210 protein-coding genes, 3 tRNA genes, 3 pseudogenes and 1 riboswitch (1 of these 217 only partly in view) are annotated in these 227,664 nt (G+C 70.7%); of the genes and pseudogenes, 128 read left to right on the forward strand and 88 right to left on the reverse strand.

What is annotated here, in order from left to right; all coding sequences use genetic code 11:
* Positions 1-92 precede the first annotated feature (92 nt).
* Positions 93-1,535 carry a CCA tRNA nucleotidyltransferase gene (locus ACFPIJ_RS12185; RefSeq protein WP_380114849.1) on the forward strand — a complete coding sequence of 481 codons (1,443 nt, stop codon included), beginning with the start codon at positions 93-95 and terminating at the stop codon, positions 1,533-1,535.
* On the opposite strand, the gene ACFPIJ_RS12190 is transcribed toward ACFPIJ_RS12185, so the two are convergent.
* Together ACFPIJ_RS12190 and ACFPIJ_RS12195 are read right to left on the reverse strand one after the other, a co-directional pair.
* Positions 1,522-2,346 carry a peptidylprolyl isomerase gene (locus tag ACFPIJ_RS12190; RefSeq protein WP_380114850.1) on the reverse strand — a complete coding sequence of 275 codons (825 nt, stop codon included), beginning with the start codon at positions 2,344-2,346 and terminating at the stop codon, positions 1,522-1,524. The genes ACFPIJ_RS12185 and ACFPIJ_RS12190 overlap by 14 nt on opposite strands.
* Before the next feature lie 515 nt (positions 2,347-2,861).
* A complete protein-coding gene (locus ACFPIJ_RS12195; RefSeq protein WP_380114851.1) occupies positions 2,862-4,001 on the reverse strand; it encodes a glycosyltransferase in 1,140 nt (379 codons plus the stop codon).
* A 215-nt stretch (positions 4,002-4,216) separates the two neighbouring features.
* Here ACFPIJ_RS12195 and ACFPIJ_RS12200 point away from each other — a divergent pair, with 215 nt between their 5' ends.
* The gene (locus ACFPIJ_RS12200) at positions 4,217-5,113 is read left to right on the forward strand and encodes a hypothetical protein (RefSeq protein ID WP_380114852.1); all 897 of its coding nucleotides are present in this window, start codon (positions 4,217-4,219) and stop codon (positions 5,111-5,113) included.
* Here ACFPIJ_RS12200 and ACFPIJ_RS12205 read toward each other — a convergent pair.
* The 3 genes from ACFPIJ_RS12205 to ACFPIJ_RS12215 form a co-directional block, all read right to left on the reverse strand.
* The gene (locus ACFPIJ_RS12205; RefSeq protein ID WP_380114853.1) at positions 5,103-6,473 is read right to left on the reverse strand and encodes an MFS transporter; all 1,371 of its coding nucleotides are present in this window, start codon (positions 6,471-6,473) and stop codon (positions 5,103-5,105) included. The two genes, ACFPIJ_RS12200 and ACFPIJ_RS12205, sit on opposite strands and share 11 nt — an antisense overlap.
* Positions 6,474-6,541: 68 nt before the next feature.
* Positions 6,542-8,059 (reverse strand): flotillin family protein, encoded by a 1,518-nt coding sequence (locus ACFPIJ_RS12210; RefSeq protein ID WP_380114854.1) that lies wholly within the window; start codon positions 8,057-8,059, stop codon positions 6,542-6,544.
* A 13-nt stretch (positions 8,060-8,072) separates the two neighbouring features.
* Positions 8,073-8,579, reverse strand: a complete 507-nt coding sequence (locus ACFPIJ_RS12215; protein ID WP_380114855.1) for an NfeD family protein — start codon at positions 8,577-8,579, stop codon at positions 8,073-8,075.
* 89 nt (positions 8,580-8,668) lie between these two features.
* Between ACFPIJ_RS12215 and ACFPIJ_RS12220 the strand changes: the two genes are divergently transcribed.
* On the forward strand, positions 8,669-9,151 hold the full coding sequence (locus ACFPIJ_RS12220; RefSeq protein ID WP_380114856.1) for a methylated-DNA--[protein]-cysteine S-methyltransferase: 483 nt from the start codon (positions 8,669-8,671) through the stop codon (positions 9,149-9,151).
* Between the two features lie 104 nt (positions 9,152-9,255).
* Here ACFPIJ_RS12220 and ACFPIJ_RS12225 read toward each other — a convergent pair whose 3' ends face one another.
* Both ACFPIJ_RS12225 and ACFPIJ_RS12230 read right to left on the reverse strand, forming a co-directional pair.
* Positions 9,256-10,335 (reverse strand): inositol-3-phosphate synthase, encoded by a 1,080-nt coding sequence (locus ACFPIJ_RS12225; protein ID WP_380115206.1) that lies wholly within the window; start codon positions 10,333-10,335, stop codon positions 9,256-9,258.
* 23 nt (positions 10,336-10,358) lie between these two features.
* Positions 10,359-10,958 carry a PadR family transcriptional regulator gene (locus ACFPIJ_RS12230; RefSeq protein ID WP_380114857.1) on the reverse strand — a complete coding sequence of 200 codons (600 nt, stop codon included), beginning with the start codon at positions 10,956-10,958 and terminating at the stop codon, positions 10,359-10,361.
* Positions 10,959-11,143: 185 nt separating this feature from the next.
* On the opposite strand from ACFPIJ_RS12230, the gene ACFPIJ_RS12235 reads away from it, so the two are divergent.
* The 4 genes from ACFPIJ_RS12235 (at position 11,144) to ACFPIJ_RS12250 (ending at position 17,346) form a co-directional block, all read left to right on the forward strand.
* On the forward strand, positions 11,144-11,578 hold the full coding sequence (locus ACFPIJ_RS12235; RefSeq protein ID WP_380114858.1) for a DUF5318 domain-containing protein: 435 nt from the start codon (positions 11,144-11,146) through the stop codon (positions 11,576-11,578).
* 445 nt (positions 11,579-12,023) lie between these two features.
* Positions 12,024-14,615, forward strand: a complete 2,592-nt coding sequence (locus ACFPIJ_RS12240; RefSeq protein ID WP_380114859.1) for a transglycosylase domain-containing protein — start codon at positions 12,024-12,026, stop codon at positions 14,613-14,615.
* An 81-nt stretch (positions 14,616-14,696) separates the two neighbouring features.
* Positions 14,697-15,890: a glycosyltransferase 87 family protein gene (locus ACFPIJ_RS12245; protein ID WP_380114860.1), complete on the forward strand. Its 1,194-nt coding sequence runs from the start codon at positions 14,697-14,699 to the stop codon at positions 15,888-15,890.
* 4 nt (positions 15,891-15,894) lie between these two features.
* Positions 15,895-17,346, forward strand: coding sequence for a glycosyltransferase family 87 protein (locus ACFPIJ_RS12250; protein ID WP_380114861.1), 1,452 nt, complete (start codon positions 15,895-15,897; stop codon positions 17,344-17,346).
* Positions 17,347-17,410: 64 nt separating this feature from the next.
* Here ACFPIJ_RS12250 and ACFPIJ_RS12255 read toward each other — a convergent pair whose 3' ends face one another.
* Together ACFPIJ_RS12255 and ACFPIJ_RS12260 are read right to left on the reverse strand one after the other, a co-directional pair.
* Positions 17,411-19,576, reverse strand: coding sequence for a hypothetical protein (locus ACFPIJ_RS12255; protein WP_380115207.1), 2,166 nt, complete (start codon positions 19,574-19,576; stop codon positions 17,411-17,413).
* A gap of 74 nt (positions 19,577-19,650) precedes the next feature.
* Entirely contained in the window at positions 19,651-20,424 is a 774-nt protein-coding gene (locus ACFPIJ_RS12260) for a deoxyribonuclease IV (RefSeq protein WP_380114862.1), read from the reverse strand.
* Positions 20,425-20,580: 156 nt separating this feature from the next.
* On the opposite strand from ACFPIJ_RS12260, the gene ACFPIJ_RS12265 reads away from it, so the two are divergent.
* The 5 genes from ACFPIJ_RS12265 to rplI all read left to right on the forward strand — a co-directional run bounded on the left by ACFPIJ_RS12265 (position 20,581) and on the right by rplI (position 23,317).
* Complete coding sequence (locus ACFPIJ_RS12265) at positions 20,581-21,447, forward strand: hypothetical protein (protein ID WP_380114863.1); 867 nt, start codon at positions 20,581-20,583, stop codon at positions 21,445-21,447.
* A gap of 222 nt (positions 21,448-21,669) precedes the next feature.
* Positions 21,670-21,960 (forward strand): 30S ribosomal protein S6, encoded by a 291-nt coding sequence (rpsF, locus tag ACFPIJ_RS12270; protein ID WP_033359943.1) that lies wholly within the window; start codon positions 21,670-21,672, stop codon positions 21,958-21,960.
* A 107-nt stretch (positions 21,961-22,067) separates the two neighbouring features.
* Positions 22,068-22,595, forward strand: a complete 528-nt coding sequence (locus tag ACFPIJ_RS12275; RefSeq protein ID WP_380114864.1) for a single-stranded DNA-binding protein — start codon at positions 22,068-22,070, stop codon at positions 22,593-22,595.
* A gap of 20 nt (positions 22,596-22,615) precedes the next feature.
* Positions 22,616-22,855 carry a 30S ribosomal protein S18 gene (gene rpsR / locus ACFPIJ_RS12280; RefSeq protein WP_033359945.1) on the forward strand — a complete coding sequence of 80 codons (240 nt, stop codon included), beginning with the start codon at positions 22,616-22,618 and terminating at the stop codon, positions 22,853-22,855.
* Positions 22,856-22,867: 12 nt separating this feature from the next.
* Entirely contained in the window at positions 22,868-23,317 is a 450-nt protein-coding gene (rplI, locus tag ACFPIJ_RS12285) for a 50S ribosomal protein L9 (protein WP_360097204.1), read from the forward strand.
* A 121-nt stretch (positions 23,318-23,438) separates the two neighbouring features.
* On the opposite strand, the gene ACFPIJ_RS12290 is transcribed toward rplI, so the two are convergent.
* Together ACFPIJ_RS12290 and ACFPIJ_RS12295 are read right to left on the reverse strand one after the other, a co-directional pair.
* A complete protein-coding gene (locus tag ACFPIJ_RS12290; protein WP_380114865.1) occupies positions 23,439-24,932 on the reverse strand; it encodes a vWA domain-containing protein in 1,494 nt (497 codons plus the stop codon).
* 143 nt (positions 24,933-25,075) lie between these two features.
* Positions 25,076-25,507 (reverse strand): hypothetical protein, encoded by a 432-nt coding sequence (locus ACFPIJ_RS12295; protein ID WP_380114866.1) that lies wholly within the window; start codon positions 25,505-25,507, stop codon positions 25,076-25,078.
* A gap of 361 nt (positions 25,508-25,868) precedes the next feature.
* Between ACFPIJ_RS12295 and dnaB the strand changes: the two genes are divergently transcribed.
* Positions 25,869-27,317, forward strand: a complete 1,449-nt coding sequence (gene dnaB, locus ACFPIJ_RS12300) for a replicative DNA helicase (RefSeq protein WP_465252334.1) — start codon at positions 25,869-25,871, stop codon at positions 27,315-27,317.
* Positions 27,318-27,476: 159 nt separating this feature from the next.
* On the opposite strand, the gene ACFPIJ_RS12305 is transcribed toward dnaB, so the two are convergent.
* The 3 genes from ACFPIJ_RS12305 to ACFPIJ_RS12315 form a co-directional block, all read right to left on the reverse strand.
* Positions 27,477-28,097: a phosphoribosyltransferase gene (locus ACFPIJ_RS12305; protein ID WP_380114868.1), complete on the reverse strand. Its 621-nt coding sequence runs from the start codon at positions 28,095-28,097 to the stop codon at positions 27,477-27,479.
* A gap of 108 nt (positions 28,098-28,205) precedes the next feature.
* Positions 28,206-29,522 (reverse strand): glycosyltransferase 87 family protein, encoded by a 1,317-nt coding sequence (locus ACFPIJ_RS12310; protein ID WP_380114869.1) that lies wholly within the window; start codon positions 29,520-29,522, stop codon positions 28,206-28,208.
* Positions 29,510-31,933, reverse strand: a complete 2,424-nt coding sequence (locus tag ACFPIJ_RS12315) for a putative bifunctional diguanylate cyclase/phosphodiesterase (protein WP_417323597.1) — start codon at positions 31,931-31,933, stop codon at positions 29,510-29,512. Before ACFPIJ_RS12315 ends, ACFPIJ_RS12310 begins: the two co-directional genes overlap by 13 nt.
* Positions 31,934-32,386: 453 nt before the next feature.
* Here ACFPIJ_RS12315 and moaC point away from each other — a divergent pair, with 453 nt between their 5' ends.
* The 4 genes from moaC to ACFPIJ_RS12335 are packed head-to-tail and all read left to right on the forward strand — an operon-like array spanning position 32,387 to position 34,970.
* Positions 32,387-32,863 (forward strand): cyclic pyranopterin monophosphate synthase MoaC, encoded by a 477-nt coding sequence (moaC, locus tag ACFPIJ_RS12320; RefSeq protein WP_380114871.1) that lies wholly within the window; start codon positions 32,387-32,389, stop codon positions 32,861-32,863.
* Positions 32,860-33,327 carry a MogA/MoaB family molybdenum cofactor biosynthesis protein gene (locus tag ACFPIJ_RS12325; RefSeq protein WP_380114872.1) on the forward strand — a complete coding sequence of 156 codons (468 nt, stop codon included), beginning with the start codon at positions 32,860-32,862 and terminating at the stop codon, positions 33,325-33,327. Before moaC ends, ACFPIJ_RS12325 begins: the two co-directional genes overlap by 4 nt.
* Positions 33,328-33,348: 21 nt before the next feature.
* A complete protein-coding gene (locus ACFPIJ_RS12330; RefSeq protein ID WP_380114873.1) occupies positions 33,349-34,551 on the forward strand; it encodes a molybdopterin molybdotransferase MoeA in 1,203 nt (400 codons plus the stop codon).
* Positions 34,548-34,970: a molybdenum cofactor biosynthesis protein MoaE gene (locus ACFPIJ_RS12335; RefSeq protein ID WP_380114874.1), complete on the forward strand. Its 423-nt coding sequence runs from the start codon at positions 34,548-34,550 to the stop codon at positions 34,968-34,970. The genes ACFPIJ_RS12330 and ACFPIJ_RS12335 overlap by 4 nt, the downstream gene beginning before the upstream one ends.
* 3 nt (positions 34,971-34,973) lie before the next feature.
* Here the strand turns inward: ACFPIJ_RS12335 and ACFPIJ_RS12340 are convergent, their stop codons facing one another.
* Complete coding sequence (locus ACFPIJ_RS12340) at positions 34,974-35,570, reverse strand: DoxX family protein (protein ID WP_380114875.1); 597 nt, start codon at positions 35,568-35,570, stop codon at positions 34,974-34,976.
* 54 nt (positions 35,571-35,624) lie between these two features.
* Between ACFPIJ_RS12340 and ACFPIJ_RS12345 the strand changes: the two genes are divergently transcribed.
* The 5 genes from ACFPIJ_RS12345 (at position 35,625) to ACFPIJ_RS12365 (ending at position 44,062) form a co-directional block, all read left to right on the forward strand.
* Positions 35,625-36,974, forward strand: a complete 1,350-nt coding sequence (locus ACFPIJ_RS12345) for an SWIM zinc finger family protein (protein ID WP_380114876.1) — start codon at positions 35,625-35,627, stop codon at positions 36,972-36,974.
* Positions 36,975-37,503: 529 nt separating this feature from the next.
* Positions 37,504-39,024 (forward strand): DUF5691 domain-containing protein, encoded by a 1,521-nt coding sequence (locus ACFPIJ_RS12350; protein ID WP_380114877.1) that lies wholly within the window; start codon positions 37,504-37,506, stop codon positions 39,022-39,024.
* Entirely contained in the window at positions 39,021-40,118 is a 1,098-nt protein-coding gene (locus tag ACFPIJ_RS12355) for an ATP-binding protein (RefSeq protein ID WP_380114879.1), read from the forward strand. The genes ACFPIJ_RS12350 and ACFPIJ_RS12355 overlap by 4 nt, the downstream gene beginning before the upstream one ends.
* On the forward strand, positions 40,111-42,882 hold the full coding sequence (locus tag ACFPIJ_RS12360; RefSeq protein ID WP_380114880.1) for a DUF5682 family protein: 2,772 nt from the start codon (positions 40,111-40,113) through the stop codon (positions 42,880-42,882). The genes ACFPIJ_RS12355 and ACFPIJ_RS12360 overlap by 8 nt, the downstream gene beginning before the upstream one ends.
* On the forward strand, positions 42,875-44,062 hold the full coding sequence (locus tag ACFPIJ_RS12365; RefSeq protein WP_380114881.1) for a VWA domain-containing protein: 1,188 nt from the start codon (positions 42,875-42,877) through the stop codon (positions 44,060-44,062). The genes ACFPIJ_RS12360 and ACFPIJ_RS12365 overlap by 8 nt, the downstream gene beginning before the upstream one ends.
* Positions 44,063-44,270: 208 nt before the next feature.
* On the opposite strand, the gene ACFPIJ_RS12370 is transcribed toward ACFPIJ_RS12365, so the two are convergent.
* The 9 genes from ACFPIJ_RS12370 to ACFPIJ_RS12410 form a co-directional block, all read right to left on the reverse strand.
* Positions 44,271-45,479, reverse strand: coding sequence for an ATP-binding protein (locus tag ACFPIJ_RS12370; protein WP_380114882.1), 1,209 nt, complete (start codon positions 45,477-45,479; stop codon positions 44,271-44,273).
* Between the two features lie 279 nt (positions 45,480-45,758).
* On the reverse strand, positions 45,759-46,529 hold the full coding sequence (locus ACFPIJ_RS12375) for an LppU/SCO3897 family protein (RefSeq protein WP_380114883.1): 771 nt from the start codon (positions 46,527-46,529) through the stop codon (positions 45,759-45,761).
* Positions 46,530-46,637: 108 nt separating this feature from the next.
* Positions 46,638-49,874, reverse strand: a complete 3,237-nt coding sequence (locus tag ACFPIJ_RS12380; RefSeq protein ID WP_380114884.1) for a UvrD-helicase domain-containing protein — start codon at positions 49,872-49,874, stop codon at positions 46,638-46,640.
* 36 nt (positions 49,875-49,910) lie between these two features.
* On the reverse strand, positions 49,911-51,278 hold the full coding sequence (locus ACFPIJ_RS12385; RefSeq protein WP_380114885.1) for a metallophosphoesterase: 1,368 nt from the start codon (positions 51,276-51,278) through the stop codon (positions 49,911-49,913).
* Positions 51,279-51,282: 4 nt separating this feature from the next.
* On the reverse strand, positions 51,283-51,528 hold the full coding sequence (locus ACFPIJ_RS12390; protein WP_203848228.1) for a MoaD/ThiS family protein: 246 nt from the start codon (positions 51,526-51,528) through the stop codon (positions 51,283-51,285).
* Entirely contained in the window at positions 51,525-52,556 is a 1,032-nt protein-coding gene (gene moaA / locus ACFPIJ_RS12395; protein ID WP_380114886.1) for a GTP 3',8-cyclase MoaA, read from the reverse strand. The genes ACFPIJ_RS12390 and moaA overlap by 4 nt, the downstream gene beginning before the upstream one ends.
* A 31-nt stretch (positions 52,557-52,587) precedes the next feature.
* Positions 52,588-53,454: a fructosamine kinase family protein gene (locus ACFPIJ_RS12400; RefSeq protein ID WP_380114887.1), complete on the reverse strand. Its 867-nt coding sequence runs from the start codon at positions 53,452-53,454 to the stop codon at positions 52,588-52,590.
* A 12-nt stretch (positions 53,455-53,466) separates the two neighbouring features.
* Positions 53,467-55,125: a GTPase gene (locus ACFPIJ_RS12405; protein ID WP_380114888.1), complete on the reverse strand. Its 1,659-nt coding sequence runs from the start codon at positions 55,123-55,125 to the stop codon at positions 53,467-53,469.
* Positions 55,126-55,140: 15 nt separating this feature from the next.
* Positions 55,141-56,964 (reverse strand): dynamin family protein, encoded by a 1,824-nt coding sequence (locus tag ACFPIJ_RS12410; RefSeq protein WP_380114889.1) that lies wholly within the window; start codon positions 56,962-56,964, stop codon positions 55,141-55,143.
* A gap of 237 nt (positions 56,965-57,201) precedes the next feature.
* On the opposite strand from ACFPIJ_RS12410, the gene dnaK reads away from it, so the two are divergent.
* From dnaK to ACFPIJ_RS12430, 4 genes are read left to right on the forward strand one after another with little or no spacing between them, the layout of a single operon-like run.
* Complete coding sequence (dnaK, locus tag ACFPIJ_RS12415; protein WP_380114890.1) at positions 57,202-59,076, forward strand: molecular chaperone DnaK; 1,875 nt, start codon at positions 57,202-57,204, stop codon at positions 59,074-59,076.
* Entirely contained in the window at positions 59,073-59,849 is a 777-nt protein-coding gene (gene grpE, locus ACFPIJ_RS12420) for a nucleotide exchange factor GrpE (RefSeq protein ID WP_380114891.1), read from the forward strand. The genes dnaK and grpE overlap by 4 nt, the downstream gene beginning before the upstream one ends.
* Before the next feature lie 24 nt (positions 59,850-59,873).
* Positions 59,874-61,112: a molecular chaperone DnaJ gene (dnaJ, locus tag ACFPIJ_RS12425; RefSeq protein ID WP_380114892.1), complete on the forward strand. Its 1,239-nt coding sequence runs from the start codon at positions 59,874-59,876 to the stop codon at positions 61,110-61,112.
* On the forward strand, positions 61,102-61,542 hold the full coding sequence (locus ACFPIJ_RS12430; RefSeq protein WP_380114893.1) for a heat shock protein transcriptional repressor HspR: 441 nt from the start codon (positions 61,102-61,104) through the stop codon (positions 61,540-61,542). The genes dnaJ and ACFPIJ_RS12430 overlap by 11 nt, the downstream gene beginning before the upstream one ends.
* Before the next feature lie 123 nt (positions 61,543-61,665).
* Here ACFPIJ_RS12430 and ACFPIJ_RS12435 read toward each other — a convergent pair whose 3' ends face one another.
* Entirely contained in the window at positions 61,666-62,097 is a 432-nt protein-coding gene (locus ACFPIJ_RS12435) for a hypothetical protein (RefSeq protein ID WP_203848235.1), read from the reverse strand.
* Between the two features lie 200 nt (positions 62,098-62,297).
* Between ACFPIJ_RS12435 and ACFPIJ_RS12440 the strand changes: the two genes are divergently transcribed.
* From ACFPIJ_RS12440 to ACFPIJ_RS12485, 10 genes are all read left to right on the forward strand, one after another.
* On the forward strand, positions 62,298-62,852 hold the full coding sequence (locus tag ACFPIJ_RS12440) for a DUF1707 SHOCT-like domain-containing protein (protein WP_380114894.1): 555 nt from the start codon (positions 62,298-62,300) through the stop codon (positions 62,850-62,852).
* Positions 62,849-63,991 carry a sialidase family protein gene (locus tag ACFPIJ_RS12445; protein ID WP_380114895.1) on the forward strand — a complete coding sequence of 381 codons (1,143 nt, stop codon included), beginning with the start codon at positions 62,849-62,851 and terminating at the stop codon, positions 63,989-63,991. Before ACFPIJ_RS12440 ends, ACFPIJ_RS12445 begins: the two co-directional genes overlap by 4 nt.
* 72 nt (positions 63,992-64,063) lie before the next feature.
* Entirely contained in the window at positions 64,064-66,658 is a 2,595-nt protein-coding gene (gene clpB, locus ACFPIJ_RS12450; RefSeq protein ID WP_380114896.1) for an ATP-dependent chaperone ClpB, read from the forward strand.
* A gap of 11 nt (positions 66,659-66,669) precedes the next feature.
* Positions 66,670-67,038: a hypothetical protein gene (locus ACFPIJ_RS12455; protein ID WP_380114897.1), complete on the forward strand. Its 369-nt coding sequence runs from the start codon at positions 66,670-66,672 to the stop codon at positions 67,036-67,038.
* Positions 67,039-67,107: 69 nt separating this feature from the next.
* Positions 67,108-67,734 carry a hypothetical protein gene (locus tag ACFPIJ_RS12460; RefSeq protein ID WP_380114898.1) on the forward strand — a complete coding sequence of 209 codons (627 nt, stop codon included), beginning with the start codon at positions 67,108-67,110 and terminating at the stop codon, positions 67,732-67,734.
* A gap of 132 nt (positions 67,735-67,866) precedes the next feature.
* Positions 67,867-68,640: an SDR family NAD(P)-dependent oxidoreductase gene (locus tag ACFPIJ_RS12465; protein WP_380114899.1), complete on the forward strand. Its 774-nt coding sequence runs from the start codon at positions 67,867-67,869 to the stop codon at positions 68,638-68,640.
* A gap of 339 nt (positions 68,641-68,979) precedes the next feature.
* Entirely contained in the window at positions 68,980-69,519 is a 540-nt protein-coding gene (gene pyrE, locus ACFPIJ_RS12470; protein WP_380114900.1) for an orotate phosphoribosyltransferase, read from the forward strand.
* A 63-nt stretch (positions 69,520-69,582) separates the two neighbouring features.
* Positions 69,583-69,963 (forward strand): ArsR/SmtB family transcription factor, encoded by a 381-nt coding sequence (locus ACFPIJ_RS12475; protein WP_203848243.1) that lies wholly within the window; start codon positions 69,583-69,585, stop codon positions 69,961-69,963.
* Between the two features lie 4 nt (positions 69,964-69,967).
* A complete protein-coding gene (locus ACFPIJ_RS12480) occupies positions 69,968-70,606 on the forward strand; it encodes a class II aldolase/adducin family protein (protein ID WP_380114901.1) in 639 nt (212 codons plus the stop codon).
* A 172-nt stretch (positions 70,607-70,778) separates the two neighbouring features.
* Entirely contained in the window at positions 70,779-72,422 is a 1,644-nt protein-coding gene (locus ACFPIJ_RS12485) for a VWA domain-containing protein (protein ID WP_380114902.1), read from the forward strand.
* 65 nt (positions 72,423-72,487) lie between these two features.
* Here ACFPIJ_RS12485 and ACFPIJ_RS12490 read toward each other — a convergent pair whose 3' ends face one another.
* Genes ACFPIJ_RS12490 through ACFPIJ_RS12500 form a run of 3 tightly spaced genes read right to left on the reverse strand, consistent with a single transcriptional unit; the run spans position 72,488 to position 77,146 of the window.
* Positions 72,488-73,234: a DedA family protein gene (locus tag ACFPIJ_RS12490; RefSeq protein WP_380114903.1), complete on the reverse strand. Its 747-nt coding sequence runs from the start codon at positions 73,232-73,234 to the stop codon at positions 72,488-72,490.
* Positions 73,235-73,259: 25 nt separating this feature from the next.
* On the reverse strand, positions 73,260-75,770 hold the full coding sequence (locus ACFPIJ_RS12495; RefSeq protein WP_380114904.1) for a polynucleotide kinase-phosphatase: 2,511 nt from the start codon (positions 75,768-75,770) through the stop codon (positions 73,260-73,262).
* Positions 75,767-77,146: a 3' terminal RNA ribose 2'-O-methyltransferase Hen1 gene (locus ACFPIJ_RS12500; RefSeq protein WP_380114905.1), complete on the reverse strand. Its 1,380-nt coding sequence runs from the start codon at positions 77,144-77,146 to the stop codon at positions 75,767-75,769. Before ACFPIJ_RS12500 ends, ACFPIJ_RS12495 begins: the two co-directional genes overlap by 4 nt.
* A gap of 65 nt (positions 77,147-77,211) precedes the next feature.
* Here ACFPIJ_RS12500 and amrS point away from each other — a divergent pair, with 65 nt between their 5' ends.
* The 5 genes from amrS (at position 77,212) to ACFPIJ_RS12525 (ending at position 81,724) form a co-directional block, all read left to right on the forward strand.
* Positions 77,212-78,276: an AmmeMemoRadiSam system radical SAM enzyme gene (amrS, locus tag ACFPIJ_RS12505; RefSeq protein ID WP_380114907.1), complete on the forward strand. Its 1,065-nt coding sequence runs from the start codon at positions 77,212-77,214 to the stop codon at positions 78,274-78,276.
* Positions 78,273-79,055: an AmmeMemoRadiSam system protein B gene (gene amrB, locus ACFPIJ_RS12510; protein ID WP_380114908.1), complete on the forward strand. Its 783-nt coding sequence runs from the start codon at positions 78,273-78,275 to the stop codon at positions 79,053-79,055. The genes amrS and amrB overlap by 4 nt, the downstream gene beginning before the upstream one ends.
* Positions 79,056-79,191: 136 nt before the next feature.
* Positions 79,192-80,109: a phytanoyl-CoA dioxygenase family protein gene (locus tag ACFPIJ_RS12515; protein WP_380114909.1), complete on the forward strand. Its 918-nt coding sequence runs from the start codon at positions 79,192-79,194 to the stop codon at positions 80,107-80,109.
* Positions 80,110-80,177: 68 nt separating this feature from the next.
* Complete coding sequence (locus ACFPIJ_RS12520) at positions 80,178-80,681, forward strand: SigE family RNA polymerase sigma factor (protein WP_380114910.1); 504 nt, start codon at positions 80,178-80,180, stop codon at positions 80,679-80,681.
* Complete coding sequence (locus ACFPIJ_RS12525) at positions 80,678-81,724, forward strand: LCP family protein (protein WP_380114911.1); 1,047 nt, start codon at positions 80,678-80,680, stop codon at positions 81,722-81,724. The genes ACFPIJ_RS12520 and ACFPIJ_RS12525 overlap by 4 nt, the downstream gene beginning before the upstream one ends.
* Before the next feature lie 4 nt (positions 81,725-81,728).
* On the opposite strand, the gene ACFPIJ_RS12530 is transcribed toward ACFPIJ_RS12525, so the two are convergent.
* Positions 81,729-81,947: a hypothetical protein gene (locus ACFPIJ_RS12530; protein ID WP_380114912.1), complete on the reverse strand. Its 219-nt coding sequence runs from the start codon at positions 81,945-81,947 to the stop codon at positions 81,729-81,731.
* Positions 81,948-82,152: 205 nt separating this feature from the next.
* Here ACFPIJ_RS12530 and fbaA point away from each other — a divergent pair, with 205 nt between their 5' ends.
* Positions 82,153-83,178 carry a class II fructose-bisphosphate aldolase gene (gene fbaA / locus ACFPIJ_RS12535; protein ID WP_380114913.1) on the forward strand — a complete coding sequence of 342 codons (1,026 nt, stop codon included), beginning with the start codon at positions 82,153-82,155 and terminating at the stop codon, positions 83,176-83,178.
* A gap of 217 nt (positions 83,179-83,395) precedes the next feature.
* Here the strand turns inward: fbaA and ACFPIJ_RS12540 are convergent, their stop codons facing one another.
* Positions 83,396-84,616: an LOG family protein gene (locus tag ACFPIJ_RS12540; RefSeq protein ID WP_380114914.1), complete on the reverse strand. Its 1,221-nt coding sequence runs from the start codon at positions 84,614-84,616 to the stop codon at positions 83,396-83,398.
* A gap of 178 nt (positions 84,617-84,794) precedes the next feature.
* Between ACFPIJ_RS12540 and ACFPIJ_RS12545 the strand changes: the two genes are divergently transcribed.
* Complete coding sequence (locus ACFPIJ_RS12545) at positions 84,795-85,211, forward strand: DUF3151 domain-containing protein (protein WP_380114915.1); 417 nt, start codon at positions 84,795-84,797, stop codon at positions 85,209-85,211.
* Between the two features lies 1 nt (position 85,212).
* Here the strand turns inward: ACFPIJ_RS12545 and ACFPIJ_RS12550 are convergent, their stop codons facing one another.
* Positions 85,213-87,048: a MinD/ParA family ATP-binding protein gene (locus tag ACFPIJ_RS12550; RefSeq protein ID WP_380114916.1), complete on the reverse strand. Its 1,836-nt coding sequence runs from the start codon at positions 87,046-87,048 to the stop codon at positions 85,213-85,215.
* Between the two features lie 64 nt (positions 87,049-87,112).
* Positions 87,113-87,997 (reverse strand): diacylglycerol kinase family protein, encoded by an 885-nt coding sequence (locus ACFPIJ_RS12555; RefSeq protein WP_380114917.1) that lies wholly within the window; start codon positions 87,995-87,997, stop codon positions 87,113-87,115.
* A gap of 89 nt (positions 87,998-88,086) precedes the next feature.
* Between ACFPIJ_RS12555 and ACFPIJ_RS12560 the strand changes: the two genes are divergently transcribed.
* The 4 genes from ACFPIJ_RS12560 (at position 88,087) to ACFPIJ_RS12575 (ending at position 91,982) form a co-directional block, all read left to right on the forward strand.
* Positions 88,087-89,373 (forward strand): adenylosuccinate synthase, encoded by a 1,287-nt coding sequence (locus ACFPIJ_RS12560; RefSeq protein ID WP_380114918.1) that lies wholly within the window; start codon positions 88,087-88,089, stop codon positions 89,371-89,373.
* Positions 89,374-89,381: 8 nt separating this feature from the next.
* The gene (gene purD, locus ACFPIJ_RS12565) at positions 89,382-90,635 is read left to right on the forward strand and encodes a phosphoribosylamine--glycine ligase (RefSeq protein WP_380114919.1); all 1,254 of its coding nucleotides are present in this window, start codon (positions 89,382-89,384) and stop codon (positions 90,633-90,635) included.
* Positions 90,636-90,696: 61 nt separating this feature from the next.
* Positions 90,697-91,188 (forward strand): SigE family RNA polymerase sigma factor, encoded by a 492-nt coding sequence (locus tag ACFPIJ_RS12570; protein WP_380114920.1) that lies wholly within the window; start codon positions 90,697-90,699, stop codon positions 91,186-91,188.
* Complete coding sequence (locus ACFPIJ_RS12575; RefSeq protein WP_380114921.1) at positions 91,179-91,982, forward strand: hypothetical protein; 804 nt, start codon at positions 91,179-91,181, stop codon at positions 91,980-91,982. The genes ACFPIJ_RS12570 and ACFPIJ_RS12575 overlap by 10 nt, the downstream gene beginning before the upstream one ends.
* A gap of 3 nt (positions 91,983-91,985) precedes the next feature.
* On the opposite strand, the gene ACFPIJ_RS12580 is transcribed toward ACFPIJ_RS12575, so the two are convergent.
* Genes ACFPIJ_RS12580 through ACFPIJ_RS12590 form a run of 3 tightly spaced genes read right to left on the reverse strand, consistent with a single transcriptional unit; the run spans position 91,986 to position 95,295 of the window.
* Positions 91,986-93,533 carry an AMP-binding protein gene (locus tag ACFPIJ_RS12580; protein ID WP_380114922.1) on the reverse strand — a complete coding sequence of 516 codons (1,548 nt, stop codon included), beginning with the start codon at positions 93,531-93,533 and terminating at the stop codon, positions 91,986-91,988.
* A 51-nt stretch (positions 93,534-93,584) separates the two neighbouring features.
* Positions 93,585-94,799, reverse strand: a complete 1,215-nt coding sequence (locus tag ACFPIJ_RS12585; protein WP_380114923.1) for an acyl-CoA dehydrogenase family protein — start codon at positions 94,797-94,799, stop codon at positions 93,585-93,587.
* A 40-nt stretch (positions 94,800-94,839) separates the two neighbouring features.
* Positions 94,840-95,295: an SCP2 sterol-binding domain-containing protein gene (locus tag ACFPIJ_RS12590; RefSeq protein WP_380114924.1), complete on the reverse strand. Its 456-nt coding sequence runs from the start codon at positions 95,293-95,295 to the stop codon at positions 94,840-94,842.
* A gap of 110 nt (positions 95,296-95,405) precedes the next feature.
* Here ACFPIJ_RS12590 and ACFPIJ_RS12595 point away from each other — a divergent pair, with 110 nt between their 5' ends.
* Complete coding sequence (locus ACFPIJ_RS12595) at positions 95,406-95,981, forward strand: TetR/AcrR family transcriptional regulator (RefSeq protein WP_380115208.1); 576 nt, start codon at positions 95,406-95,408, stop codon at positions 95,979-95,981.
* A gap of 24 nt (positions 95,982-96,005) precedes the next feature.
* On the forward strand, positions 96,006-96,086 hold the full coding sequence (locus tag ACFPIJ_RS12600; protein ID WP_380115209.1) for a proprotein convertase P-domain-containing protein: 81 nt from the start codon (positions 96,006-96,008) through the stop codon (positions 96,084-96,086).
* A 56-nt stretch (positions 96,087-96,142) separates the two neighbouring features.
* On the opposite strand, the gene ACFPIJ_RS12605 is transcribed toward ACFPIJ_RS12600, so the two are convergent.
* Both ACFPIJ_RS12605 and ACFPIJ_RS12610 read right to left on the reverse strand, forming a co-directional pair.
* A complete protein-coding gene (locus ACFPIJ_RS12605; protein WP_380114925.1) occupies positions 96,143-97,102 on the reverse strand; it encodes a rhomboid family intramembrane serine protease in 960 nt (319 codons plus the stop codon).
* Positions 97,103-97,124: 22 nt separating this feature from the next.
* Entirely contained in the window at positions 97,125-97,664 is a 540-nt protein-coding gene (locus ACFPIJ_RS12610) for a peptidylprolyl isomerase (RefSeq protein WP_380114926.1), read from the reverse strand.
* A 215-nt stretch (positions 97,665-97,879) separates the two neighbouring features.
* Between ACFPIJ_RS12610 and ACFPIJ_RS12615 the strand changes: the two genes are divergently transcribed.
* Entirely contained in the window at positions 97,880-98,458 is a 579-nt protein-coding gene (locus ACFPIJ_RS12615) for a hypothetical protein (protein ID WP_380114927.1), read from the forward strand.
* A 70-nt stretch (positions 98,459-98,528) separates the two neighbouring features.
* On the opposite strand, the gene ACFPIJ_RS12620 is transcribed toward ACFPIJ_RS12615, so the two are convergent.
* Positions 98,529-99,665 (reverse strand): magnesium and cobalt transport protein CorA, encoded by a 1,137-nt coding sequence (locus tag ACFPIJ_RS12620; protein WP_380114928.1) that lies wholly within the window; start codon positions 99,663-99,665, stop codon positions 98,529-98,531.
* A 277-nt stretch (positions 99,666-99,942) separates the two neighbouring features.
* Positions 99,943-101,034: an aminotransferase-like domain-containing protein gene (locus tag ACFPIJ_RS12625; protein ID WP_380114929.1), complete on the reverse strand. Its 1,092-nt coding sequence runs from the start codon at positions 101,032-101,034 to the stop codon at positions 99,943-99,945.
* Positions 101,035-101,136: 102 nt separating this feature from the next.
* On the opposite strand from ACFPIJ_RS12625, the gene ACFPIJ_RS12630 reads away from it, so the two are divergent.
* On the forward strand, positions 101,137-101,658 hold the full coding sequence (locus tag ACFPIJ_RS12630) for a Uma2 family endonuclease (protein ID WP_380114930.1): 522 nt from the start codon (positions 101,137-101,139) through the stop codon (positions 101,656-101,658).
* A 1,057-nt stretch (positions 101,659-102,715) separates the two neighbouring features.
* On the opposite strand, the gene ACFPIJ_RS12635 is transcribed toward ACFPIJ_RS12630, so the two are convergent.
* Positions 102,716-103,102 (reverse strand): CBS domain-containing protein, encoded by a 387-nt coding sequence (locus tag ACFPIJ_RS12635; protein WP_203848273.1) that lies wholly within the window; start codon positions 103,100-103,102, stop codon positions 102,716-102,718.
* Positions 103,103-103,265: 163 nt separating this feature from the next.
* Here ACFPIJ_RS12635 and ACFPIJ_RS12640 point away from each other — a divergent pair, with 163 nt between their 5' ends.
* Positions 103,266-104,702 (forward strand): GuaB1 family IMP dehydrogenase-related protein, encoded by a 1,437-nt coding sequence (locus ACFPIJ_RS12640; RefSeq protein ID WP_380114931.1) that lies wholly within the window; start codon positions 103,266-103,268, stop codon positions 104,700-104,702.
* Positions 104,703-104,818: 116 nt separating this feature from the next.
* Positions 104,819-106,129 (forward strand): MATE family efflux transporter, encoded by a 1,311-nt coding sequence (locus ACFPIJ_RS12645; RefSeq protein ID WP_380114932.1) that lies wholly within the window; start codon positions 104,819-104,821, stop codon positions 106,127-106,129.
* A gap of 6 nt (positions 106,130-106,135) precedes the next feature.
* On the opposite strand, the gene ACFPIJ_RS12650 is transcribed toward ACFPIJ_RS12645, so the two are convergent.
* Positions 106,136-107,464, reverse strand: coding sequence for an O-antigen ligase family protein (locus ACFPIJ_RS12650; protein WP_380114933.1), 1,329 nt, complete (start codon positions 107,462-107,464; stop codon positions 106,136-106,138).
* Positions 107,461-108,612, reverse strand: coding sequence for a glycosyltransferase family 4 protein (locus ACFPIJ_RS12655; RefSeq protein WP_380114934.1), 1,152 nt, complete (start codon positions 108,610-108,612; stop codon positions 107,461-107,463). The genes ACFPIJ_RS12650 and ACFPIJ_RS12655 overlap by 4 nt, the downstream gene beginning before the upstream one ends.
* 34 nt (positions 108,613-108,646) lie before the next feature.
* On the opposite strand from ACFPIJ_RS12655, the gene ACFPIJ_RS12660 reads away from it, so the two are divergent.
* The 12 genes from ACFPIJ_RS12660 to ACFPIJ_RS12715 all read left to right on the forward strand — a co-directional run bounded on the left by ACFPIJ_RS12660 (position 108,647) and on the right by ACFPIJ_RS12715 (position 123,480).
* Positions 108,647-109,507 (forward strand): Fpg/Nei family DNA glycosylase, encoded by an 861-nt coding sequence (locus tag ACFPIJ_RS12660; protein WP_380114935.1) that lies wholly within the window; start codon positions 108,647-108,649, stop codon positions 109,505-109,507.
* Positions 109,508-109,511: 4 nt separating this feature from the next.
* A complete protein-coding gene (locus tag ACFPIJ_RS12665) occupies positions 109,512-110,942 on the forward strand; it encodes a DUF2142 domain-containing protein (protein WP_380114936.1) in 1,431 nt (476 codons plus the stop codon).
* A 199-nt stretch (positions 110,943-111,141) separates the two neighbouring features.
* Positions 111,142-112,653, forward strand: coding sequence for a sugar transferase (locus ACFPIJ_RS12670; protein WP_380114937.1), 1,512 nt, complete (start codon positions 111,142-111,144; stop codon positions 112,651-112,653).
* Positions 112,654-112,719: 66 nt separating this feature from the next.
* The gene (locus tag ACFPIJ_RS12675; protein WP_203848280.1) at positions 112,720-113,907 is read left to right on the forward strand and encodes a sensor histidine kinase; all 1,188 of its coding nucleotides are present in this window, start codon (positions 112,720-112,722) and stop codon (positions 113,905-113,907) included.
* Positions 113,904-114,716, forward strand: a complete 813-nt coding sequence (locus ACFPIJ_RS12680; protein WP_380114938.1) for a LytR/AlgR family response regulator transcription factor — start codon at positions 113,904-113,906, stop codon at positions 114,714-114,716. Before ACFPIJ_RS12675 ends, ACFPIJ_RS12680 begins: the two co-directional genes overlap by 4 nt.
* A 64-nt stretch (positions 114,717-114,780) precedes the next feature.
* Positions 114,781-115,485 (forward strand): response regulator transcription factor, encoded by a 705-nt coding sequence (locus ACFPIJ_RS12685; RefSeq protein ID WP_203848282.1) that lies wholly within the window; start codon positions 114,781-114,783, stop codon positions 115,483-115,485.
* Positions 115,482-116,501 (forward strand): HAMP domain-containing sensor histidine kinase, encoded by a 1,020-nt coding sequence (locus tag ACFPIJ_RS12690; protein ID WP_380114939.1) that lies wholly within the window; start codon positions 115,482-115,484, stop codon positions 116,499-116,501. Before ACFPIJ_RS12685 ends, ACFPIJ_RS12690 begins: the two co-directional genes overlap by 4 nt.
* A gap of 71 nt (positions 116,502-116,572) precedes the next feature.
* Positions 116,573-118,495, forward strand: coding sequence for a DUF4153 domain-containing protein (locus tag ACFPIJ_RS12695; RefSeq protein ID WP_380114940.1), 1,923 nt, complete (start codon positions 116,573-116,575; stop codon positions 118,493-118,495).
* Positions 118,496-118,577: 82 nt separating this feature from the next.
* On the forward strand, positions 118,578-118,964 hold the full coding sequence (locus ACFPIJ_RS12700) for a DUF485 domain-containing protein (protein ID WP_380114941.1): 387 nt from the start codon (positions 118,578-118,580) through the stop codon (positions 118,962-118,964).
* A 73-nt stretch (positions 118,965-119,037) separates the two neighbouring features.
* A complete protein-coding gene (locus ACFPIJ_RS12705) occupies positions 119,038-120,735 on the forward strand; it encodes a sodium/solute symporter (RefSeq protein ID WP_380114942.1) in 1,698 nt (565 codons plus the stop codon).
* Between the two features lie 166 nt (positions 120,736-120,901).
* Complete coding sequence (locus ACFPIJ_RS12710; RefSeq protein ID WP_380114943.1) at positions 120,902-121,666, forward strand: ABC transporter ATP-binding protein; 765 nt, start codon at positions 120,902-120,904, stop codon at positions 121,664-121,666.
* Positions 121,657-123,480: an ABC transporter permease gene (locus ACFPIJ_RS12715; RefSeq protein ID WP_380114944.1), complete on the forward strand. Its 1,824-nt coding sequence runs from the start codon at positions 121,657-121,659 to the stop codon at positions 123,478-123,480. The genes ACFPIJ_RS12710 and ACFPIJ_RS12715 overlap by 10 nt, the downstream gene beginning before the upstream one ends.
* 6 nt (positions 123,481-123,486) lie before the next feature.
* On the opposite strand, the pseudogene ACFPIJ_RS12720 reads toward ACFPIJ_RS12715, so the two are convergent.
* Positions 123,487-123,573 (reverse strand): annotated as a pseudogene (locus tag ACFPIJ_RS12720) (MSMEG_6728 family protein); the annotation flags it as partial.
* A 27-nt stretch (positions 123,574-123,600) separates the two neighbouring features.
* Here ACFPIJ_RS12720 and ACFPIJ_RS12725 point away from each other — a divergent pair.
* The 11 genes and pseudogenes from ACFPIJ_RS12725 to ACFPIJ_RS12775 all read left to right on the forward strand — a co-directional run bounded on the left by ACFPIJ_RS12725 (position 123,601) and on the right by ACFPIJ_RS12775 (position 134,667).
* Positions 123,601-124,110, forward strand: coding sequence for a flavin reductase family protein (locus tag ACFPIJ_RS12725; protein ID WP_380114945.1), 510 nt, complete (start codon positions 123,601-123,603; stop codon positions 124,108-124,110).
* Positions 124,111-124,265: 155 nt separating this feature from the next.
* Complete coding sequence (locus ACFPIJ_RS12730) at positions 124,266-124,610, forward strand: DUF485 domain-containing protein (RefSeq protein WP_380114946.1); 345 nt, start codon at positions 124,266-124,268, stop codon at positions 124,608-124,610.
* Positions 124,607-126,092, forward strand: a pseudogene (locus tag ACFPIJ_RS12735) (solute symporter family protein); the annotation flags it as partial. The gene ACFPIJ_RS12730 and the pseudogene ACFPIJ_RS12735, both read left to right, overlap by 4 nt.
* Positions 126,093-126,442: 350 nt before the next feature.
* Positions 126,443-127,414, forward strand: coding sequence for a UDP-glucuronic acid decarboxylase family protein (locus ACFPIJ_RS12740; RefSeq protein ID WP_380114947.1), 972 nt, complete (start codon positions 126,443-126,445; stop codon positions 127,412-127,414).
* A gap of 71 nt (positions 127,415-127,485) precedes the next feature.
* Complete coding sequence (locus ACFPIJ_RS12745; RefSeq protein WP_380114948.1) at positions 127,486-128,754, forward strand: LCP family protein; 1,269 nt, start codon at positions 127,486-127,488, stop codon at positions 128,752-128,754.
* 519 nt (positions 128,755-129,273) lie between these two features.
* Positions 129,274-130,389 (forward strand): LCP family protein, encoded by a 1,116-nt coding sequence (locus ACFPIJ_RS12750; protein ID WP_380114949.1) that lies wholly within the window; start codon positions 129,274-129,276, stop codon positions 130,387-130,389.
* Between the two features lie 19 nt (positions 130,390-130,408).
* Positions 130,409-130,747, forward strand: a complete 339-nt coding sequence (locus ACFPIJ_RS12755; RefSeq protein ID WP_380114950.1) for a rhodanese-like domain-containing protein — start codon at positions 130,409-130,411, stop codon at positions 130,745-130,747.
* A 10-nt stretch (positions 130,748-130,757) separates the two neighbouring features.
* Complete coding sequence (locus ACFPIJ_RS12760; RefSeq protein ID WP_380114951.1) at positions 130,758-131,567, forward strand: glycerophosphodiester phosphodiesterase; 810 nt, start codon at positions 130,758-130,760, stop codon at positions 131,565-131,567.
* 128 nt (positions 131,568-131,695) lie between these two features.
* The gene (locus ACFPIJ_RS12765; RefSeq protein ID WP_380114952.1) at positions 131,696-133,186 is read left to right on the forward strand and encodes a sensor histidine kinase; all 1,491 of its coding nucleotides are present in this window, start codon (positions 131,696-131,698) and stop codon (positions 133,184-133,186) included.
* Between the two features lie 4 nt (positions 133,187-133,190).
* Positions 133,191-133,589 (forward strand): ATP-binding protein, encoded by a 399-nt coding sequence (locus ACFPIJ_RS12770; RefSeq protein ID WP_380114953.1) that lies wholly within the window; start codon positions 133,191-133,193, stop codon positions 133,587-133,589.
* Positions 133,590-133,779: 190 nt separating this feature from the next.
* Entirely contained in the window at positions 133,780-134,667 is an 888-nt protein-coding gene (locus ACFPIJ_RS12775; RefSeq protein WP_380114954.1) for a DUF5926 family protein, read from the forward strand.
* Between the two features lie 18 nt (positions 134,668-134,685).
* On the opposite strand, the gene ACFPIJ_RS12780 is transcribed toward ACFPIJ_RS12775, so the two are convergent.
* Positions 134,686-135,882 (reverse strand): arginine deiminase, encoded by a 1,197-nt coding sequence (locus ACFPIJ_RS12780; protein WP_380114955.1) that lies wholly within the window; start codon positions 135,880-135,882, stop codon positions 134,686-134,688.
* A 290-nt stretch (positions 135,883-136,172) separates the two neighbouring features.
* On the opposite strand from ACFPIJ_RS12780, the gene ACFPIJ_RS12785 reads away from it, so the two are divergent.
* From ACFPIJ_RS12785 to pheA, 5 genes are all read left to right on the forward strand, one after another.
* Positions 136,173-136,778, forward strand: coding sequence for a hypothetical protein (locus tag ACFPIJ_RS12785; RefSeq protein ID WP_380114956.1), 606 nt, complete (start codon positions 136,173-136,175; stop codon positions 136,776-136,778).
* Between the two features lie 133 nt (positions 136,779-136,911).
* Positions 136,912-137,343 (forward strand): hypothetical protein, encoded by a 432-nt coding sequence (locus ACFPIJ_RS12790; protein ID WP_380114957.1) that lies wholly within the window; start codon positions 136,912-136,914, stop codon positions 137,341-137,343.
* A gap of 75 nt (positions 137,344-137,418) precedes the next feature.
* Complete coding sequence (locus tag ACFPIJ_RS12795; protein WP_380114958.1) at positions 137,419-137,823, forward strand: ACT domain-containing protein; 405 nt, start codon at positions 137,419-137,421, stop codon at positions 137,821-137,823.
* Between the two features lie 44 nt (positions 137,824-137,867).
* Complete coding sequence (locus ACFPIJ_RS12800; protein WP_380114959.1) at positions 137,868-138,374, forward strand: hypothetical protein; 507 nt, start codon at positions 137,868-137,870, stop codon at positions 138,372-138,374.
* 31 nt (positions 138,375-138,405) lie between these two features.
* On the forward strand, positions 138,406-139,344 hold the full coding sequence (pheA, locus tag ACFPIJ_RS12805; RefSeq protein ID WP_380114960.1) for a prephenate dehydratase: 939 nt from the start codon (positions 138,406-138,408) through the stop codon (positions 139,342-139,344).
* A gap of 33 nt (positions 139,345-139,377) precedes the next feature.
* Here the strand turns inward: pheA and ACFPIJ_RS12810 are convergent, their stop codons facing one another.
* Genes ACFPIJ_RS12810 through ACFPIJ_RS12825 form a run of 4 tightly spaced genes read right to left on the reverse strand, consistent with a single transcriptional unit; the run spans position 139,378 to position 141,743 of the window.
* Positions 139,378-140,085, reverse strand: a complete 708-nt coding sequence (locus ACFPIJ_RS12810) for an AIM24 family protein (RefSeq protein ID WP_380114961.1) — start codon at positions 140,083-140,085, stop codon at positions 139,378-139,380.
* A 58-nt stretch (positions 140,086-140,143) separates the two neighbouring features.
* Positions 140,144-140,875: an AIM24 family protein gene (locus ACFPIJ_RS12815; RefSeq protein WP_380114962.1), complete on the reverse strand. Its 732-nt coding sequence runs from the start codon at positions 140,873-140,875 to the stop codon at positions 140,144-140,146.
* 45 nt (positions 140,876-140,920) lie between these two features.
* Positions 140,921-141,268, reverse strand: a complete 348-nt coding sequence (locus tag ACFPIJ_RS12820; protein WP_203848345.1) for a metallopeptidase family protein — start codon at positions 141,266-141,268, stop codon at positions 140,921-140,923.
* A 49-nt stretch (positions 141,269-141,317) separates the two neighbouring features.
* Positions 141,318-141,743: an OsmC family protein gene (locus ACFPIJ_RS12825; RefSeq protein ID WP_380114963.1), complete on the reverse strand. Its 426-nt coding sequence runs from the start codon at positions 141,741-141,743 to the stop codon at positions 141,318-141,320.
* A gap of 108 nt (positions 141,744-141,851) precedes the next feature.
* On the opposite strand from ACFPIJ_RS12825, the gene ACFPIJ_RS12830 reads away from it, so the two are divergent.
* The 5 genes from ACFPIJ_RS12830 to ACFPIJ_RS12850 all read left to right on the forward strand — a co-directional run bounded on the left by ACFPIJ_RS12830 (position 141,852) and on the right by ACFPIJ_RS12850 (position 145,347).
* Positions 141,852-142,301 carry a hypothetical protein gene (locus ACFPIJ_RS12830; protein WP_380114964.1) on the forward strand — a complete coding sequence of 150 codons (450 nt, stop codon included), beginning with the start codon at positions 141,852-141,854 and terminating at the stop codon, positions 142,299-142,301.
* Entirely contained in the window at positions 142,294-142,911 is a 618-nt protein-coding gene (locus ACFPIJ_RS12835) for an NADPH-dependent F420 reductase (protein WP_380114965.1), read from the forward strand. Before ACFPIJ_RS12830 ends, ACFPIJ_RS12835 begins: the two co-directional genes overlap by 8 nt.
* 15 nt (positions 142,912-142,926) lie before the next feature.
* On the forward strand, positions 142,927-143,604 hold the full coding sequence (locus ACFPIJ_RS12840; protein WP_380114966.1) for a hypothetical protein: 678 nt from the start codon (positions 142,927-142,929) through the stop codon (positions 143,602-143,604).
* 109 nt (positions 143,605-143,713) lie between these two features.
* The gene (locus ACFPIJ_RS12845) at positions 143,714-144,529 is read left to right on the forward strand and encodes an HAD family hydrolase (protein WP_380114967.1); all 816 of its coding nucleotides are present in this window, start codon (positions 143,714-143,716) and stop codon (positions 144,527-144,529) included.
* Positions 144,526-145,347, forward strand: a complete 822-nt coding sequence (locus ACFPIJ_RS12850; RefSeq protein ID WP_380114968.1) for an HAD family hydrolase — start codon at positions 144,526-144,528, stop codon at positions 145,345-145,347. Before ACFPIJ_RS12845 ends, ACFPIJ_RS12850 begins: the two co-directional genes overlap by 4 nt.
* Positions 145,348-145,949: 602 nt before the next feature.
* On the opposite strand, the gene ACFPIJ_RS12855 is transcribed toward ACFPIJ_RS12850, so the two are convergent.
* Positions 145,950-146,486: a bacterial proteasome activator family protein gene (locus ACFPIJ_RS12855; RefSeq protein ID WP_380114969.1), complete on the reverse strand. Its 537-nt coding sequence runs from the start codon at positions 146,484-146,486 to the stop codon at positions 145,950-145,952.
* An 83-nt stretch (positions 146,487-146,569) separates the two neighbouring features.
* Here ACFPIJ_RS12855 and ACFPIJ_RS12860 point away from each other — a divergent pair, with 83 nt between their 5' ends.
* Positions 146,570-147,388, forward strand: a complete 819-nt coding sequence (locus ACFPIJ_RS12860) for an alpha/beta hydrolase family protein (protein WP_380114970.1) — start codon at positions 146,570-146,572, stop codon at positions 147,386-147,388.
* Positions 147,389-147,469: 81 nt separating this feature from the next.
* Positions 147,470-148,678 carry an ABC transporter substrate-binding protein gene (locus ACFPIJ_RS12865; protein WP_380114971.1) on the forward strand — a complete coding sequence of 403 codons (1,209 nt, stop codon included), beginning with the start codon at positions 147,470-147,472 and terminating at the stop codon, positions 148,676-148,678.
* Positions 148,679-149,012: 334 nt separating this feature from the next.
* Here the strand turns inward: ACFPIJ_RS12865 and ACFPIJ_RS12870 are convergent, their stop codons facing one another.
* Entirely contained in the window at positions 149,013-149,519 is a 507-nt protein-coding gene (locus ACFPIJ_RS12870) for a hypothetical protein (protein WP_380114972.1), read from the reverse strand.
* 87 nt (positions 149,520-149,606) lie between these two features.
* Between ACFPIJ_RS12870 and ACFPIJ_RS12875 the strand changes: the two genes are divergently transcribed.
* Complete coding sequence (locus ACFPIJ_RS12875; RefSeq protein ID WP_380114973.1) at positions 149,607-150,875, forward strand: peptidase MA family metallohydrolase; 1,269 nt, start codon at positions 149,607-149,609, stop codon at positions 150,873-150,875.
* 116 nt (positions 150,876-150,991) lie between these two features.
* Here ACFPIJ_RS12875 and ACFPIJ_RS12880 read toward each other — a convergent pair whose 3' ends face one another.
* Complete coding sequence (locus tag ACFPIJ_RS12880) at positions 150,992-151,240, reverse strand: hypothetical protein (RefSeq protein ID WP_380114974.1); 249 nt, start codon at positions 151,238-151,240, stop codon at positions 150,992-150,994.
* 43 nt (positions 151,241-151,283) lie between these two features.
* On the reverse strand, positions 151,284-152,645 hold the full coding sequence (locus ACFPIJ_RS12885) for an ABC transporter substrate-binding protein (RefSeq protein WP_380114975.1): 1,362 nt from the start codon (positions 152,643-152,645) through the stop codon (positions 151,284-151,286).
* A 109-nt stretch (positions 152,646-152,754) separates the two neighbouring features.
* On the opposite strand from ACFPIJ_RS12885, the gene ACFPIJ_RS12890 reads away from it, so the two are divergent.
* Both ACFPIJ_RS12890 and ACFPIJ_RS12895 read left to right on the forward strand, forming a co-directional pair.
* The gene (locus ACFPIJ_RS12890; RefSeq protein ID WP_380114976.1) at positions 152,755-153,192 is read left to right on the forward strand and encodes a hotdog fold thioesterase; all 438 of its coding nucleotides are present in this window, start codon (positions 152,755-152,757) and stop codon (positions 153,190-153,192) included.
* Between the two features lie 48 nt (positions 153,193-153,240).
* Entirely contained in the window at positions 153,241-153,633 is a 393-nt protein-coding gene (locus tag ACFPIJ_RS12895) for a hypothetical protein (RefSeq protein WP_239136110.1), read from the forward strand.
* Positions 153,634-153,688: 55 nt separating this feature from the next.
* On the opposite strand, the gene ACFPIJ_RS12900 is transcribed toward ACFPIJ_RS12895, so the two are convergent.
* From ACFPIJ_RS12900 to crtI, 9 genes are all read right to left on the reverse strand, one after another.
* Positions 153,689-154,327 (reverse strand): hypothetical protein, encoded by a 639-nt coding sequence (locus ACFPIJ_RS12900; protein WP_380114977.1) that lies wholly within the window; start codon positions 154,325-154,327, stop codon positions 153,689-153,691.
* Between the two features lie 361 nt (positions 154,328-154,688).
* On the reverse strand, positions 154,689-155,462 hold the full coding sequence (locus tag ACFPIJ_RS12905) for a hypothetical protein (protein ID WP_380114978.1): 774 nt from the start codon (positions 155,460-155,462) through the stop codon (positions 154,689-154,691).
* 275 nt (positions 155,463-155,737) lie between these two features.
* Positions 155,738-155,811, reverse strand: a tRNA-Phe gene (locus ACFPIJ_RS12910).
* A gap of 13 nt (positions 155,812-155,824) precedes the next feature.
* Positions 155,825-155,898 (reverse strand) — tRNA-Asp (locus tag ACFPIJ_RS12915).
* Positions 155,899-155,921: 23 nt separating this feature from the next.
* Positions 155,922-155,994: transfer RNA gene (locus ACFPIJ_RS12920), tRNA-Glu, on the reverse strand.
* A gap of 132 nt (positions 155,995-156,126) precedes the next feature.
* The gene (locus tag ACFPIJ_RS12925) at positions 156,127-156,999 is read right to left on the reverse strand and encodes a polysaccharide deacetylase family protein (protein ID WP_380114979.1); all 873 of its coding nucleotides are present in this window, start codon (positions 156,997-156,999) and stop codon (positions 156,127-156,129) included.
* A gap of 201 nt (positions 157,000-157,200) precedes the next feature.
* The gene (locus ACFPIJ_RS12930; RefSeq protein ID WP_380114980.1) at positions 157,201-158,106 is read right to left on the reverse strand and encodes a MerR family transcriptional regulator; all 906 of its coding nucleotides are present in this window, start codon (positions 158,104-158,106) and stop codon (positions 157,201-157,203) included.
* Positions 158,103-158,639 carry an isopentenyl-diphosphate Delta-isomerase gene (idi, locus tag ACFPIJ_RS12935; protein WP_380114981.1) on the reverse strand — a complete coding sequence of 179 codons (537 nt, stop codon included), beginning with the start codon at positions 158,637-158,639 and terminating at the stop codon, positions 158,103-158,105. The genes ACFPIJ_RS12930 and idi overlap by 4 nt, the downstream gene beginning before the upstream one ends.
* A complete protein-coding gene (crtI, locus tag ACFPIJ_RS12940; RefSeq protein ID WP_380114982.1) occupies positions 158,636-160,132 on the reverse strand; it encodes a phytoene desaturase family protein in 1,497 nt (498 codons plus the stop codon). The genes idi and crtI overlap by 4 nt, the downstream gene beginning before the upstream one ends.
* Before the next feature lie 60 nt (positions 160,133-160,192).
* On the opposite strand from crtI, the pseudogene ACFPIJ_RS12945 reads away from it, so the two are divergent.
* Together ACFPIJ_RS12945 and ACFPIJ_RS12950 are read left to right on the forward strand one after the other, a co-directional pair.
* A pseudogene (locus ACFPIJ_RS12945) lies at positions 160,193-161,083 on the forward strand (phytoene/squalene synthase family protein); the annotation flags it as partial.
* Between the two features lie 119 nt (positions 161,084-161,202).
* Entirely contained in the window at positions 161,203-162,474 is a 1,272-nt protein-coding gene (locus tag ACFPIJ_RS12950) for a cryptochrome/photolyase family protein (protein ID WP_380114983.1), read from the forward strand.
* Here the strand turns inward: ACFPIJ_RS12950 and ACFPIJ_RS12955 are convergent.
* On the reverse strand, positions 162,471-163,163 hold the full coding sequence (locus ACFPIJ_RS12955; protein ID WP_380114984.1) for an HAD family hydrolase: 693 nt from the start codon (positions 163,161-163,163) through the stop codon (positions 162,471-162,473). The genes ACFPIJ_RS12950 and ACFPIJ_RS12955 overlap by 4 nt on opposite strands.
* Before the next feature lie 40 nt (positions 163,164-163,203).
* Between ACFPIJ_RS12955 and ACFPIJ_RS12960 the strand changes: the two genes are divergently transcribed.
* The 4 genes from ACFPIJ_RS12960 to ACFPIJ_RS12975 all read left to right on the forward strand — a co-directional run bounded on the left by ACFPIJ_RS12960 (position 163,204) and on the right by ACFPIJ_RS12975 (position 168,811).
* Positions 163,204-163,377 (forward strand): hypothetical protein, encoded by a 174-nt coding sequence (locus ACFPIJ_RS12960; protein WP_380114985.1) that lies wholly within the window; start codon positions 163,204-163,206, stop codon positions 163,375-163,377.
* Positions 163,378-163,407: 30 nt separating this feature from the next.
* A complete protein-coding gene (locus ACFPIJ_RS12965; protein WP_380114986.1) occupies positions 163,408-164,451 on the forward strand; it encodes a mechanosensitive ion channel family protein in 1,044 nt (347 codons plus the stop codon).
* A 278-nt stretch (positions 164,452-164,729) separates the two neighbouring features.
* Positions 164,730-168,188: a S8 family serine peptidase gene (locus tag ACFPIJ_RS12970; protein ID WP_380114987.1), complete on the forward strand. Its 3,459-nt coding sequence runs from the start codon at positions 164,730-164,732 to the stop codon at positions 168,186-168,188.
* A 167-nt stretch (positions 168,189-168,355) separates the two neighbouring features.
* Entirely contained in the window at positions 168,356-168,811 is a 456-nt protein-coding gene (locus ACFPIJ_RS12975; protein ID WP_380114988.1) for a MaoC family dehydratase, read from the forward strand.
* Positions 168,812-168,891: 80 nt separating this feature from the next.
* On the opposite strand, the gene ACFPIJ_RS12980 is transcribed toward ACFPIJ_RS12975, so the two are convergent.
* The 3 genes from ACFPIJ_RS12980 to fabG all read right to left on the reverse strand — a co-directional run bounded on the left by ACFPIJ_RS12980 (position 168,892) and on the right by fabG (position 172,069).
* Positions 168,892-169,959, reverse strand: a complete 1,068-nt coding sequence (locus ACFPIJ_RS12980) for an acyl-CoA dehydrogenase family protein (protein ID WP_380114990.1) — start codon at positions 169,957-169,959, stop codon at positions 168,892-168,894.
* Between the two features lie 156 nt (positions 169,960-170,115).
* Positions 170,116-171,297 carry an acyl-CoA dehydrogenase family protein gene (locus tag ACFPIJ_RS12985; protein WP_380114991.1) on the reverse strand — a complete coding sequence of 394 codons (1,182 nt, stop codon included), beginning with the start codon at positions 171,295-171,297 and terminating at the stop codon, positions 170,116-170,118.
* 10 nt (positions 171,298-171,307) lie between these two features.
* Entirely contained in the window at positions 171,308-172,069 is a 762-nt protein-coding gene (gene fabG, locus ACFPIJ_RS12990) for a 3-oxoacyl-ACP reductase FabG (RefSeq protein WP_203848355.1), read from the reverse strand.
* Between the two features lie 578 nt (positions 172,070-172,647).
* On the opposite strand from fabG, the gene ACFPIJ_RS12995 reads away from it, so the two are divergent.
* From ACFPIJ_RS12995 to ACFPIJ_RS13010, 4 genes are all read left to right on the forward strand, one after another.
* Positions 172,648-173,637: a TolB family protein gene (locus tag ACFPIJ_RS12995; RefSeq protein ID WP_380114992.1), complete on the forward strand. Its 990-nt coding sequence runs from the start codon at positions 172,648-172,650 to the stop codon at positions 173,635-173,637.
* Positions 173,637-174,266, forward strand: a complete 630-nt coding sequence (locus ACFPIJ_RS13000; protein ID WP_380114993.1) for a hypothetical protein — start codon at positions 173,637-173,639, stop codon at positions 174,264-174,266. The genes ACFPIJ_RS12995 and ACFPIJ_RS13000 overlap by 1 nt, the downstream gene beginning before the upstream one ends.
* A gap of 3 nt (positions 174,267-174,269) precedes the next feature.
* Positions 174,270-175,067 (forward strand): endonuclease/exonuclease/phosphatase family protein, encoded by a 798-nt coding sequence (locus ACFPIJ_RS13005; RefSeq protein ID WP_380114994.1) that lies wholly within the window; start codon positions 174,270-174,272, stop codon positions 175,065-175,067.
* Between the two features lie 239 nt (positions 175,068-175,306).
* Entirely contained in the window at positions 175,307-176,998 is a 1,692-nt protein-coding gene (locus ACFPIJ_RS13010) for a substrate-binding domain-containing protein (protein ID WP_380114995.1), read from the forward strand.
* 74 nt (positions 176,999-177,072) lie between these two features.
* On the opposite strand, the gene ACFPIJ_RS13015 is transcribed toward ACFPIJ_RS13010, so the two are convergent.
* On the reverse strand, positions 177,073-177,879 hold the full coding sequence (locus ACFPIJ_RS13015; protein WP_239136117.1) for a TrmH family RNA methyltransferase: 807 nt from the start codon (positions 177,877-177,879) through the stop codon (positions 177,073-177,075).
* On the reverse strand, positions 177,879-180,353 hold the full coding sequence (gene valS, locus ACFPIJ_RS13020) for a valine--tRNA ligase (RefSeq protein WP_380114996.1): 2,475 nt from the start codon (positions 180,351-180,353) through the stop codon (positions 177,879-177,881). The genes ACFPIJ_RS13015 and valS overlap by 1 nt, the downstream gene beginning before the upstream one ends.
* An 18-nt stretch (positions 180,354-180,371) precedes the next feature.
* Between valS and ACFPIJ_RS13025 the strand changes: the two genes are divergently transcribed.
* Complete coding sequence (locus ACFPIJ_RS13025) at positions 180,372-181,802, forward strand: fused MFS/spermidine synthase (RefSeq protein WP_380114997.1); 1,431 nt, start codon at positions 180,372-180,374, stop codon at positions 181,800-181,802.
* Here ACFPIJ_RS13025 and ACFPIJ_RS13030 read toward each other — a convergent pair.
* A complete protein-coding gene (locus tag ACFPIJ_RS13030) occupies positions 181,789-182,502 on the reverse strand; it encodes an NAD(P)H-binding protein (protein ID WP_380114998.1) in 714 nt (237 codons plus the stop codon). The two genes, ACFPIJ_RS13025 and ACFPIJ_RS13030, sit on opposite strands and share 14 nt — an antisense overlap.
* 46 nt (positions 182,503-182,548) lie before the next feature.
* Positions 182,549-182,932 (reverse strand): STAS domain-containing protein, encoded by a 384-nt coding sequence (locus ACFPIJ_RS13035; RefSeq protein WP_380114999.1) that lies wholly within the window; start codon positions 182,930-182,932, stop codon positions 182,549-182,551.
* A gap of 94 nt (positions 182,933-183,026) precedes the next feature.
* On the opposite strand from ACFPIJ_RS13035, the gene ACFPIJ_RS13040 reads away from it, so the two are divergent.
* Positions 183,027-184,352, forward strand: a complete 1,326-nt coding sequence (locus ACFPIJ_RS13040; RefSeq protein WP_380115000.1) for a PP2C family protein-serine/threonine phosphatase — start codon at positions 183,027-183,029, stop codon at positions 184,350-184,352.
* A 79-nt stretch (positions 184,353-184,431) separates the two neighbouring features.
* A complete protein-coding gene (locus tag ACFPIJ_RS13045; RefSeq protein ID WP_380115001.1) occupies positions 184,432-185,424 on the forward strand; it encodes a cobalamin B12-binding domain-containing protein in 993 nt (330 codons plus the stop codon).
* Positions 185,425-185,447: 23 nt separating this feature from the next.
* On the opposite strand, the gene ACFPIJ_RS13050 is transcribed toward ACFPIJ_RS13045, so the two are convergent.
* Positions 185,448-185,831 (reverse strand): ATP-binding protein, encoded by a 384-nt coding sequence (locus ACFPIJ_RS13050; RefSeq protein WP_380115002.1) that lies wholly within the window; start codon positions 185,829-185,831, stop codon positions 185,448-185,450.
* A gap of 142 nt (positions 185,832-185,973) precedes the next feature.
* Here ACFPIJ_RS13050 and ACFPIJ_RS13055 point away from each other — a divergent pair, with 142 nt between their 5' ends.
* Entirely contained in the window at positions 185,974-186,354 is a 381-nt protein-coding gene (locus tag ACFPIJ_RS13055; protein WP_380115003.1) for a TraR/DksA family transcriptional regulator, read from the forward strand.
* A gap of 48 nt (positions 186,355-186,402) precedes the next feature.
* Here the strand turns inward: ACFPIJ_RS13055 and ACFPIJ_RS13060 are convergent, their stop codons facing one another.
* Positions 186,403-186,630 (reverse strand): hypothetical protein, encoded by a 228-nt coding sequence (locus ACFPIJ_RS13060; RefSeq protein WP_380115004.1) that lies wholly within the window; start codon positions 186,628-186,630, stop codon positions 186,403-186,405.
* Positions 186,631-186,763: 133 nt separating this feature from the next.
* Between ACFPIJ_RS13060 and ACFPIJ_RS13065 the strand changes: the two genes are divergently transcribed.
* The 5 genes from ACFPIJ_RS13065 to ACFPIJ_RS13085 all read left to right on the forward strand — a co-directional run bounded on the left by ACFPIJ_RS13065 (position 186,764) and on the right by ACFPIJ_RS13085 (position 192,095).
* Positions 186,764-189,373, forward strand: coding sequence for a hybrid sensor histidine kinase/response regulator (locus ACFPIJ_RS13065; RefSeq protein WP_380115005.1), 2,610 nt, complete (start codon positions 186,764-186,766; stop codon positions 189,371-189,373).
* Positions 189,370-189,747, forward strand: a complete 378-nt coding sequence (locus tag ACFPIJ_RS13070; RefSeq protein ID WP_380115006.1) for a response regulator — start codon at positions 189,370-189,372, stop codon at positions 189,745-189,747. Before ACFPIJ_RS13065 ends, ACFPIJ_RS13070 begins: the two co-directional genes overlap by 4 nt.
* Before the next feature lie 207 nt (positions 189,748-189,954).
* Positions 189,955-191,589 (forward strand): sodium:solute symporter family protein, encoded by a 1,635-nt coding sequence (locus ACFPIJ_RS13075; RefSeq protein WP_380115210.1) that lies wholly within the window; start codon positions 189,955-189,957, stop codon positions 191,587-191,589.
* A gap of 31 nt (positions 191,590-191,620) precedes the next feature.
* Positions 191,621-191,902: a hypothetical protein gene (locus ACFPIJ_RS13080; protein ID WP_380115007.1), complete on the forward strand. Its 282-nt coding sequence runs from the start codon at positions 191,621-191,623 to the stop codon at positions 191,900-191,902.
* Positions 191,903-191,945: 43 nt separating this feature from the next.
* The gene (locus ACFPIJ_RS13085; RefSeq protein WP_380115008.1) at positions 191,946-192,095 is read left to right on the forward strand and encodes a hypothetical protein; all 150 of its coding nucleotides are present in this window, start codon (positions 191,946-191,948) and stop codon (positions 192,093-192,095) included.
* Here the strand turns inward: ACFPIJ_RS13085 and ACFPIJ_RS13090 are convergent.
* On the reverse strand, positions 192,092-192,406 hold the full coding sequence (locus ACFPIJ_RS13090) for a hypothetical protein (RefSeq protein WP_380115009.1): 315 nt from the start codon (positions 192,404-192,406) through the stop codon (positions 192,092-192,094). The genes ACFPIJ_RS13085 and ACFPIJ_RS13090 overlap by 4 nt on opposite strands.
* A 3-nt stretch (positions 192,407-192,409) precedes the next feature.
* On the opposite strand from ACFPIJ_RS13090, the gene ACFPIJ_RS13095 reads away from it, so the two are divergent.
* The 3 genes from ACFPIJ_RS13095 to ACFPIJ_RS13105 are packed head-to-tail and all read left to right on the forward strand — an operon-like array spanning position 192,410 to position 195,563.
* On the forward strand, positions 192,410-193,417 hold the full coding sequence (locus ACFPIJ_RS13095) for a hypothetical protein (protein WP_380115010.1): 1,008 nt from the start codon (positions 192,410-192,412) through the stop codon (positions 193,415-193,417).
* A gap of 17 nt (positions 193,418-193,434) precedes the next feature.
* Positions 193,435-194,130, forward strand: coding sequence for a response regulator transcription factor (locus ACFPIJ_RS13100; RefSeq protein WP_380115011.1), 696 nt, complete (start codon positions 193,435-193,437; stop codon positions 194,128-194,130).
* Entirely contained in the window at positions 194,127-195,563 is a 1,437-nt protein-coding gene (locus ACFPIJ_RS13105) for a sensor histidine kinase (RefSeq protein ID WP_380115012.1), read from the forward strand. Before ACFPIJ_RS13100 ends, ACFPIJ_RS13105 begins: the two co-directional genes overlap by 4 nt.
* Positions 195,564-195,620: 57 nt before the next feature.
* On the opposite strand, the gene ACFPIJ_RS13110 is transcribed toward ACFPIJ_RS13105, so the two are convergent.
* The gene (locus ACFPIJ_RS13110) at positions 195,621-198,500 is read right to left on the reverse strand and encodes a carbohydrate-binding protein (RefSeq protein ID WP_380115013.1); all 2,880 of its coding nucleotides are present in this window, start codon (positions 198,498-198,500) and stop codon (positions 195,621-195,623) included.
* Positions 198,501-198,688: 188 nt separating this feature from the next.
* On the opposite strand from ACFPIJ_RS13110, the gene ACFPIJ_RS13115 reads away from it, so the two are divergent.
* On the forward strand, positions 198,689-199,171 hold the full coding sequence (locus ACFPIJ_RS13115; RefSeq protein ID WP_380115014.1) for an alpha/beta fold hydrolase: 483 nt from the start codon (positions 198,689-198,691) through the stop codon (positions 199,169-199,171).
* Here ACFPIJ_RS13115 and ACFPIJ_RS13120 read toward each other — a convergent pair.
* The 6 genes from ACFPIJ_RS13120 to ACFPIJ_RS13145 all read right to left on the reverse strand — a co-directional run bounded on the left by ACFPIJ_RS13120 (position 199,159) and on the right by ACFPIJ_RS13145 (position 203,656).
* Positions 199,159-200,250, reverse strand: coding sequence for a hypothetical protein (locus ACFPIJ_RS13120; RefSeq protein WP_380115015.1), 1,092 nt, complete (start codon positions 200,248-200,250; stop codon positions 199,159-199,161). The two genes, ACFPIJ_RS13115 and ACFPIJ_RS13120, sit on opposite strands and share 13 nt — an antisense overlap.
* Complete coding sequence (locus ACFPIJ_RS13125) at positions 200,247-200,756, reverse strand: SigE family RNA polymerase sigma factor (protein ID WP_380115016.1); 510 nt, start codon at positions 200,754-200,756, stop codon at positions 200,247-200,249. The genes ACFPIJ_RS13120 and ACFPIJ_RS13125 overlap by 4 nt, the downstream gene beginning before the upstream one ends.
* A gap of 12 nt (positions 200,757-200,768) precedes the next feature.
* Positions 200,769-201,680 (reverse strand): hypothetical protein, encoded by a 912-nt coding sequence (locus ACFPIJ_RS13130; RefSeq protein WP_380115017.1) that lies wholly within the window; start codon positions 201,678-201,680, stop codon positions 200,769-200,771.
* Positions 201,681-201,838: 158 nt separating this feature from the next.
* The gene (locus tag ACFPIJ_RS13135) at positions 201,839-202,330 is read right to left on the reverse strand and encodes a Rieske (2Fe-2S) protein (protein ID WP_380115018.1); all 492 of its coding nucleotides are present in this window, start codon (positions 202,328-202,330) and stop codon (positions 201,839-201,841) included.
* 17 nt (positions 202,331-202,347) lie between these two features.
* A complete protein-coding gene (locus tag ACFPIJ_RS13140; RefSeq protein WP_380115019.1) occupies positions 202,348-202,926 on the reverse strand; it encodes a DUF6529 family protein in 579 nt (192 codons plus the stop codon).
* 16 nt (positions 202,927-202,942) lie between these two features.
* Entirely contained in the window at positions 202,943-203,656 is a 714-nt protein-coding gene (locus ACFPIJ_RS13145; protein ID WP_380115020.1) for a hypothetical protein, read from the reverse strand.
* Positions 203,657-203,806: 150 nt separating this feature from the next.
* Here ACFPIJ_RS13145 and ACFPIJ_RS13150 point away from each other — a divergent pair, with 150 nt between their 5' ends.
* From ACFPIJ_RS13150 to ACFPIJ_RS13185, 8 genes are all read left to right on the forward strand, one after another.
* Positions 203,807-205,714 (forward strand): adenylate/guanylate cyclase domain-containing protein, encoded by a 1,908-nt coding sequence (locus ACFPIJ_RS13150; RefSeq protein WP_380115021.1) that lies wholly within the window; start codon positions 203,807-203,809, stop codon positions 205,712-205,714.
* On the forward strand, positions 205,711-206,367 hold the full coding sequence (locus ACFPIJ_RS13155; RefSeq protein WP_380115022.1) for a Crp/Fnr family transcriptional regulator: 657 nt from the start codon (positions 205,711-205,713) through the stop codon (positions 206,365-206,367). Before ACFPIJ_RS13150 ends, ACFPIJ_RS13155 begins: the two co-directional genes overlap by 4 nt.
* A 165-nt stretch (positions 206,368-206,532) precedes the next feature.
* Positions 206,533-208,911: an immune inhibitor A domain-containing protein gene (locus ACFPIJ_RS13160; protein WP_380115211.1), complete on the forward strand. Its 2,379-nt coding sequence runs from the start codon at positions 206,533-206,535 to the stop codon at positions 208,909-208,911.
* Between the two features lie 51 nt (positions 208,912-208,962).
* A complete protein-coding gene (locus tag ACFPIJ_RS13165) occupies positions 208,963-209,394 on the forward strand; it encodes a hypothetical protein (RefSeq protein WP_380115023.1) in 432 nt (143 codons plus the stop codon).
* Positions 209,395-209,431: 37 nt separating this feature from the next.
* Positions 209,432-209,941 carry a redoxin domain-containing protein gene (locus tag ACFPIJ_RS13170; protein ID WP_380115024.1) on the forward strand — a complete coding sequence of 170 codons (510 nt, stop codon included), beginning with the start codon at positions 209,432-209,434 and terminating at the stop codon, positions 209,939-209,941.
* Positions 209,938-210,492 (forward strand): DsbA family protein, encoded by a 555-nt coding sequence (locus ACFPIJ_RS13175; RefSeq protein ID WP_380115025.1) that lies wholly within the window; start codon positions 209,938-209,940, stop codon positions 210,490-210,492. Before ACFPIJ_RS13170 ends, ACFPIJ_RS13175 begins: the two co-directional genes overlap by 4 nt.
* A gap of 447 nt (positions 210,493-210,939) precedes the next feature.
* Positions 210,940-211,566, forward strand: coding sequence for a GOLPH3/VPS74 family protein (locus tag ACFPIJ_RS13180; RefSeq protein ID WP_380115026.1), 627 nt, complete (start codon positions 210,940-210,942; stop codon positions 211,564-211,566).
* A gap of 46 nt (positions 211,567-211,612) precedes the next feature.
* Positions 211,613-213,130 (forward strand): APC family permease, encoded by a 1,518-nt coding sequence (locus ACFPIJ_RS13185; RefSeq protein ID WP_380115027.1) that lies wholly within the window; start codon positions 211,613-211,615, stop codon positions 213,128-213,130.
* Positions 213,131-213,201: 71 nt separating this feature from the next.
* Here the strand turns inward: ACFPIJ_RS13185 and ACFPIJ_RS13190 are convergent, their stop codons facing one another.
* The 3 genes from ACFPIJ_RS13190 to ACFPIJ_RS13200 all read right to left on the reverse strand — a co-directional run bounded on the left by ACFPIJ_RS13190 (position 213,202) and on the right by ACFPIJ_RS13200 (position 215,724).
* Entirely contained in the window at positions 213,202-213,396 is a 195-nt protein-coding gene (locus tag ACFPIJ_RS13190; RefSeq protein WP_203848393.1) for a hypothetical protein, read from the reverse strand.
* The gene (locus ACFPIJ_RS13195; protein ID WP_380115028.1) at positions 213,393-214,475 is read right to left on the reverse strand and encodes a LacI family DNA-binding transcriptional regulator; all 1,083 of its coding nucleotides are present in this window, start codon (positions 214,473-214,475) and stop codon (positions 213,393-213,395) included. The genes ACFPIJ_RS13190 and ACFPIJ_RS13195 overlap by 4 nt, the downstream gene beginning before the upstream one ends.
* A gap of 139 nt (positions 214,476-214,614) precedes the next feature.
* The gene (locus tag ACFPIJ_RS13200; RefSeq protein WP_380115029.1) at positions 214,615-215,724 is read right to left on the reverse strand and encodes an MBL fold metallo-hydrolase; all 1,110 of its coding nucleotides are present in this window, start codon (positions 215,722-215,724) and stop codon (positions 214,615-214,617) included.
* Positions 215,725-216,024: 300 nt separating this feature from the next.
* Between ACFPIJ_RS13200 and ACFPIJ_RS13205 the strand changes: the two genes are divergently transcribed.
* The gene (locus ACFPIJ_RS13205) at positions 216,025-217,413 is read left to right on the forward strand and encodes a helix-hairpin-helix domain-containing protein (RefSeq protein WP_380115030.1); all 1,389 of its coding nucleotides are present in this window, start codon (positions 216,025-216,027) and stop codon (positions 217,411-217,413) included.
* Positions 217,413-218,465 (forward strand): OmpA family protein, encoded by a 1,053-nt coding sequence (locus ACFPIJ_RS13210; protein WP_380115031.1) that lies wholly within the window; start codon positions 217,413-217,415, stop codon positions 218,463-218,465. The genes ACFPIJ_RS13205 and ACFPIJ_RS13210 overlap by 1 nt, the downstream gene beginning before the upstream one ends.
* 67 nt (positions 218,466-218,532) lie before the next feature.
* Here ACFPIJ_RS13210 and ACFPIJ_RS13215 read toward each other — a convergent pair whose 3' ends face one another.
* On the reverse strand, positions 218,533-220,134 hold the full coding sequence (locus tag ACFPIJ_RS13215) for an alpha/beta hydrolase (protein ID WP_380115032.1): 1,602 nt from the start codon (positions 220,132-220,134) through the stop codon (positions 218,533-218,535).
* A 152-nt stretch (positions 220,135-220,286) separates the two neighbouring features.
* Here ACFPIJ_RS13215 and ACFPIJ_RS13220 point away from each other — a divergent pair, with 152 nt between their 5' ends.
* Positions 220,287-221,084, forward strand: a complete 798-nt coding sequence (locus tag ACFPIJ_RS13220) for an RNA ligase family protein (protein ID WP_380115033.1) — start codon at positions 220,287-220,289, stop codon at positions 221,082-221,084.
* A 153-nt stretch (positions 221,085-221,237) separates the two neighbouring features.
* Positions 221,238-222,368 (forward strand): AAA family ATPase, encoded by a 1,131-nt coding sequence (locus ACFPIJ_RS13225; protein WP_380115034.1) that lies wholly within the window; start codon positions 221,238-221,240, stop codon positions 222,366-222,368.
* On the opposite strand, the gene ACFPIJ_RS13230 is transcribed toward ACFPIJ_RS13225, so the two are convergent.
* The 3 genes from ACFPIJ_RS13230 to ACFPIJ_RS13240 form a co-directional block, all read right to left on the reverse strand.
* Complete coding sequence (locus ACFPIJ_RS13230) at positions 222,358-223,098, reverse strand: hypothetical protein (RefSeq protein WP_380115035.1); 741 nt, start codon at positions 223,096-223,098, stop codon at positions 222,358-222,360. The two genes, ACFPIJ_RS13225 and ACFPIJ_RS13230, sit on opposite strands and share 11 nt — an antisense overlap.
* A gap of 81 nt (positions 223,099-223,179) precedes the next feature.
* On the reverse strand, positions 223,180-223,440 hold the full coding sequence (locus ACFPIJ_RS13235) for a hypothetical protein (protein ID WP_380115036.1): 261 nt from the start codon (positions 223,438-223,440) through the stop codon (positions 223,180-223,182).
* Positions 223,441-223,484: 44 nt separating this feature from the next.
* On the reverse strand, positions 223,485-223,766 hold the full coding sequence (locus tag ACFPIJ_RS13240; RefSeq protein ID WP_380115037.1) for a hypothetical protein: 282 nt from the start codon (positions 223,764-223,766) through the stop codon (positions 223,485-223,487).
* A gap of 145 nt (positions 223,767-223,911) precedes the next feature.
* On the opposite strand from ACFPIJ_RS13240, the gene ACFPIJ_RS13245 reads away from it, so the two are divergent.
* Positions 223,912-224,949, forward strand: coding sequence for an App1 family protein (locus ACFPIJ_RS13245; protein ID WP_380115038.1), 1,038 nt, complete (start codon positions 223,912-223,914; stop codon positions 224,947-224,949).
* Here ACFPIJ_RS13245 and ACFPIJ_RS13250 read toward each other — a convergent pair.
* Both ACFPIJ_RS13250 and ACFPIJ_RS13255 read right to left on the reverse strand, forming a co-directional pair.
* Positions 224,946-225,875 carry a DHH family phosphoesterase gene (locus ACFPIJ_RS13250; protein WP_380115039.1) on the reverse strand — a complete coding sequence of 310 codons (930 nt, stop codon included), beginning with the start codon at positions 225,873-225,875 and terminating at the stop codon, positions 224,946-224,948. The genes ACFPIJ_RS13245 and ACFPIJ_RS13250 overlap by 4 nt on opposite strands.
* A gap of 92 nt (positions 225,876-225,967) precedes the next feature.
* Complete coding sequence (locus ACFPIJ_RS13255; protein ID WP_380115040.1) at positions 225,968-226,984, reverse strand: coiled-coil domain-containing protein; 1,017 nt, start codon at positions 226,982-226,984, stop codon at positions 225,968-225,970.
* Between the two features lie 9 nt (positions 226,985-226,993).
* Positions 226,994-227,135, reverse strand: a riboswitch (cyclic di-AMP (ydaO/yuaA leader).
* A gap of 434 nt (positions 227,136-227,569) precedes the next feature.
* On the opposite strand from ACFPIJ_RS13255, the gene ACFPIJ_RS13260 reads away from it, so the two are divergent.
* Positions 227,570-227,664, forward strand: the 5' end (the start) of a protein-coding gene (locus ACFPIJ_RS13260; protein WP_380115041.1) for a glycoside hydrolase family 19 protein. It continues 1,021 nt past the right edge of the window; the window shows 95 of its 1,116 coding nt (coding positions 1-95); its start codon is at positions 227,570-227,572; the stop codon falls past the right edge of the window.

Consider the following 227,664-nt stretch of genomic DNA (forward strand, 5'->3'; position numbering starts at 1 on the left):
GGCGTCGGCCTGAGCCAAGAACCGCAAATGCTGGTGAGCGGCCCGAGCCGCTGCGCTGGCCGCTCACTCTCTCGCGATAGGCTCACCGACCGATGTCCGAAACCACACGCGCCCTCACTGACGCCCAGCGTCGTGCCGTGCACGAGCTGATGCGCGTCTCCCCCGTCGCCGACGAACTCGGCCGCCGGTTCGCAGCGGCCGGGCACGAGCTGCACCTCGTCGGCGGCTCGGTGCGCGACGCGCTGCTCGGGCGCCTCGGCGACGACCTGGACTTCACCACCGACGCGCTGCCCGAGCAGACGCTGCGGATCATCGACGGCTGGGCCGAGGCGGTGTGGACCACCGGCCAGGAGTTCGGCACGATCGGGCTCGCCCGCCACGGCCTGCGCATCGAGGTCACGACGTTCCGCGCGGACGCGTATGACCGGGTCAGCCGCAACCCGATCGTGAGGTATGGCGACAACCTCGTCGACGACCTGCGCCGCCGCGACTTCGCGGTCAACGCGATGGCCGTGTCCGTGCCCGGGCACGAGTTCACCGACCCGTATGGCGGCCTCAACGACCTCGCCGAGCGGGTCCTGCGCACCCCGGGTGCGCCCGAGGACTCCTTCGCCGACGATCCCCTGCGCATGCTGCGGGCCGCCCGGTTCGCCGCACAGCTGCGGTTCAGCGTTGCGCCGGAGGTGCGGGCAGCGATGGCCGCCATGGCCGGGGACCTCTCGAGGATCACCGCGGAGCGGATCCGGGACGAGTTCGTCAAGCTCATGTGCGGCGCAGACCCGATCACGGGGCTCCGGCTCCTGGTGGACACCGGCCTGGCCGAGACGTTCCTGCCCGAGGTGACCGGCCTGAAGCTGGAGATCGACGAGCACGCCCAGCACAAGGACGTCTACGAGCACACCCTGATCGTGGTCCGCAACGCGATCGGTCACGAGGCCGACGGGCCGGACTTCACGCTGCGCATGGCCGCCCTGATGCACGACGTCGGCAAGCCGGCGACCAAGGCGGTCGGCCCGGACGGCGGGGTGAGCTTCCACCATCACGAGGTCGTCGGTGCCCGGCTGACCAAGCAGCGGATGAAGGCGCTCAAGTTCCCCAAGGACGTGATCTCAGACGTCTCCGAGCTGGTCATGCTGCATCTGCGGTTCTACGGGTACGGCCGGGGCGAATGGACCGACTCGGCGGTGCGCCGGTATGTCACCGACGCCGGACCGCTGCTGACCCGCCTGCACAGCCTGACCCGCTCCGACGTGACGACCCGCAATCGGCGCAAGGCGGCGCAGCTGGCGGCCGACTACGACGCGCTGGAGACCCGCATCGCGCGGATCGCCGCCGAGGAGGACCTGGCCCGCGTCCGGCCCGACCTCGACGGCAACGCGATCATGGAACTGCTCGGGGTGCCGCCCGGCCCCGTGGTGGGTCGGGCCTGGCGGCACCTCAAGGAGCTGCGGCTGGAGCGCGGCCCGCTCGACCGGGACGAGGCCGAGGCGGAGCTGTTGCGCTGGGCTGCGGCCGAGGGCCTCACGAAACCCTGATCTCCGTGATCTGCACGGCCAGCTTCGGCGGACCGTCGGCACCCCCGGTGGTGGTGCCGGCGGCGGCGATCCGGTCCAGCAGATCCAGCCCGCTGGTCACCTGCCCGAACACGGAGTAGTCCGGCGGGATGTCGCTGTCCTTGTAGACGACGAAGAACTGGGAGCCGTTCGTGCCCGGCCCGGCGTTGGCCATCGCGAGCGTCCCCTGGGGGTAGGGCGGCAGCGTCGTCGGCAGGTTCTCCTCGCCGTACTGGTAGCCCGGCGTCCCGGTCCCGGTCCCGCCGGGGTCGCCGCACTGCAGCACCCACAGGCCCTCGGTGGTCAGCCGGTGGCAGGGCGTGTCGCTGTAGAAGTCGTCCCGGGCCAGATGGACGAACGAGTTGACCGTGCAGGGCGCCCGGTCCGCGTAGAGCTGGATGCCGATCGCGCCGAGGTTGGTCTCCAGGGTCGCGGTCGGCTTCCCCGTCAGCGTCGAGCGCGGCGCGGGCGTCGCCACCAGGCGGGGATCGCCACCGCCCCGGTCGGCCGGGGAGTAGGTGCACGGCACGCCCGTCCCTGCGGGCGGCATCGCGCCCGTCGGGCCGGCCGCGGGACCGCGACTGGTGCCGTTGTCGGGGCTCAGCTGCGCCTGCGCCCCCGGGGTGGTCTCGGCCGTGGACGCCGCCACCGAGACGACCGGCCCCGCCGTGGTGTCGACCGCGTCGTTGGCCCGCAGGTAGAGCAGGACCGTGCCGGCGCCGCTGAGGATCAGCAGCGCGGCGACCCCGCCGGCGACGGGAAGCAGCCACCGCCGCTTGCGCTGGACCGGCACCGCACCGGAGGGCGCGGCCGGAAAGCCGGGCGCGGCGTTCGGCGGCGCGCCCCGAGGAGGGCCTTGCGGTGGGTTCTGAGCAGCCCCTTGAGGCGGGCCTTGAGGCGGGCCCGGCTCGTCGGGATCGGGACCGGCTGAGAACTCCCCCGGTGGGTGGAAGTCCGGCACGTCTCCCGCGGGCACGGCCTGCCGCAGCCAGGCCGGCAGGGTCGGATCGGGCGCCGAGGGCGGCAAGGGCTCGGCCAGCTCGGGCGGCCGCGGCGCCCCGGGCCGCGGCGGTTCGTAGTCCGGCGGCTCGCTGTAGCTCGCGTGCTCGTAGCCCGGCTCGAAGTCGCCGTAGCCCGGCTCCGACGACGGCGGTTCATACGCACGGGACGGCAGGGAAGGCCGAGCCGGCGGCCCCGACTCCAGTTCGAACCTGCGTTGGGCGCGGCGACTGGAATCGGGATCCGGCGACGAAGCAGACAAAGGTGGTGGAGGCGATGACATTATGTGATCATACGATTACATACAGCTCAAAGTGGTAGTGCTGCCGCCAACGCCTTCGCCCGTTCCGCCCACGAGTGCTGCTCGGCGAACACCTGCCTGGCGGCCACCCGCGCCGGATCGGCGGACTCGGCGGCCGCCTCGCGCACCGCGGCCACCATCTCCTTCGGCGTGCTGGCGACCCGCACGAGCGGGGAGTCGAGCCAGTGCACGGCCGGCAGGTCGGTGCTCACCGGCGGCTTGCCCGCCGCGAGGTACTCCAGCGTCTTGAGCGGGAACGACGCCCGGTTGAAGGGCGTGTCCCGGTAGGGCGTGACCCCGACGTCGATGTGCCGCAGGAAGGACGGCAGCGACTCGAACGGCTGCCGGCCGACCCAGACCACGTTGGGTCGCTCGGTCAGCGCCGCGAACCGCTCCGGCTCCCAGCGCGCGTCGTGCGGCCCGACCAGCAGCAGCGAGATGCCGTCGTCGGCCAGTGCGGCGAGCAGCTCGAAGTCGGTGCGGTCGGAGAACTGGCCGATCACCCCGGCGACCGGTCCGGTGAGCTGCTTCGGCAGCACGGCCGGCTCACCCGGGACGCGGTACGCCGATGTCTGCACCCCGTTCGGAATCAGTTCGACCCGCTTGGCGCGCAGCCCGGTCCAACGCTCTGCCAGTACCGTGGAAACCGCCACCACCAGGTCGGCGTTGTCGAGCTGGCGGCGCTCGTCCTCGGCGACCCGCGCGGCGTCCTGCCCCATCAGCTCCGCGCCCGCGACATAGTCGTCCGTGCCGTAGAGCACCTTGGACACTCCGGGTCCCCAGCTGCGCAGCACGTCGACGAGGTTGCAGGCGATCACCGCGACCGGCCGCCGGTCGAGTTTGCGCAGCGCCCACCGGGTCTGCGAGCGGATCAGCGCCGCGGTGCTGACCTTGATGTAGGGGCGCGTGTGCAGCGGCAACACCCGCGGAGTCAGCCGCGTCACACCGTCGGAGACCAGACGTATCTGCGGGGCGACACCCAGGCGGGAGGCGCCGTAGCGGTAGCGGTCCGGGGTCGCCGCCGAGATCGGCGGATCGACCCAGAGGATGTCGGCATGAGGGGTGAGCGCGGCGGCGAGCAGCCGGTCAGAGCCGGTCACCCCGTCCCACGACGTTCCGGCGAAAACGACGACCAGCGGCTGAGGCACGGCGCTCATTCTCCCGGAGGGCGGGTGGCCGGTTCAACGCTGTCGGAACTCTGACCACCGCTGCGTCGTGCATGTGGCGATTCGGTCGGTTCTGCGCGTAGACGAGGTCAGCTACCGTCGCTACACGATCCCCCCTTACGGCCGCACCAAGCACCTGGGCTGGCCACCCCTGAACCCTGGAGGCAGACATGCAGCCGTGTCCTACCTGCGGCGGCATGGGCATTGATATGAACGGCTACTGCACGCAGTGCCGCACCTATCGAGGCGTCCCGCAGGCGCCGCAACCGCCGGTGAGCGGAACGCCATATAGTGGCGACCCGTACAGCGGCGCGCCCTATGCCGGCTATCAAGCCAGTGGACCCTCGTTCCCCGATCAGCAGGTCAGTGGCCCCGGCTACCCCGGCCAGACCAGCAGCCCCGGCTACCCGGGTCAGGTCAGCGGGCCGCCGGCGTTCCCGCCGACCACCTACGGCGGGCAGTACGGTGCGTCGCCGACCCCGCCGCGCAAGAACCGCTTCATGGTGCCGCTGATCGCGCTGTCCGGTGTGGTGGTGATCCTCGTGATCGCGATCGTCGCCGTGGTTGCCCTGCGCAAGGACGACCCGAAGACCGTCGCGGACCCCGGTAAGACCACCGGTTCGACCAGCAGCGCGAGCGCGCCGGCGGAGTCCAAGATCGACAAGTGTCTCGTCGGCACCTGGCAGACCTCGACCTTCACCCAGACCGCCGCGTTGGCCGGCGTCGAGGGCGGCGTGTCGATCAGCCTCACCAAGAACGGCTCGACGCTGAAGTTCACGTCCGACGGCAAACTCACCGAGACGTACCAGGACAGCGTCTACAGCGGCAGCCCGACCGTCCAGGGTCAGAAGGTGACGATCACGATCACCGTCAACGCGACCGTGAACTCGGACATCCAGACCGCCAGCGGCAGCATCGTCTACTCCAACGTGAAGACGAGCGGCAACACACTGACGACGACGTCGCTGGGCTACAGCCAGACCGACCCGTTCGAGGCGGACGACAACCCGGCGAAGTACACGTGCAACGGTGACAGCCTGACGTTCAGCACCCCCCAGATCCAGGCCACCGCGAAGCGCACGGCTAGCGGCTGATCAACGCCACGGAGGTCCCGTCGGGTTGCGCGATGTCGTCGCCGACCCGGCGGGCCCACCGGCCGCCCAGCACCGCGTAGGCGGCGGCGGCCAGCACATAGCCCAGCGCGACGATGCCCAGCACGACCGCCGACTGCCCGGTGTAGGGCAGGGTGAGCGCGCCGATGTAGATGCCGGCGACCAGCATGATGTTGAACGCGGTGTCGTTGATGCTGAACACCCGCCCCCGGAACTCGTCCGCGCACTCGTGCTGCAGTGACGTGTCCGTGACGATCTTGATCGCCTGCGCCGCCACACTGGTCACGAAGACCGCGCCGAGCAGCAGCGACGGGTCGAAGGGCAGCCCGAAGCCGAGGATCGCGGCGCCCGTGGTCGCCAGCACCGCCGTCACCCAGCGCCAGCCGCCGATCCGGCGGGCCACCGGCGGCGTCACGAAGGACGCCAGCAGCATGCCGACGCCTCCCGCGACAAAGGCCTTGGCGATGGTACTGAACGAGTCGCTGACCTCGTCGCCCGTGTTGAACACGGTGCGGAACAGCAACAGGCAGGCCAGCAGCACGACGCCGTAGAGCAACCGGAAGACGGACTGCGCCAGCACGAGATAGGCGGCGCCGCGCTTCGCCGCGAGGTGGCGGACCCCGGCGACCGTGCCGCGGTTGACCTCGCCGACCGCCTGCCGGATCGAGCTCTTGGTCTGCTGCGCGGCGTCGGGCCCGAGCTCGTCGGCGGTGAACGAGGACCTGCCGAGCAGCGCCGAGGCCAGGTAGAAGCCGGCGGCCATCGCGGCGACCAGGGCGTAACCGTGGAACGAGGTGGCCAGCACCGTCTTGATCAGTGCCGCGCCGGTGCCGATGCCGACGGAGAAGCTCAGCGAGCCGAGCGTCGCCGAGAACGAGTTGGCGGTCACCAGCATGTGGTCGTCGACCACGTGCGGGGTCGCCGCGGACAGCCCGGCCAGGAAGAACCGGTTCAACCCGGTCACCACCAGCGCCAGCAGGAACGGCGTCGGCGACTCGTGGCCCTGCCAGATGTACAGCGCGATCGGCAGCACCAGGACCGTGCGCAGCAGGTTGGTCCGGGAGATGATCGTGCGCCGCCGCCACCGGTCGAGGAACACCCCGACATACGGCCCGATCAGCGAATACGGCAGCAGCAGCACGGCGAAGCCGGCGGCGATCGCCATCCCGTCGGCGCGCTGCTCCGGGTTGAACAACACCGTGCCGGCCAGCGCGCCCTGGAAGAGCCCGTCGCCGATCTGCGCCACCATCCGCACGCCGAGCAGGCGGCGGAAACCGCGTTGCCGCAGGACTGCCCGCACGAAATGGGACTGCGGATGGGCGGCGGCGGTGACGGTGGACACGGCAAAAGCCTACGGCTCGTTCAGGCAGGTGCACCCGTCCTTCTACGGGTGCACCTGCCCCGACCGTGTCAGGCCTTCGGTGGCTCGACCGCCGCACGGCCGTTGACCGGCTCGTCGACGGCCATCCCGCTGAGCCGGCCGAGGAGTTTCGCCAGGTCGATGCCGGTCAGGTCGTTGCTGAGCTGCAGACCCTGGGCGACGTTGCCGGCGACCGACTTGGTCAGCGACGACGCCCCGTCGGTGGAGATGACGGTCATCCTGTCGATGTTGGCCATCGGCTCGCTGGCCGCCTTGACCACCTCGGGCATCACCCGCACCAGGAGGTCCAGGATCGCGGCCTCGCCGTAGGTGGCGAACGCGTCGGCCTTGAGCTTCATCGCCTCGGCCTCCGCCTGGCCGCGGGCCAGGATCGCCGACGCCTCGGCCGCGCCCTCCCGCTCCAGCGCCTCCGCGATCGCGACGCGCCGGCGCTGCTCGGCCTCGCCCTCCTTGGCGCCTTCGATCGCGTTGGCCTCGGCCAGCGCGGCCCGCCGGGACCGCTCGCCCTCACCGGTCAGGCGGGCCTGCTCGGCCGAGCCCTGGGCGGCGGCGATCACGGCCTGCCGCTGCGCCTCGGCCTTGAAGATCGCGGCGTTCTTCGCCGCCTCGGCCTCCTGCTCAACCCGGTAACGCTCGGCGTCGGCCGGCTTGCGCACCTCGGTGTCGAGCTGGCGCTGCTTGAGCTCGGCGTTGCGCTCGGCCACCTTCTGCTGCTCGGCCAGGATGATCTGCTCCCGCTCCGCCTGAGCGAGCGGACCGGCCGCGGCGGACCGGGCCTTCGCGGCGTCGATCTCGGCCTGGATCCCGGCCTGCTTGAGCGACAGGTTGCGGTTGGCCTCGGCGATCGCCTCCTCGGCCTTGAGCCGCTCCGACTCGGCGGCCTGGCGGGCGTGCGCCTCCGCGATCGCGGCGTCGCGGAGCACCCTGGCGGCCTCCGGACGGCCGAGGTCCTGCAGGTAGGACCCCTCGGCGAAGATGTCCTGCAGCTGGAACGTGTCGAGCACCAGTCCCTGGTTGGTCAGCGAGTGCTCGGCCTCCTCGGCCACCGCGCTGGCGAACGCGGTCCGGTCGCGGATGATCTCCTCGATGGTCAGCCGGCCGACGATCGAACGCAGCGCACCGGCGAGCACCTCGCTGGTGAACAGGTCGATGCCCTGCTGCTGGTTGAGGAAGCGCTGGGCGGCGGCCCGGATCGCATCCTCGGTGCCGCCGACCTTGACGATCGCGACGCCCTGCAGGTTGGCGCGGATGCCCTGCTTGCTGACCGCGCCGGTGATCTCGACGTGGATGCGGCGGCTGGACAGGTCGAGGACCTGCAGTTTCTGCACGATGGGCACCACGAACACCGAGGCGCCCATGACGACCTTCTGGCCGGACAGGTCGGTGGAGCGGGACCCGTCGAGCCCCTGCACCGACTTGCCCTTGCGGCCGGTGATGATGAACGCCTCGTTGGAACCGGCGACCTTGATCCGCGACACCACGAACAGCATCAGGAAGAGGACCAGCAGGACAGCGCCACCGATTGCGATGAGCAGGACCGTATTCATATGTCCGTCCCTTCTATAAAGGGGTTTCTTCGACAATCACGCTCGTGGAGCTGGTCGCCTCGACCACGAGAATCCGCGTGCCGAGCGGGATCGGGTGGTCGGCACGGGCACTGAGCTTCACCGGCTGCCCGCCGAGGGAGATCCGCACCTCGCCGAAACCGTTCACGGTGATCGGGGTGACGACCACGCCCGTGGTGCCGATCATGTCCCGCTGCGTCGGGGTGCCGTCGGTGCGCATGTTCATCGCCATCCGGGCGAGCCGGGTGGCCAGCCAGGCGGTTGGCACCGCGGCGACGACACCGCCGGCGGCCGCGACGGCCGTGCCACCAGGGACGCCGAGCGCCGACACGATGGCCGCGCCGAACCCGAACGCACCGACGAATCCCGCGATGGCCGGCAGGGAGAACACACCGCCGGCGTCCGGGTGGTCGATGTCGAAATGCAGGAGGTCGCCGATCAGCAGCGACAGGGCCAGGACGAGGACGCCGAGCCCGCCGATGATCAGAAACAGCACATCCACCGCCGGCCCCCTCCCCCGTCCCGCTGGCAACTGGAGGGTATCTATACGACGCAAATCTGACACTCACGTTTTCGGGCACAATTGGCGGCGTGCGTTGGGCGGAGATGCAGGCACCGATTGATGCGGTGGGGATCGCGGTGGATGACACCGGCGTGTGCGCGGTCCGTTTCGGCGGTGCGGCCGGCCCGCTGGCCGGCGACGACCCGGTGCTCGCGCGGGCGGTCGAGGAGCTGACCGCCTATTTCGCCGGCGATGCCGCGCCGTTCACGGTGCCGTTGTCCGTGCCCGGCGGTTCACAGTTCGAGCGGTCCGTCTGGCGGGCGTTGTGGGCCATCCCGTATGCGGAGATGCGCACCTACGGTCAGATCGCCGCCGCGGTCGGCGAGCCGGACGGGGCGCGGGCGGTCGGGGTCGCCTGCAACCGCAACCCGCTGCCGATCATCGTGCCCTGCCACCGGGTGGTGGGCGCCGACGGCAAGATGGTCGGCTTCGGCGGCGGGATCTGGCGCAAGAAGGTGCTGCTCGAGCTGGAGGCCAAGGTCCGCATCGAGCGGGAGTTCGGCCTGTTCTGAGTTTTCCGACTTCGGAGCTTTCTCCTACTTCGGGGCTTGCACGACGAACGCCCCCTCCGGAGGAAGGGGCGTTCGTCGTTTCGTGCAGGTATAGAGGTGCGAGCTCAGCGCTCGATCTCGCCCTTGATGAACTGCTCGACCGACGCGTGCGCGTCGTGGTCGTTGTACTGCACCGGCGGCGACTTCATGAAGTAGCTCGACGCGGACAGGATCGGGCCACCGATGCCCCGGTCCTTGGCGATCTTCGCGGCGCGCAGCGCGTCGATGATGACGCCGGCCGAGTTGGGGGAGTCCCAGACCTCGAGCTTCAGCTCCGCGTTGAGCGGGGTGTCGCCGAAGGACTTGCCCTCAAGCCGGATGTAGGCCCACTTGCGGTCGTCGAGCCACGGCACGTGGTCCGACGGGCCGATGTGGACGTCGGACTTCGCCATCTCGTGCGGGATCTGCGAGGTCACCGACTGGGTCTTCGAGATCTTCTTCGAGACCAGGCGGGTGCGCTCCAGCATGTTCATGAAGTCCATGTTGCCGCCGAAGTTGAGCTGGTACGTGCGCAGCAGCTCGACGCCACGGTCCTCGAACAGCTTCGCCAGCGCCCGGTGCACGATCGTGGCACCGACCTGGCTCTTGATGTCGTCACCGACGATCGGCAGCCCGGCGTCGGTGAACTTCTGCGCCCACTCGGGGTTGGAGGCGATGAACACCGGCAGCGCGTTGACGAAGGCGCAGCCCGCGTCGATGGCGGCCTGTGCGTAGAACTTGGCCGCCTGCTCCGAGCCGACCGGCAGGTAGCACACGAGCACGTCGACCTGCGCGTCGCGCAGCGCGGCGGTCACGTCGACCGGCTGCTCGTCGGACTCGTCGACCATCTCGCGGTAGTACTGACCCAGGCCGTCGAGGGTCGGGCCACGCTGGACGGTCACGCCGGTGGGCGGCACGTCGCAGAACTGGATGGTGTTGTTCTCACTGGCGCTGATCGCGGCGGCCAGGTCCTGGCCCACCTTCTTCGCGTCGACGTCGAACGCGGCGACGAACTGCACGTCACCGACGTGGTAGTCGCCGAACTTGACGTGCATGAGACCCGGTACCCGGTCATTCGGGTCGGCGGTGCGGTAATACTCCACGCCCTGGATCAGGGACGAGGCGCAGTTGCCGACACCGACGATGGCAACGCGGACGGAGCCCATCGCGGATGCCTCCTTCTTGTTGTTCACGATGACCGCTCCGGATCTGCCGAAGGCGGCTGAGGGGTGGTGCCATTGCGTTCGTTCGCAATGAGTTCTTCGAGCCAGCGGACCTCGCGCTCGCATGCGTCCAGGCCGTGGCGTTGCAGCTCCAGGGTGTAGGCGTCGAGCCGCTCCGCGGCCCGGCTCAGCACGTCACGCATGCCCTCGCGGCGCTCCTCGACCCGGCGGCGGCGGCCCTCGAGGATCCGCAGCCTGGTTGCCGGGTCGGTCCGCGCGAAGAACGCGAAATGGACCCCGAAACCGGCCTCGCTGTCATAGGTCTCAGGTCCGGCGGCGGTGAGCAGCTCCTGGAAGCGCTCCTTGCCTTCCGCGGTGATCGTGTAGACCACGCGGCCACGCTTACCGGTCAGCAACGGAACCTCGTCGGGTGACGCCGGCATGCCCGCCGGCGGCGCACCCTCGGAGATCCAGCCGTCGGTCTGTAGCCGACGCAGAGTTGGGTAGAGGGATCCGTAGCTGATCGCGGCCCGGAACGCGCCCAGCTTGGTGGTGAGCTGCTTGCGCAACTCATAGCCATGCATCGGGGACTCGTGGAGAAGGCCCAGGATCGCCAGGTCGAGCATTCCCAGCCTCCCTCCGTTCACCCGGCCGATGTATCGGTCCGATACATCGCAACGGTAGGCGCATGACCGAACGGGCGCAACGGCGCTGACCAAGTGGCCTGGGCCACAGCGCTGATCGTCTATCCGACGGTTACCGATCGTGACCGATGTCGCCGAGCGGCGCGGGACCGCGTACCCTCGGGCGCATGCGTACCCAGCGTCAGGTGGTCGACTTCTCCTTGCGGAGACGCGCCCTGCTGCGTGAGGTGCATTCCGGGCGCGTCGGCACCTATGAGGTGTGCGACGCGTCGCCATACCTGAAGAGCGCAGCGAAATTCCACGGCGAGCCGACGGACGAGCTGTGCCCGGTGTGCCGCCGGGAGAACCTCACCCATGTGCATTACATCTACGGGGATGAGCTGCGGCAGTCGTCCGGTCAGGCCCGCCGCCTGACGGAGCTGCCACTCCTGGCGATGACGCTGAGTGAGTTTCACGTCTACGTGGTGGAGGTCTGCCGCGACTGCGGCTGGAATCACCTCGTGGAGCAGTATCTGCTGGGTCGGGACGGCCTTGCGGCCGGATCGGACGATGGAGCCGGCGGTCGGTCGTCGACGCGGATCCGAGGAGGGGCGGCCGAGTGAACCTGGCCCGCAATCGTGGCGGGCCGATTTGCATCGAAGCCCTGACTGGCGGTGATCACCGCCCACGCGGCCAGCGGCCTCACGGCCGCTTGACCGCAAAGACCGCAGACTTGAGACCTGACCGACGAGTGGCTCAGCTCACAGACATGGTGGCGACGGAGCATGCGACAACGACGCAACCGGCAAGGTGGGACGAATGAACTACGGTGACCCGACCAACTCCCCCTCGGGCCGGGCGCAGGTTCCTGGATCCTTTCCGGGACCAGACGGTGATGACCCCTTCGGTGGCCCCCCGCTGCCGCCTCCTCCCCTGCCACCACCGCCGAGCAGCGGTGCGGCGGGCCGGGCGACGGTCGGCCGCGCGAGCATAGGCGGCCGCTCCGGCGACGAGCCGCGCACCGGGCGGGCCTCCGTGCCCGTGCCGGGTGCGTCCGGATCCGCGTCGGTGTCCGGCTCAGCGTCCGTGTCCGGCTCCGCGTCGGTCTCCGGTTCGGCCTCCGTGTCCGGCTCCGCGTCGGTGCCCGGCAGCGGATCTCCGGCGGGCCGCGCGACGGTCGGCCGGGCGACGGTCGGCCGCGCGTCGGTCTCCATGTCGTCCGGTGCCGAGGGGTTCGGCGACGGTCCGGGCGGTCCCGGTGGCCCGGGTGGCCCCGGTGGCCCGGGTGGCCCCGGCGGTCCTGGTGGTCCCGACGGCCCTGGCGGCAGCGGCTCCGGCCGGGGCAGGAGCGGCAGCGCGAAGGCGAAGCGCCGGCGCCGCCGCAACATCGTCATCGCCGCGATCGCCGCGTTCATCATGATCGCCGGCATCGGCATGGTCAGCGGCACGTATTACTTCGACCAGGTCGCGCTGCCGGAGAACCTGGCGATGGAGCAGTCGACCACGATCTACTACGCCGACGGCGTCACGCCCATGGGCCGCATCGGTGACAAGAACCGGACGGTCGTCCCGTTCGACCAGATTCCGCTCGACGTGCAGCACGCCGTCGTCGCGGCCGAGGACAACACCTTCTACACCAACGACGGCGTCGACTACAAAGGCGTCGTCCGCGCGGCGTGGAACAACGTCACCGGCGGCGACCGGCAGGGCGCCTCGACGATCAGCCAGCAGTATGCCAGGAAGTGGGCCGAGCTCGAGGGCGTCTCCTACGCGCGAAAGCTGCGCGAGGCCGTCATCGCGTTGAAGCTCAACCAGGACTACACCAAAGACCAGATCATGACGATGTACCTCAACATCGTCTACTTCGGTCGCGGGGCGTACGGCATCCAGGCCGCCTCCATCGCGTACTTCAACAAGCCCGCGAAGGACCTGACGCTGGCTGAGGGCATGGTCCTCGCCGGCATCATCAAGAGCCCCGACAGCGCCGGCGGCAAGGGCAGTCCCTTCGACCCGAACATCGACAAGCAGCAGGCCACGGACCGCTTCAACTACATCAAGAACCAGATGATCAAGTTGAACTTCGTGAAGTCCGAAGAGGCCGAAGCGAAGATGGCCTACCCGGCGAAGGTCATCACGCCAGCCGAGTCCAGGGCCAACGCGATCAAGACCCAGGGCAGCATGGACAAGCCCGAGGGCCTGATCGTCCACCACGTCCTCGACGAGGTGGCCAAGCTGACCGACCCGAAGACCGGCGCCCTGCTCTACGAGGGCGTCGACGCCGACGGCAGCAAGAACTTCGACAAGATCGCCAACGGCGGTCTGAAGATCGTCACCACGATCGACCAGAAGCTGCAGCAGGCCGCGGTTCAGGAGGCCAGCCGCAACCCGGAGTCGCGGATCAACAAGTACCCGGGCAACCTGCAGGCCGCCCTCGTGTCGGTCGAGCCAGGCACCGGTGCGGTCAAGGCCTACTACGGCGGCGACAGCGGCAACGGCGGCGACTTCGCCGGCTACTACAACGACCCGGTGCTCAGCAACGGCGAGGACAGCTGCTGCGGCGGCCACCCGCCGGGCTCGACGATGAAGGTCTACACGCTGGCGACCGGTCTCATGAACGGCTACCGGATCGACTCCTACTGGAACGGCGACTCCCCGCAGCAGTTCCCGGCGAGTGGTCGAACCGCGAAGAACCCGGTCAAGAACGCCGGTGAGGGCAACGTCTCCTCGCCGAAGTGCAAGTCGGGCGACGGCAAGTGGTGCACCTTGGAAGAGGTCACCGTCATGTCGCTCAACGTGCCGTTCTTCGCACTCGCCGAGAAGGTCGGCCCGGCCAAGGTGATCGACACCGCCCGCGCGGCCGGCATCACCGACATGTGGGCCAACGTCGACGGCAAGTCGAAGAAGATCGACCTGACGACCAACAAGGGCTCCGACGTGTTCCCGAAGTACTTCAACACCGAGGTCGCCTTCGGTCAGTACCCGGTGACCGTCCTCGAGCACGCCGGCGGCATCGCCACCTTCGCCGCCCGCGGCGTCGCGGCGAAGACCCACTTCCTCAAGGAGGTGTGGGAGAACGGCAAGAAGACCTACGGCGAGGTGATCAACCCGAAGCGCATCCCGGGCTTCACCGACCAGATGGCCGACGACCTCAACACCGTCCTGCAGGGCGTGCCAGAGCACTACAGGCTGAAGCTCAAGGACGGCCGCCAGATCGCCGGCAAGACGGGCACCTGGCAGCTGGGCCAGACCACCTCCAACGCGCACGCGTGGTTCGTCGGCTACACCGCCTACGACCCGGCCAAGAAGTCGCCGGGCCTGGCGACCGCGGTGTGGGTCGGCAACAAGGCCGAGGAACAGAAGATCGTCGACAGCAAGGGCGCCGGCGTCATCGGCGGCAACCTGCCCGGCCCGATCTGGGTGGACTTCATGGACAAGGCCGAGGCGATCATCAAGCAGCCGAAGATCAACTTCCCGGGGCCGAAGCACGTCGGCAACCTGGAGGTCGGCACCGGTGTCTCGCCGCAGCCGAGCATGCCGGTCGACCCGAACCTGCCGAGCGGCGGTCCGGGCTTCCCCGGCCCCGGCAACACCCAGAGCCCCGGCAACGGCGGCAACGGCGGCGGCATCATCCCGACGGTCACGCCGACCCGAAGGCGCTGATCCGGGCGGGCCGAAGATGTGCGGCCACGGTAACGGCGGTATGTTCGCCGGGACCGTGGCCGCTGTCGTTGGGGGTGTGGGTTGGAAGCGGGCAGGCTGAAGGCCGTCCGGTGGGGGCTGCTCGCGCTGTTCGTGGCGCTGGTGGCCTATGCGCACTGGTGGTATGGCATCCGGCACCACTTCTACGACCTCACGATCTACCGCCTGGCCATCGACTGGTGGCTCGACGGGCACGACCTCTACACATTCACCAAACCGGACGACACGCAGGGCGCGCTCGGCTTCACGTATCCGCCGTTCGGCGCGATGGTGCTGGTCCCGTTCGCGCTCCTGACCAAGAACGCCGCCGTGACCGTCTACGCCGTCATCGCCGTCGCCGGTCTGCTCGTCACCACCTACTGGCTGGTCGCCCCGGTGGTGCGCCGGCACGGCTGGTCGTTGCCGTTCATGCTGGTGCTGTCGACCGTCGTGTTCAGCACGCTCGAGCCGATCCGTGAAACGTTCAGCTTCGGCCAGATCAACGTGCTGCTCATCGTGCTCATCCTGGCCGACCTGCTGATCCTGCTGCCCCGGGAGAGCCGGTGGGCGGGCGTGCTCATCGGCCTTGCGGCCGCGATCAAGCTGACCCCGGCGATCTTCATCGTGTACCTGCTGGTCAGCCGGCGATACCGGGCCGGCATCACGGCGATCGTGAGCGCTGCGGTCGCGACGCTCCTCGCCGCCGCGGTCGCACCCCGCGCCTCGTGGGACTTCTGGAGCGACACCCTGTGGAAGGGCGACGGGATCGGCAACAAGGCCTACATCCCCAACCAGTCGCTGCGCGGCCTTCTTGCCCGCTATGACGCGCCCGGGTGGCTGTGGGTGCTGCTGGTCCTGGCCGTCGTCGCGGTGGGACTCTGGCGCGCCCGCCGGGCCGCGCTCGCCGGCGACGAGCTCGTCGGGCTCACCATCGCCGGTTTCGTCGGCTGCCTGGCCAGCCCGATCACCTGGATTCACCACCTGTACTGGTTCGTGCCGGCGTTGGTCGTCCTGGTCGACGCGGGCCGGCGATGGCTGGCGGTATTGATCGCGGTCACCGTCGGCGTCGGCATGGTGTCGCTGTACGACCAGGGCCTGCCCGTCGACCCCTGGGGCAAGGGCGTCCTGGGCTTCTTCATCGAGAACTGGTATGTGCTGCTCGCCGCGGCGCTGCTGTTCGCACTGCCGATCCGGCGGGTCGACGGGCAAACCACGTCGGGTGGTGCACCCGCCTCGGAGGTTGCGACGGTACGGTGATGCGATGCCGCCGACTGTGCGACCCGAGCACCGCCTGAGTGACGAGCCCGCCACCTCCGACCGCTTCGTCGGTGGCCTCTCCGAGTCGATCGGTGGGCCCCTGGGCAGTCACGCAGTGCGGACGTCGAGCCGTTTCTGGACCCCCGCGCGAGTGGTCCTGCTGCTGATCTGCGCCATGCTCAGCTTCTCCTGGATGCAGAAGTCCCCCTGTCGTGACGGCGCCTGGGCGGACATGAAGCAGTACAAGTACTTCTGCTACACCGACGTGCTGGCCCTGTACTACGCCGAAGGGCTGAACGAAGGCCAGGTCCCCTATGCCGACCACCAGGTCGAGTACCCGGTCCTGACCGGCGCGTTCATGGGCGTCCTCGGCCTGCCCGTGCACTCCCTCGGCCAGCAGGGAGCGATCGACAACCCGGGCCAGACCTTCTACGACCTCAACGCCGTGGTCCTCAGTGCGTTCGGCATCGCCGCGGTCGCCGCCACGATCGCCGTGCGCCGACGAAGGCCCTGGGACGCCGCGATGTTCGCCGCGGCACCCGCGCTGTTCGTGTCCGCGACCGTCAACTGGGACCTCTTCTGCGTCGGCCTCGCCGCCATCTCGATCACGTTCTGGGCCAGACGAAGACCACTGCTCGCCGGTCTCTTCCTCGGCCTGGCGACGGCCGCGAAGTTCTATCCGGTGCTGATCCTCGGCGCGCTGCTGGTGCTGTGCATACGCACCGGCAAGTGGAAGGAAGCGCTCGCCACGTTCGGTGTCGGCGCCGCCACCTGGCTGGCGATCAACGTGCCGGTCGCGATCCTCTACTGGGACTCGTGGATCAAGTTCTGGGACTTCAACTCCCAGCGCGGCATCGACTGGGGCACCCTCTGGTACATCGGAGCGCACTTCCCGCGCGGCGCCGGGCAGTACGGGTTCCAGTACTTCCAGAACCTCGACCTGGACCCCGAGCACGCCACCCTGAACGTGTTGTACCTCGGCCTGTTCCTGCTCTCCTGCGTCGGCATCCTGATCATCGGCCTGAGGGCGCCGATCCCGCCGCGCCTGGCGCAACTCGCGTTCCTGATCGTGGCCGCGTTCCTGATCACCGGCAAGGTCTGGTCCCAGCAGTACGTCCTGTGGCTGATCCCCCTCGCGGTGCTCGCCCGTCCCCGCTGGGGTGCGTTCCTCGCCTGGCAGGCGGCCGAGGTGCTCTACTTCGTGTCGTTCTACGGCGAGCTCATGGGCGCCTCGGGCCGGCAGGTGTTCCCGGAGGGCGTGTTCGTGCTCGCCTCGATCCTGCGGCTGGTCACGCTCGCGGTGCTGGTCGGCTACGTGATCCGCGACATCTGGCACCCGGAGATGGACGTCGTGCGGGACACCTACGAGGGCGAGGATCCCGACGGCGGGGTCTTCAACCGTGATGAGGCCGAGCCACCACTGATCGCTCCGCCATCGCTCGTCAAGACGCTGTAGTTGATCGCACAAAAGGGCCGGCGGAATCCGCCGGCCCTTTTGTGTTGCTGCGTCCCGTCCCTGGTCAGCGGTCCTCGACCTGGTAGAGCACGACGTCGCCCTGCTCCGTGCGGGTCAGGCCCAGGCCGTCGATCGGCGCGTCGATCGCCCGCTCATAGGCGGTGCCCAGCGCCTGGCTGCGAACCACGACCACGGTCCGGATGCCCCGCTCCCGCAGCGCCGCGACGGTCCCCTCGTCCGGGAACTGCTGCATCGTCAGCCGCAGCTCCTGCTGGTCCATCGGCGTGAAGCCGCTGCCACCGTTGACGATCTTCGGGAACCCGTCGGTGCTCCACAGCATGACGTTCATGTCGAACAGCTCATGGCTCGGCAGCACCATCAACGGACCCTGCACCGTGCTCATCGCCACCGGCGTGTTCGGCACTACGGGATGCGGGGTGCTGTGCGTGCCCTCGAACAGCACCAGCATCACCGGGATCAACGTGGCCAGGCGCGGGAAGAACCCGGCCCGATCCCTGCGCTCCGTCTGCGTCCGGTCGGCGAACAGCTCCACCGCCCGCTCCGCGAACGCGCTGACCGCACCGGCCGCGAGCAGCGCCAGGAAGAGGGTCGTCCACACCACCAGACGCCCCGACGTGCGGATGCCGTCGAAGCCCGGCAGCGCCCGGTACAGCGCCAGGTAGCCGAACTCACCCTTGCCGAAGCCGTTGGTCCCCATCGCCAGCGCGACCGTGCCCACGACGCCGATCAGCATCCAGATCCGGTGTTTGACCCGCCACGTCGAGACGAACAGCCCGGCGAACGCCAGCCCGTACAGGAAGAAGCCGGGCAGCAGCGCCATCTCCGGCGCCCAGGTCAGCGTGCCGCGGGCGGCCCTGTACGCCTCGCCCCACAGCCACGACTCCGGCGGGGCGATGAAGAACCCCTTCAACGGCGGCGAGAACAGCCCGACCAGTTCCTCGCTGCGTCGCGCATACGGGTGGTCCTTGAGCACCTGCAGGTAGGGATACGCCATCAGCCCGCCGACTGCGGCGAAGATTGCCCCGCCGCCGAGGTTGGCGAAGAACAGCTTCCAGCCGAACGGCCGGGTGACCCCCCACTTCCGCACGTGCCGGTAGCCCCACGACACCGCCGTCGCCACCACGATCAGCAGCAGCGCATAGACGAACGGGATGCCGATGCCGAAGCCCAAACTGATCTGCCAGGCCGCGACCAGCCAGCCGGCGAGCACCCAGCCCCACCGCCGCCGGTCCGGCTGGTAGCCGTCCCGCAGCGAGAAGCCGTGCCCGCGGGCGAGCATCGCCAGCGCCAGCGCGATCCCGCCGATCGACAGCACGTGCAGGTGACCCGCCTGCCCCAGCCGCCACGGCGCATAGGCGAACGCGGCACCGGCGACGACCGCACCGGTCGGACGGGCGCCCAGCTGCCGGGCCAGCACATAGGCACCGAAGAACGCGAGCGCGAAGATCAGCACGTAGATGATGTTGTACCGCACGAGCGCCGCCACCGGCCCGCTGCCGATCATGCCGGCGGGCGCGTAGCCGAGCAGCGTGTCCGAGAACGCGTAGCTGTACTTGTCCGGGAAGAACGCGTTGGCGTTCCACAGCTGCGCCGGGTTGGTGGTGAGGATGTGCCCGCCCCACGACATCTGCCAGGCCTGCAGCGTCGGGTCCGCGATGTCCTGCGGGATCGTGGTCGCCGGGTGCCGCAGGGTCGGCCAGGTCATGACCATGGCGAGCAACACCGAACCGACCGCGGCCATGGTCCACTCGTGACCGAGGAAGTCCCCGACGGCGTTGCCGACCCGGGCCGCCACCCGGCGGGCCCGGCCGGGCACCGCTTCAGGGACGGGCGCGAAGGAGCCGAACGGATCCTGGTCCTTGGCCTTGACGAGGCTCACCCGCTGGTCGGCCTGCGCGGGATCGGCTGTCGCGGCGGCTTTCCCGGCCGTCGCGGCGTCCTGCTCGCCTTCGTTGCCGCCCGCTGCCCCAACCGGTGCCTTGGCTGGCTCGGTCGCCGCTTCCGCGCCGTCTGCTGCGTTGGTGCTGCTGGCCGCTGCCGTGCGGGCTGTCTTCGGGGTGCTGGCTGCGTCCGTGGTGCCTGCCTTCGAGGCGGCCGTTGGCTCGGCGCCCTTGGCTTCTTCGGCGGGCGGGGACTCCTCCGCGGATGCTGCCGCGCCCCTGGCTGCGGGCTTTCCGTTGCCGGAGGCCGGCTCCTCGCGGGCTGGCACTGCCGGCTCCGGCTCCTCGGACTTGGCAGCGGCTGGCTCCGCCTCCGGGTCCTTCTCGGTCTCGGACACGTTGCTCACGCCAGCCGCTCCCGCAGGTAGGTGATGTCGGCGGTCTGCCCGTCGGCTCCGCCGGGTGTCTCGACCAGCGCCGGCGCGCCGGCGGCCCGGATCACCGCGACGATGAGCTCCGGGTCGATCTCGCCGGCCGCGAGGTTGTCGTGCCGGTCCCGACCCGAGTCGAACCCGTCCCGGGAGTTGTTGGCGTGGATCAGGTCGATCCGGCCGGTGATGGACTTGACCCGATCGACGATGTCCAGCAGATCCTCACCACCCGCGTGGGCGTGGCAGGTGTCCAGGCAGAACCCGACCTCGTATTCGCCGACCGCGTCCCACAGCCTGGCCAGCGCGTCGAAGCGGCGGGCGCAGGCGTTGTCGCCGCCGGCCGTGTTCTCGATCAGCACCGGGGTGGCGAAGCCACCTTCCTTGGCGGCATAGGCGAAGGTCTTGCGCCAGTTGTCGAAACCCGCGTCCAGGCCGTCGGCGCTCTCCACGTGCCCGCCGTGCACGATCAGGCCCTTGGCGCCGACCTTCGCGGCTCCCGCCGCATGGCTGAGGAGCAGCTTGCGGCTGGGAATGCGGATCCTGTTGTTGGAGGACGCGACGTTGATCCGATACGGCGCGTGGATGTAGATGTCGACGTCGGAGGCGATGAGCGCCTCGGCGTCGGGACGGTCTTTGGGGTCGGTCCAGGCCTGCGGGTCGGTCAGGAAGAACTGGACCAGGTCAGCGCCGCGCGCCGCGGCCTCGGCCAGTGGCTCAGCGGGGTCGACGTGAGCACCGATTCGCATGCCGCAGAGCCTACGACGTGGGACCGACAGTTTGCGCGACCCGGGCCCGGGGCCCGTTGGGTAACCCGACCGAAGGGTCCGGAATGCCAGGCTTCCGTCACCGTCCAGTCGGCCGCGTCGTTACGCAACTGGGCCGCCCGTGATCGCGTGGCCTCGATGGAACGGCATCTGATCAATCCTCAACCTTGGATGGCTACCTTGTCTGGACACCGACCGGCACTCCGCGTGGCGGCAGCCGCCGCCGCGTTGTTCGCCGCGGCCCTGACCGTGGGCGCCAGCCCCGTGCACGCCGCACCCTCCACCCCGACCGTCGAGTTCAGCGGCGGGAGCGTGTTGAGCCTGCTGGTGTGCAAGTCGGAGCCCAGCACCGGCAGCGTCTCGGTGCCGGCCGAGTCGCGGGTCAACTTCGTCAACCGGCTCGGCCAGGGCGCGACCCTCAAGGTCGACGGCAAGGCCGTTTCGTCAGTGGAGCCCAACCAGGCGGTTCCGGTCGTGTTCAAGAAGGGCCCGGTCAACGTCGCCATGACGTTCTCCTGCGGCGTCGGCGTGGTCGAGCAGTTCAAGCCGGTCTCCGTCGGGGTCACCGCGCCGCCCGCCGCACCCGCGGCGGGCCAGGCCGGCCAGGCGGGCCGACCGGCAAGCACGAGCGGGCCGGCCGGTGCCGCGGCAGCGGCCGCCAACCAGGCCATCAACCCGTCGCCGACCGGGCGCTCGACCCGGAAGCCGTCGACGACCGCGTCGGGCAGCACCGGTGAGGCGGACGGCACCGGCACCGAGCCGGTCGACCCGTCGCTGCTCGGCCCGGACGCGACCGCGTCGCCGGCCGCGGGGGCCAATGCCAACCCGAGTACGTCGACGGACGAGCGGGTATATGTCGAGGAGCCCGTCGCCGCGAGCGGCCCGGCCACGAACGCCCCCACGGGCCTGCTGGCACTGGTCGCGACGGTCTGCGCGGTCGGCGTCGGAATCGCCGCAATTCGGGCTATTATTGCGCAGCGGTCATCGCGCGCTAGCTTCGCTTAAGGTACAATTAGGTAGCTCCGCGGGGCGCCGTCATCCAACGCACCGGTGTGGTCGTTCCTCCCCAGGTCCCACCCAGAGAAGCGGATGACGCGCCCCGCGGTCTTTGCGTGTACACGCACCGTGTACTCTTGCTCGGTCTGCCGTCCATCGGGCGGCAGACGACGCACGACCTCCTGCCGCGGATGGACCGCGGCCGCTTAGCCCGTAGGAGGTGAGAACGTCTTGCGTCATTACGAAATCATGGTGATCCTCGATGGAAGTCTCGAGGAGCGCACCGTCGCACCGTCGCTCGACACGTATCTGAACGTGATCCGGACGTCGGGTGGCTCGGTGGAGAAGCTCGACGTGTGGGGCCGCAGGCGCCTCTCGTACGAGATCAACAAGAAGACCGAGGGCATCTACGCCGTCATCGACCTCCAGGCATCGCCGGAGTCGGTGGCCGAGCTGGACCGTCAGCTGCGACTCAACGAGTCCGTGCTGCGCACCAAGGTCATCCGGCCCGAGGTCCGCTAAGCGGATCCGGGCGAGATCGACCTGCTTCGCCGGCACACGTCACCGGGAATTGTCATACCCCTGTGACAAGGTGGGCCGTACCCCAGTGCGCGAGGAGTTGACTCAATATGGCAGCAGGAGACACCACGATCACGGTCATCGGCAACCTGACCGACGACCCCGAGTTGCGCTTCACTCCGTCTGGAGCGGCTGTGGCCAAGTTCCGGGTGGCATCGACCCCCCGGTTCATGGACAAGGCCTCCAACGAGTGGAAGGACGGCGAGCCGCTGTTCCTGTCCTGCACGGTGTGGCGCCAGGCGGCGGAAAACGTCGCCGAGTCGCTGCAGCGCGGTGCCCGCGTGATCGTCTCCGGCCGCCTGAAGCAGCGGACCTATGAGACGCGCGAGGGCGAGAAGCGCACTGTCATCGAGCTGGAGGTCGACGAGATCGGCCCCTCGCTGCGCTACGCGACTGCCAAGGTGCAGAAGATGCAGCGCTCCGGTGGCGGTGGCGGCTTTGGCGCTTCGTCCGGTGGTGGCGGTGGCGGCGGTGGTGGCGGCGGGTTTGACGACCCGTGGGCCAGCGCGCAGCCGGCGAACGCCGGAAGCGGCGGCGGCAGGTCGAGCTCATCCTTCGACGACGAGCCCCCGTTCTAATGGCATCAGGAGCAAGAGCAATGGCGAAGGCTGCGGCCCTGCGCAAACCGAAGAAGAAGGTGAACCCTCTCGACAAGGAGGGCATCGCCTACATCGACTACAAGGACACCGCGCTGCTGCGCAAGTTCATCTCCGACCGCGGCAAGATCCGCGCTCGGCGGGTGACCGGCGTGACCGCTCAGCAGCAGCGGCAGATCGCGCGTGCCGTCAAGAACGCGCGCGAGATGGCCCTGCTCCCCTACACCGCGACCGCGCGATAAGGGGAGGCTGACATGAAGATCATCCTGAAGCAGGAGGTCACCGGTCTCGGGACCCCCGGCGATGTGGTTGAGGTCAAGGACGGCTACGGGCGTAACTACCTGCTCCCGCAGGGCTACGCGATTCCGTGGACCAAGGGCGGCGAGAAGCAGATCGCGACCATCAAGCGTGCCCGTGGGGCCCGCGAGATCCGCGACCTGGGCCACGCCAACGAGGTCAAGGCCCAGCTGGAGAACCTCACCGTCAAGCTGGCCGTTCGCGCCGGCGAAGGCGGCCGGCTCTACGGCTCGGTCACTCCGGCCGAGGTTGTGGACGCCGTCCAGAAGGCCGGCGGTCCGTCCCTGGACAAGCGTCGCCTCGAGCTGCCCGGCCACGTGAAGTCGGTCGGCGACTACAAGGTGCAGATCAAGCTGCACCCCGAGGTCGCTGCCTCCTTCACGCTGAAGGTCACGGCCGCCAAGTAACACCGCTGCAGACAAAAGGGGCCCGCAGGTGGAGCGGGCCCCTTTTGCTGTCTCCTACCGGTAGTACTTCGCGGCCTGGATAAGGCGGCCCGCAGGTGGAGCGGGCCTCGCTTGTTGTCTCCTAGCGGTAGAACTTCGCCGCCGCCTGAATCACGTCGGCGAGCTCAGCGACCTGCTTGTCCTCCTCCGCCAGGCCCTTCGCGAGCTGCAGCAGGTCCTCGAGCCGGACCTCCTCGGCGTAGCGGCTGGCCCGCAGGACCTCGGCGAAGTACGCCGCCGTGTAGCAGACCTGCACCTGCGGCGCCGCCGACGTGAACTCGCGATCCAGCGACGCCACCGTCACCGAAAGGTTCTGCTCGCTCGGCTCCCGCGTCCGCGGGTCCTGCCACCGCACCCGCACATCCGCCAGATGCCCCTCGGCGCCGGACCGGAGATGCAGGGCATACAGCGCCGTCACGGCATGGCCCGGGCCGACCTCGCCGCCGTCGACCCTGTCGTTGCGGAACGCCGACGCCGACAGCGTCCGGTTCTCGTAACCGATCAGCCGGTACGACGCCACGGCCGCCGGATCGAACTCCACCTGCGCCTTCGCGTCCAGCGCCCGGACCGCGAGCGTGGCCGGCAACTGCTCGACGAACACCGTGTTCGCCTCGGCGGTGTCGCTGACGTAGACGACATAGCCGTCGCCCTTGTCGGCCAGCTCCTCCATGAACCTGTCGCCGTAGTCACTGCCGACCCCGACGCCCATCATCGTGATCTGCTTGGCCGCCGCCTCCTGCACCTCACGGACCAGGGACGCGGCGTTCGTGGAGCCGACGTTCGGCAGGCCGTCGGAGAGCAGGATGACGCGGTTGGTCGAGCCCGACCGGAAACTCTTGCGTGCCGTGTCGTACCCGAGCCGCAGCCCCGCCTCCAGGTTCGTGCTCCCCGCCACGCGCAACCGGTCGATCGCACTGTGCAACGCCGACCGGTCCCGCACCGGCGTCATCTGCCGCAGGACGTCGGCCTCGTCGGAGTACGCGATCAACGCCACCGAATCCGTGGTCCGCAGCTGATCCACCAGCGTGTGCAAACCGCTCTTGACCAGGTCGAGCTTGCCGGGCTCCGCCATCGAACCGGACACGTCCACGACGAACGTCAGCGACGCGTCGAGACGCTGCCCCTCAGGCTCGGCTCTCGTCTGCAGCCCGACCCGGAGCAGTCGCGCCGAATCACTGGCGTTGCGGTGCGTCCGAGGCAGCCGCGCACCGTCGGCCGACACGGCGAAGCCGTCGCCCGCCGGCTGCCGGTACCCCTGCCGGAACGAATTGACGAACTCCTCCGGACGGATCGTGCTCGCCGAGGGCCGCTGCCCCGACAACAGTTGCCGCTTCGCGTAGCCATAGGACGCGGTGTCGACATCGACCGCGAACGTCGACACCGGCTGGTTCGACGCCGACTGCTCGCCGGGAGCCTCGTCCGCCAGCTCGCCGGTCACGGGCGGACCGGGCTGACCGTTCTCCGCATTTGCCGGCGCCTTGGCACCGGAGGTGGGACTGTCCTCGGACGCACTGCACGCCGTCAGGCACAACGCGGCGATCACGGCCACGGCGGCGACACGGAACTGACTGACCATGGAGGCCTCCCTGAAGGTGTTTGGCCAGTCAGACGCCGACCCGCCCGTGATCGGCTCCGAGCGTAACCGGACAGAGACCCAAGCGTGAGCATCGGTGATCGTCTCGCAAGGATGCTGTGACCCTTCGATGGGAACCGTTCGGATCAGAACTGCGTCGCAAGCACCGCGAAGATCACCGTCGACATGCCCGCACCCAGCACCGCAGAGGCGAAACCGATGGTCCACGCCCGCCAGCCGGACGTCGCCCACCCCAGGAACATGGCGACCGTGATCCCCAGCGCGAGTGCCAGGGCGATCTGCGGCACCCCGTCCAGCAGATTGGTGAACGCCTCGGACCGCGGCGCCGGACATTGCGCCCCGAAAGCGTCCACGCAACCGGGCCGCGGCTCCGACGAAAGCGTTGCCGCCCAGATCACGTAGCCGATGAGCGGCACCACGTACCAGCAACCGGTGGCGATGAACGCCCCGGCATAGTCGGTGGACTCGTCCTCGTCTTCGTCCTGCCGCCGGACCGACCGCGGGGTGTGGTCACGACGACCCGGCTCACGTGATCTGTCCCACTCCGGGTAACCCACGGCCGCAGCGTCACTCGCCCGTGCGGAGCCCGCCATCGTCCGTCCAGCCGGAAAACACCGGCCCGTCACATCACTCGATTGGGCGACTATTTTTCGCACACAGGCTGTGGATTACGAAACCGCAGCTCAGCGGTCCTCTGTGGATCCCGGAGGTGGAGTTATCCACAGGACTGTGCACAGCTGATCCCCCGTTTGTGGACGGTGGTCCACAGGTTGTCCCGAGGGTTGTCCACCGGCCGGTTTTGACGAACGTCGGTCGCTCCATACCGTTGCGCAGGGCGCCCCTGTTTTCAGAGCGGTTTTGTCATACCCGCGAGGTCTACTGGTCGGTGCGGGTACGACGTTGGAGGGGCGAGTGTCGATCACCGAAGACAGACAGAGCAGCGGCGATCCTTGGGACGACGCGACCCCTGCCGAGCCGCGCCGGCAACCCCCCAAGGACCAGTCCCGGGGATCTGAGCGGCCCTCCGGCGGCGCCGAGACCTTCGAACGCACCCCACCGCAGGACGTCGCCGCGGAGCAGAGCGTCCTCGGCGGCATGCTGCTGTCCAAGGACGCCATCGCCGACGTCGTCGAGATCCTCAAGTCCCACGACTTCTACCGGCCCAACCACACGGTCGTCTTCGACGCGATCCTCGACCTCTACGGCCGCGGCGAACCCGCCGACGCCGTCACCGTCGCCGCCGCGCTGACCGACGCGGGCGAGATCGCCAAGGTCGGCGGCGCCGCTTACCTGCACACCCTCATGGCGGCCGTGCCCACCGCCGCCAACGCGTCCTACTACGCCCGCATCGTTGCCGAGCGGGCCGTCCTGCGCCGGGTCATCGAGGCCGGCACCCGCATCGTCCAGCTCGGCTACGGCTCCGCCGGCCCCGGCGGCCGGGACGTCGACGACGTTGTCGACCTCGCCCAGCAGGCCATCTACGACGTCACCGAGAAGCGCGTCAGCGAGGACTTCGCCGTCCTCGCCGAGATGCTCCAGCCGACCCTCGACGAGATCGAGGCCGTCGGCGCCCAGGGCGGCGTCATGACCGGCGTCCCCACCGGCTTCAGCGACCTCGACCGCCTTCTCAACGGCCTGCACCCCGGCCAGCTGGTCATCGTTGCCGGTCGACCTGGGTTGGGCAAGTCAACTGCGGCCATGGACTTCAGCCGGGCGGCGTCGGTGAAGCACAACATGGCGAGCGCGATCTTCAGTCTGGAAATGTCGAAGGTCGAGATCGTCATGCGACTGCTCTCGGCCGAGGCGCGGGTGCCGCTGCATGTGCTGCGGTCCGGGCAGTTGTCCGACGACGACTGGACCAAGCTGGCCCGCAGGATGGGCGAGATCAGCGAGGCGCCCCTGTTCGTCGACGACACACCGAACATGAACCTCATGGAGATCCGGGCCAAGGCGCGCCGGCTCAAGCAGCGGCACGACCTGAAGCTGATCATCGTCGACTATCTGCAGCTGATGACGAGCCCGAAGCGGACCGAGAGCCGGCAGCAGGAGGTCGCCGACCTGTCACGTGGTCTGAAACTGCTGGCGAAAGAGGTCGAGTGCCCGGTGGTCGCGGTCAGCCAGCTGAACCGTGGCCCGGAGCAGCGCACCGACAAGCGACCCCAGCTGTCCGACCTTCGTGAGTCGGGCTCGATCGAGCAGGACGCCGACGTCGTCATCCTGCTGCACCGTGACGACTACTACGACAAGGAGTCCCCGCGCGCCGGTGAGGCCGACTTCATCGTGGCCAAGCACCGAAACGGCCCGACCGACACGATCACGGTCGCCGCACAGCTGCACCTGTCGCGCTTCGTCGACATGGCCATCTGAGCCGCGTTTCGCCGATGCGGCACGGCTGAGCTGGGCACGGCGACTTCGATCCCGGGGGAGATCCACTCCCGGTTCGGGTTGTCGCGCCACCAGCCGCTCGACAAGGCCTTTTACATATCGAAGTGCAAAGAGCCCTGTCCGGACATCGGCAGCGCGGGGTCAGGGACGGCTCAGGAGGCGGGCGACCTCGGCGTCCGGGACCTGGTGGAAGTCGTCGTAGTAGCGGCTGACCGCACCGAAGTGTTCGGACTTCAAGGGGCAGACCACCTCGTCCGCGGTGAGGGCCAGGCGCTCGACGGCCTGGGTCGCACCGACCGGGACGGCGAGCACCACGCGAGCGGCGGACAGCGCCCTGGCGACGGCGACCGCCGCGCCGGCCGTGGCGCCGGTGGCCAGGCCGTCGTCGATGATGAGGGCGACCTGCCCGGTGAGATCCAGCGGGTCGCGGCCGATGCGGAAGAGGCGGTCGCGGCGGCGGAGTTCGGCGGTTTCGTGGCGGACGATCGGGGCCATCTCGTGCGGTTCGAGGCGGATCTCGGGGTTGAGGACCTGGACGCCGCCGGGGCCGATGGCACCGAAGGCGACCTCGGGTGCCCACGGGACCCCGAGCTTGCGCACGACCAGGGCGTCGAGCGGGATTCGGAGCCGGCTGGCGACCTCCGCGGCGACGGGCATGCCGCCGCGGACCAGGCCGAGGGCGATGACGTCCGGCCGGTCGGCGTAGCCGGTGAGGAGCGCGGCGAGGGCGGCTCCGGCTTCTTGGCGGTCCCGGAAGGCCATGCTTCCTGTTTACGCCGGGCCCGAGGACGCTGACCAGCGACTGGCGAACTGGCCGGAGGAATCGCCCGTAGTTCCGGCGAAAGCACTGGCCGGGGGAGCCGCGGGTGGTTACGCCGCGCCCGAGGACGCCGGCCGGCGGCTGGCGGGCTCGTCGGGGGAATCGGGCGCGGTGGGCGGTGGGCGCAGCGCCCACCAGAGGGCGGCGAAGGCGGCCGGGTAGAGGAGGTACCCGAAGCGGGTCGACGGGAGGAGCATGATCGCCGCGGTCAGGCCGACGGTGACGACGAGGGCGGCGGACCGGGTGTCCTGGGGTGGGCGGCGCAGGAGCCAGATGCCGATGGCGACGCCCGCGGCGAGCAGGAGCGACAGGGCGATGGTGCGTCCCGCGCCCGTCGAGGAGGCGATGAGCTGCCCGGGCAATGGTGACTGGGCGGGGCTGGTGACGAGGCCGTGGCCGGCCGGGAAGCGCAGGACGTTTTCGACGAACGCGGCGGGGGCGACGGCCAGGGCGGGCAGCATCACCAGGATCGGCAGACCGAACGCGCCGGCGGCGAAGAGTGCGGCGCCGCGCCGGCCTGGAGCCACGGCCGGGAGCCCCGAAGCGCCGGCGGCGCCGCGCCGGCCGGAATCATCGGCGAGGACCGGGCGGCCGGTGGCCCGCAAGGCAAGTACCAGCAGTACCAACGCCGCAGGGAGAGCAAACAGTTTGAGTGCGCCGGCCAGACCGATGGCGATGCCGGCCGCGGCCCAGCGGTGTCTGGCGGTGAAGGCCATGGCGAGCAGTGACAGGCTGACCACGGGCAGGTCGTCGCCGCCAGTGGTCAGGGTGAGGGTGCAGATCGGCAGGACGGCGACGGACTGGGCGACGAGGACGAGGCCGGGCGGGGCGACCAGGTCGGCGAGCAGTCGCAGGGTCCAGAGCAGCGCGACCACGGTGGCGACGGCGAACCAGATGCGGGCGTCGGTCCACCAGTGGTTTCCGAACAGTGCTCGGGGGATGCCGAAGATCGACATGCCGGGTTGGTACGGCGAGTACCCCAGCAACCGGTCCTCAGCCGGGAGTGCGGCGATGTCGGGGCGGTCGAGGTAGGGCGTGCCGGTGTGGAGGAGTCGCCGACCCATCTGCTCGACGACGAGGACTTCCTCCTGCGCGCGGTCGGTGCGGCCACCGGCGCGCTGCACGGCCTGCGTGACGAGGGGCACGAGCGTGACCGCCGCGAAGACGACGAAGGTGAGCAGGAGGCGGCGGAGCACGACGAGCGTGATCAGGAACGCGGCGGTGTAGCCCCACCAGGCGATCTCGCCCCAGGCGCGGTGCGGCAGCAGGGTCGACGTGAACGCGGTGATCGCGGCGAACACGGCGGACAGTCCGTAGAGGACGGCGTCGCTGGTCCGGGCGCGGGATGAGGTGGCTATGGCACCCATTCTTGCCCGGGCTCGCCAGTGCTGGCGCGGCGGGACCGGCGGTTGCGCGGCAGGCGGATCACGGTGTCGGTGTCGTGCAGCGGGGGTGCGAGCAGGCCCGGCTGGCCGTCGTGGCCGCGCCGCAGGGCGGCGAGGAGCCGGTCGGCGGGCATGGCACGGGCGAAGAGGTGGCCCTGGCCGGCGGGGCAGCCGAGCTCCCACAGCTGCTGGCGCTGCTCTTCACGTTCGATGCCTTCGGCGACGACGATGAGGCCGAGGCTGCGGCCGAGGTCGACGGTGGAGCGGACGACGGCGCCGGGGGCGGAGGCGTTCATGGCGGCGACGAAGCTCCGGTCGATCTTGAGTTCGTCGACGGCGACCCGGGCGAGGGTGGCCAGTGACGAGAAGCCAGTGCCGAAGTCGTCGAGGGCGAGCCGGATGCCCTGGTCGCGCAGTGCCGCGAGGACGTCGTCGACGACCTCGAGCTTGCTGAGGGTGACGGATTCGGTGAGTTCGATGACGAGCGACGAGGCCTGGACGCCGCGGGCGGCGAGGCGGCGGGCGACGGCGTCGGGGAACGACGGGTCGAGCAGGCTGCGGGGCGAGACGTTGACGGCGACCGGGATGGCGTGGCCCGCGTCGGCCCATCGCGAGACGGCGGTCAGTGCCTGGTCGAGGACGGCGTCGGCGAACGCGGCGAGCTGCCCGGACCGCTCGATCGCGGGCAGGAACCGGTCGGGGGCGAGGTCGCCGCGGTCGGGGTGGTTCCAGCGGGTGAGTGCTTCGGCGCCGATGACCTGGCCGGTGGCGAGGTCGACGATCGGCTGGAAGTTGACGACGAACTGGCCTTCGGCGACGGCGTGGGCGAGGTCGCCGCCGAGGGTGAGGGTGCCGATGTCGGCGGTGTCGCGGGCGTGCGCGTAGACGACGACTCGCTGGCCGTCCTGTTTCGCCTGATACATGGCGACGTCGGCGCGGCGGAGCAGCTCGCCGATGGTGCCGCCGCTGGCGGTGGTGACGCCACAGCTGGCCTCGACGCTGATGCGCATGTCGTCGAGCTGGATGGGCGGGGTGAGGGCGTCGAGGATCGTGTGGGCGCGCATCTCGGCGAGGGCGGGTGCGCTGAGGTTGGCCAGGATGACGGCGAACTCGTCGCCGCCGAACCGGGCGACCAGGTCGCCCTCGCGGACGGCGGCGGAGAGCCGCTCGCCGACGGTGATGAGGACCCGGTCGCCGGCGGAGTGGCCGAGGGTGTCGTTGACCTCTTTGAAGTGGTTGAGGTCGATGAGCAGGACGCCGACGATGCCGGTGGCGAGGACCTCGTCGCCGTACTGCTGCAGCTTGCGCCGGTTGGCGAGCCGGGTGAGGGGGTCCTGGGCGGCGGCCCGGGCGTGGCTGTCGGCGAGGCGTTGCGTCTCGGCGAAGGTGGCGGCGTTGCGGATCGCCGTGCACAGCGCGGCGGCGAAGGTGTGCAGGGTGTAGCCCTCGCGCTCGGTGAGCTTGATCGGGGCCCGGAAGCGCAGCCGCAGCTCGCCGAGGTCGGCGTCGCCGCGATAGCTCTCCAGTCCGATCGGGATGACGAAACCGGTCACGGAGGGGGCTTCGTCCGGGTGGCCGTCGTACAGGATGTCGCGGCCGTTGCTGCGCACCAGGCGCTCCTCGCCGGTGTGCGGGCGGATCTGGACCTCGACCTCGTCGGTGGAGAAGAGCTCGGCGGCCTTGCGCACGGCGGCGTGCAGCACGGCGGTCTGGTCGACGGAGTTGAACTCGTCGGTGGCCTCGGCCAGCCGCTGCCAGGCTTCGTTGCCCTGGCGGGCGCGGACGCGGTTGCCGGAGGCGAGGTGGATGCACCACAGCAGCAGCGGCAGGAGCAGCAGGAGCCAGTAGTTGATGTAGTACGCGACCACGGTGGCGACGGCGATGCCGAACGTCCCGACCTGCACGACGGTGAGGATTCCCCAGTCCGCGAACAGGCGTTCGCGGTAGGGCGTCCTGGTGAGCATCGCGAACAGCGCCTGCGACACGAGCTCGTCGACGATGGTGTACGCCACCCAGGCAACCACAGTCACGGTCAGCGCGGTGCTGAGTGCTTCGCCCCTGCCGGACGCGGCCAGGATCGGTGGGAAGCCGACGACGGCGACCGCCGCGGTCGCCGCGGTTCCGGCGAGCACTTCCTTGCCGACGTTGAAACCGACCTTCGCCGGGATGCTCGCGTGCTTCAACAGCTGGTCGGTGAGCTTTCCGATCGCTACGGAAAGGATCACGAGCGGCGGCGGCAGGAACACCGCTGCCACGATGATGACTGCCGATACCGGCGTTGAGCCGTGCAGAGACGAGCGGATCCGGACGTTGACAACCATGTATCTACCGCTGATGACGAGCAGCGTCGGTAGCGGCAGGATCAGTGACAGGCGACCCTCGTCCTTGATCATCCAAAGTGCGGCGATGCATGCCACGGTCGCACCGACGACGACGGGACCAACGAGACGCCAGAGGCGCCGGTTGGTCGCGTCGTCGGTACCCAATGGTTTTTGCATCGCGGTCTGTTCATCGTGACCGATGGTTGTGTGCCTTTGTCAAGGCCGTGCTTCAGCTCCACTCGTGAACGCGCATTGCTGCCCCCAAGGTCGTTTTCGCGGTTAACGACCCCCGTGCCGCAAAGGAATCGATACTTATCGAACTCCCTTGCGTTGAACGAAGCCTAGGGTGCATTTCGCAAGTTGCCTATACTGATTTGTCCGTCGACTCACAGTTTGCGAAGAACGGCAGGACTTGTCATATTTTGGTAACGCGAAAGTTACTCTCCGTGGATCTGAATCGACGCATGTTCCCACTAGCGTGCATGATCAAACAGATCTCCACTGCACGATCGATAAGGTGATGTCGTGGCACACGAGCTGACCCATGTCGACCAGAGCGGCGCGGCCCGGATGGTGGACGTCGCCGGCAAGGAAATCACCGTCCGGCGTGCGGTTGCGGCTGGTTCCGTCCGCACGACGGCCGCTGTAATAGCGTTGCTGCACGACGGTGCGTTACCGAAGGGCGATGCATTGGCGGTTGCGCGGATCGCCGGGATCATGGGCGCCAAACACACGCCCGATCTCATCCCGTTATGTCATCCGATTGCCCTCCATGGGGTGACGGTCGACCTTACGTTGCGTGACGACTCTGTGGACATTGAGGTTGCCGCCCGCACGGCCGATCGCACCGGCGTCGAAATGGAAGCGCTCACCGCCGTCGCCGCCGCAGGTCTCGCCCTCATCGACATGATCAAGGCGGTCGACCCGGCCGCCTCCCTGGAAGGGGTTCGGGTGCTCCGCAAAGAAGGCGGCAAGACCGGTCTCTGGGAGCGTGCCTCGTGAAGGCCGTCGTGATCGTCGCGTCCAACCGCGCCTCGGCCGGCGTCTACGCCGACACCAGCGGCCCCGTACTCGTCGCCGGCCTGCGCGACCTGGGCTGCGAGGTGGGCGACCCGGTCGTCGTCCCCGACGGCCCGCCGGTCGAGGAGGCACTGCGCGCCGCGGTCGCCGCCGGCGCCGACGTGATCCTGACCAGCGGCGGCACCGGCGTCACCCCCACCGACGCCACCCCGGAGATGACCCGGCGCGTGCTGGACTACGAGGTGCCCGGCATCGCCGAGGCCATCCGGGCGGCCGGCGCCGCCAAGGTGCCGACCGCGATCCTGTCCCGCGGGCTCAGCGGGGTCGCCGGCCGCACACTGATCGTCAATCTGCCCGGCTCGAAGGGTGGCGCCAAGGATGGTCTCGCCGTGCTCGGTCCGGTGCTCGCCCACGCCGTCGACCAACTCCGCGGCGGCGACCACTGACCCAAGGTCTAGGCTCGACGCGTGACGTTACCGATCGCGTGGGCCGATGCCCGCGAGGCGGTGTTCGAGGCGGGTTCGGCGGTCGCGTCGAGTCCCGTGCCCGTCCCCCTCGTCGAGTCCGACGGGCTGACGCTCGCCGAGCCGCTGACCACACTCACCGCACTGCCCGCGTTTCCCACCTCGAGCGTCGACGGCTGGGCCGTCCGGGGCCCGGCACCCTGGCAGATCGTCGGCCGGGTCCTCGCCGGCGACCACGCCGAGCCGCTGACCGCCGACGGCACCTGCGTCGAGATCGCCACCGGCGGCATGGTGCCCGAGGGCACCCGCTTCGTCGTGCGCACCGAGGACTCCACGGTGGAGGGTCAGCGGGTCGTCTCCGGTGAGCCCCGCAAGATTCCCGACTGGCGGCTGACCGGCGAAGAGGCCGCCCTCGGCGAAGAGCTCCTGCCCGCCGGCACGCCGATCACGCCCGGTGTCATCGGCCTCGCCGCCGCCTGTGGCTACGACACGCTGCTGTGCCGCCCCAAGCCGCGCAGCGCCCTGCTGGTCTTCGGTGACGAACTGCTGACCGACGGTGTTCCCGGCGGCGGGCGGGTCCGCGACGCGCTCGGCCCGTCGCTGCCGTCCTGGCTGCGCCGGGCCGGCACCGACGTCGTGCACCACCGCGCACCCGTCGCCGACACCCTCGAGGACCACGTCGCCGCGCTCCGGGCCGCCGTCAACTCCGGTGCCCAGGTCATCTGCACCACCGGCGGCACCATGCACGGCCCCGTCGACCACCTGCACCCCGCGCTCGCCGAGATGGGCGCCACCTACATCGTCAACACCGTCGCCGTGCGGCCCGGCTTCCCGATGCTCGTCGCGCAGCTGCCCGGTGGCCAGTTCGTCGCGGGCCTGCCTGGCAATCCACAGTCGACGTTTGTGGCGTTGGTGTCGTTGGTACTGCCATTGCTCGCCGGACTGACGGGACGCGCCCAGCCGGCCCACTCCACGATCAAGCTGGGTGCCGACATCCCTGGCCGGGGCGACTACACGCACCTCGCGCTCGTGCGCCGCGATCCCCTGGACGGGATGGGATATCCGGTGGCCCATGCTGGCTCCTCGATGCTGAGGGGCCTGGCCAACTCGATCGGATTTGCGATCATTCCGCCCGGAGGGCGGGGGCTTGCGGGGACGCCGGCGCTGCTCGTACCACTGCCGATTCTGGATGGGGAGCGGGTGTGACCGACCGAATCACGGTGCTGGTGACCGGTGAGCCGATCGACGTGACCTCCCACGAGCTGGCGGTCGCCGACCGTGCCGCGGGCGCGGTCGTGTCCTTCGCGGGCGTGGTGCGTGATCATGACGGTGGGCGCGGCGTCGTGGAGCTCGAATACGAGGGCCACCCGAGCGCCGGTGACGTGCTCGCCGAGATCGCCGCGGAGATCGCGGCGGAGCCCGCAGTGCACGCGCTCGCCGTGTCGCACCGGGTCGGCCGGCTGGAGATCGGCGATGTGGCACTCGCGGCGGCGATCTCCACGTCGCACCGGGCGGACGCGTTCCTGCTGTGTGCGCGGCTCGTCGACGAGGTGAAAGCCCGGCTCCCGGTGTGGAAGCGGCAGGTTTTCACCGACGGCGAAGAGGAATGGGTCAACTGTCCGTAGCCGTCATGGCAGACGGCGACCTGCCTGGGCGGCAATCCTGGCGATCCTGGCGTCACGCAGGACGTGCCTGGCCTCCCGCTGAGCGGTGTGGACCACGTGCTGGGCCTCCCGGCGGGCGGTGCGGGCGGTGTGTCCCGCGCCGCGGCGGGCGGCCCGGGCCGTGTTGCGGCTGCGCCACGCGAGGCTCGGGCGGCCCTCGTTGTCCAGCGCCGCGAACAGCAGGCCGCCGATCAGGCCGAGGTTCTTCAGGAAGTTGATCCGCTGCTGGTTGCGCTGCGCCGGGTCGTCGATCTCCCAGAACGCGTGCCCCGCGAGGGTCGTCGGCACCAGCGAACCGGCCAGCACCAGCGCCGCCGGGGTCGTCGCGTGCCCGGTCGCCAGCAGGAGCCCGCCGGCGACCTGCGCCGCGCCGTTGACCCGCACCAGCGTCTCCGCGTCGGTCGGCAGGCTCGGATGCACCGCCTTCAGCTTCGGCTCCAGCCGGTCGGTGACCGGGCGGGCCTTCCCGGCGAGTTTCGCGGGGTCACGGAACGCGGCCCAGCCCTGAATAACGAAGATCGCGGCAAGCATCGAGCGGGCCGCGGTGCGCACGGGTCTCATGCCGGGTTCATACCCAACCACGGAATGTCGTACCCCCTCACTACGCTTCGCAGCATGGCCGAAACTTCGACGGAGACGACGGTCTGGACCACCGACCAGGTCATGGCACTCGCACCCGACTCGTCCGCACAGCGGGCGGCCAGGGGCATGGCCGGCGACCGCGCCTGGCTGGAGTCCGGGCTCAGCGCCACCGACGACGTCCCGCCGACGATCTGGGGCCTCTGCCAGGGCAGCGGCAGCACGCCCTACCAGACCGCCGTCGATCTCACCGAGCCCGCGTTCAAGTGCACCTGCCCGAGCCGCAAGTTCCCGTGCAAGCACGCCCTGGCCCTGCTGCTGCGCTGGTCGGCGGGGAGCGTCAACGACGCCACCGCACCCGGCTGGGTGCAGGAGTGGCAGTCCTCGCGGGCCGCCCGGCGCACGGCACCCGCACCGACCTCGGCCACCGCACCCGACGGTGGAGGTGGCGGCGGTGGCCGGGCCGCCCCCGGCGAGAAGGCGCAGGCCCGCCGGGCCGACCGGATCTCCGCCGGGCTCGACGAGCTCGACCGCTGGCTCGCCGACCAGGCCCGCGCCGGGCTGGCCAGCGTCGCCAAGAGTGGCTATGCGCACTGGGACACGATGGCCGCCCGGCTCGTCGACGCCCAGGCGGCCGGCGCGGCCGGCATCCTGCGCCGCACCTCCGCGGTCACCAGCTCTCCCGAGCGGCTGCTCGGCGAGCTGGCCCGGCTCCACCTGCTCGTCGGCGGCTACCGTCGCATGGCGGACCTGCCCGAGGACCTCGCCGCGAGCGTGCGCATGCGGGTCGGCCTGCCGATCGCCACCGAGACCGTCCTTGCCGGGCCCGTCCTGCGCGACCGCTGGCAGGTCCACGGCGTCCGGGACGAGATCGAGGACCAGCTCACCGTCCGCCGGGCCTGGCTGCGCGGCGCCTCGACCTTGAAGCCCGTGCTGGTGCTGTCGTTCGCCGTCGCCGGCCAGTCCCTGCCGATCGACCTGCTCCCCGGCACCCAGATCGACGCCGACATCTGCCTCTATCCCGGCGGCCAGCCGGCCCGCGCCCTGATCGCGAAGCGGCACGGGCCCCCGGCCCGGATGCACGCCGTCGCGGGCGCCACGGGCATCGAGGCCAACCTGCGGGCCCATGCCGCCGCCCTCGCCGAGGATCCGTGGCTGGACTACTGGCCGATGACCGTCGACGGGGTCTGCCCCACCCGCGCCGGCGGCACCTGGCACCTGGTCGACGCCGACGGGTCCGCCCTGCCGCTCGACCCTGCTTCTGGGGATCCCTGGCGGCTGCTCGCCATCACCGGCGGCCGCCCGACGACCGTCACCGGCGAGTGGTCCGCGGGTGGGCTGCGGCCGCTCGGCGCCTGGTCCGATGGGCGGCTGGTGCGCCTGTGAGCGGTGCAGAGCGTTATGTCCGCCGGCTCGCGCTGGAGCATGGCGACGCGAACGGTTCAGGGTGCTGTGGCGACGCGTGGCGCCGGCGCTGGTCGCGCTGCGACGGCGTCCGGTGGTTGGTGGTTCCGCGGCGCGGTGTGGTGTTCGGGTCGCTGCTCTTCGGTGGCTGGCGGGCTTCGACTGTTGTCGGCGGGGTGATGTGTCGGCGGTGGTCGCGCTGCGGTGGCGGTAGCCGGTGGTCGGTGGTTCCGCAACGCGTGTGGCCACTCTCCGACGCTTGTCGGTCATCCAGGCGGGCTCCGGCCGTTGTCGGCGGGGCGCTGTGGCGGCGGTGGTCGGTGGTTCCGCGGCGCGGTGTGCTGCTCGGGTCGCCGCTTCTCAACGGCCCCTCGTCGGCGCCGGCTTCGAGTTCGGCCGGCAGGACGCGGCGTGGCGGGCCAGACCTTGCACATCGCCACCCAACGCTCGCCGGCGGCCATGGACGCCGGCGGAGGTCGGGTCGGCGTCGGAGCGCAGCGGAGGTGACGGCGTGAGCGAGCTGCCGGAGTGGAGCGACGTCCTGGCGACGGCGCTGGTCGGGACGCAGCGACGGCATCTCCCGGCAGGCGACGGCGATCCCGCCGAGGTGCTGCTCGACGCCGCGGCCGCCTTGACGATGTACCGACGCGCCGGCGTCGCCGCCCGTTCCGGTGTCACGGTGCCGCAGTCCGCACCCGACGACTCCGGGATCCCGCTGGTGCCCTGGCCGGCGTCGGCCCGTGCCGCGGACCTGCTCGCGGTGGACGCCGCAGGTTACGGCTCCAGCAACGCGACCCCGGTGCGCGACGCCGACGGCCGGCTGGAGCTGCTCGCGGAGTGGCTGGGCGCGGTCGGGCCGCGGCGGGTGCCCGGCGAGCTGCTGCCCGCGCTGCTGGAGGTCGGCCGGCGGCACCGGATCCTGCGAACCCTGATCGCCGCGGTGGGCGGGCCGCGGGCCGAGTGGCTGGCCGCCCAGCGACCCGACTGGGGCTACCTCGTCACCGCGCCGATCGACGGGCCCGCCGACGACGGCAGCGCGTGGGACCTGGGGTCGATCGGGCGCCGGGTGGGGTTCTTGACCGCGCTGCGGCGCCGGGATCCCGGCGCGGCCCGCGACCTGCTGCGCACCGCCTGGCCCACCGAGACACCCGACGACCGGGCGGCGCTGCTCGGCGCCCTGGTCACCGGCCTGTCCAGCGCCGACGAGGCGGTGCTGGAGACGGCTCTCGACGACAAACGCAAGGAGGTGCGGGCGGCCGCGGTCGAGCTGCTCGCGCTCCTGCCCGACAGCGCCTACGCACGGCGGATGGCCGAGCGCTCGACGGCCTGCGTCCGGGTCAGCGGCGGCCGGATCGTGGTCGCACCACCGGCCGCGTGCGACAAGGCGATGCGCCGCGACGGGATCACGCCGCGCCCGCCGGTCGGCGTCGGGGAGCGGGCCTGGTGGCTGGAGGAGCTGCTCACCCGGACCCCGCTGCGGGTGTGGGGCGAGCCGGACGCGTTCCTGCGCCTGCCCGTGACCGACGAGTGGGCCGCGGTCCTGCGCCGCGGGCTGGCCCGGGCCGCCGCAGGGCAGCGCGACGCGCGATGGGCGACCGCGCTGACCGGCCAGCTGACCGAGGAGGTCGCGGCCGGAGGCCGGCCCGACGACCGGCTGCTGCTCGAGGCGCTCTATGACGCGCTGCCGTCCGACGCGCTGTCCGCGATCGCGGTCGAGGTCCTGCGTCGCGGCCTCGCCGGCGCGGCCGCGGTCGGTGTCGAACACGTGCTGGAGCTATGTCCGCGGCCGTGGCCACCGGCACTCGTCGAGGCGGTGTTCGCTGCGCTCGACGACCTCGGCGGCCGTCGTTCGGCGGGATGGCGGCTGGCCGGGCTGTGCGAGCTGGCCGCGCTGCGACTGCCCGCGGACGCTGCGGACCGGGCGGTCAAGTTCGCTGCCGGCCTGGCGTCCGATGATCCGATGTCCTCCATCGTCGGCCGTTTCGCCGACACCCTCCGGTTCCGACAAGACATGCTCGAGGAGCTCGCGTGACCAGCACAGTCGAAGCGCAGGCAGTCCAGCGGCGGCACGCCGAGGACGAGTTCGCCGCCGAGCTGGCCGCACTGGCCGCCGGCGACGACCGCCCGCGACCGCCGGGGTGGCTGCTGTCCCCCGCGGCCGTGGTGACGTACCTGCTCGGCGGGACCGCAGCCGACGGCACCGTGATCATCCCGAAGTACGTCGGCTCGCGCCGGCTGATGGAGGTGGCGGTCGCGACCCTCGCCACCGACCGGGCGCTGCTGTTGCTCGGCGTCCCCGGCACCGCCAAGACCTGGGTGTCCGAGCACCTGGCGGCGGCGGTCAGCGGCGACTCGACGCTGCTGGTCCAGGGCACCGCCGGCACCCCCGAAGAGGCGATCCGCTACGGCTGGAACTACGCCCGCCTGCTGTCGGACGGCCCCAGCCGGGCCGCGCTCGTGCCCAGCCCGGTGCTGCGTGCCATGGCCGACGGCAGGATCGCGCGGATCGAGGAGCTGACCCGTGTGCCGTCCGACGTGCAGGACAGCCTGATCACGATCCTGTCGGAGAAGACCCTGCCGGTCCCCGAGCTCGGCGAGGAGGTGCAGGCCCGCAAGGGGTTCAACGTCATCGCCACCGCCAACGACCGCGACCGCGGCGTCAACGAGCTCTCCTCCGCACTGCGCCGCCGGTTCAACACCGTCGTCCTGCCCGTGCCGGGCGGGGTCGAGGAAGAGGTCGACATCGTGTCCCGCCGGGTCGCCGCCCTCGGCAAGGCGCTCGAGCTGCCCGAGCTGCCGCCCGCGGTCGACGAGATCCGCCGGGTCGTGACCGTGTTCCGCGAGCTGCGCAACGGCGCCACCGAGGACGGGCGCACCAAGCTGAAGTCACCGAGCGGCACCCTGTCGACGGCCGAGGCGATCTCCGTGGTCACCAACGGCCTCGCGCTCGCCGCGCACTTCGGCGACGGGGTGCTCCGCGCCGGTGACGTCGCCGCCGGCATCCTCGGCGCGGTCGTCAAGGACCCGGTCTCCGATCAGGTCGTCTGGCAGGAGTACCTGGAAACCGTCATCAGAGAGCGAGAAGGCTGGCGCGACTTCTACCGGGCGGCCCGTCGCGGTGAGTGAGCCGCTGCTGCTCGGGGTGCGCCACCACGGACCTGGGTCGGCGAGGGCGGTCCGCCGTGCCCTCGCCGCGTTCCAGCCCGACGTGATCCTCATCGAGGGCCCTCCTGAGGCCGACCCGCTGGTGCCGTTCGCCGGCGACGAGGACATGCGTGCTCCGGTGGCGCTGCTGGCGTACCCAGCCGACAACCCCGACCCGAAGCTCCGCGCGTCGTTCTGGCCGTTCGCCGAGTTCTCCCCCGAGTGGCAGGCGATCCGCTGGGCGGTCGCGTGCGGGATCCCGGTGCGTTTCATCGACCTGCCGGCAGCGGTCCGGCTGGCCGCCGGCACCCCGGCCGCCCCGACTCCGGCCGACGACACGGTGCGCATCGACCCGATCGGCGCCTTGGCCGAGGCGGCCGGGTATGACGATCCGGAGCGATGGTGGGAGGACGTCGTCGAGCACCGGCGGGAGACCCAGCCGGCCTGGACGCCCACGCTTCCTGGAACCACCGGGATCCCCGTCCCCCACGACCTCGGCCGCACCGCGCAGAGCCCTGCGGCCAACAGCATCGCGGGCAGCGGCACTGCGGGAAGCTCTGCCACCGGCGGCGACTTGAGTGAGCCCGCCACGGCTGGTGGTATCGCTGGAAACACCGATGCGGGCGAGGCGCCAGGCAGGACCAGTGCCGGACGCCCCGTCGCGGACGGGCCCACGGCGGACAAGGCCGACCCCGGAAGTGCTGCCCCGGGCGGCACGACAGGCCGGCCTACGGCGGACGAGGCCGATCGCGGAAGTGCTGCCTCGGACGGCACGACAGGCCGGACCACTGCGGCCGGGACCACTGCTGGTTGGGAAACCGCGGGCGCGGGAACCGCTGTGGGCGGGGCCAGTGCGGGCGGGGCGGCTGCGGGCGGGAGCGGTGCCGGGGGTGTTGGCGCCGAAGGGCTGGGTGGGCCGGGGTCGTTGTTCGCCGAGGAGCCCGACATCGACGAGGAGCGGCTGGCGGCGGCGGTCGCACCCTTCGCGGCGATCGCTGAGGCGATGGCCGTGGTCAGGGCTCATGCGCCGGCACCGCCCGAGGCCGAGCGGGTCGACGAGGAGCGGCGCGAGGCGCACATGCGGCAGGCGCTCCGGGCGGCGATGAAGGAGTTCGACCGGGTAGCCGTCGTGTGCGGGGCGTGGCACGTGCCGGCGTTGACCGCGCCGCTGCCCAGTGCGTCGTCCGATGCCGCGGTCCTGAAGGGGCTGCCGAAGGTCAAGGTCGCAATGACGTGGGTGCCCTGGACGCATGCGCGGCTGGCGTCCTGGCAGGGGTACGGCGCCGGCGTCCGCTCGCCCGGCTGGTACCACCACCTGTTCACGGCGGTGGACGAGCACGTGGTGGCGCGGTGGCTGGTGCGGGCGGCGGGCGTGCTGCGCAAGGACGGCGTGCCGGTGTCCAGCGCGCACGTCATCGAGGCGACCCGGCTCGCCGAGGCGCTCGCGACGATGCGCGGGCGGCCGCTCGCCGGGCTCGCCGAGGTCACCGACGCGGCGCACGCGGTGCTCTGCGACGGCGACGACCTGCGCCTCAGCCTGATCAACCGGCGGCTGGTGGTCGGTGACCGGCTCGGGCGGGTGCCCGACCAGACCCCCGGGGTGCCGATCGCTCGGGACGTGGCCAGCAGTCAACGCCGGCTGCGGCTCCAGCCGGCGGTGAGCAGCCGCGAGATCGACCTGGACCTGCGGCGTGACCTGGACCTGCAGCGCAGCCAGTTGCTGCACCGGCTGCGGCTGCTGGGGGTGGACTGGGGTCAGGTGCTGGCCAACCGGAAAGGGCGCGGCACCTTCTGGGAGTCGTGGCAGATCGCGTGGCAGCCGGAGTTCGCGGTCGATCTGGTCGAGGCCGGCGTGTACGGGACCACGGTCCGGGAGGCGGCCACCGCCCGGGTCGCCGAGCAGGCCGCCGAGGCCGAGACCCTTGCCGACGTGACGGCACTGGTTGAGCGGTGTCTGCTGGCGGACCTGCCGGACGCGTTGCCGGGCGTGCTCGACGCGCTCGACGAGCGGATGGCGCTCGACGCCGACGTCGCGCATCTGATGGACGCGTTGCCGGCGCTCGCCCGCACGCTGCGGTACGGCGACGTGCGCGGCACCGACCTGTCGGCGCTGCGCTCGGTGACGCACGGCATGATCACGCGGGTCTGTGTCGGCCTGCCGGCAGCGGTCGGCGGGCTCGACGACGCGGCGTCGGCGGTGATGCGCGACCGGATCGACGGGGTGCAGGGCGCGCTGGCGTTGATCGACGACGTTGACGCCAGCCAGCGGTGGCAGGCGCTGCTCGGCGGCCTGTCCACCCGTGACGACCTGCACGGGTTGCTCACCGGGCGGATGAGCCGGTTGTTGCTCGACGCGGGCACCGTGGATGCCGACGAGATCGGCGCAAGGATGGCGCTGGTGCTGACCGTCGGCGTGCCGGTTGCCAAGGCCGCCGCGTGGATCGAAGGGTTCCTTGCCGGCGACGGGCTGCTGCTGGTCCACGACGAGCGGCTGCTGGCGCTGGTCGACGCCTGGTTGACCGGCATCCCGGCGGACGGGTTCGTCGAGGTGCTGCCGCTGCTCCGGCGGACGTTCAGCGGGTACCCCGCGCCGCAACGACGCATGATCGGCGAACGGGCCGCGCACATGGGCTCCGGCGGCCGCCCCCGCGCCGGCGAGCACGACGACCAGGTCGACCCGGACCGCGGCGCGTTGCTGCTCCCGGTCGTGGCACGGCTACTGGGCAAGGAGCTTCACGATGCATGACGAGGAACACGGCGAAGACGGCCAGCACGATCAGCACGACGAGCGGCTGCGGAGGTGGCGGCTGGCGCTGGGTGGGGCGTCCGGCGGTGAAGGCACCGGCCACAGTCTCACCGGCACCGACGTGTCGATCGATGCGGCCCTCGGCGCCCTGTACGACAGCGGCGAGGGCACCGGCAGCCAGCGCGGTGCCGGGCTCGGTGCCTCGGCGCCACGGGTCGCCCGCTGGCTCGGTGACATCCGGCAGTACTTCCCGTCGACGGTCGTCCAGGTGATGCAGGCGGACGCGATCGAGCGACTCGACCTGACCCGGCTCCTGCTCGAGCCGGAGATGCTCGACGCCGTCGAGCCGGACGTACATCTCGTCGGGACGCTGCTGTCGCTCAACCGGGTCATGCCGGACAAGAGCAAGCGGGCCGCGCGCAAGGTCGTCGCGAAGGTCGTCACCGAGTTGGAACGGCGCATCGCGCAGCCGACCAGGACCGCGCTGGCCGGGGCGCTCAACCGGGCCGCGCGGATCAACCGGCCACGCCACCACGACATCGACTGGAACCGGACCATCCGGGCGAACCTCAAGCACTACCAGGCCGAGCACCGCACGATCGTCCCCGAGCGGCTGATCGGCTACGGCCGCCGGGCCCAATCGGTGCAGCGCGACGTCGTGCTGTGCGTCGACCAGTCCGGCTCGATGGCGGCGTCCGTCGTGTACTCGGGGGTGTTCGCCGCGGTGCTCGCCTCGATGCGGTCGCTGAAGACGTCGCTCGTGGTGTTCGACACCGCCGTGGTCGACCTGACCGACCAGCTCGCGGACCCGGTCGACGTGCTGTTCGGCACCCAGCTCGGCGGTGGGACGGACATCAACCGCGCCATCGCATACGGCCAGCAGCTCATCACCCGCCCACGCGACACGATCTTCGTGCTGATCAGCGACCTGTACGAGGGAGGCGTGCGCGAGGAGATGCTCCGGCGGGTGGCGGCGATGACCTCCGCCGGCGTGCAGGTGATCACGCTGCTGGCGCTGTCGGACGAGGGTGCGCCGGACTACGACCACGAGAACGCGGCGGCGCTCGCGGCGCTGGGGGTGCCGGCGTTCGCCTGCACGCCCGACGTCTTCCCCGACCTGATGGCCGCCGCCATCGAACGCCGGGACCTGCGAGGCGTCATCGAACGAGCCAAAGCCTAATTCGACAGCATCAAAGCGCTGCCGACCGAGAGCCAAGCGCTGCCGACCGGGAGAGCGAGAGCCGGAGAGAGCGGGCCGACGACCCGGAGGGCGAGAGGGCCGAAACGCGAGAAGGCCGACAACCAGGAGAGCAGGAAGGCCGACGACCCGGAGAGCGGGAGAGCGGGAGCGGGAGCGGGAGAGCCGAAGACCGACGAGCGCAAGAAACCTAGTCAGCCGGCTGCGAGCGGATGTAGCGGGCGAAGTGCGGCACCGTGAAGGCGACCGTCCCACGCTCGCCCGAGTAGATGAGGCCCTTCTTGATCAGGGCGTCCCGGGCCGGTGACAGGCTCGCCGGGCGACGGCCGAGCGAGCGGGCGATCTCCGCCGTCGGCACCGCCTCGGACACGTCGACGGCGGGCAGAAGGGTTGCCATCGAGCGCATGTACTCGCGTTCGGCCGGGGTGGCCCGCTCGTAGCGGGAGCCGAAGAAGCCGACGGCCAGCTCCGCCTCGGCCTCGGGAGCCGCCACCCGGACGTCCGCGGCCGTGATGGGCGAGTGCGGTGCGTGGTCCCAGGTCGCCTTGCCGTAGGCCTGCACGAAGTACGGGTAGCCGCCCGAAGCCTCGTAGAGCGCGTCGAGCGCCTTGGCCTCGTACTCGACCTCTTCCCGCAGGGCGGGCGCGGTGAGTGCGAGGTCGGCCGCGATCCGGTCGAGCCGGTCGATGCGCTGGTAGCGGAAGAGCCGCTCGGAGTAGGACTTCGACGCGGTGAGCAGCGCCGGGAGGTGCGGCAGGCCGGCGCCGACCACGATGAGCGGCGCACCCGTCTGCGACAGCTCGTGGCACGCCGCGCACATCGCCGAGATGTCGTCGGCCGACAGGTCCTGCATCTCGTCGATGAAGATCGCCACGCCGGTGCCGACGTCGGTGGCGACGCTGGCCGCGTCGGTGAACAGCTCGACGAGGTCGATCTCGATGTCGCCGGAGTCGGCGCGGCCGGTGGTCGCCGGGACGTCGATCCCGGGCTGCCACCGGTCCCGGAGCTTCGCCGGCGGCTTGTTGGGGTCTTCCCGGACCGCGAACGCCTTCAGCACCCCGAGGAACTCGTCGATCCGGTCGGGCGCCCGGTGGTGCGGGGCGAGCTCGCGGATGGCCATGTGCAGCGCCGCCGACAACGGCCGGCGCAGCGACTGGTCGGGCCGCGCCTCGATCTTGCCGGTGCCCCACAGTCGCGAGATCGCCTGCGAGCGCAGCGTGTTGAGCAGCACGGTCTTGCCCACGCCACGCAGGCCGGTGAGCATCAGTGAGCGCTCGGGCCGCCCGCGGGCGACGCGCTCGAGGACGACCTCGAAGGCCTGCAGCTCACGGTCGCGGCCGGCCAGCTCAGGGGGCCGCTGCCCGGCGCCGGGCGCATACGGGTTCCGAACAGGATCCACGATCGCAGAGTATCGGCGTCTCTAGCCAGAACGCTAGAACCGCATAGAGAGCCCTTGTGGCGTGTCGTGCCTTATCTAGCAAAGTCTAGGGCACACGCAAGATAGGCATAGATCAGGCCATCGAACACCTGTCCGCCGCGCTCGAACTAATGTACTACACGCCCTCGGGGGCGCCGCGCAAGGGGGGTCAAACAAACGTTCGAGTCAACCTACCGTGCTAACGAACGTGGGCCACGGCGGGGTACCCCACCGTGGCCCACGAATGCGCGTCGGGAGCGGCTAGCTCCTCAGCTTGAGGCACAGCACGAAGTCCTCGCTGTCGAGGGTGCTGTCGTAGAAGTAGTCGTGCGTGTAGCCGGTCACGCCGTTGCACTTGGACTTGTCCGTCGTGTTCGGGATGCGCTTGAGCACCTCGAACGTCGCCGGTGCACAGGTCGTCTTCACCATCTTGGGCGCCTGCGCGGTGCCCTGGTTGACCAGGCACTCGCCGACCTTCACCGTCTTGGCGTCGCCGGCCTGCACGCCACCGGGCGCCGACGAGCCGGCACCGCTCGGCGCGGCACTCCCGGAGGGCTTGGCGGAGGCGGCGCCGCTGGACTTCGTCGTCGGTGAGGTCGTCGTGGGGGACGACTTGTTGTCCTTCGTGACATACCAGATGCCGAAGCCACCGGCGCCGCACAATAGCAGCACCAGGATGACGACCAGCGCCACCGTGCCGCCGGCACCCCTGCGGCGGGGCGGCGCGACCGGCGGGCCGCCCCACTGCTGGGTGCCGCCCTGTGCGGGTCCGGGTGGCTGGCCATAGGCGGGCTGCTGATAGGTGCCGGTCTGCGGGTAGTTGCCCCCATAGGGGCCACCCGACTGCGGCTGCTGACCCCACTGCGGTGGCTGGCCGTAAGGATCCGGCTGCTGACCATAGGGGTCAGGCGGTCCGTACTGCCCCGGCGGCGGACCATACGGGTCCGGCTGGCCATAGGGGTCCTGCTGGCCGCCCTGCCAGGGGTCCTGCGGTTGGCCCTGATACGGGCCCGGCGGTCCGTAACCCGACATATGATCCTCCTGCTCCGCGAAGCTCCAGGCAGCCTAGTTGCGTCGATGCTGCCACGGTAGCGCCACCCCCCGACACTTCCACCTCACGGATTCACGACAGGTCGGGGTTCAGATAAGGCGGAGCTGTCGATCCTTGGGCTTGCGGGGGGCCGCAGGGCCGCGTCGCTCCAACAGTCCGGGGTCGATGGACGACAGGAACGGCGTCGGTGCCATGTCGCGCTCCGATCCGTGCCGGAAGCGGGTCCGGCTGTGCGAAAGGAAGAGCCGGTCCTGCGCGCGGGTCAGCCCGACGAAGAACAACCGGCGTTCCTCCGCGATGTCGTCCTCGGAGCGGCCCTGCGAACCGGGCCGGCCCTGCGAGCCGGGCATCCGCAGCGGCAGCAGCCCGTCCTCGCAACCGACCAGGAACACGACCGGAAACTCGAGCCCCTTCGACGCGTGCAGAGTCAGCAGCGTCACCCGGTCCGCGCGCGGGTCCCAGCCGTCGACCTCGGCGCCGGTCGCGAGGGCGCCCAGGAACTCGTCCAGGTCGCTGCCCGCCCGCAACGCCGGCGGCGTCATCAGCTCGACCGCGGTCCACACGTCGGCCTCGGTCAGCCCGATCACGTCGCTGTCGAGCTGGCCGCAACGCCCCGCGACGACCTGGCCGGCCAGCCGCACCCGGGCCGCGATCGACCCGCCGAGACCGGTCGCGAAGCGCAGCTCACGCGCGATTGCGGCGACGCCGGGCCGGTCCAGCAGCCGGTCGTGCGAGCGCTTCTGCACCGGCACGCCCGCCCGGGACAGCGCGTCGACGATCGGTGCCGACTGCGAATCCGTGCGGTACAGCACCGCGATGTCGGAGAACGACATGGCCCCGACCGCCACCCGGGAGTCGACCCGGTTGTCGTGCGAACGGTGCGACAAACCTCCGACCAGCTCGTCGACGGTGCGGACCACGAAGTCGGCCTCGTCGGCGACGGACATGGCCGGATACAGCCCGACCATCGGCGCTTCCAGGTCCAGCCGGGCCGGGTCGAGGCGCCGCCCCGGCACCAGGGTCGTCGGCGCGATGGCCTGCACGGCCGCGGCCAGGATCGGCGCCGACGAGCGGTAGTTGCGGGTGAGCCGCACGACCCGGGCGTCGATGTCCGGCGTCGAGAAGTCGGCGGCGAAGCGCAGGAAGAACGAGACCTCGGCGCCGCGGAACGAGTAGATCGCCTGGTCGGGGTCGCCGATCGCGCAGAGGTTGCCGCCCGGTGGGCACAGCAGGCGCAGCAGGTCATACTGCACCGGGTCGACGTCCTGGTATTCGTCGACGAAGATCCACTGCCAGCGGTCCCGGTAGCGGTCGACCAGTGCCGGCGACTCGGTGAGCAGCTGCACGCTGAGCGTCAGCAGCTCGTCCAGCGACACCATGTCCCGTGCCCGCAACGCCTTGGCCAGGGCCTCGACGGTCGACGGCTCCATCGCGGCGAGCGCCCGCCGGGCCTCGCGCTCCGACAGCGGATCCAGGGCCGCCAGCAGGTCGGCCTCCTCCGCGATGCGGAACTTCGGGGTCAGCCCGACCGCGGCGGCGTTCTCCCGCAGGATCGACAGCCCCAGCGCGTGGAACGTCGACACCGTCACCGCCTCGGTCACCGGCCCGAGCAGGCCCTCCAGCCGCTCCCGCAGCTCCTCCGCGGCCCGCCGGGTGAACGTGATCGCCAGGCACTCCTCCGGATACACGTCCAGCTCGGCACACAGGTATGCGATGCGGTGGGTGAGCGTGCGGGTCTTGCCGGTGCCGGGGCCGGCCACGATCAGCAGCGGGCCGCCGGGCGCGGACGCCGCCACCCGCTGCAACGCGTCGAGCCGGTCGAGCAGGCCCGTGCCGACCTCCTCCATCCCCGCCAGCATCGGCTCGAGCGGCTCATGCGGCGACGCGGGTGCGGAGATCGGCGGGGGCGGCTCGGGCGACGCGGCCGGCGCGGGACGCCGGCGTTTCGCGGCGGGCTTGGGCACCGACTCCGCCTTGCGCTGTTTCGGCAACTGCGGCATCGGTACGTCGAACAGCACGTCCTCCTGCACCCCGCGGGAGCGCAGCTCCTCCGGTGCGAAAAGCTTGATGATCCCGTATTCCCCGTCGTAGCCGGGCGTGCGGTGCACCTCGCCCCGGCGCAACCGGGCGATGCCCTCGCCGAGCAGCTCGCCACCGGCGCGGGTGATCTCCTCGACCGGGACCTCGCGCAGGATCGCCAGCTCCGAGCCCAGCTCGGCGACCAGCGAGGTCAGCGCCGCGTCGACGGTCTTGGACTTCGCGCCGACGCCGTGGATCTCGCCGAGGATCTCGTGCAGCTGGATCAGGTGGGTGACCTGGGGCGCGCCGGGCGGCACGTAGCCGTCGGGGCGGTCGGCGAGCTCCTCGACCCGGTGCAGCACCCCGACGGTGAGCGCCTTGCCGCAGACCGGGCACAGGCCCTCGGCGTCGCGGGTCTGCGCGGGGAGCCAGTTCACGTCGCAGGCGCGGTGCCCGTCGCCGTGATACTTGCCCTCCTCGGGGAAGAACTCGATCGTGCCGGCGAGCCCGTCACCGGTGCGCAGCGCGTCGCGGACCTTGAAGTAGTCCAGCTCGCTGGTCAGCAGGGTCGCCTCGCGGGCCAGGGCCGGCGGGGAGTGTGCGTCGGAGTTGGAGACCAGCCGGTAGCGGTCCAGCGACGACACCCGCCAGTTCATCGCCGGGTCGGACGACAGGCCCGTCTCGACCGCGAAGATGTGCTCGGCCAGGTCGGCGTAGCAGTCGGCGATCGCGTCGAAGCCCGACTTGGAGCCCAGCGCGGAGAACCACGGCGTCCAGATGTGCGCCGGGACCAGGAACCCGTCGGGGCTGGCCGCCAGCGTGATCTCGAGCAGATCGCGCGAGTCGAGACCGAGGATCGGCCGGCCGTCGGAGCCGAGGTTGCCGATCCGCCCCAGCGCGGTGTTGAACCGGGCGGCCGCCTCGAAGTCCGGCTGGTAGATCAGGTGGTGCACCTTGCGGGTCCGGTCGTCGCGCTTGTAGATCGTCGAGATCTCCACCGACAGCATGAACCGGACCGGCGAACCCTCGGCGCCGTCGGACAGCCGGCCGGGCAGGCGGCGCAGGATGTCCGCCTCGCGGTCCGGGTGCAGGCGGAACAGGCCCGGCTCGGCCGGGACGAGCGCCTCACGCAGGTGGTCGTGCCAGGCCGGGTGGGTGAAGTCGCCGGTGCCGAGGAGCGTGATGCCCTTGCGCCGGGCCCACCAGGTGAGCGTCTCGATGCTGAGGTCGCGACTGCACGCCCGGGAATACTTCGAGTGGATGTGCAGATCAGCGACGAACGAGTGGTCGGCAACGTTCGAAGGCACGCCGCATCCTGTCACACGCCCACCGGCCGTCGCCCGCTACGCGCCGCGCAGCTCAACGATCGAGATGTCCGGCGGTGCCCCGAATCGCACCGGCGGGCCCCAGAAACCGGCGCCCCGGGTCACGTAGACCTGGGTGCCGTCGACCGTGCCCAGACCGGCCACCACCGGCGCCTCCAGGCCGACCAGCAGGTTGAACGGCACCATCTGACCGCCGTGGGTGTGCCCGGACAGCTGCAGGTCGACACCGTGCTTCGCCGCGTCGTGCGCCTGCACCGGCTGGTGGGCCAGCAGCACGACCGGCCGCGACGCGTCCCGGCCGTCGAGCGCCTTGGCGAAGTCGGGTCCGTCGCCGACGTCCTCGCCGGTGACGTCGTTGACGCCGGCAAGGTCCAGGCCCTGGATGTCGACGCGCTCGTTGCGCAGGACCCGGACACCGAGCGAGTTCACCTCGTCGACCCACTCCTGATAGCCGGAGAAATACTCGTGGTTGCCGGTGACGAAGAAGCTGCCGTGCCGCGCCTTCAGGTCCTGCAACGGCTCGGCGGCCGGGCCGAGCTCGGCGACCGAGCCGTCGACCAGGTCGCCGACGATCGCCACCAGGTCCGCGTCGACCGAATTGATCATCCGGACGATCCGCTCGGTGTGTGACCTGCCGAGCAGCGGCCCGAGGTGGATGTCGGACACCAGGGCGATCTTGAAGCCGGCCATGCTCGCGGGGAGCTTCGCCAGCCGGATCGGCACCCGCTTCAGCACCGGCGCGCTCTTCGCCTGCCACGTGCCGATGCCGACGGCCGCCACGGACAGCGCCCCGGCCGTCGCGGCGAGGGAACGCCCGAGCAGCAGCCGGCGGGACGGATCGAACCGGCCCTCCACCGCGGCCGGGGGCGGCTCCGACGAGGACCGCGCCGCCGAGACGGTGCTCCCGCCGTCCACAGCCACCGCGCCGTCCACAGGATCGGCCGCGCCGGCCGCCCGGTTGTCCACAGGGCCGGCGGTCTCGTCCACAGCCTCCTGCACAGGTCGGGTCCCTGTGTCCACAGGCAGCGCACCGCTGTCCACAGAGTTATCCACAGGCTGCGGCACCGCCCGCCGGGTCCAGCCGCGCAGCGCCAGTCGGGGCAGCTCCAGCAGCGCCAGTGTCACCAGCAGGTAGAACATCAGGGCCAGCCACAGGAACCCCGGCCACGCCAGCACCGGCTGCGCGTGCAGCGGCAGCACCCGCGAACCGACCAGCGTCACCGGGATCAGCACCCCGAGCAGCACCACGACCAGGGCGCCGACCCGGCGGCCGCGCCGCGTGGTCACCACGTCCTTGACGAGCCGTTTCCACAGATACCAGTGGATTCCGCCCACGACGAGCAGCACCACGAGCAGCGCGACGATCAGGAAAAGCGCAGTGGACACGTGCTCAGCCGCCCGCAAATGGTGGAAGGACGTCGATCGTCGCCGTCGCCGGCAGCGCCGCGTCGCGGTCGCGCCAGGACGTGCCGTCGACGAGGAACGAACAGGCCGTGAGCACCGAGGCGAGCTTCGGCCGCCCGGCCGTCAGGGCGGCCTCGAGCTCACCGAGCGTCGCCGCCTCGATCTTCTCCTCGGGCACGCCGGCGGCCGCGCGGGCCCCGGCGAAGTAGCGCACGAGCAGCACCGCGGTCATCCCCCGATCGCCGACATGGGACGGGCAGGCTGCAGGAACTTCGGGTCGTCGATGCCGTGCCCGGCCGGCTTCGCCCACATCGCCTTGCGCCAGAGGTCGGCCAGCTCACCGTCGGTGGCCCCGGCCCGCAGCGCACCGCGCAGGTCGGTCTCCTCCTGGCTGAACAGGCACGAGCGCACCGATCCGTCGGCGGTCAGCCGGGTGCGGTCGCAGGCGCCGCAGAACGGCTGCGACACGCTCGCGATCACACCCACCCGGGCGGGCCCGCCGCCGACGCTGGAATGCCCCTCGACCAGCCAGGTCTCGGCGGGCGCGCCGCCGCGCAGCGCCGGATCCGGCCGCAGGTCGAACGCCTCCCGCAACCGGCCGAGGATCTCCTCGCCGGTCACCATCTCCTCGCGCCGCCAGGTGTGGCCGGCGTCGAGCGGCATCTGCTCGATGAACCGCAGCTCATATCCGTGCTCGAGGGCGAACCGCAGCAGCGGCACCGCCTCGTCGTCGTTGACCCCGCGCAGCAGCACCGCATTCATCTTCACCGGCACCAGTCCGGCCGCGGCGGACGCGGCGAGCCCGGCCAGCACGTCGGCGTGCCGGTCGCGGCGGGTCAACGCCTGGAACCTGGCCGGGTCGACGGTGTCCAGCGAGACGTTGACCCGGTCCAGCCCCGCCTCGGCGAGCGGCCCGGCGAGCCGGGCCAGGCCGACACCGTTGGTCGTCAGCATGGTGCTCGGGCGCGGCTCCAGCGCGGCGACGGCCTGCACGATCCCGGGCAGTCCCCGGCGCAGCAGCGGCTCGCCACCGGTGAAGCGGACCTCGGTCACGCCGAGCTGGGTGACCGCGACCGCGATCAGCCGCACGACCTCGTCGTCGGTGAGCAGCGTCGGGCTCGGCAGCCAGTCGAGCCCCTCGGCGGGCATGCAATACGTGCAGCGCAGGTTGCACCGGTCGGTCAGGGACACCCGCAGGTCGGTCGCCACGCGGCCGTGTCGGTCGGCAAGACCGGCACCGGGCGGCTCCGAAAGCGTCATGCCCGAAACGGTACCCCAGCGGTATGACAGTTCAGAGGGCCCGAAGCGTGGAGCGGACCGACTCCCGGTATGCGGCTCCGAACAGCGCCGTGTGCACCAGCAGAAGGTAGAGCCGGTGCAGCGGCACGCGGTCCCGCCAGCCGTCCGCGAGCGGCCACGCCTCACCGTAGGCGGCCAGGAACCGATCGTAGTGCGGGGCGCCGCCCCACAGGCCGAGCAGCGCCAGGTCGGTCTCGCGGTGCCCGCCGTGGGCGGCCGGGTCGACGAGCCAGCCGTCGCCGGCGCGGTCCCACAGCACGTTGCCCGGCCACAGGTCGCCATGGATGCGGCAGGGAGGTTCGGCGCCGCCGTAGCCCTCGATGCCGGCGATCACGCGCTCGACGCCGGCGACGTCCGCGCCGGTCAGGGCGCCGTTGTCGATCGAGATGCGCAGGAACGGCAGCAGCCGCCGCTCGGCGAACCAGGGCGCCCAGGGACCGTCCGAGGCGTCGTTGGGCAGCGCCGCGGTGCCGATGAACCCGGTCCAGGGCGCCCCGAACGACGGCGCGCCCGCCCGATGCAGGGCGGCCAGCCGCCGACCGAGCCGTTCGGCGCCCTCCGGGGTGGCCTCGCCGTGCTCGATCCACTCGAGGGCGAGCAGCTCCGGCAGCTCGGCGATGACGTCCGGCACCGGCACCGCGCCGGACTCCCGCAGCCAGCGCAGCCCGGCCGCCTCGGCGGCGAAGAACCCCACCGGCGGGTCCGCGAGGGACTTGCAGAAGATCGAGCTGCCGTCGTCGAGGGTGAGCCGCTGGGCGGTGCAGATCGACCCGCCCGGCACCGGGGTCTCCCGGATCCGCTGGTGCTTGATGAACACCGGCAGCTGCGCGGGATGCTCCTTCAGGTACTGCAGGTCCATCAGCGCGCCCACTCAGCGGGCGGCGGTTCGCAGCGCGTCACGCGCGTCATCGTACGAGCGCAGCACCCCTCGCATGGGCGCGACGATGTGGACGTCCGCCACCTCAGCGATCGCGGCCCGCAGCCGGCGCTCGGCGCGTGCCCTGGCCCGGCGGGCGGCCAGCCCCACGATCGGGCGGACGACGATCGACAGCAGCACCCCGAACAGCAGCCCGCCGGCGAGCAGCGCGGTCGGCAGCGGCAGCCGCCCGACCTGCGGGGTGTCGACGTCCGGCAGGCCCAGGAACGCGGACACCGCCCGCACCCCCAGCCACAGCAGCCCGACCAGGGCGGCGGCGGCGCCGAGCCACTGCAGGCCGCCGACCAGCCGCCACCAGAACGGTTTGCGGTCCATGCCGAGGTCGGCCGACGCGACCGCGACGTCGAGCGCGTCGGGCACGTCGTCCAGGCGGGCCCGGGACGCCGCGGTGACCGCTGCGGGCCACGGCTCCGGCAGCCCCGCACCGGCCTGCTCGGCGACCTCACGCGACGCCAGGGTGACCGCGGCCTTCTGGGCAACCGTCGATTCCGGCAACGACGATGCGGCAGGTGTACTGCCAGCAGGCTGATCAAGATGCAGCCGGCGCAACGGATCCGGCCGGAGTTTGCGGGCCCAGCGCGCGACGGGCCAGCCGAGGACGCCGGTCGCCCGGTGCCGGTAGGTCCGCTCGGTCGCGGTGACGACGATCGGCACCCCGGCCGCGACGGCAAGGGAGTCGGCGAGCCGGTGGACGGCGGCCGGCTGGATCTTCTCGCCGCGGGCCTCGGCGGCCACCAGCGGCTCGAGGTCGCCGACCGCGCCGCTCACGTCACCGGCCAGCCGCTGCAGCGCGGCCTGGCGCCGCTCGACGGTGCGCTCCAGCGTGGCGCGCAGCAGGTCGAGGCCCGGCTGGCCCTTCGCGGAGGTCGCAAACGCCGGGACCCCGCCCAGCCCGTCGGCCTCCAGCAGCCGGCGCAGGTCGGCGACGAGCCGCTCGCTGTCGGTCCGGTTGAGCCGGTCGGCCTGGTTGAGCACCACGACGGTCACGTCCCGGTGCCGCTGGAACTGCGAGAGATACTGCTGGTGCACGACGCGGTCGGCGTACTTCTGCGGATCGAGGACCCACACCACCAGGTCGACGAGACGCAGCAGCCGGTCGACCTCGAGCCGGTGGCGGGCCTCGATCGAGTCGAAGTCGGGCAGGTCGAGCAGGACCAGCCCGCGCAGGCCGGCCTCGTCGTTGCCGTCGAGCGCGCTCTCCCTGGTGAAGCGCCGGTTGGGCGGCACACCGAGCCAGTCGAGCAGCGGACCGGCGCCGTGCGGCCCCCAGACGCAGGCGTGCGCGACGCCGGTCGTCGGGCGGCGCACCCCGACCCGGGACAGCTGGAAGCGGCACAACGCGTTGAACAGGCTGGACTTGCCGCTGCCGGTGGCGCCGGCCAGCGCGACGACGGTGTGCGCCCGCGACAGGGCGAGCCGCTCCCCGGCCCGGTCGATCACCGTGCGGGCGGTGACCAGCTGGGCGTCCGGCACGTGGTCCTCGGTCGCCTGCACGAAGCGGCGCAGCCCGTCGACCCGGTCGGCGAGGCGGTCGGCGTCGACCGCGCCACCCTGCCGCGGGATCGCCTGCTTGATCTTGTCCACCAGGCTCATGTCGCCACCGTCGAGTCACTCATTGGAGCCCAGCCGGACATCGGCGCGGGCCAGCTGCACCGCGGTGCTGGCGGCCCGCAGCCGCCCGGCGAAGTCGTCGTCGATCCCGGCGCCGGCCAGCGCGCTGCGGTAGCGGCCGGCCTCCTCGTCGAACAGGGCGCCGACCCGCTCCAGCAGATCCTGCCTGGCCCGCTCGGCGAGGGACCGGACCGCCTGGTCACCGAAGATCGCCTCGAGCACCTTCTGCGCGGTGACGGTGGTGCCGCCGGCGACCACGATCTCCAGGCCGGTCGGGATGAACGCGGTGGCCGTGAAGACCGAGACCATCACCAGCAGGCCGGTCGCGTTGACCGCATAGGCGCTGGCCCGGGCGAGCACCCGCTTGTCGCCGGCCTCGGAGCGCACCAGGTCGAGGACCGAGCGCTGCCAGTCGCGGGTGAGCCGGGCGATCCGATCGTCCAGGTCGTCGGAGGGCCGGGTCAGGTTGGGCGCGGCGTCCAGCAGGGCGGCCCCCGCCGGATGGGCCTTCCAGGCGACGCCGGCCCGCTCGGCGGCGTCGGTCGCGGCGCCCTTGAGCAGGATCGCCAGCCCGGAGCCGATCGCCTCCTGGAACCGCTCGCCGGGCGCCGGGCGGCCGGTCAGCGCCGCGACGACCCGGTCGCGGGCCCGCCCGACGCGGGCCTGCAGCGCGCGCATGATGTCGCCGGTGCCGACGAGCTCCTGCCAGCGGGCGAGCACCTCGCCCCGCAGCAGCGCGCCGTCGTGGATGCCCTGCTCCACCGACGAGGTCGCGGCCCGATACGACCCGCGGACCGCGTCGTCGAGCGCCTTGCCGGCGGTGACCTGGTCCTCGGCGGCCGAGGCCAGCACGCCCACGTCCATGGTGAGTGCGTCGACGGCGCCGCCGACGGTCTGGCGGACCACGGCGGCGCGGGCCTCCGCGGAGCGGGCCAGCTTGCCGAACCAGTCCCGCAGCGGCGCGACCTGCGCCTCGCTGAGCAGGCCCTGACTGTCGAGGCGGGCCTCGGGGAGGATGAACAATGGCACCCCGCCGAGGTCCTGCTCCTGCAGCATCGACGTGAGGTGCGGGCCGATCTCGTCGGCCGCGCCTCCGCCGGGCACCCGGTCGAGCACCAGTGCGATGGCGGTGCCCCGGTTGCGGGCGGTGCGCAGCATTCCCCAGGGGACGGCGTCGGCGTAACGGGCGGCGGTCGTGACGAAGAGCCACAGGTCGGCGGCGGCGAGCAGTTGCGAGGCGAGTTGCCGGTTGGCGTCCACGACGGAGTCGATGTCGGGCGCGTCGAGCAGGGCGAGCCCGGCGCTGAGCGCCGGGGCGGACACCACCTGCAGGGTCCGGGCGTCGCTGCTCGCGCCGCTGGTGCGGGTCAGCGAGGGCAGCACGTTGGCCTTGGTGAACCAGGACATGTCGGTGGGGTGGCAGACCAGGACCGGCGCCCGGGTGGTGGGGCGCAGCACGCCCGCCGGGCTGACCGGCGTGCGGATCAGGCTGTTGACCAGTGTCGACTTGCCCGCGCCGGTCGAGCCGCCGACGACGACCAGCAGTGGTGCGTCGAGCCGGTCGAGCCTGGGCAGCAGATAGTCGTCGAGCTGGCCGACCATGGCTGCGGCGACCGCGGTGGCCCGCTCGGCGCTGGGCAGCGGCAGGGCATACCGGGTCGCCTTGCCGAGGTCGCGGAGATCGACGAGGGCCTGGACGAGATCGGCGACGGGGGACCGCTCCGGCTCCCGGGCGCGTGGGGGCCGACCGGTGGACGGGTCATCCGCCGAAGGGCTGGCGGCCGTCGACCGGGCGGACACCGACTCGCCCTGTGTGGTCACGGGTAAAGCGTGCACGATGTCGCTGTCCAGCGCCATGCAATGCCCGTAAGCATCGATGTCACCCAGCGCAATCTCACCCAGGACCTCCCACAGCGACCCTGCGGGTGTGACAAGTTGCGCCGGACTCACTCAAGGTTCGACTTGACGATCGAGCGTTGCGTGGCACTATTGAGTGACAGTCACTCAACTTCGCAGCCGGAGCGTTCGCACCGGCTGCCTCCTGGAGGTCAAGCAGCTATGGCACGTGCGGTCGGCATCGACCTCGGAACCACCAACTCGGTGGTCAGTGTCCTTGAGGGCGGCGAGCCCAGCGTCATCGCCAACGCCGAAGGTGCGCGCACGACGCCGTCCATCGTCGCGTTCGCCCGTAACGGCGAGGTGTTGGTCGGCGAGGTCGCGAAGCGGCAGGCCGTCACCAACCCGGACCGGACCATCCGCTCCGTCAAGCGTGAGATGGGCACCAACTGGGCCATCGACATCGACAGCAAGAAATACACCCCGCAGGAGATCTCCGCGCGGGTGCTCATGAAGCTCAAGCGCGACGCCGAGGCCTACCTCGGCGAGCAGATCACCGACGCGGTCATCACCGTGCCGGCATACTTCAACGACTCGCAGCGCACCGCCACGAAGGAGGCCGGCGAGATCGCCGGGTTCAACGTGCTGCGCATCGTCAACGAGCCCACCGCGGCCGCCCTGGCCTACGGCCTGGACAAGGGCCCGAAGGAGCAGACCGTCCTGGTCTTCGACCTCGGTGGCGGCACGTTCGACGTGTCGGTCCTGGAGCTCGCCGAGGGCGTCGTGGAGGTCAAGTCGACCTCCGGCGACAACCACCTCGGTGGCGACGACTGGGACGAGCGGGTCATCGACCACCTGGTCAAGACCTTCCGTGGCCAGCACGGCATCGACCTGTCCGCCGACAAGATGGCGATGCAGCGGCTGCGTGAGGCCTCCGAGAAGGCCAAGATCGAGCTGTCGGCGGCGACCACCACCTCGATCAACCTGCCCTACATCACCGCCGGCCCCGACGGCCCGCTGCACCTGGACACCCAGCTGTCGCGCGCCGAGTTCCAGCGGATGACGCAGGACCTGCTCGACCGCACCAAGGTGCCGTTCGAGAGCGCGATCAAGGACGCCGGCATCAAGGTCGGCGCGCTCGACCACGTCATCCTCGTCGGTGGCTCGACCCGTATGCCCGCCGTGACCGAGCTGGTCAAGCAGCTCACCGGCAAGGACCCCAACAAGGGCGTCAACCCGGACGAGGTCGTCGCCGTCGGCGCCGCCCTGCAGGCCGGCGTCCTCAAGGGCGAGGTCAAGGACGTCCTGCTGCTCGATGTCACCCCGCTGTCGCTGGGCATCGAGACCAAGGGCGGCATCATGCACAAGCTGGTCGAGCGCAACACGACCATCCCGACCAAGCGCTCCGAGGTCTACACCACCGCCGACGACAACCAGCCGTCGGTGCTCATCCAGGTCTTCCAGGGTGAGCGGGAGATGGCGGCCTACAACAAGCGCCTCGGCACCTTCGAGCTGACCGGCCTGCCGCCGGCGCCGCGTGGCGTGCCGCAGATCGAGGTCACCTTCGACATCGACGCCAACGGCATCGTGCACGTGTCCGCCAAGGACCTCGGCACGGGCAAGGAGCAGTCGATGACGATCACCGGCGGCTCGGCGCTGCCGAAGGACGACATCGAGCGGATGATGCGCGACGCGCAGGACCACGCCGACGACGACAAGCGTCGCCGCGAGGAGGCCGAGACCCGCAACCTGGCCGAGGCCCTGCAGTGGCAGACCGAGAAGTTCCTCGCCGAGAGCGGCGACAAGATCCCGGCCGACGCCAAGGACCAGATGAACGAGGCGCTGGGCGACCTGCGCAGCGCGCTGGGTGGCAACGACACCGAGCGGATCAAGTCGGCGCACGAGAAGCTGGCCCAGGTCTCGCAGGCGGCCGGCAGTGCGCTCTACGAGCAGCAGCGTCAGCAGAGCGCCGGCGGCGAGGCCCCCGGTGCCGGGTTCGGTGGCGGCGACTCGGCCGGCACGCAGGCCGGCGCCCAGGGCAACGGCCCGGATGACGTTGTCGACGCCGAGATCATCGACGAGGACAACAAGAAGTGACCGACGAAGCCCGCGCCGCCGGCCCGGAAGGGCCGGCGGAGCGCGTTGTGATCAAGGACAAGCGGAAGGTGTCGGCCAACGGCAAGCCGGAAGGCTCGCACGAGGGCGCACCTGACGCCGGACACACCGCGGAGGAGGCCGGCGTGGAGGTCGAGGAGACCGAGACCGTAGCCGAAAAGGACGAGGCGACGGCTGAGTCGCCGGCGGAGGAGGCCGACGAGACGCCGGTCGAGGGCGAGATCGTGGACGAGGCGTTCACGGTCCACGCGCCCCCGTCCGGGGCACCGGGCGAGGCCGCCGCTCAGGGCACCACCGACGACGCGCACCAGCACGGCCTCGGCGCCGAGCTGGCTGCGCTGCGCACCGATCTGGACGAGCGCACCCGGGACCTGCAGCGGGTCACCGCCGAATACGCCAACTACCGCAAGCGGGTCGACCGCGACCGGGCGCTGGTGGTCGAGCAGGCCTCGGGCAACGTGCTCGGCGCCCTGCTGCCCGTGCTCGACGACCTGGACCGGGCCCGGGAGCACGGCGACCTGGTCGGACCGTTCGGCGCGGTGGCGGAGCAGTTGACCGCGGCGCTGACGAAGTTCGGGCTGACCGTGTTCGGGTCGAAGGGCGACCCGTTCGACCCGACCCGCCACGAGGCGGTGGCCCACCTGACCTCGGCCGAGGTGACCGAGCCGACCTGCATCGACGTGATGCGGCGCGGCTATCTCCTCGGCGAGCGGCTGCTGCGACCGGCCCTGGTCGCCGTTGCCGACCCGGAGTAAGAGACGCCTGGAGGAGGTGGCGCAATGAGTTCGAAGGACTGGTTGGAAAAGGATTTCTACGCGGTTCTGGGCGTCACCAAATCCGCTTCCACCGACGAGATCAAGAAGGCCTATCGCAAGCTCGCGCGCGAGCTGCACCCCGACCGCAACCCCAACAACGCGGCGGCCGAGGAGCAGTTCAAGGCGGTGTCGGAGGCGTATGACGTGCTCTCCGACGCGGGCCGGCGCAAGGAATACGACGAGATGCGGTCGCTCTTCGGCGCGGGCGCGTTCCGGCGCAACGCCCGGGCCGGCAACCACGGCCCGGGCGGTCCCGGCTTCGACTTCTCCGACCTGTTCGCCAACGGCGCGCAGGGCGGAGCGGCCGGGCAGGGCGCCGGTGTCGGTGGTGACCGCCGCTTCGGCGGCGCGGGCTTCTCGGACCTGTTCAGCTCGATCTTCTCCGGTGGCGGCGGAGCCGGAGGACCCACGGGTGCACCGCCCGGACGCCGCGGCCGCGGCCGCGACGTCGAGACCGAGGTCGTCCTCAACTTCGCCGACGCGGTGCAGGGCGCCACGCTGCCGATCACGCTGCGCACGCCCGGCACCTGCGAGACCTGCCACGGCAACGGTGCGGCTCCCGGCTCCACGCCGCGGACCTGCCCCAACTGCCGGGGTCAGGGCGTCGTCAGCAGCAACCAGGGCTCGTTCAGCTTCACCGAGCCGTGCCGTGAGTGCCAGGGCGTGGGCACGATCGTCGACGAGAAGTGCCCGGAGTGCGTGGGCAGCGGCGGCGTGACCAAGACCCGCACGATCAACGTGCGCATCCCCCCGGGGGTCGCCGAGGGTCAGCGGATCCGGTTGACCGGTCGCGGTGAGCCGGGCACGCGTGGCGGTGCGGCCGGCGACCTGTTCGTGTTGATCAGGGTGCGTCCCGACTCGGTCTTCGGCCGGACCGGCGACGATCTGACCCTGACGGTGCCGGTGACCTTCGCGGAGGCGGCGCTCGGCGCCGACCTGCGGGTGCCGACCCTCGACGCGGCCGTCACGCTGCGGGTGCCCCCGGGCACGCCGAGCGGGCGGACGCTGCGGGTGCGCGGCAAGGGGGTCGCCCGGCGCGACGGGAAGGTCGGCGACCTGCTCGTCACGATCGACGTCCATGTGCCGGCGGAGCTCTCCGATGCCGCCCGGCAGGCACTGTCCGACTACGCGGCCGCGGCGCCGCCGGCTCCGAGGGAGCGGCTCGAAGCGATCGCACGGGAGCGCAGCAGCTATGAACGATGATGAGGAGCACGAGGTCTTCATCCGCTTCGAGGCGGTCTCCGACGCCAAGGTGCTGATCATCTCGATCGCTGCCCGGCTGGCCGGGATGCACCCACAGACCCTGCGGCAGTATGACCGCATGGGGCTGGTGCAGCCCGGCCGCACTTCCGGCGGTGGCCGCCGCTACAGCGAGCGCGACGTGGCGCTCCTGCGGGAGGTGCAGCGGCTCAGTCAGGAAGAGGGCGTCAACCTCGCCGGCATCAAGCGGATCATCGAGCTCGAAGGGTTCGTCACCGACCTGCGCCAGCGGGTCGCCGACCTGGAGGACGAGCTGATCCGCACCCGGACCCGGCTGGCGCACCTGGAGGCGACCGGCTTCCCCCGCCGGGACCTGGTGCCGACGCACCAGCACCCGACCGCACTCGTGGTCTGGCGGCCCAACCAGAAATAGTGTGTTTGCCGTTCCCCGCGACCGGGCATCAGCTGGGCAGGGAATGGTGTGGTCATCCGGAGGGCTGACCGGATGCTCGCAGGGTGTGGTCATTGAAAGGGCGCCGTCGACGACGGCGCCCTTTCAACTGATCCGGCGCGGTGCGCGGACCAGACCGCCTTCACACCAGTCGTGATACTCGAACAGTTCGGGCCGGGCCAGCAGCATCCTGGCGTTGTGCGCCCAGGTGGTCAGCTGGTCGTCGCCCTGCTCCTCCGCCTGTTCGACGAACTTGCGGAGGCGCCGTTTCGGGTGGGCACGGAAATGCGTGCGGATCCCGTCGGCGGCGTAGATGTACAGGCAGTGCAGTGCGAACCGGCGGGCCGGGCAGGCCGGGTCCATCGCCAGGTCGAACAGCGTGCCGATCAGCCGGTCGCCGGCGACCAGGAGGTCCCAGTCGGGCGGCATGGTCTGCAGCACTGACGCGTCAGGGTGGTAGGCCCACGCACGCAGCTCTGCTGGAGTAGGGTCGACCGGGTTGGCAAAGCCTCGGAATCCCGCTTGTTGCACGCTCACCGTCAGCTCCCGTGGCCAGCGGGTATGTGATCGCCAGAGGTCCTGGAGTCGGCGCCAACTTAGCCCGCCACCTGGCAACAGCGGAAGAGCTGAAGGGACCGGTTACTCTCCGGATACTGCCATACGGGTGGCTTTATGGTGATGAGTCGCCCGCGATATGGGCTATATCAATGGGTTCCGGCTCGGTCTACAGTGTCGTCGTGAGCACGGACCATCGCGACATGCGCATCTCCGACGCGGAGCGCGAGCAGGTGGTGGCCCAGCTGAACACGGCCGTGTCGGAGGGCCGCCTCACCCTCGCGGAGTTCGAGGAGCGCGTCGACGGCGTGCTGCGCTCCCGCACGTTCGGCGAGATCGAACCGTATGTGATCGACCTGCCCGTGCAGCAGTTCAAGGCACCCGACTTCAAAGAGATCCGCAACCGGTCGTCGTCGCTGAAGCGGCACGGGCGCTGGACGGTCCCCCGGCGACTGTCGATCTCGACCCGGGCCGGCTCGGTGAAGCTGGACTTCACCGAGGCGATCTTCGGGACCAACGTGGTGGACATCGTGCTCGAGGCGCAGTCCAGCTCGGTCGAGCTGATCCTGCCCGCCGGGTCCACCGCCGACCTCGACGGCGTCGACGCCCACGCCAGCAACGTGCGGTCCCGGGTCGAGCCGTCCGGCCATGGCGTCACGTTCCACATCAGCGGCGCGGTCAAGAGCAGCAACGTCAAGGTTCGTTACCAGCGGAGATTCTGGCGGTGGCGTTGGTGAAGCGGGCAGTCCTGGCAGCCGCTCTGGCCGCGGTGCTCACCATGACGCTGACCGCCGGGTCCTGCACGCCCGACAAGGAACCGGTCGAGGATCCCGCACCGGACGTCTCCTACCAGGAGGAGGCGCCGGCGCCGGTCGGTTCGGAGGATCCGCGCAACCGGCAGTCGGTGGTCCAGGTGCCGAAGGGCACCTCGCCGCGTGGGGTCGAGTTCGCCGACGCCGACACCGGCTATGCCCTGTTCAGCACCTGCGTCAGCGGACTGGCCTGCCAGGTCGGCCTGGTGGTCACGCTCGACGGAGGGCAGTCGTGGGTGACCCGCAAGGTGCCCTTCGACGACGCCACCGAGGTCGAGATGCGGTTGGGCCGGGGCGACGTGCTGCTGCTGCGCACGGTGCCGGGCGGCTGGTATGTCTCCCGCGACACCGGCCGCACCTTCAAGCAGTACCCGCTCATCCCGGCACCGGCGGAGGTCAACCTCACCGAGCCGCGCTACAGCGTGGGCTGCCTCGACGGCACGGTCGACTGCGCGGCCCGGCAGCCGATCGAGGTCACCGACGACGGCAAGCGGGTCGCGCTGCCCAGCCACCCGGCCGGCAATCAGCGCTTCACCAGCCTGGTCGCGCAGGCCGACGGCAAGCTGTGGCTGACGGCACAGGCCGTCGAGACCTCCACCACCGTGGCCCCGATGATCACGGTCAGCGTCTGGAGCAGCTCCGATCACGGTCGCACCTGGCGGGCCGAGGGCGCGGCCCGGCTGCCGCAGCAGAGTGGTGTGGAGCCGCACGTGGTCGTCGCTCCCGACGGGTCCGACGTGTGGCTCGCGGGCAACCAGTTCGCGGCCCGCCGCAGCGCCGCCGGCACCTGGGTCGAGGCGGACGCGATGCGTGAGATCGCCGAGGTGTACAGCGCCGAGGTGCTGCCCGGCGGCACCCTGCTGGTCGCCAGCGGTCAGGGCGTCTGGACCGTCGACAGCGTGAAGCGCATCCGCGACCAGGGCGGCCGGCTCGTCTTCCGGCTCCGCCGGCTGTCGGAGACCGCGATCCTCGGCTACCCGGGGCAGCAGTCGGGTGAGGTGTGGCTGTGCGAGGTGAGAGACAAGATTTGCGAGTGGTCGAGGGTCGCTGTCGCTGCACGATAAGACTTGAGTGGAATAGACTCAACCTCGGAGCTGTCGTATCTGGTGCACGGGTACGAACGGAACGAGGAGACGATGAACGCCGAACGCCTGACCACCAAGAGTCGCGAGGTCATCAAGGCCGCCGTTGACGCGGCGAGCCAGCGCGGGCACGCGACCGTCGAGCCATGGCACCTGCTGCTGTCGCTGCTGGACACGGGCGGATCGACCGCCGCGGGCCTGCTGCGCGCCGTGGGCGCCAACCCCGCCGAGATCCGCCGCGCCGCGCTGCACGCCGTCGACCGGCTGCCCAGCGCCAAGGGATCCAGCGTCGTGGAGCCCAACGTGTCGCGCGAGTTCGCCAACGCGATCGCGGCCGCGGAGCAGATCGCCCGCCCGCTCGGCGACGAATACACCTCGACCGAGCACCTGCTGGCCGGCCTGGCCCGGGTCGGCGGAGCGGTCGCCACCCGGCTCAAGGACGCCGGGGCCACCGAGCAGACTCTCGTCGCCGCGTTCCCGCAGGTCCGGGGCGGCGACCGGCGGGTCACGACAGCCGATCCCGAGCAGACCTTCCAGGCCCTGGAGAAGTACGGCGTCGACCTCACCCAGGCCGCCCGCGACGGCAAGATCGACCCGGTCATCGGCCGGGACTCCGAGATCCGCCGGGTGATCCAGGTGCTGTCGCGCCGCACCAAGAACAACCCGGTGCTCATCGGTGAGCCCGGCGTCGGCAAGACCGCGATCGTCGAGGGCCTCGCCCAGCGGATCGTGGCCGGCGACGTGCCCGAGTCGCTGCGCGACAAGCGCCTGGTCAGCCTGGACCTGGCGGCGATGGTCGCGGGCGCGCAGTATCGCGGCCAGTTCGAGGAGCGCCTGAAGTCCGTCCTGGAGGAGATCAAGAGCTCCGACGGCCAGGTCATCACCTTCCTCGACGAGCTGCACACCATCGTCGGCGCCGGCAAGGGCGAAGGCTCGATGGACGCCGGCAACATGCTCAAGCCGATGCTGGCCCGCGGCGAGCTGCGGATGGTCGGCGCGACCACGCTGGACGAGTATCGCGAGCACATCGAGAAGGACCCGGCCCTGGAGCGCCGGTTCCAGCCCGTCGTGGTCGGCGAGCCGTCGATCGAGGACACGATCGGCATCCTGCGTGGGCTCAAGGAGCGCTACGAGGTGCACCACGGCGTGCGGATCACCGACGCGGCCCTGGTCGCGGCGGCGGCGCTGTCCGACCGGTACATCGCCGACCGCTTCCTGCCGGACAAGGCGATCGACCTGGTCGACGAGTCGGCGTCCCGGCTGCGGATGGAGATCGACTCGCGGCCGGTCGAGGTGGACGAGGTCGAGCGGATCGTGCGCCGGCTGGAGATCGAGGAGATGGCGCTCGCCAAGGAGCCGGACGTCGCCTCGGCGGAGCGGCTGCAGCGGCTGCGGGCCGAGCTGGCCGACCGCCGCGAGCACCTGACCGCGTTGACCGAGCGCTGGCAGAACGAGAAGCAGCACATCTCCGCGGTCTCCACGATCAAGGAGCAGCTGGAGCAGTTGCGCGGCGAGGCCGACCGGGCCGAGCGCGACCTCGACCTGGCCAAGGCCTCCGAGCTGCGATACGGCCGGATCCGCGACCTGGAGCAGGAGCTGCGCACGGCCGAGGTGGAGCTGGAGGAGCTGCAGTCCGCCGGGTCGATGCTGAAGGAGGAGGTCTCCGCCGACGACATCGCCGCGGTGGTCGCCTCCTGGACCGGGATCCCCGCCGGCCGCCTGATGGAGGGCGAGACGGCGAAGCTGCTGCGGATGGAGGAGTCGCTGCGCAGCCGGGTCGTCGGGCAGGAGGCCGCGGTGCAGGCCGTCTCCGACGCGGTGCGCCGTGCCCGCGCCGGGATCGCCGACCCCGACCGCCCGACGGGCAGCTTCCTGTTTCTCGGCCCGACCGGCGTCGGCAAGACCGAGCTGGCCAAGGCCCTCGCGGAGTTCCTCTTCGACGACGAGCGCGCTATGGTACGCATCGACATGAGTGAGTATGGCGAGAAGCACACGGTGGCCCGGCTCGTCGGCGCGCCGCCCGGATACGTGGGCTACGAGGAGGGCGGCCAGCTCACCGAGGCGGTCCGCCGCCGGCCCTATTCGGTGGTGCTGCTCGACGAGGTCGAGAAGGCGCACCCCGACGTGTTCGACGTGCTGCTCGCGGTGCTCGACGACGGCCGGCTCACCGACGGGCAGGGCCGCACGGTCGACTTCCGCAACGCCATCCTCATCCTGACCTCCAACCTGGGCTCCGAGGTGCTTGCCGACGATCCGACGCTGACCACCGAGCAGCGGCGCGACGCCGTGGTCGCCTCGGTGCGGCAGCATTTCAAGCCGGAGTTCGTCAACCGGCTCGACGACATGGTCGTCTTCGACGCGCTGTCTCCCGCCGACCTGCGGGCGATCGTCGACATCCAACTGCAGGCCCTCGCCCGTCGCCTGGCGGACCGGCGGCTGGTATTGGAGGTCACCGATTCCGCACGTGACTGGCTCGCCAGTCTTGGGTATGACTCGGTGTATGGTGCCCGCCCCCTGCGGCGCCTGGTGCAGACCTCCATCGGCGACCAGCTCGCCAAGGCGTTGCTGGCCGGCACGATCCGCGACGGCGACCGCGTCGTCGTGGACCTGGCGGACGACAAGAAGGCGCTCGCTGTCAGCGCCGGATAAGGACGAGGGCGATGCTGTGGAAGAAGAGCGGTGCGTTCGATGAGGAACTGCGCCAACTCGCCGACGCCGACACCCTGGCGTTCGGCGGGGTCGGCATCGCCGGCACGCTCCTGCCGGCCACCAAGGCGTATTTCGCGGTCGAGGAGGGCCTGCGCCAGCACGGCGCCGAGCTGAGGCCCAAGCTGGAGGCGCTCCTCGACCGCGCCAAGCCCGCCGGCCGGCTCTACGCGGCCGAGCTGCTCACCCATGTCGACGCCGAGGCGGGCAGGGCCGCCTGGCAGCGTCTGGCCAGGCAGGACGCCGAGGTCACGACGTTCAGCGGCTGCATGATGGGCAGCACGACGCTCGCCCGATATGCGCAAGATCGCCTCAACACCTGAGGACTGTAGCTGCGGGAACGCCGCCACATCGATACGGTTGATCCTCAAGGTTTCCTGGGAGGAGCTCCGATGGCATTCGCCGACCCAGCGTCTGGGCCGCGCGCCCGACCGTCCACTGTCAACCTGGCCGTCTACCTGCTCTACGCCGCGGCCGGCATCGAACTGATCAACATCATCATTTCACTGGCCTACGCCGGGGCCCTCACCGACGGCGCGAAGAAGGCCGTCGCCGGCACCTCGCAGGAGGGCGCCGGCCTGGGCCAGGGCGCGACCGGCACCATCACGGTCATCGTCGGCGTGCTCATCATCGTGCTGCTGGGCCTGCTGGCGGTATACGTCGGCAAGGGCAAGCAGGTCGCCCGGATCCTCACCTGGGTCCTCGGCGGCATCGCGGCGTGCTGCACCGTCGCCGCGTTCGGCTCCAGCGTCCTGGTCAAGAGCTCGTGGGAGACGCTCCGCAAGGACGACCCGAAGCTTCCGACCTGGGACCAGTACAACGAGCTGCTCTACTCCGAGGTGCCGAGCTGGTATCAGCCGGTCACCACGATCCTGGGCGTGCTGCTGATCCTGGCAATCCTGGGCGCGATCGTGGCGCTGGCGCTGCCGCCGTCGCACCCGTACTTCCGCAAGGTCGAGGCGCAGTGGGAGCCCCCGGTGCCCGGCAGCGGCGGCCCCGGCTACCCGCCGACGGCATAACCGAAGAAGCAAAGGAGGCCCCGGGATACCGGGGCCTCCCGCGTATGGTGCCGGCATGGCTGGCCCGCAGCGGAGCGGAGGTCGGTCATCAGGAGGGCAGTCCGTCAGGCGCCCGGAACGAAGTGAGGACGCATGACCGACCGGCCTGTCGCACTCGTCACCGGCGCCACCGCCGGCATCGGCGCCGCCTTCGCGCGCGAACTCTCCGCCCAGGGCTACGACCTGGTGCTGGTAGCGCGTGACCAGGCCCGTCTCGAGGCCCTGGCGGCCGAGCTGGGTGGCGCCGAGGTCCTGCCCGCGGACCTGTCGACGCCGGAGGGCTGCGATCTGGTCGCGGCTCGCCTCGCCGCCCCCGTGGACCTGCTGGTCAACAACGCCGGGATGAGCCTCAACACGCCGTTCCCGCGGTCCAGCGTGGAGCGGGAGGAGCTCCTGCTGCGGCTCAACGTCAACGCGGTCATGCGGCTCACGCTCGCCGCGCTGCCCGGGATGTCTGCCCGCGGCAGGGGCGACATCATCAACGTGTCGTCCGTGACCGGGTTCGCCGCGATGATGCCCGGCTCCACGTATCCGGCCACCAAGGCCTGGGTGACCAACTTCAGCGAGTCGACCGGGCTGCTGGTCCGTTCGACCGGGGTCCGCGTGATGGCGTTGTGCCCCGGGTTCACGCGCACCGAGTTTCACGAGCGGGCCGGCATCGACGCGTCCAAGACGCCGTCATGGCTGTGGCTGGACGCCGGGCGCGTGGTGCGCGACGGCCTTCGCGACCTGAAGAAGGGCAAGCTGGTCAGCGTGCCCGACTGGAAGTACAAGATGGTCGTCTTCGGGGTGCGGCACGCGCCGCAGGGCCTGGTGCGACGCGTCGCCAGAACCACCAGGGGTCGCATCGGCCGTGGTGATCATTGAGTGGGACGAGCATCGAACATGATTGAGGTCACGGGGCCGCCGAACGGTTGGAAATCGACGGCGAAGGGTTGAGCCCTTGCGCAGCCGACCCTGTTTCCCGGTGTATGCGCTGGTCAGGGCCTATGTGGCAGGCTGGCCGAGGGGTGCAGAATCGGCGAAACCAACGCGAATCTCCCTCATGTGTGCTTCGTCGACCCATGTCACCATCACCCCTCGCGTCACTCGTGGTGATCGCTGCGATCACCTTCGTATTCCTCCTCGTCCACTTGACGGACCTATATTTCTGCAAGAGTGCGGGTCATCGATTCGCTCGGGAGATTTAGCGCGTACGCTTCGGTCATGACCGACCGTGACGACCTGCTGAAACTCGTGCTCGACCTGGCTGTGGTCCGAGGGCAAGTGACGCTGTCGTCCGGACAACTAGCCGACTGGTACGTGGACCTACGTCGCTTGACGTTGCACCATGCTGGTGCACCGCTCGTCGGCCGGGTGCTGCTCGATCTGGTCGCCGACTGGGATTTCGACGCTGTGGGAGGGCTGACCCTCGGCGCCGATCCGGTGGCCACCGCGATGTTGCACGCTGCCGCCGCGCGAGGGACGGGTCGCAAGCTCGACGCGTTCGTCGTTCGGAAGAGTGACAAGGCTCACGGTCTGCAGCGCAGGGTCGAAGGACCCGATGTTGCGGGCCGGCGGGTGTTGGCGGTCGAAGACACCTCCACGACAGGAGGAAGCGTTCTGACTGCCGTAGAGGCGTTGCGTGAGGCCGGCGCTGAAGTCGTCGGTGTCGCGGTTATCGTCGACCGTGGGGCGGAAAAGGCGGTCCGCGCCGCGGGGCTGAGCTATCGCTCAGCATTTTCGTTGGCCGACCTCGGCCAATAGGGCTGAAAAATTGTCGATTCGGACCTGCGTATATGCAGGCGGGTCGATGGTGTTGGTGGAAGGATGGAATACGTGGGAACTGCGCTGGCTGAGATGACCCTGCCCCAGATCTCGCCGCTTGCTGGCGAGCCGATTGACCGCGCCGATGCCGAGCGTCTTGCCGGCGTCCTGAAGGCACTTGCCGACCCTGCCCGACTCCGGCTCCTGAGCCTGATCCAGTCGGCGCCGGACGGCGAGGCGTGTGTGTGTGACCTGACGGCCCCGCTCGGGCTCTCGCAGCCCACGGTGAGCCACCACCTGCGAATCCTGACCGAGGCTGGGCTGCTGGAGCGCGAGAAGCGGGGTGTCTGGGCGTTCTACCGCCTGGTGCCCGCCGCCATCGGCACCATCGCCGACCTTCTGACGCCGCCGCGCAAGCGGGCGACCAAGAAGGCTCCTCGGTAGGGCCTTGCTGCATCGGCCCGACGATCTGCGCGACCAGCTTGCCCGGCTAGGGCAGGCGGTCGTGCAGGCTGGGCTCGTCGTGGGCTCGGGCGGCAACCTGTCCGCCCGAGCGCCCGGCTCCGATGAGTGCTGGGTGACAGCCGCCGGCACCTGGCTCGACGGTCTCTCCCAGGACTCGTTTGTTCGGGTCCGAATCAGTGATGGCGCGGTGCTTGACACAACGGCCGCGCCATCTTCTGAGATCGGGCTCCATCTCGCGACCTACCGCGTCCGGCCCGACGCGAACGCGATCGTGCACCTGCACCCACAGACGGTGCTGCTGCTCGACGCCATCGGCGAGCCGATCCGGCTCGTCACCACCGACCATGCCTTCTACCTGCGGCAGGTCGTGACCACTCCGTTCAGCCCGCCCGGCGACGCCCGGGTCGGCGAACTCGCCGCGGCCGCGTGCGCCGGCGGCGTCAACTGCGTGATCCTCTCCCACCACGGCTGCTCCGTGATCGCCGACTCGGTCGAGCTCGCACACAAACGCGCCTTCTATCTCGAAGAGGCGGCGCAGCTGACTTACCGAGCGTTAACCCTGGGTCGCACGCTGCAGCCGGTGCCGAACGACTGGCTCGACCGCCCCGCCGCAACCGCTTGACCTGCGCCTACACTCGTCCGATCGCACGGACGAAGGCTCCGCTCGCGCGGATGAAGGCACCGCTCGCGCGGATGAAGGCACCGCTCCCGCGGACGATGGCGTCCGCTCGCGCGGACGAAGGGCAGGGTGAGAGCACGTGGCGCTACGCCGGGGACGCTCGCTACGGGCACCGTTGGCAATCGTCGGAGTGCTGGGTCTGATCGGCGGCACCGTCGTCGCCGTCCGTGCCGTGGCCGGTGGCGACGGCGACTGCGACGGCGGCGTCAAGCTCGTCGTGGCGGCCGCGCCGGACATCGCGCCCGCCGTCCGCGACGCCGCCGCCCGCTGGAGCGCCACCAGGCCTCAGGTCAGCGGCGACTGCGTCCAGGTGCAGGTGCGCGCCGCCGAGCCGGCCGACGTCGCCAACCAGCTCGCCGCGCGGGCCGGCGGCGCGATCAACGTGGCCGCCACCGTCCTGCCCTCGCCCGCCGACGCCGACGTGCCGACCGTCTGGATCCCCGACTCGACCGCGTGGATCGTGCGGATGCAGGCGGTCAGCCGGGAGGCGTTCGAGCCCGACGCCACGTCCGTCGCCGCCAGCCCGGTCACCCTGGCCGTGCCCGACCAGCTCGCTACTGCCCTCAATGCAACTGCCGGCACGGCCGGCGCACCCCAGGTCGCCGCGTTGCTCGCGAAGGTCGCCGGCAAACAGGTCCAGCTCGCCGCGATCGACCCCCGCCGCAGCACCGCCGGCCTCGCCGGCGCCGGCCTGCTCTACGACTCGATCGTCACCGAGCCCAAGAAGCTCGTCGACGTGGTCAAGGCCTACCGGTCCATCGCGGTCGCGGCGGACCAGGCCGCCCTGAACAAGAGTGCTGGCCCGGCCCAGGTCGCGCCGATGAGCGAGCAGGCGGTCATCGCCTACAACGCCACCGGGCCGGCCGTGCCGCTCACCGCACTGCCGGTCGATCCGGCGGTGACGCTCGATTACCCGTACGCCATGATCAGCGGAAAACCGAGGGCCAATCTGGAAGCGGCCGGGCTGTTCCGCACCGCCCTCACGGCGGACGGCAACCGGGACCTGTTCGCGAAGCTGGGCTTCCGCGCCGCCGACGGCTCGACCAGCGCGGGCTACCCCGCCGGGCGCGGCGCCGGCACCGCCCCGGTCACGGTCAAGCCCCTCGCCGAACCGCAGAAGATCAACGACATCCTGGGGTACTGGAACGCCACCACCGCACCGTCCCGGGTCCTGACCCTGGTCGACGTCACCTCCTCGATGAACCGTCCGATGGCCGGAAGCGGCTCGCCCTCGCGGCTGCAGGTGCTGCGCAAGACGGCCACCGACGGGCTCGGCCTCTTCACCGATGACAGCGAGCTCGGCCTGTGGGCCTACGCGTCCGGTCTGCCCGACGGGAAGGACTACCAGGAGGTCGTCCCCCTCAACCCGCTCAACCAGGGGCAGCGGGCCAGGCTGACCTCGGCCGTCGCCGGGGCCAAGGCGGTCGGGACGGACGTGTGCGGCCTGTACGAGACGGTGCTGTCGGCGTACAAGGCGCTGAAAGAGGGCTACAAGGAGGGCCGCTCGAACACCGTCGTCGTCTTCACCGACGGCGCCAACTCGAAGCCCGGCATGAGCCTGGAGACGCTGAAACTGGAGCTGGAGCGGGCGACCGACCCGACCCGGCCGGTGCGCGTGGTGCTGCTGGGCGTCGGGCCGGACGTGCGGCAGCAGGAGCTGGCCGAGATCGCCGCCGCCACCGGTGGCCGGTCGTTCGTGGTCACCGACCCCGAGCAGATCGGCAACATCTTCCTGCAGGCCCTGATCCGGACCAGCTGACGGCGGCGGACGCCGAAAAAAGGACCCGGCCGCCAGGGGCGGCCGGGTCCAACGTCGAACGGGGGTCAGTCGGCGGCGCGGTGGGCGCCGGTGCGGCCGTTCTCGGCCGGCACGGGGGGCAGACCCCGGTTGCGGCGCCGCTCGCGCCAGCCCCGGAAGATCTCGATGAAGATCGGCATCGCCGAGATCAGCACGATCAGCAGGACCGCGGGCAGCAGGTACGTGTCGATCTTCTCCGGCGGGATCAGGTCGCTGATCTGCTTGGCCAGGGCCCAGCCGGCGAGCAGGATGCCGTCGGTCCACAGGATGCCGCCGACCACGTTCCACAGGAAGAACTGCTTGGCCGACATGCCGATGGTGCCGGCCACCGGGTTGAGGAAGGTGCGGACGATCGGGATGAACCGGGCCAGCACCACGGCCTTCGCCGGGCCGAACTTCACGAAGTAGTACTCGGCCTTCTCGACGTACTCCTTCTTGAAGAGCTTCGAGTTGGGCCGGTCGAACATCCGGCGGCCATACCGGGCGCCGAGGTAGTGACCCAGCTGCGCGCCGGCGATCGCGCACAGCGGCGCGCCGATGAGCAGCTGGGTCAGGCTCAGCTTGGTGCCGAGCAGCTCCTGCGCGACGGATGACGCTCCGACACCGGCCAGGAACAGCAGGGAGTCACCTGGGAAGAAGAAGCCCACGAGCAGGCCCGTCTCCACGAACATGATGATCCAGACGCCGATCACACCGAACGTGTTCAGCAGGCCCTTCGCGTCGAGCGGGTTGAAGGCGAGCAGCTCGCCGACGGCGCGAGTCTTTTCTTCCATGGCGACCTAGGGTACGTGAGCCCGGCTACAAACGGGGATCGACCGGCTCGCTTTCACAGGCCAGAAGCGCGAATACCAGCTGATGCACAGCTCGCCCGGAGCCGCCGGCGGCGAGCAGATCCAGCGCGGCGAGGCCCAGACCCTGCTCACGGAGCGCGAGGTTGCGCTTTCGCTGCAGCCCCCGGCCCCGCAACTGGTCCAGCCGCGAGAGGTAGTCCGGGCCGTAGATGATCCGCAGATAGTCCCGCCCGCGGCACTTCAGCGCCGGCTGGACCCGCGGGCCGGCGTCGACCGCCGGCTTGAGCACCATGCCCTCCCCGCCGGCGCCGGTGAGCTCCAGCCACCACTGCACCGCCGACGAGACGTCCGAGGGCGACGCCGGGTCGACCACCAGCCGCCGGGTCGTGGCGAACAGCGACGGATCGGCGGCGACCAGCCGGTCCACCAGTGCCAGGTGCCACTCGTGGTCCTGGCGCAGATACGAGGAGCCCTCCCCGGCCAGCACGTGGAACGGCGCCAGCCGCAGCCCGTCGAGGCCGTCGGTCGGCCAGCAGTACCGCCGGTACACGTCGGTGAACGCCTCGATCGACGACACGCGGCCGGCGAACCGGGCCGTGAGCGAGGCCACGTCGATGCCCCGGGCGGCGGCCGCCGCCAGCGCCGCATGGGCGACCGGCAGCGCGGCACCGGCGGCCGCGGCGACGCTCGCGTACTGCTCCCGGATCAACGGCTCGGCCTTCGCGGACCACGGCAGCAGCTCCGCGTCCAGGAGCACCCAGTCGGTGCCGAGCTCATCCCACAGCCCGGCCGCGTCCGCCGCCGCCCGGACCCGGTCCAAGATCGCCGTTTCGAGCGAGAGCTCAGCGAAGAACGGCCGCCCGGTCCGGGTGTAGATCGCGCCGCCGGAAGCAATGCCGAACCGCCGCAGACCCGCCGCGGGGGACCGGCACACGACCAGAACCGCCCGCGATCCCATGTGCTTCTCCTCGCACACCACCCGCGGCACACCCGCCGCGGCGTAGTCGGCGAGCGCCTCGACCGGGTGCTCCAGGTAGCCCTCGACCTTCGACGTCGACGCGGGCGCCATCGTCGGCGGCAACCACACCAGCCAGCGGGGGTCGACCGCGAACCGGCTCATGACCTCCAGCGCCGCCGCGGCGTTCTCCGCCGCGACCGTCACCCGCCCCGCGGGGGTGACCAGGCTCCGCCGACCGATGACGTCGGCGAGGTCGAGTCCCCGTTCCTGCGGAGTTGGCACGACCAGAGGCCGCACCGGCTCGTAGTGCGCCCGGATGGCCGGCACCGAGACCAGCTCACGGGACGGATACCGCAGCGCGGTCAGCGAGCCGCCGAACACGCAGCCCGTGTCGACGCAGATCGTGTTGTTGACCCACTCCGCCGTCGGGGTGGGGGTGTGCCCGTAGACGACCGTGGCCGCCCCCTTGTACTCCTCCGCCCAGGGGTAGCGCACCGGCAGCCCGTACTCGTCGGTCTCGCCGGTCGTGTCGCCGTACAGCGCGAACGAGCGCACCCGGCCGGACGCCCGCCCGTGGTAGGCCTCCTTGAGCCCGGCGTGCGCGACGACCAGCCGCCCGCCGTCCAGCACGTAGTGGCTGATCAGCCCGTCCAGGAACGCGGGCACCGCCTCGAGGAGCTCCGGGTCGGCCGCGTCGAGCTGGTCCAGGGTCTCCTGCAGGCCGTGCGCGACCCGCACCGTGCCACCGCGCAGCTTGCGCAGCAGCTTCGCCTCGTGGTTGCCCGACACGCACAGCGCGTGCCCGGCCGCGACCATGCCCATGACCAGGCGCAGCACGCCGGGGGAGTCGGGGCCACGGTCGACGAGGTCACCGACGAACACCGCGGTGCGGCCGTCCGGGTGGTGCGCGTCGACGGCCCGCTGCGAGGAATCGCGGTCCAGGGTGTAACCGAGCCGCTCCAGCAGCAGCTCCAGCTCCTCGCGGCAGCCGTGCACGTCACCGATGACGTCGAACGGGCCGGTCAGGTCCTTCTTGTCGTTGTAGAGCTTCTGATACGCGACGACCGCCGACGAGACCTCGGCCACGTCACGCAGGACGTGCACCTGGCGGAACCCTTCCCGGCCGAGCTGCTTCAGCGAGCGGCGCAGGTCGCGGTGCTGGCGGGACAGGACCGGCCGGCCGAAGTCCCGGTCCGGGCGCAGCTCGGTCCGCGCCCAGCACTCGCTCTCCGGCACGTCCAGGACGATCGCGACGGGCAGCACGTCGTGCGCCCGGGCCAGGTCGACCAGGGCCTTGCGCGCGTGCGCCTGCACGTTGGTCGCGTCGACAACGGTGAGCCGGCCGGCCCGCAGCCGCTTGCCGGCGATGTAGTGCAGCGCGTCGAACGCCTCCGCCGACGCGGACTGGTCGTTTTCGTCGTCGGCGACCAGCGCGCGGAACGCGTCGGAGGACAGGACCTGCGTCGGGGTGAACTGCCGCCGGGCGAAGGTCGACTTACCCGAGCCGGAGATGCCGACCAGCGCCACCAGGCACAGCTCAGGAATGGACACCGTGGTCACTGGAACACCTCCGTCTTCTTGAACACCGCCATCTGGGTGGAGGCGCCGACCTCCGGGTCTTCCTCGCCGATGCCGTGCCGCGTCACGGTGTAGCCGTGCCGCGCCGCCACCTCGTCGCACCAGGCGCCGAACTGCGCCCGGTCCCACTCGAAGCGGTGGTCGTGATGGCGCAGCCGGCCGTGCTCGTGCAGGCCCGGATAGCGGACGTTGTATTCGACGTTGGGGGTGGTCACGATGACGGTCGCCGGTGCCGCGTGGCCGAAGACGTTCGCCGCGACGGCGGGCAGCCGCGGCTGGTCGACGTGCTCGATGACCTCCATGAGGACCGCCGCGTCGTAGCCGCGCAGCCGGTCGTCGCGGTAGGTCAGCGCGGTCTGCAGCAGCCGGATCCGGGCCTGCTGCCGCTCGGGGAGCCGGTCCAGCCGCAGCCGGCGGGCGGCCATGTCCAGGGACACGGTGGAGACGTCGGCGCCCACGATCTCGGTGAAGCGCCGGTCACGCATCAGCTCGGTGAGCAGCGCGCCGGGGCCGCAGCCGAGGTCCAGGACCCGGCTCGCGCCGGCCTCGGCCAGCTGCCGGACGACCGCGGTGCGGCGCAGGGCGGCCAGCGACTCGGGCCGGGGCGCGGGCTCGATGACGGAGTCGGTGTCGGTGTCGACCACCTCCGAGAGCCGGGACAGGGCCTCGTTCGTCAGCGACGTGCGGTGCGCGAGGTACCGCCGGGCGATGACCGCCTTCGCCGGATGCTCGGCCAGCCACCCGGTCCCCGCCCGCAGCAGCTTCTCCACCTCGTCGGAGGACACCCAGTAGTGCTTCGCGTCGTCGAGGACCGGCAGCAGCACGTAGACGTGGTTGAGCGCGTCCGCGAGCCGCAGGGTCCCGCGCAGCGTCAGGTCGACGTACCGGCTGGCACCCCACCCGGGATGCGCCGCGTCCAGTGGGATCGGGGTCGCCTCGACGGTCCAGCCGAGCGGCCCGAAGAACGCCGCCGCGTCGCCCTTGCAGCGCAGCGCCGGGATCCGCAGCTCGAGGGGAATCGGCCCGGCGGCGAGCTCCGGCCGGTCGCGGGAGTCGCCGCGCAGCGCGGTGCGCAGCACCCGGCCCAGCGCCGCGGCCAGCAGGCTCGACGCGGCATACGGCCGGTCGTTGACGTGCTGCCGCAGCGTGAAGGTGTCCGGCTGCTTCGACGTCCGTGCCGCACCCGGATCCGCTTCCAGCAGGAGCGCCGCGGTGCAGCGGTCCTCGGTCGCCTCCGGATAGAAGACATGCGCCGTGCCGCCGCTGACCTCGAACGACTGCAGTCTGTCGGGATGCTTCACGAGCAGGTAGCCGAGGTCGGTGGCCGGACGATGGGTGGTGGTGATGGTCAGCAGCACGCCGTCATCGTCGCGTTCGGATTATCGGTGGGTCAGGCGGTTTTGCCCGGCGTACAGTCGACTTCATGGCGACGGTGCCGACCGTGCACTGGCACCGGTTGGGTGACGGCCGGGTGCAGTGTGACGTCTGTCCGAGAGCCTGCCGGCTACATGAGGGGCAGCGCGGCTTCTGCTTCGTCCGGCAGTGTGAGGGCGACGAGATCGTCCTCACCACGTATGGCCGCTCGTCCGGGTTCTGCGTCGACCCGGTCGAGAAGAAGCCACTCAACCACTTCCTGCCCGGCTCGCCGGTGCTGTCGTTCGGCACCGCCGGCTGCAACCTCGGCTGCCGCTTCTGCCAGAACTGGGACATCTCCAAGAGCCGCGAGATCGACACCCTCGCCGCGGCGGCCGGCCCGGAGCAGCTCGCCGAGACGGCGAAACGGCTCGGCTGCCGGTCGGTCGCGTTCACCTACAACGACCCAGTCATCTTCATGGAATACGCGATGGACGTCGCCGACGCCTGCCGCGCGGTCGGGATCAAGGCGGTCGCGGTGTCCGCCGGCTACATGAACCCCGCGCCGCGCGAGGAGTTCTACCGGCACATCGACGCCGCGAACATCGACCTCAAGGCCTTCAGCGAGAAGTTCTACGAGAAGGTGACCTTCGCCCGCCTCGACGCGGTCCTGTCCACCTTGGAATACCTGCGCGGCACGGACGTGTGGCTGGAGATCACGACGCTGCTCATCCCGGGCCAGAACGACGGCGACGACGAGTTGCGCCGCCAGTGCGACTGGCTGCTGGAGCACCTCGGCACCGACGTCCCGCTGCACTTCTCCGCGTTCCACCCCGACTTCAAGATGCGCGACATCCCGCACACGCCACCGGAGACGCTGTCCCGGGCCCGGCGGATCGCCCTGGACGCCGGCCTGCGGTTCGTCTACACCGGCAACGTCCACGACCCCGACGGCCAGACCACGCACTGCCCGGGCTGCGCAGCGCCGGTCGTCGTCCGCGACTGGTACGACCTGCGCGCCTACCACCTGACCGACGACGGCCACTGCGTCCACTGCGGAACGCAGCTGCCCGGCGTGTTCGACGGTCCGGCCGGCGACTGGGGCCGCCGCCGGCTCCCGGTGATGGTGTCGTGACGCGCCCGGCAGCGGTGGCGGGCACGTTCTATCCGGCGGACCGCGACGAGCTCGCCACGCTGATCGACACGCTGCTCGACGGCGCCCCCGCGCCTGCGTCGGCCACCACGGCGGCGGCCTATGTCGTGCCGCACGCCGGCTACCGCTGGTCCGGCCCCACCGCCGCGCACGTGTACCGCGAGCTGCGCGACCGGGCCGAGCCCTGCGACCGGGCCGTCGTGCTCGGCCCCGCCCACCACGTCCCGCTGCGGGGCGCCGCCGTGCCCACCACGACGGCCTGGGCCAGCCCGCTCGGCCCGATCGACATCGACCTGGAAGCCGCCCAGCTGATCGTCGACCGGGGACTCGCCGTCGCCGACGACGGGCCGCACGCGCCTGAGCACTCCATCGAGGTGCAGGTGCCGCTGTTGCTGGCCGTACACATCCGGAAAATGCTGCCAATTCTGGTTGGGCCGGGCGATCCGGCGGCGACCGCCGCGCTGCTCGACGCGGTCGCCGGATCCGGCACGGTGGTGTTGTGCAGCACCGACCTGTCGCACTACCTCGACGAGGCGCAGGCCAGGCGGCGTGATGCCGCGACCGCGGCGGCCATCGGCGACCTGGCCCCGGGGCGGATCGGCGACAGCGACGCCTGCGGCCGGCACGCGTTGCGAGGGCTGCTCACCTGGGCCCGGCACCGGGCGCTGTGGGCGGAGCGGCTCGCCCTCGCCACCTCCGCGGACACCGGCGGGCCGAAGGACAGGGTCGTCGGCTATCCGGCGTTCCGCATGTCTCTATAGACGGCTGCGGCGGCTTCGACCGTTGCACGCGGAATGTCCAGAAATTGCCGCACGAACGGGCGACCACGATCGTGGAGACCGCTCACGTCTGGTGCGGTGAGGGCGCCTGCGCACGGCGCCGGAACTGGAGACGGGGATGTCAGCGATTGCGGCAGCACCGGACAACGGCACCGCGACCTGGGCGCCGATGACCCGCGAGCAGCGCGAACAGTTCGACGCGGACGGCTACCTGGTGCTCAAGGGCGTGCTCAGCCCGGACGAGGTGCGCCACTACGCATCGGTGCTCGAGACCGCCCACCGGCAGCACCCCCGCGCCGCGGACGGCTCGCTGCACCTGCTCAGCCCGGTCACGAACTACCCGGACCTGGTCGACCTGATCGATCACCCGGCGACGTTTCCGCTGGTTTGGTCGATCCTCGGGTGGAACGTGCACATCTACCACTCGCACCTCGACGTGCACCCTCCACTGGCCGCGCCGAAGCCGGACTGGTGGCACTGGCACCAGGACGGCGGCCGGCAGAACCGCGAGCTGGAGACCGACCCGCGGCCCCGGCTGTCGGTGAAACTCGCCTACTGGCTGTCCGACGTCTCGGCGCCCGGCCGGGGCAACCTGACCCTGGTCCCGGGCAGCCACCGCACCAACTGGCTGCCCGGCCCGCCGACCCGCGACGTGCCGTGGCCGACGCCGGACGGCGCGCGGCAGGTCGCCGTCGACGCCGGTGACGTCGTGTTCTTCGACCGGCGGATCTGGCACGCGCGGTCGGACAACCTCTCCGAGATCACCCGCAAGTGCGTGTTCCTGGGGTACACGTACCGCTGGATCGCCATCCGCGACGACGTCGACGGCCTGCCGGACCGGCCCTGGTGGTCCGGGCTCAACCCGGTCCAGCAGCAGCTGCTCGGCGGCGTCGGCAACACCGGCGGCGGGCACGGCCACGACAACGGCACCGACGGCGACCACCACTGGGGGCACTACCCGCACACCACGCCGCTGTACGAGGCGCTGCGCGACCGCGGGCTGTTGGATCCCAACCACCCTCCGTTGATTCCCTGAGCTTTTCCGGGCATTCGCAATGGTTCCCTCCCTTGACTCGTCATTAGGGTCAGGGGAGGGGGGTCGGATTGACGTTCGAGGAGTTCGTCGAGGCGCGGTTGCAGGCTCTGCTGCGCTATGCGGTCATGCTCACCGGCGATCCGCACACCGCGCAGGATCTCGTGCAGGAGACGATGATCCGGGCGCAGGTGAAGTGGCGCCGGATCACCGCCGCCAGCGTGCCCGAGCACTACGTCAAGCGCATGCTCACGAATGCCTACATCGACCTGCACCGCGGCTCGTGGTTGCGGCGGGTGGTGCTGCGGGCCGAGCTCCCGGACCAGCTCGGCCCGCCGCCGGTCGCCGACCACGCCGAGGCGTCCGCGGACCGCGATCAGATGTGGCTCTGGCTCGCCCGGCTGCCCAAACGGCAACGGGCCGCATTGGTGCTGCGGTACTACGAGAGCCTCAGCGACGTGGAGATCGCCGAGGTCCTCGACTGCGCGATCGGCACCGTCCGCTCGCTGATCTCCCGGGCCCTCGCGACGCTGCGTGCGGAGGTCGCCCCGGAGCTGATCGGCGACTTCCGATGAGCGACCCTTCCGCGTTCTCCGCCGCGCTTTCCGCCACTTTTGCCCGCCACGAGCAGGATGTGCCCGTCGCCGCGGCGCTGCGGCCGGCGATCGCCGCCGGGGTCCGCAAGCGCCGGGCCCGCCGCCGCTGGAGGATGTCCGGCGCGGTCGCGTTCGTGCTGGCCCTCGCCGGTTCCATGCCGCTGGCGCTACCGGACCGGGTCGTGCCACCGATCCGCACCGAGTCGCTCCTGGCGGCGGGCAGCCCCGACGTCGGCAACTTCCTGCTGCTCGGCACCGACCGGCGACCGGAGGCGGCGGGCGACACCGTGCGCGCCGACGCGATCCTGCTGCTGCACGTCGACGCCGACACCCGCACCGTGTATCAGCTGTCGATCCCCCGTGACGTGCTCGTCGACGTGCCCGGTTTCGGCACGCAGCAGGTCGGCACCGCGTTCGTCTTCGGGGGGTACGAGCTGACCTCCCGCATCGTGGGCAGCCTGCTCGGCGTCCAGATCGACGGCGGCGCGGTCATCGACTTCACCGGCATGCAGCGGGTCACGGAGGCCGTCGGCGGCGTCGACCTGTGCGTCGACCAGCAGACCGTCTCCGCCCACCTCGGCTTCGACCAGTCGACCGAGGGCGTGGTGCCGCTGCGGTCCGGGATGCAGCCCGTCATCTACGAGCCCGGCTGCCGGCACTTCGCCGGCTGGCAGGCCCTGGACTACGTCCGGCAGCGCCAGTCGCTCGCCCACGGCGTCGAGGACCGCGACACGCACGTGCGGCAGTTCCTCGCCGCCCTGGCCCGGCAGCTCGCCGATCCGGTGAAACTCGCCAAGGCGCTGCCGGTCGCGGGGAGCGCCCTTGACCTGCACCTCGGTGACATGTCACTGCCGATGCTGGCCGGCATGCTGGCCGGCTTCGACCATTCGCAGGTGCCCGGGCTGAAACTGCCGGTCGGCCCGGACCGCACGCTGTTGCCTTCCGGGGACGGCCTGGTGGGCGCGCTCCGCAACGGGACCGTGCCGGCCTGGGCCGCGGCCCACCCGCAGTACGTGGGCTGAGGCGTCAGCGGTACTCGTCGTCGATCGCCACCTCGCGGTCCTGTTCGACCGCGTCGTATTCGTTCGCATCCCACGGGTGGACGCGGTTGACCACCTGCCCGAGGTCCTGCGGGTTGGCCGGGAGGGCCTGCTCCGCGGCGTCGGCGGGAGAGGCTTCCGGGTCACGCACGTCGGGGTCGAGCCGGTCGTCGAACGTCAGCAGATCCTCGTCGGGCTGAGTCATGCGTCCTCCCTCGGGTCTCTCCTACCGTACGACCGAATCGGCCGTAACGCTGCCGAGCCGGGCAATTCACCTCGCGCCCACCCTCCCGCCGTACACGTGCCGGGAGCGCTGCGAGATACTCCGTTGCAGGACAGCGCGGTCCTCGACGAGCCGCGCACGCCCGGCTCCAAACACCGCACGATCCAAACAGCCAAGGAGCGCCGTCATGCCCATCGCCTCTCCCGATGTCTACGCCGAGATGCTCGATCGCGCCAAGGCCGGCGCGTTCGCCTACCCGGCGATCAACGTCTCGTCGTCGCAGACGCTGAACGCGGCGCTGCGCGGCTTCGCCGAGGCGGAGAGCGACGGCATCATCCAGGTCTCCACCGGCGGTGCCGAGTACCTCTCGGGCCCGACCGTCAAGGACATGGTCACCGGCTCGGTCGCCTTCGCCGCCTTCGCCCGCGAGGTCGCGAAGAAGTACTCGATCAACGTCGCCCTGCACACCGACCACTGCCCGAAGAACAACCTCGAGAAGTTCGTCCGGCCGCTGCTCGCCATCTCGGCGGAGCGCGTCGCCAAGGGCGAGGAGCCGCTGTTCCAGTCCCACATGTGGGACGGCTCGGCCGTGCCGCTGGGTGAGAACCTGCAGATCGCCGAGGAGCTGCTGGCCCTCACCGCCGCCGCCAAGATCGTGCTGGAGATCGAGGTCGGCGTCGTCGGCGGCGAAGAGGACGGCGTCGTCGGCGCGATCGACGAGAAGCTCTACACCACTGTCGAGGACGGCCTGGCCATGGTCGACGCCCTCGGCCTGGGCGAGAAGGGCCGCTACATGGCCGCCCTGACCTTCGGCAACGTGCACGGCGTCTACAAGCCGGGCAACGTGAAGCTGCGCCCCGAGATCCTCAAGACCATCCAGGACGCGGTCGCCGCCAAGTACGGCAAGGACAAGCCGCTCTCGCTCGTCTTCCACGGCGGCTCCGGCTCGCTGCTCGAGGAGATCCGTGAGGCCCTCGACTACGGCGTGGTCAAGATGAACATCGACACCGACACGCAGTACGCGTTCACCCGCCCCGTCGCGGCCCACATGTTCAGCAACTACGACGGTGTGCTGAAGATCGACGGCGAGGTCGGCAACAAGAAGGCCTATGACCCGCGCGCCTGGGGCAAGGCGGCCGAGGCCGGCCTGGCGCAGCGCGTCGTCGAGGCCTGCGAGCACCTCCGCTCGACCGGCACCACGCTGTCCAAGTAGTTCGCTCCGCTCCGTTTCGCGCTGTGCTGCGTTGCGGAAGGCCCGGCTCCTCGCTCGGAGGTGCCGGGCCTTTTCCGTGCTGATGTCCGGATTGACCTCTCGTCGGCGTGCGCTGCGCCGGGAGTGGATCTTCCCGGTGATCGAAGTCGCTGGCCGGCTGTTCGCGCGGCCGGGCCGCGACTTCGATCACGACGGTGGTGGTCGGATGGCCGGGTGGCTAGGCGGTGAGGAGGTCGGCGGCCTCGGCGACGTCGTCGGTGATGTGCAGCAGTTCCCGCAGGTCGCCGACCGGGGACGCGGCCAGCAGCGGCTCCAGCAGGCCACGGATCGGCAGGCGCTCGGTCCAGTGCTCGACGCCGAGGAAGATGAACGGGCCGCTGCCGCCGTCGGTGGCGTAGAACGTCTTCGTCGCGGCCTGGAAGACCTCCTGGACCGTGCCCGCCATGCCCGGCGCGAAGACGATCCCGCCCCGCGACAGGCGCAGGATCGTGTCCTCGCGGATCGCGTTGGAGAAGTACTTCGCGATCTTCGCGGCGAAGAGGTTGGCCGGCTCATGGCCGTACAGCCAGGTCGGGATCGCCAGCCCGCCGCGGCGGGCCCAGGTCACCGGGTCGACGGCGACCTGGTCCGCGGGCTCGACGGAGTCCGGGGTCGGGGGGACCGGCTGGGCGAACGCGGCCCGGACGTCCAGCGCCGCTCGCGTGAACGGGTCGTGGTCGTGGAAGTCGGGGGCCACCGCGAGGCGGTCGATCGCCTCGGCGAGCGTGTCCAGCGGCTGGTCGGCGAGGAAGGCGCCCAGGTTGGCGGCCTCCATGACGCCGGGGCCGCCGCCGGTCACCACCAGCCGGTCCGCGCCGGCCAGGCGCCAGGCCAGCTCGGCGGCGTTGCGGTAGTCGGGCGCGCCGCGCAGGACGGCGTGGCCGCCCATGATTCCGATCGCGGCGGCCGGTCCCCGGGCGCCGATCCAGCCGGCGGTCACGTTGGCCAACGCGTTGTCGATGCCGGAGTCGTGCATCCGTTGCACTATCGCCTCACGGATCTCCGGCGTGGCTCCCCCGGTCGCGCGGAAGTGCTCGTAGACCAGCGTGTCGAACATGCCGGCGAACCCGTCGGACTCGAAGCCGGCGGCGAGGTCGTCCGGCACGTACAGCTGCGACGGGTGCGTCGGGTACGGCACGCCGACGAACTCGGGGACCACCACGGCCCGGCGCAGCAGCAGGTCGACGACCGCGTCCAGGGCCGCGAAGTGGCACCCGATGAACAGGGTGTCCCGCACCTCAACGGTGGACAGGTCGATGGCGGACAGGTCGAGACCCTGCACGATCTTGGTGGCCAGCGAACCGGTGCGCAGGTGGAACAGCAGCTCCTCCGGCGACTCGATCTCGTCCGGCGAGTGATCGTGCAGCGCTACCACGTCTGGCGGGGGCGGTGTGGGCACCCAGTCATCTTGCCAGTCCCCACAAAGGGCGATGACCCGACCGTGAAGATCGGGCCATCGCGTAACCGGGTCCTGGGGAGGCTCCGGACTTCCCTTTCTAGTACCTGCACGAACCGGGCACACCCCCCGGTCGCGGGACGTACCCTCCACCGTTCAGCCAACCTGGTTGAATGGCTGGATGCAGAACCTGCTGCCACAGCCATCACCGACGCTGCTTCCCGCCGAGCCCGAGGCCGCCGCGAAGCTCGCCGCCGCCGCCGGTTCCGAGAAGGACGTCAAGGATGTCGCCGCGGCCCATCCTTCGTTCAGCGCCGCCTGGGCCGAGCTCGCCGAAATCGCCCTCGCCGACGGCGAGCCGGTGACGGCCTATGCCTACGCCCGCACCGGCTACCACCGCGGCCTCGACCAGCTGCGCCGCAGCGGCTGGCGCGGGGCCGGTCCCGTGCCGTGGTCGCACGAGCCCAACCGTGGCTTCCTGCGGGCCTTGAGCGCGCTCGGCCTGGCCGCCGAGTCGATCGGGGAGTCCGAGGAGGCCGAGCGCTGCGCCCAGTTCCTCAACGACAGCGACCCGGCCGCCACGGCCGCCCTCCGCTAGGTCAGAGTCCTTCCGCGATGGCCGCGGCGACCTTCAACCAGGCGTCGCGGCTCGCGGACGTCAGTCCCGCGTAGCGGATCGGCTCTCCGGAGTCGATGAAGCGTTCGTACGGCGCCAGCAGCACCGTCCTGGTCCGCGCCGCGAAGTGCCGGGTGATCGCCGGGACGTCGAGGTGCCGGCGGCTCGGCGGCATCGACACCACGGTCACCGCCTGCCGGACCAGCCGCTGGCGGCCGTGCTGCTCCAGGTGGTCCAGCATCCTCGACGCCGTCTCCGCGGAGTCGTTCCGGGCCGACATCGTCACCACCAGCTGGTCGGTCGCGTCGATCGCGGCCTGCCAGTTCTCCGCGCGGACGTTGTTGCCGGTGTCGACCACGATCAGCTTGTAGAACCGGCTGACCACCTCCCGGATCTCCCCGAACGACAGCGCCGTGAGCATCTCGCCGGCCGTCGCGGACTCGTCGCTGGCGAGCACGTCGAACATGCCCTCGCCCTGCGCCCGCAGGTACTGCGACAGGTCACCGACCCGGCCCTGCGCGCCCTTGAAGTGGTTCAGGTCCCGCAGCAGGTCACGCACCGTGCGGGAGTGGAAGTCCTGCTGCGCCCGCATGCCGAGGGTGCCCTGGGTCTCGTTGTTGTCCCAGGCCAGCACGTATCCGCCGCGCTTCTGCCCGAACGTCATCGCCAGCAGCAGCACCGCGACGGTCTTGCCGGCGCCGCCCTTCGGGTTGACCACGGTCACCTGCCGCAGGCCGCCGAAGTTGCGCCGCACGAGGTCGACGTCGTGCCGGTACTCCTGCTCCCGCCGCCCCGGCCCGAACGACAGCATGCCGAGCGTGCCCTTGGACATCACGCCCCGCACGCCCCGCGTGGCGTTCGGGTCGACCGGCCGGTACTGCCGGCGCCGGGCGAACTCCTCCGCGGTCGGCGTGCTGCCGTCCGACCAGGTCAACTCCGGCGGTGCCGTGGTCGGCGGCCGGTGCAGGAGCGGCGGCGGGTCCGTCGGCGGCACCCCCGGCACGGGCTGGCCGGGCGCACCGGGAAGGTCCGGAAACGCCGGCTGCGTGGGCTGGACCGGCGGCGCGGAGTGTCCGGTCGTCGGCGCCGGTCCGGGGTACGCCGGTGGCGCCGCGTGCGGGGGCGGTGCCGCATGCGTCGGGGGCGCCGGCGGCGCGGTGTACGGCGGGTCGGCGGACGGCGGACCGTAGGTGTCCGGCGCGGCGGGTGGCGGAGCCGCATGCGGGGGCGGCACCGGCTGCGGGGGGTGCATGACCGGCGGCCGGGGCACGGCCACACCGTTGGTCGGCGGTGCGCCGGACCCGGGCGTGGAGGTCGCGCCCCGAACGGGCCCGCCCGAGACGGGAATGGCCGCGGCACCGGCGACCGGGATGGCGGTCGAGCCGGAGAGCGGCACCGCCGCGGTCCCGGCGGCCGGCGATCGGACCGGGGCGCCGGACACCGGCACGTGCGGGACCGGCTGGCCGTGTTGGATCCCGCCGCCGTGCTGATCGCCATGCGCCGGCGGTGCCTCGAGCCACGGCCCGGGAGGCCCGACGTCACCGTCGGGCTGCTGCCCGGCCGGTCGGCCGGACCAGGCGAGACCCGGCCCACCGGGCGGCTGCGACCACGGCGACCCGACATGCTCGCTCGCCTCACCCGGCGAACCACCCGGCCGGTCAGCGCCGGTGGCGGTCGGCTGGCCGGTGCCCGCCTCCGGGATGTACAGGACCTCGGTGCCGTCAGCGTTGTCTGCGGACTGCGTCGGGCCCGTGGTGACGGGCCGTTCGGTGCGCCGCCCCGAGATGGTCTCATCCGGCGGCCAGAGTGCGTCGCTCACAGTTGGTCCCCTCCCGCGCTCTCCCACCGTATGCGAGTCCGCACAGTATGCGTAGATGGCGACGTCAGGGCACGTAGACGGCCCAGGCGGCGCGCTCCATCCACCACGACCGCTTCCTGGTCAGGGTGCCTTCGGCGCCGTCGTCGACGAACGGGACGTCGGTGCGGGGGGTGATCGCGACCGCGCGGCCGTGCGCCCGCCGGACCTCGATCTCGACCCGGGGGCGGCGGAACAGCGACCGGGAGGCCCGCGGCACCGCGACGGCCACGTCCAGGACGCCGTCGCTCATGTCGGGGGACAGCACGAGCGGCAGGCCGTCGACCGTCGCATACCGCGAGGCGTTGGCGACCACGGACATGAGGACGGGCTCGGTGCCGTCGGCGAGGACGGCGTCGTCGACCTCCACCCGGGCCAGGAACGTGCTGGCCGAGCCGCTCGCGTCGACCCCGCCGACCAGGACGCCGTCGAGGGTGACCGAGCCGGCGTCGTTGCGGAGCAGGTCGAGACGGCGGACGTTGCCGCCGAGGACGGCCGCGGCGACGTCGGCCGGGGTGCGGGGCAGGCCGAGCCGGGTGACGAGGTCGGTCGAGTCGGGGCCAAGCGGCAGGACGCCGATCGGCGGCAGGTCCGGCAGGGTCCGGTCGTCCGGGATCGCCTCCGCGGCGAGCGACCGCTTGCTGGGCGCCGGCGCGTACATCCTGACCAGGCGCCGCAGCACCGCCCGGAGCTGCCCGTCGGCGGCGGTGGCCACGATCAGCCGCACGTCGGGCAGGGCCTTCAGCGCGGCGTCGATCTCGGCGTCGGTGTGCGCGACGACGGTCTCGACCTGGACGCTTGCGGTGCGCAGCGCGTCGCGACAGGCAAGAATAGGAGTACGCGTGCCGCACGCGCCGTTATCGCAGGCACAAGACGTGCCTTCGCCGAGCGCGAGCACCACCACGTCGACCACCGTTGTCAACCTGCCTTTCACGCGGTTGTTAGCCTGGCACCCCGGGCGACCCGCTGGGGCGCCCGACCCTTTGGAGAGGGCAACAGACGATGCCAGCGATCGTGCTCATCGGCGCACAGTGGGGCGACGAGGGCAAGGGCAAGGTTACCGACATGATTGGCGGCGACGTCGACTACGTCGTGCGCTACTCCGGCGGCAATAACGCGGGTCACACCGTGGTGACGCCGGATGGACAGAAGTTTGCGCTGCACCTCATGCCGTCGGGGGCCCTGTGGCCCAACGCGGCGATCGTCATCGGCAACGGGGTCGTGATCGACCCGAAGGTCTTGCTGATCGAGATCGACGGGCTGGCCGAGCGCGGCGTCGATGTGTCCCGCCTGATGATATCGGGTGACGCACACCTCATCATGCCGCATCACCGGGCTCTGGACCGGGTCGTCGAGCGCTACCTCGGCTCGTCGCGGATCGGCACGACCGGCCGCGGCATCGGTCCCGCCTATGGCGACAAGGTCGCCCGCATGGGCATCCGGGTCCAGGACCTGCTCGACCCGGGCATCCTGCGCAAGAAGCTCGAGATCGTGCTGCGCGAGCGCAACCAGGTCCTCTTCAAGGTGTACAACCGCAAGGAGATCGACGTCGACGCGACGGTTGAGGAGTACCTCACCTACGCGGAGCGCCTGCGGCCCTACATCACCGACACCCGTCAGGTGCTGTGGAAGGGCCTGGAGGAGGGCCGCACGGTCCTGCTCGAGGGCGCCCAGGCGACGATGCTCGACATGGACCACGGCACGTATCCGTTCGTGACCTCGTCCAACCCGACCGCGGGCGGCGCCTGCGTCGGTGCGGGCGTGCCGCCGACCGCGATCACCCAGGTGATCGGCGTGACCAAGGCCTACACCACCCGCGTCGGCTCGGGCCCGTTCCCGACGGAGCTGTTCGACGACTTCGGCGTGCACCTGCGCAAGATCGGCCGGGAGTACGGCACCACGACCGGCCGTGAGCGGCGCACCGGCTGGTACGACGCGGTCGTCGCCAGGTACGCGACCAGGCTCAACGGCATCACGGACCTGGTCGTCACCAAGCTCGACGTGCTCTCCGGCCTGGAGACGGTGCCGATCTGCGTGGCGTACGAGGTCGACGGCAAGCGCACCGACGAGATGCCGATGACGCAGACCGAGTTCCACCACGCGACCCCGATCTACGAGGAGCTCCCCGGCTGGTGGGAGGACATCTCGAAGGCGCGGGCGTTCGGTGACCTGCCGGCCAACGCGCAGCGCTACATCGAGCGGATCGAGGAACTCGCGGGCACCCGCGTGTCGATCGTCGGGGTGGGCCCTGGCCGGGACGAGAACGTGGTCCGTCACAGCCTGCTTTAATCTGTCGCGTGCGCGTAATCCTGCTCGGCTCCGGCGGTCGTGAACACGCGATCGCCGCGGCCCTGGCCGCCGACCCCGCCGTGACCGACCTGATCGTGGCCCCGGGCAACCCGGGCACGGCCGCCATCGCGACGAATGCCGAGGTCGACGCGCTCGACCCGGACGTGGTGGCGGCCCTCGCCGTGGAGCTGGCGGCCGACCTCGTGGTGGTCGGCCCGGAGGCGCCGCTGGTCGCCGGGGTCGCCGACGCGGTCCGCGCGAAGGGCATCGCGTGCTTCGGCCCGTCGCAGGCCGCGGCGCAGCTGGAGGGCTCGAAGGCGTTCGCGAAGGACGTGATGCGGGCGGCGGGCGTGCCCACCGCCCGCTCGTTCGTCTGCACCTCCGCGGCGGAGCTGGCCGAGGCGCTCGACGCGTTCGGCGCGCCCTACGTGGTGAAGGACGACGGCCTGGCCGCCGGTAAGGGCGTCGTCGTCACCGACAGCCGCGACGAGGCCCTCGCGCACGGCGCGGCCTGCGAGCGGGTCGTCGTCGAGGAGTACCTCGCCGGTCCCGAGGTGTCCCTGTTCGTCGTCACCGACGGCACGGCCGCGGTGCCGCTGCAGCCGGCCCAGGACTTCAAGCGCATCGGCGACGGCGACGCCGGCCCCAACACCGGCGGCATGGGCGCGTATTCGCCGCTGCCGTGGGCCCCGGAGGGCCTGGTCGACCAGGTGATGGCGACCGTTGTCCAGCCGACCCTGGCCGAGATGCGCCACCGCGGCACGCCGTTCTCCGGGGTGCTCTATGTCGGCCTGGCACTGACCGCCGACGGGCCGAAGGTCATCGAGTACAACTGCCGCTTCGGTGATCCGGAGACCCAGGTCGTCCTGGCCCGCCTCGAAACTCCCCTCGCCGGGATCCTGCACGCCGCGGCCGTCGGCAGGCTCGCCGAGGACCCGCCGCTGGCGTGGCGCCCGGGCTCGGCCGTGTGCGTGGTCATGGCCAGCGCCGGCTACCCGGAGTCGGCCCGCAAGGGTGACGTCATCACCGGCGCCGACGGCGTCCCCGGTGTCATCCACGCCGGGACCGCCCGCCGCGCCGACGGCGCCCTGGTCACCGCCGGCGGCCGGGTGCTGACCTGCACCGCCACCGGCGACACGCTGGCCGAGGCCCGCGCCGCGGCGTACCGACTCGTCGACGGCGTCACGTTCGACGGTGAGCAGCACCGCACTGACATCGCCCTGGCCGCTCTGCAGGACACCGTGGTGATTCCCGCGAAGTAGGCAACCCCGCGTGGCTCCGCCTCCGTTCACCCGGTGAACCCGAACGGGGAGGGGAGCACGGATGTCGACCGAGCAGGCCTACCGCGACTATGTCGCGGGCAACCTGGACCGCCTGCGCCGCACCGCCTACCTGCTGTGCGGCGACTGGCACCTGGCCGACGACCTGACGTCGACGGTGCTGGTGAAGCTGCTGCGGCACTGGAAGCGCGCGGCGGCGATGGAGCACCGCGACGCCTACGTGCGACGCATGCTCATGTCCGCCTGGCTGGACGAGCGGCGGCGCCCGTGGCGGCGCGAGTCGTCCACCGACCAGCTGCCGGACCGGACCGCCGCGGCTGCCGACGCCGACCGGCGGCTCGACGTGCTCTCCCTCCTCGCCGGGCTGCCCCCGCGCCGCCGGGCCGTGCTGGTCCTGCGGTACTTCTGCGACCTGTCCGTCGAGGAGACCGCACAGGCGCTCGGCTGCAGCGAGGGCACCGTGAAGAGCCAGGCCGCCCGGGCGTTGGAGTCGCTGCGGGCCGGCCTCGAGGAGGGAGACCCGCTGTGGATCTGACCCAGGCCATGCTCGCAGCCACCGCGAATCCGCCACCCACCGGCATCGACGTCGACCAGCTGATCACCGGCGAGCGCCGGCGGACCCGCCGCCTGCACGCGGTCACCGGGGTCGCGGTCGCCGCCGCGCTGGCGGCCGGGATGGTCGCACTGCCGCAGTTGCTGCCGCAGAAGCCGTCCGGTCAGAGCCCGGGCCTGGCCCCGCCGTCGACGGTGGCCGCGGCGACCAGGTCGCCGGCCGCGTGCGTCACGCCGTCGCCGACGGTGAAGGTGCTGCCCGGCGCCAATGTCCCCGCCGAGCCCCCGTTGGTGCCGGTCACCGAGTCCTGCGGCGCGGCGATCGCCCGGCTCAGCGCCGAGCTCACCGTGCTGCTGCCGCGCCTCATCCCCGGCGTCACGTTCACCAACGCCCGCGATGGCAGCCCGCTGCCCGCCCGGTTCGAGAAGGTGGGGGGCCAGCAGATCGGGTACACCGCCGGGTTCAACCTCCCGGGCGGCGTGATGTCGGTGCGGACCGAGGCCGCCGGGGATATCCCCGCGCAGTTCCGCGCCTTCGCCGAGAAGGAGTGCGGCGTTCCGGAGGCGAAGTGCCGGCCCGCCACGATCGGCGGCAGCGAACTGCTGATCCGCAACGACGTGGCGGGCGGCTACGGCATCGACGTCTGGGCGGTCCGGCCCGACGGCACGACGCTGATGGCGTTGACCCGCGCGAGGGACCCCGGCCGGCCGACGCCGGTCACCGAGCAGCAGCTCATCGACCTGGTCATGACTCCGGAGTTGACGATGTACCCCTGAGCCTCAGTCGGTGTGGAGCTGGCGGCGCACGACTTTGCCGGTCGCGTTGCGGGGGAGCGCGGCGACGAAGTACACGTCGCGCGGCACGGAGAACCGGGCCAGCCGGTGCCGGACGTACTCCCGCACCGCGTCCGGGTCGACGTACTCGCCGTCGTGCAGGGCGATCCACGCCGCCAGGCGCTGGCCCCACTCCTCGTCGGGTACCCCGGCCACCGCCACCTCACGGACCTGTGGCAGCTCGGCGATCACGTCCTCGACCGAGGCCGGGTACACGTTCTCGCCGCCGGAGATGACCATGTCGTCCTCGCGTCCGTCGACGAAGAGCAGGCCGTCGGCGGACAGGTGGCCGAGATCGCCGGTGCCCAGCAGGTCGCCGTGCGATTCGCGGCCGGTGCCGTTGGTGTAGCCCTCGAAGAGCATGTCGTTGCCGACGAAGATCCGCCCGATGACGCCGGTCGGGAGTTCGGTGCCGCTGTCGGACAGGATCGCGACCCGGGTGCCGCGCGGCGGGCGCCCGGCGGTGCCGGGCGCGGCCCGGAGCTCCTCCGGCGTGGCGATCGACGCCCAGGACGCCTCGGTGGAGCCGTACAGGTTGTACAGGACCGGCCCGTGCACCTCCATGAAGCGCGAGGCGAGCGGCCCGGTGAGCGCCGAGCCCGACGTCGCCGCGACCCGCAGCGTCGGCATGGGCGCGGGCGCCTCGAGCAGTCGTTGCAGCATCACCGGCACCGCGAACAGCGACGTGCACCCTATGGCGTTCACCGCGTCCACAGTGGACCGCGGGGTGAAGCGGCGGGCGACCACGATCGTGCCCCGCAACGCCAGGCACAGCTGGAGCGCGGCCAGCCCCCAGGTGTGGAACAGCGGCGCGGCCACGAACATCCGCTCGCCGGCGAAGAGCGGGATGCGGGACACGACCGAGGCGAGCGGTCCGAGCCCCGACGGGTTGCGCCGGCGGGCCCCCTTCGGCGCGCCGGTCGTGCCGGACGTCAGCACGACCACAGAACCGGCCACGGCCGGCGGCTCAAGCTCGGCGGACGGCGCCCGGTGGATCAGCCCCGCGGTCTTCGACATCGCCAGCCGGGGCAGGTGCAGGGGCGCGGCGGCGAGCATGCCGAGCAGGTCGTCGTCGTGCACGAGCAGGGTCAGGGACTGGTCGTGCGCCACCGCCTCGAGCTGGGTGTTGCCGAGGCCGGTGTTGACGAGGACGGCCTGCGCGCCGAGCGCGATCAGGGCGAGCATCGCCTCGACCATGCCGGCGGAGTTGTTGCACAGCAGGCCGACCCGGTCGCCGGCGCGCACGCCGTGCTCGGCCCGCAGGGCGTTGGCGAGCCGGCGGACCCGCAGGTCGAGCTCGGCGTAGGTGATCTGGCGGTCCTCGTCGACGACCGCGATCCGGTCGGGGTCGCGCGCGGCCGTCGAGCGCATCTCGCCGTACAGGCCGAAGCCCCAGCGGCGCAGGGCGTTGAGCTGGCGCACGATGCGTGCGGGGCTGCCTGGGTGGAGCAGCTTCCGGCTGGCCATCGTGCGCAGGATGAACGGCGTGTCCATGTCTCCCCTTTGAAACGGCGGCGGCCCCTGGCAGAGGGCCGCCGCCGTAAGTCAGCGGATGTAGGTGCCGGAAATTGCGCGGGCGACCACCAGTCTCTGGATCTCGCTGGTGCCCTCGAAGATCGTGTAGATCTTGGCGTCGCGGAACCAACGCTCGACCGGGTGCTCCCGCAGGAAGCCGGCCCCGCCCAGGATCTGCACGGCCTTCTCGGTCACCGCCACGGCGACCTCGCCGGCCTTGAGCTTGCTCATCGAACCCTCGCCGGCCTCGAACGGGCGGTTGTTGCGCCCCATCCAGGCGGCCCGCCAGACCAGCAGGCGGGCGGCGTCGATCTCCATGCGCATGTCCGCGAGGGCAAACGCGATCGCCTGGTTCTCGATGATCGGCCGGCCGAACTGCACCCTTCCTTTGGCGTATTCGAGGGCGTACTCGTACGCGGCGCGGGCCACGCCGAGCGCCTGCGCCCCGACCGCCGGCCGGGACAGCTCGAACGTGCGCATCGCGGCCTGCCCCTGGGCCTTGCGTCCCTCCCGGGCGCGGGCCAGCCGGGCATCGAGCGCCTCCTTGCCACCGAGCAGGCACCGGCCCGGCACCCGCACGTCGTCCAGGAACACGTCGGCGGTGTGGGAGGCGCGCAGGCCGAGCTTCTTGAGTTTCCTGCTGCCGTTGAGTCCAGGTGTGCCGGGTGGCACGACGAACGCGGCCTGCCCGCGGGATCCCAGCTCGGGCTCGATGCTCGCGGTCACGACGTGCACGTTGGCGATGCCGCCGTTGGTCGCAAATGCCTTCTGGCCGCTGATGACCCACTCGTCGGTTGCCTCGTCGTAGCGCGCCCGGGTCTTCATCGAGCCTACATCGGAGCCGGCCTCCGGCTCAGTGGTGCAGAACGCGGCGACCTTGGGCTCGGCCGCGTCGCCGAAGCACTGCGGGACCCATTCGAGCATCTGGTCGGGAGTGCCGGTGGCGTAGATCGCGGCGACCGCGAGGCTGGTGCCGAAGATCGCCAGGCCGATGCCGGCGTCGCCCCAGAAGAGCTCCTCGTTGGACAGGCACAGCGACAGCCCGGTGGGGTCGGCCCAGGTGTTGGCGAGGAACTCGAAGCCGTAGAGGCCGATCTTCGCCGCCTCCTGGATCACCGGCCAGGGGGTCTCCTCGCGGGCGTCCCACTCCGCGGCGGCTGGGCGCACGACGTCGGCGGCGAAGCCGTGCACCCAGTCGCGGAGGTCCCGTTGCTCCTCGTTCAGATCGAGCGAGAACTCGGGCATGTGCGCAGTCCTTTCTGGTCGACGCCGGAGGCGCTGGACTTCAGGCCTTCGGGATGTCGAACAGGTTGGCGATGTTGGCGGCCAGGCCCAGGTCGCCCTTGGCCTTGAGCTTGCCGGTCATGAACATCATCATGGGGTTGCCGGCACCGGAGACGACCTTGAGAAAGTCCACGGGACCGACGGTGATCGCGAGCTTCGGCTCCTGGTCGGGGCTCGGCGAGAGCACGCAGGTGCCGTCGGCGATGACCAGCTCGTAGGTCTCGGCGCCGCCGTCGGGCGCGCCGGTGATCGTCCAGTGGATGATCGCGTTGGTCGAGCCGGCGCGGTCGGCGCGGAACAGCTCCGGGAAGCGGGCGAAGATCGTGTCGAGGATCGCCTTGCGCTGCGGGCCCGCCATGAGCTCGCCCAGCTGTGCGTCGGAGGCGCCCTTCACGAGCTGCGCGAACTGCTTCGGGTCGACGTTGTTGAAGTCGCCCAGGGCGTCGAGGTCGGCCATGTCGGTTTCCTTCGTTCACGGAGATAAGCTACTGACGCGTAACCTTACGCACGAGTAGGTAAGGTGACAAGGTGCTGAAACGACTTCCGCGGGTGGTGCGCGAACAGCAGATGCTGGACGCCGCGGTGCGCGTCTTCTCCCATCGCGGCTTCCACGCCGCGTCCATGGACGAGATCGCGGAGGTCGCCGGCATCTCCAAACCGATGGTCTACGCGTATCTCGGCACCAAGGACGAACTGTTCGTCGCGTGCCTGCACCGCGAGGCCACCAGGTTGATGGAGGCGGTGGCGGCCGGGGTGCTGCCCACCGCGAAGCCCGACGAGCAGCTGTGGCACGGGCTGCGGGCGTTCTTCACCTTCGTCGGCGACCACCGCGACGGGTGGCGGGTGCTCTACCGGCAGGCCCGCAGCGAGCCGCACTTCGCGGGCGAGCTGGCCGGGATGCGGGCGAGGATCGTCGAGGTGGTGGCCGGGCTGCTGGCGAGCGCCGCCACGGCCGCGGAGGTCCCGGGCCGGCCGGGCGACTTCACCGCGATGGCCTACGCCTACGTCGGTGCGGCCGAGTCCCTGGCGGACTGGCTCGCCGACCACGAGGAGGAGGACCCCGACCACACCGCGACGCGGATGATGAACTTCGTCTGGGTCGGGGCCGACTCGCTCCTGCAGGGCCGCGTCTGGCGCGCTTAGACCTGCTCCGCCGGGTTGGACAGGGTGCGGACCTGGACCCTGCGGGTCCGTGACGCCGCCACCGCGGACACCGGCCGGATCGACACCTGGTCGCTGACCCTGTAACGGTTCCTTGCACGCGAAAGGCGCCACCCGCGATCCGGGTGGCGCCTTCCGGTGCTTCAGTCGGGGCGGGTGCGCAGGTATTCCTCGAGGCTCGGCAGGCCCGCGGTGTGCACCACAGTCGCGATCAAGAGCACCACCACGACCGCGACCAGCGTGGCGACCTGGATCAGCGTGCGGTGTTTCTGCGGCGCGTAGGCCAGTCCCGCGGCGACCAGGGCGCCGGTAGCGAGGCCGCCAAGGTGCCCGGTGATCGAGATGCCCGGCACGCTGAACGTCAGCACCAGGTTGATCACCAGGACCGGCACGACACCGGCGATGCTGCGGCGCATCTTGCGCAGGACCACGATCAAGGCGCCGAACAGGCCGTAGATTGCCCCCGAGGCGCCGGCGGTCAGGCTCTCCGGCGGGGCCAGCAGGTAGGTCACGACACTGCCGCCCAGCCCGGCCACCATGTACAGGCCGAGGAACCGGACCCGGCCCAGGGCGGCCTCCAGCGGCCGGCCCAGCACCCACAGCGCCCACATGTTCATCAGCAGGTGGAACACGCCGTAGTGCAGGAACATCGAGGTGACGAGGCGGTAGTACTCGCCACCTGCCATCCCGCCGTTGTTGAACCGGATGGTGTCGGCGGTCACCGGCTCGTAGCCGTAGGTGATCAGCGCGCCCCACTCGTGCAGCGGCGTGCTGCCCCCGAACAGGCCGCCGAGGCCGCCGCCGGCGACGGACTCGGCGCTGCCGGAGCTGATGACCGAGGCGATGAACACCAGCACGTTGATGACGATCAGCGTGATCGTCACCGTGCCGGCGATTCCCTCGCGGCCGCCGCCGAACGCGGTCCGCACCGGGCGCTGCGATCTGGCACCCTCGCGGACGCACTCCGGACACTGGAAGCCGACCGACGCCTCATTCATACAATTCGGGCAGATCGGCCGGTCGCAGCGGGTGCACCGGACATACGTCTCGCGGTCTGGGTGCCGATAGCAGTGGGGGACCACGTTCGCCGACGGCTGAGTCATGCCGACAAGGTTAGCGAGCCTTTTATGAGACCCGTTCGATGTCGACCCGCTCGATCACGATGTCCTGGCGGGGACGGTCCATCTGGCCCGTCTGCGTCCCGCCGATCTGCTGCACGACCTTCTTCGAGTCGTCGTCGGTGACCTCACCGAAGATGGTGTGCTTGCCGTTGAGGTGCGGCGTCGGGCCGAGCGTGATGAAGAACTGCGAGCCGTTGGTGCCCTGACCGAAGCGGATGCCCGCATTGGCCATGGCCAGCAGGAACGGCCGGTTGAAGTGCAGCTCGGGGTGGATCTCGTCGTTGAAGTTGAAGCCCGGACCGCCGGTGCCGGTGCCCGTCGGGTCGCCACCCTGGATCATGAAGCCGTCGATCACGCGGTGGAAGATGACGCCGTTGTAGTACGGGCCCTTGCCCGGCTCGCCCGTGCGCGGGTCGGTGTATTCCTTGCTGCCCTCGGCGAGCTCCACGAAGTTGCGAACGGTCTTCGGGGCGTGGTTGGGGAACAGCTCCAGCCGGATGGCGCCGACGTTGGTGTGCAGCGTCGCGAACAGTTGCTCGGCCACCAGTTCTCCCTTTCTTTGGTGACATTCCGTCATCACCGTATCGGACGCGGATTCTGGCGGATCCGGGTGTGCGGGCCGTCGGTTCGCGGCAGGATGACCAGCAGCGGACCGGTTCGGAAAGTTCTGCCTGGGTAACCCGGGGAGAACGAGGTTTCGCGGCCATGGAGGTGGAGCAAGTGTTTGGACGTCGTGAGGTGAAGACGCACCGCCGGCTCATGCAGGAGGAGCTCGGTGAAAGCCTGGGCCACCTGCGGCTGGCCGCGGCGCACGCCGCCGATGGCGCCTCGGGGGCATTGGCGCCGCGCGTCGAGAACGCCCGGAATGCGGTCAAGCCTGGCCTCGCAAAGGCCGGCGGTGCTGCGGGGACGATCCTCATCATCGCCCGCGACCGTTCGCGCCAGGCGAGCAAGCAGGCCGAGAAGATAGGGCGCAAGGGGAAAGCGAAGATGACGAAGAACGAGAGCCGCAGTCGGTGGCCGATGGCCATCGGTGGGCTGCTGATGGCGGGCGCGGCCGTGGGTGCGGCCACCGCGCTCATGCGGCGCCGGCGGGCCAACCAGGCCTGGGACGAGTACGGCTCGACCCGCACCGCCGGCGACACCGGCTCGATGATCGACTCGGCGAAGTCCACGATGGACGCCGGGGTCGACAAGGCCAAGACGATGGGCGAGGCGGCCAAGGACCGCGCCTCGGACCTGATCGGCAGCAAGAGCACCAACACCGGCCCCTCGGGCAGCGGTGACTACGACAAGCACCCGATGCCGCAGGCCGCGTCGAAGAACAGCCGCTCCTGACGCACGAGCGCGCGGACGGGCCCTCCCCAGCCACGGGGGACGGCCCGTCCGCGTTTCGCTTTGTGCGTCTCTACAGCCAGCCGGATCTTCTGAACGCCCGGTACAGCAGTGCCGACGCCACCACCATCAGCGTCATCACGCCGGGATAGCCGAAGACCCATTTGGTCTCGGGCATGAAGTCGAAGTTCATTCCGTACACGCCGGCGACCGACGTCCATACGGCGGCGATACCGGCCCAGGCCGCGATCTTGCGCATGTCGTTGTTCTGGTCGACGCTCACCTGCGCCAGCCGCGCCTGCAGCACCGAGTTGATCACGTCGTCGAGGTACAACACCTGCTCGACCGTGCGGACCAGATGGTCGTTCACGTCCCGGAAGTAGCGGCGGATCTCCTCCGGCACCTCCGCGAGCTGACCGCTGACCAGACCGGCCAGGGGGCGCTGCAGCGGTAACACCGCGCGCTTGAACTCCATCAGTTCGCGCTTGAGCTGGTACACCCGTTGAATCCGATCGGTGCCCTTGCCCTTGCTGCCCTTGGACGGGCTGAACACCTGGTCCTCGATGATCGCGACGTCCTCCTCGATGGCCGCGACCACCTCCACCATCACGTCGACGACGGTGTCGGCAACGGCATAGGCGACCGCCCACGGCCCCCCGGCGAGGACCTCCCGGCGCCGCTCCAGGTCCGCGCGCACCGGCGTCAACCGGCAGGCGTCACCGTGGCGGACCGTGATGATGAAGTGCTCGCCGATGAACATCAGCACGTCGCCGGTCTCCACGACCTCGCTGCTCTCGGTGAGCTCGTCGTGCTCGACGTATCGCGCGGTCCGCATCGTCATGAAGGTCATGTCGCCGTACCGCTCGACCTTCGGCCGCTGCGAGGAGGTGACGGCGTCCTCGACGGCCAGCTCGTGCAGCTGGAACGTCTCCGCGATCGCGGCCATCTCCCGCCCGCCCGGCTCCTTCAGCCCGACCCAGACGAACGCGTGCCGATGCTTGCGGGCCGCGGTGAGCGCCTCCGCATAGTGCCAGTCGCCGGGTTGGCGCACGCCGTCGACGTACAGCGCGCAGTCGACGATCGAACTGGCCGTGTCCTGCGGCGCCGCAGCCGCCGCGGTCGGTGCGGCCGGACTCAACATCCGCGACATCGCCCGCACCGGACGGGCCAACGCCCTGGAGAACGAACCCGCCAATTGCTCGTCGGTCATGACGACCCCCTTGTTACTTGGCAAAAGTAGGCACCGGGTGAGTCGACCGCAGGTGGGGGGTGGGGGCGCGGTCGACCCACCCGGTGCCGTTGGGGGGCGGGGGGTGATGTCTGCAGCGCGATTCAGCAAAGCGCGCCGGGCTGGATTTTGGGCCATCCGGAGCCGACTGCGGAACCCACCGCACCATCACGGTTTGGTGTCGCTTTTCCGTCAGTCCGCTTCCCAGCCGCTCGTCAGCCGCTAGACATCCCTCTGTCGTTCCTGTTCCGTCCCTGTGTCAGCCCTTTCGGACGGCCTCGATCGCCGCGGCCAGCCGGCTCACGCCCTCGTCGACCTGGTCGGTCAGCACCGCCGAGAACGCCAGCCGCACCGAGTGCTTGCCGCCCTCCAGCAGGAAGTCGCTGCCCTTGACCACGGCGACGCCGAAGTCCCGCGCGGCCACCGTCTCCAGCTCCGTGGTGTCGATGTCCTCCGGCAGTTCCACCCACAGGAAGTAGCCACCGTCGGGCTCCACGAACGTGGCGTCGGGCACGTGCTTGCGCAGCCCCTCCGCGAGGAGGCGGGCCCGCTCACCCAACGTCGCCGACACCTTGGCGATCGACCGCTCGATGTCACCGGTCACGCAGAACTGGTGCGTGATCGCCTCGGCGACCATGCTCGGCGAGATGTAGAGGTTGGTCGCCCGCTTCGCGATCGCAGCAATCGTCTGCTGCGGTCCGACCAGGTAACCCACCCGCAGCCCGGGCGCGATCGTCTTGGTGAACGAGCTCGCGTGCACCACCACGCCGGTGGTGTCCTGCGACAGCATCGTCGGCAGCTTCTCGCCCCGCCAGCGGATGTCCGCGTACGGGTCGTCCTCGAAGATCGTGAACCCGAACTCCTGCGCGAGCTTGACGAGCGCTTCCCGCCTTTGCGCGCTCAAGGTCACGCCGGCGGGGTTCTGGAAGTTGGGGATGATGTGCGCCAGCGTCGGCCGCACGCCGCTCTCCAGCAGCCGCCGCAACTCGTCCGTGTCGATGCCGTCGGCGTCGACCGTCACCTGGTGCACGGTGGCACCCAGGTTGCGCAGGTTGAGCAGCGTCCGGTCGTAGGTGGGCTTCTCCACCACCACCGCGTCACCCGGCTTCACCAGGTGCTCGAACAGCAGCGCGTCGGCCTGCAGCGAACCGTTGGTCACGATCACCTGGTCCGCGTCGACGCCGTGCTTGGCCGCGATCCACGACCGCAGCGGGAGATAACCGACCGACGTGCCATAGGCGGTGATGCCAGCCGGGTCGGCCTCGAATGCCCGCACCGCAGCGGCCTTCAGCCCGTCGACGTCGATGATGTCGAGACTGGGTGCGCCACGGGCGAAAGAGATGAGCTGCATGGCGCCAGCCTACGAGAGCGATGTGGGCCGGTTCAGCCGAGTTCCGTCCGCTCCACCAGGTGGAAAGAGAAAATGTCATACCCCGCTGGCAGCATGTGGGGCATGACGATGCCCGCGTTGACACCGCACCGGACCCAGGGCTGGACGATCGACGGAGCGCTGGCCACGGCCCCTCCGGCGATCTCCCACCGCCGGGCGAGCCACCGCCTCGAGACGGTGCTGCGGAAGGCCTGCCCGCCGGATCTCGCCGTGCTGGCCGTCGGCCTCGGGGTGGACTGTGGTGATGGTCGCACCTATGTGCCCGACCTGATGGTGACGCGGACCGAAGCCATGGACGGCGAGGGTGACGTCGTCCATGCCACCGACGTCCTGGTCGTCATCGAGGTCATGTCACTGAGCAACCCACTGCCGGGCCTGGTGCTGCGCCGTCATGACTATGGCGCGGCGGGCATCGCCCAGTTCTGGATCCTCGACTCGAGGAGCCACACCCTGACCGTGCACACCGACCCGTTGCCCGCCGCACACGCGGACGGCTACCGGACGACGACCGTGGTGGATTCGGGTGCGGTGTTCACGACCGATGATCCGTTTTCGGTGAGCATTGATCCGGGTCTGATCCGGTAGCGCCGCGCTGTAGGGGGTGGGGCTCCGGTTCCGCCCCTGCGGTGATGTTCCGCCGCTCCTTGAAGGGGACCACTTCGGCCGCGTGGCTCCCTCGGTGCTGTGCTCAACCTGCCCGGTCGGGAGGGCTGTCGGGGTTCCCCGTCGTTCTCGCATGATCCAGCGCCGTCGAGGGGCACCATTCGGTGCTCCAATACCGATCATGCCCAAGGGTGATGACCATCAATCGGTGGACCGGTGCGCACCAGCGTCGAAACGGCGATCTCCCGCCCTCGCTGATGATCGAAGGGGCGCCGTGGTCGTCCACGAGCCTGTTGCGTTTTGGCGGAGAACCGTCTCGTCGACGATCGCCGCGACCCTCGACGGCCGCCGATCGGCCGCGACCGGCCCGCACAGCCGTGTCTTCTCTCAGCACGGAACGTGAGCCGACCATTTCGCAACAGGCTCCCACGCGACCACCCGACGCCTTCGATCAAGCGGCCAAGATCGTCAGACCTGAGGAGGCGTCCCTGTCGGCGCCCAGATTCGGGTGGTTTGTCAGGAATTCTTGAAGCCGCGATCATCGAGAGCCTCGGACCACCGTCAACGCACCCACGACGTCAATCCGCAACAGGTGCCCGGGGAACCTTCGGGTTGTGGGAATCCGGCAACGACCCCTTGCGTGTCCGGCGCCACCCCGCTCGGAGTGGATCTCCTCCGGTGATCGAAGTCGCCGGCTGGCTGTCGGCACAGCCCGTGCCCGACGTCATCACCGCGGCGCTGGTGCATGTCGCGGGGCCGGCGACCACACCTGGCACCCCGCGCCGGTGCCCTGGTGGACGACCTGGTGGACGATCTTGCGGGCGGGGTGGGGTGCGCGATCGGCGTTTCACGCAGGTGTGTCGCTCGGTGGGCCGGTCCTTGTGCAGGTGGATCGTAGGTTTGGTCTTGCTGTCATGATCGACGGATCCCCGTGGCTGTCCACGCGGCCAGCACGCGAAACGTCCGATCCGGACACGTGTGGTGCCGGATCGGACGTGATGTGTCCGCGCTTCCGGATCGACGGCGGGCGCGGAAAGGGCTAGACGGGGGCGCCCTGGTGGACCCAGACGCGGAGCACGTCGCGGACGGAGATCACGCCGAGGACTTCGTCGCCGTCGAGGACGACGAGGTGGCGGAAGCCGCCGCGGACCATGGCGGAGGCGGCTTCCTCGATGGTCCAGGACGGGCTCGCGTAGACGACCTCCCAGGTGATGTGCTCGGCGGTGCGTTCGACGTCGGGGTCGAGGTCGGCGCCGATCGCCTTGAGGATGTCGCGTTCGGTGATGATGCCGACGCCCGCGCCGTCAGGGTCGACGACGATGGCCGATCCGACGTGATGGCGGGACATCAACTGGGCGGCTTGGCGGAGGGTATGATCCGGGCCGAGTTGGACGACAGCAGTGGACATCGCTTCGTGGACCTGCATCAGGCATCACTCCTCGCAAGCACGTTACGGAAATCTTCCCTGCTCAGAGAGCGACTCTCAAGAGTTGCTCACCCTTGCGCGTGGACCAGAAGCGGCGCCGGAAGCGAGAAGCCGCGCGAGAAGGCCCGATACCGCGCCGGAACGCGCGTTAGAGTTCGAAGACGTGCGCTTCCTCAATGATCAGCATCCCGGCTATGACCTGACCTATGACGACGTGTTCATGGTGCCGAGCCGCAGCGCCGTCGAGTCGCGCATGGCCGTCGATTTGAACACGCGGGACGGCAGTGGCACGACGATTCCGATCGTGGTGGCCAACATGACCGCGGTGGCGGGTCGGCGGATGGCGGAGACGGTGGCGCGGCGGGGCGGGTTGGCCGTCATCCCGCAGGACATCCCGATCGACGTGGTCGCCGAGGCGGTTTCGTGGGTGAAGCAGCGGCACCTGGTGCATGACACGCCGATCACCCTGGGGCCGACGGAGACGGTGGCGCTGGCGCTGGACCTGTTGCCGAAGCGGGCACACGGCGCGGTGATCGTTGTGCAGGACGGCAAGCCGGTTGGTGTCGTGACCGAGAGCGACTGCAATGACGTCGACCGGTTCAGCCAGTTGCGGAGCGTGATGTCGCGCAACCTGCAGACGTTGCCGGAGGACATCAGCCCGGAGGCGGCGTTCGAGCAGCTCACGGCCGGGCATCACAAGCTTGCGCCGGTGATCGACGGGGCGGGGCGGCTGGTCGGCATCCTGACGAGGAACGCCGCGCTGCGCGCCACCCTGTATCAGCCGGCCGTCGACGCCGGCCAGAAGCTGCGCATCGGGGCGGCGATCGGCATCACCGGTGACGCGCCGGGGCGGGCCGACAAGCTGCTCGCCGCCGGGGTCGACGTGCTCGTCGTCGACACCGCGCACGGGCACCAGGAGCGGATGATCTCGACGCTGCGGTCGGTGCGGGCGTTGGATCCGAAGGTCCCGGTGGCCGCCGGCAACGTGGTGACCAGCGACGGGGTCGCCGATCTGATCGACGCGGGTGCCGACATCGTCAAGGTGGGTGTCGGTCCGGGTGCGATGTGCACCACCAGGATGATGACCGGGGTCGGGCGGCCACAGTTCTCCGCAGTGCTGGAGTGCGCGGCCGAGGCGAGGCGGCGCGGCGGGCACGTGTGGGCCGACGGCGGGGTGCGGCACCCGCGGGACGTGGCGCTCGCGCTCGCCGCGGGTGCGTCCAACGTGATGATCGGGTCGTGGCTCGCCGGGACCCACGAGTCGCCGGGCGACCCGCGCCGCGATCCGGACGGCCGGCTCTACAAGGAGAACTTCGGCATGGCGTCGGCCCGTGCGGTGAGCCGGCGGACCGCGGACGACAGCGTGTACGAGCGGGCCCGCAAGGCGCTGTTCGAGGAAGGCATCTCGTCCTCGCGGATGTACCTGGACCCGAGGAGACCCGGCGTGGAGGACATCCTCGACGCGATCGTCGCGGGGGTGCGCAGCGCGTGCACATATGCGGGTGCGAGCAACCTCGAGGAGTTCGCGGAGCGTTCCACTGTGGGAATTCAGAGCGCGGCAGGGTACGCGGAAGGAAAACCGCTGGATGTCAGTTGGTGAACGGGTCGACGGGATAGTCTCGTCACCCGCAGGTCACGTATGGTGCGTGTCGTGAAGCTCGTTCGCGACCGTGGCCGTCGAGGGTGACCGACCAGCCGCCATCACGTAGCCGCCGTATGCAGGCGTTTCGTGTCGCGTCCCGGTTTGTCGGTGCCGGCCTGCTCGACCAGGTTGTCATCGCGACCGCCAACGCGGCGAACACGCTGCTGGGCGGAATCCTGCTGCCCAAGGATCAGTTCGGTGCGCTGGCGCTCGCGTTGAGCGTCGGTTACTTCTCGATGTACCTGAACCGGGCCTTCGTCGGTGACGTGCTGCTCGCCCTCGCCTCGCGGTTCGAGGGCGAACACCGGGGCCGGCTCATCCGCAACGGGCTGGCGACGGCGTTCTGCTCCGGGGTCACCACGATGGTCGTCTTCACCGTGCTGTGGCTGGCCTGGCCGCACAACGGCAAGATCGACCTGGACGAGCTGATCTGGCTGGTGCCGTTCACGGTGCCGCTCATGCTGCACGACACGGCCCGCTGCGACTACCTCGCCGAACGGCGGCCGGAGAAGGCGCTCGGCATCGACCTCGTGTGGTTCGGCACGCAGGGCATCGCGATCATCGTGATGATCCTCACGGGCCATTCCAGCGCCGGTGGGCTGCTGGCCGCGTGGGGGATCGGCGCGACCGCCGGCGCCACCGTCTACCTGCTGCGCGAGCGCCGGGTGCCGTGGCGCGGCAACCCGAAGGCGTGGCTGGCCGAGACCAGGCACCTGTCCGGCTGGTTCACCGCCACCGCGATCGTGGCCCAGGTGCAGGTGCTGTCGATCAGCTTCCTGGTCGCCGGCAAGCTGTCGAAGATCGAGCTCGGCAACCTGCGCTTCGTGCAGACGGTGCAGCTGCAGCCGGTGCAGAACCTCGTCGCGGCGATCCAGGGGTTGCTCGTGCCGCGGGCGTCCCGGGCGGCCGCCGACGCGGTGAAGCCGGGCGCCGAGGGGGCTGAGGCCGCCGGAACTCTGCGCCGCCAGACGCGGCAGCTGGCGATCGCGTTCGCGGTGCTGGGCATGCTGATGGTCGCCATCGTGTGGCCACTGGTGTCATGGGTGCTGACCGCGACGCACAAGTTCGAAGAGGCGGCCCCGCTCGCGCTGCCGATCGCGCTGCAGGGCGCGGTGTACCTGCTCCAGGTGCCGTTCACCGCGGCGATGCGCGGCATGCACCGGGCCAGGATGCTGTTCGTGCAGTACGTGGTGTTCGCGACCGTGTCGCTGACCGGCCTGTCGGTCGGCGCCAGTCAGGGGCTGCTCGGGGCGGCCTGGGGGCTGCTCACCGGTTCCGCCACCGGTCTGGTCTGCATGGTGATCCTGTACGGGTATGCGCTGAAGTCCATCGGCCCACCGGTCGCGACGCCCGCGGCGCGGCTGGACGCGACCCAGAGCGCCTGAGCAGGGTTAGGCCGGGGCGGGCGGCCTGAGCAGCAGGGCGGCCTCACCGGCGAGCAGCAGCAGCCAGAGCGTGCCGCCGGTGCCGCCGATCAGCCACTCGTTCGTGATCATCGTGAACAACGCGCCGGGGAGCAGCACGACGAGCCAGGCGTCGGCGTCCCGGCGGCGCCGCCACACGTTCCACAGCAGCAGGCCGAGGCCGGTGAGGAAGGCGGCGACGCCGACCACGCCGGCCTTGCGCAGCGCCGCGAGCGGCGCGTTGTCGACGGTCAGCTTGATGTCCGCGCCGCTGCTGGCCCGGTACACGGTGGCGCGCGCGTCCCGGGTGTTGCCGAGCAGCTTCCCGGTGAGGCTGTCGTGCCGCCAGTCGGCCTCCACCTGCCGCCAGGTCTCGACCCGGCCGCTGCTGACCCCGGCGTCGTCGCCGTAGCGCTCCTTGATCAGGAACGACGGGCCGTTGGCCAGCAGCACCAGGGCGAGGGCGGCGGCGGGGATGAGGGCCTGGCGCCGGCCGTACCAGACGAACACCAGCGTCGACGTCAGCAGCAGGAGAAAGCCCGTGCGGGAGTCACTGGTGCACAGGATCAGCGCGGCCGTCGCGACCGATCCGATGCGCTGCCACGCCGCCAGCCCCGCGTCGGCGCCGATCCGGATCGCGGCGAGGGCGGCGATGCACGCCATCGCGTTCGGGTGGTCCAGCAGCCAGGACGCGCCCCAGAACCGGTACTCGAAGCCCCGCCCCCACGGGGTGTCCGGCACGACGTGCGGCGACGTGAACAGATTGCCGGAGCCCGCCAGCAGCAGCACCGCGACCGTGCCCAGGAACGCGACCGCGATCCCGAGCGTGAGCCGCGCGAACGATCCCCGGAAGGCGAAAACAGCAAGTACGACAAGTCCGAAATATCCGGTGTAAGCGACCCGTTGCAGTGCGATCTCGGGCTTCATGACGAGCACCGCGCCGAGCGCGCCGATGACCAGGTAGGAGACGCCGAGCCAGGCCGCCCCGGACCGCAGCGCCACCGGTGAGAACGGCCGGCACCAGAAGAGGAACAGCACACCCGACAGCAGCAGCAAGGTCCAGGTGACTGCGCCGGTGTTGGTGTACGTCCAGCTCAGCACCCCCTGGAAGGCGAAAACCCCGCCGAGCACCAGCCCTCGCGGATCCGCGGCGGGGGCCAGGGACACGGTGAGCACCCCGACGGCGCCCGCGAGCAGCCCGGCCAGCAGCGCCAGGGCGGCGTCGCGGTAGCTGTCGTCGACGACCAGCTCGACCGCGCCGGCGAGCAGCCCGACGGCCACGATCCCGGCGACCGCCCAGCCGGCCCGGGCGGTCATCTCAGGACGCTGCGGTAGACGTCGATCAGTCGCTGGATGAGCACGTCCGGGGCGAAGTGCTCCTCGTATCGCCGCCGCGCGGCGGCCGCCAGCCCGGGGGCCTCTCCGTGCGCCTTCGCCAGCCCGGCGGCGAGCGCGTCGGGGACGGGCTCGACGACCCAGCCCGCGTCGCCGGCGAGGAACGGCAGCCCACCCCGGTCGGTGACCAGCACCGGCCGGCCGGCGCACAACGCCTCGAGCACGATGGTCGGCAGCACGTCATGCCAGGTGGAGGCGGCGATCACGCACGCTGCGGCACCGATCTGCGCCCTCACCTCGGCGTTGGGAATGACCCCCAAATACGAAATGTCGGATCTGTCCGCAGCGGCAGCCTCAGCGAGTGGGCGCAGCGGACCGTCGCCGATGATCCGCAGCGGGCCCAAGGCGCCGTCCGGGTGCTGCCGCCATGCGTCCAGGAGCAGCTCGAGGCCCTTCTCCGGGGAGAGCCGCGCCGCATAGACGAAGCCTTCGCCGACGCCGGGAGCGGCACCCGTGTCCGGGATGCCGTTGGGCTTGACGGTGATCCGTTCGCCAGGGATGCCGAAGTCGCGCAGGTGCTCCGCGATCCGGTCGGTGAGCGCGACGAACCGGTCCACGCCACGCCACGTGCCGCGGTGCACGGCCAGGGTCGCCGCCATGACCGCCGACTGCGCCTTCGAGTCGCGGTAGCAGGCGTGCCGGATCGCCGGCAGCCCGAACGCCTTGCCGCGGCACTCGGTGCAGATGTGCCCGTCGCGGAAGTACAGGCCGGGCGCGCAGACCTGCCGGTAGTTGTGCACGGTGTGCACGACCGGCACGTTGTGCGCGTGTGCGGTCCGCACGACCCAGGGCGACAGCAGCGGATAGGCGTTGTGCAGGTGCAGCACATCCGGCTTTTCCGCTTTTATCAGCTTTTCCAGGGCATGCTGTGACTCGCCGTTGCGGATCGGTGACAGCGGCAGCAGCACCTTCCGCGCGGTGGAGAACGTGCCGATCTCGTCCGAGCTGCGCAGGAACGGCAGCACGGACACCCCGGCCGTGGACAGTTGCGCGATCTCGGCGTCGACGATGACGTTCTCACCGGACGGTGCGCCGGACGCGTAGCGATTGTGCGCGACAACGACCTTCATGACGGCAAAAGCGTACTTGAGGCAGACTGTACAAGTGCCCGAGCTTCCCGAGGTCGAAGCGCTCGCTGCGTTCCTCCGCGACCGCGCCGTCGGCCACACCGTCGAACGCGTCGAGGTTTCCTCGCTCAGCGCGTTGAAGACCTTCGACCCGCCGGTGAGCGCCGCCGCCGGCCTGCCGCTGACCGGAGCGTCCCGGCACGGCAAGTTCCTCGACATCCACGTGGGCGACGACCTGCACCTGGTCACACACCTGGCCCGCGCCGGCTGGCTGCACTACCGCGAGACGTTCAACGCCAAGACCCCGCTGAAGCCAGGCTCCGGCCCGATCGCGGTGCGGGTGCGGCTGGACGACGAGTCGGGCTTCGACCTGACCGAGGCCGGCACCAAGAAGAGCCTCGCCGCCTACTTCGTCACCGACCCTCGGCTCGTCCCCGGCATCGCCCGGCTGGGCCCGGACGTCCTCGCCGTCACCACCGACGAGTTCGCCGCCGCGATCCGCAGCCGCAAAGGCCAGATCAAGGGCGTCCTCACCGACCAGACGGTGATCGCGGGCGTCGGCAACGCGTATTCGGACGAGATCCTGCACGCCGCCAAGATGTCCCCGTTCGCGCTGACCAACCGCATCACCGACGAGACGATGGCGACGCTGCACGCCGCGACCAGGGCCGTCCTCTCCGACGCCGTCGCGCGCTCCGTCGGGCAGAAGGCGGCGACGCTGAAGTCCGAGAAGCGCTCCGGCCTCGCCGTGCACGCCCGCACCGGCCTGCCCTGCCCGGTCTGCGGCGACACGGTCCGGGAGGTCTCGTTCGCGGACACGTCGCTGCAGTACTGCCCGACCTGCCAGACCGGCGGCAAACCCCTGGCGGACCGGCGGCTGTCGAAGCTCGTACGCTGACGCGGTGCGCCGAGCCTTCCTGATCGCATTCGTTGGTTTCTTCCTGCTCGGCGCGGCATGGGCGCTCGCCCTGCCGGTCAACGGCACCTACGACGAGAAGCAGCACCTCGTGCGGGCGTGGGCGGTGTGGACCGGCCAGTGGCTGCCGCACGACCGCGCCCTGGACGCCAGCGGCATCGAGACCAACGCGTTCACCGGCCCGCGCAGCCTGGTGCCGGCCAACGCGGACTGCACCCACATCGACAAGCCCGCGTACAAGCCGGCGTCCTGCCTCACGCCCACCGCGGACCGCACCGAGACGCTGGTGCCGAGCGCCGCTGCCCGCTACAGCCCCGTCTACTACGCGCTGGTGGGCCTGCCGCTGCGGATCTCCCCCGACGGCACCGGGCTGATCTGGGCGCGGCTGCTGTCGGCGGCCCTGTCGGCGCTGCTGCTCGCCGCCGCGTTCACCCTCGCTGGGTCCGGCCTGCTCCGGGTCGCGGTGGTGCTCGCCGCGACGCCGATGGTCATGAACCTCGACGGTGCGCTCAACCCCAACGGCATGGAGATCAGCGCCGCGGTGCTGCTCTACGTCGCCGTGCTGCGCCGCCATTGGGCCGCGGCGGGCGTGTCGGCGGCGCTGCTGCTGACGATCCGGGACCTGGGTCCCTTCTTCGCCGCAGCGGTGCTGGCCGTGTCGCTGTTCGTGACCGGCACCTGGATCAGATCCCGGGTGTTCTGGCTGCCGTTCGCCGGCGGCGCCGCCTTCGCGGTCTTCTGGTCCCTCTTCGCGTCCCGGGACCAGGCCGTCGACCCGGGCCGGCCCATCGCGGCCACGACCAGCGGTGCGATCCTGCGCGACATCGCCGACAACCGCGCCGAGTTCTGGGTGCGGCAGATCATCGGCCAGTTCGGCTACGGCGAGACGCAGGTCTCCATCGGGCTGGTCGGGCTCTGGTACCTGCTGGCGGCGGCCCTCGTCGTGCCCGCGCTGTGGTTCGGCACCACCCGGCTGCGCATCGCCATCGTGGCGGTCGGGGTGACCTCCGCGGTCATGCTGCTCGCCCTGGAGCTGTACTTCGCGCCGAAGGTCGGCCACTTCGCGCACGGCCGCTACGTCATGCCGCTCGGCGTCGGGGTGGTGCTCCTCGCGGGGACAGCGGATCGCTACGCAGCGTGGCTGTCGGCCCGGGGCTGGCTCGACCGGCTGGCCGTCGTCCTCGTCGCCGTCACGGTCCCGCTCGACCTGTACGCCCTGGCCCGGGTGATGACCCGCTTCCAGCGCGGGATCAGCGCGGGGCTGAACCCGTTCGGGGGGACGTGGCAGCCGCCGCTCGGCAGCGCCATCCCGCTTCTGGCGTGTTTGGTAGGTGGTGCGCTACTGGCGGTGATTGTCACGCGGAGTTCTGTCCGGCCCACGCCAGTGCACTCGACAGCCAACACGTTGAGCAACTAGTCTCGGCCGGTCGTCGTCGGTTGCCCAAGCCAACATGGGACACTTCTCGCGTGCGATTGGGTGTCCTTGTCGTCGGCGACCACAACCCACCCGGTCGAGCAGTTGAGCGCCCTGATCCCCGGATCGTGGTGCGAGAGGACACACTCAGGTGACCGCTAGTCTCCAACGTCCGGCCACCCCGCCGAGCCGGAGATCGACCTTGGGTGAGCTTGACAGCTTCGAGATTCTTCCCGAGCACGCGCTCACCTCGCTCGGCCCCAACGGCGTGCCGCGCTCCGGCTGGCAACGCGCCCGGCGGGCGTCCCGCTGGCACCGCCCCTATGCGGCGATCCTGCTGCTGCTGGACACCAGTGCCTGCGTCCTGGCCAGCGTCACCGCGCGGACGTTCCTCGACACCAAGACCAATGAGGTCTTCGAGAAGAACCCCGGCCTGTTCACCCTGATCACGTTCGGGCTGCTGCCGGCCGTGTGGCTGCTCGTCCTGTGGGGTCACGGCGCCTACGACCGCCGCTACCTCGGCACCGGCACCGACGAGTTCAAGCGGGTCGTCCGCGCCTCGTGGACGGTCGTGGCGATCGTCGCGTTCGCCGCGTTCTCGACCAAGACCCAGATCTCCCGCACGTCCGTCGGCGCGGCCCTGGTGGGTGGCCTGCTCTACGTGCTGGTCCTGCGATATCTCGCCCGGCGCGGCCTGCAGTACGTCCGGACCAGGTTCAACCTCGCGACCCACAGGATGCTGCTCGTCGGCACCCTGCAGGAGGCGCTCGAGGTGCACCAGACCATCGCCCGCGACCCGGCGGCCGGACTCGTGCCGGTGGGCATCCACCTCATCGAGGGCTACTCGCCCCACCCGAGCACCGTCACCCCGGTGCCCGTGCACGCCGGCCGCGACATCCTGTCCCTCGTGCGGGAGCTCAACGCCGACACGATCGCCGTCTGCGGCTCCGCCAGCGCCGAGCCCGTCGAGCTGCGCCGCCTCGCGTGGCAGCTGGAGGGCACCGGCATCGATCTCGCCGTCGCTCCCCAGCTCACCGACATCGCCGGCCCGCGCGTGCACATCCGGCCGATCGAGGGCATCCCGCTGCTCTACGTCGAGGAGCCGAAGCTCTCCGGCCTCGGCTGGCTGTTCAAGAACGTGATCGACCGGGTCTTCGCGCTGATCGCGCTGCTGATCGTGCTGCCGTTCTTCCCGATCGTGGCGATCGCCATCAAGCTGTCCGACCCCGGGCCGATCTTCTTCCGCCAGCCCCGGATCGGTCGCGAAGGCAAGATGTTCAAGGTCTGGAAGCTGCGGACCATGTACATCGACGCCGAGGAGCGCCAGGCCACCCTCGACGAGCAGAACGAGAGCGACGGCCTGCTCTTCAAGATGAAGAACGACCCGCGGGTCTTCAAGGTCGGCAAGTGGCTGCGGGCCACCTCCATCGACGAGCTGCCGCAGATCCTCAACGTCCTCGCCGGCGAGATGTCCCTGGTCGGCCCCCGCCCGCTGCCCGCCGACGACGGCGACTTCCTCGGCGACGTCCGCCGCCGCCTGCTGGTCCGCCCCGGCATCACCGGCCTGTGGCAGGTCAGCGGACGCAGCGACCTGTCCTGGGACGACGCGGTCCGCCTCGACCTGTACTACGTCGACAACTGGTCCCTGGTGCTCGACCTGCACACCCTGTGGCGCACCATCGGCGTCGTCGTCTTCCGCAAGGGCGCCTACTGACCGTCTTGAGTGCTGCCGGCTACGGGAGTCTTCCGCAAGGACGGCTGCTGACCGCAGGATGAGCGCGTGGGTGGAAACCTCGCCGCTGGGATCGCGGTCATCGGGCTGGCGGTCGCGCTCGCCGTCGCCGTGTGGGCCGTCATCCGGCTGCGGTCGCGGCGGGCGATCGCGACCGCCGCGCAGCGGGCCACCTACGACGTCCTGCACATCGCCGCCCTCGCCGCCGAGCCGCTGCGCAACGGCCTGACCGACACCGCCGCCGGCAAGGCCGTCCGGCACCTGCGAACCCTGACCGGCGCGGCCGGGATCGCGGTCACCGACGCGACCAGGGTCCTGGCGTTCGACGGCGCCGGCGAGCACCACCGGGAGCAGGTCGCCGGCGCCGCCGCGAAGGCCGTCGTCGCCGGCCGCTCCACCGTCCTCGGCGGCGAGGAACTGCCCTGCGACCTCGTCGACTGCCCGGTCCGCGGCGCCGTCGTCGTCCCGCTCGCCCAGCGCGAAGGCGCCCTGGTCGCCCTGTCCGACGGCCCGCCTGCGCCCGGCCTCGTGCAGGCCACCGCGGAGACCGCGCGCTGGGTCGGCACGCAACTCGCCCTCGCCGAGCTCGACACGTCCCGGGCCCGTCTGGCCCGCGCCGAGGTCCGGGCGCTGCGGGCGCAGATCAGCCCGCACTTCATCTACAACGCGCTGACCGCGATCGCGAGCTTCGTGCGGACCGACCCCGAGCTGGCCCGGGAGCTGATCCTGGAGTTCGCCGAATTCACCCGGTACTCGTTCCGCGCGCACGGGGAGTTCACCACGCTCGCCGAGGAGCTGCGGTCCATCGACCGGTACCTGACCATCGAACGTGCCCGGTTCGGCGAGCGGTTGCAGGTCCGGCTGCAGATCGCCCCCGAGGTGCTGCCGGTGACGCTGCCGTTCCTGTGCCTGCAGCCGCTGGTCGAGAACGCGGTCCGGCACGGCTTGTCCCGAAAGCCCGGGATGGGCACGATCAGCATCGTGGCCCGGGACGCCGGCGCCGAATGTCACATCACCGTCGAGGACGACGGGGTGGGGATGGACCCCGCCGTGCTGCTCAGCGCCGACGACACCACCGACGCCGGGCAGCACGTCGGGTTGCGCAACGTCGACGAGCGGCTACGGTCGGTTTTTGGCGACGGGTTCGGGGTCGTGGTCGAGACCGCTCCCGACGCCGGCACCAAGGTGAGCATGCGGGTCCCGAAGTTCCATCCAGGCGTGCGGAGCAGCCAATGAATTCGAGTGCGGGCAAGAGCCTCACGGGGCAGATCGTGCAGGAGCACGCAGCGCAGACCGGGTTCCTGCGCGTCCTCGCGGTTGATGACGAGGTCCCGGCGCTCGACGAGCTGGCATACCTGCTGCGCGCCGACCCCCGCGTCGGACGGCTGCACACCGCGGGCGACGCGACCGAGGCGCTGCGCGTCCTGCGCGACGTCGACGTCGACGCCGTCTTCCTCGACATCCGCATGCCCGGCCTCGACGGGATGGAGCTGGCCAGGGTCCTGGGCCGGTTCGCGAAGCCGCCCGCGGTGGTGTTCGTGACCGCATACGACGACCGCGCCGCCGAGGCGTTCGACCTCGGTGTCGCCGACTACGTGCGCAAACCGGTCCGCGCCGATCGGATCGCCGAGTCGCTGCGCCGGGTCCTGGCCACCCGGCTCGTCCCGACCCACCCCGCGGTCGCCGGCCGCCGCGACCGGCAGGACGACCCGACCATCCCGGTGGAGCTGGCCGGCACCACCAGGATGCTGCCCCGGTCCTCGGTGCGCTGGGTCGAGGCGCAGGGCGACTACGCCCGGCTGCACACCGCCGACGCCTCCCACCTCGTGCGGGTGTCCCTGGCGACGCTCGCCGAACGGTGGGCCGACGCGGGGTTCGTGCGGGTCCACCGCTCGTTCCTGGTCCAGCTGAAGCTCATTACCGAGCTGCGGATGACCAACACCGGATATGTGGTGGTGATCGACGACCACGAACTGCCGGTGAGCCGCCGGCACACCCGCGAGCTCAAGGACCGGCTCGTCCGCGCCGCCAAATCCTGGTCCTGAGGTCTTCACGACTTCCACACATCACGCACCGTTGCCCCTCGCATCTACCCAATACGCTGCTGGCATGAACGCAGGCGGGAACGGGGAGCGGCGAAGGGTTCTCGTCGTCGACGACGAGCGGATGATCGCGGAGTCGATCTCGGCCCGGCTGCGCGCCGAGGGGTTCGCCGTTGATCAGGCACACGACGGCCCTTCCGCCGTCGCCGCCGCCCGGCTGCTGAAGCCGGACCTGGTGGTGCTCGATGTGATGCTGCCCGGCTTCGACGGCCTCGAGGTCTGCCGGCGCATCCAGGCGGAGCGACCCGTCGCCGTCCTCATGCTCACCGCCCGTGACGACGAGACCGACATGCTCGTCGGGTTGGCGGTCGGCGCCGACGACTACCTCACCAAACCGTTCTCGATGCGTGAGCTCGCCGCCCGCGTCCATGTGCTGCTGCGGCGCCTGGAACGGCTCGCGCAGGCCCAGCCGGAGCCGGACGCCGCGCCGATCGTCCTCGGCGACCTCGAGATCAACCGGGCACAGCGGCGGGTCAGCCGGGCCGGCGTCGAGGCGCACCTGACCCCGACCGAGTTCGACCTCCTGGTCAACCTGGCGACCCGGCCCCGGACGGTGCTGCCCCGGGAGCGGCTCCTCGCCGAGGTGTGGGGCTGGGCCGACGCGTCCGGGACCCGCACCGTCGACAGCCACATCAAGGCGCTGCGCCGCAAGCTCGGTTCCGACCTGATCAGGACCGTTCACGGGGTCGGGTACGCGCTGGAGACCACATGAAGAACTTCCTGGACCTGCTGCCCCGCCCGCTCGACCCGCTGCGCTCGATCAAGCTCAAGCTCGCCGTCCTGCTCGTCGCGTCGGCCGGCGCCGGCCTCGGCGTCTTCTGGATCGGCATCGGCTGGATCCCGCCGACGACGACGGAGATCGCGCTGACCGTCGGGCTGCTCACCTCCCAGGTCCTGGCCCGCGGCGTGACCTCGCCGCTGCGGGACATGACCGCCGCCGCGCAGGCGATGTCCCGCGGCGACTACTCCGCCCGGGTCCGGGCCACCTCGAAGGACGAGGTCGGGCAGCTGGCCGTCGCGTTCAACCAGATGGCCGCCGAGCTCGCCGCCGCCGACCAGCAGCGCCGCGAACTGATCGCCAACGTCTCCCACGAGCTGCGCACCCCGATCTCCGCCGTGCAGGCGGTCCTGGAGAACGTCGTCGACGGCGTCGTCCAGCCCGACCAGGCGACGCTGCGCACCGCCCTCGCCCAGACCGAACGCCTCGGCCGGCTGGTCACCGAGCTGCTCGACCTGTCCCGCCTCGACGCCGGCGTGATCCCCCTGGACCGGGAGGACTTCCGCATCGAGGACCTGCTCATCGAAGTCGTCGCCGAGGCCGAGGTCAAGGCCTCCGCGGCCGGTTACAAGGTTGAATACCTGTCCTGCGCCTTCCCGGAGAACGCCCTGGTCAGCGCCGACCGGGCGCGGCTGCACCACGTCCTGACCAACCTGGTCGACAACGCCACCCGGCACAGCCCCGACGGCGGGACCGTCACCATCATCGGCCGCCGCGACGGTGACCGGGTGATGATCGAGGTCGCCGACGAGGGGCCCGGCATCCCGCACGCCGAACGCGAGCGGGTGTTCGAGCGGTTCACCCGCGGCGCCCGCGCCTCCGGCGGCGGCACCGGCCTCGGGCTGGCGATCGCGCAGTGGTTCATCCAGCTGCACAACGGCACGATCGCGGTCATCGAGCAGCCGGATGGCATGGCAGGATGTCGCATCCGGGTCACCCTGCCCGTCTGATCAACACGTCTTCTTGAGTACGTGTCCGGCACTCCGCCGGACGCGCGGTTCCTCTTACCCCGGAGTCCGACATGTCGACACCGACCCACGAACCGCCCGACGGGCCGTCGGCGCCAGTAACGCCGGGTGAGCCGGAGAGCCCGAGCGCTCAGTCTTCGCCGCACCCCGACGCTTCGCAAGGCCACGAGCCCGAGTCGCCGGCCGGGTCCCCAGCCGAATCCGGCCCGGCCCAGCCCGCCCTGCCGGCCCAGTCCACCGGGCCCGCGCAGCCGCACAACGCGCCGACGCCGCCGAACGGTGCGACGCAGCCGACGCAGCCGACCCAGCCGAACCTGTGGAAGCCGCCGCAGCAGCAGCAGGTGCAACCGCCGCGCCCGCCGCAGCCGGGGCACCCGGTGCAGGGGCAGGCCAGGCCGCCGCAGGGAGCCCTCGTCGCCACGCCCCCGCCGCCGATCCACCCGCAGCAGCTGGGGCCCAACCCGGCGCTGATCAGCCCGGTCCGCCTCGGCCCGCCGAACCCGACGCTGTTCCAGCAGCGCTGGCCGCAGCGCAGCATCGCCGCCGGTCCGGAGGTGCTCATCGGCGCCCTGGTCGCCGCGGTCATCGCGGCCGCCGCGCTGCCGCTGGACCGGCCCGGGCTCGGCTGGCCGATCGCCGGCCTTGGGCTCGTCGGCGCACTGCTCGTCGTGATCCTGCGGATGGACCCGAAGCAGCGGGGCACCAGCGTGATCGAGGCGGCAAGCTGGAGTGTCGCCACCGTCGCACTGCTGTCGGTCGGGGTGTTCCGGGCCGCCGGTTGGCTGTTCGCGCTCTGCGTCCTTGCCGCGTTCGCCAGCGTCGCGCTCTCCGTCGGCGCGGGGCGGCGGGTCCCGGCCGTCTTCATGGCGGTGCTGAACCTGCCGATCGCCGGGTTCCGGTCGCTGCCGTGGGTCCGCTGGGGCCTCGTCCGGGCCCGGGCCGCGGAGGGCGCGTCCAGCACGATGCGGGTCCTCGGCTCGGTCGGGCTGGGCGCTCTGCTGCTCGTGGTGTTCGGGGCCCTGTTCGCCAGCGCCGACGCCGCGTTCGACCACATCGTGCAGACGATCCTGCCGGACCTGTCCCTGGCGACGCCGTTCCGGTGGGCGTTCGTCGGCGCGATCTTCGGGTTCCTGACGTTCGGTGGGGCGTACCTGCTGCACAGCCCGTCCACCGTCGGCGACGGCAAGCGAGCCCCGGCCCGCACGGTGCGCTGGTACGAGTGGGTCGTCCCGGTCGGTGCCCTCCTCGTGGTCTTCGGCATCTTCGTCGGTGTGCAGATCCCGGTCTTGTTCGGCGACGAGGAATACGTCATGCGCACCGCCGGGCTCACCTTCGCCGAATACGCCCGCAAGGGCTTCTGGCAGCTGCTCGTCGTCACCCTGCTCACGCTGGTGGTGATCGCGGTGGCGGTGCGGAAGGCGGCGCGGGAGACGACCCGCGAGCGGGTGCTGCTGCGCGTGCTGCTCGGGCTGCTGTCCACCGGGGCGCTCGTCGTGGTGGCCTCGGCGTTGTGGCGGATGAACGCATACGAGACGGCGTACGGCTTCAGCCGGCTCCGCGTCCTGGTCAGCGCGTTCGAGCTCTGGCTGGGTGGCGTCATCGTCCTGATCATGATCGCCGGGGTGGTCCCGGTGACCCGGTGGCTGCCCAGGACCGCGGTCGCCCTCTGGGTGATCACGCTGCTGGGCCTCGCGGTGCTGAACCCCGACCGGTTCATCGCCGAGCAGAACGTCGCCCGGTACGCCAACCACAACAACTCCGACATCTGGTACCTGTCGACGCTGTCCGCCGACGCGGCTCCCGCGCTCGACAAGCTGCCGGCGGACGCGCGGGCGTGCGCGCTGTCGCAGATCTCCCGCGACGTCCACGACGCCGACGACTGGCGTGGCTGGAACCTGGGCCGCGCCGAGGCCCGCCGGATCGTGCCGGAGCCCGTCTATGAAGGACGCTTCCCCTGCTACCGGAGTTATCGGTAACCAACCACGCGAGGGGCCGACGTTCAAACGGGGGACGTCGGCCCCTTGCGTTTGTTTCGCACCGGTTGCAAGACTGCGGTCCATGGAGCCACCTGCCCCGCGGGTCCGCGTGGTGCTCGGTGACGTTGCCCGCGGCCGGATCGATCTCGCGCGTACCCGCGCCGAGCTGGAGGAGCAGAGCCCGGTCGGCGAGGCGCTCGCCCGTGGCCTGGTCCGGGCGCAGCTGGCGGTCGCGATCCGGCTCGCCGCGGTCGTCGCGGTCGCGCTCGGCGGCCTGCCGCTGCTGTTCGCCGCCGCACCGGCGCTCGGCCGGGCGCACCTGTTCGGGGTGTCGGTGCCGTGGCTGCTGCTCGGGGTCGCCGCCTATCCGTTCCTGTTCATCGTCGGTTACGGCTACGTGCGCCTCGCCGAGCGCAACGAGCAGGAGTTCGTCGCGCTGGTCGAGGACAGGTCCCACCAGCAGTCATGAGCGGCCAGCGAAGCGTCTCGGGCCGCTCATCAGGAGCGCAGGTTTGGCTCAGGCCGACGCCGGAGGCGGCGGAATGAGCGATTACGCTCTTCCGGCGGTCATCGCGGTCACCCTCGTCACCGTCGCCATCGGCATCTACGGGCTCCGGTTCGCGCGCACCACCTCGGACTTCCTCGTCGCGTCCAGGATGGTCAGCCCGACCTGGAACGCGGCCGCGATCAGTGGCGAATACCTGTCGGCGGCCAGCTTCCTCGGCGTCGCCGGGCTCGTGCTCAAACACGGCGTCGACGTGCTCTGGTATCCGGTCGGGTTCGCCGCCGGTTACCTGGCGCTGCTGCTGTTCGTCGCCGCGCCGCTGCGCCGCTCCGGCGCGTTCACCCTGCCGGACTTCTGCGAGGTCAGGCTCCGCTCGAAACGGCTGCGGAAGCTCGCGACCGCGTTCGTCATGTTCATCGGCTGGCTCTACCTCGTGCCGCAGCTGCAGGGCGCCGGGCTGACGCTGCAGACGGTGACGGGTGCCCCGTACGCGCTCGGTGCGCTGCTCGTCGGCGTCGTCGTCACCCTCAACGTGGCGCTCGGCGGGATGCGCTCCATCACGTTCGTGCAGGCGTTCCAGTACTGGCTGAAACTCACCGCCCTCGCCGTGCCGGTCATCTTCCTGCTCATGCAGTGGCAGTCCGCCGGCCGTCCCGCGCTGACCGCCCCCGACGGCCCGACGTTCCCGGTCGCGACGACGGTCACCATTGACCACGCCACCCGCCTGACCGTCACGACGCAGACCCTCGTCATCGCGCACGGCCGGCTCGACGGGTCCGCGGTCGACGGGTCCGTGCTGCTCACGGTCGGCGAGCACGTCGCGGACGCCGACACCGCCCTGGAATTCCAGGCCGACGCGGTGGTACCGAAGGTCGCCGCCGTGTCCGACGAATCTCCGACGGACTGGTTGCTGCCCGGCGACCACTCCCAGGGCCTGTTCGCGACCTACTCGCTGATCCTCGCCACGTTCCTGGGCACGATGGGGTTGCCGCACGTCCTGGTCCGCTTCTACACGAACGCCGACGGCGCCGCCGCCCGGCGCACCACCCTGGTCGTCCTGGGGCTCGTCGGCGTCTTCTATCTCACCCCCACCCTGTACGGCGTGCTCGGTCGTGTGTACACACCGCAACTGCTGATGACCGGCAACACCGACGCGGTGGTGCTCCTGCTGCCGTCGGCGGCGCTCGGCGGCGGCCTCACCGGCCAGCTGCTCAGCGCGCTCGTCGCCGCCGGCGCGTTCGCGGCGTTCCTGTCCGCGTCGTCGGGGCTGCTCACCAGCGTCGCCGGGGTCCTGTCCACCGACGTGCTCGGGCACGGCTCCGTGCGTGACTTCCGCCGCTCCGCGCTGGTCGCCGGGATCGTGCCGCTGCTGCTCGCCCTGTTCGTCGCGAGCCTCGACGTGTCCCAGGTCGTCGGGCTGGCGTTCGCCGTCGCCGCGTCCAGCTTCTGCCCGTTGCTGGTCCTCGGCATCTGGTGGCGCGGCCTGACCGCGATCGGCGCGGCGGCCGGCATCGTCGCCGGCGGCGGCGCGGCCGTGTCGGCGGTCCTGCTCACCGTCCTCGGCGGTCCGCTGCCCGGCTGGGCCGGCGTCCTGACCACCCAGCCCGCCGCGTGGAGCGTGCCGCTGGCGTTCCTCGTCATGATCTCGGTGTCGCTGCTCACCCGGCACCGCTTGCCGAAGAACCTTGGAGCGATCATGCTTCGCCTGCACGCGCCGGACGCGCTGCGGATGTGAGCGCAGTGAGCGGGCCGCGGCGGAGTGAGGACCTGCGAACCAGAGATACAGGGTGGGGAGCTCAGGCCGACGCCGGAGCGCAGCGGAGGGGGCGGCCTGAGTGATGCGGGAGATGCGCAGTGATGCGGGGGATGCGGGGGATGCGGGCGTGACCTACGGTCGAACTGTGACGGACAGCGGCCCCGGCTCCGCCCTCGCGCTGCGGGGGCTCGCCAAACGCTTCGACGAGAAGATCGCGGTCGCTGGCGTCGACCTCGACGTGCCGATCGGGTCGTTCTTCGGCCTCCTCGGCCCCAACGGCGCCGGCAAGACGACCTCGCTGTCCATGGCGGTCGGGCTGCTGCGCCCGGACGCCGGGCGCGCGTATGTCCTCGGCCACGACGTCTGGTCCGACCCGGTCGAGGCGAAACGCCGGCTCGGGGCGCTGACCGACTCGGCCCGCATGTTCGACCGGCTCACCGGCAGCGAGCTGCTCGCGTATACCGGCCTGCTGCGCGGCCTGCCGCAGGACGTCATCGACGCCCGCGCCGCGGAGCTGCTCGACGTGCTCGGCCTCGCCGAAGCGGGCCGGACCCTCGTCGTGGACTACTCCGCCGGCATGAAGAAGAAGATCGGCCTGGCCTGCGCGCTGCTGCACGCGCCGCGGCTGCTGGTCCTCGACGAGCCGTTCGAGGCCGTCGACCCCGTCTCGGGCGCGCTGATCCGCGACATCCTCTTCCGGTATGTGCGCAACGGCGGCACAGTCATCTTCTCCAGCCACGTGATGGAGGTCGTCGAGCGGCTCTGCACGCACATCGCGATCCTCGCCGACGGCCAGATCAAGGTCGTCGGCACGACCGACGAGGTGAAGGGCGGGCGGGAGCTCGAGGACGTCTTCGTCGACGTCGTCGGAGGGCGGGTCGCGACCGGCGCGGAGCTGTCGTGGCTGTGACCCCGCAGCCGCCCGTCCCGGGCGAACCACCGCACATCCCCGCGCAACGCCCGGCCGCCGCTCCTCCGGCCGCCGTCCCCTCGGCCGCCGTCCTTTCGCCGGCGGGGGCCGACGGCGACGGGATCTTCGCGCCGCGACCCGAGCCGATCCGCGGCGGCGAGCCGAAGGTCAGCTACTTCGTCCGGTTGAAACTGCGGATCCTGCGCAACGCGATGCGGGGCAAGACGTCGCGCATCCTGCTGTTCATCCTCGGCATCTTCTTCGGCCTGTGGGCCGCGTTCATCGGGTTCAGCGCCTTCGCCGGCAGCAGCGTCGCCGGCGACGAGCTACGGCCGACCCTCGCCGCGTTCGCCGGCACCGCCCTGGTCATGGCCTGGGTGCTGGTGCCGCTGCTGTTCTTCGGCGTCGACGAGACCCTCGACCCGGCGAGGTTCTCGCTGCTGCCGGTGCCCCGCCGCACGCTCGTGCTCGGCATGCTCGCCGCCGCCTTCGTCGGCATCCCGCCCGCCGTCACGCTGCTCGCCGCGCTCGGCTCCACCATCGGCGCGGTCATCAAGGGCGGCGTCGCGGCCGGTGTGGTCGCCGTCCTCGGCGCCGCGGTCGGCCTCGCCGTCTGCGTCGCCGCGAGCCGCGCCGTCACCAGCGCCTTCGCCCGGATGCTGCGCTCCCGGAAGGTCCGCGACCTGGCGGCGCTGCTGATCGCCCTCGCCGGCATCTCCTGCAACCCGGTCTTCCAGCTGGTCTTCGCCCTGGTCGAGAACGGTGAATCGAAGCAGGCCACGACGATCGCCGGCGTCCTGTCGTGGACGCCGCTCGCCGCGCCGTTCGTCGCCTACGTCGACGCCATCGACGGCAACTGGCACCTGGTCGTCGCCCGCCTCGCGATCGGGGTCGCCGGGGTCGCCGCACTGCTGTGGTGGTGGCTGCAGACGATCGAGTCCGCAATGCTCGGCACCGCGTCGACCGGCGCGGCGAAGAAGGCGAAGGCCGTCGACGGCAAGCCGGTGCGCGCGTTCCTGCCCGCCGTCCTGCGGTCCCTGCCGGTCGGCCGGTTCACCGGACTCGTCGGCCGGGAGCTGCGCTACTGGTTCCGGGACCCACGCCGCCGCGCCAGCCTCATCTCGCTGCTCGCCGCGTCCGTGGTCATCCCGTTCGCGTTCACGTTCGGCTTCGGCACCGGCTCCAGCGCCGAGGAGCAGGAGGCCGCCCGGCAGGGCGCCGGGTTCAGTGACGGTGCCCTCGTGTTCTCGCTGCTGATCGCGGGCGCGTTCGTCGGGCTGGTCCTGGTCAACCAGTTCGGCAACGACGGCACCGCCTATGCGCTGCACATGCTCACCAACGTGCCGGGCCAGGTCGAGCTCGCGGCCCGTGCCATCGGCGTCGGCATCCTCACCTTCCCGCTGCTGGCCGCCGGCACCATTGCCGTGTCGGTGCTCAGCGACCACACCGCGCAGTTACCCGCCGCGCTCGGCGTCGGCCTGTGCGCGTTCGGCATCTCGGTCGGCACCGCCGGGATCACGTCGGTGCTCGCGCCGTATCCGATGCCCGACTCCGCGAACCCGTTCGCGATGAACACCGGCCAGGGCAGCGCCAAGAGCATGCTGTCCTTCGTCAGCATGTTCGTCACGTGGATCCTCGCGTCGCCGCTGATGATCGGGTATGTCCTGCTGCCCGACCACCTGCAGTGGATCCTGCTGCCCAGCGGCCTGGTCTGGGGTTTCGCCCTGGCCTGGCTCGGCACCCGGCTCGCCGGGCACCTGCTGGAGCGGCGCGCCCCGGAGGTCCTCGCCGCCGTCACCCCGAAGCACGGCTGACGCTCAGGCCTCGGCGGGGCGGCGACCGTGTCGGCGCGGGTCGAGCACGTGCGCACTGGCGGCGAAGTCGGGGTAGGGCAGGAAGGTTTGCACACTCCGGTCATACCCGACAATGAACGGGTGAGTATCCACGCCACCGATCCGTTCGCCACACCGGATGACCAGCGCTCGCCGGTGCGGCGCCTGCGCGGGAGGCTGCCGGCCGCCGTGTCGCTGTGGACGGCGGGCGGCGCGGGCGCGGCGGCCGGGCTCACCGTGTCGTCGATGCTCGTCGTCGACGGCGACCCAGGCCGGGTCGTCGGGCTCGTCGACGACGAGAGCGACCTGTGGACGGCGATCGAGGCGACCGGCCGGTTCGCCGTCACGCCGCTCGCCGAGGGGGACAACCAGCTCGCGGAGCGGTTCGCGGGGCTGATGCCGGCACCCGGCGGCCTGTTCGCGACCGGCGAGTGGGACGCCACCGACTGGGGACCCGTCCCGCGCGGCTACCCGTGGGCCGGTTGCGGCCTGGACAGCGCCCGGGAATTCGGCTGGTCGCTGCTCGTCGAGGCGACGATCCAGCGGGTCGAGCTGCCGGCCACGGCGGCGAAGCCGCTGGTCCACCACCGGGGTCGGTACACCTCGATATAAACGCCGGTAAACGGTGTGACCGCTGTCACTCGGCGCACCGAACCTGCCGTTCAGCGCAGGGGTCCGCCGGGCCCGCCCAGGGTTCTTCACGCCCCTGCCCGGCGGTTCCTACCGTGCGCCGTACCCACACCCCAACCGGCAGGTGGTGATCCCCCATGAGCACCGATACACCGGTGCCGACCGGCACGGACGACAACCGCTACGTCTCCGTTGCCAACACCCCGGAGTTCGCCGAGCTGCGGCGCGCCCTGCGCCGCTTCGTCTTCCCGGTCTCCGCCGCGTTCCTCGTCTGGTACGCGCTGTACGTGCTGCTCTCCGCATACGCCCGCGACTTCATGAGCACGAAGGTCGTCGGCCACATCAATATCGCGTTGATCTTCGGCCTGCTGCAGTTCGTGTCGACGTTCCTCATCGCCTGGCTGTATGTCCGCTACGCCGACCGTCGCGTCGATCCCCTCGCCGACTCGCTGCGCGCCAAGATCGAAGGGACCCCCGAATGAACAACGGGATCACCCTCGCGGTGAGTGCGACCACCACCCGGACGCTGACGCTCACGCTCTTCGTCGTCCTGGTCGCGGCCACCCTCGCAATCACCATCTGGGCCAGCCGGCAGACCAAGAGCGCCGCCGACTTCTACGCCGGCGGCCGGTCGTTCACCGGCTTCCAGAACGGGATGGCCATCGGCGGCGACTACATGTCGGCGGCGAGCTTCCTCGGCATCGCCGGCATCATCGCCCTCAACGGCTACGACGGCTTCCTGTACTCCATCGGGTTCCTCGTCGCCTGGCTCGTCGCGCTGCTGCTCGTCGCCGAGCTCATGCGCAACTCGGGCCGCTACACGATGGCCGACGTCCTGGCGTTCCGGATGCGGCAGGCACCCGTGCGCACCGCCGGCTCGATCTCCACGATCATCGTGTCGATCTTCTACCTGCTGGCACAGATGGTCGGCGCCGGCGCTCTGGTCGCGCTGCTGCTCGGCATCAAGGCCGGCGACACGTTCCTGGGCATGACCGCAGAGACGGCGAAGATCGTCACCATCGGGCTCATCGGCGTGCTGATGATCGTCTACGTGACGGTCGGCGGCATGAAGGGCACCACCTACGTCCAGATCGTCAAGGCGTTCATGCTCATGCTCGGCGCCCTGCTGCTGACGCTGATGGTGTTCGCCGCGTTCAAGTTCAACCTGTCGTCGCTGCTCGGCGAGGCGGCCGCCAAGTCGGGCCGCACCCCGCCGGAGTCGTTCCTGCAGCCCGGCCTGCGGTACGGCCGCGACATCGCCGGCAACGCGACGGCGACGCTGGTCAGCAAGCTGGACCTGATCTCGCTCGGCCTGGCCCTGGTGCTCGGCACCGCCGGCCTGCCGCACATCCTGATCCGCTTCTACACCGTCCCGAACTCCAAGGCGGCCCGCAAGAGCGTCGTCTGGGCGATCGGCATCATCGGCGTCTTCTACCTGATGACCCTGGCCCTCGGCTTCGGTGCCGCGGCGCTCGTCGGACGGCAGGCCATCCTCGCCCAGGACCCGGGCGGCAACACGGCGGCACCACAGCTCGCCGAGGCCCTCGGCAAGCGCTATCTCGGCGGTGACTTCGGCGGCTCACTGCTGCTGGCCGTCATCGCGGCGGTCGCGTTCGCCACCATCCTCGCCGTCGTCGCCGGGCTCACCCTCGCGTCGTCGTCGTCGCTGGCGCACGACCTGTACGCCAACGTGATCAAGCGCGGCCAGACCACCGAGCGGCAGGAGGTCGTCGTCGCCCGGTACTCCGCGTTCGTCATCGGCGCCGTCGCGATCGTGCTCGGCATCTTCGCCCGCAACCTCAACGTCGCCTTCCTGGTGGCACTCGCGTTCGCGATCGCGGCGTCGGCGAACCTGCCGGCCATCCTCTTCTCCCTCTTCTGGAAGAAGTTCAACACCCGCGGCGCGACCTGGGGTATCTACGCCGGTCTGCTCTCCGCGGTCGGCATCGTGCTACTCAGCCCGATCGCGTGGGGCGGCGTCAGCGACGCCCGCCCGGCGGCGACCCTCACCGCGGCGCAGGCCAAGACCTGCGGCGTGGATCAGAAGTCCAAAGAGGTCTCCAACGCGTCGGCGCTGTTCAGCTGCACCACCGCGGCGCCGATCCCGCTGGAGAACCCCGGCCTGATCTCGATCCCGATCGGGTTCATCTTCGCCGCCCTCGGCGCGCTCAGCAGCAAGGAGCGCGACGCGGACAAGTTCGCCGAGCTGGAGGCCCGCTCCCTCACGGGGGCCGGCGCCCACTGAGATGTAGTGCGCCGGGGTGGGGGCACCGCCGATACCCCGACCCCGGCGCACTGCCGCTAGGCTGGTCCCATGGTCGTTGTTGCGCAGCGTTACGGCGAAGGCCACCGGGTCCTCCTCACCGGCGGTGCCGGGTTCGTCGGGTCTCACCTCGCTGATGCCCTGATCGCCCGCGGTGCGCAGGTTGTCGTGGTTGACAACTTCGTCACGGGCAGTAAGGACAACGTCGCGCACCTGGTCGATCACCCGCGATTCACGTTGGTCGAGGCGGACGTCAGCGAGCCACTGCCGACCGTCGACGCCCTCGCCGCCAGGTTCGACGCGATCCTGCACTTCGCGTCGCCGGCCAGCCCGACCGACTTCGAGCTGCTGCCCGTCGAGATCCTCCGGGTCGGCTCGCTCGCCACCCTCCAGCTGCTGGAGCGGGCCGTCGCCGACGGCGCCCGGTTCGTGATGGCGTCCACCTCCGAGGCGTACGGCGATCCGCTGGTGCACCCGCAGCCGGAGACCTACTGGGGCAACGTCAACCCGATCGGCATCCGCAGCGTCTACGACGAGGCGAAGCGCTTCTCCGAGGCGGCCACCATGGGCTACCGCCGGGGCCGCGGCGCCGACGTCGGCATCGTGCGGATCTTCAACACGTATGGGGAGCGCATGCGCCCCGACGACGGCCGCGCCATCCCCACGTTCATCTCCCAGGCGCTGCGCGGCGAGCCGATCACCGTGCACGGCACCGGCACCCAGACCCGGTCCATCTGCCACGTGTCCGACCTCGTCCGTGGCATCCTGCTGCTGCTCGACTCCGGCGAGACCGGCCCGATCAACTGCGGCACCGAGCACGAGATGACCATGCTCGAGCTCGCCGACACGATCGTGCGGCTATCCGACAGCAGCTCGACAGTTTCGCTGCGGCCCCGCACCGCCGATGACCCCGAGCGCCGCCGACCCGACCTCGGCAAGGCGCGTGAGCTGCTCGGATACGAGCCGACCGTCGGACCCGAGGAAGGCCTGCGCCGGACCGTGGACTACTTCCGCTCCCGGTGAGTCTCCCGGCTTCGTGCCGCGCCCGTCCGGGTTACGTGGCGTAGAGGCCACGGGTTCGTATCGTGGGTTTCATGTCCACCACGCCTGCATCCAACGGCTCGTCGGGTCGCGCCTCGGTGCCCAACGCCCTCCCGCCCAGCGCGGGAGCTCGTGCGCGCGTCTCCGGCGCCTCCACTCCGACCAGCCCGGCGACGCCAGGCGTCTACGGCTCGGCCCGTCCCGCGGCCGCCACCGGTGGCGGTGGTGGCGGCGGTGTCGTGCCGCCGCGCCGCCCCGGCGGCAACGAGTACCCCGGCCGCAGGAAGGTCCGTCCCCGCTGGGGCCGGATCGCCCTCGTCGCCGGCGCCGCGATCGTCGTGCTCGCGCTCCTCGCCGGTGTCGGCGCCTACAGCTACTACCGCTACGTCGACGCGGGCCTGCAGCGCGACGACCCGTTCTCGCAGATCACCGAGGGCCGGCCGGCGAAGGTCGCCGACGGCGCGCTGAACATGCTGCTGCTCGGCAGCGACTCCCGCGACCCCGACAACAAGGGCAAGCCCGGCGAGTGGCGCACCGACACCATGATCATGCTGCACATCCCGTCCAGCCACGACAAGGCGTACCTGGTCTCCATGCCGCGTGACCTGTACGTGTACATCCCCAAGAGCAAGACGACGCCGTACGGCGACACCAAGGCCAAGCTGAACGCGTCCTTCTCATGGGGTGGCACGCCGCTGACCGTGCAGACGATCGAGAAGTACAGCAACGTCCGCATGGATCACGTGCTGCTCATCGACTTCGGCGGGTTCAAGCAGGTCATCGACGCCCTCGGCGGCATCGACATGAACATCGAGCAGGACATCACCTCCATCCACCCGCCCAAGCGCAAGTTCAAGAAGGGTATGAACCACCTCAACGGTGACGAGGCCCTGGACTACGCCCGGCAGCGCTACCAGTTCCCCGACGGCGACTTCGCCCGGATGCGGCACCAGCAGCAGATGATGAAGGCGATCCTCGACAAGGCCGTCAGCTCCGGCACGGTGAGCAGCCCGACGAAGCTCAACGCGTTCCTGAAGGCGATCACCAAGGCGATGACCGTCGACAAGGACTTCTCGCTCGCCGACATGGCGCTGCAGTTCCGCAACCTGCGCAGCGACGACCTGACGTTCCTCGTCAGCCCGCACGACGGCAGCAAGAAGATCAACGGCGAGGACGTCGTCGTGCCGAACGAGGCGAAGGCCACCGCGCTGTACACCGCGATGCGCACCGACAAGATGGCGGACTGGGCCGCGACCAACGCCCCCAAGCCGGCGGCGAGCGGGTCGTCGCAGCCGTCAACGAAGGCCAGCACCAAGAAGTGATAATTCCGGCATCCCGGGCATGTCTCCCCAGCTGTGGGGTTGCATGCCTGGGCTGTCATATAGATCTCATTGCCGGAACTGCCGTCGACCGAGTAGAAAACGCCTGATTGGTGGCAACTCTTCGGATCTTGTGCAGTGACACTGGTCGGCACGATCCCCGCCGCGAACGTAGACTCGGATAAATCCCCGCCGGAGTGCGGGCACGCAGTCGGGGGCGACATGCAGCAGGACCAGGACCCGCCGGTGGATCAGCCGGCGGACAGCCCTGAGCACGTGTTACCGGTGCCGGTCGAGTCCTCTGCATCGACCGACGCGGTCGCGGAGGAATCCACCGCGTCGGATATTCCGGACCCATCCCCGGCTACCGCCACGGAGCCGGTCGCGGAGTCGGAGCCGGTCGCGGAGTCGGAGTCTGACACGGCCTCGGAGTCTGACACGGCCTCGGAGTCTGACACGGCCTCGGAGTCTGACACGGCCTCGGAGTCTGCCGCCGCTCCTGCGGGGTCGGCCGGTCCGCGCGTGCTCACCCTGCGGCGGAGGCAGAAGTCCCGCGCCGCCCTGCCGGGCCGCGACCCGATCTGGGCCAAGCTCCTCGTGGTCGTCGGCGCGTTTCTCCTCATCGGCTCCGCCACGATCGTCACCGGCACGCAGGTCCTTGCCAACCGGTATCGCGACAGCGTCCACCAGGAGAACCTTCTCGGCAACAACGCCCGCGTCAGCAACGAGGACAAGAAAGAAGAGCGCCGCAGCTCCATCACCGGCCCGCTCAACTTCCTGCTCCTCGGCTCCGACCTGCGCGCCAACGACCCCGAAGACGGCCAGCGCTCCGACTCGATCATCATCGTGCACATCCCGGCCGGCCTGGACCGGGCATACCTGCTGTCGATCCCCCGCGACCTGCGGGTCAAGATCCCCGCGTTCGAGCCCACCGGGTTCCGCGGCTCCAGCCACGAGAAGATCAACGGCGCGTTCCAGCACGGCGGCGGTGGCAACGGCGGCGTCCAGCTCCTGGCCGAAACCCTCAACGAGCTGATCGGCATCCACTTCGACGGCGCCGCGATCGTCAACTTCGACGGCTTCAAGGCCGCGGTCGACATCCTCGGCGGCGTCGACATGTGCATCGACCAGAAGGTCACGTCGATCCACCTCGGCTACGACGACAAGGGCAACTACCTGTCACCCGAAAACGGCGGCCACCCCGCCGTGTACAACCCCGGCTGCCACCACCTCGAGTCATGGCAGGCCCTCGACCTCGTCCGGCAGCGCAAGAGCCTGGCCAACGGCGACTTCGACCGGCAGAAGAACCAGCAGAAGTTCATCCGCGCCATCCTCACCAAGGCGCAGCAGCAGAACCTGACCACCAACCCGATCGCGCTCGACAAGCTCATCCGCGCCCTCGGCGGCGCGCTCACCGTCGACACCAACGGTGTGGCACTCGAAGAGCTGATGTTCGGTCTGCGCAACGTGCGCCCCAGCAGCCTGCTCGGCCTGACCGTGCCGTCCGAACCCCAGGACATCGGCGGCATCTCCTACGTCGTCGGGTTGGAAGAGGCGCAGGCGCTCTACTCCGCGATCCGCGACGACACGCTCGACGCGTGGGCGGTGGAGAACCCCACCTGGGTCAACCCGATCTGAGCCTCTATAGGCTGGTGCGGTGTTCAGGGGATCCGCTGTGCCGACCGTCACGGTCAACGACGTAGCCGAAGACGCCTACCTCCTCGACGTCCGCGAGGACGACGAGTGGGCCGCAGGCCACGCACCCGGCGCCAACCACGTGCCCATGATGCAGATCCCGGCCCGGATCGACGAGATCCCGACCGACCGCGACGTCGTCGTCATCTGCCGCGTCGGCGGCCGTTCCGCGCAGGTCGTCGCATACCTGCAACAGAGCGGGCTCACCCGCACCATCAACCTCGACGGCGGCATGTCGGACTGGGCGGCCGCCGGGCGGCCCATGGTGAGCGAGGACGGCGGTGCTCCGAGGGTCGCCTGAGCGGCCCTGGGTGTTCGCGCACAGGGGCTCGTCGTATCGACACGCCGAGCACACCCTCGACGCCTACCTCCTCGCCATCGAGGAAGGCGCCGACGGCCTTGAGTGCGACGTCCGGCTGACCCGCGACGGCCACCTCGTCTGCCTCCACGACTCCCGCATCGACCGCACCAGCGACGGCCGCGGCCGGGTCAGCGTGCAGACCCTCGCCGACCTCGACCGCTTCGACTTCGGCTCCTGGCGCACCGACCTCCCCGAGTCACCCGACGAACTGATCACCAGCCGGAAGCTGGCCGACGACCGCTGGCGCGGCCGGGTCCTCACCCTGGACCGGCTCCTCGGCCTCGCCGTCGACGCCGGCCGCCCCATGCGGCTGCTCATCGAGACCAAGCACCCCACCCGCTACGGCGCAGCCGTCGAGACCGCGCTGCTGAGCCTGCTGCGCCGGTACGGACTCGACCGCCCCCGCGACGACCAGCCCGTGCACGTCACGATGATGTCGTTCTCCGCCACCGCCGTGCGCCGGGTCAGCCAGCTCGCGCCGACGCTCCCGACCGTGATGCTCATCGACGTCTGGTCCGTGCCCAGCCGGATCGGCTGGCTCCCGCCCGGCAGCAGCATCGGCGGACCCGGGGTGTCACTCCTGCGCGCCTCCCCGGAACTCGTCGAACGCCTCCACCGCAGGGGATTCCCCGTCTACGTGTGGACCGTCAACGAACCCGACGAAATCGACCTGGTGGTGAAGCTGAAGGTCAACGGCATCATCTCGGACCGGCCGGCGTTCGTCATCGAACGACTCAGGGAACTGGGCCTGCGAGACTGACCATCGTTTTGCTATCCGGTTGCTACCACTGAATCCGTCGTCGCACCTGCTCGCCCCGCTGGAATCCCACGTAGACAAGTTTTGTCAATAGCCTTTCAAAGCGAAGCGCGGGGAGGCAGACTCGCACCATGGTCGATGCTCGCCGCCCGGTCGACGCCGCCGCCGTGTTCGGCGGGCTGGCCGAGATCGCCGAGCAACTCGCGACCGGTGCCGGCGGCCTGCCCGCCCTGCAACGCACCGTTGACGTCACCGTCGAGGCGACCTCGGCCGCCGGTGCCGCCTTCATCGAATACGGCCGGGACAGCGGCCGGGTCGTCGCCGCCGCCGCCGCGCTCGACTGGTCCCTCGGCCGACCCGTCGACCTGATCCATCCGACGCTGCGGGGGTTGCTGCAGTACGGCTCCAGGGTCCGCGAGTTTCCCGTCAGCCTTCTCGGCACCGTCGGCGGCGAGCACCTGCGCGGCCGCGGCCTGACCCGCTTCGTCGCCGCGGAGGTCAACGCCGGCAAGACCGCCGTCGGCGTCCTCGTCGGCGGCTACCACGACGCCGAAGGCACCGCCGGTCCCGACGAACGGGCCGCCCTCGGGTTCCTCGCCGGGCTGGTCGGCCTCCAGTACACCCTGGGCCGTGGTCTGCCGATCCACGTCGACGCGCCCTCGGTCGACCCGGTGGCGGAGCCGTTCGCCCTGCTCGACGCCGAGCACGTCGTGCGCACCTGGAACCCGGCCGCGGCCCTGCTCACCGCCCGCTCGTCCGAGTCCGCGATCGGGGAGCCGTGGCCGTTTCCGCTGCCCACCGGCACCGAAACCGTCGAACACCGGATGGCCTGCGGCACCTGGATCGAGATCCGAGCCGCCACCGTGCCCGGCGGCACCGACATCAGCGTGTCGTTCCGGGCCCGCGCCGACCAGTCCTCCGACGGGCGCGACCTGTTCATCGCCCTCACCGGGCACGAACTGCGGACCCCGATCACGGTCATCCGGGGGTACGCCGACACGCTCGTCGAGCACTGGGACTCCCTCGACGACGGCTCCCGGCGCGAGGCGATCTACGTCGTCGGCCAGCGCGCCCGCGAGCTCAGCCGGCTGGTGGACCGCCTCCTCAACGCCGTCGGCGACGAGGCCATTCCGGGCGACGCGTCGGCGCTGCTGCCGTTCGACCTGGTGGACACCCTCGCGGCCGCACTGGACGACCTGAGCCCCGAGCAGCGCCGCACCCTGACCGTCGAGCTGCCGCAGACCCTTCCGAAGGCCCTCGGCGAACGCGCCACCCTCGCTACCATCCTTGCGGAATTTGTTACAAATGCGGGTAAGTACTCCCTGAACTGGGTAGAAGCGGTGCTGACCGCGGGTGCGGATGCGCAAACCGTCTGGTTCAGGGTCGCCGACCGGGGCATCGGCATCCGCCCGGAGCACGTCGAGCGGGCGTTCGAGCGCTTCTGGCAACTGGAGATCGGAGACCAGCGAACCCGCGGTGGCGTGGGACTGGGACTCTATCTCGTGCGTAGGATCGTTGAGCGTCAACATGGATGGGTATCGTTGCGTCCACGCCAAGGAGGCGGGACCGTCGCGGAGGTGCGACTGCCCCGCGCCGACGCAGATACCCATGGGGAGGCTTGAGAGGGTGTCCACAACCGTCGCGGAGCGCGCCTGGTGCGTCGTCGTCCCGCATCACGCTCGCGGCGCGCACGTCGCCCGCCACCGCCTTGCCCACGAACTCGACGCCCTGCTCACCGAGGACCGCCTCGACGACGCCATCGCCATCGCCGCCGAACTGGTCGGCAACGCCGTCCGCCACGCGGCCCCCCTCCCCGGCGACGTCATCCGGGTGGCGTGGCGCCTGCTCGACGACGACACCCTGGAGATCCGGGTCACCGACGGCGGCTCGGCGGCCGGCCCGGAGCTGCGGGTCGCCGCTCCCGACGCGATCGACGGCCGCGGCCTGACCATCGTCGCCGCGCTGGCCACCGGCTGGGGCGTCGAACGCGACGGCCTCGGCCAGTGCGTCTGGGCCACCCTCTGACCCCCGTTCCGCCGCACCGTTCCGCGCCCGCCTCCCGGTTGATCGAAGTCGCGCCGTGGCCGCGACAGCGATCCGGGCTCGGGGGATATTTCTGACTTGTCGGTAATGGGGTGCGCGCGGGGGTGAGTGACGCGCCCAGGGTGGTGGGTGTTCGCCCGCGGCGCGGTGGGACCGCCTAGGCTGGGTCGCCGTGAGCAAGCGAGCGAAAACCCCCCGTGGCCGTTCCGCCGACGGTGAGAAGCGCCAGAAGATCCGTGACGTCTACGTGGGCCGCCCGTTCGAAGGGCTGGCCGACGAGCCGGAGTGGATCGCGCTGCGTGAACTGGTGCCTGCCGCCTCGGCGCCCTTGAAGCTGGCCCCCGATCTGGTCGAGCGGTACGGCGACCGCCCGGTGATCCTCGCGACGGTCCTGCCGATGGCGTGGCCGGCGATGACGAAGCCCGATGGCCGGGTGTTCATCGGATTGCAGCGGCACGTGCAGTCCGGCGATGTGTCCCGTGACCTCGCGGTGGCGCTGCAGTGCGCGCTGGACACGCCGACGGGGCAGACCGTCAACATCCCGGCGCTGCCGGGGGTCGGGCCGCGGCTGCAGGACGTGATCGTCAATGCGCCGCTGGACATCACGGTGCACACGGGATTTGAGTTCTGGCTCGAGGACAACGCGACCGACGACCCGAACGTGCGGGCGTCGCTGGAGCGGGCCAACGCCAGCATCTTCCCGACGGTGCGGCTGTCGGCGGCGCCGGCGACGTACTGGTGCCGCGTCACCGACCGGGCCCACGTCCGCCTGGTGCTCGGCGACGACGAGGACCGGGCGCTGGACGCGTTGTCGCGGCTGTCGGCCGGTGGCGGGCTGCTGCTCGGCGACAACACGAAGTTCGCCGGCATGTTCCGCGCGCACGGCCTGCTCGCTCCCGTCTGGGACCTGCCGCTCGAGGTCGAGGCGGAGGAGTGGGAGGCGCCGGTCGCCGAGTTCACGAAGCGCTACGCGGAGGCGCTTGCCGTCAACGAGCCCCTGACCGCCGCCGAGCGCCGCAGCAAGCAGGGCCTGCTCGGCCGCCTCCAGCCGCTCCGGTAAACAAAGAGCAGCAGAGAGCTACGACGACGCCCGCGCGATCGGTGCGGACATGCATCGCGGACCACCCCGGCCCGAGCCCAGCTCGGAGCCGGGGATCCGGATGACCTCGATGCCGTGCCGCTCCAACTGGGCGTTGGTCTCCACATTGCGCTCGTACGCGACGCAGAGCCGCGGCGCGATCGCCAGCGTGTTGTTCCCGTCGTCCCACTGCTCCCGCTCGGCGGTCACCGGGTCCAGACCCGTGTCGATGATCCGCAGGGTGTCGATCCGCATGGCCTTCGCGGCGCCGACGATGAAGGGCTCGGGCCCCGAGACGGTCAGGTCGGGGGAGCCGCCGGACGCCGTGACGGTCCAGGCCTGCAGGGTGCTGGCGACGTTCGGATACATGACGACCGCGTCGACGTCGACCATCGTGCAGACCGTGTCGAGGTGCATCGTCGCGCGTTCCTGGGCGATCGGCACCACCAGCACGGTGTGGGCCAGGCCGCGCTCGAAGCAGCGCCGGGCCAGCCGCTCCGCGCCCGCGGGCCGGGTGCGCTCGCCGACGCCGACCGCGGCGACACCCGGTGCCAGCAGCAGCACGTCGCCGCCTTCGAGGTGTTCCAGGCCCGGCTCGTACACCAGGGACGTGCCGGCGAACCGCGGATGATGGCGGTAGATCGCGCAGGTGAGGGTCGTCTCGCGGCGGCGGGCGTGCATCGCCAGGCTGGTCACCGCGACCTGGCCGCCGATCCAGACCGATGAGTCGCGGGTGAAGAGCAGGTTGGGCAGCGGGTCGATGACGAAGTCGGACCGGTCCATGAGCGCGTGGACGAGGCCGCCACCGGCCCGCAGCTCGGCCCGGGAGAGTCCGGCGATGAGCGTGGTCGCCAGGGTCGCCGGGTCGAGCGCGGCGAGGTGCTCGGCGACGTGCCGGCGCAGCGTGTCGCCGAGCCGGACATCGTCGAGGACCGCCTGCGTCACCTCGGCGCGGGCGGCGGGCACGGCGACGGTCTCGGCGAGGAGGTCCGACACGTAGAGGACCTCGACATTATGGCTACGCAGGGCGTGCGCGAACGTGTCATGCTCTTCTTGAGCGCGTCCGACCCATGGGATCCCGTCGAACAGCAGCGAGTCGTTGTTGCGCGGAGTCAGCCGGGCCAGCTCCGGGCCCGGGCGGTGCAACAACACCGTGCCGAGCCGTCCGACCTCGCTGTCGACGTGATGATGGCTCACTGACTCAGACTAACGGCTGACCCGTTATCCACCGGTTGGGCGCCATCTGCAAATTCATGAGACGTCGTGAATGCGGCATTCATCCCAGTCATTCCTGGTCTTTCAACCGTCCGGTCATCCCAGTTGCGCGATTGAACACGTACGGTGTTTGAACACACACGCAACCGAGCGGCGACTTGGAGGTGTGCGAGATGACCGAACTGCTGCACCGCGGCGGTCAGCATTCGCAGCCCGAAGGGTTTGACGATCGCATCATTGTTGATGCCGGCCGGCCTTCCCCCATTGACTGGATGCGCGAGCGACGCGCCGAGCGCGGAGCCCGCAGGGAAGAGGCGGGGCACAACCGTCTGTACCGCAGAATGGGCAGCCTCATCGGCCGCCTCGGCGAGGAGTGGCACGTCCTCGACCTGCGCGAGCTGACCGGCGCCGAACGCCGCTCCTTCCTCGCCGTCGGTCCGGGTGGCGTGTTCGCGGTGACGGTCAAGGACCACGGCCGCAGCCGCGTCTCGTTTGCCGGTGACATCGTGCAGATCGACGGCAAGCGCCCCAAGTACGTCGAGGAGACCCGCGCCGAGGCGAAGGGTGCCGCCGAGGCGCTCTCCCGCAGCGCCGGCGTGTCGATCCCGGTCATGCCGATCCTGGCCTTCGCGGGCACCGGGAAGATCAGCTTCTACGGGGTGCCGAAGGGCTGTCTGGTCACCGCGTATCACGAGCTGCCCCGCGTCCTCAACGCCCGTGGCAACCGGCTCGCGATGGACACCGTCGACAAGGTGTTCGAGCTCGCGCTGCACCCGGCCACGTGGTCCGTGCAGACGTATGCCGCGTTCGCGGACAGTTACCGGTGGTACAAGGACGGCGATCGAGTGGGCACTGACAAGCGGGGTGACGCGGAGTAGCCTCTGCGGCGTGGAGCCGCTCGACACGAAGCGCCGGATTGAGCAATCGCTGGGGACCGATCACACCCTGACTGATGCGATGATGAGTTCGTTGCGCGGACACGTCCGCCGCACCGGTGCCTGAGGAGGCGCTGTGGCGCATGTCGAGCTTTCCATTTCCGACCCACACCTCGCCCGTTCGCCCGACCCGACCGAGTCGTCACTCGACCGGTGGGCGGCGACGGTCGCCGACGCGGCGGAGCCGAGCCTGGTGATCGACGACAAGGCGGTCATCGTCGCGGTGTCCGCCTCGTTCGAGGACCTGCTCGGGCTCACCGAGTCCGCCATCGACCGGCCGCTGGTGGACGGCGTCCTGCAGCTGCTCGACTTCGGTGACGGTGGCGCCCTGGACGCCTCCGAGATCAACAAGACGCCGCCGCTGCTCGCCCTGTCCTCGGGGCGCCTGGCCCGCGGGCTGGTCCGGGTGCGGTGCGCGACGGGACCGCGCACGTTCGACGCGATCGCCACCCCGCTGCTGCAGGACGGAGAGGTCGTCGGCTCACTGACGTTCTTCAGCACGGTATAGGGCGAAAGGACAGTTCAGCGTAACGTGGCTCACGGCTTCCGCCACGCAGCGCGTTCGCACCGTACGCTCCTTGTCATGTTGGACCTCCAGGTGCTGCCAGGTGACTATGCGATCGGCCGTCTGCCGGCCGGATCGCCCCTCCCGGCGGGTTTCCTGGAGGCGGCGGCGACCGGTCCCGACGTCATCTCGGTGACCTGGACGCCCGACGAGGTCTCCATCCTGTGCCCCGCCGACCGGGTGCCCAGCGGTGCCTCCGTCGAGACACCGTGGCGTTGCCTGCGTGTCGCCGGCCCGGTCCAGCTCGCCCTCACCGGCATTCTCGCCTCGATCGTGTCGCCGCTCGCCGACGCCCGGGTCAACATCTTCGCGTTCTCCACGTTCGACACCGACTACGTCCTGGTGCCCGCCGTGCGGCTGAGCGAGGCGCTGGCCGCCCTCAACGCCGCCGGGCACCGCGTGACGACGTCCGGCACCGTCTGAACCGCCGCGTGAACCACCGGGACTGACGTCCTACGATGTGCTCCATGCGCACTGGGGCCGCCGTGCTCGCTATCGTCAGCCTTGGATGCCTGGTGTCCGGCTGCACCCGGTCGCGCGGTGACTCCGGGCCGCTCCTGCCGCCGGTGTCGCCCCCGCCGGCGAGGTCGGCGAGCCCGACCCCGGCGAGCACGCCCGACGTGCCGGCCCGCACGCCGTCCCGCTCCGCCAGCAGCAGCCCGAGCCAGCTGCCGTTCTCCGAGGCATACGTGTCGCAGTGCAACGGCCGTCCGACCGGCGAGCAGGTCGTAGCGGCGGTCCGCCGGGCCCGGCCCAACCTGCCCGCCGGGGCCGGCCTCACCGTGAAGACCGGGCCGCTGTGTGCCGGGGTGTGGCAGTACACCGTGCTCACCGTCACGGGCAGTGAACCGTTGCAGGTCATGTCGAAGGGCGCCCCGGCCGCGCTGACCGTCGTCACCGTCGGCACCGACCCGTGCACCGTCGAGGTCAAGGCGACCGCCCCGCCCGCGCTGCTCAACACCGCCGACTGCTGAGCGGCCGGCAAGAGCGACTAGGCTTGACCGCATGCCTGGTGTGCCGCCGACGCGGTTCGTGTACCTGGGGCCGGAAGGCACGTTCTCCGAGCAGGCGCTCAGGACTGTCCCGGCCGCCGACCGCGGGGTGCTGACCCCGGCCCGGAGCGTTCCGGAGGCCCTCGACGCGCTGCGCGCCGGTGAGGCCGACGCGGCACTCGTCCCGCTGGAGAACTCGATCGGTGGGCAGGTCGGGGTCACCCTCGACGAGCTCGCCGGCGGTGAGCCGCTGATCATCACCCGCGAGGTGGTGCTGCCGGTGCAGTTCGTGCTCGCCAGTGCCGAGGACCGGCCACTGGACTCGGTCCGGTCCGTCGCCGCCCACCCGCAGGCCGGTGCGCAGTGCCGTAAGTGGCTCCGGGACCACGTGCCGCAGGCGACGGTCGTCGACGTGCTGTCCAACGCGACCGCCGCGATCGGCGCCGGCACCGGCGAGTTCGACGCCGCGATCTGCGCCGCGATCGGCGCGAGCCGCTACAAGCTGCACGTGCTGGCGAAGGACATCGCCGACAACCCCGACGCCATGACCCGCTTCGCGCTGGTGGCCCGGCCCGGCCCGCCGCCACCGCCGACCGGCGACGACCTGACCACGCTCGCGGTCTACATCGCGCACGACCGGGTCGGCGCGCTGCTGGCCGTGCTGACCGAGCTGTCGGTCCGCGGGGTCAACCTGACCAGGATCGAGTCCCGGCCGACCGGCGAGCGCCTCGGCCGCTACGTGTTCTTCCTCGACTGCGGCGGCCACGTCGCCGAGGCCCAGATGGGCGAGGCGTTACAGGGGCTGCGCCGTATCTGCGCCGACGTGCGGTTCCTCGGCTCATACCCGCGGGCGTCACACGGCGAGGCGCCGCCACGGCGCGCGCCCGGCCTGTCCGACGAGGACTTCACCGACGCGGCCAGTTGGCTCAGTGAGCTCCGCAACGGGGGTTGAGGGGATGGGCGGCGGGCCCATCCCCGTCCGATGTCAGCCGCCGATGCCGCCGAGGATGCCGCTCGGCTTCTGCTGGGCCGCCGCCGGCTTGCCCTCGCTGGGCTGGACGATGACGAAGCCCTGACCCTGCAGCACCAGCTGGAACAGCTCGCCCGAGCCGCCCTTGAGGATCGACTTGAGGCTCTGGTTCTTCTGGATGCTGGTCTGCAGGCTCGCCGACCACCCGACGACCGCGTCGGTGTCGACCAGCACCGGCGCCTGCGGGCTCACCGGGATGATGATCGGGGCACCTTCGGTGACGATCGCGAGCTTGCCCTGACCGGTGAAGACGCTGTTGAACAGGCCGCCGCCGAACATGCCGGCACCCTGGACGCGCTGGATCTCGTACCGCAGCGACGGGTCGAAGCAGAGGACGTTCCTGCCGTTGATCGTCAACGCGTCGTTGGGCTCGATGTCGACGATGTGGCAGTCGGAGGCGGCATCGGCGAACCACACCTCGCCCTGTCCGCGCACGGCCATGAGGGACAGGCCCTCACCGGTGACCGCACGCTTGAGGAAGTTTCCGACGCCCTGGCTCTTCACCTCGAACTGGAGGTTGCCGCGGAACGCGACCATGGCGCCTTGACGCGCCATGACCTCACCGTTCACGGCGTACTTGACGCACTTGGAGTGCTGCAGGCTCATGCCTGCCTGGGTTGGGGGCTGGGCCATGTTTTCGGCCTTGAAGATGTCACCGCGCACGCTGCGCAGCGTAACGGGTCCTCCAAGGCCGTGCGGAGGACCCGTTATGAAAGCGCGATCAACCGCCGAGAAGATTCCCCAGGACGCCGCCCTGCTGCTGTTGTCCCTGGCCACCGGCGAGACCCTGCGGCGGCTCCTCCGACGGCTGGACGACGACGAAGCCCCGCCCGGCGAAGCTCATCGTGAAAGCCTCACCGGTGCTGCGGCCGAGCAGCGTGCCGATGCCGAGGTGGTCGGCGCGGTGATACCCGGTCTGCAGGCTCGCGGACCAGCAGATGGCGGCCTGCGGGTCGACATACGTGGGTGCGTCGACGGTCAGCACGACCGGCGTGCCCTTCGTCGTGATCGCGAGCCGCCCCTGGCCGGTGAACACGCAGTTGAACAGGCCCGCTGACGACATGACGCCGACGCCCTGGACCATCTTGATGTCGTACTGCAGCGACGCGTCGAACGCGAGCACGTTGGCACCGTTGATCGAGATCGCGTCACCGGGCTCGAGGTCGATGAGGTGCACGTCGGCGGAGCGGTCCGCGAAGAACACGTCGCCGCGGCCGGAGACCTTCATCAGCGGGACACCCTCGCCGGTCAGCTTCGACTTGAGCCACTTGCCGACGCCGCCCGAGCCGAGCGCCTGGAACTGCACCTGGCCCTGGTAGGCCACCATCGTGCCGGTCCGGGCCATGATCTCGCCGTTGAGCTCGGCCTTGAGCATCTTGGAGTTCTGCAACCGCAGCCCCGGCTGCTGCGACTCCTTCTCCATGTTTTCGGCGGCGAACAAGGCACTGCGCATGTGAGCGTCCCTTCTTTGGCGTTCGTCTCACTTTTGGCGATCGTCTCAACCCCAGCCCAGCGCATGTAGCTTGCGGTCGTCGATGCCGAAGTGGTGCGCGATCTCGTGCACGACGGTGATCGCCACCTCGTCGACGACGTCGTCCTCATCGTCACAGATTGCGAGGATCGGGTTACGGTAAATCGAGATCCGATCGGGTAGCACCCCGGAGTAGTCCCAGCCGCGCTCCGTCAGGGAATACCCCTCATACAGACCGAGCAGGTCCGGTTCACCCGCCGGCGGGTCGTCGACGACCAGGATCACCACGTTGTCCATGAGGTCGAGCAGCTCCTCGGGGACCTCGTCCAGGGCCTCGCCCACGAGCTCCTCGAAGCGCTCCTTGCTCATCGTCACCGGCATGTGAAAGAGGGTCCCCCATCGTGGGGGACCCTCTCAAGAGACTTCAGACGAGCTTGGCGTCCAGGGTGATCTCGACGGCCGCGAGGGCCTTGGAGATCGGGCAGCCGGCCTTGGCCTCGGCGGCGATCTTGTCGAACTCGCCCGCGTCGATCCCGGGGACGTCACCGCGGCTGGTCAGGTCGATCCGGGTGATGGCGAAACCGCCCTCGACCGGACCGAACTGCACCGCGGCGGTGGTCTCCACCGACGTGGGCGTGAAGCCGGCCTTGGCCAGGCCGTTGGAGAAGGCCATCGAGAAGCAGGCGGCGTGTGCGGCCGCGATCAGCTCCTCGGGGTTGGTCCCCTCGCCGCTCTCGAAGCGCGACGGGAAGGAATAGGAACCCTGGAAGGACCCCGAGCCGGTGGAGACGGTGCCGGCGCCGGACTTGAGGTCGCCCTCCCAGCGGGCGGATGAAGTGCGAGTAGGCATGAACCAGACGCTAGCCCATTCCGTGTGTTCCTTGGGACGAGCTCGGCAGTCTTGGGAGGGATCAAGTTGATGCAGCGCAAACTGGTGCACATCGGTGGTTGGTTGGGCGTGTCCGGCCTGCTCACCGGCATTGCCTCGATCTTCGTGCCGTGGGTCCAGCAGCTGGTGGTGACCGGCTCCGGTCGCCGGCCGCAGCGGCGCCTGGACAGCCTCACGATCCTCAATCTCGAAAAAGGCGTCTGGTACGTGATCCTGCTGCTCACCCTCATCGCGCTCCTCGGTGCCGCGGCGATGGGCGCCAACCAGGGGCGCAAGGTCGCCGGGCTGGCCGGTCCGGTCCTGTCGCTGGTGACCGCGTCGATCGTAGTGGGCCTCATCACTACTTTTGACGGCCAGCTCGCCGGCCCCGGCCGGATCGCGGATGTGGGCACGTCGGCGGGCAGCTGGCTGGCGCTCGTGTCGATGCCTCTGCTCGGGTTCGGCTGCGGTCTGCTCGCAATCGGCCGCGCCGGACGGCATGTTTCGCCGCCGGCAGGTGTTGCCGCTGGACATGACTGATCTCAATGTGGGGGTCCTCGGCACCGGTGCGGTCGGCGACGCGATCGCGACCCGGCTGATCGAGGTCGGGTATGACGTCGTCATGGGCTCCCGCGACGCCGCCAACCCGAAGGCCGTCGCCTGGGCGGAGCGCACCGGCGGTCGCGCCGGCACGTTCGCCGACGCGGCCGCGCACGGCTCGCTCCTGTTCAACGCCACCCCCGGCGGCGCTTCGCTCGACGTGCTGCGCTCCGCCGGCGACCTGAGCGGCAAGGTCCTCGCCGACATCTCCAACGACCTGACCTCGGCCGCGGTCAAGCCCGTCGCCGCCGGGCTGCAGGCCGCGTTCCCTTCGCTCAAGGTCGTCAAGACCCTCAACACCGTCAACTGTGACGTCATGGTCCGCCCTGACCTGCTGTCCGAGCCGCACACCATGTTCGTCGCCGGCGACGACGCTGCAGCCAAGGCGCAGGTCACGACGGTGCTGACGAAGTTCGGCTGGCCCGAGGGCGACGTGCTGGACCTCGGCGGGATCGACAAGGCGTTCGCGATGGAGCAGTACCTCCCGCTGTGGATCGCGGTGTGGGGCGCCAAGCGCGATCTGCGGTTCAACCTGCGGGTCGTTTCCTGAGCTACCCTGCGCGGTATGACTGAGCCGGTCGTCCGCGGACCATCGATCGTCGCGCCTGCCTTGCCGCCTTCCTTGCTCCCCGCCTCGCCGGCTTCCTCGCCGGCTTCGCCGGCCGATGCTCCGCCGCCCGCCGGGGTGGCGGAGCGCGGCGGCGGGCCGGTCGCCATCGGGCTGCTCGCCATCGGGTTCGCGCTGGCGGCAGCCGCGCAGTACCTGCCGTGGAGCTCCATCAACCTGCGCGCCGCCGCCATCGGCGACCCGGACCTCGCCGAGGGCGACAGCACGCCGGACACCATCGACATCGACCTGGCCAGCCTCAACAGCGGCCCCGTCGTCGTCTACCTCGGCACCCTCACGCTCGCCCTGGTCGGGATCGGCATCCTGCTGGCGACCCGCGGCGCGGTCCGCCGGGGCGCGGCCGCCGGCGCGCTGGCGATGCTGGCCGGCAACGCGCTGGTGCTCGTCGGCTTCAAGCAGATCATCGACCGCCTCGGGTACAGCCCGCTCAGCTCGTACCGGCTGCCGGACGACGCCGTGCACGTCGGTGCCGGATACCCGCTCGCGGCGGCGGCAACCGCGATGCTGGCGGTCGGCGCGATCGTCGCCGTGCGGGGACTGGCCCGCCGCCGTCCCGTGGAAGACCACCACGACGGCTCCGAGCCGCTCGAGCTGACGGTCACCCCACTGCATTAGGGTCCGCCATCAGGATGTCGTACGTTCGGTTGAGATTTACTCGCATGGTGTGACCCCGGTGGATCGCGGAGGTACGGTTGCTCCCCCGCTGACGCGGAAGGAGCACCGAATGCGCAGTTTGCCCAAACTCATCGCGACGGACCTCGACGGCACGCTCGTCCACAGCGACGACACCGTGAGCGACTACACCCGTGCCGTCCTGGAACGGGTCAAGGCGGCCGGCATCCACATCGTGGGCGCCACCGGCCGCGGCCCCAGACTGACCGAGCTGGTCCGATCCGACATCCCTGCCGCCGACTTCCTGGTCATGGGCGGCGGCAGCCGGGTCCTCGACATCCGCGACACCGACCACCCGGTCGTCCTGCGCGACGAGCGGCTCGACGGCGACGCCCTCGCCGAGGTCTTCGCCCGCCTCGAGCACGAGCTCGGCACCCTCTCCGTGCTGATCGAGGCAGGCGACCACCACGAGGCGCCGCTGTGGGGCGACGCCGACCCGCACTGGCGCTACCCCGACGTCGTCGAGGCCAGGGTCCGGGCCGAATGCCTCACCGGTCCCGTCCTCAAAGGCTTCGCCAGGCATCCCACCTGCGACGTCGACGAGGTGCTGGCCGTCGCCGAGCGGGTCATCCCGCCGGACCTGGCCACGATCACCCAGGCCGGCCTCGGCTACATCGAGATCTGCCCGCCCGGCGTCGACAAGGCCACCGGCCTGCGCTTCGTCGCGACGGCCCTCGGCATCGACCCCGGCGACGTCCTGGTCTTCGGCGACATGCCCAACGACGTGCCGATGTTCCGGTGGGCCGGGTTCGGCCGGGTCGCCGTCGCCAACGCCCATCCGGCCCTGAAGGCGCTCGCCGACGAGACGACTCTCACCAACGACGAAGACGGGGTCGCGACCTACCTCGAAGCTATGTTGAAGCTGTGACCCCTCGACTGGTGGCGACGGACCTCGACGGCACCCTTGTCGGCCGGGACCGCACGGTCAGCCCGCGCACGGTCGAGGTCCTGCACCGCCTCGACGCAGCCGGGATCGTGATCGTGCTGGTCACCGGCCGCCCGATTCGCTGGCTGCATCCGGTGTACGACCAGCTGACGGTCCGACCGATCGCCATCTGCGCGAACGGGGCGGCGACGTATCACCCGGGCACCGACTCGATCGTCCACAGCACCCCGATCGAGCCGTCCACGCTGGCCGAGGCCTGCGAGCGCCTCCGCGCGAAGATCCCCGGCGTCGTCTTCGCCGTCGAGCGTGACGGCGGCCGCCAGATGCGCCACGAGGTCGAGTTCCCGGTGGGCCCCTGGGAGGTCAACCACGGGTCGGTCGGTCCGGTCTCCTACGCCGAGCTGCTGACCCGTCCGGCGGCGAAACTCCTCGTCCGCGCCGGCGTCCAGCCGGCCGACGAGTTCACCGCGCTGGTCGGCGAGTGCCTCGACGGCCTGGCGGAAGCGACGAACTCCTCCTCCAGCGGCATGGTCGAGGTCTCCGCCGTCGGCGTCACGAAGGGGACCGCCCTGGCCCGGGTCGCCCGCGAGCACGCGGTCTCGGCGCTCGAGGTGATCGCCTTCGGGGACATGCCGAACGACCTGGCGATGCTCACCTGGGCCGGCCGCGGCGTCGCCATGGCCAACGGCCACCCAGCGGTCCGGGCGGCGGCGCACGACGTGACCTCCGCGACCAACGAGGACGACGGCGTGGCCGTCTACCTGGAGACCCACTGTTTCCCGCCTGTGGCTTCGCCATAGCGCTGTTTCCCGCTGTCACCCGCCAGTCGCTGCGCGATAGCTCGCTGCCCCACCGCTTCGCGGCGGGTCCCGCCGGGGGATTCTCACCCCGGACCCCCAATGCTCGCTGCGCTCGCACAGCCGCGCGTGCCGCGCTGGCTGGGATGGCGCATACGCGCCCATCCCCGTGGCTGGCCACCGTCGTCTCTACGGCGGCACAGTCGCCAGCCTCGCTGCGCTGGCGACTGCGTCCGTCCCTGACGGGCGGCTCGGCACCTCGCGGGCTGATGGCGTAGGGCTGGTGGTGGGTGGCCCGTTGCATGATCGAAGGACGGCTCTGGTCGTGTGGGTGACCAGGTCCGTCCTTCGATCAGAACCTTGCGGCGGTGCCCGTCAAGCCGAGGCGCTCCAGACAGCCGAGGCGCTTCAGACAGCTGCGGCGCTTCAGATGACTGTGGCGCCTCAGCTGGCTGCGGTGCCCCGGACGGCTGCGGTGCCCCGGACGGCTGCGGTGCCCCGGACGGCTGCGGTGCCCCGGACGGCTGCGGTGCCCCGGACGGCTGCGGTGCCCCGGACGGCTGCGGTGCCCCGGATGGCTGCGGTGCCCCGGACGCTGCGGGTGCTTACAGGTATTGGCCGGTGCCGCTCGGGGTGGGTTGGCCCGGCTGGCCCGGGACGCCGCCCGGTCCGCCGGTGAGCGCCGGACGGCCCCGCATCTGCTCGAGCTGGACCCGGGCCGCCATCTGCTGGGCGACGAGCGCCGCCTGGATGCCGTGGAACAGGCCCTCCAGCCAGCCGACCAGCTGTGCCTGGGCGATGCGCAGCTCGGCCTCGCTCGGGGTTGAACCGTCCTCGAACGGCAGGGACAGCCGCTCCAGCTCGTCCCGCAGCTCGGGGGCGAGCCCGTCCTCCAGCTCCAGGATCGAGCGGCGGTGGATCTCCTTGAGCCGGCTGCGGCCCGCCTCGTCGAGCGGGGCGGCACGGACTTCTTCGAGCAGTTGCTTGATCATGCTGCCGATGCGCATGACCTTGGCTGGTTGCTCGATCAGCTTGCTCGGGTCCTCCGCGCCGTCCTCGTCGGTGGACATGGTGCCGAGCGGACGTCCGTCGGGCCCGACCACCAGCACGGTGCGCGACTCGTCCTGCGCCTCTTCTGCCATGGTTCCTAGTCTTGCCTACCCGTCGTGTGGACGACCACCAAGGGGCCCTGTTGCCACGCTTCGTGACGCGCTAACGTCGCCCCGTGACGAGCGATCCCCGTGAGGTGCTGGGCAGGCCCGCCCGGCCCGCCGACTTCACCCTGCGCTACGGCGAGCACCCCGATCAGGTGGCCGACGTCCGGCTCGCGGCCGTGGCGGGCGCGCCACTCGTGCTTTTCATCCACGGTGGGTTCTGGCGCAGCGAGTGGGACCGCACACACGTCGGCCCGCTCGCCGCGGATCTTGCCGACCGGGGGTACGCCGTCGCGACCGTCGAGTTCCGCCGCACCGGGCAGCCCGGCGGCGGCTGGCCCGGGACGTTCTCCGACGTGGCGTCCGCCGCGGTGGCCGTGCCCGACCTGCTCGCCAAGGAGATCGCGCACCGGGGGCTGCGGCCCGTCTCGGTCGCCCCGCCGATCCTCGCCGGGCACTCGGCCGGTGGGCATCTCGCACTGTGGTACGCGGCGGTCGCTCCCGACGCGGTCGGCGGGGTCGTCGCCCTGGCGCCCGTCGCCGACCTCGCCCGGGCGCACGAGCTCGACCTCGACGATGGTGCCGTCGCGGACCTGCTCGGCGGGTCGCCGGACGGGGTTCCGGAGGCGTACGCGGCGGCGGATCCGATGCGTAACCTTCCGTCGAACGTCCGCACCGTCATCGTGCACGGCAGCGACGACCCGATCGTGCCCGTCGAGCTGTCCAGGGCCTTCTGCCGGCTGGCCCGCCGGGCTGGCGACGACACCACGCTGGTCGAGTTGGCCGGTGTGGAACACTTCGCTGTGATCGATCCGTTGTCGGCCGCCTGGCCCGCCGTCCTTGCCGCGTTCGGCACGGTGACCAGGGGTGAGGCCGAAGCTGACGATTGACTGTCCGCCGCGATGGCGGTAGAACGCAGCGTGGGTGTCGAGGTTTTCTCGCCGCCGCAGGGTGCTGGGGAGGAAAAGTACGTGTCCCACCTGAACCGCCGCCAGGCGCTCCGACTCTTCGCGGCCGCGGGCGTTGCAGGCGCGACCGCACCGTTACTCTCCGCATGCAGCGACACCGGCAGCAGCGATTCCAGCTCCGCGCTGCCAACCGGCCCGCCGGTCAAGATCGGCATGATCGTGCCGCTGACCGGGAGCCGCAAGGACCTCGGCAACGAGATGGACAACGGCTTCCAGCTGTACCTCAAGTTGCACGATTTCAAGCTCGGCAACCGCAAGGTCGAGCTGCTCAGGGTCGACGAGGGCGAGACGCCCGAGATCGGCCGGGCCGCCGCCGAGAAGCTGATCAAGGAGGACCGGGTCCTCGCGCTGACCGGCGTCGCGGCCGCCGCGTCGATGCTGGCCATCAAGGACGTCGTCGAGGCCGCGGCGGTCCCGCTGGTCGGGTCCAACGCGTCCCCGACCAGCCTGCAGAGCGCCAAGTACATCTGGCGCACCTCGTTCGTGGCCAACGAGCCCGGCCAGGCGCTGGGCAAGTGGGCCGCCGACAACGCCGGCGGCTCCCTCGCGATCGTCGCCGCCGACTATCCCGGCGATGACGACGAGGTCAACTCGTTCCTGGAGCACTTCAAGGGCGCCAACGGCACCGTCAACGGCAACGGCATCCGGTTCACGCCGTTCCAGCAGAAGGACTTCACCCAGGTCCTCAGCCAGGTGAAGAACTCCGGCGCGACCGCGATGTTCGCCTTCTACGCCGGCGCCTCGGCCGTCGACTTCGTCAAGCAGTACCGGGCGGCGAAGTTCCCGGCCGGCTTCAAGCTCATGGCACCCGGCAGCCTCACCGAGGGCTACGTCCTCAAGCAGCAGGGCGCCGACGCCCAGGGCATCTACACCGCGATGAACTACTCGCCGGACCTGGACAACGCGGCCAACCGCCGATTCATCGCCGATTACCAGAAGGTCTTCGGCAGCATCCCGTCGACCTACGCGATGGCCTCCTACGACGCCGCTGCCGTCCTGGACAAGGCGATCGGCGACGCGAGCCGGCCGAACCTCGACTCGTTCTCGCTCAACGCCGCCATCGGCAAGCTCGGCCAGATCGACAGCCCGCGCGGCGGCTGGCAGTTCAGCCAGAACAGGACCCCACTGCAGCGTTGGTACCTGCGGCAGGTCCGCATGGACGGCGCGCTGCTGTCCAACGTGCTGACCGCCGAGCTGACCACGCTGGGGTAGGACGCGGCGGCTCCGGGGCGGGGTCGACAAGGAGAGGCGGCCTGGCGGAGGATGTGATTCCGCTTCTCCGACGTCGGTAGGCAATGTGACCAACCCCGAACCGGCCGCGGCGGCGCCCTCCGCCGCCGCCTCTTCGACTGACGCCGCACCTGTCGGCGTCGCCGCGCCGCCGGACGCCGCGGTGGTGACTGAACCGGCGCCCGCCGCTCCGGCTCAGTCGCCCGCCATCCCGCCCCAGCCTGGCCCACCGGCTGCGGAAACCCTGCCCGAGCAGGCGGCTCCACCCGCCCCACCGCCGGCCGGGCCGCCCCAGCCCGTGCCGCCGCAGCCCGTGCTACCCCAGGCAGCGCAGCCCCGGGCGGTGCCGCCCCAGGCCGTGCCGCCCCAGGCCGTGGTGCCCCAGGCCGCCCCGCCGCCTGCTGGGCCGGCCCAGGCCGCGCCCCCGCAGGCAGTGCCGGTTCAGGCTGCGCCGGTTCAGGCCGCGCCCGCCCAAGGAGTGCTGCCGCAGTTCGTGCCACCGCAGCGAACGCCGCTGCAGGTGCCCCCGCAGCAATACGGTGCGCCGCCGCCATTCGCTGCACCCCCTCAGGTTGCCGAGCCGCCACAGGTTGCCGGCCAGGTGCAGTCCGGGCCGGCGCCGCAGGTTGCAACTCCGTCGCAGTTCGGACCGCCGCCGCAGTTCAGGCCGCCGCAGTTCGGGCCGCCACAGCAGCACGGGTTCGCCGTTCCGGCGCAGGTCGGGCCGCCGAACGTCGGGGCGCCGCCGCAGTTCGGGGTGCCACAGGGGTTTGCGGCGCCGGTGGGGGCGCCACCCGTACACCATCCAATGCCGCAGCCGCATCCCGGCTATGCCTATGGGTGGCCGCCGCAACTGCCGCCGCAACCACGTCGTAGCTTCCTCTGGCCGGTCCTGACCACCCTTCTGGTGGTGAGCATGGTCCTCGCCCTCGGCGGGGCGGCAGCGGCCACCTGGGCCCTGCGCGGCGGCGGGGACGGCGGTGAGACCGACCTGGCGTCCTCGACGTGGGTCGACATGCGGGCCGAGGTCGGCGTCAAGGCGATCGAGGAGCTGCTGGCGCGGCACACGCAGGCGGTCAAGAAGAAGGATCTCAACGCCTGGATGGCGGACGTCGACCAGAGCGACGCGGCGTTCGCGAAGCGGCAGAAGCAGCTGTTCGACAACCTGGTCAAGATGCCGTTCTCGGACATCAGCTTCGATCGGACCAAACTGCCCGCGCGGCAGTTGGCGAGGTTCCTGCCGACGCAGTTGTTCGACCGGTACCACGCTGCCGTGCACGTCGAAGCGGTCACCATCCGGCACCGGATCGAGGGCGTGGACAGCAAGACGGTCGCGATCCCGTGGATGCCCGTCGTGGCGCTGGTCAAGGGGAAGTGGCGCATCGTCGGCGACGCGGCCGGCAAGGACCTGCCGCTCGGCGCCAACGGTCAGCCGTGGGACTCGACCGGGCCGGTCGCGGTGCTGCGCAACGACCGTGTCATCGCCGTGGTCTCGGTCGACGACGCGGAGCGGGGGCGCAGCCTGCTGCAGCTGGCCGAGACCAGCCTCAAGCAGGTCGCGGAGGTCCGCCCGACCGGCTGGGACGGCAAGGTGCTGTTCACCGCCGTGCAGGACAAGCGGATCTTCGACACGTACTTTGCCGAGTCGCAGGAGCGGGTCGCGCAGGTGGCGGCGATCGCGGTGCCGTACTACAACCAGGTCGGTGACTGGGCGTCGTCACCGGCGTACAGCTCGACGCGGGTGGTGTTCAATCCGACGCAGCTGACGGCGCAGCCCGAGGAGCTCGCCCACGACCTCACGCACGAGTTCGCGCACGCCGCCATGGGCCCCGTGACGACCGCCCGGACGCCACGGTGGGTGGTGGAGGGGTTTGCGGAGTACGTCGCGTACAAGAAGGACAAGGTGCGCGCGGACGGCATCCGCAACGCGCTGGGCGACCTCACCATCTCGACCCTGCCGACCGACGACCAGTTCTACTCCGAGCCGCGCAACTACGTCGCCAGCTGGCTGGCCAACCGGATGATCGCGGAGAAGTTCGGGGAGGCCAAGCTGATCGCGTTCTACGAGGCGTTCCAAAACGTCTCGGAGGTCGAGTCCGCGGCCCGCTCGGTGCTGGGCATCGGCGTGAGCGCGCTCGAGCAGCAGTGGCGGGACTACGTAGCACAGCAGCGCGGCTGAGGGTTTCCCCTCGGCCGCGCTGCTCGGTTGCTTCGCTGTACCTGGTTGTTTCGCTGCGCTTGGCAGCTTCGCTGTGCTTGGTTGCTTTGCTGTGCTTGGTTGCTTTGCTGTATCGGTCAGACTGCCGCGGGCGGGAGGCCGCCGTCGCCGTCCACGACCTGCTCCGGCGTGCCGTCCTCGTCGATGTCACTCATCGTGATGTCGACCTTGCCGTCGCCGTTGGTGTCGAACTGGAACACGTCGGCCTTGCCGTCCCCGTCCGTGTCGATCGCCCAGAGGTCGGGCTTGCCGTCGTTGTTCGTGTCGCCGACGAGGAGCTCGATGCGCTGGTCGCCACGCGTCTCGACGGTCTCGTTGTCGCTCATGCTGGTCCTCTCACGTCAATCGGGCTTCACTCGGAACGTGCTGCTAGGCCGTTGGAGCCTTTATGCCCGCGGCGACCAGAGCTTTAATCACCAGTGCCGACTCGTCGAAGCCCACCAACAGGATCGCGGTCGCCTCGAAGGTCTTGACCTGACCCGCGATCGGCGTAAACAGCTTCGCCGCGTCGGCCTTCGGGTCGTAGTTGTCTTTCGCCTCGTACTTGAGGACCTGCATGTTGCCGGCCTTGATGCCGGCGGCGATGAGGTCGGTGCGGACCCCTTCGGCCAGGCCGCTGCCGTACGAGTCGTCCCGGGCGATGATCGCGACCTTGGTGTGCCCGTCCCGCATGATGATGTCGGCGATCGCCTTGGCCTGCAACATGTCGGGCGGCGAGGTGCGGAAGAACAGCCCCTTGTCGTCGAACTTCGTCAGCTCGTCCGACGTCGCCGACGGCGAGATCATCACCTTGCCGGCCTGCGCGACCCGCGGGATGACCGCCTTGCTCACACCCGACGCGCCGGCGCCGATGATCACCTGGACGTTCGAGGAGATGAACCGCTCGACCGTCGCCTTGGCAACGTCCGGGTTGGTGCCGTCGTCGCCCTCCTCGACCAGCACCGGCTGGCCCAGGACCCCGCCGGCCTCGTTGATCTCCTTGACCGCCAGCTTGGCCGCGGCGAACATCGGCGGGCCCTGGAACGCCAGCGCGCCGGTCTTCGGCAGCAGCAGGCCGAACTTCAACGCCGGCCCCTTCCCGCCACCCTTGTTGCCGCTGGCGGGCGGCGCCGCGGTCTTGTTCTCGGTCTTCTCGTCACCGGCACCGACGAACTCGGTCTTCGCCTCGTCGATGGTGTTGTTGCGACCGAAGTTGAGCACGCCGTACATGGCGGACGACGGCTCGCCGGCATCGGTGAAGCCACTGCGACGCAGCGAGATCCCGCGGTACTTGAAATCCTTGCCGGACTTGGCTGCCAGCAGGCATGCGGCGATCGTGTCGCACACGTTGTCACCGGTGGTCACGCCGATCAGCTGCTTGGCGATCGATGCGGACTCGACCGACTTGCCGGCCTCGGCGGCCAGCGCGGCCACCACGACCGCGTCATACGACTCGCCCGCGTAGTTGAAGTCCGTGAGGCTGGAGTCGATGGACCTGACCCGGCGCTTGAAGTCGTCGCTGAGCGGGGTCAGCGGGGTCGTGCCCTTCATCCCGGCGAGCACGGCCGGTGAATCCTTGAGCGCCTCGCCGAACGAGTTCGCCATGTTGCCGTCTGAGCCATAGAAGTGAATGTCACTCTTTGTCTCAGTGTCGCCGTTACTCTGCGCGGTTGAACCGCAGCCGGACGCGGTGAGCAACAGACCAATCGCGGTGATTGCTCCCACGATGGCTTTGGCCGACCGTGCGCGCATGAGTGTTTCTCCTCCCCAAAGGTGCCGTGCGCACCATAGCGCGGTCCGGCCGAGGACTTAAGTGGGGAGGTGGCCGCCGCGGACGTACCACCCGGTAACCTCTAGCGGCATGGAGGACACTGGCGTCACCGAGAGTGATACCCTGCCCGACGGCATGTCGATGCACGGCACACTGGCCGAACGCATGGGTATCAACCTGCTGGAAGCGGCCCCCGAGCGGGTCGTCGGCACAATGCCCGTCGCCGGCAACACGCAGCCCTACGGCCTGCTGCACGGTGGTGCCTCGGTCGTCCTCGCCGAGACCCTCGGTTCGATCGGCGCGGCCCTGCACGCGGCCCGCCTCTTCAACGGCATCGCGGTCGGCGTCGAGGTCAACGCCACCCACCACAAGGCGGCCCGCACCGGTCTCGTCACCGGGGTCGCGACACCGCTGCGCCTCGGTGGGATGATCGCCTCGTACGAGATCGCCATCACCGACGAATCCGGCGAGCGCGTCTGCACGGCCCGGCTGACCTGCGCACTCCGTCGATCGTCGGGCGGGTCGTAGTCCACGGTTTCGCCCGCGCGGCTTGACTGAGGCGCATACGGTGTCGGCGTGGATGAGCCCGGAGACGAGACCTACCAGGACGCCGCCATGGTCCTGGAGTCCGCCCTTGCGGGCGACGGCGAAGGCGTGGTCCACACCTTCGACGCGGTGGTCGACCGGCGCGGGATGAGCGCCGCGTACGACGTCGCGTGGCGCCTCGCCGGCGAGATGGTCGGCGAGAACCTCGCCCGCGGACCCTGGCGCCTGGAATTCCCGGACATCGACGACGCCAACTACGACAAGCGCTGGGTCGCTCGATTTGTCAGCGCCTACGTGAACGAGGACATCCCGAGCGGCACCGCACTGTTCACCGTCGCGCTGGTCGACGGCAAGCTCCCCGACTGCCTGATGACGCTTGCCGGCTCGGCCGTCGCTACGCTCCGCCGCCGCGGCGCCGCTTAGTGCGATCTCGCACTTGCAGAATCGCATTGGGTGCGGCAAGGTTGTGCATACGTCGTTACCGAGCGTCGCAGCGCCCGAACCCCTGACCGTGTGTCGACTGAGGGGTCCGCGCGGTCGGGTGAACGGGCGGGCGCTCGCCTAGCCAACTGGCCTTGGTGACCCCGGGCGCCCGCCCCCTTTTCTCGATTCCTCGAGGGGGCCGCCGATGCCAACCGAACCCAGCCCACGCCACACGGATCCCGCTGCGCGAACGTCGAATGACGTGCGCACGTTGCACCACTCCCAGATCGCCACGGACCGGTTCGTGCTGAACCGGGTCGCGCCTGACCGCGTCGAGCCTGACCGGACCGTTGCCGACCGAGTCGCGCCTGACCAGGTCGCTACTGACCGGATGGTTACGGACCGGGGTGCGCCTGACCGGCTCGTGCTTGACCAGGTCGTTGCTGACAGGGTCGTGCCTGGCCGGGTTGTTGCCGACCGAGTTGCGCCTGACCGGCTCGTGCTTGACCAGGTCATTGCTGACAGGGTCGTGCCTGGCCGGGTTGTTGCCGACCGAGTTGCGCCTGATTGGGTTGCTGCAGACCGGGCTGCGCGTGACCGACTTATGCCTGACCAGGTCACGGCAGATCGGGTCGTCGCTGACCGGGTCGTCGCGGACCAGATCGCGGCCGCGAACCACGCCGTGGCCGTCCACGTCGAGTCGGCCACCAGCGACCGCTGCGCAGCTTGCGCCCAGCCGATGCCGTGCGCGTTCCGCCGCACCGCCGAGGGAACCCTGCGCGCCTACGGCCGGCTGCCTCGCCGCCTCCCCGGCGTCACGCTCCGCTCTTCGGGCGTCGCCGTCGGACCCCGCCCGACGCATGCACCCACCGGCCGTCAGCCATCCGCCGTAACTCACTCATCCACCGGCCGTCAGCCATCCTCCCTTCCCCAGTCAGCCGCCGCCCGCCAACCAGCCACCGGTCCTCAGCCGTCAACGCGCCGCCGCGGGTCGCTCGGCGCGGCCTTCGGCTGGTTCACCGCGGGAGGGCGCGGTGGACCGCCCGGCACGCCGGTCAATCAGTCCTCTCCGGCACCTCCTCCAACGCTGCCCACGCCGCCGCCCGCACCGGTGACCCCTCAGGCGACCCGCCCTGTGCCACCGCCGAGCCGCCCGGTGCCCGCGCCGGCGGCCCCTGGGGCAACAACCCGCCCTGTGCCACCGCCGATGCCTCCTCAGACGAACCACGCAGCGCCTCCACCGGTGCCCCCTCAGGCTCGACGGCAGGCCCCCCTTCAGGCTCACCGGCCGTGGACAGCTCCTCCTCCGCCACAGGAGCAGGCCGGACCTCACCGAGGATCTGCAGCCGCTGGCGGATCGCGCCGTCCGTCCGTCCCAGCTCAACGGTCAGAGTCTTGATGGTGGCGCCCTCGCGGAAACGCCGCACCAGCAGCTCGAGATCGGCCGGCTCCCACGGCTGGCCGAACTTCGGCGCCGTCGGTCGGGGGTCCCGAGCCGAGCGGTCATATGGCAGCCAACCACCTGAGTGCGGCGGGCCCAGCGGTGGCGAACCCAGCGGCGAGCCCGGCGGTGGTGAGCCGCCACCTCGGAAGCCGGCGAGCGCGGACGCGAGCAGCTGCCCGACGTCGGTCGCGTCGCCGACCGGCAGCTCGACCACCAGCTCCGTGAACACATAGCCCGAATCCCAGCCGACCAGCCGCAGCCCGACGATGCCCGAACCGTCATCGAACGCGGTCACGTCATAGCTGCGGTGGTCGAGCATCAGGCGGCGCCGGACATCCGTGCCACGGCTCGGGTGGTCGTCGAAATCCCAGTCAAAGGTGTTCATGCCCGCACGCTACGACCAGGGTCCGACAGTTCCAGAGGCCAGTGATCCTCCGGTCACGCGAAGTGGCCGAGGCTCAGGCCGTGACGGCGATACCCGGGCAACGGGGCGTTGACGAAGACCCCAGCCATTCGACACTGCGATCGGGCAATGGCGGTGATGGGTCGAACTACGCCTTGGCGGCGTGCGGATCTGTCCGGGCGAATGCATGCCGCAGACAAAGACCCCGACCCGCGTTTCCGCTGGTCGGGGTCTGTAAAGCCCGGCGAAGAGCTTTGTGGGCAGGGGCGGGGTCGAACCGCCGACCTTCCGCTTTTCAGGCGGACGCTCGTACCGACTGAGCTACCTGCCCAAGATGGGCCTTGCGGTCCTGACGGGACTTGAACCCGCGACCTCCGCCTTGACAGGGCGGCGAGCACTCCAACTGCTCCACAGGACCTTGCACTTACCACTACTACTACGTACCCCCAACGGGATTCGAACCCGTGCTACCGCCTTGAAAGGGCGGCGTCCTGGGCCGCTAGACGATGAGGGCGGCCCCGCAATTATCGCATACTCTACGACTCGTGCGGTGTTGCTCCCATCCGGCCCCGCCGGAGGCTTTCAGAGCATACGTGACCCCTTCCGCGATCGCCAAATGGGTATCCATCGTGGTGTCGCAACAGCCCTAGAGAGGCAGTGCGACCAGGGTGTACTGCTGCTTCAGCTCCGGCAGGAGGGTCTTGTAGGCGGCCAGGGTGGCGCTGCGGTCGCCGCCGCCGTCGTGCGACAGGATGACGGCGCCGGGCTTGGTGTTGTTCCTCACCGTGGTGATGATGTGCTGGGTCATCTGGTTGCCGGACCACTTCTTCGTGTTCCAGTCGGACGGGTCGACGGACCAGCCGACCGAGGTCATGCCCAGATCCGCGGCGATCTGCACCGCTGCGGGGGTGAAGTTGCCGCCGGGGTGGCGGAAGTACTTGATCTGCGCGTCGGGGACGACCTTGCGGATCTCGTCGTTGGTGCGCTGGAGGTCGGCGCGGATGGTGTCGGCGGACTTCTTGCCGAGCTTTTCGTCGTGCTTCCAGGTGTGGTTGCACAGGGTGTGACCGTCCTTGACGATCTCCTGCAGGTACTGCGGGAACTCCTGAACGGCGACGCCGACCACGCAGAACGTGGCCTTGATGTTGTGCTGGCGCAGCATGGCGAGCAGCTTCGGGGTGTCGGCGCTGGGGCCGTCGTCGAAGGTCAGGGCGACCTGCGCGCCGCCGGTCTGCCGCATGATGCCGTCCTTCGGAGCGGCGGCGGGCGATGCCGACGCGGACGCGGACGCGGACGGCGAAGTGGACGGCGAGGCGGAGGCGCTGGGCTTGCCGGCCGCCGCCTGGGCGGTGGAGTCGCTGATCGGGCGGGCCTGGGTGCCGCCGCCCGCGCCGCCGGCCGAGCCGGACTGGGCGGGAGACCCGTGCCATGCCGCCGAGGGTGCGTCGGCGCCGCAGCCGGCGAGGGCCAGGACGGCGGCGCTGATCAGCGCTCCCAGGACGAGGCGGGTGCGGGTCATCGAGAACTCCGAGGGGTCGGCGGTCGGTGAATGGCGTGCGTTGTGAAGGCACACGCTAATGACAGGACGCACCGGGCGACCTCCTGCGTTCAGGCCATGGCACGAACCCGGGAGTACCGCGACAAGGGACTTTTACGCAGATGAGTAGTGATGCTTTTCAGGTCGGTGTCGCCGAGAAAGGCGGATAACCCGGAAAACAGATCAGGCAATCGCCGCGGTGAGCAGGACCAATGCCTCGGTCAACGTCGCGGGCTGGGACACCCCGGCGGGCAGCGCCGCGGCGTTCCAGCCGGGGCCGCCGGCGGCGACGACGATGGGGCGGCGCGGCGCGGCGAGGACCGGCTCGAGCTGGCCCGGGTCGCCGGTCGTGCTCAGCTGCGACCAGACCAGCACGGCCGCCGGGCCGGTGCGGCGGACGGCGGTGGCGAGCGCCGCCGGGGGGACCCGGGCGCCGAGCATGCGGGTCGGGACGCCCGAAGCGGCAAGGGCCGCGCCGACCGCCTCCAGGGGAAGGCTGTGCTGCTCCTCGTCGGCGCAGGCGAGCAGGATCTGCGCGGGGATGGTCGGCACGGGGCGGGGGACCGCGCCGAAGACGGCCGAGACGCAGCCGGAGAGGAGGTGCTCGACCTCGACGAGAGCGCCGGTGATCGCGTGCCGGTGGCCGATCGCGGCGAGCACCGGGCGCAGCACCTCGTCCCAGGCGACGACGACGCCGAGGTCGTGCACGGCCGCGGCGACGCGCTGCCGGACGGCCGGCGCGTCGAGCCGGGCGGCCGCGCGGTGCAGGCCACGCGCCGCCGCGACCAGGTCCGGCGAGGAAGGCGCAGTGGATGGCGCAGTGGATGGCGCAATGGACGGCAGCGCCGGCAGCGCGGAAGCGGACGACAGGGCCCATCGGGCCGCCTCGTTCGGTGCGACGCCCTCGACGATCAGGCGCTGCATGACCTCGAGGCGTTCGATGTCCTGTTCGGTGTACCGGCGGTGGTGCCCGGGCTCGTGCAGGGACGGGCCCATCCCGTACCGCTGATGCCAGGTCCGCAGCGTGGTCACGGCGACGCCGAGCCGCCGGGCCACCGCGCCCGCCGAATACGCCGCCGTAGCCGTCATGCCGTGGCGCCCCGCCAGGCGGACACGACGCCGGACAGCCAGGGTGCGTACCGGTCAGGGGACTGCGACAGCCGCGAAGCGAGCTCGTCCCCGGCAACCCATTCCAGCGCGGCGACCTCGTCCGGATCGACGGAGAAGTCCGAGATGTCACTGGCGGAGCCGACCAGCACGTGGTCGTACTCGAACTCGACCCGCCCGGAAGCCGGGTCGGCGGCCTGATAGACGTACACCCCGACCTCGCGCAACGGCAGGGTGCCGGCGCCGAGCTCTTCGGCCAGCCGGCGCTGCGCCGCGTCCGTGACCTTCTCGCCGGGCATCGGGTGGCCGCAGCACGCGTTGGCCCAGCGCAGCGCGAACCTCGTCTTCACGGCGGCCCGCTGCTGCAGCAGGAACCGGCCGGCGTCGTCGACGAGCACGACGGAGAAGGCGCGGTGCAGCAGGCCGGGAGCGCGGTGCGCCTCGTCCACGGTGGCCGACCCGACGGCGCCACCACCCGAGTCGACCAGCTCCACCAGATGCGATTCGCGGCTCACGACACCACTCCCGTAATGCGCTCGGCGGCAAGGCGGCCGGAGATCAGGACCATCGGCACGCCGACCCCCGGTTGGGTCCCCGAACCGACGAAGACCACATTGGACAGTGTGGGGTGGAGGTTGCCCGGTCGGAAGGGTCCGGTCTGGCGCAGCGTATGCGCCGCGGCGAACGGCGTGCCGGCGGCCATGCCCTGATCGGCCCAGTCGGCCGGCGTGACGAACCGGGAGACCTCGATGGCGTCGCCGAAGCCGACGTAGCCGCGCTGCTCAAGGGTGTCGATGAGTTCGCTGCGGTAGGTGCCGCTGAGGGAGCCGCGCCAGTCCAGCAACGGTGCGGTGAGGTTGGGGGTCGGCGCGAGCACGTAGTACGTCTGCCGGCCGTCCGGCGCGAGGGACGGGTCGGTGCGCGTGGGGTTGGTGACCAGCAGGGACGGGTCAGTCATCAGCCGGCCCTGGTTGATGACCTCGTCGAAGGTCTCCCGCCAGGCCCGGCCGAAGTGGATGTTGTGGTGGGCGATCGCACCGTACGACTGCCGCGACCCCACGTGCAGCACCACGCACGACGGCGAGTATCGCAGCTTGCCCAGCAACGGGTTGCGCCACCTGACCGGCGGCAGCAGGTCCTGATACGCCACGGGCAGGTCCGGGTTGAGCACCACGGTGTCGGCGGTGAACCGGCGCCCGTCGGCGCACACCACACCGGTCGCGCGGCCGGCGGCCACGGAGACCGACGCCACGGTGGCGCCGTAGTGGATGGTCACGCCGTGCTTGGTCGCGACGTCGGCGAGGGCGCGGGAGACCGCATGGATGCCGCCCTTGGGGAAGTAGACCCCGGCGACGGAGTCGAGGTAGGCGATCACCGCATAGAGGGCGAGCGCCTGGTGCGGGGCGACCCCCGCGTACATCGCCTGGAAGGAGAAGATCCGCCGGGTCCGCGGGTCGGCGAAGTAGCTGTCGACCTTCGACTGGAGCCGCCCGAAGCCGCCGCGGACGAGCAGCCGCCACAGGTTGGCGGTGACGAGGTCCTGCGGGCGGTCGAGGTTGCGGTCGATGAAGTCGTCGCGCTCCAGACGCCACAGCTCCCGCGCGTCGTCGACGAAGCGCAGGTAGCCGTCGGCCTCGCGGGCGCCGCAGACCCGGGCGACCTCGCCGGCCATCCGGGCGGTGTCGGCGATGACGTCGAGCGTGGAGCCGTCCGGGAAGTGCGCGCGGTAGGCCGGGTCGAGCCGGGTCATCGGCAGCCAGCCGGCGAGATCCTCGCCGACGGTGCCGAGCAGGTCCTCCAGCAGCGACGGCATCGTCAACACGGTCGGCCCGGTGTCGAACTCGTAGCCGTCCAGCGAGAGTTTCCCGGCCCGGCCGCCCGGGTAGTCCTCCCGTTCCAGAACGGTGACCTCGCGCCCGGCGGCGGCGAGCCGGATCGCCGCGGCGAGCCCACCGAGACCCGCACCGACCACGACCACCCGATCGGTCGGTCCTTTCACTACCCGCATTTTTCCAGGGTAGCGTAGGCTCCAGGTTGCGTCGATTGGTGCGTCGATTACGGAGGCAGCATGGACCTGACCGCCGCCTACGAGCGGTGCCGCGCGCTGCACCGCCAGCACGGCCGGACCTACTACCTGGCAACCAGGCTGCTGCCCGCCTGGAAGCGCCGGCACGTGCACGCGCTCTACGGGTTCACCCGCTACGCCGACGAGATCGTCGACCGCACCGGGGCGCTGACCCCGCGGGAACGCGCGAGCGAGCTCGAGGCGTGGGCGGACCGGTTCGTGCTCGGGCTCTCCGGCGCGCCGACCGACGACCCGCTGCTGCCCGCGGTCCTGCACACCATCCAGGTGTTCGACATCGACCTGGAGGACTTCCGCAAGTTCCTCGACAGCATGGCGATGGACCTCACCGTCACCGACTATGAAACCTACGCCGACCTGCTCGACTACATGGAGGGCTCGGCCGCGGTGATCGGCACGATGATGCTGCCGATCCTCGAGTCGTCCGACCGGGCCGCCGCGCGCGAGCCGGCCCGCCAGCTCGGTCTCGCCTTCCAGCTCACGAACTTCATCCGGGACGTGGCCGAGGACCTGGAGCGGGGCCGGATCTATCTGCCGGCCGAGGACCTGCGCCGGTTCGGCGTCACCCGCGAGGACCTCGAGCACGCCGCCCGCGAGCGGCACAGCAGTCAGAAGATCAAGAGCCTCATGGTGTACGAGGTGCAGCGCGCACGGGCGCATTACCAGGCCGCCGCGGTCGGGATCCCAATGCTCGCGCCGAGTTCGCAGGCCTGCATGCGGGCCGCGTTCCGGCTCTACGGCGGCATCCTCGACGAGGTCGAGGCGCAGGACCACGACGTGTTCGTCCGCCGTGCGACGGTGCCGAAGGCGCGCCGCATCCTCGTCGCCCTGCGCTGCCTGCTGACCCGTCCCGGCGCGCCGGTGCCGATCCCGGGCACCCCGTCGGACGTGTTCGACGGGCTGCCCGCCGTCCCGCCCTTCACCGTGCCGCACCCCCGCGAGCCCGCCGCCGACCGGCACCTCCCGCCGGTGCTGGACCTGCGCGGCAGCGCGGCATGAAGGTCGCCGTCGTCCTGTTCACCCGCGACCTGCGGGTGCACGACAATCCCGCGCTGTCGACGGCCACCCGGGCCGCCGAGCGGGTCGTCCCGCTGTTCGTGCACGACCCGGCGCTGCCCGCCGGCGACAACCGGCGCCGGTTCCTCGAGGAGTGCCTCACCGACCTGAAGGCGTCGCTGCGGCAGCGCGGCGCCGACCTGGTCGAGCTGCGCGGCGACCCGGCCGCCGAGGCGGTGCGGGTGGCGAAGGCCGTCGGCGCGGAGGGCATCGGCGTCGCGGCCGACGTCAGTGGCTACGCCCGCGACCGGGAGCGCCGCCTGGAGCGGGCCTGCGCCGGCGAGCGCATCGCGCTCAAGACGTTTCCCGGGGTCACGGTCGTGCCGCCCGGCGCGGTCCGGCCCGGGAGCGGCGGCGGCGAGCACTACAAGGTCTTCACTCCCTACTGGCGGGCCTGGCAGGCGCAGCGGTGGCGGGACGTCGAGGGCGCGCCGCGCAAGCTGCAGCTGCCCGACGACCTGCCGGCGTCCTGGTGCAAGGACCGGCCCGCTTCGACCGGCGGCGAGTCCGCGGCCCGGAAACGGCTCACCGCGTGGCTGCCGCGGCTGGAGGGCTACGAGGACAACCACGACGCGATGGCGGCCGACAAGACGTCCCGGCTGAGCCCGTATCTGCACTTCGGTTGCCTGTCGCCGCGGGAGGTCGCGGCCAGGGTCGAGGGCCGCCCCGGCGCCGAGCCGTTCGTGCGGCAGCTGTGCTGGCGCGACTTCTACCACCAGGTCCTGTTCGCGTTCCCCGACCTGCGGCGCAAGGCATACCGTGCGTCGGCGGAGGAGCACTGGCGGGACGAGTCCGACGCGCTGCAGGCGTGGCGCGAGGGCCACACGGGCGTCCCGATCGTCGACGCCGGCATGCGGCAGCTGCTCGCCGAGGGCTGGATGCACAACCGGGCCCGGCTGATCACCGCCTCCTACCTGACCAAGCACCTGAACGTCGACTGGCGGGCCGGCGGCGACCACTTCTTCGACCTGCTGCTCGACGGGGACGTCGCCAACAACTACGGCAACTGGCAGTGGGTGGCCGGCACGGGCAACGACACCAAGCCGTATCGCCGCTTCAACCCGATCCGGCAGGCCCACCGGTTCGACCCGGTGGGCGACTACGTGCGCCGTTACGTGCCGGAGCTGGCCGGCATCGAGGGCAAGGCCGTGCACGAGCCGTGGAACCTGCCGGAGCCGCCGCCCGGATACCCGGCGCCGCTCAAGTTTTAGACGCTGGTGAGAGCGACCCGGAACGCCGTGGTCAGTGCCTCGTCGAGGTGGTCGAGGAGGTCCTGCGGATCGGCGTAGACGGCCGCGGCGCCGTGGTCGAGAAGCTCGGCCGCGCACAGCCCGCCGCTGGTGAGGCCGATGCACGGGATCGACAGGGCACCCGCGGCCTGGACGTCCCAGACCGAGTCGCCGACGAACACGACCTCCTCGGCGTCCAGCTTCGACCGGCGCAGCGCCACCTCCACGATGTCCGGCGCCGGCTTGCTCTCCCCGGCATCGTCGGCGCTGGTCACGGTGTCGATGACCGGGTCGGCGTCCAGACAGCGCAGCAGCGCGCCGAGCTCGGGCTTCGACGCCGACGTGGCGAGCACGTTGCGCAGCCCGCGGTCCGCGCAGGTCTCCAGCAGCCGCTGCGCCCCAGGGAGCCGACGCAGCGAGGTCCAGCTGGTCGCGTACAGGCTGGCGTGCGCCGCCCGGAGCGCGTCGTCGCCGCCGGTGTCGTGCTGCTCCCCGAGGAGATGGTCCAGGATCTTGTCCGACCCTATGCCGATCGCCCGGTGGATCCGGGCCGCCGGCACGTCGTGGCCGTACTGTCGAAACGCCTGCCACCAGGCCGTCGTATGCAGATAGACACTGTCGATGAGGGTCCCGTCGACATCAAAGAGCACACCGGTCACTGGTTTGGTCATGCGTCCGTTGTACCCACCCACGGGGGGTTTCACTGGAAATATGACCGAGCCACAGGTGCGGGTAGCGGAGCCGTTCCCCGGCTTTGACGTCGACGACCTCGGCGACTTCGCGGTGGAGCACTGCAGTGTCACGCTGGCCGATCAGCTGGCCGGCGGGCCGGAGCATGCCACCGAGCCGGACAGCCCGAAGGGATTGGCCGGCATGGACGATTGAGTTTGCTGATGGATGGGCATCCATCAGCGCATGGTCCGTGATGCCCTCGGCGACGTTGTCCGCTTCGTGCCGTCACTGCTGCTGTTCCTCGTCATCCTGCTGGTCGGCTGGGGCCTCGCGGTCCTGCTGCGGGCGGGGGTCCGCAAGGTGCTGGCCAGGGTCGGCTTCGACCGGCTGGTCGAACGCGGCGGGGTCGGCCGGGCGCTGTCGCGGACGAGCGTCGACGCCGGCGACCTGATCGCCAAACTGGTCTACTTCGCGATCCTGCTCTTCACCCTGCAGATCGCGTTCGGCGTGTGGGGGCCGAACCCGGTCTCCGACCTCATCGACACCGTGGTCTCCTGGCTGCCGAAGGCGGCCGTCGCCATCGTCATCGTGGTTGTCGCCGCGGCCCTCGCGAACGGGCTGCGCGAGCTGGTGACCGGTGCGCTCGGTGGCCTGTCGTACGGGCGGCTCCTGGCCAACCTCGGGTACTGCTTCGTGCTCGGCCTGGGCGTCATCGCGGCGCTGAACCAGATCGGCATCGCCACCTCGGTGACCACGCCGGTGCTGATCGCGGTGCTCGCCACGATCGCCGGCATCCTCGTCGTCGGGGTCGGTGGCGGCCTGGTCCGCCCGATGCAGCAGCGGTGGGAGGGCTGGCTGACCCGGGTCGAGCAGGAGGCGCCGGCGGTGTCGGAGCGCGTCCGGGTCGCCGCGCAGACCCGCCGCGAGGAGGCCGAGGCCCGCCGTGCCGCCGAAGCTGAGGCCGCCCGCCAAGCCGAGGCCGCCCGCCAGGCTGAGGCCGCGGAGGCGGCACGCCAGGCCGAGGCCGCTGAGGCGGCACGCCAGGCCGAGGCCGCTGAGGCGGCACGCCAGGCCGAGGCCGCTGAGGCGGCGCGGCAGGCTGCGGCGACCAGGGCCACCGAATCCGCCGTCGACGCGCCGACGATGATCGTCCCCACCGTGCCCCCGACCGTGCCGCCCGTTACTCCGGGTGGTCAGATCCAGGTCCCCACCCAGCGGCCGGTCCCCCCGCCGCCGAAGGATTCCGACCAGACCGTGGTCATCAACCCGCCACGCGACGACGCCTGACCCGCCCACCAGCGACAAACCCGCCCGAGAGGGCGGGTTTTGTCGTTTCCCGCGGAATCAACGCAAAACACCGTTCGCGCCTAATTCGTCCTACTCGGGATCAGTAGGACATTGCAATTTGTTGATATGCGCCCGCGGCTGCCCCGTTGAACCCTCGACATTGCCCTACAACCCCTGTTCGGCGCTTTTCCGCGGAGTGATTGCCTCTGTTCCGCGGTCTCGAAAACTGGCATGTTGTGACGGGCGTATATCGAGCATTCGAGATATGCGGCGACGGCGTGCGCGTAGACCGAGGGTGGGCACGCCCGAGCAAATGCACGGGGGGATCAACGGGGGAGCACGGAAGAAACCCTTCGGACACCAGCCCGTCCATGAGAGGGGGCATGATGAGCCGACGGACATGGGTGCGCGCCGCAATGGCGTCCGCACTCGTTCCGCCACTGCTCGTAATGGTCTCGGCCAGCCCGAGCCAGGCAGCACCGGTGCAGAACGGCAGTTTGACGCCGGTGCCGGGAGCTTCGCTGGCAAAGCAGGTCGAGGCCGCCAAGTCGCCGACGAGCCGCATGGCAAAGACCGACCCATCCCTGCTCAACCGCACCGACAGCACCCGGCTGTCGATTGCCGTCAAGCTGGACTACGACTCGACCGCGACATACTCCGGCGGCATTGCCGGATATGAGGCGACGAGCCCGTCCGTCACTGGTAAGGCGCTTTCCGGAAGTACCGCGGAACAGCGTTACGAAAGCCGCATCAAGGCAATCGAGGACAAATTCCTCGGACAACTGCAGAAGCAGGTCCCGGACGCCAAGATCGGCCAGAAGTTGCGGACGGTCTACGGCGGCATCGCCCTGACCGTGCCGGCGAACAAGATCGGTTCGATTCTCGGGATCGACAATGTCGTGGCGGTCCAGTCCGACGCGGCGCGTGCGCCGCAGACCGACTCCAGCACCAGCTTCATCGGGGCGGACCAGGTCTACCCGTCGCTCGGCGGCAAGCCGAACGCGGGTAAGGGCGTCATCTTCGGCTCGCTCGACAGTGGGGTGTGGCCGGAGCACCCGTCGTTTGCGGACAACGGCAACCTCGGCGCCCCGCCCGCGAAGGCAGACGGGACCCCGCGCGCCTGCGACTTCGGGGACAACCCGCTGACCCCGGCCGCCGACCCGTTCGTGTGCCAGAACAAGCTCATCGGTGGCAAGGGCTTCCTGGACACGTACAACGCCAACCAGCCGGTGGAGCTGTTCGGGTACACCGCCCGCGACTCCGACGGTCACGGCACCCACACCGCGTCGACCGCCGCCGGTAACCCGGTCGCCTCGGCGAACGTCCTCGGCGTCGAGCGGGGGCCGATCAACGGCGTCGCGCCCGGTGCCTGGGTCTCGGTGTACAAGGTCTGTGGCGCGACCGGTTGCTACAGCACCGACTCGGCCGCCGCGGTCGCCCAGGCGATCAAGGACGGCGTCAAGGTCATCAACTTCTCGATCTCGGGTGGCGCGAGCCCGTACACCGATGTCGTGGAGCTGGCGTTCTTCGACGCCTACAAGGCCGGCGTCTTCGTGGCCGCCTCCGCCGGTAACTCCGGTCCGGGCGCGTCCACGTCCGACCACCTGTCGGGCTGGGTCACCACCGTCGCCGCGTCGACCCAGAAGCGCTCCTTCGAGTCGACCCTGACCGTCAGCTCCACCGACGGCACCCAGACGGTCTTGAAGGGCATCTCGATCACGCAGGGCATCAGCACGCCGACCAACGTCGTGCTGGCGTCGGCACCGCCGTACAACAGCCCGACCTGCGAGGTTCCGGCCCCGCCCGGGATCTTCGTCGGCAAGATCGTGGCGTGCCAGCGCAGCCCGGGCCGCATCATGAAGGGCTTCAACGTCCAGCAGGGCGGCGCGGCCGGCATGATCCTCTACAACAACCCGGCGGCTGACGCGCTGAGCGACAACCACTGGCTGCCGACGGTGCACCTGGCCGACGGCACGGCGTTCCTGAACTACGTCGCGGCCCACCCGGGCATCAAGGCGTCGTTCACCCAGGGCGAGAAGGTCATCGGCACCGGTGACGTGATGACGAGCTTCTCGTCGCGCGGCCCCGGCGGCCAGTTCATCAAGCCCGACATCACCGCGCCCGGTGCGCAGATCCTGGCCGGCCAGACGCCGGTCCTGGACGACGCCGCCGGCGGCCCGCCCGGCCAGTACTTCATGGCCATCGCCGGCACCTCGATGTCGTCGCCGCACATCGCCGGCTCCGCCATCCTGGAGAAGGCGGCCCACCCGGACTTCACCCCGGGTCAGATCAAGTCCTCGCTGATGACCACCGCGACCACCAATGTGAAGAAGGAGAACGGGACGACTCCGGCCGACCCGTTCGATCTCGGCGCCGGTCGCGTCCAGGTCAACCTCGCCGCCAACCCCGGTCTCACCTTCGACGAGACGGCCGACCGGTTGTTCGCGCTGGGCAACGACCCGGTCAACGCGGTGCAGATCAACCTGCCGTCGGTGAACGCCCCGATCATGCCGGGCAAGCTCACCGCGGTGCGCACGGCGAAGAACGTCACCAACAAGACGCAGACCTACCGCGTCGAGACGACGTCGCCGGCCGGCTCCTCCATCACGGTCTCGCCGGCTGTCTTCACCGTCGCACCGGGCAAGACCGCGACCATCAACATCACCATCAAGTCCAACGCGCCCAAGGCGCAGTACTTCGGTGAGGTCCGGCTGAAGCCGGTCAGCTCGAGCGTGCCGGCGCTGCACCTGCCGGTCGCGTTCATCCCGCAGCAGGGCAACGTCACGGTGACCCAGGCGTGCAGCCCGGCGTCGCTGACGCTGCTGCAGAACAGCACCTGCACGGTCACGGCCACCAACCAGACCTTCAACGACACCACGGCGGACTTCACCACCACGTCCACGCTCAACCTGCCGATCGTCGGCGCGAGCGGTGCCACGGTGGTCCACCCGTTCAAGGCGGAGAAGAAGAACGCGCCGCTCGCCGGCGCGGTGGCGGGCACACCGTCGATCGCCCCGGGCACCATCGCCGGGTACATCCCGCTCGACCTGTTCGGGGGCACTTTGGTGACCCCGATCGGCGACGAGAACCTGACGACGTTCAACGTGCCACCGTTCAAGTACAACGGCGTCGAGTACAGCTCGCTCACCGTCGACTCCAACGGATACCTGTATCCGGGCAGCGATGACAGCACCGAGAACAACAACTGCTGTGACATCAGCCCGATCCCGAATCCCGCGAAGCCGAACAACGTGCTCGCCCCGTTCTGGACCGACCTCGACGGCACCGGCGCGACTGGTCTGCTGATCAACGTGCTCACCGACGGCGTCGGCACCTGGACCGTGGTCGAGTGGCGGGTGAACGACTTCGGCACCACCAACACCCGCAGGTTCCAGGTCTGGCTGGGCTCGGGTGGCCCGCAGGACATCGCGTTCTCGTATGACTTCGGGACCGTCTCGAGCCTGCCTGCCGGGCAGAACCTCGTGGTCGGCGCCGAGAACGAGGCCGGCACCGGCGGTCAGGGCCTGCCCCTGAACACGCTGCCCACCACGGACCTCTACGTCACCAGCACCGACCCGGTGCCCGGTGCGTCGACGTCCTACACCGTGACGGTGAAGGGTCTGCTCCCAGGCACGGGCAGGGTGACCACCTCCGTGGTCACCGCGGCCGTCCCGGGCACGACCATCGTCAACACCGACATCGGTGTGACGCTGAAGCTCAACCGCATCGGCACGTAGCACCTTGCTGAACCCGGCGGCCGGTCCCGATCCACGGGGCCGGCCGCTGTTACTTCCGCGGCGGCTTCGCCGGAAAAGCAGTGGGGGGTTCCCACCCCACACCCCCCATGCGACGCACTCAGGCCTACTCGTTGACGGATGTTGCACGGTGTGTGCAGGATCAGGTCATGCGGACGTTTGCGAGTGCGGGTGAGCTGCTGGCGGCAGTCGGTGAGGTCCTGGGCCACAGCGGCTGGCGGGAGATCACCCAGGAGCAGGTCAACCAGTTCGCCGAGGCCACCGGCGACCACCAGTGGATTCACGTCGACCCGGAGAAGGCCGCCGCCGGACCGTTCGGCACCACCATCGCCCACGGCTTCCTGACGCTGTCGTTGCTGCCGGTGCTGGCCGCCGAGGTGTACCGGGTCGAAGGCGTCCGGATGGGCATCAACTACGGCCTGGACAAGGTGCGGTTCCCCGCCACGCTGCCGGTCGGCTCGAAGGTGCGCGCCACGGTGCAGCTCCTGGTCGCCGACGACCTCGGCGAGGGCTGGCTGCAGCTGAAGAACAAGGTGACGATCGAGCGCGAGGGCCACGAGAAGCCGGTCTGCGTCGCGGAGTCCCTCACCCGTCTGCTGATCTAGCTTTCCCATGATCCGGTAGACCTCGTGCAGTCATAGGTGCACAAGGTCTACCGGATCAACGTCAGCCCGGGAGGGCGACGTCAGCCCGGGAGGGCTACCAGGGCGGACAGGGCGGCTCTGTGGGATGCGGCGGAGCCGAAGGTCACGGCGTTGGAGCGGGCGCGCTTCAGGTACAGGTGCGCCGGGTGCTCCCAGGTGAAGCCGATCCCGCCGTGCAGCTGCACGCACTCCTCGGCGGCCTTGACCGCCACCGGGGAGCAGAACGCCTGGGCAAGGGCCGCCGCGACCGGCAGGTCCGGGTCCCCGGTCGCGAGGCAGTCCGCCGCGTAGCGGGCCACCGCACGGGCCTCGGTGACGCTGACCCAGAGGTCCGCGAGCCGGTGCTTGATCGCCTGGTACGACCCCACCTGCCGGGCGAACTGCCGCCGCGTCTTCACGTATGCGACGGTCGTCGTCAGGCACCACTCGGCGACGCCGAGCTGCTCCGAGGCGAGCAGCGCCGCCCCGGCCCGCAACGCCCGCTCCACCGGCCCGGCGGCGTCGGCGCTGATCAGCCGGCCGGGCGCGCCGCGCAGCGTGACGTCGGTGAGCGGGCGGGTCAGGTCGAAGCTGACGACCGGGGTCCGTTCCGCGTCGGCCGCCTCGACCGCGAAGAGCCCGGCCGCGGTCGGCACCAGCAGCACCTCCGCGACCCCCGCGTCGACAACGCTGGTCACGGTCCCGTCCAGCCGGTCGCCCTCGGCGGTGACCGTCCAGGTCTTCAGCGCGCCGGCGGACAGCGGCACGGCCAGGGTCGCGGTGCGGCTGCCCGCGGCGACCGCGTCGAGCAGCGGGTCGCCGGTGCCGAGCAGCGCGGCGACGGCGAGCACCGAGTTGCCCAGGAACGGCACCGGCGCGACCGTGCGGCCCAGCTCCTCCAGCACCACCGCGGTCTCCCGCCACGACGCGCCGGCCCCACCGCCGGCCTCGGGGACCGGCAGGCCGGCGACGCCGAGATCCACCGCCAGGGCCCGCCACAACTTCAGGTCGACGGGCTCCGGCGACTCGATCCGGGCCAGCACGGCCTCGAACCCGGCGCGGTCGGTCAGCAGGGAGCGCACGCTGGCGCGCAGCTCCTCCTCGACGTCGCTGTACAGCAGGTCGGTCATGCGTCCTCACTTCGTTCCGGGCGCCTGACCTGACACTGGGCTTCTGATGACCGGCCCGAGGCGCTTCGCTGGCCGGTCATGCGTCCTCACTTCGTTCCGGGCGCCTGACCCAACACTGGGCCCCTGATGACCGGCCCGAGGCGCTTCGCTGGCCGGTCATTTGGGCAGGTCCTTCCACGCGACGTCCTTGTCCAGCCGGTGCTCCGGCGGCAGTCCCAGGACCCGTTCGGCGACGATGTTGCGCAGGATCTCCGAGGTGCCGCCCTCGATCGAGTTGCCCTTCGCCCGGAGGTACCGGTACCCGGCCGTCCGTCCGGCGAAGTCCACCACCGTCGGCCGCCGCATGGTCCACTCGTCGTGCCGCAGCCCCTCCTCGCCGAGCAGGTCCAGCTCCAGCGCGGAGATCTCCTGGTTGAGCCGGGCGAAGAGCAGCTTCGCCGCGGAGCCCTCCGGCCCGGGCTGGCCGACCGTCAACTGCTGGCGCAGCCGCGTCCCGGTGAGCCGGGCCGCCTCCGCCTCGACCCACAGCCGCAGCAGCGCGTCGTGCAGTGCCGGGGTGCGCAGCTCGGGGCGCTTGCGCCACACGTCGGTCACGACCCCGATGACGCCACCCTCGCGAGGCGCCGCGCCGCCGCCGATCGCGACCCGCTCGTTCATCAGCGTGGTCTGCGCGACCGCCCAGCCCTCGCCGACCGCGCCGAGCCGGTCGGTGTCGGGGATGCGGACCCCGGTCAGGAACACCTCGTTGAACTCCGCCTCACCGGTGGCCTGGCGCAGCGGCCGCACCTCGACCCCGGGCGCGGTCATGTCGAGCACGAAGTACGTGATGCCCTGGTGCTTCGGCACGGCCGGGTCGGTGCGGGCGATGAGGATCGCCCAGCGCGCCTCGTGCGCCATCGACGTCCACACCTTCTGCCCGTCGACGATCCAGCCGTCCCCGTCCTTGTCACTGACGCGGACCGCGCGGGTCGCCAGGCCGGCCAGGTCGGAGCCGGCGCCGGGCTCGCTGAAGAGCTGGCACCACACCTCCTCGCCGGTCCACAGCGGGCGCAGCCAGCGGCGCCGCTGCTCGTCGGTGCCGTGCCGCAGGATGGTGGGCGCCGCCATGCCGAGCCCGATGCCGATGCGGCGCGGGTTGTTGTCGGGGGCGCCCGCCGCGGCGAACGCCTCGTCGACCGCCGACTGCTCCTCGCGGGGCAGGCCGAGGCCGCCGAGCCCTTCCGGGAACTGCACCCAGGCCAGCCCGGCGTCGAAGCGGGCCCGCAGGAAGTCCAGCGGGGCGAGCGCGTGCGGGTCGTGCGCGGCCAGGAAGTCCCTCGTGAGTCCTGCTGAGGTCATGATCGCCCTTTCAGTTGAGCGGGCCGCCGGCCACGTAGATGACCTGACCGGAGACGAACCCCGCGCCCTCGCTGGCGAGGAACGAGATGGTGTGGGCGACGTCGGCGGGGACACCGACCCGGCGGACCGGGATGCGCTCGGCGGCGGCCGTCTGGAACGCCTCGAAGTCGACCTTCATCCGGGTGGCGGTCGCGGCGGTCATGTCGGTGGCGATGAACCCGGGCGCCACGGCGTTGACGGTGACGCCGAACGGGCCGAGCTCGATCGCCAGCGTCTTGGTGAAGCCCTGCAGTCCGGCCTTGGCCGCGGAGTAGTTGGCCTGCCCCCGGTTGCCGAGCGCGGAGGACGAGGAGAGGTTGACGATCCGCCCGAACTTCGCCGCCGTCATGTGCACCTGTGCCGCCCGGCTCATCAGGAACGCGCCGCGCAGGTGCACGCCCAGGACCGTGTCCCAGTCGTCGTCGCTCATCTTGAACAGGAGGTTGTCCCGCAGCACACCGGCGTTGTTGACCAGCACCACCGGCGGGCCGAGCTCGTCGGCGACCCGGGTCACGGCGGCGGTCACCGCACCGGAGTCGGCAACGTCCGCGCCGACGGCGAGCGCGGAGCCGCCGGCCGCCCGGATCTGTTCGACGGTGTCCTTGCAGGCGCCCTCATCCAGGTCGAGCACCGCGACGGCGAGCCCGTCGGCAGCCAGGCGGAGGGCGGTCGCGGCGCCGATGCCGCGGGCCGCGCCGGTCACGATCGCCACGCGGGCCTGTGTCTCAGTCATGCCTCCGATCCTCACCCCTGAGACACGGTCCTGAAAAGGCACTAGGAGTGCAGATTGTTCACAGCTGGTTGGGCTGTGTTAGCTGGGCCACCGCTGGCGCGGCGTCCCGGCGGGGGGCTGCGCCACCCCACACCCCCTATGCTCGCTGCGCTCGCACTCAAGCCTGTTTCTTCCGCGGCGGCCTTCGGCCGGAAGAGCAGTGGGGGATTCTCACCCCACACCCCCAATGCTCGCTGCGCTCGCACGACCTGCGCCCTGACGGGCGCGGTCGACTCAGACGCATGCGCGTGGGCACTCGAAAGACCGGGGGTCCAGGTTTCGGATCGCTCAGGTCTTTCGTCTTCCTCGCCTGCCATTCGCGCGAGACGCGGAGGCAGGCCCGTCCTCCTCTTGCAGTGGTTGCTGATTGCTGGGGGTGAGCGCCGCCGCCATGTGCGCCACACGGATCGGGGAGAAACATATCGAATGTCCGAATAGTGGAATTTATCAGAGTTTCGAGCCAGGAACCGTTCAGGTGCGGCACGGTTGCGCCGATGGTCTCAGCGTCACACGGAAGAGACGGAAACACGGGGGCACGGATGAACGGCAACGCGATCACGAAGGCCATCACGCTCGCAGGCTTCGCCGCTCTGGCGGGTCTGGGCACCATGATCGGTTCGACCGCCGCCACTGCCTCCACCACCTCCCTGGCCGCGGCCACGGATGGTCACACCGTCGCGTACGTCCGGGCCGGCGTCATCTACAGCTTCGACGGCACCACCGAAACCCGCCTCACCGAGGACGAGGTCAACGCCCGGCCGCGGTTCTCGCCGGACGGCAGCAAGCTGGCCTACCTGCACAACAACACGGTCTGGGTGATGAACGCCGACGGTGGCGACAAGCACCAGGTCAGCGACCGCACCGCCGGTGGCCCCTCGTGGTCGCCCGACGGCAAGTGGATCGCCTACGCGGCGTTGTCCTGCACCGGTGGCCCGGGGGTCTTCCGGGTGGGCACCGAGGGTGGCACCGCCTCCGAGCCGCTCTTCCCCGCCTCGTGCCGCGACCAGGCCGCCCCCGAGGTCGCCTACATCATGGAGCAGCCCGAGGAGGCCACCACGGTCACGCCGAACCTGGTCGACCGGCTGCGCTCCGACGACGCGGTCGCCTGGTCGCCCGACGGCTCCAAGATCGCCTTCCGGGGCGGCGAGTGTGAGTCCATTGCCGACAACTGCCTGAGCATCGGCAACGTGGTCGCCGGCACCGAGCGCGCCATCGACTACTACGGCGGCGGTGGCAGCGGCACCAGCGGCTTCGGCGTCGTGCCGGCCTGGCGCGCCGACGGTCAGAAGGTCACCTGGACCACGTACACCGAGGACGGCACCGCCGTGCGCGTCACCGAGGCCGACGTCGACGGTGCGAACCGCCGCCAGGTCGGTGCCGCCGACGACCGCGAGATGGTCTACGCGGGCACCCGCACCGGCGTCCTGACCGCAGCCCACCAGGGCCACTCCTGGATCACCGCGGTCAACCTGACCACCGGTGCCCGCACCCCGCTGCACCAGGGCTCGCAGCCGACCGTCAGCGCTTGATGTCCAGCACCGCCGCCGCCATCCTCCTCAGCGCCCTGACGCTGACCCTGAGCGCCTGCGACTCCGGTTCGACACCCGTCGAGCCGGAGTCTTCGCGCGCCACCCCCGCAAGCGCCCTGCTCACGGTCGAGGACCTGCCCGACGGCTATGCGACCAGCCCGCCGCAGGCCCAGCCCGAGGTGAGTGCGGCCGGCTCGGTGAGCGTCGCCGGCTGTGACGTCCTGCTCAACCGGTTCCGTGACGGTGGCACCGGCGTCCGGTTCGAGGCCGGCACCGCGGGGCCCTTCCTCGCCGAGGAGCTGGCCGATGACGCCGGTGCGCCAGGTGTACTACGGGAGCTGGCCGGACGGTGTGCCGCGTTCACCGACACCGACGCGGGTGGCGAGACGACCGGCGTCACGGTGGCCGAGGGCGGCCTGCCGAGCCTCGGCGACGAGTCCGTGGCGTTCCTGATGACGGCTTCCGGCGGGGCCGGCGACGACGCCTACACGCTCGGCGGCTACCTGCTCGCGATCCGGGTCGGCGGCACCACCTGCACGATCGTGCACTTCGGCCAGCCCGGCGTCGACCCGGCGGAGACCGAGGAGATCGCCAGAGCCGCGGTACGGAAGCTGCAGCGGCGACAATGAGGCATGCGGCTGGGCACGTTCAACCTGATGCACGGGCGGTCCCTCACCGACGGGCTGGTCGACGCGGATCGGGTCCACGCCGCGATCGCCGGCCTCGATGCCGACGTGCTCGGCCTGCAGGAGGTCGACCGGGGGCAGCATCGCAGTGGCCACGCCGACCTCGCCAGGATCGCCGCGGACGCGCTGGGTGCGGCCGACGTCCTGTTCGTGCCGGCGGTCGTCGGCACGCCCGGCGAAGACTTCCGGGTGGCGACCGACGCCGACCAGGACGGTGTCGATCCGCACTACGGCGTTGCGCTGGTCAGCCGTTATCCAGTGGTCGAATGGCGGGTCACCAGACTGCCCGCGGCACCACTGCGCTCCTTTGTGATGGCCGGCGCCGGTCTCAGGCTGATCGACGACGAGCCCCGGGTGCTGATCGCCGCGGTGCTCGAAACCCCGATCGGACGTGTGACGGTCGCCACCACACACCTGTCATTCGTGCCGGGGTGGAACGTGCGGCAGCTCCAGTTGGTGCGCCGGGCGCTGCGGGCGCTGCCGGCACCGCGTGTGCTGCTCGCCGACCTCAACCTCCCCGGCGGGCTGCCCCGGCTCTTCTCCGGCTGGCACCGGCTCGCGGGCGTGCCGACCTACCCATCGCCCGCTCCACGTGTGCAGTTCGACCACGTGCTCGCCGATCGGCGGGGGATCGAGCGCCTCCCGAGGGTCCTGCGGGTGGCGACCCCGGCGGTGCCCTTCTCCGACCACAGACCACTCGTTGTTACCCTACGTGATCGACCGGGCACGCTACAGATCGATTAGGGCAGATTTAAGCGCGAGTGGAATGCCTGCTTACGGCGGTTTGTCCGGGCGTGATTGCGAGCCGTGTTCGTTTAACTACGATTCTTCGGTGCCTTGTAGATTGGGCGTTCGTTTGTTGGGATGCGTACCGTCAGTGATTTCCAACCGAAGGTACAAGGCCGCAGAGGCCGCCGGTCCGGAGGATAAGAGCCGTGAAAGGTCGCCACCGCTCAGCGGGGTCGTCAGGCGCAGCGCTCAAGATGGGCGCCGCCGCCGTCGCCGTGCTCGTTGTCCTCGCCGGCAGCTGGTATGCGTTCCGGAAGTTCTCCCAGACGTCGTGCGGCTCGTCGACGAAGCTCACGATCAGTGCGCCCGCCGACATCGCCCCCGCGCTGAAGCTGCAGGCGGCCGACTGGTCCGCGCCGGGCAAGTCGGACGACAGCTGCGTCGACGTCGAGGTGATCGAGGCGGCGTCCGCCGACGTGGCTGCCGCGATCGCCGCCACCTCGAAGAAGTCCCTGACCGGCGTCGGCCAGGCCAACGGCAAGACCCGCGTCCCGGACATCTGGGTGCCCGACTCGTCGCTGTGGCTGCAGCGCCTGCGCGCCGCCAACCCGGCCAGCGTGCCGACCGGCGCCACGTCGATCGCCCGCAGCCCGATCGTCGTGGCAGTCCCGGAGCCGATCGCGACGACGTCCTTCGGCTGGCCGAACGCGAAGATCAAGTACACCGACCTGATCGCCAAGGTGTCCGGTGACCAGAAGGTCAAGCTCGGCATCGTCGAGCCCAGCCGCGACTCGACCGGCCTCGCCGGCCTGATGACCCTCGCCGCGGCGGCGACCGCCTCCGGCGGCGGCAACGCAACCCAGGCCACCCAGATCGCGACCGCCGCCCTGCGCGCCCTCGCGGCCGGCCGGTCGTCCCTCAAGGACGACCTGATGCAGAAGTTCCCGCGCGGCTCCGACCCGCAGGCACTCAGCGCCGGCCTCACCGTGGCGCCGCTGTCGGAGCAGTCGGTCATCCAGTACAACGCCCAGCAGCCGCCGGTCCGCATCGCCGCGATCTACGCGGACCCGGCGCCGGTCGCCCTGGACTACCCGTTCGTCGTGCTCAACAAGGACCGGGCCGCCACCGCCGAGCAGCTGCTCAAGTCGCTCAGCGGGGAAAGCTTCCGGGACCGCCTCGGCGCGATCGGCCTCCGCGGCGCCGTCGGCGCCGCCGGCAAGGGCTTCCAGACGCCGACCAACGCGCCGCCGGCGCTCACCGCCAGCCAGGTGCCCGAGGCGGCCGCGATCGAGGGCCTGCTGACCAAGTGGCAGGCGATCACCCTGCCGGCCCGCATGCTCGCCGTCATCGACGTCTCCGGCTCGATGCTCACGAAGGTGCCGACCGCCGGCGGCGTCGACCGCATGACGGTGACCCTCGAGGCGGCCCGCCGCGGCATGCAGCTCTTCGACGACTCCTGGGCCCTCGGCGTGTGGACCTTCTCCACCCAGCTCGACGGCGCCAAGGACTACAAGCAGCTCGTGCCGATCGGCCCGTTGGTCAGCCAGCGCAACCAGTGCCTCCAGGCCCTGCAGGCGATCCGCCCGAAGCAGAACGGCGACACCGCCCTCTACGACACCATCCTCGCCGGCTACAAGGCCGTGCAGGCCGGATGGGACAACGGCCGGATCAACTCCCTCATCGTCATGACCGACGGCGAGAACGACGACCCCGCCGGTGGCCTCTCCCTCGACCAGCTGATCGCCGAGCTCAAGGCCACCGCCGACCCCGCCAAGCCGATCCAGGTGATCCTCATCGGCATCGGCGACAAGGTCGGCGAGGGCGCCATGCGCCAGATCACCGACGCGGTCGGCGGCGGCACCTTCGTCGCCCCCGACCCCGCCAAGATCGGCGACATCTTCCTCCAGGCCATCTCTCTCCGAGGCCAGGCGGCCCAACCCAAGTAACGTTCCCGCTTGCACGATCGAAGGACGGCCCCGGTCCCCGCGACCAGAGCCGTCCTTCGTTCATGTCTGCACAGCTACCAGTTGGCTTTGCGGGCCTTGGCCTCATACAGCAGCACTGAGGCGGAGACCGAGACGTTGAGCGAGTCGCCGGAGCCGAGCATGGGGACGGCGACGCGCTGGTAGCCGTGGCCGTACCACTCCTTGCCGATGCCGTAGCGCTCGCTGCCGACGACCAGTGCCGTGCGGCCCGAGTAGTCGGCCTGGCGGTAGTTGACCGCCTCGTCGGTGTCGGCGAGCAGGACCGTGAAGCGGAGCCGGTCGAGCCAGGCGATGGCCTCCCCGGTCTCCTCGAACTCGACCGTCGGCACGGTCAGGATCGTGCCCTGGCTGGCGCGGATCACCTTCGGGTGGGTCAGCCGGGTCTTGCGGTTGGTGAGCACCAGGCAGTCGGCACCGCACGCGTCCAGGGACCGGATCAGGGTGCCGAGGTTGCCGGGGATCTCGACGCCGTCGGCGACCAGCACCAGTGACGTCCGGCCGAACCGGAGATCCGAGGGCTCCCAGCGGGGCAGGGCGGCCAGGGACAGCAGGCCGTCGGGCTTGTCGCGCTCGGACATCTTCTCCATCGTCCGCAGCGAGACCCGGAACGACCGCTCGGCACGAGCGGCGATCTCCTCGGCCCGGCGGTGCGCCTCGTCGGCGTAGATCGCCTCGGGGCACCAGAAGAACGTGTCGATGGGCGCGTTGGCCTCCAGGAGCATGTTGTGCGCCCAGAGGCCCTCGGCGACGAACAGCTTGTAGCGGTTGGGTGCGGTGTTGTTCTGGATGTGCTGCACCTGCCGCACGGCGGGGTGCTGGACCCCGATGGCCTGGAGTTCCATCACAACGTGACGGTAACCGACAGCTCCGATGCGTCAGTGACGGCCCACTCGCGCACGTTGCCGGCGGCGGTGAGGTCGGCCTGGACCTGCGCCAGCGCGGAAGCCGGGCCGGCCACCGTCAGCAGGGCCACCTCGGCGCGCATCGACTGCTGGGCCGTCGACTTCGCCTTGCGCACCGCCGCGAGCACCGCCGTCGCAACCGACAAAGGCGAAATGTCCGAAGAATCAGACAAGGTGGGCCACGGTGCGCGGTGCACGGAACCCGGCTGCCACCACGACCAGACCTCTTCCGTCACGTACGGCAGGAACGGCGCGAACAGCCGCAGCAACGTCGACAGCGCGGTCGTCAGCGTGGCCCGGGCGGAGTCGCCGCCGGGCACCTCGCCGTAGGCCCGGGCCTTCACCAGTTCCAGGTAGTCGTCGCAGAACGACCAGAAGAACTGCTCGGTGCGCTCCAGGGCGCGCGCGTAGTCGTACACCTCGAACGCCGCGGAAGCATCAGCCACCGCCGTGGACAGTGCGGACAGCAAGGCCCGGTCCACCGGCTCGGTGACGGCCGGCTCCAAAGCCACAGGGAAGCCGAGCACGAAACGGCTCGCGTTGAGCAGCTTCGTCGCCAGCCGGCGGCCGACCTTCATCTGGTTGAGGTCCAGCGCCGTGTCCACGCCGGGCCGGGCGCTCGTCGCCCAGTAGCGCAGCGCGTCCGCGCCGAACCGCTCCAGGAGCGCCTCCGGCGAGTCCGGCGCGTTGTCCTTGGACTTGCCGATCTTCTTGCGGTCCGGGTCGACGATCCAACCGGCGATCGAGGCCCGTTTCCACGGCAGGACGTCGTGCTCCTCGTGTGCGCGCAGCACCGTCGAGAACAGCCAGGTCCGGATGATCTCGTGGGCCTGCGGGCGCAGGTCCATCGGGAACACCCGGCCGAAGAGGTCCGGGTCGTCGAGCCAGCCACCGATGATCTGCGGCGTCAGCGACGACGTCGCCCAGGTGTCCATCACGTCCGGGTCGCCGACGAACCCGTCGGGCTGCCCCCGCTGCGACTCGTCGAAACCGGGCGGGGTGTCGCTGCTCGGGTCCATCGGCAGCGACGCGGGCACGATCGGCTCGTCGTAGATCGGGTGGGCGTCGGCGTCGAGCCGGTACCAGAGCGGGATCGGCACGCCGAAGAACCGCTGCCGGCTGATCACCCAGTCCCCGGTGAGCCCCTCCACCCAGTGCTCGTAGCGGGTCCGCATGTGCGCCGGTGTCCACTGCAGCTCGCGGCCGCGCTCCAGCAGGGCGGCCCGCAGCTGCGGTGACCGGCCGCCGTTGCGGATGTACCACTGGCGCGTCCCGACGATCTCGAGCGGCTTCTCGCCCTTCTCGTAGAACTTCACCGCGTGCGTGATCGGCCGCGGCTCGCCCTCCAGGTCCCCGGAAGCGCGCAGCGCCGCCACGACCTTCTCCCGTGCCTGGTGCACGGTGAGCCCGGCGACCAGTGCGTACCGGTCCTCCTCGACGCCGGGCGGCGGCTGCAGGCCGAGCCGGCCGTTGCGCTGGATCACCGTGCGCGTGGGCAGGTCCAGCTCGCGCCACCAGGTCACGTCGGTGAGGTCGCCGAATGTGCACACCATCACCAGGCCGCTGCCCTTCGCCGGATCGGCCAGTGGGTGCGCGAGCAGCGGCACCTCCACGTGGAACAGCGGCGTGCGCACGGTCGAGCCGAAGTGCGGCGCAAAACGAGGATCGCTCGGGTGCGCGACCAGCGCCACGCAGGCCGGCAGCAGCTCCGGCCGGGTCGTCTCCACGGCGAAGTCGCCGAACCGGATCCGGTGATAGGCGCCCGGGCGCTCCCGGTCCTCCAGCTCGGCCTGGGCCACGGCGGTGCCGAACGTGACGTCCCACAGCGTCGGGCCGTCCACCGCGTACGCGTCGCCGCGGGCCAGGCTGTTCAGGAACCCCTGCTGGGCGGCGGCCCGGGCCCGGTCGCCGATCGTGGTGTAGAGCAACGACCAGTCCACGGACAGGCCGAGGTTGCGCCACAGCTGCTCGTACGCCTGCTCGTCGACCTCGGTCTGGCGCTTGCACAGGTCGATGAAGTTGCGCCGGCTGATCTTCTGCGGCGGCCCGCCGGTGGTCTTCGTGATCACCAGGTGCTCGTCGTAGGGCAGCGTGGGATCGCACTGCACGCCGTAGGTCAGCTGCACCCGTCGCTCGGTCGGCAGCCCGTTGTCGTCCCAGCCCATCGGGTAGAACACGTTCCGGCCGCGCATGCGCTGATAGCGGGCGATCGCGTCGGTCTGCGTGTAGGAGAACACGTGCCCGATGTGCAGCGCCCCGCTCACCGTCGGTGGCGGCGTGTCGATCGAGAAGACCGACTCCCGTTCAGTGGAACGGTCGAACCGGTACGTCCCCTCGGCGTCCCATACCTTTACCCAGCGCGCCTCGAGTCCATCGAGGGTCGGCTTGGCAGGTATACGCGTCGAATCGGACATGTGCCCCATGCTAGAGCGGTGACTGCCGCGACACCCCTCAATAACCGCATCGCCGCCGCCCTCGTCTTCCTGACCAGCGGGGCCGTGCTCGTCCTGGAGATCGTCGGGCTGCGGCTCGTCGGCCCGTACGTCGGCGTGACGCTGTCCAGCAGCACCGCCATCATCGGCGTCGCCCTCGCCGCGATTGCCTACGGTGCCTGGACCGGTGGCTGGCTTGCCGACCGCCGCATCGACCAGCGCAAACTCCTGTCGCCGCTGCTGCTGCTCGGCGCCGTCGCGACCGCGGCCACCCTGCCGATCATCCGGGTCGCCGGCGAGTGGCTGCGCGGCACCGACGCCACCAGCGTGCTGCTGCTCGCGGCGATGACCCTGTTCGTGCCCGCCGCGCTGCTGTCCGCGGTCACCCCGCTCGTCGTCAAGCTCCAGCTGGCCGACCTCGCGCACACCGGGCGGGTGGTGGGCCGGCTGTCCAGCCTCGGCACCCTCGGCGCCATCACCGCCACGTTCGCGACCGGGTTCGTCCTGGTGGCCACCGTGCCGACCAGCGTCATCCTGCTCGGACTGGCAGCGATCCTGGCCGTTGCAGGGTTCGGATTCGGTGGGTACTGGCGGCGCCGCGGCAACGTGTCGGCGGCGCTGGCGTTCGTCGCCGTCGGCGTGCCGATCGGGATCGTCGCACCGAACCCGTGCGACGTGGAGACCGCCTACACCTGCGCCGCGGTCGAACCCGACGGCTCTGGGCGGACCCTGTTCCTCAACGGTGCCCAGCACTCCTACGTGGACCTGGACAACCCCACGCACCTCGAATACGCCTACACCCAGTGGATCGGGTCCTACCTGGACGGCCTGCCGGCCGGGCCCCTCACGGTGCTGCACCTCGGCGGCGGTGGGTTCACGCTGCCGCGGTACGTCGCCGCGACCCGTCCCGGCAGCGACAACCTCGTGCTGGAGCTCGACCCGGCGCTGGTCGCCCTCGACCGGCGAAGCCTCGGCCTGCGGACCGGCCCGCTGCTGCGGGTGGAGACCGGCGACGCCCGCGCGAACCTGCACCGCCAGCCGTCCGGGTCCCGCGACGTGATCATCGGCGACGCCTTCGGGCACCTGGCGGTCCCGTGGCACCTGACGACCCGCGAGCTCGTCACCGACGTCCGCCGGGTCCTGCGCCCCGGCGGCGTCTACGCGCTCAACGTCATCGACGGGCCGGCCCGGCGGTTCATCCGCGCCGAGGTCGCCACCATCGCCGCGGTCTTCCCGCACGTGACGCTCGTGGCCCCGCTGCCCGCGCTGCGCGGCGAGACCGGCAGCAACTTCGTGGTGTTCGCGTCGACGGCCCCGCTGCGCCCCGCCGCCGATTCGCTGACGGGCGACGAACTGCGCGCCTTCACCGGCGACGCGACGGTGCTCACCGACGACTACGCGCCGGTGGACCAGCTGCTCACCTGGGACTGAGCGGCTCGAGCGGTTTGGCCGGGCGGCCCGTCAGGCGTTCCACGTCGCCGCTCACGGCGGCCAGTTCACCGGCGGCGATGGCCTCGTAGGAGCTGACCCACCCGGCCACCTCGAACGCCGGTGCGCCGTAGTGCGCCCGGGACGCGTACGCCTCCTCGACGGTCTCCGGCTCGTACCTGACGCCGAGCCGGGCGGCGACCTCGTGCAGGGTCAGCGCCTCGGGGCCGGTCAGGTCGTAGGTCCTGCCGTCGTGACCACCGCCGGTCAGGGCCTCGACCGCGCACGCGGCGACGTCGTCGTAGCCGACCGTGGCGACCCGGCCGTCGCCCGCCGGGCCGCGGATCACGCCGTCGGGGCCGGCGAGCTTCGGCAGCATCTCCTGATACAGGTTGTCGCGCAGGAACGTCCAGCTGAGCCCGGTGTCCCGGATGTACTGCTCCGTGTGCCAGTGGTCCCGGCCGAACGTGAACGTGCAGTCCGGTGCGGCGCCGGCGAACGACAGGTACACGATCCGGCGTACCCCGGCACCCACTGCGGCGTCGACCGCGCTGCGATGTTCGGCGAGCCGGTCCTTCGACTCCCGGCCCGACACCAGGAGCAGGGTCTCGACGCCGTCGAGGGCCTGCCGCATCCTTGGCGTGTCGCGGTATTCCGCGTCCTTGCGGGTCAGCCGCCGCGCGTCCGGCAGCGCCGCCGCCACCCTGCCACCGACCTGGCCGTTTGCTCCGGTTACTGCGATCGACACCTCAGGCCGCCGGTTTCTCGTCGCGGATCGGCAGGATCTGGTCGAGGCCGGTGATCTCCAGCGTCATCGACACGTCGTCGTTGGGGTTGGCGACGATCAGGGTCGCGCCCGCCTGCTGCGCCCGGCGCCAGCAGCCGACCAGCGTGCCCAGCCCGCTCGAATCGATGAAGGCCAGCTCGGTCAGGTCGATGACCAGCTCCTTCGCCCCCGCGTCCAGCTGTCTGACCACCTCGGTGAGCAACTTCGGTGCGGTGTCCAGGTCCAGGTCCCCCACCGCGTCGAGGCGCACCAGCTCGCCCTCGCGGCGCACCGACAGCTCCCATACCGTCTCGTCGTCGACCACGTTGTGCATGTCCTTTCGCGAACCGAGCTGCAGATCGGCCACTGATCGCTGGTCAACAGTGTGTGGTACTCATTGGGTGGACTTCAAACGCTCGCACCGTTTGACCCGGTCTGTTGCTCGACGCAGACTCGATGGCATGACCGGTGATCTCGAGTTTGTGGGGCGTGCCCCGGCAACGTTCGACGACGCCGCCATGCTCGCCGTGGCGCAGCGGCGGGCGCAGTTCCTCGCCGACGCCGGGCGTCAGGTGTCCGGTTCCCTCAACCTGCCGCACACCGTGCGCCGCTCGCTGTCCGCCTGCGTGCCGCACCTCGCGGACTGGGCGCAGGTCATGCTGGTCGGGCGGGACGGTGCGACGTACACCAGCCTCGTCGTCAACGGATCGGGCCCGACGTCGACCGCGCGCCGGTCGCCGGGCGCCGACGGGGTCATCGGCCAGGCGCGGCTCCTCGTCACCGGCCGGCCCGAGCTGTTGCACGTGTCGCTGGACCAGGACCCGCTGGAGCCCGACGGGCTGGCCGCGCTGGTCCCCGACGAACTGATGCGTGAGCAGGTCGCCGCGCTGCGCCCCGCCGACGTGCTCGGCCTGCCGCTGACCGCCCGCGGCACCACGTTCGGCACCCTGACCCTGGCCCGGCGCAGCGGCTACGGGTTCGTCGCCGAGGACATCTCGGTGGCCGAGGAGCTTGCGGTGCGCATCGCGCTCGCGCTGGACGCTGCCCGGCGCTATGCGGAACGGTCCAACGTCGCGACCGTGCTGCAGGCCAGCCTCCGCCCGCCGGAGCTGCCGAAGCTCGATGGCAGCGCGCTGGCCGCCCGCTACCGGCCGGCCTCCGGCGACGCCGAGATCGGCGGCGACTTCTACGACGCCTGGGGCGACCCCGCGGACTGGTCGTTCGTCCTCGGCGACGTCTCCGGCAAGGGCGTCGAGGCGGCCGTGGTCACCGGCCAGGCCAGGCACACCGTGCGCGGCGCCTCCGCCGTCGACCGGGAACCGTCGGCGGTGCTGCGCGCCCTCAACACGATGCTCGACGGCACCACCGCCGGCCGCTATGTCACCGCCGTCTACGGCCGGGTCCGCCGGCAGACCGACGGCGGTCTGCACGTCACCGTGGCCTCCGCCGGACACCCGCAGCCGCTGCTGGTGCGCCCGTCCGGCGAGGTCGAGCCGGTCATGGTGCGCGGCCTCGCGGCCGGCCTGGTCGCCGACGTCGACTACGACCAGACCCAGGTCGTCCTCGCGCCCGGCGACACCCTGGTGCTCTACACCGACGGCGTCACCGAGGCCGGCCACCACAGCGTCCGCCGGGGCACCCAACGCCTCACCGGCCTGCTGTCGAACTACGCGCAGGCCGGCGTCGACGCCCTCGTCGAAGCGATCGAGATCGCGGTCCTGGAGGACTCGGGCGGCGTGCAACGCGACGACCTGGCGGTGCTGGCCCTGCGGGCGGAGATCGCATGACCGGGCCGGAGCGTGGCGGAGGGCTGGTCATCATGGGCTCAGTGCGGAGGTCAGGCGGCCGGAGCGAAGCGGAGGACGCATGACCGGGCTCGGTTTCTGGCCGTACTTCGACCTTCTGCAGCGCCGTGACGCCGCCGGCGCCCTGCAGTACGCCCTGGGGCTGGTCGACGGCGGGGCCGACCCCGTCGACGTCCTGCTCGACGTCGTCGCGCCGGCGCAGGAGCAGGTCGGGCTGCGCTGGGCGGAGGGCGCCTGGACGGTGGCGCACGAGCACGCCGCGACCGCGACCAGCGAGTCCGTCGCGATCGCCGTCGGCGCTCGCATCCCCGTCCCCGCCCCGCCGGCCGGGCACGTGATCCTGGCCTGCGCGGAGCGCGAGTGGCACGGGCTGCCGGCCCGCCTGGTCGGATACAGCCTGCAGGCCGCCGGTTGGCGCACCACGTTTCTGGGCGCTTCGACGTCGCCGCTGCAGTTCGCCCGGTTTCTCGACGATGTCGACGCCGACGCGGTCGCGATCAGCTGCTCCGTCGCGGCGTCGTTGCCGGCCGCCCGCCGCCTGATCGGCGCCGCCCGGGAGGCCGGCCTGCCGGTCCTGGTCGGCGGCGGTGCGTTCGGCCCCGACGACACCCGGGCCAGAGCGCTGGGCGCGTCCGGCTGGGCGGGGAACGCCCGCACCGCGGCGACCGTGCTCACCGGTCTCGTCGCCGCCGCAAGCGATCTGACCTGGGCCGTTGACCGGGCCCGCCACGCCGGCGCCGACGAGCACGCGGAGATGGTGATCCGCTTCGCCGAGTTTCGCGCCGCCGCCCGCCGCCACTGGCTCGACGCCCCCGGCGACCCGTCGGACGAGGCAGGTCTGGCCGGCGACGCGGTCGACCACGCGCTGCACTCCCTGTCCGCGGCGCTGCTCACGGACGACCCCCGGCTCCTGCGCGAGGCGGACGACTGGCTCACCGCGCTGTTCGCCGCCCGGGGCGAGCCGGCCACCAGGGTGCCGTCCCTGTGGCGATCGGTGCACCGGACCGTCGGCGAGCCGCTCCCCGAGGCGGCCAGACACCTCAAGGCACTCTGACCGCCCGGCTGACGACTGGACTGTCAGGCCAGCTCGGCCCAGACGACCTTGCCGGTCGGGAGGGGGCGGACGCCCCAGGCGCGGGCCAGCCGCGACACGATGAACATGCCCCGGCCGGAGACACTGGTCTCGTTGTCGATCTCGGCGATCCGGGGCAGCGCCGTGCTGCCGTCGCCGACCTCGATGAGCACCGCGCCCTCGGTGCGGCGCAGGCGCAGGGCCGCCGGCGGGATGCCGTGGCGCAGTGCGTTGGCGACGAGTTCGTGGCCGACCATCACCGCGGACCTGGTGAGGTGGGTGAGGCCCCAGGCGGTCAGGGTGCGGGTGATGACGCCCCTGGCCTGCCGGACCGCACCGGCCGGCACCTCGACGGTGACCTCGGAGGTGTCGGGCTCGACGGTGGACACGTATCCCATGGTGCCCGTTTGTGCCCCCGTTGAACAGTGACGCCACGGCCACTGTCGGGGATGAGTCAGGTTTGCGCACCCTTCGTGGTGGGCACACCGGAAGCCAATCGCACGCGAGTCAGCACCACTACAGGGGGCCAGGATGCTCGTTCAACCAGAAATGACGGTTGCCGGTGGTGCGCAGCGCTCCTCGGACCTTCGTTCGGCGCTGAGCGCGCGGCACCAGGAACTCGCCGCGGAGCACGCCGAAGCGGTTGCCGAGATGACGCTCGCGGGCGTGGTCGACGCCGGCGACGACGTCGCCGACCTGGGCACCAAGGCGTTCAGCCGGGATCAGGAGTTCGCCCTGGCACTGTCGATCCGGGCCAGGATGGACCAGGTGGAGCGGGCGCTGGAGCGGCTCGACGACGGCACCTACGGCCGGTGCGAGCGCTGCTCCGAGGACATCCCGGTGGCGAGGCTGACGGCGTTCCCGTCGGCCACGCTGTGCGTGCGCTGCAAGAGCCTCAGCGAGCGCCGCTAGAACCTCAGCGGGCGTCGCTGGAAACCTCAGCGGACGCCGCTGGAAATCTCAGCGGGCGCCGCTCGCGCTCAACCGTTCGACAACGCCCAATGCCCGATGGGCGGCATTCTGCAGGTGCGGCAGGTAGTCCGCGGCCGCCGGGTTGTCGCCGAGGTCTTCGGCCAGGAATGCCACATAGTTGAGGATCGCGCCCAGAGCGTTGGAAAGGTCATGGGTGCCGTCGGCGACCTCCGCCCGGAGCAGGGCGAGCTCGTCGGCCGGTTCCGTCGCGCCCATCCGTCCCCCTGGCTAGAGTGAGTCCCGTCCAACTGTTACGGGGCGTAGTCGGATGATAACTCTAGTCACAGCACTGCTGGTAGTTGCGGTGTTCCTGCGCGCGCTCGGGGGGTATCTCGCCACCCGGGATTCGATGCAACGAGCCATCACGCTGATCTTCCTGCCGTCCGTGGCGGTCTGCGTCAACGCGTTGGTGCGCCAGATCCTCGGGGCACCGCTCCCGTCCGCGGTGAGCGCCAGCACGACCGCGCTGCTCATGCTGCAGCCGTACCTGACGCTGCGGCTCACCGCCCGGCTGCGGCACGTGCCGGCCTGGCTCGACCGGACCCTGCTGATCTCGCTGATGGCGAGCATCGTCGCCGTCGCCGCGGCGCCGCGCCCGCTGAACGTCGGCTACCTGCTGCTGGCCTCCGGCACGTTCACCGTGACCGAGGTGATCGCCGGCACCTACCTGCTGATCGGTGCGCAGCGGCGGTCCGGTGCGGCCAGGGCCCGGCTGCGCCTCGCCGCCGTGGCGACCTATGCGTTCGTGGTGATGATGTTGATGCTGTACACCGGCGCCGCGCTGTTGCCGAGCGCCAGGAGCTGGCTCGCGCCGACCGGGCGGATCGTCGCGCTCATGTCCGCGGTCGGCTACCTGATCGCGTTCATGCCGCCCGCCTGGCTGCGCCGGGTGATGTCGGCCACCGTCTGGTACGAGGCGACCGAAGACCTCCAGCGGCTGCCGTCGGCCGTCAGCACCGCCCAGGTGTGGCGCCGGTTCGTCCAGGTGGTGCACGAGACGACCGGCACCGACGCGGTCGTGCTGGTGCGCACGGCGCGCGGGCGCCGGTTGGAGCAGGTCGCGGCCGTCTGCCGGTCCGGTGCGAGCCTGCCGCACGGCCCGATGCCGGAGCTGACGGACCGCGACCTCGCGCTGCTGCTCGCCGCCCGGCAGCCGGTCTCGGCCGGCTCGACCCGTCGGCCCGCACCGGCGCTCGCCACGTACTACGCGCGGGCGACCGGCGCCCGGCTCGTCACCGCGCTGGAACTGTCCCTGTCCGCGGACGAGTGCGGCGCCGTGCTGCTGCTGGACCGCTATCAGGCCCTGTTCACCGCCGACGACCTGCGCCTGACGGCGGTGCTCGGCGGCCAGGCGCAGGCCCTCGCGGAGCGCAGCACCACCCTCGCCGAGCAGCGCCGGCTGACCGAGCAGCTGGCCGAGTCCGTCGACGCGCTCACCCACGCCAGCCAGGCCAAGAGCGACTTCCTGGCCGGGATGAGCCACGAGCTACGGACCCCGCTGAACGCGATCATCGGGTTCAGCGACCTGATGCGGGCCGAGCACCCCGACGGCGACCGGCGCACCGTGCCCGCCGACTGGGTCGACCACATCCACAACAGCGGCCGGCACCTGCTCGGCCTCATCAACGACATCCTCGACCTGGCCAAGGTCGAGGCCGGCCGGTTGGAGCTCAACCCGGAGCCGCTCGCCCTCGACGTCGCGGTCAACGAGGTGATCACCGGGCTGCGGCCGCTCACCGACCGCAAGGGCCTCGAGGTGGTGATCGACGTGCCGCAGGTGGCCGTCCGCGCCGACCCGCTGCGCTTCCGGCAGATCCTGGACAACCTGCTGTCCAACGCGATCAAGTTCACGCCCGAGGGCGGCCGGATCGCGTTGAGCGCCGCGCAGGAGATCGGCGAGGTCGCGCTGTGCGTGGCTGACAGCGGGGTCGGCATCGCCGCGGAGGACCACGCCCGGGTGTTCGAGGAGTTCCAGCAGGTCGGCAGCGCCGCGCAGCGGCAGGCCGGCACCGGGCTGGGGCTCGCGCTGACCCGGCGGCTGGTCGAGGCGCACGGCGGGTCGATCGCCCTGCAGTCCTCGCTCGGCGAGGGCAGCCGGTTCACCGTGCGGCTGCCGGACGCGACCGCCGACATGCCCGCCGCCGCGCCCGCCGCGCTCCCGGTGGCGGGGCCGGCCGGCGCCGCCCGCGGCCGGGTGCTGATCATCGACGACGACGCCCGCGCCGCCGAACTGCTCATGACCTACCTCGCCGCGGCCGGCTACCAGGTGCGCGTCGCGCCGGGCGGGGAGGAGGGCCTGACGGCCGCGCGGGCCTGGGTGCCCGACGCGATCCTGCTCGACGTCGTCATGCCCGGCCTCGACGGCTGGGACGTGATCCGGGAGCTGAAGCACGAGGATTCGCTGCGCGGGATCCCGGTCTTCTTCGCCACGATCATCGACGACCGGAAGGCCGGCATGTCGCTCGGCGCCACGGACTTCTTCGTCAAGCCCGTCGACCACGACCTGCTGCTGGCGCAGCTGGCCCGGCACGTCGTGCCGGCGGGCAACGAGGCCGCCTCGGTGCTCGTGGTCGACCGCGACGATCAGACCCGGCAGGTGGTCGAGCAGCACCTCCGAGACGGCGGCATCGACGTGGTCACCTGCGACGACGGGCCGGAAGGACTGCGCCTGTCCCGCGACCGCCGCTTCGATCTGATCATCTGCGACCTGCAGATGGCCGACGTCGACGGCTTCGCGCTGCTCGCCGGGCTGGAGGGCGACCCGGCGACCCGGGGGATCCCGGTGCTGGCGCTGACCGAGCCGGACCTGTCCGACGCCGACCGGGTCCGCCTGACCGGCAAGGTCATCGGCACCATGCCCCGCAGCGCCGCCGCGTCCGACGGCGTCCGCGAGTGGGTCGACCTGGCCGCCTTGGCCAGCACACTGTCCGATGCGCGGGGGAACGAGGCGACGAAATGAGCAAGGTGCTGCTGGTGGAGGACGAAGAGCTCAACCGGGTCCTGGTCCGGGCGATCCTGGCCCGCGCCACCGACGACGTGATCCGCGAGGTCGAGCTGGTCGAGGCCGGCAGCCTGCAGCGGGCCCGGGACGCGCTCACGGAGACCTCGGTCGACGTGATCCTCCTGGACGTGAACCTGCCCGACGGCAACGGGCTCAGCCTCGCCGCGGACCTCAGCACGCAGCCCGACCGGCCGCAGGTCATCGCCCTGACCGCGAGCGTGCTGCCGCACGAGCGGGCCGCCGCGATGAACGCGGGCTGTGACGCCTTCCTCGACAAGCCGTACGGGGCTCAGGACCTATTGAAGGTTCTCGCCAGCCATCTCCCTTCCTGACCGGCGTCGGAGCGCAGCGGAGCGCCGGTCGGCGGCCTTTGACTTTGAAATCGACGGTCGGAGCGCAGCGGAGCGCCGGGTCGGCGGCCTTTGACTTTGAAATCGACGGTTTGAGCGTCACCTACCCGGGGGTAGGTGAGATGACGCTCACTCGTCGTCAAAGGGGAGGAACGGGTGCAGACTCTCGCCGAAGGTCTACGCCTACAGATGGACGCGCTGGACTACGTCCTCCTGTCGCTCTACTTCATCACCGTCCTGGGGGTGGGTCTCGCCGCCCGCCGCTCCATCAAGAACAGCGCCGACTTCTTCCTGTCGGGGCGTTCGCTGCCGGCCTGGGTCACCGGTCTCGCCTTCATCTCCGCCAACCTCGGCGCGCTGGAGATCCTGGGCATGGCCGCCAACGGCGCCAAGTACGGCATCATGACGGTCCACTACTACTGGATCGGCGCCGTGCCGGCCATGGTGTTCCTCGGCATCGTGATGATGCCCTTCTACTACGGCTCCAAGGTCAGAAGCGTCCCGGAGTACATGCGGCGCCGCTTCAACCGGCCCGCCCACCTGCTCAACGCGCTGTCGTTCGCGCTCGCCCAGGTGCTCATCGCCGGCGTGAACCTGTACGCCCTCGCGCTGATCATGCAGGCGCTGCTCGGCTGGCCGCTGTGGACCGCGATCGTGGTAGGGGCGGCGATCGTCCTGGCGTACATCACCCTCGGCGGTCTCTCCAGCGCCATCTACAACGAGGTCCTGCAGTTCTTCGTGATCATCGCCGGTCTGCTGCCGATCGCGATCATCGGCCTGGTCAAGGTCGGCGGGATGGACGGGCTGTTCGACGCGGTCCGCAACACGGCGCTCGGCGAGGCCGGCCTGCACACCTGGGCCGACACCGGCGGCAGCGACAACCCGCTCGGCGCGTCGTGGTGGGGCATCGTGTTCGGCCTCGGGTTCGTGCTGTCGTTCGGCTACTGGACGACGAATTTCGCCGAGGTCCAGCGCGGCCTGTCGGCCCGCAACATGAGCGCCGCCCGCCGTACGCCGATCATCGCGGCCTACCCGAAACTCGTCATCCCGTTCGTCACCGTCATCCCCGGCCTGGTCGCCCTGGTCACGGTCGAGGGGCTCGGCGCAGACAAGGGCGACCTGCAGTACAACAACGCCATCCCGCTGCTCATGCGCGAATTCCTGCCCAACGGGGTGCTCGGCATCGCGGTGACCGGTCTGCTGGCGTCGTTCATGGCGGGCATGGCGGCCAACGTCTCCGGGTTCAACACCGTCTTCACGTACGACCTCTGGCAGGAGTACGTCAAGAAGGACCGGCCCGACGGCTACTACCTGCGCATCGGCCGCTGGATCACGGTCGTCGGCGTCATCATCGGCATCGGCACCGCGTTCATCGCGTCCGGCTACAGCAACATCATGGACTACATCCAGGCGCTGTTCTCGCTGTTCAACGCCCCGCTGTTCGCGGCGTTCATCATCGGCATGTTCTGGAAGCGGATGACCGCCTGGGCGGGCTTCTGGGGTCTGCTCAGCGGCACGCTCGCGTCGTTCACCGTCTACGCGGGCTACAAGTGGTGGGGCTGGTTCACGTTCGGCTCCGACCTGGACGAGTCGTTCTGGGGCGCCGGCATCGCGTTCGTGACCGTCGCCATCGTCTCCGTCGTCGTCACGCTCTTCACCACCAGCAAGACCGACGAGGAGCTGAGCGGCCTGGTGCACGGCATCGGCCGGCACGACCTGACCGCCGGTGCCGTCGCCGGTGACCAGGCCTGGTACCGCTCACCGATCCTGCTCGGGGTCGGCGCGCTGATCCTGGCCTTCGCGTTCTACCTGCCGTTCCTGTAGCGGTTTGCCGGAGTTTGAGAGGCGTCTGCACATGTCTGACCAGACGAAAGCGGAGACCGCCAGGGCGGCCCGACTGTTCGACGTCCGCCGTGTGATCGGTGGGCTCTTCACCGTGTACGGCGTGATCGTCACGATCGTCGGCATCTTCGACTCGCCGGAGGAGATCGAGAAGGCCGCCGGGGTCCGGATCAACCTCTGGATCGGCCTGGGGATGCTCGCCCTCGGGCTGCTGTTCTTGTTCTGGCAGTGGTGGCGGCCGGCCGAACCGCCGCCGCCGAGCGACATCCCCCCGGCGGACGAGATTCGGGAGTAACAGCCAGTACCGGGTTCCGGCACGGCGGTGCACACTGCGCGGCATGAAGATCGTGCTTGCCGACGCCGCGCCGGAACCCGAGTTCCTGGCCGGCACCGCCATTGTTGTCGCGCTCGTCTGCGTCGCGTTCGTCACCGCGCTCACCGTGCTCATCGTCTGGCTCGTCCGCCGGACGAAGAACCGCCGGTACTAGAGCAGCAGCAGCCCCATGAGCACCGACACGGCGTTCGCCCCGAGACTCGTCACCAGCAGCAGCGCCGGATCGCGGCGGCAGGCCAGCAGCAGGACCGCGGCCTCCACGACCACGACCGCGGCCTCCGCACCCCAGAGCCGCCCGGCGCTCGGACGAGGGGCGAGCAGCCACCACAGCACCGGGTGGGTCAGCAGGTTCACCGCCACGCCGAGCAGCGCCGCCCTCGCCGGCGTGGCGAGCCGCAGCGCCGTCAGCGCCAGCACGTACAGCGGCACCTCGACGGCCAGGGTCAGCAGCAGCGCCGGGATCACCGCATGAAGGTAACGCTGCCGTTCCTGTTCGCGGCCGCCGCCGCCCTGGCCGCCGCGCTCGGCGCGCCCCTCGCAACGACCGTGCTGGGGCTGATCGCGTTCGGGGTGCTGCACAACGTCCTGGAGCTGCGCTACGTCACCGGCCGGTTCGCGCCGGTGCTCAACGGCCGCTTCCTGGCCGTCCTGTTCGCGCTGATCAGCGCGATCGTGCTCTGCCGGATCGCGGCGATGTTCGTCGGCCAGCCCGCCCGCGACGCCGAGATCCTGGTCGGCTACGCGGTCCTGGCCGCCGGCTGTGCGCACGCGTTGCGCGGGTGGCTGCTCGGGGCGGCCGGCACGGTCCTGGCCGTCGCCGCCGCGGTGTCCCTGTCCTGGCCCGGCTACCACTTCGTGGTCCTCGCGCACCTGCACAACGTGGTGCCGCTGTTCTTCCTGTGGGAGTGGGCCGCCGCGCTGCCTCCGGTGACCCGGCGCTGGTTCCGGTCGATCCAGGTCGGCTGGGTGCTCGTGCTGCCGCTCGCCGTCCTGCTCGGCGCGTTCGACGTGTCGGGGGTGTCGGCCTCAACCGTGGCCGCCTTCGCCGGCGACCCCGCGAAGATCATGGCGCTCAGCGCGCCGCCGGCATCCTCCGCCGTGGTCGGTGCGCGGTTCCTGGTGGTGTTCGCGTTCCTGCAGACCATGCACTACTTCGTGTGGGTCTGGTTCCTGCCGCGGCACGCCCCTGCCGCGGCCCGGGCGTTCGAGGCGCGGGTGCCGTGGCTGCGCGGATCCCGGGCCTGGGCCCTCGGGGCCGGCCTGGGTGGCTTCCTCGCCGTGCTGTTCTTCATCGACTACGCGTCGGGCCGGGCGCTGTACAGCGCATTTGCCTCATACCACGCGTACCTGGAGTTTCCCGTGTTGCTGGCGATGCTCCTCGGAGCTGGTGCAGCGCGTTCACAGCTGGTTTTCAGGGAAACCGCAACCGGCGGTCAGCAAACGGCGGCAGTCTCGACGTTGACAGGGGAAATCTGACGAACTTGGAGTGAATCATGACGCGGCTGCTTGTGGTCGACGACGAGCCGGACATCGTCGAGCTGCTGTCCGCGAGCCTGAAGTATCACGGCTACGACGTGGCCAGCGCCACGAGCGGCCGGCAGGCGATGGAGGAGGCGCGGCGCTTCCGCCCCGACATGATCCTGCTCGACGTCATGATGCCCGAGCTCGACGGCTTCGAGGTGCTGCGCAAGCTGCGCGGCGAGGGCACCCGGGTGCCCGTGCTGTTCCTGACCGCCCGCGACGCCACCGAGGACAAGATCAAGGGCCTGACCCTCGGCGGCGACGACTACGTCACCAAGCCGTTCAGCCTCTCGGAGATCCTCGCCCGGATCCAGGCCGTGCTGCGCCGCGTCGCCGACCCGGCCGGCGGCGCCGCGGCCCCGTCGTCCCGGCTGACCTTCGCCGACATCGAGCTCGACGAGGACACCCACGAGGTGTTCAAGACGGGCCAGGAGGTCCAGCTGTCGCCGACGGAGTTCAAGCTGCTGCGGTACTTCATGACCAACCCTGGCCGGGTGCTGTCCAAGGCGCAGATCCTCGACCACGTGTGGCAGTACGACTTCGGCGGCGACGCCGGCGTCGTCGAGTCCTACGTGTCCTACCTGCGCAAGAAGATCGACACGTCCGAGCCGCGCCTGCTGCAGACGCTGCGCGGGGTCGGCTATTCGCTGCGGCTGCCACGGACATGAGGGCCTGGCCGCTGCGGGTCAAGCTCGTGGCCCTGATGCTCCTGCTACTCACCGTCGCGCTCGCCATCACCGGCGGCATCGGTCTCTACAGCACCCGCAACTATCTGGACGACAAGCTGCGCAACCAGCTCACGGAGACAGCGCCACGGGCGGGTGGTGGCTGCACCTCCTCGGGCCAGCCCAAGACGTCGACGGGCCCATACGGCCGCCGCGGCCCGGCGCTGCCCAGCGGCTACTGGGCCGCGTGCATCGCCGCCGACGGCACCATCACCAGGTCGGAGTTCGAGCCGCTGGCCGACCAGGCGGAGCCGAAGCTGCCGACCAACATCAACGACCTGAGCGGTCCCGGTCCCTTCTTCACCGTGCCGTCGACCAAAGCCAACGGCCACGACTGGCGCGTCCTGCTCGCCCGCGGCCCCGATGGATACGTCCTGGTCGCACTGAGCGAGGACGAGATCGACGGCACCGTCCTGCGGCAGCTCTGGGTGACCGTGGGGGTCGGCGGCGGGGTGCTGCTGGTGCTTGCCGTGGTGGCGTACCTGCTGGTGCGCTCCAGCCTGCGCCCCCTCGTGGAGGTCGAGCAGACCGCGGAGGCGATCGCGGCGGGTGACCTGACGCGACGCGTACCGGAGGCGGACCCGCGGACCGAGGTCGGCGGCCTGTCGACGGCCCTGAACACAATGCTCGGCCAGATCGAGACCGCGTTCGAGGAGCGCCGGGCCTCCGAGGAGGCCGCGCTCGCGTCGGAGGAGCGGATGCGGCGGTTCGTCGCCGACGCCAGCCACGAGCTGCGCACCCCACTCACGTCGATCCGCGGCTTCGCCGAACTGCACCGCCAGTCCGGCCGCGCCGACGACAACGTCGGGCGGATCGAGCACCACGCGACCCGCATGGGCCTGCTCGTCGACGACCTGCTGCTGCTCGCCCGGATGGACCAGCAGCGCCCCCTCGACAAGAAGCCGGTCGACCTGCTCGCCCTGGCCACCGACGCGCTCATCGACGCGAGGGTCACCGCGCACGACCACCGGCTGCGCCTACGGACCCAGGCCGGCGAAGACGACGACGTCGAACCGGCAATCGTCCTCGGCGACGAGGCCCGCCTCCGCCAGGTGCTGCAGAACCTGATCACCAACGCCCTCACGCACACCCCGGCGGGCACCGAGATCACCGTTTACGTGGGCACCGAGGGGCGCAACGCGGTGCTCGAGGTCGCCGACAACGGACCGGGCATGACGCAGGAGGACGCCGGCCGGGTGTTCGAGCGCTTCTACCGCACCGACCCGAGCCGGACCCGCGCGCTCGGCGGCTCCGGGCTGGGCCTGTCAATCGTGAATGCCCTGGTCACGGCCCACGGGGGAGAGGTCACCCTGCGCACCGCGCCGGGAGAGGGTGCCGCCTTCCGCGTCACCCTCCCACTCGCCGTCATTCCATGATCCGGAAGACCCTGTGTACCCAGGGGTGTGCAAGGTCTTCCGGATCATGAGAACTGCCTACGGGTGCGTCCAGGTCTGGGCGCCCGTGCCGTTGCAGTCGTAGATCTGCAACTGGGTGCCGTTGGTGGTCGTCGAGGCGGGGATGTCCAGGCACTTGTTGGCCTGGGGGTTGCGGATCGCGTTGTTCGCTTCGATCACCCACTGCTGGGCGCCGGTGCCGTTGCAGGTGTAAAGCTGCACGAGCGTGCCGTTCGTGGTGCCGCTGGCCTTCACGTCGAGGCACTTGCCGGCCAGGCCGGTGAGGGTGCCGTTGGCGTTGACCGTCCACTGCTGGGCGCCGGTGCCGTTGCAGTCGTAGATCTGGACCTTGGTGCCGTCGGCGGTCTGGCTCGCGTTGATGTCGGCGCACTTGCCGAGCGCCGTCAGCGGGCCGGTCCGGGCGCCGGGCGTGCCGATGCCGGAGCCGGTGAAGGTGTAGCTGTCCAGGTCCAGGATCGCCCCGGTGCCGCCGGTGAACACGATGTACAGGTCGTGCGTCCCGTCGTCGGGCTTGGTGACGGGGCCGCTGACCTCGGCGTACGTTTCCCAGCCGCCGGTGTTCGGCACCGTGAGGCGGGCGACCTCGGTGCCGGTGGGTGAGTCGTAGCGGAAGGAGACCGTGCCGCCGCCACCGCCGGAGGAGACCCGGGCCTTGACGCCGGTGATGTTCTTCAGCGAGACCGCGTGGTGCCGGACGCTCTCACCGGACTGGATGTCGCCGAGCCGCTTGCCGCCGTCGGCCGCGGCCGCCGTGATGACCTGCGGGCCGGAGAGCGAGACGTAGTGCTCGGCCTGCCAGTACTTGGGCCACAGCGTGAACTCCGACGAGCCGGTCAGCGGCGCCGAGCCCGGGGCGCCGTTGTCGGTGTAGGTGGCACGCACGACGAAGAACAGCACCGAGTCCGGTCCGGCGTGCACCGGTCCGGTGTTGAAGGTGGCGGAGCAGCCGGTGCCGGCGCCCTCGTCGTGGGCGTGTTCCTGGTGGCCGAGGGCGACCGCGATCACGATCTTCGAGCAGTCGATCGGGCCGTCCTGCGGGTCCGTGGCCGAGGCCGTGACGGTGAAGTTGTCGTTCCAGTCGAACATGCCGCCCGCCGGGACCCCGGAGATCGTGACGGTCGGGCGGTTGTTGCCGACGGTGATCGGGACCAGGGTGGTGCCGGTGTGTCCGGCCGGGTCGCGCACCGTCAGCCGGGCCTGCTTCGCGCCGTTGGTGGTGTACGTGTACGAAGGGTTGGCCGCCGTCGAGTCCGTCGTGCCGTTGTTGTCGAAGTCCCAGGCGTAGGTGATCGTGTCGCCGTCGGGGTCGCTGGAACCCGCGCTGGAGAAGGTCACCGCGAGCGGCGCGAGACCGTTGTCCTTGTTCACGGTGGCCTTGGCGATCGGCGACCGGCCGCCCTGGACGTAGTTGATTTTGTACAGGCCGGCGTCGGCAGCGCCGGAGAAGTAGCCGCTGCCGTATTCCAGCATGTACATCGAGCCGTCGGGGCCGAACTGCCAGTCGATCGGGTGCACGAACGGCGTGCCGGCGTTGACCGGCTCGATGCCGCCCGAGACCGGGTTGCCGGTGGCCGGGTTGCCGTTGTCGAAGTTGACCATCTTCACCCAGTTGCGGCAGTACTCGGAGATGATCCACTTGTTGTCGTAGTACTGCGGCCACTTCACCGACGAGTTGAGGTTGGGGTCGTAGTGGTACACCTCGGTGTGGTTCGGTGATCCACAGCCACCGGGGCTGTCCAACTGCGGCCACTGCACGCTGCCGCCGTGCTGCTCCCAGACCAGCGCCGGCTTGGTCGGCGGGAGCTGCTGCAGGCCGGTGTTACGGGGCGAGTTGTTGACCGGCCCGGTGCTGCCGCCGCACGGGAACCAGCCACGCGGTGCGTTGGCGGCGAAGTCCCAGTCGTTGTAGGCCACGTTCGGGCCGCCGCAGTAGGGCCAGCCGTAGTTGCCCGGCCCGCTCGCCCGGTTGAACTCGTCGAAGGCCGCCGGCCCGCGGTTGGCGACCGTGGCACCGGCGTCGGGGCCGACCTCACCCCAGTAGAGGGTGTTGTTCGCCTTGGTGTCGACCCAGATCCGGTACGGGTTGCGGGTCCCCATGATGTAGATCTCGCCGCGGGTCTGCGCGCTCTGCGCGAAGAGGTTCCCGGACGGGATCGTGTAGGTGCCGTTGCTCTCCGGGTGGATCCGGTTGATCTTTCCGCGCAGGTCGTTGGTGTTGCCCGAGGTGCGCTGGGCGTCGTACTGCGGGTCGCGGTTGGTCCGCTCGTCGATCGGCGCCATGCCGGCCGAGTCGCCGCCGGAGTTGGTGTTGTCGCCGACCGCGAAGTACAGGTTGTTGTTCGTGTCCCAGGTCATCGACCCGGCCGAGTGGCAGCACAGGTTCCGCTCGGTGGGCCACTCGATGATCATGTCCTCGCTGGCGGGGTCGAGGACGTTGGTGGTGGCGTTGAAGGTGAACCGGGAGATCCGGTTGACCAGCGGGGTCACCTTCGGCGAGTAGAAGATGAAGACCCAGCGGTTGGTGGCGAACTGCGGGTGCAGCGTGATGCCGATCAGGCCGTCCTCGAAGCGCGCGTCCAGCTGGAGCGTCAGCGCCACGGTCGTGGACTGGGTCGTGGGGTTGTACAGCCGGACCTGACCGCCACCGGCGGTGGTGCCCCGGTTGATGTACATGACCTTGCCGTCGGGCAGGACTGCCAGCTCGATCGGCTCACCCATGGTGAGCCCGCCGTCGAGCTTGACCTTCTCGAAGTCGCTGGCGGGCGGTGGGGCGGCGGCCGCTGGGGTGGGGGCGGCGGCCTCGACGGTCGCGAACGTCGCGACACTGACGAAACTCGATACGATCAGGGCCAGGGCTGAGGCACCGACGGTCCATCGTCGGCGGTGGGGGTGTGTCACCGGACCTCCTGTGAGCGGGCGGCTCGATGGCCTCCCGCCGACTGGAGGACATCGATGTGCGCCAGACAGTAGCGTCTTTCGTTCAGAAGCAACAGACTTTCTTCTATATCGACAAAAGTTGAGGTTTTGCGTTCACTCTTGCGGGGGGTACGAGCGGCGGGTCGATGCCGGTTGGGTATGGAATGGGGGTGTTCGATGACCGGATCGACCTGTGGGACGTGACCCTGCGCGTCCGCCGCGAGGGCAGTGGCCCGCCGGTGCTGCTGCTGCACGGCCACGCCGGCACGCTGGACGTCTGGGACGAACTCGCCCTGGCGCTCGCCACCGGGCACTCCGTGGTCCGGCCGGACCTGCGCGGTTACGGCGGCTCGGTGCGCACCACCGACGAGGCATGGCCGGCCCTGGAGCACGAGATGGCCCTGGACTGCCTGGCCCTGATGCTCTCGCTCGGCCACGACGCCTTCTCCGTCGTCGGTCAGGACCTCGGCGGGCACGTGGCGGCCCGGCTGGCGGCGGAACACCCGACGAAGATCGACCGCCTGGTCGTCATCGACACCGTCGCGCTGCCGCCGCCGGCCCGCCCGACCCTGGTGCTGTGGTCGGACGGGCCCCCGTTCACCGAGACACTGATCGCCTTCCTGGAGGACGGCCGCGCGGCTCAGGCCCGGTAGAAGACGACCGCGTCGGCGCCGTGCGCCGGCACCGGGTAGGTGTGCACGACCTTCCACGCCTGGTCGAGCACCTTCACCTGGGTCGCGGTGACCAGGATCGCGCCGTCCGCGCGGAAGAAGGCATGCTCGAACGTGCCCAGCTGCGACAGGCGCTTCTTCGCCACCGTGTCGTAGACCAGCGCCGTCTGGTACACGTGGCTGGGGTCGCTGTTGACGAGGCCCAGCGCCACGTAGCGGCCGTCATCGGAGACCGCCTGGACCGAGGTCGGGCAGCCGGCGGTGCGGTCGCACTCCTCCTGGCCGGCGACGGACACCGTGCGCGGCGAGCTGCCGTCCACCTTCGTGACCTTGACGGCGTTCGGCTGGGTCGGATGGACGTAGGCGATCGTGCTGCCGCCCGGCGAGTAGGCCAGGTACTGCGGCTTGTCGTGGAAGGACCGGCTCGCGCCGGTCGTGGCGTCGTACTGGACGCCGCCCGCGATCAGGGCCGTGCCGTCCGGGGTCCAGACGGCGGTGTTGCCACCGTCCCACCTGACGTCGCGGGCGATCGTCCTGCGGGCCCCGCCCTCGCTGACCACGACCAGGTCACCGGGGGCGATCTGATCCCGGTTCGGCGACGTGTTGATCGCCAGGCGGGTCCCGTCCGGTGCGGGCGTCGCGTACATGTCCTTGCTGGTGGCGGTGCCGAAGGTGACCTTCATCGGAGTGCCGTCGACGATGCGCAGGAGCTCGATCGGCCGGCCGGCCTTCAGGGTCAGGAACGACAACCCGCCCGGGATCGAGTCCACAGTGGACGGCGCCGTGACCAGTGGCGCGGACTGCGGGGTGGAGGGTGTCGCGGACGGCGGGGTGACGGTGGCACCCGGCACCACGTCCGGGCGGGTGTCGCCGGACTGGGGCCGCAGCACGGCCGCGCCGGCCGTCAGCGCCACCGCCACCGCGACCGCGGCGGCGGACGTGGCGATCATCCGGCGGGCCCGCAGCCGCCGTGAGGTGCGGTCCACCCGGTTGCGGAGGTCGGCGAGGTCGGTGCCGGTCATCTCGCCGGCCAGGTCGTCGAACTGATCGTGCAGGTTCATCGGAACATCCCCTCCGTCGCCAGGTCCGGCAGCGCCTTGCGCAGCGCCGCCAGACCGCGGGACGTGTGGCTCTTCAGGGTGCCGATCCGGCAGCCCAGCAGCTCGGCGGCGTCCGCCTCGCTGTAGTCCTCGAAGTAGCGCAGCACCAGGGCCGCGCGCTGTCGGGTCGGCAGGGTCAGCAGTGCCTGTCGCAGCGCCAGCCTGCTTGCCGCGTCGCCGGCCTGATCGCGGCCGTCGCGGCGTTCCGGCAGGTCGCCGGGGAGCGACTCCGCGACGCGCTTGCGGCGCCACCGGCTGACCTGCAGGTGGTACATGACCTGCCGGGCGTACGCCTCGGGGTTGCCACCGTCGCGCAGTTTCCGCCAGGCCCGGTGCGTGCGGGCCAGGGCGTCCTGCACCAGGTCCTCGGCGAGGTGCCGGTCACCGGTCAGCAGATACGCCGTGCGCAGCAGCGCCGGGGTCCGGGCCCGGTAGAAGGCCTCGAAGTCCTGCTCGTCCTGTTCCATCGCGGCGGAAACCTACGCGGTGTAGAAGAGCTGGCCGGCGCCGGGCGCCGGGAAGGTGCCGGTCTCGTGCCAGGTGGCGTCGAGGACGTGCAGCCCTTTGGCGTCGGCGACGATCGCGCCGCCCCCGGTGGGGAACCAGACGTGCTGGAGCCCGCTGCGCGTGCCGAGGTCGACGGGCCGGCCGGTCCGGGTGTCCACGACGAGTGTGGTCGAGGTGGTGTGGCCGGGGTCGGTGTTGCTGCGGCCCAGCGCGACGAAGTCGCCGCTGTCGGAGATCGCCTGCACGGCGGACGGGCAGGCGGTGTCGCAGCCGGGCAATGCCGAGATGTCGACGCTGCGCGCCGCGCCGCCGGTGGGTCGCACCTCGATCGACGTCTCCGATCCGGCGTACGCCAGTGCGCCGCCGTTCACGGAGTACACCAGGTAGCTGGCATGGCCGAGCCCGGCCGAAGCATGCGACTTCCCGGAGACCTCGTAACGGACGCCGTCGTGGATGACCGCCGTGCCGTCCGGGGTCCAGGTCGGCGCCACGCCGCCACCCCAGGGGAGGTGGTCCGCGAGGACGTGCCGCCCGCCGCCGACATCGACGACGACCAGGGAGCCGGGCGCGACCTTGCTGGCGTCGGGGGTGCTGATCAGGGCGAGGCGCTGCCCGTCGAACGACGGTCGCGCCAGCATGTCCTCTGGGTACCGGAGGCCGAACGTGACGGCCTTGCCGCCGCGCGCGAGGCTCATCGGCTTGCCGGTGTCGAACGTGAGCACCGACAGCTTCCCGGGAAACGGCGGCGGCGCCTTGTCCTGGGGCGTCCGGCTCGCAGCGGTGCCCGCAGTGGTGCCCGGCACGGCGGCGGGCGGCTGAGCCTGGCAGGCGGCAAGCCCGGCGGCGAAGGTGGCAGCGGCGAGGACGCGGGCGATGCGACGCATGCGCGGTGGTTCCTTCCGTGTGGTGTGTCCCAGTGACCGCTATAAACGCCGCAGCCCGCCGATCGGGTTACACGAATCCGGAAGAATCTTCGCCGGACAGCCAGCTGCCCAGGTCACGTCCACCGCGGACGCGACCTGGGCAGCTGACCCTGTGGGAGTCAAGCCTTGGCGATGGAGTCGCCGTTCACCTTGATGGCGACGGCCTTGAGCGCCTTGCTGGCCGGGCCGTTCGCGACCGACCCGTCCGCGACCTTGAACTTGCTGCCGTGGCACGGGCAGTTGATGGTGCCGCCGGACACGTCTCCCACCACGCAGCCGGCGTGCGTGCACACCGCGGTGAAGCACTTGAACTGGCCGGCGGTCGGCTGGGTCACCACGATCTTCTGGTCTTCGAAGATCTTGCCGCCGCCGACGGGGATGTCGGAGGTTTTCGCGAAGCCGCCACCACCACCGCCACCACCACCGCCTTCACCGGCCGGGGTGCCGCCGCCGGTCGCGCCGGCCGTGCCGGTGTCGCCGCCCGCCAGGGCGGGCGCGGCACCGTCGGAGGAGGTGCCGGTGTCGCCGTAGGCCGCGCAACCCGCGAGGGCCGCGGTCAGCCCGACCGCACCGGCGCCGGTCAGCAGGGATCGTCGAGTCGTGTTGCTCATGGTTCTTCGATTCCCTTTCAGATCTTGACGCCGAATGTGGTGAAGAACCACAGCGCGGAGGTGACGAACAGGCCGGACAACGCGGTGAAGACGAGGCCACCGAACAGCGGCAGCGCCCAGCCGGGCACGCCCTTCTTGGCCAGGATCAGCATCTTCGCGGCGAAGGTGCCGTAGAAGAAGCAGCCGAGCAGCGAGTGCATGAGCACCCGGGTGTCGTAGTCGGCGAAGCCCAGGGCGTAGAGGCAGTGCAGGGCCACCGGGATCGACGCGATGAACGCCAGGCGCCCCGACCAGCGGTGCACCCCGCCGAGCCAGGACGCGTTGCGCAGCGGGATCTTGCCGTACATGACGAGCGCGGTGAACAGCTGCACGATCGCGAGCACGAAGGCGAGCGTGGCGAGCCACACCTTGACCGTCTGCGGGCTGGAGAAGCCCGCGACGTTCACCGCGATGCCGGTCGGCTCGTGCAGCTTGCCGTAGACGCCGAGGCCGCCGGCGACGAAACAGGCGACCAGCACCGGCACGATGAGGGTCGCGGCCGTCTTCGGGTTGGTGGGCTGGATGACCGGAGCGGTCTGGGTCTCATCCGGGGACATGGTGACGGCTCTCCTCTCAGTAACCGGAGCTGGCGTTGGGGTTGCCCGCCTCGATCGGGACCTGCGTCCCGTCGACCGTGGCGGTCCTGCTGTTCACGTCGAAGGGCGGCGCCTCGGAGAACTCGCCGTTCTTGCGCTGGACGCCGACCTGCTTGCCGTCCGGCAGGACGACCCAGCTGGCGTCGAGCTTGCTGCGCAGCGACGCTGCCGAGCGGTACAGGCCCGACGGCGGGGCCGCCGTCTTGACCGTGAAGCCCCACGACTTGGTGCCGGCGGTGACGTTGCCCTTGACCTGGCCGCCGCCGTAGGTGCCCGTCAGGCTCCCCGTGGTGCCCTTGAGGTCGACCTTTCCGTTGGCCATGGTGCCGTTGAGCCACGCCTCGACCTTCTTGCCGTCGCAGACATAGGCGATCGCCTTGCCGTTGTTGACGACGATGGCGAGCGACGCCGCCCCGCCGTCGACCGACCCGGCATAGGTGACCGTGCCCTGCTGGGCGGCGTTGCCGCTGCCGTCGCCGGCGGGCGCGCCGGAGGTGGGGGCGGTGCTCGGCGGAGGGTCCGCCGCCGGTTGCGTGGAGGCCGGGGCGGCCGGTGCCGCGGCGGTGGCGGTCTGGTTCGCCGCCGCGTTGTTCTTCTCGACATCGTTGCTGAGGTCGACGTTGAGCGTGTAAAGGACGCCGGCAACCACAAGTCCGGCGCCGAGTGTGATGAGCGGTGCCTTGAACTTCATCGGTGACTCCCACAGGTGATCGCACCATCAGGTGCTTCGCTGAATATGAGACCGAGGTTGGCGTACGGTGTCTGCGTCCAAAGACGCACAACGCAACTGCTGCAATGTCGCCAAAGTGACCAGCTGACCAGTCCAGGAATGGTGCGTTCGATGCCTCGTGTCCTCGTGTGGGCGACCCACCTCGCGCTGCCCCTCGCCGGGCTGTGGCTGCTGCTGACCCGGCCCGGTGCCGATCTGATCTGGCAGCACCACGACACGCACTTCTGGCTGGTCCTGACCGTCGCCGTGGTCAACATCGCGGTCGGGTCCGCGATGAGCGTCGCCGCGCACCGGCGCCAGGACGGGCGGCTGTTCCTCGTCTCGCTGGTGTTCCTGGCCGGCGCTGGTTTCCTCTTCGCACACGCGCTCGCCACGCCGAAGGTCCTCATCGCGCACCCCAACGCCGGCTTCGACATGGCGATGGCGGTCGGCCTGATCATCGGTTCGGTGCTCGCGCTGGTGTCGTCATTGCGACTGCCGGCCGGGATCACGCGGTGGCAGCTCGCCCTGCGACCCCTCCTGGCGCTGGTGTTGTTCGCCTGGGTCGTCCTGTCGGTGCTGGACCTGCCGCCGCTCAACCGGCAGACCCAGGTGCGCGACGTCGAGGGCCCGATGGTCTTCGCCTCCTACGCGGCGGTCGCGCTGTACCTGGTCGCCGCGGTGCGCTTCTATCTGCGGTACCGGCGCGCTCCCGGCGTGGTCCTGATGTCCGTGGTGACCGCGTTCGTGCTGCTCGCCGAGGCGATGCTGGCGGTGACCCTGGCCGACAAGTGGCGGCTGTCGTGGTGGGAGTGGCACCTGATCCTGACCGCCGCGTTCCTCTTCGTCGGGTACTCCGCCTACGTGCAGTACCGGCGCGAGGGCAGTGCGGCCGGCCTCTTCGACGGCATCGCGGTCGCCGAGACCACCCGGCGGATCCGGGCGCAGTACGAGACGGCGCTCGAGGAGCTCGTCACCGCGCTGCAGGAGTCGGAGGCGGGGGGCCGGCCGGAGCGGCTCGCGGCGCGGATGGCGGAGCGCTTCGGCCTTACCGAGAAGCAGGCGGAGGTCCTCGACCGGGCCGCCGCCGCGCTGCTCGCCGAGCGGGACCTGTCCGGCCGGCTCGGCGCCCTGGTCACCGTCGGCGAGCAGGCCCGCGTCGGCGCGGGCGAGGAGGAGTTCCTGCGCTCGGCGGTCGAGGCGGTCCGGCCGTCGTTCGGTGACGTCGAGATCGGGCTGGTCTCCGGCGGCGTTGTCGGCGTGACCGGGTCCGACGTGCTGCCGCTCACGGTGAAGGGCAAGGCCGCCGGCGGCGTGCGGATTCCCGCCACCGGCCGGCCCGAGTTGCGCGCGACCCTCGCCAACCAGCTGTCGATCGGCCTGGAGAACTCGCGGCTCTACGGCGAGCTGTCCACGCTCTTCCGCCAGTACATGTCACCGGACGTCGCGGCCGCCCTGCTCGCCGACCCCGACCAGGCGGCGCTCGGCGGGCAGCTGGTCGACGTGACGGCCCTCTTCGCCGACCTGCGCGGCTTCACGACCTTCTCCGAGGCGGTCGAGCCGGGCGAGATCGTCGAGATGCTCAACCGCTATCACGGGGTGGCGGTGCCCTGCATCCTCGACAACGGCGGCACGATCGTGCAGTTCGTCGGCGACGCGCTGCTGGCGCTGTTCAACGCGCCCGCCCGGCAGGACGACCACGAGACGCGGGCGGTCCGGGCCGCCCTGGAGATGCAGGACGCGGTCCGCGTGATCTCGGCCGGGCACCCCGGCTGGCCGCGCTTCCGGGTCGGCGCCAACACCGGCCCGGCGCTGGTCGGCAACATCGGCAGCGAGCTGCTGCGCGGCTTCAACGCGATGGGCGACGCCGTCAACGTCGCGGCGCGGCTGCAGACGATCGCCGAGCCGGGCCAGGTCGTCATCGGCGGTGCCACCTTCGACGCGCTCCGCGACGTGGTCGCGACCCCCCTCGGCGACCTCGAAGTGAAAGGTCGCCGACAGACAGTCCGGGCATATGTGGTGGAGACTTTGTCGTCGTGACCGAGTTCTACGAGCTTTTGAACGCCGACGAGCAGGCCGCCATGGAGGCGGCCGGGCACCGTCGGCAGTGGAAGCGCGGCGCGGTCATCTACCGCGAGGCGAGCCGCTCCGAGTCGGTGATCATCCTCAAGGTCGGCCGGGTCAAGGTCTCCTCCGACACCGCCTCCGGCACCGAGGTGGTCCTGGCGGTGCGCGGGCCCGGCGCACTGCTCGGCGAGTTCTCCGCCGTCGACGGCGGCCCGATGTCGGCGACCGTCACCGCGCTGGAGCCGGTGACCGCGCTCGCCGTGCCGACGCCGGAGTTCGAGCGGTACCTGCTGGGCCACGCCCGCGTCTCGATGCTGCTCATGCGGGAGGTGATCCGCCGGGTCCGGGACGCGGACCGCAAGCGAATCGAGTTCGGCGCCTACGACACCACCGGACGGGTCGCGGCGCGGCTCGTTGAGCTCGCGGAGCGCTTCGGCGAGCAGACGGAGGAAGGGTTGCGGATCAGCCTGCCGCTGTCGCAGGACGAGCTCGCGGGCTGGACCGGATCGTCCCGGGAGGCCGTCACCAAGGCATTGCGCACGCTGCGTGAAGAGGGCTGGATCCAGACCGGTCGACTGCACGTGATCGTCCATGACCTCGCTGCATTGAGAGACCGCGCTCAATAGCTGGGTTCACCCTTGCTTCGACCCTTCCATATATGCGCATACCCCATTGTTGATCTTTACGGGTAACTGGGACCCCCTAGTCTCTCGCGACAGGTGCATCGAGGCATCGACATCATGCCTGGGTGCTTTCGCCCCACCAGGGAGGTACCTGTGCGTAAGTTGACCGTGGGACTTTTGAGTCTCACGCTTGCGTCGGGTATGGGGGTGTTCGTCGGTGGTGGTGCCGCATTCGCGGTGCCGGCAGCCGGGGGACCGTCCGTAGCCGACGCCGCGTCACCCTCCGACGAGCTGCCTAACCCGTTGGAGGACAAGCGACGCGAATCCCGTGAGGTCGCGATTTCGCAGATCCTGAGCGGCCAGGCGACGCCGGAGAAGCGTGGATCCAGCACGGTCGTCAAGATCGGCCAGAAGGGCCAGACCGGTAAGGGTGGCGACACCAAGACCAAGAAGGCCCGCGTCGACCAGTACGTCGAGCTGAGCCGAGAGAAGACCGACAAGATCTTTGTCGTGCTCGCCGAGTTCGGCAACACGCGGCACCCGAGCTACCCGGACCAGGACACGCATGCCGCCACTCCGGGTCCCACGACGTTCGACGGGCCGCTGCACAACGCGATCCCCGCCCCGGACCGGTCGGTCGACAACTCGACCGTCTGGGAGCAGGACTTCAGCCAGCAGTACTTCTACAACAAGTACTTCGCCACCGGCAGCGGTGCGGAGTCACTGAAGACGTACTACGAGAAGCAGTCCTCGGGTCGCTACAGCGTCGAGGGTCTGGTCACCGACTGGGTCAAGGTCCCGTACAACGAGGCCCGGTACGGTCGCAGCAACGGCTTCCCGTGCGCCAGCAACGTCTGCAGCAACACCTGGTACCTGATCCAGGACGCGATCAACGCGTGGGTGGCCGGCCAGCAGGCGCAGGGCAAGACCGACGCGCAGATCAAGGCCGCGCTGGCCTCCTACGACCAGTGGGACCGGTTCGACTACGACGGCGACGGCGACTTCAACGAGCCCGACGGCTACATCGACCACTTCCAGATCGTCCACTCCGGTGGCGACCAGGCCGATGGCGACCCGTACCAGGGTGAGGACGCGATCTGGAGCCACCGCTGGGCGGCGTTCCAGAACTTCACCAGCGGCCCCTCGTTCAACCAGATGGGCGGCACGCAGATCGGCACCACCGGTCTGTGGGTGCGTGACTACACGATCCAGCCCGAGAACGGCGGCCTGAGCGTGTTCGCGCACGAGTACGGCCACGACCTCGGTCTGCCGGACCACTACGACACCTCGGGCGCCGGCGGCAACGCCGAGAACCCGGTCAACTGGTGGACCATCATGGCGCAGAGCCGGGTCAGCAAGCCGGGCGACCAGAACATCGCCGACCGGGCCGCCGACCTCGGCGCCTGGGACAAGCTGCAGCTCGGCTGGCTCGACTACGAGATCGTCGTGGCGGGGCAGGACAAGACGCTGGAGCTCGGGCCGCACGAGTACAACAGCAACAAGGCCCAGGCCGTCGTCGTGGTCCTGCCGAAGAAGCAGATCGTGACCCAGCTCCCGGCCCCGCCGGAGGGCACCAAGTCATGGTGGAGCGGCGCCGGTGACGACCTCAACAACTCGCTGGCCCGCACCGTTGCGATCCCCGCGGGCACGACGACGCTGAGCTTCAAGGCGGCGTGGGACATCGAGGACTGCGGCCCCGACGCGTGTGACTACGCCTACGTCGAGGTGGATGACGGCACCGGCTTCAAGTCGATCCCGGGCTCGATCACCAACGCGGCCGAGGGCAACGGCATCGACGGGACCAGCGCGGGCTTCGTGCCGGCGACGTTCGACCTGTCCGCCTACGCGGGCAAGACGGTCGGCCTGCGGTTCCACTACTTCACCGATGGTGCCGCCGGCGGCCAGGGCTTCTTCGCCGACGACATCAAGGTGACCAACGGCGCGACCACCGTCTTCGCCGACGGTGCCGAGGCCGGCGCCAACGGCTGGACCGCGGTCGGCTTCACCGCCGTGGGCAGCACGCTGACCACCGCGTACGACAACTTCTACATCGCCTCGAACCGCCAGTACGTGTCCTGGGACCAGTACCTCAAGACCGGGCCGTACAACTTCGGCTTCCCCGCGAAGCCCGACCTGGTGGAGCACTTCCCGTACGAGCAGGGCCTCCTGGTGACCTACTGGGACACGTCCTACTCGGACAACAACACCAGCCAGCACCACGGCGGTGGCCTGATCCTGCCGGTCGACGCGCACCCTGACCTGATCTACAAGCTGGACGGCACCCCGTGGCGTCCGCGCATCCAGGGCTACGACGCGACGTTCGGCACGACCAAGGCCAGCTCGTTCACCCTGCACTACGGCCCGAACGCCACCCCGAGCTACATCCGGGGCCAGGACGGTGTCGCGACGTTCGACGACAGCAAGAGCTACTACCGCGAGGACCCGGCCACCAGCACGTACTACGGTGTGAAGGTCCCCAACAACGGAGTGAAGATCAAGGTTGTGTCGACCAGCGGCACCACCGTGAAGGTCAAGATCTCCGGCTGAGCGGATAGTCGCTAGTTGGAACCAGGTACGGCGGGAGGAGGTCCAAGTGCCATGAAACGCACACTGGGCCTCCTCTTCGCCGTATCCCTGGTGCTGGGTGGATGCGCCGCCAAGTCCACCGACCAGGCCGCCGCTCCATCGCCGTCCCTGTCGCCCACGCCGGTGCCGTCGCCCTCGGGGTCGAAGGCCGCGCCCAGCCCCGGCGCCTCGGTGCTCACCACCCTGCCGTCCGGGGTGCCGAAGACCACCGCGCCGCACGAGCCGACCGACGACTTCTCCGTGCTCACCACCACCGGCCAGATCCGCCTCGAGGGCGCCTGCGTCGAGCTGGTCACGGACAAGGTCGTGTGGCTGCTGATCGGCCCGCCCGCCGCCGGGCTCCGCGCCGGTCAGAAGGTCAAGGTCACCGGCCTGCCCGACCCCGGCTTCGAGTCGCAGTGCACCGGCAGCCCGTTCAAGGTCACCACGGTCACCCCGGCCTAGTGACCCGTCCTGCGGCGGCACGGCGAACCGTTGAGGTATGAGCGGTTCTGTATCCCAGTCGGTGCTCCACGCCGGACAGCGCGCGCCCGACTTCGAGTTGCCCGACGCGCCGGACCACCGGACCGGCACGACCCAGTTCCGTGGCCGCCCAACGGTGCTCGCGTTCTATCCGGCCGACTGGAGCCCGGTCTGCGGCGACCAGATGACGCTGTATCAGGCGGTCATGCCGGAGTTCGAGCGCTACAACGCCGGAGTCCTGGGCATCTCCGTGGACAACGTCTGGTCGCACCGGGCCTTCGCCGAGGACCGGGGGATCACGTTTCCGCTGCTGGCGGACTTCGAGCCCAAGGGCGAGGTGGCCCGCCAGTACGGCGTCTACGACGAGCAGAGCGGGGTCTGCCAGCGGGCCCTCTTCGTGCTCGACGGCGAGGGCATGGTGGCCTGGAGCCAGGTCGCGCCCTCCGGGATCAACCCGGGCGCCGAAGGGATCCTCAACGCCCTCGACGGGCTGACCGGGATCGACAGCGGACGGCGGCCGGTGTTGTGACCACGACTCCGTTCCAGGTGACCGTGGCCCGGCTGGTGGTGCCGGTCGGGCCCGACGATCACACCCTGTCCGACGGGCCGGTGTCGCTGGTCGAGTACGGCGACTACCAGTGCCCCTACTGCGGCATGGCCCACACGATCGTGCAGGACCTGCTGCGGCTGCGGCACGAGACGGTCCGGTACACCTACCGGCACTTCCCGCTCACCAACGTGCACCCCTACGCCGACCTGGCCGCGGAGGTCGCCGAGGCGGCGGCGGCCCGGGGGAAGTTCTGGCCGGTGCACAACTGGCTCTTCGAGCACCAACGCAGCATCAACCCGCGCCAGCTGATGGTCGGGGTCGAGCGCCTGGGCCTGCCGTCGGAGGAGATCGCCGGCGAGGTCGGCGCGCACGTGCTGCTCGACCGGGTGCGCCGCGACTTCGTCGGTGGGGTCCGCAGCGGGGTCAACGGCACGCCGACGTTCTTCATCAACGGGGTCCGCCACGACGGCGGCTACGCCCTCGAGGAGCTCCTCGAAGCCGTCGACGAGGCGGCCGAAGCGACGGCCTGACCTTCGCAGCGCGGGGGCCGACTCTCATTACGCGCCGTATGGGAGCCGGCCCTCTCGCGTGTCCGCCGCCGGTTACCCAGCGCAATATCGACGGCTGACTTCTGTACCGCAATCATCAGCGGATAATGCGCAACAATGCCTCGGCCGTACGGATCCGAATGTTACCCAGGGTGCCAGGCGATGACGGTTTGGACCCGAATTAGGTCTGATCACGCTCGGTAGCCTCTGCAGGCTGAGCCAGCCGTCAATATCATTTACGGGATGGCTGTTGTTTCAAATTCTCATTACATAAGTTGCGTGGCCCCGCCCCGCCGTGCATGCTTTCGCGTTGGGTCCGCGAGATCTTTCGGGACCAAACTGAGCTGAAGACGGAAGTGTGGTGACAGTGCGCGCCAGGCTGGGGTTCGTGGCGCCATTCACCCTGCCCTCTTCGAGGAGTGCGGGCGGATGCTGCTTGCCGATGACTTCTTCCTGATCGCGCACGACGACCGGGACGGCCGATCCCGCCTGTCGCAACGGGCGGTCGAGCTCGGTCTCGCGGGCGCGATGCTCGGCGAGCTGGTCCTCGAGCAGCGGATCGTCTGCGAGGGCGACCGGCTCCGGATCATCAGCCGGGAGCCCCCCTCGGACCCATTGGCGCACACCAACCTCGCCACCATGATCGCTGAGACGCAGCACCGCGAGATCCGCACGTGGCTGCTCTTCCTCGGCCAGACCGCCGTCGACGCGGTCGGCCAGCGGCTCGCCCGCGTCGGGCTGGTCGAGCAGACCCAGGTGCGGCGCCTGCTGCGCAGCTCGACCCGCTGGGTGGCCACCGACATCAACCTTCCCGCCGGGCGGGTGGTGCGGCTGCGCCGCCTGCTCACCGGCCACGAGCCGATGCGGGTCGCCGACACCACCCTGGCCGGTCTCGCCGACGCGACCGGGCTGTCCGGTCACGTCCTGTGGGACACCGATCAGAGCAGCGTCAGAAGACTTCAACAGGCGGTCAGCGCACTGCCGCCACCGCTGCGCGACCTGATCCGTCAGGTCGAGTCAGCGGTCGGCGACGCGGTCCTGTCGCAGCGCGGTTAGCGGACTTTCCTCTCCCCCTTCCCCCCTCAAAACCCCTGGAGGACCGATGTCCGCAACGTCGCCTGCGCGACCGAGCGTGGTATCCCAGGCACTGGCCCGAGACCGTCTCGGCGTGCCGTCCGTCATCATGTTCGCCCTCACGGCGGCCGCCCCCCTCATGGTGGTCGGCGCCCTCGTCTCCTCGGCGTGGGGGTGGGTCGGCGTCACCGGCTTCCCCCTCGCCTTCGTGATCATCGCGGTCGTCCTGGCGCTGTTCAGCTTCGGCTACGTCGCCATGTCCCGGCACATCACCAACGCCGGCGCGTTCTACAGCTACATCTCCCAGGGTCTCGGCCGCCCGCTCGGCGTCGGTGGCTCGCTGGTCGCGCTGCTCGCCTACAACCTGCTGCAGATCGGCCTCTACGGCGCGTTCGGCTTCTTCGCCTCGGTCATCCTGGCGGACAAGGCGGACCTGACCGTCGACTGGTGGATCCTGGCCCTCGCGCTGTGGCTCGTCGTCGCGGTCCTCGGCCTGCTGCGCGTCGACGTCAACAGCAAGGTCCTCATGGTCCTGCTCGGCGCCGAGCTCATCGCGGTGACGATCTTCGACTTCATCTTCCTCAGCAACCCCGCCGAGGGAGGCGTCAGCCTCGAGCCGTGGACCTGGGGCTCGCTGAAGGACGCGGCCGGCCCGGCCTTCGCCGTCGCCGTCACCGCGTTCGTCGGCTTCGAGGCCGCGCCGGTCTTCGCCGAGGAGGCGCGCAGCAAGAACCGGACCGTCGCCCTCGCGACGTTCCTCGGCCTCGCCGTGATGGTCGTGTCCTACGCCGTCACCAGCTGGGCCGCCGCCGTCAGCATCGGCGTGGACGCCACCGTCCCGATGGCGCAGACCCCGGAGATCGCTCAGGCCGGTGGGCCGTTCTTCCCGACCCTCGCCGAGAAGGGCGGTGCCTGGGCCGCCGACCTCGGCCTCGTCCTGCTCACCACCAGCATCGCCGCCGCGGCCCTGAGCTACCACAACACGACCGCGCGCTACGCGTTCGCGCTCGGCCGTGAGCGGGTCCTCCCGGCGTTCTTCGGCCGCACCCGGGCCCGCTCGGGCGCCCCGGCGGCGGGCTCGGTCTTCCAGACCCTGATCGCGCTCGTCGTGCTCGTGCTCTTCGCGGTCCAGGGCTGGGACCCGATGCTCAACCTGTTCTTCTGGCTGGGCACCTCCGGCGGCGTCGGCGTGCTGTTCCTGGTCTTCGCGACCTCGCTGTCGGTGATCTTCTACTTCCTGAAGGACGCCCGCGGCGAAGGCGCCTGGGCCCGGCTCATCGCGCCGATCCTGTCGACGGTGGCGCTCGGCTACATCATCTGGCTCGTCGTCGACAACTTCGGCGGCCTGCTCGGCTTCCAGCCCGGCACCGAGAACGCCGCGGTCTGGGCGTTCCCGGCGGCCTACGGCGCGGTCGCGGTCATCGGCATCGTCTGGGCCCTGATCCTGCGGGTCACCAACCGCCAGGACTACGACTCGATCGGTCTCGGCGCCCGCGCCAACACCGCCCGGTCCGACGCCCCGGACTACGCCTCGCAGCAGTCGTAGGCACGGCGCTTCCGCACCACGACGAAAGAGCCGGGGCGAATGCCCCGGCTCTTTCTGTTCAGCTGCACCAATTACCCGTAGGTGAGGGCCGGCGTGGGCTCGACTCGGTCGGCCGCGCGACGCAGCGTGCGAGCCGTGAAGTTGCGCATCTTGCCCATGGTCACCGACTCGCGGCGACGGTCGTCGATCACGGGGGCGTTGGGCATGGCCGAGTTCGCCTCCAGGCGGACGGCCTCCAGCGACATGATCAGGGCGATCGGGGTCATGACTTCTCCTTGGCAGTGTTGGGTCCGGTGGTCGACCTGACCACCAGGGATACGGGCAGCGTCAGGCGACGCAGCGCCGGGTCTTCGGGCGGGTCGAGCAGCAGCTCGCCCGCGAGCCGCCCGCGCTCGACGCTGGGCTGGCGGATTGTGGTGAGCCCGGCGGCGTCCGCCTCCGGGATGTCGTCGAAGCCGGTGACCGAGACGTCCCGGCCGGCCTGCAGGCCCCGGACCCGCAGCGCGTCGAGCACGCCGAGGGCCAGGACGTCGGAGGTGCAGAGGATCGCGGTCGCCCGGTCGAGCCGGTCGAGCGCGTGGGCCGCCGCCTCGGCGCCCTCCTCGCGCTGGTTGCCCGCCGCGTTGATCAGCACGACCCGCTCCCACGGCACGCCCGCGGCCAGGAACGCGTCGCGGAAGCCGCGAACCCGCTCACCGGTCACGTAGTAGCGCAGGTCGTCCGGGTCGGCGTGGACCTGTCCGGTCCTGCCCCCGGACACACCGTCGTCGACGATCCAGTGCGCCACCACCGCGATGTCGCGGTGGCCGAGGTTGACGATGTGCTCGCCCAGCCGCCGGGCCGCCGCGCGCTCGTCGATGCCGACGTAGCTCGCCTCCGGTCCGAACGCCTGCGGGTCCTCGCCGATCACGACCGGCACGCCGCGGGAGCGGACGAGCTCCAGCGCCGAGTGCCAGTCGGGCACGCAGTAGAGGCAGAAGGCGTCGACGGCGGCGTTGCTGATGACCCGCCGGCCGGCCGCCTCGTCCTTGGGCAGGTTGAGCAGCAGCAGGGAGGTCTCCCGGGCCGAGGCCGCCTCCGCGAGTCCGCGCAGGTAGGCCACCGCATAAGGGTCGGTGAACGCCATCGACAGGTCGTCGGTCAGCAGCACACCGATCGCGTTGACCTTGCCGCTGCGCAGCGAGCGTGCCGTCGGGTTGGGACCCGAGTAGCCCAGCCGCTGCGCCGCCGAGAGGATCCTGGCGCGCAGCTCGGGGGAGAGCTGATCCGGCCGGCTGTAGGCGTTGGACACCGTGCTGCGTGACACGCCGAGCTCGTCGGCGATGGTCTGCAACGTCGCCTTCATGATTCAGGCCCTCCCTTCTCTGCATCGATCCAGAACCTTCTGTATCGATACAGTACGTCGGGAGGGACTCATCCGCCAGCCATTTGTCGGGTCCTGGCATGTGTGCCCTGACACGTGCCCTGACCTGGCTATTTAATCCTCACGCAATCGCGCGCCACCACGGTTCAACTGCCGGCAACGCGTCGATGTTGATTCGGTCACCTGGCCGGGGGATCGCCAGGGTGATGTCCCGCGCGGCGGCCTCGTCCAGCAGCCGCTCCACCGGCTCCGACCACGCGTGCACCGCCAGGTTGAACGTGCACCAGTGCAACGGGATCAGGACCCCGGCCCGCACGTCGAGGTGCGCGCTCGCCCCGTCCTCGGGCTTCATGTGGATGTCCGGCCAGGCGTCACCATAGGCACCGACCTGGATGAGCGACACGTCGAACGGCCCGTGCTGCTCGCCGATCTCCTTGTAGCCGCCCCAGTAGCCGGAGTCGCCCGTGTAGAACAGGCTGCGCCGCTCGCCCTTGACCGCCCAGGACGCCCACAGGGTGCCGTCCCGGGTGAACCGGCGGCCGGAGAAGTGCCGCGCCGCCGTGGCGGTCAGCGTGACGTGCCGGACGTCCACCGACTCGTCCCAGTCCAGCTCGATGATCCGGTCCAGCGGCACGCCCCAGCGCTCCAGGTGCGCCCCGACGCCGAGCGGCACGAGGAACGGCGCCTGCTGGGTCCTGGCGAGCGCCTTGATCGAGGCCAGGTCCAGGTGGTCGTAGTGGTCGTGCGAGATCACGATCGCGTCGATCCTCGGCAGCTCCTCGAGGCCCAGCGGCATCGGGTGCAGGCGCTTCGGCCCGACGAACGACGTCGGGGAGCAGCGGTCGCTCCACACCGGGTCGAACAGCACCCGCACGCCCTCGACCTCCGCGAGCGCCGTCGAGTGCCCCAGCCACGTGACATGCAGGTCGCCGTCCTGCTTCGCGGGGAACGCCGGCTTCACCACCGGAATCACCCCCTTCGGCCGCCGCGGCTGCTGCCCGAAGATCAGCTCCTTGAAGGCCGCGCCCATCGCGCCGTCCGGCAGGATCTCCCGCGGCACCGGATTGACGAACTTGCCCTCCCCGTATTGCGGGGAACGCCGCATCCGCTCCGCCCGCGCACCCGAGGCCACGGCGCCCAGCTGCGCCGGAAGGTCACGCAGCGCCCACGCCACCCCACCCGCCGCAGCCGCGATCGCCGCCAGGGTCAGGACCCGTGTCGTCTTGCCCATGCTCCGTCGACCTCCAGTTCACCAGCTTGTCGTGAGCTTCAGCACCAAGCTTTCCATCGGCACCACATCCACGGTTGCACGGATTTTCCGCTGTTCCGGCCGTCACTGCCCGTCACATGGCCTCTCATCAGCGCAAATGCTTCCGAGGGTGGGAGAGCGCCCCGCCGGCGCCGTGAGCGAACAGACAGAACCGGCAGGTCGTGCCGTCTTTCCGGCTCTGTTGCCAAGCATCGAGGTATGGAAGGCTGCCCGCAAACTTCCCCCTTTCACGCGTCGGTCACTTTCTCCCGGAGGCCCGTCGTGACCTGGTTCATCAACCAGTCACTGCTGTTCATCGTCATCGCGTTCCTACTCGGCCTGCTCGTCGGCTACCTCTGGTGGGGCCGTCAGGTGCGCCGGATTCGCACTCAGGAAACCACCACCACTCCCGCGACCCCCCAACCACTCGTCGCCGCCGTCCCGGCCGAGCCGATCGCCGAGCCCGAGCCGATCGCCGAGCCCGAGCCGGTTGCCGAGCCGGAGCCCGTTGCCGAGGCCGAGCCCGTTGCCGAGGCCGAGCCGGAGCCCGAGACCGTCACGGCCTCCGCGGCCGAGTCGTTGCCGGCCGAGCCCGCGACGAGTGACCCGCTGGTCGAGGACCCGGCGCCCGTCGCGGTCGCGGAGGCCGAGCCGGTCGCCGAGGCCGCCCCTGCCGTCGAAACCGAACCTACTCCCGAACCCGAGCCCGTCGCCGCGGCCGAGCCGACCGCTGTGGACAACTCGGTCGTTGTGGATGACGAGCTGGTTGCGGACGTCGAGTCCGCGTTCGCGGCGGCCCCGGTCGTCGAGGACGCGCCCAAGGCAGAGGATGACCTCGCCAGGATCGAGGGCATCGGCCCGAAGATCGCGGCGGCGCTGAAGGCGGCCGGAATCACCACGTTCGCCGCGCTTGCCGACGCCGAGCGGTCCACGCTGGAGGACGCGCTCGCCAACGCCAACCTGCGGTTCGCCCCGAGCATCGGCTCGTGGGGCCGGCAGGCCCGGCTGCTCGCCGACGGCAAGGAAGACGAGTTCAAGGCGCTGACCGACTACCTGATCGCCGGCCGCGAGCCCACCGCGAAGAAGCCGGCCGCGCCCGTGGCGGAGCCGGTTGCCGAGACCGAGCCGGTGGTCGAGCCGGTCGCGGCGCCTGAGCCCGAGCCGGTGGCCGAGGCCGAGCCGGTCGCCGAGGCCGAGCCGGTCGCCGAGGCCGAGCCCGAGCCGGTTGTCGAGCCCGAGGTCGAGCCCGAGCCGGTCGTCACCGCAGAGCCGGAGCCGGTTGTCGAGCCCGAGCCCGAGCCGGTTGCCGTCCCCGAGCCAGTCGCCGTCGCCGCGGCGCCGGCAGAAGCCGAGCCGGTCGTCGCGGCGGTGGCCGTGGACGACGGCCCGCCGGACAACCTGCAGCGGATCGAAGGAATCGGCCCGAAGATGTCGGCCGCGCTCCTCGCCGCCGGTATCCGCACCTACGTGAAGCTCGCCGACTCCGACGTCGACACGCTGCGCACCGCGATCGAGAACGCCGGCCTGCACTTCGCGCCCAGCATCGTCACGTGGGCCCGGCAGGCGCGGTTGCTCGCTGACGGCAAGGAAGAGGAGTTCAAGGAGCTGACCGACTGGCTGATCGCCGGTCGCGAGCCCACGGCGAAGCCCGCCGCCGGCGGCGACGCCTGATGGCGGGCACCACGACGACCCGCACCGTCCGGCACGAACTGCGCAAGGTCAGCCCGTGGGTGCCGATCGTGGTCGGCGTCGTCGGGCTGGCCGCGCTGGTCGGCGGGATGGAGGTGCCGTTCCGGCACCACATCGAGGCGGTCCTGACGGATCACACGAAGGTCGCGCTGAGCAACGCCGGGATCGACGCCGACGTGTCGTTCACCGGGCGGGACGGCACGGTCCACGTCGACTCGGCGGACGAGCAGCAGAAGGCCGAGGACGTCGCCCGCGCCGTGGACGGCGTGCGGGTCGTCACGGTGATCGCGCCGCCGAAGGTCGAGGTGCCGCCGTCGCCGATCGCGGTGAAGCTGCTCGTCGACGCCGGCAAGGTCACGCTGACCGGCACGGTGTCCGACGCCGCGGCCAAGTCCGCGCTCAGTGACGCGGCGAAGGCGGCGTTCGGCGCCGACAACGTCCTCGACGAGGTGACCGTCGACGCCAAGCGCACCAGCGAAGGGGTCAAGGTCGCCGCGCTGGCGCCGGTGCTCGCCGCGCTCGGCAAGGAGACCAAGGCCGGCGTCGTCGACCTGCAGGGCGGCACCGTGACGCTGACCGGCACGGTCGTGTCGCAGCAGGTCAAGGACCAGGCGGAGGCGGCGGCCCGGGCGGTCACCGGCACCGTGCGCAACGACCTCGCGGTCGGCGAGGCGAAGGCCGAGCAGGTGCAGACGCAGCTGGTGGCGCTGCCGACGGTGGAGTTCGAGAACAACAGCGCCACGCTGACCCCGCAGGGCCAGGCGGTCGTGGCGAACGTCGCGTCGATCCTCAAGGCCAACCCCAGCATCCGGATCAGCATCGAGGGGCACACCGACAGCACGGGCACCGAGGCGCGCAACCAGACGCTGAGCGAGGCCCGGGCCAAGACGGTCCTCGACACGCTGGTCGCGCAGGGCATCGCGGCGGAGCGGATGAGCTCCAAGGGCTTCGGCGAGTCCCGCCCGAAGGTCCCCGACACCAGCGACGCGGCCAAGGCGATCAACCGCCGCGTCGAGTTCATCGTCCAGCAGTAACAGCACGACAGCACGACAGCAGAAAGGGCGCGGGGAGATCCCCGCGCCCTTTCGCGTCAGACAAACCCTAGTGGTGCACGGGGTACAGCGGCTCCCGCACCGTCACGCTGCTGTCCGCCCGCAGCGACTTCGCCTGCAGCGACGCCGCGGTCGGGTCGGGCTGCGGCAGCGCGTCACAGGTGGCGTCGGGCTTGTCGCCGGCCTTGCGCTTCGGCAGCTTGCCGGTCGCGAGGTAGTCGGCGATCGCGTTGTCCACGCACTCGTTGCCGTTGAGCGAGTTGGCGTGCGTGGTCTGGCCGACCTCCGCGAGGAGGGCGCCGTGCGGGAAGCGGCGACGGGCCTCGAGGCTGCCCTCGAACGGCGTGGCCGCGTCCAGCGTCGTGCCGACGAACAGCACGCTCTGGACCTTCGAGCCGTCGACCTTGACCGGCTTGGACACCTTGCCGGGCCAGAAGAGGCACGGCGCGTTGTACCAGGCGTTGTCCCAGGTCATGAACGGCGCCTTCAGGAACGTGCGCCAGTTGTCGCGCTCCCAGGTGCTCCAGCTCTGCGGCCACTGGGTGTCGGTGCACTGCACCGCGTTGTAGACCGCGAAGCCGTTGTCGTCGCCGGGGCCGACGTAGTTCTCGTACGCCGCGACGATCAGGTCGGTGTTCTTGTCGTTGGCCCAGCCGGCGAACGCCTCGGCCAGCTCCAGCCACGTCGACTGGTAGTAGCCGGCGTAGAGGAAGATGTCGGCGAACTCGTCCGGCCCGACGACGCCCCCGGCCGGGGCGCTGCGCAGCTTGTTCTGCTCCGCGTACCAGCGCAGCTCCACCTGCTGGGCGGTCGTGCCCAGGTGGTAGACGCTGTCGTACTTGGCGAGCCAGCCGAACCAGATCTTCTCGTTGCGCTCGAAGTTGACGTCCTGGTCGAGGTTGGCCTGGTACCAGACCTTCCGCACGTCGACGTTGCCGTCCAGCACCATGCGGCGCACGCGGGAAGGGTGCAGCGTGCCGTAGACCTGGCCGAGGTACGTGCCGTAGGAGAAGCCGTAGAAGTTGATCTGGCTGGCACCGAGCGACTTGCGGATCGACTCCATGTCGTTGACGGAGTCGACCGTGGTCATGTGGTCCAGCAGCGCGCCGCCGGCCTTACCGCAGGCCTTGGCGTAGTTCTTGGACCGGGTGAGCCAGGTCTGCTCGATGCTCTGGTTCCACGGGATGTACTCCGGACGCGGCCCGTTGAAGTAGTCGTTGTCGCACGACAGCGCGGGAACGCTGGAGCCGACGCCACGCGGGTCGAAGCCGATCCAGTCGTAGGCCTCACCAGCGCCGTTGGGGACGTATTCGCCCAGTACCGACAGGGTCAGGCCGGAGCCGCCGGGGCCGCCCGGGTTGACCAGCATGATGCCCTGGTAGTCCTTCGCGGCGACCTTGGCCTTGATCCGCGACACGGCGATCTGGATCTTCTTGCCGTTGGGCTTGGCGTAGTCGAGCGGGACGTCGAGCAGGCCGCACTCAGCGCCGCGGCGCTGCAGGCCGGGGCTCTCGCACTGCCCCCAGGTGATCTTCGCGGCGCCCGCCGATTCGGCCGCCGGCGCCGCCGAGGCGCCACTTGCCGGGGCAACGGCCAGCATCGTGGCCGCCGCGGTGAAGAGGACGAGCCCCTTCACAGTCTTTCGTTCCACAGATCCTCCCAAAGTTGCCTGAATGGGTGTCTTCGGGCAACTGATTCGGGCAAAACAATGTCACGCTGATCGTTGAGCGCCGGCCTGACGCGCGGAAGGCGTAGGACCCTTTCCTCCACCCGAGCAAAAACCACTGTGCTGGTTGCGAGGGGGTGGGCTACAACGGTCAGGTGCTGCGCAAGTATCCGAGAACGCCTCATCTGCAGGGCTCCCGCCTGCAGCCGGGCGACCATGACCTGGCCCAGGTCCCGTTCGCGCAGCTCGCCGGTGAGACGCAGGTCGCCGGGCAGGTGCTGGTCGTCGAGGAGAAGCTCGACGGCGCCAACTGCGCGATCAGTTTCGATGCCGACGGTCAGCTGCTGTTGCAGTCCCGCGGCCACTACCTCACCGGTGGGCCGCGCGAGAAGCAGTTCGGGCCGTTCAAGGCGTGGGCGGCAACCGTGCGGTACCAGCTGCAACCCGTCCTGACCGACCGTCATGTCATGTACGGCGAGTGGCTGTACGCCAAGCACACCGTCTTCTACGACGCGCTGCCGCACCACTTCTGCGAGTTCGACGTCTACGACCGGGAGGCGGAGGAGTTCCTGTCCACCGACCGGCGCCGGGAGCTCCTCGACGGGCTGCCGGTGAGCTCCGTGCCCGTCCTGTACACCGGCCGTATCGGCAAACTCACCGAGCTGACGGCATTCGTCGGGCCGTCGACCTGCCGGACGCCGGGGTGGCGCGACGCGCTGCGGGAGGCCGCCGTCGCCGGTGGCGCGGACCCCGACCAGGTCGTCAAGGAGACCGACATGTCCGAGGACATGGAGGGGCTGTATCTGAAGCTCGAGTCCGCCGGCACGGTGCTCGGCCGCTACAAGTGGGTCCGGCCCAGCTTCCACACCGCGATCCTCGACTCCGGCAGCCACTGGCAGGACCGCCCGATCGTGGCCAACCGGGTCAGGGCATGACCGGCCAGCGAAGCGTCTCGGGCCGGTCATCAGAAGCTCAGTATTGGGTCAGGCGCCCGGAACGAAGTGAGGACGCATGACCGGCCAGCGAAGCGTCTCGGGCCGGTCATCAGGGGCGCAGTATTGGGTCAGGCCGACACCGGAGGTGGCGGCATGACCGTCTTCGAGCGGCTCTGCCCGACCGGCCCGTCGTGGTCGGTGCCGTGGCCGCGGATCCACGCCGAGTTCGACTGGATCCGCCGCCTGGACGGGGCGCCGCAGGACGCCGAGCATCACGCCGAGGGGGACGTCGCCACGCACACCCGGCTGGCGGCGGAGGCGCTGGCCGCGCTGCCGGCCTGGCGGGAGCGGCCGGCCGATGAGCGGACCAGGCTCTTCGCGGCGGTCCTGCTGCACGACTCGGCCAAGCCGGACTGCACCCAGGTCGAGGCCGACGGGCGGATCACCGCGCACGGCCACTCGCGCCGCGGCGACCTCGTCGCCCGGCGGGTGCTGTGGGAGGCCGGCGTCCCGATCGCCTGGCGGGAGCACGTGGCCGCGCTCATCCGCCACCATCAGGTGCCGTTCTGGGCCCTGGAGCGGCCCCGCGGCGACCTCGACCGGATCATCCACCGGGTCAGCCTGCTGGCCCGCAACGACGACCTCGGGCTGCTCGCCACCGCTGACATCCTCGGGCGGATCTGCGCCGACGCCACCGAGATGCTCGACAACGTCGCGCTGTTCCTGCAGTACACCTCGGACGACGGCTGCCTCGACCAGCCTCGGCGCTTCCCGTCGGACCACGCCAGGTTCACCTATTTCCGGAACCCTGACCGGGTCGCGGACTACGCGGCGTACGACGACACCAAGGTCACCGTGACCGTCATGTCCGGGCTGCCCGGGTCGGGCAAGGATCACTGGATCGCCGCGAACCGGCCGGACGTGCCCGTCGTCAGCCTCGACGACTGGCGCGAGCGGCTGCGGGTCAAGCCCACCGACGACCAGGGCCCGGTGATCGCGGCCGCGACCGACCAGGCCAAGGTGCTGCTGCGGGCCGGCACACCGTTCGTCTGGAACGCCACGAACCTGACCCGCCAGCTGCGGGCCCGCTGCATCGGCCTGGTCGCCGACTACGGCGGGAGGGTCGAGATCGTCAGCGTCGAGGCGTCGCCCGAGGTGACGCGGCGGCGCAACCGGTCCCGCCCGCGGCCGGTGCCGGACGGGGTCGTCAACCGGATGATCGGGCGCTGGGAGACGCCCGACCCCACCGAGGCCCACCGCGTGACCTGGGTGCTCAACGCCTGATCTGCCCGGTGCTCGTGGCGGTGGTGCGCTGCCGCTGCATCGCGAGGGCCTGCAGGGCCGAGGAGCGCACCAGCAGCAGCGGGTTGAGCGGTTCGTTGGCCGCGATCGCCTTGGCGTAGGGGCGGTTCTCCACCGACCAGCCGTCGTGCAGGTTGTACTCGACGGAGAAGCTGCGGTCCCGCGACTTCGTGTAGTCCAACAGGATGCCGGGTCCGAGCGCCCTGGTGGCGACCTCGCCGGCCATGTGCGGGATCGGCGAGAAGAAGAACGCGACCTTCGGGATCGGCTGGAAGAGGTCCACGTCGATCAGGTCGAAGATGCCGACCGGCTGATACATGCCGTGCGTGTCGTGGATGCACAGGCCGGCGCCGAGCTCGACCCGGCCGGTGTTGTCGATCTCCATGTGGCCGGCCGGCCCGCCCGGCGTGACGATGCCCGCGCCGTCGTTGCCGGCCACCGTCAGCATGCTGCCCAGCGGCGCCGGATAGTTGTGCGTCGGCACCACCTTCGTGCTCGGCGCCATGGTCGAGTGGCGGGCCGTGAACATCGAGTAGGTCTCCTGCCACGTGACCTCGAGATGGCGTTCGAGGTAGTGCACGGAGAGCCAGATGGTCGGGGCGCCGCTCGCCGAGGTGGCGATCGCGTGGAGGCCGAAAAGCGCGAAGTGGTGGTCGCGCAACTGCTCGATCGTGGCCTCGTTCATGTCGATCGTGAGTTTGTGCTGCTCCACGGCTGTCCTCCAAGGCTCTGCGGCGCGGTAGGACCTCAGTGTGGAGCGGTTGGGTTGCGCAATCGGGGCATTCCGTGAAATTTACTCACGGGATGCTTCGATGACCGCCCGGGCGGCCCGATCAAGTTCGGCGGGGTCCGGCTGGAAGGCGGCGGCGATGTCCGGGTGGAGGCTCGACTTGGCGATCTCCAGCAACCGGGCGCCCACCTCGGTGGCCGACTCTCCGTGGTAATCCTGCTCCACCAACTCGGCGGCGCGCTGCAACGCCGAGCTCAGCTGGGCTTCGAGAGGCTCATGAAGCTTCTGCGCCGCCGTGCTGAGCTGGGCGTCGTCGAGTGACACGTGAAGTTCCTGCATGACCGCGCGATACCCATGTGCCGCGCGTTTCAAGCGCTGCGCGCGAGCAGCCGGACCGACCGGGGCGCGTTGCGCCGCGCCGGGTAGGTCGAGCGGACCAGCGCGAGGGCCCACGCCATCCGCGCCACCGCCGTGTCCGGGTGGTCACCGAACTCGCCGGCGACCTGGGCCGCGCAGCCCTTGATGCCGATCCGCCGCAGCGTGGTCGCCACTGCCGCCCGGATCTCGTCGCTTCTGGGCGCCTGCGAGCACTGCAGGTTGGAAACGAACAGTGCCTCGGCTCGCACCGCCTCGAATGTCGTGGTTGCCATCTCGCACCCCTTGGTGTGTGTTCCTGATAACACCAACGCTAGAAGCGTCCGGAGTGTTCGGGCTCACGGTTTCATGCCACCGTCGGGTAACTGTCACCCTGCGTGTGGTGGTGCGGTGGCGTGGGGGCTGTGACAGGGTGAGCGCGTGTCGTTGACCCCATCAGGTCCGGTCCGGCTGCACCGCGCCGCCCGCATCGAGGACGCCTTCCATGACGTGCTGGAGCGCCGGCTCCGGCTGCGCGGGTGGAAGGTCGCCGTCACTCCCTACACCGGCTACGGCGGCCCGGGCTGGGTCCGTGTCCTCGGCCGGGTCCTGCTCGCCCGGCTGGACCCGAAACCCGGCCGGCGCCTCAAGAAGCTGCGGGGCTGGCGGTCGTTCACCGCCGTGTCCGTGGCCAACGCACCGGTGCGGATCACCGCCGGCGACCGCACCTGCGAGGTCCGCTGCGACCGTGGCGGCTTCATCGACACCGTCATCGAGGCCGACCTGGCGCCCGGCTGGGCCACGGTCACCCTGGAGAGCGAGGACAGCGCCCCGGTGGAGGCGCCGGTGCGGATCATCGACCCGACCGTGCGCTTCGGGATCGTCTCCGACGTCGACGACACCGTCATGGTCACGACCCTGCCCCGCCCGCTGCTGGCGGCGTGGAACACCTTCGTCCTGGACGAGCACGCGCGCGCCTCGGTCCCCGGGATGGCGGTGTTGTACGAGCGGCTGGTGAACGCCAACCCCGGTGCGCCGGTCTTCTACCTCTCGACCGGTGCGTGGAACGTCGCCGCGACGCTGACCCGGTTCCTGTCGCGCCACCTGTACCCGGCCGGCCCGCTCCTGCTGACCGACTGGGGTCCGCAGCCCGACCGGTTCTTCCGCAGCGGGCAGGCGCACAAGCGGGCCACCCTCGCGCGGCTCGCCTCGGAGTTCCCGGACATCCGGTGGCTGCTCGTCGGCGACGACGGCCAGCACGACCCGGAGATCTACGCGGAGTTCGTCGCCGAGCATCCCGAGAGTGTGGCGGCCGTGGCGATCCGGCATCTCTCGCCGACCCAGGCGGTCCTCGCCGGCGGCTTCCCGACCACGGTGGACAGCACCCGCCGGCTGCCGTCCTTCGCCTCGGACCGCTGGCTGCGCGCTCCGGACGGCGCCGGACTGTGGCGCCTGCTCCGCGACACCGAGCTCCTCTAGGCTCCGATCGTCGCGGTCCGGGGAGCGCCCACCTTGGCGATGATCTCGGCCAGGACCTGCTCGGACTCGTCGTGCGGGACCTGGCACGTGCCGGCGGCCAGGTGACCGCCGCCGCCGTACCCCAGCATCACGGAACCGATGTCGGTCGGTGACGTCCGGTCCAGGATCGACTTGCCCACCGCGAACACGGTGTTGAGCTTCTGCCTGCCCCAGATGACGTGGATCGAGACGCGGGCCTCAGGGAACAGCGCGTACACCATGAAGCGGTTCCCGGCGAAGATCACGTCCTCGTCCCGGAGATCGACGACGACCACGTCCCCATCGAGGTGGCTCACCCGCCGCAACTGGTCGACGAAGAGCTCCTGCTGCTCGCGGAAGAGCTCGGCCCGCTCCGCCACGTCCGGCAGCGCCAGGATCTCCTCGACGTCCTGATGATCGATGCACGCGTCGATGAGCTGCATCATCAGCTGGTAGTTGGAGATCCGGAACTGCCGGAACCGGCCCAGCCCGGTGCGGCTGTCCATGAGGAAGTTCATCAGCGTCCAGCCGACCGGCTGCAGGATGTCCGCGATGTCGTACTGGGCGGAGTCGGCCTTGTCGACCGCTTCCATCAGCTCGTCCGACACGTTCGGGAAGCGCTCGGCGCCGCCGAAGTGGTCATAGATGACGCGGGCCGCCGACGGGGCCTCCGCGTCGATGATGTGGTTGTCCCGGTCGCCGGTGTTGCGCAGCGTCTCCGAGTGGTGGTGGTCGAAGACGAGGTGGGCGCCGGGCGCGTAGGGCAGGTTCGTCAGGATGTCGCCCGGCCCGATCTCGACCGCGCCGTCTTGGACGTCCTTGGGGTGCACGAAGGTGATGTCGCCGATGAGGTCCAGGTGACGCAACAGGACGGCGCACACCAGGCCGTCGAAGTCGCTGCGCGTCACGAGTCGGTGCTTCACTTCGGATCCCCTCACCCTGCGGCGGCCGGTCGACAGTTGCCCTATCGGCCGGCCGCCTGCGGATGTGAGGGTGTTTCCTAGAGCATCGACAGGTGTACGTGGTTCGTGTGGTCGCTGGAGGGATCCCCGCCCACACCGCTGTAGTGGTGCCAGCCGACCGCCGGTGTCCAGACCTGTTTGAACCAGATGACGTACATGACGCCCAGCCGGTCCGCGTTCTTCACGAAGTAGGTGGCCAGGTTGGCCCCGTACACCTTGTCCTCGCCGGCGGCGACCCCGCCGAAGCCCTTCGCCGACTGCACCGAGAAGTCGCAGGCGCGACCCTTCGGGTGCTCATACGGCCCGCTGGGCCGGTAGCACGACACGAACCGCTTGAACCCGGCCGCCTGCGCCTGCTGCATCGCGTGCAGCGTGCGCTGCGTGATGCAGCCAGTGGTGGTGGGGTCCTTGACCTTGCAGCTCTCCGACGACCAGCCGCCGCTCGCGTTGCGCGGGGACGGCGCGGCGAGGGGCAGGTTGGCGGAGACGAAGCCGTTGCTCGGGCCGCCCGCCTGGGCCAGCCCCTTCTCGGCTTCCTTCTTCTTCGTGGCCATCACCGCGACCTGCTCCTGCTGGAGCTTGACCTCGGCCTCCAGCGCCGCCTTCTGCGTCGCCTGGTCCTTCTTCAGCTTGTTGAGGTCGCGCAGCAGATTGTCGTTGTGGTGGGCGATCTCGTCGATCGAACCGGCCCGCTCCGCGAACCCGGTCGGGCTCCCCGAGTCCATCAGCGCGACGAACGTGGTGAGCGGCCCCGTCCGGTATGCCGCGACGGCGATCGCGGACACCTGCTCGGTGACCTTCGCCAGTTCGGTCTCGGTCGCGGCGAGCTTGGCGGTCAGATCGGCCTGGTTCTTGACCGAGGCGTCGAACTTGTCCTTGGCCTCGATCCACGCGCGGGTGCTCTCGTCGAGGACCTGCGCGAGGGACGCGTTGGAACCCTCGTCGCCGGTGTCGTCTCCCGGCTCGGCGATGGCCGGTGCGGCGCCCAGCCCGCAAAGGACGGCGGCCGTCATCAGGACGGCGAGAATCCGCCGACCGGGATGTCGTGATGACATCTGGCTCGTTGTTCCTTCCGTTGGCCGCCGACCGGGTTAGCTGACGGGTTCGGGACGGAACGATCCCTACCGCGGTTGCCCGCGGATTCACCCCAGTTACGGTTGGGTCCCCGATTCGCCAGAAGAGCCGGCGATTAGGCAGCAGCCGCGCCCGGCACCGCGGGGAGCGGTGCCTGTCGGACGAGACCGACGGCCAGCCTACCCAGGGCGATTCGCCTCCGCAGCGCACCGTTTGTGCGGCGCTGTGACGCACCTCTCCGAACCGGGCCACCCGAGCAGGTAGCCTAAGCCTTCCCAAAGAAAAGACGTGACGCAAATCACGGAAATGGTCGCACGATTTTCGGAACCTTCGCGGGCCCGCCGTGGTTCTACGCCACCCCTTGATCACGTGGCGTCACCCTGCGGCTGGTCGCCGCCCCCGGCGACCTGCGGGTACGGCCCCGATCCGCCCTGTCGGTCGCGGCACTCCGCGGGAACGTTATGGAAACCGTAAAGATTGTTAATAAAACGATGTTGTTCACTCCGTTGGGGTGGTTCGGCTGGTCGGATGAGGGCCCCGGAACCGAACTGAACGGAAGTGATCAGGTGTCCAGAGTGCGCCTGCTGGCGATGCTCGCCGCGACCGCCGTCGCCGCTGGTGTCGTCGCCGTCTTCAACATGCTGCCGGCGTCGGCGGCCGC

The organism is Dactylosporangium cerinum (genome assembly GCF_042653625.1).
GTDB lineage: Bacteria > Actinomycetota > Actinomycetes > Mycobacteriales > Micromonosporaceae > Dactylosporangium > Dactylosporangium cerinum.

Excerpts from the sequence above, each read along its gene's own strand:
- ACFPIJ_RS13105 (WP_380115012.1), top strand. The coding sequence starts at position 194,127 with ATGAGGGCCTGGCCGCTGCGGGTCAAGCTCGTGGCCCTGATGCTCCTG.
- ACFPIJ_RS13015 (WP_239136117.1), bottom strand. The coding sequence starts at position 177,879 with ATGGAACTCCAGGCCATCGGGGTCCAGCACCCCGCCGTGCGGCAGGTG.
- ACFPIJ_RS12995 (WP_380114992.1), top strand. The coding sequence starts at position 172,648 with ATGAACGGCAACGCGATCACGAAGGCCATCACGCTCGCAGGCTTCGCC.
- ACFPIJ_RS12705 (WP_380114942.1), top strand. The coding sequence starts at position 119,038 with ATGAGCGATTACGCTCTTCCGGCGGTCATCGCGGTCACCCTCGTCACC.
- ACFPIJ_RS12890 (WP_380114976.1), top strand. The coding sequence starts at position 152,755 with ATGGAGGACACTGGCGTCACCGAGAGTGATACCCTGCCCGACGGCATG.
- ACFPIJ_RS12620 (WP_380114928.1), bottom strand. The coding sequence starts at position 99,665 with ATGACCGACGAGCAATTGGCGGGTTCGTTCTCCAGGGCGTTGGCCCGT.
- ACFPIJ_RS12260 (WP_380114862.1), bottom strand. The coding sequence starts at position 20,424 with ATGCGAATCGGTGCTCACGTCGACCCCGCTGAGCCACTGGCCGAGGCC.
- ACFPIJ_RS12475 (WP_203848243.1), top strand. The coding sequence starts at position 69,583 with ATGGAATACGTGGGAACTGCGCTGGCTGAGATGACCCTGCCCCAGATC.
- ACFPIJ_RS12290 (WP_380114865.1), bottom strand. The coding sequence starts at position 24,932 with ATGGTCAGTCAGTTCCGTGTCGCCGCCGTGGCCGTGATCGCCGCGTTG.
- ACFPIJ_RS13085 (WP_380115008.1), top strand. The coding sequence starts at position 191,946 with ATGAAGATCGTGCTTGCCGACGCCGCGCCGGAACCCGAGTTCCTGGCC.
- ACFPIJ_RS13100 (WP_380115011.1), top strand. The coding sequence starts at position 193,435 with ATGACGCGGCTGCTTGTGGTCGACGACGAGCCGGACATCGTCGAGCTG.
- ACFPIJ_RS13095 (WP_380115010.1), top strand. The coding sequence starts at position 192,410 with ATGAAGGTAACGCTGCCGTTCCTGTTCGCGGCCGCCGCCGCCCTGGCC.
- ACFPIJ_RS12455 (WP_380114897.1), top strand. The coding sequence starts at position 66,670 with ATGCTGTGGAAGAAGAGCGGTGCGTTCGATGAGGAACTGCGCCAACTC.
- ACFPIJ_RS13040 (WP_380115000.1), top strand. The coding sequence starts at position 183,027 with ATGACCGGTGATCTCGAGTTTGTGGGGCGTGCCCCGGCAACGTTCGAC.
- moaA (WP_380114886.1), bottom strand. The coding sequence starts at position 52,556 with ATGACGCTTTCGGAGCCGCCCGGTGCCGGTCTTGCCGACCGACACGGC.
- ACFPIJ_RS13135 (WP_380115018.1), bottom strand. The coding sequence starts at position 202,330 with ATGAGCAACACGACTCGACGATCCCTGCTGACCGGCGCCGGTGCGGTC.
- ACFPIJ_RS12785 (WP_380114956.1), top strand. The coding sequence starts at position 136,173 with ATGCGCGAGCGACGCGCCGAGCGCGGAGCCCGCAGGGAAGAGGCGGGG.
- ACFPIJ_RS12690 (WP_380114939.1), top strand. The coding sequence starts at position 115,482 with ATGAAGAACTTCCTGGACCTGCTGCCCCGCCCGCTCGACCCGCTGCGC.
- ACFPIJ_RS12530 (WP_380114912.1), bottom strand. The coding sequence starts at position 81,947 with ATGACTCAGCCCGACGAGGATCTGCTGACGTTCGACGACCGGCTCGAC.
- ACFPIJ_RS13185 (WP_380115027.1), top strand. The coding sequence starts at position 211,613 with ATGTCCGCAACGTCGCCTGCGCGACCGAGCGTGGTATCCCAGGCACTG.
- ACFPIJ_RS12235 (WP_380114858.1), top strand. The coding sequence starts at position 11,144 with ATGCGTACCCAGCGTCAGGTGGTCGACTTCTCCTTGCGGAGACGCGCC.
- ACFPIJ_RS12590 (WP_380114924.1), bottom strand. The coding sequence starts at position 95,295 with ATGGCCGACCTCGACGCCCTGGGCGACTTCAACAACGTCGACCCGAAG.
- dnaJ (WP_380114892.1), top strand. The coding sequence starts at position 59,874 with ATGAGTTCGAAGGACTGGTTGGAAAAGGATTTCTACGCGGTTCTGGGC.
- ACFPIJ_RS12700 (WP_380114941.1), top strand. The coding sequence starts at position 118,578 with ATGGAGCCACCTGCCCCGCGGGTCCGCGTGGTGCTCGGTGACGTTGCC.
- ACFPIJ_RS12200 (WP_380114852.1), top strand. The coding sequence starts at position 4,217 with ATGGGCATTGATATGAACGGCTACTGCACGCAGTGCCGCACCTATCGA.
- ACFPIJ_RS12815 (WP_380114962.1), bottom strand. The coding sequence starts at position 140,875 with ATGCGCAGTGCCTTGTTCGCCGCCGAAAACATGGAGAAGGAGTCGCAG.
- ACFPIJ_RS12490 (WP_380114903.1), bottom strand. The coding sequence starts at position 73,234 with ATGGAAGAAAAGACTCGCGCCGTCGGCGAGCTGCTCGCCTTCAACCCG.
- rpsR (WP_033359945.1), top strand. The coding sequence starts at position 22,616 with ATGGCGAAGGCTGCGGCCCTGCGCAAACCGAAGAAGAAGGTGAACCCT.
- ACFPIJ_RS12250 (WP_380114861.1), top strand. The coding sequence starts at position 15,895 with ATGCCGCCGACTGTGCGACCCGAGCACCGCCTGAGTGACGAGCCCGCC.
- ACFPIJ_RS12960 (WP_380114985.1), top strand. The coding sequence starts at position 163,204 with ATGACCGAGCCACAGGTGCGGGTAGCGGAGCCGTTCCCCGGCTTTGAC.
- ACFPIJ_RS13120 (WP_380115015.1), bottom strand. The coding sequence starts at position 200,250 with ATGAACCTGCACGATCAGTTCGACGACCTGGCCGGCGAGATGACCGGC.
- ACFPIJ_RS13125 (WP_380115016.1), bottom strand. The coding sequence starts at position 200,756 with ATGGAACAGGACGAGCAGGACTTCGAGGCCTTCTACCGGGCCCGGACC.
- ACFPIJ_RS12645 (WP_380114932.1), top strand. The coding sequence starts at position 104,819 with ATGCAGGCGTTTCGTGTCGCGTCCCGGTTTGTCGGTGCCGGCCTGCTC.
- ACFPIJ_RS12210 (WP_380114854.1), bottom strand. The coding sequence starts at position 8,059 with ATGAATACGGTCCTGCTCATCGCAATCGGTGGCGCTGTCCTGCTGGTC.
- ACFPIJ_RS12465 (WP_380114899.1), top strand. The coding sequence starts at position 67,867 with ATGACCGACCGGCCTGTCGCACTCGTCACCGGCGCCACCGCCGGCATC.
- ACFPIJ_RS13010 (WP_380114995.1), top strand. The coding sequence starts at position 175,307 with ATGGGCGCCGCCGCCGTCGCCGTGCTCGTTGTCCTCGCCGGCAGCTGG.
- ACFPIJ_RS13195 (WP_380115028.1), bottom strand. The coding sequence starts at position 214,475 with ATGAAGGCGACGTTGCAGACCATCGCCGACGAGCTCGGCGTGTCACGC.
- ACFPIJ_RS12365 (WP_380114881.1), top strand. The coding sequence starts at position 42,875 with ATGCATGACGAGGAACACGGCGAAGACGGCCAGCACGATCAGCACGAC.
- ACFPIJ_RS12230 (WP_380114857.1), bottom strand. The coding sequence starts at position 10,958 with ATGCTCGACCTGGCGATCCTGGGCCTTCTCCACGAGTCCCCGATGCAT.
- ACFPIJ_RS13005 (WP_380114994.1), top strand. The coding sequence starts at position 174,270 with ATGCGGCTGGGCACGTTCAACCTGATGCACGGGCGGTCCCTCACCGAC.
- ACFPIJ_RS13225 (WP_380115034.1), top strand. The coding sequence starts at position 221,238 with ATGACCGTCTTCGAGCGGCTCTGCCCGACCGGCCCGTCGTGGTCGGTG.
- ACFPIJ_RS12305 (WP_380114868.1), bottom strand. The coding sequence starts at position 28,097 with ATGGCCTTCCGGGACCGCCAAGAAGCCGGAGCCGCCCTCGCCGCGCTC.
- ACFPIJ_RS12870 (WP_380114972.1), bottom strand. The coding sequence starts at position 149,519 with ATGCGGCTGCGGCATTGGATGGTGTACGGGTGGCGCCCCCACCGGCGC.
- ACFPIJ_RS13130 (WP_380115017.1), bottom strand. The coding sequence starts at position 201,680 with ATGCGTCGCATCGCCCGCGTCCTCGCCGCTGCCACCTTCGCCGCCGGG.
- pheA (WP_380114960.1), top strand. The coding sequence starts at position 138,406 with ATGCCTGGTGTGCCGCCGACGCGGTTCGTGTACCTGGGGCCGGAAGGC.
- ACFPIJ_RS12955 (WP_380114984.1), bottom strand. The coding sequence starts at position 163,163 with ATGACCAAACCAGTGACCGGTGTGCTCTTTGATGTCGACGGGACCCTC.
- ACFPIJ_RS12845 (WP_380114967.1), top strand. The coding sequence starts at position 143,714 with ATGCGCAGTTTGCCCAAACTCATCGCGACGGACCTCGACGGCACGCTC.
- ACFPIJ_RS12275 (WP_380114864.1), top strand. The coding sequence starts at position 22,068 with ATGGCAGCAGGAGACACCACGATCACGGTCATCGGCAACCTGACCGAC.
- ACFPIJ_RS12390 (WP_203848228.1), bottom strand. The coding sequence starts at position 51,528 with ATGACCGCGGTGCTGCTCGTGCGCTACTTCGCCGGGGCCCGCGCGGCC.
- ACFPIJ_RS12980 (WP_380114990.1), bottom strand. The coding sequence starts at position 169,959 with ATGACCGACCTGCTGTACAGCGACGTCGAGGAGGAGCTGCGCGCCAGC.
- ACFPIJ_RS12340 (WP_380114875.1), bottom strand. The coding sequence starts at position 35,570 with ATGAGACCCGTGCGCACCGCGGCCCGCTCGATGCTTGCCGCGATCTTC.
- pyrE (WP_380114900.1), top strand. The coding sequence starts at position 68,980 with ATGACCGACCGTGACGACCTGCTGAAACTCGTGCTCGACCTGGCTGTG.
- ACFPIJ_RS12950 (WP_380114983.1), top strand. The coding sequence starts at position 161,203 with ATGAAGGTCGCCGTCGTCCTGTTCACCCGCGACCTGCGGGTGCACGAC.
- ACFPIJ_RS13055 (WP_380115003.1), top strand. The coding sequence starts at position 185,974 with ATGCTCGTTCAACCAGAAATGACGGTTGCCGGTGGTGCGCAGCGCTCC.
- ACFPIJ_RS12975 (WP_380114988.1), top strand. The coding sequence starts at position 168,356 with ATGCGGACGTTTGCGAGTGCGGGTGAGCTGCTGGCGGCAGTCGGTGAG.
- ACFPIJ_RS13065 (WP_380115005.1), top strand. The coding sequence starts at position 186,764 with ATGCAACGAGCCATCACGCTGATCTTCCTGCCGTCCGTGGCGGTCTGC.
- ACFPIJ_RS12585 (WP_380114923.1), bottom strand. The coding sequence starts at position 94,799 with ATGCCCGAGTTCTCGCTCGATCTGAACGAGGAGCAACGGGACCTCCGC.
- crtI (WP_380114982.1), bottom strand. The coding sequence starts at position 160,132 with ATGCGGGTAGTGAAAGGACCGACCGATCGGGTGGTCGTGGTCGGTGCG.
- ACFPIJ_RS13255 (WP_380115040.1), bottom strand. The coding sequence starts at position 226,984 with ATGTCATCACGACATCCCGGTCGGCGGATTCTCGCCGTCCTGATGACG.
- ACFPIJ_RS13200 (WP_380115029.1), bottom strand. The coding sequence starts at position 215,724 with ATGGGCAAGACGACACGGGTCCTGACCCTGGCGGCGATCGCGGCTGCG.
- ACFPIJ_RS13210 (WP_380115031.1), top strand. The coding sequence starts at position 217,413 with ATGGCGGGCACCACGACGACCCGCACCGTCCGGCACGAACTGCGCAAG.
- ACFPIJ_RS12315 (WP_417323597.1), bottom strand. The coding sequence starts at position 31,933 with ATGATCAAGGACGAGGGTCGCCTGTCACTGATCCTGCCGCTACCGACG.
- ACFPIJ_RS12615 (WP_380114927.1), top strand. The coding sequence starts at position 97,880 with ATGCAGGAGGAGCTCGGTGAAAGCCTGGGCCACCTGCGGCTGGCCGCG.
- ACFPIJ_RS12515 (WP_380114909.1), top strand. The coding sequence starts at position 79,192 with ATGTCAGCGATTGCGGCAGCACCGGACAACGGCACCGCGACCTGGGCG.
- ACFPIJ_RS13180 (WP_380115026.1), top strand. The coding sequence starts at position 210,940 with ATGCTGCTTGCCGATGACTTCTTCCTGATCGCGCACGACGACCGGGAC.
- ACFPIJ_RS12310 (WP_380114869.1), bottom strand. The coding sequence starts at position 29,522 with ATGGGTGCCATAGCCACCTCATCCCGCGCCCGGACCAGCGACGCCGTC.
- ACFPIJ_RS12595 (WP_380115208.1), top strand. The coding sequence starts at position 95,406 with ATGCTGGACGCCGCGGTGCGCGTCTTCTCCCATCGCGGCTTCCACGCC.
- ACFPIJ_RS12570 (WP_380114920.1), top strand. The coding sequence starts at position 90,697 with ATGTCGACCGAGCAGGCCTACCGCGACTATGTCGCGGGCAACCTGGAC.
- ACFPIJ_RS13000 (WP_380114993.1), top strand. The coding sequence starts at position 173,637 with ATGTCCAGCACCGCCGCCGCCATCCTCCTCAGCGCCCTGACGCTGACC.
- ACFPIJ_RS12375 (WP_380114883.1), bottom strand. The coding sequence starts at position 46,529 with ATGTCGGGTTACGGACCGCCGGGCCCGTATCAGGGCCAACCGCAGGAC.
- ACFPIJ_RS12840 (WP_380114966.1), top strand. The coding sequence starts at position 142,927 with ATGACTGAGCCGGTCGTCCGCGGACCATCGATCGTCGCGCCTGCCTTG.
- ACFPIJ_RS12730 (WP_380114946.1), top strand. The coding sequence starts at position 124,266 with ATGAGCACCGATACACCGGTGCCGACCGGCACGGACGACAACCGCTAC.
- ACFPIJ_RS12880 (WP_380114974.1), bottom strand. The coding sequence starts at position 151,240 with ATGAGCGACAACGAGACCGTCGAGACGCGTGGCGACCAGCGCATCGAG.
- ACFPIJ_RS12885 (WP_380114975.1), bottom strand. The coding sequence starts at position 152,645 with ATGCGCGCACGGTCGGCCAAAGCCATCGTGGGAGCAATCACCGCGATT.
- ACFPIJ_RS12545 (WP_380114915.1), top strand. The coding sequence starts at position 84,795 with ATGCAGAACCTGCTGCCACAGCCATCACCGACGCTGCTTCCCGCCGAG.
- rplI (WP_360097204.1), top strand. The coding sequence starts at position 22,868 with ATGAAGATCATCCTGAAGCAGGAGGTCACCGGTCTCGGGACCCCCGGC.
- clpB (WP_380114896.1), top strand. The coding sequence starts at position 64,064 with ATGAACGCCGAACGCCTGACCACCAAGAGTCGCGAGGTCATCAAGGCC.
- ACFPIJ_RS12855 (WP_380114969.1), bottom strand. The coding sequence starts at position 146,486 with ATGGCAGAAGAGGCGCAGGACGAGTCGCGCACCGTGCTGGTGGTCGGG.
- ACFPIJ_RS12605 (WP_380114925.1), bottom strand. The coding sequence starts at position 97,102 with ATGACTCAGCCGTCGGCGAACGTGGTCCCCCACTGCTATCGGCACCCA.
- ACFPIJ_RS13060 (WP_380115004.1), bottom strand. The coding sequence starts at position 186,630 with ATGGGCGCGACGGAACCGGCCGACGAGCTCGCCCTGCTCCGGGCGGAG.
- fbaA (WP_380114913.1), top strand. The coding sequence starts at position 82,153 with ATGCCCATCGCCTCTCCCGATGTCTACGCCGAGATGCTCGATCGCGCC.
- amrS (WP_380114907.1), top strand. The coding sequence starts at position 77,212 with ATGGCGACGGTGCCGACCGTGCACTGGCACCGGTTGGGTGACGGCCGG.
- ACFPIJ_RS12745 (WP_380114948.1), top strand. The coding sequence starts at position 127,486 with ATGTCCACCACGCCTGCATCCAACGGCTCGTCGGGTCGCGCCTCGGTG.
- ACFPIJ_RS12965 (WP_380114986.1), top strand. The coding sequence starts at position 163,408 with ATGGTCCGTGATGCCCTCGGCGACGTTGTCCGCTTCGTGCCGTCACTG.
- ACFPIJ_RS12800 (WP_380114959.1), top strand. The coding sequence starts at position 137,868 with ATGCGCACTGGGGCCGCCGTGCTCGCTATCGTCAGCCTTGGATGCCTG.
- ACFPIJ_RS12185 (WP_380114849.1), top strand. The coding sequence starts at position 93 with ATGTCCGAAACCACACGCGCCCTCACTGACGCCCAGCGTCGTGCCGTG.
- ACFPIJ_RS12680 (WP_380114938.1), top strand. The coding sequence starts at position 113,904 with ATGAATTCGAGTGCGGGCAAGAGCCTCACGGGGCAGATCGTGCAGGAG.
- ACFPIJ_RS13165 (WP_380115023.1), top strand. The coding sequence starts at position 208,963 with ATGAAACGCACACTGGGCCTCCTCTTCGCCGTATCCCTGGTGCTGGGT.
- ACFPIJ_RS12625 (WP_380114929.1), bottom strand. The coding sequence starts at position 101,034 with ATGCAGCTCATCTCTTTCGCCCGTGGCGCACCCAGTCTCGACATCATC.
- ACFPIJ_RS12635 (WP_203848273.1), bottom strand. The coding sequence starts at position 103,102 with ATGCAGGTCCACGAAGCGATGTCCACTGCTGTCGTCCAACTCGGCCCG.
- ACFPIJ_RS12685 (WP_203848282.1), top strand. The coding sequence starts at position 114,781 with ATGAACGCAGGCGGGAACGGGGAGCGGCGAAGGGTTCTCGTCGTCGAC.
- ACFPIJ_RS13190 (WP_203848393.1), bottom strand. The coding sequence starts at position 213,396 with ATGACCCCGATCGCCCTGATCATGTCGCTGGAGGCCGTCCGCCTGGAG.
- ACFPIJ_RS12630 (WP_380114930.1), top strand. The coding sequence starts at position 101,137 with ATGACGATGCCCGCGTTGACACCGCACCGGACCCAGGGCTGGACGATC.
- ACFPIJ_RS12405 (WP_380114888.1), bottom strand. The coding sequence starts at position 55,125 with ATGAGCCTGGTGGACAAGATCAAGCAGGCGATCCCGCGGCAGGGTGGC.
- ACFPIJ_RS13045 (WP_380115001.1), top strand. The coding sequence starts at position 184,432 with ATGACCGGGCTCGGTTTCTGGCCGTACTTCGACCTTCTGCAGCGCCGT.
- dnaK (WP_380114890.1), top strand. The coding sequence starts at position 57,202 with ATGGCACGTGCGGTCGGCATCGACCTCGGAACCACCAACTCGGTGGTC.
- ACFPIJ_RS12740 (WP_380114947.1), top strand. The coding sequence starts at position 126,443 with ATGGTCGTTGTTGCGCAGCGTTACGGCGAAGGCCACCGGGTCCTCCTC.
- ACFPIJ_RS12905 (WP_380114978.1), bottom strand. The coding sequence starts at position 155,462 with ATGAACACCTTTGACTGGGATTTCGACGACCACCCGAGCCGTGGCACG.
- ACFPIJ_RS12655 (WP_380114934.1), bottom strand. The coding sequence starts at position 108,612 with ATGAAGGTCGTTGTCGCGCACAATCGCTACGCGTCCGGCGCACCGTCC.
- ACFPIJ_RS12345 (WP_380114876.1), top strand. The coding sequence starts at position 35,625 with ATGGCCGAAACTTCGACGGAGACGACGGTCTGGACCACCGACCAGGTC.
- ACFPIJ_RS13075 (WP_380115210.1), top strand. The coding sequence starts at position 189,955 with ATGGACGCGCTGGACTACGTCCTCCTGTCGCTCTACTTCATCACCGTC.
- fabG (WP_203848355.1), bottom strand. The coding sequence starts at position 172,069 with ATGACTGAGACACAGGCCCGCGTGGCGATCGTGACCGGCGCGGCCCGC.
- ACFPIJ_RS12580 (WP_380114922.1), bottom strand. The coding sequence starts at position 93,533 with ATGGACACGCCGTTCATCCTGCGCACGATGGCCAGCCGGAAGCTGCTC.
- ACFPIJ_RS12430 (WP_380114893.1), top strand. The coding sequence starts at position 61,102 with ATGAACGATGATGAGGAGCACGAGGTCTTCATCCGCTTCGAGGCGGTC.
- ACFPIJ_RS13240 (WP_380115037.1), bottom strand. The coding sequence starts at position 223,766 with ATGGCAACCACGACATTCGAGGCGGTGCGAGCCGAGGCACTGTTCGTT.
- ACFPIJ_RS12400 (WP_380114887.1), bottom strand. The coding sequence starts at position 53,454 with ATGGACCTGCAGTACCTGAAGGAGCATCCCGCGCAGCTGCCGGTGTTC.
- ACFPIJ_RS12825 (WP_380114963.1), bottom strand. The coding sequence starts at position 141,743 with ATGCCTACTCGCACTTCATCCGCCCGCTGGGAGGGCGACCTCAAGTCC.
- ACFPIJ_RS13140 (WP_380115019.1), bottom strand. The coding sequence starts at position 202,926 with ATGTCCCCGGATGAGACCCAGACCGCTCCGGTCATCCAGCCCACCAAC.
- ACFPIJ_RS12650 (WP_380114933.1), bottom strand. The coding sequence starts at position 107,464 with ATGACCGCCCGGGCCGGCTGGGCGGTCGCCGGGATCGTGGCCGTCGGG.
- ACFPIJ_RS13080 (WP_380115007.1), top strand. The coding sequence starts at position 191,621 with ATGTCTGACCAGACGAAAGCGGAGACCGCCAGGGCGGCCCGACTGTTC.
- ACFPIJ_RS12765 (WP_380114952.1), top strand. The coding sequence starts at position 131,696 with ATGGTCGATGCTCGCCGCCCGGTCGACGCCGCCGCCGTGTTCGGCGGG.
- ACFPIJ_RS13070 (WP_380115006.1), top strand. The coding sequence starts at position 189,370 with ATGAGCAAGGTGCTGCTGGTGGAGGACGAAGAGCTCAACCGGGTCCTG.
- ACFPIJ_RS12225 (WP_380115206.1), bottom strand. The coding sequence starts at position 10,335 with ATGGGCTCCGTCCGCGTTGCCATCGTCGGTGTCGGCAACTGCGCCTCG.
- ACFPIJ_RS12265 (WP_380114863.1), top strand. The coding sequence starts at position 20,581 with ATGGAACGGCATCTGATCAATCCTCAACCTTGGATGGCTACCTTGTCT.
- ACFPIJ_RS12835 (WP_380114965.1), top strand. The coding sequence starts at position 142,294 with ATGACTGATCTCAATGTGGGGGTCCTCGGCACCGGTGCGGTCGGCGAC.
- ACFPIJ_RS13170 (WP_380115024.1), top strand. The coding sequence starts at position 209,432 with ATGAGCGGTTCTGTATCCCAGTCGGTGCTCCACGCCGGACAGCGCGCG.
- ACFPIJ_RS12560 (WP_380114918.1), top strand. The coding sequence starts at position 88,087 with ATGCCAGCGATCGTGCTCATCGGCGCACAGTGGGGCGACGAGGGCAAG.
- ACFPIJ_RS12460 (WP_380114898.1), top strand. The coding sequence starts at position 67,108 with ATGGCATTCGCCGACCCAGCGTCTGGGCCGCGCGCCCGACCGTCCACT.
- ACFPIJ_RS13150 (WP_380115021.1), top strand. The coding sequence starts at position 203,807 with ATGCCTCGTGTCCTCGTGTGGGCGACCCACCTCGCGCTGCCCCTCGCC.
- ACFPIJ_RS12695 (WP_380114940.1), top strand. The coding sequence starts at position 116,573 with ATGTCGACACCGACCCACGAACCGCCCGACGGGCCGTCGGCGCCAGTA.
- ACFPIJ_RS12525 (WP_380114911.1), top strand. The coding sequence starts at position 80,678 with ATGAGCGACCCTTCCGCGTTCTCCGCCGCGCTTTCCGCCACTTTTGCC.
- ACFPIJ_RS13145 (WP_380115020.1), bottom strand. The coding sequence starts at position 203,656 with ATGAAGTTCAAGGCACCGCTCATCACACTCGGCGCCGGACTTGTGGTT.
- valS (WP_380114996.1), bottom strand. The coding sequence starts at position 180,353 with ATGTCCGATTCGACGCGTATACCTGCCAAGCCGACCCTCGATGGACTC.
- ACFPIJ_RS12985 (WP_380114991.1), bottom strand. The coding sequence starts at position 171,297 with ATGACCTCAGCAGGACTCACGAGGGACTTCCTGGCCGCGCACGACCCG.
- ACFPIJ_RS12930 (WP_380114980.1), bottom strand. The coding sequence starts at position 158,106 with ATGACGGCTACGGCGGCGTATTCGGCGGGCGCGGTGGCCCGGCGGCTC.
- ACFPIJ_RS12795 (WP_380114958.1), top strand. The coding sequence starts at position 137,419 with ATGTTGGACCTCCAGGTGCTGCCAGGTGACTATGCGATCGGCCGTCTG.
- ACFPIJ_RS12925 (WP_380114979.1), bottom strand. The coding sequence starts at position 156,999 with ATGACCCGCACCCGCCTCGTCCTGGGAGCGCTGATCAGCGCCGCCGTC.